Source organism: Pseudomonas sp. PDM31 (genome assembly GCF_019218965.1).
In the GTDB taxonomy this organism is placed as follows: Bacteria; Pseudomonadota; Gammaproteobacteria; order Pseudomonadales; family Pseudomonadaceae; genus Aquipseudomonas.
Map to the genome: position 1 here is coordinate 1 of NZ_JAHUWS010000006.1, position 230,686 is coordinate 230,686.

Annotated in this window: 208 protein-coding genes, 1 tRNA gene and 4 pseudogenes; 97 read left to right on the plus strand and 116 right to left on the minus strand. The window is 59.3% G+C overall.

Annotation, left to right across the window (positions count from 1 at the left end; translation table 11 throughout):
- Window positions 1-167: 167 nt before the first annotated feature.
- Entirely contained in the window at window positions 168-1,868 is a 1,701-nt protein-coding gene (fadD1, locus tag KW839_RS13160; protein WP_218424585.1) for a long-chain-fatty-acid--CoA ligase FadD1, read from the minus strand.
- 382 nt (window positions 1,869-2,250) lie between these two features.
- Window positions 2,251-3,939 (minus strand): long-chain-fatty-acid--CoA ligase FadD2, encoded by a 1,689-nt coding sequence (gene fadD2, locus KW839_RS13165; protein ID WP_218424586.1) that lies wholly within the window; start codon window positions 3,937-3,939, stop codon window positions 2,251-2,253.
- 258 nt (window positions 3,940-4,197) lie between these two features.
- Here fadD2 and KW839_RS13170 point away from each other — a divergent pair, with 258 nt between their 5' ends.
- Window positions 4,198-5,142: an alpha/beta hydrolase gene (locus KW839_RS13170; protein WP_218424587.1), complete on the plus strand. Its 945-nt coding sequence runs from the start codon at window positions 4,198-4,200 to the stop codon at window positions 5,140-5,142.
- A gap of 41 nt (window positions 5,143-5,183) precedes the next feature.
- On the plus strand, window positions 5,184-5,654 hold the full coding sequence (locus tag KW839_RS13175) for a MaoC family dehydratase (RefSeq protein ID WP_060539692.1): 471 nt from the start codon (window positions 5,184-5,186) through the stop codon (window positions 5,652-5,654).
- A 134-nt stretch (window positions 5,655-5,788) separates the two neighbouring features.
- On the opposite strand, the gene KW839_RS13180 is transcribed toward KW839_RS13175, so the two are convergent.
- Window positions 5,789-6,256: a PA2169 family four-helix-bundle protein gene (locus tag KW839_RS13180; protein WP_060539691.1), complete on the minus strand. Its 468-nt coding sequence runs from the start codon at window positions 6,254-6,256 to the stop codon at window positions 5,789-5,791.
- Between the two features lie 203 nt (window positions 6,257-6,459).
- Here KW839_RS13180 and KW839_RS13185 point away from each other — a divergent pair, with 203 nt between their 5' ends.
- Window positions 6,460-6,696 (plus strand): DUF3820 family protein, encoded by a 237-nt coding sequence (locus KW839_RS13185; RefSeq protein ID WP_218424588.1) that lies wholly within the window; start codon window positions 6,460-6,462, stop codon window positions 6,694-6,696.
- A 33-nt stretch (window positions 6,697-6,729) separates the two neighbouring features.
- A complete protein-coding gene (locus tag KW839_RS13190) occupies window positions 6,730-7,911 on the plus strand; it encodes an aminotransferase class V-fold PLP-dependent enzyme (RefSeq protein WP_218424589.1) in 1,182 nt (393 codons plus the stop codon).
- Window positions 7,912-8,200: 289 nt separating this feature from the next.
- Here the strand turns inward: KW839_RS13190 and KW839_RS13195 are convergent, their stop codons facing one another.
- The 3 genes from KW839_RS13195 to zwf are packed head-to-tail and all read right to left on the minus strand — an operon-like array spanning window position 8,201 to window position 11,053.
- A complete protein-coding gene (locus KW839_RS13195) occupies window positions 8,201-8,866 on the minus strand; it encodes a bifunctional 4-hydroxy-2-oxoglutarate aldolase/2-dehydro-3-deoxy-phosphogluconate aldolase (RefSeq protein WP_060539688.1) in 666 nt (221 codons plus the stop codon).
- Between the two features lie 17 nt (window positions 8,867-8,883).
- Entirely contained in the window at window positions 8,884-9,597 is a 714-nt protein-coding gene (pgl, locus tag KW839_RS13200; protein ID WP_060539687.1) for a 6-phosphogluconolactonase, read from the minus strand.
- Window positions 9,584-11,053, minus strand: a complete 1,470-nt coding sequence (zwf, locus tag KW839_RS13205) for a glucose-6-phosphate dehydrogenase (protein WP_060539686.1) — start codon at window positions 11,051-11,053, stop codon at window positions 9,584-9,586. Before zwf ends, pgl begins: the two co-directional genes overlap by 14 nt.
- Before the next feature lie 229 nt (window positions 11,054-11,282).
- Between zwf and KW839_RS13210 the strand changes: the two genes are divergently transcribed.
- A complete protein-coding gene (locus tag KW839_RS13210) occupies window positions 11,283-12,143 on the plus strand; it encodes a MurR/RpiR family transcriptional regulator (protein ID WP_177336938.1) in 861 nt (286 codons plus the stop codon).
- A 254-nt stretch (window positions 12,144-12,397) separates the two neighbouring features.
- Here KW839_RS13210 and KW839_RS13215 read toward each other — a convergent pair whose 3' ends face one another.
- The 11 genes from KW839_RS13215 to edd form a co-directional block, all read right to left on the minus strand.
- The gene (locus KW839_RS13215) at window positions 12,398-13,252 is read right to left on the minus strand and encodes a D-hexose-6-phosphate mutarotase (protein ID WP_218424590.1); all 855 of its coding nucleotides are present in this window, start codon (window positions 13,250-13,252) and stop codon (window positions 12,398-12,400) included.
- Window positions 13,253-13,367: 115 nt separating this feature from the next.
- Complete coding sequence (locus KW839_RS13220) at window positions 13,368-14,714, minus strand: carbohydrate porin (RefSeq protein ID WP_218424591.1); 1,347 nt, start codon at window positions 14,712-14,714, stop codon at window positions 13,368-13,370.
- A 220-nt stretch (window positions 14,715-14,934) separates the two neighbouring features.
- On the minus strand, window positions 14,935-16,095 hold the full coding sequence (locus KW839_RS13225) for an ABC transporter ATP-binding protein (RefSeq protein WP_060539682.1): 1,161 nt from the start codon (window positions 16,093-16,095) through the stop codon (window positions 14,935-14,937).
- Window positions 16,096-16,098: 3 nt separating this feature from the next.
- Window positions 16,099-16,944, minus strand: a complete 846-nt coding sequence (locus KW839_RS13230) for a carbohydrate ABC transporter permease (protein WP_218424592.1) — start codon at window positions 16,942-16,944, stop codon at window positions 16,099-16,101.
- Window positions 16,937-17,845 (minus strand): carbohydrate ABC transporter permease, encoded by a 909-nt coding sequence (locus tag KW839_RS13235; protein ID WP_060539680.1) that lies wholly within the window; start codon window positions 17,843-17,845, stop codon window positions 16,937-16,939. Before KW839_RS13235 ends, KW839_RS13230 begins: the two co-directional genes overlap by 8 nt.
- Before the next feature lie 156 nt (window positions 17,846-18,001).
- Complete coding sequence (locus KW839_RS13240) at window positions 18,002-19,300, minus strand: ABC transporter substrate-binding protein (protein WP_218424593.1); 1,299 nt, start codon at window positions 19,298-19,300, stop codon at window positions 18,002-18,004.
- Between the two features lie 117 nt (window positions 19,301-19,417).
- The gene (locus KW839_RS13245; RefSeq protein ID WP_218424594.1) at window positions 19,418-20,677 is read right to left on the minus strand and encodes an AGE family epimerase/isomerase; all 1,260 of its coding nucleotides are present in this window, start codon (window positions 20,675-20,677) and stop codon (window positions 19,418-19,420) included.
- Window positions 20,678-21,003: 326 nt separating this feature from the next.
- Window positions 21,004-22,473 (minus strand): ATP-binding protein, encoded by a 1,470-nt coding sequence (locus KW839_RS13250; RefSeq protein ID WP_305733664.1) that lies wholly within the window; start codon window positions 22,471-22,473, stop codon window positions 21,004-21,006.
- Complete coding sequence (locus tag KW839_RS13255; RefSeq protein ID WP_060539676.1) at window positions 22,463-23,194, minus strand: response regulator; 732 nt, start codon at window positions 23,192-23,194, stop codon at window positions 22,463-22,465. Before KW839_RS13255 ends, KW839_RS13250 begins: the two co-directional genes overlap by 11 nt.
- Window positions 23,195-23,291: 97 nt before the next feature.
- Window positions 23,292-24,251, minus strand: a complete 960-nt coding sequence (locus KW839_RS13260; RefSeq protein ID WP_060539675.1) for a glucokinase — start codon at window positions 24,249-24,251, stop codon at window positions 23,292-23,294.
- A complete protein-coding gene (gene edd / locus KW839_RS13265; RefSeq protein ID WP_218424595.1) occupies window positions 24,248-26,074 on the minus strand; it encodes a phosphogluconate dehydratase in 1,827 nt (608 codons plus the stop codon). Before edd ends, KW839_RS13260 begins: the two co-directional genes overlap by 4 nt.
- A gap of 220 nt (window positions 26,075-26,294) precedes the next feature.
- Here edd and gap point away from each other — a divergent pair, with 220 nt between their 5' ends.
- The 8 genes and pseudogenes from gap to KW839_RS28135 all read left to right on the plus strand — a co-directional run.
- The gene (gene gap, locus KW839_RS13270; protein WP_218424596.1) at window positions 26,295-27,296 is read left to right on the plus strand and encodes a type I glyceraldehyde-3-phosphate dehydrogenase; all 1,002 of its coding nucleotides are present in this window, start codon (window positions 26,295-26,297) and stop codon (window positions 27,294-27,296) included.
- 228 nt (window positions 27,297-27,524) lie between these two features.
- The gene (locus KW839_RS13275; protein ID WP_060539672.1) at window positions 27,525-28,043 is read left to right on the plus strand and encodes an RNA polymerase sigma factor; all 519 of its coding nucleotides are present in this window, start codon (window positions 27,525-27,527) and stop codon (window positions 28,041-28,043) included.
- A 111-nt stretch (window positions 28,044-28,154) separates the two neighbouring features.
- Complete coding sequence (locus tag KW839_RS13280) at window positions 28,155-29,120, plus strand: FecR domain-containing protein (RefSeq protein WP_060539671.1); 966 nt, start codon at window positions 28,155-28,157, stop codon at window positions 29,118-29,120.
- A gap of 122 nt (window positions 29,121-29,242) precedes the next feature.
- The gene (locus KW839_RS13285) at window positions 29,243-31,807 is read left to right on the plus strand and encodes a TonB-dependent receptor (RefSeq protein WP_218424597.1); all 2,565 of its coding nucleotides are present in this window, start codon (window positions 29,243-29,245) and stop codon (window positions 31,805-31,807) included.
- A gap of 112 nt (window positions 31,808-31,919) precedes the next feature.
- Window positions 31,920-32,522 carry a biliverdin-producing heme oxygenase gene (locus tag KW839_RS13290; protein WP_218424598.1) on the plus strand — a complete coding sequence of 201 codons (603 nt, stop codon included), beginning with the start codon at window positions 31,920-31,922 and terminating at the stop codon, window positions 32,520-32,522.
- A gap of 158 nt (window positions 32,523-32,680) precedes the next feature.
- Entirely contained in the window at window positions 32,681-33,070 is a 390-nt protein-coding gene (locus KW839_RS13295) for a YbaN family protein (protein ID WP_218424599.1), read from the plus strand.
- Between the two features lie 343 nt (window positions 33,071-33,413).
- Window positions 33,414-34,505 (plus strand): annotated as a pseudogene (locus tag KW839_RS28130) (chemotaxis protein); the annotation flags it as partial.
- A gap of 372 nt (window positions 34,506-34,877) precedes the next feature.
- Window positions 34,878-35,411: pseudogene (locus KW839_RS28135) on the plus strand (methyl-accepting chemotaxis protein); the annotation flags it as partial.
- A 317-nt stretch (window positions 35,412-35,728) separates the two neighbouring features.
- Here the strand turns inward: KW839_RS28135 and arcD (KW839_RS13305) are convergent.
- A complete protein-coding gene (arcD, locus tag KW839_RS13305; protein ID WP_060539666.1) occupies window positions 35,729-37,156 on the minus strand; it encodes an arginine-ornithine antiporter in 1,428 nt (475 codons plus the stop codon).
- A 434-nt stretch (window positions 37,157-37,590) separates the two neighbouring features.
- Here arcD (KW839_RS13305) and arcD (KW839_RS13310) point away from each other — a divergent pair, with 434 nt between their 5' ends.
- The 12 genes from arcD (KW839_RS13310) (at window position 37,591) to KW839_RS13365 (ending at window position 52,132) form a co-directional block, all read left to right on the plus strand.
- The gene (gene arcD / locus KW839_RS13310; RefSeq protein WP_060539664.1) at window positions 37,591-39,018 is read left to right on the plus strand and encodes an arginine-ornithine antiporter; all 1,428 of its coding nucleotides are present in this window, start codon (window positions 37,591-37,593) and stop codon (window positions 39,016-39,018) included.
- Between the two features lie 33 nt (window positions 39,019-39,051).
- The gene (gene arcA, locus KW839_RS13315) at window positions 39,052-40,308 is read left to right on the plus strand and encodes an arginine deiminase (protein ID WP_060539663.1); all 1,257 of its coding nucleotides are present in this window, start codon (window positions 39,052-39,054) and stop codon (window positions 40,306-40,308) included.
- Between the two features lie 76 nt (window positions 40,309-40,384).
- Window positions 40,385-41,395, plus strand: coding sequence for an ornithine carbamoyltransferase (locus tag KW839_RS13320; RefSeq protein WP_060539662.1), 1,011 nt, complete (start codon window positions 40,385-40,387; stop codon window positions 41,393-41,395).
- 84 nt (window positions 41,396-41,479) lie between these two features.
- Window positions 41,480-42,409, plus strand: coding sequence for a carbamate kinase (arcC, locus tag KW839_RS13325; RefSeq protein ID WP_060539661.1), 930 nt, complete (start codon window positions 41,480-41,482; stop codon window positions 42,407-42,409).
- Between the two features lie 12 nt (window positions 42,410-42,421).
- Window positions 42,422-42,784, plus strand: coding sequence for a DUF5064 family protein (locus KW839_RS13330; RefSeq protein ID WP_060539660.1), 363 nt, complete (start codon window positions 42,422-42,424; stop codon window positions 42,782-42,784).
- A 200-nt stretch (window positions 42,785-42,984) separates the two neighbouring features.
- The gene (locus KW839_RS13335) at window positions 42,985-44,493 is read left to right on the plus strand and encodes a sigma-54-dependent transcriptional regulator (protein ID WP_218424601.1); all 1,509 of its coding nucleotides are present in this window, start codon (window positions 42,985-42,987) and stop codon (window positions 44,491-44,493) included.
- Window positions 44,494-44,933: 440 nt separating this feature from the next.
- A complete protein-coding gene (gene gcvH, locus KW839_RS13340; RefSeq protein ID WP_060539658.1) occupies window positions 44,934-45,317 on the plus strand; it encodes a glycine cleavage system protein GcvH in 384 nt (127 codons plus the stop codon).
- A gap of 11 nt (window positions 45,318-45,328) precedes the next feature.
- Entirely contained in the window at window positions 45,329-48,181 is a 2,853-nt protein-coding gene (gene gcvP, locus KW839_RS13345; protein WP_218424602.1) for an aminomethyl-transferring glycine dehydrogenase, read from the plus strand.
- 207 nt (window positions 48,182-48,388) lie between these two features.
- The gene (locus KW839_RS13350; RefSeq protein WP_218424603.1) at window positions 48,389-49,765 is read left to right on the plus strand and encodes an L-serine ammonia-lyase; all 1,377 of its coding nucleotides are present in this window, start codon (window positions 48,389-48,391) and stop codon (window positions 49,763-49,765) included.
- A 39-nt stretch (window positions 49,766-49,804) separates the two neighbouring features.
- Window positions 49,805-50,929 (plus strand): glycine cleavage system aminomethyltransferase GcvT, encoded by a 1,125-nt coding sequence (gcvT, locus tag KW839_RS13355; RefSeq protein WP_218424604.1) that lies wholly within the window; start codon window positions 49,805-49,807, stop codon window positions 50,927-50,929.
- Window positions 50,930-51,334: 405 nt separating this feature from the next.
- Window positions 51,335-51,547 carry a cold-shock protein gene (locus KW839_RS13360; RefSeq protein WP_007977299.1) on the plus strand — a complete coding sequence of 71 codons (213 nt, stop codon included), beginning with the start codon at window positions 51,335-51,337 and terminating at the stop codon, window positions 51,545-51,547.
- Window positions 51,548-51,643: 96 nt separating this feature from the next.
- Window positions 51,644-52,132 carry an RDD family protein gene (locus KW839_RS13365; protein ID WP_218424605.1) on the plus strand — a complete coding sequence of 163 codons (489 nt, stop codon included), beginning with the start codon at window positions 51,644-51,646 and terminating at the stop codon, window positions 52,130-52,132.
- A gap of 139 nt (window positions 52,133-52,271) precedes the next feature.
- Here the strand turns inward: KW839_RS13365 and nadA are convergent, their stop codons facing one another.
- The 19 genes and pseudogenes from nadA to KW839_RS13460 form a co-directional block, all read right to left on the minus strand.
- Window positions 52,272-53,330: a quinolinate synthase NadA gene (gene nadA / locus KW839_RS13370; protein ID WP_060539653.1), complete on the minus strand. Its 1,059-nt coding sequence runs from the start codon at window positions 53,328-53,330 to the stop codon at window positions 52,272-52,274.
- A 264-nt stretch (window positions 53,331-53,594) separates the two neighbouring features.
- Window positions 53,595-53,670 (minus strand) — tRNA-Lys (locus KW839_RS13375).
- A gap of 63 nt (window positions 53,671-53,733) precedes the next feature.
- On the minus strand, window positions 53,734-54,426 hold the full coding sequence (queC, locus tag KW839_RS13380; protein WP_218424606.1) for a 7-cyano-7-deazaguanine synthase QueC: 693 nt from the start codon (window positions 54,424-54,426) through the stop codon (window positions 53,734-53,736).
- A gap of 1 nt (window position 54,427) precedes the next feature.
- The gene (gene queE, locus KW839_RS13385; protein WP_020798452.1) at window positions 54,428-55,075 is read right to left on the minus strand and encodes a 7-carboxy-7-deazaguanine synthase QueE; all 648 of its coding nucleotides are present in this window, start codon (window positions 55,073-55,075) and stop codon (window positions 54,428-54,430) included.
- Window positions 55,076-55,242: 167 nt separating this feature from the next.
- Window positions 55,243-56,082: a tol-pal system protein YbgF gene (ybgF, locus tag KW839_RS13390; RefSeq protein WP_218424607.1), complete on the minus strand. Its 840-nt coding sequence runs from the start codon at window positions 56,080-56,082 to the stop codon at window positions 55,243-55,245.
- A gap of 6 nt (window positions 56,083-56,088) precedes the next feature.
- Window positions 56,089-56,586 (minus strand): peptidoglycan-associated lipoprotein Pal, encoded by a 498-nt coding sequence (pal, locus tag KW839_RS13395; RefSeq protein ID WP_003178634.1) that lies wholly within the window; start codon window positions 56,584-56,586, stop codon window positions 56,089-56,091.
- Window positions 56,587-56,638: 52 nt separating this feature from the next.
- On the minus strand, window positions 56,639-57,919 hold the full coding sequence (tolB, locus tag KW839_RS13400) for a Tol-Pal system beta propeller repeat protein TolB (RefSeq protein ID WP_256352653.1): 1,281 nt from the start codon (window positions 57,917-57,919) through the stop codon (window positions 56,639-56,641).
- 17 nt (window positions 57,920-57,936) lie between these two features.
- On the minus strand, window positions 57,937-59,016 hold the full coding sequence (gene tolA / locus KW839_RS13405; protein ID WP_060539649.1) for a cell envelope integrity protein TolA: 1,080 nt from the start codon (window positions 59,014-59,016) through the stop codon (window positions 57,937-57,939).
- Entirely contained in the window at window positions 59,016-59,468 is a 453-nt protein-coding gene (gene tolR, locus KW839_RS13410) for a protein TolR (RefSeq protein WP_162237374.1), read from the minus strand. The genes tolA and tolR overlap by 1 nt, the downstream gene beginning before the upstream one ends.
- A 23-nt stretch (window positions 59,469-59,491) precedes the next feature.
- Complete coding sequence (gene tolQ, locus KW839_RS13415) at window positions 59,492-60,187, minus strand: protein TolQ (protein ID WP_060539647.1); 696 nt, start codon at window positions 60,185-60,187, stop codon at window positions 59,492-59,494.
- Window positions 60,177-60,644 (minus strand): tol-pal system-associated acyl-CoA thioesterase, encoded by a 468-nt coding sequence (ybgC, locus tag KW839_RS13420; RefSeq protein WP_060539646.1) that lies wholly within the window; start codon window positions 60,642-60,644, stop codon window positions 60,177-60,179. Before ybgC ends, tolQ begins: the two co-directional genes overlap by 11 nt.
- Window positions 60,645-60,771: 127 nt before the next feature.
- Window positions 60,772-61,833, minus strand: coding sequence for a Holliday junction branch migration DNA helicase RuvB (ruvB, locus tag KW839_RS13425; RefSeq protein ID WP_060539645.1), 1,062 nt, complete (start codon window positions 61,831-61,833; stop codon window positions 60,772-60,774).
- Entirely contained in the window at window positions 61,834-62,442 is a 609-nt protein-coding gene (ruvA, locus tag KW839_RS13430; protein WP_007995640.1) for a Holliday junction branch migration protein RuvA, read from the minus strand.
- A 114-nt stretch (window positions 62,443-62,556) separates the two neighbouring features.
- Window positions 62,557-63,081, minus strand: coding sequence for a crossover junction endodeoxyribonuclease RuvC (gene ruvC, locus KW839_RS13435; RefSeq protein WP_008015799.1), 525 nt, complete (start codon window positions 63,079-63,081; stop codon window positions 62,557-62,559).
- 353 nt (window positions 63,082-63,434) lie between these two features.
- Window positions 63,435-64,181, minus strand: coding sequence for a YebC/PmpR family DNA-binding transcriptional regulator (locus KW839_RS13440; RefSeq protein ID WP_046042206.1), 747 nt, complete (start codon window positions 64,179-64,181; stop codon window positions 63,435-63,437).
- Between the two features lie 135 nt (window positions 64,182-64,316).
- The gene (gene aspS, locus KW839_RS13445) at window positions 64,317-66,092 is read right to left on the minus strand and encodes an aspartate--tRNA ligase (RefSeq protein WP_060539644.1); all 1,776 of its coding nucleotides are present in this window, start codon (window positions 66,090-66,092) and stop codon (window positions 64,317-64,319) included.
- Between the two features lie 119 nt (window positions 66,093-66,211).
- Entirely contained in the window at window positions 66,212-66,433 is a 222-nt protein-coding gene (locus KW839_RS13450; protein ID WP_060539757.1) for an FmdB family zinc ribbon protein, read from the minus strand.
- A 135-nt stretch (window positions 66,434-66,568) separates the two neighbouring features.
- Window positions 66,569-66,883, minus strand: a complete 315-nt coding sequence (locus KW839_RS13455; protein WP_060539643.1) for a ribbon-helix-helix domain-containing protein — start codon at window positions 66,881-66,883, stop codon at window positions 66,569-66,571.
- 223 nt (window positions 66,884-67,106) lie between these two features.
- A pseudogene (locus KW839_RS13460) lies at window positions 67,107-67,362 on the minus strand (Dps family protein); the annotation flags it as partial.
- Window positions 67,363-67,594: 232 nt separating this feature from the next.
- Between KW839_RS13460 and KW839_RS27910 the strand changes: the two are divergent.
- Window positions 67,595-68,197 carry a cold-shock protein gene (locus tag KW839_RS27910; RefSeq protein WP_060539642.1) on the plus strand — a complete coding sequence of 201 codons (603 nt, stop codon included), beginning with the start codon at window positions 67,595-67,597 and terminating at the stop codon, window positions 68,195-68,197.
- 60 nt (window positions 68,198-68,257) lie between these two features.
- Here KW839_RS27910 and KW839_RS13470 read toward each other — a convergent pair whose 3' ends face one another.
- Both KW839_RS13470 and KW839_RS13475 read right to left on the minus strand, forming a co-directional pair.
- Window positions 68,258-68,464 carry a SlyX family protein gene (locus KW839_RS13470; RefSeq protein ID WP_060539641.1) on the minus strand — a complete coding sequence of 69 codons (207 nt, stop codon included), beginning with the start codon at window positions 68,462-68,464 and terminating at the stop codon, window positions 68,258-68,260.
- 3 nt (window positions 68,465-68,467) lie between these two features.
- Complete coding sequence (locus tag KW839_RS13475) at window positions 68,468-68,893, minus strand: HIT domain-containing protein (RefSeq protein WP_060539640.1); 426 nt, start codon at window positions 68,891-68,893, stop codon at window positions 68,468-68,470.
- An 895-nt stretch (window positions 68,894-69,788) separates the two neighbouring features.
- On the opposite strand from KW839_RS13475, the gene KW839_RS13480 reads away from it, so the two are divergent.
- Window positions 69,789-71,117 (plus strand): OprD family porin, encoded by a 1,329-nt coding sequence (locus KW839_RS13480; RefSeq protein WP_218424608.1) that lies wholly within the window; start codon window positions 69,789-69,791, stop codon window positions 71,115-71,117.
- Window positions 71,118-71,222: 105 nt separating this feature from the next.
- Here KW839_RS13480 and KW839_RS13485 read toward each other — a convergent pair whose 3' ends face one another.
- Window positions 71,223-72,065: a mechanosensitive ion channel family protein gene (locus tag KW839_RS13485; RefSeq protein WP_060539638.1), complete on the minus strand. Its 843-nt coding sequence runs from the start codon at window positions 72,063-72,065 to the stop codon at window positions 71,223-71,225.
- A 150-nt stretch (window positions 72,066-72,215) separates the two neighbouring features.
- A complete protein-coding gene (locus KW839_RS13490) occupies window positions 72,216-72,701 on the minus strand; it encodes a YajQ family cyclic di-GMP-binding protein (RefSeq protein ID WP_218424609.1) in 486 nt (161 codons plus the stop codon).
- Between the two features lie 135 nt (window positions 72,702-72,836).
- Here KW839_RS13490 and KW839_RS13495 point away from each other — a divergent pair, with 135 nt between their 5' ends.
- Genes KW839_RS13495 through KW839_RS13505 form a run of 3 tightly spaced genes read left to right on the plus strand, consistent with a single transcriptional unit; the run spans window position 72,837 to window position 76,423 of the window.
- Window positions 72,837-73,754, plus strand: coding sequence for a putative 2-dehydropantoate 2-reductase (locus KW839_RS13495; protein WP_218424610.1), 918 nt, complete (start codon window positions 72,837-72,839; stop codon window positions 73,752-73,754).
- Window positions 73,755-73,799: 45 nt separating this feature from the next.
- Window positions 73,800-75,839, plus strand: a complete 2,040-nt coding sequence (locus tag KW839_RS13500; protein ID WP_218424611.1) for a PAS domain-containing sensor histidine kinase — start codon at window positions 73,800-73,802, stop codon at window positions 75,837-75,839.
- 2 nt (window positions 75,840-75,841) lie between these two features.
- Complete coding sequence (locus KW839_RS13505; protein ID WP_218424612.1) at window positions 75,842-76,423, plus strand: cob(I)yrinic acid a,c-diamide adenosyltransferase; 582 nt, start codon at window positions 75,842-75,844, stop codon at window positions 76,421-76,423.
- A 127-nt stretch (window positions 76,424-76,550) separates the two neighbouring features.
- Here the strand turns inward: KW839_RS13505 and KW839_RS13510 are convergent, their stop codons facing one another.
- From KW839_RS13510 to secA, 4 genes are all read right to left on the minus strand, one after another.
- Window positions 76,551-77,495: a Nudix family hydrolase gene (locus tag KW839_RS13510; RefSeq protein WP_060539633.1), complete on the minus strand. Its 945-nt coding sequence runs from the start codon at window positions 77,493-77,495 to the stop codon at window positions 76,551-76,553.
- Window positions 77,492-78,124 carry a glutathione S-transferase family protein gene (locus KW839_RS13515; RefSeq protein WP_060539632.1) on the minus strand — a complete coding sequence of 211 codons (633 nt, stop codon included), beginning with the start codon at window positions 78,122-78,124 and terminating at the stop codon, window positions 77,492-77,494. The genes KW839_RS13510 and KW839_RS13515 overlap by 4 nt, the downstream gene beginning before the upstream one ends.
- A 145-nt stretch (window positions 78,125-78,269) precedes the next feature.
- Window positions 78,270-79,487: a bifunctional glutamate N-acetyltransferase/amino-acid acetyltransferase ArgJ gene (argJ, locus tag KW839_RS13520; RefSeq protein ID WP_218424613.1), complete on the minus strand. Its 1,218-nt coding sequence runs from the start codon at window positions 79,485-79,487 to the stop codon at window positions 78,270-78,272.
- Window positions 79,488-79,606: 119 nt separating this feature from the next.
- On the minus strand, window positions 79,607-82,342 hold the full coding sequence (secA, locus tag KW839_RS13525; protein ID WP_060539630.1) for a preprotein translocase subunit SecA: 2,736 nt from the start codon (window positions 82,340-82,342) through the stop codon (window positions 79,607-79,609).
- Between the two features lie 307 nt (window positions 82,343-82,649).
- On the opposite strand from secA, the gene KW839_RS13530 reads away from it, so the two are divergent.
- On the plus strand, window positions 82,650-83,105 hold the full coding sequence (locus KW839_RS13530) for a DUF721 domain-containing protein (RefSeq protein WP_060539629.1): 456 nt from the start codon (window positions 82,650-82,652) through the stop codon (window positions 83,103-83,105).
- A gap of 120 nt (window positions 83,106-83,225) precedes the next feature.
- Here the strand turns inward: KW839_RS13530 and KW839_RS13535 are convergent, their stop codons facing one another.
- Window positions 83,226-84,713: a helicase HerA-like domain-containing protein gene (locus KW839_RS13535; RefSeq protein ID WP_218424614.1), complete on the minus strand. Its 1,488-nt coding sequence runs from the start codon at window positions 84,711-84,713 to the stop codon at window positions 83,226-83,228.
- Between the two features lie 188 nt (window positions 84,714-84,901).
- Between KW839_RS13535 and KW839_RS13540 the strand changes: the two genes are divergently transcribed.
- The 4 genes from KW839_RS13540 to KW839_RS13555 all read left to right on the plus strand — a co-directional run bounded on the left by KW839_RS13540 (window position 84,902) and on the right by KW839_RS13555 (window position 89,898).
- A complete protein-coding gene (locus KW839_RS13540; RefSeq protein WP_218424615.1) occupies window positions 84,902-86,791 on the plus strand; it encodes a methyl-accepting chemotaxis protein in 1,890 nt (629 codons plus the stop codon).
- Between the two features lie 224 nt (window positions 86,792-87,015).
- Window positions 87,016-88,137: a glycosyltransferase family 1 protein gene (locus KW839_RS13545; RefSeq protein WP_218424616.1), complete on the plus strand. Its 1,122-nt coding sequence runs from the start codon at window positions 87,016-87,018 to the stop codon at window positions 88,135-88,137.
- Window positions 88,130-88,906, plus strand: a complete 777-nt coding sequence (locus KW839_RS13550) for a DUF2334 domain-containing protein (protein WP_218424617.1) — start codon at window positions 88,130-88,132, stop codon at window positions 88,904-88,906. Before KW839_RS13545 ends, KW839_RS13550 begins: the two co-directional genes overlap by 8 nt.
- The gene (locus tag KW839_RS13555) at window positions 88,903-89,898 is read left to right on the plus strand and encodes a lysylphosphatidylglycerol synthase transmembrane domain-containing protein (protein ID WP_218424618.1); all 996 of its coding nucleotides are present in this window, start codon (window positions 88,903-88,905) and stop codon (window positions 89,896-89,898) included. Before KW839_RS13550 ends, KW839_RS13555 begins: the two co-directional genes overlap by 4 nt.
- On the opposite strand, the gene KW839_RS13560 is transcribed toward KW839_RS13555, so the two are convergent.
- The gene (locus KW839_RS13560; RefSeq protein WP_177336932.1) at window positions 89,885-90,061 is read right to left on the minus strand and encodes a hypothetical protein; all 177 of its coding nucleotides are present in this window, start codon (window positions 90,059-90,061) and stop codon (window positions 89,885-89,887) included. The two genes, KW839_RS13555 and KW839_RS13560, sit on opposite strands and share 14 nt — an antisense overlap.
- Window positions 90,062-90,147: 86 nt before the next feature.
- A complete protein-coding gene (gene purU / locus KW839_RS13565) occupies window positions 90,148-90,996 on the minus strand; it encodes a formyltetrahydrofolate deformylase (RefSeq protein WP_218424619.1) in 849 nt (282 codons plus the stop codon).
- Between the two features lie 337 nt (window positions 90,997-91,333).
- Between purU and mvaT the strand changes: the two genes are divergently transcribed.
- Entirely contained in the window at window positions 91,334-91,711 is a 378-nt protein-coding gene (mvaT, locus tag KW839_RS13570) for a histone-like nucleoid-structuring protein MvaT (protein ID WP_007933316.1), read from the plus strand.
- Between the two features lie 99 nt (window positions 91,712-91,810).
- On the opposite strand, the gene sbcB is transcribed toward mvaT, so the two are convergent.
- The 3 genes from sbcB to KW839_RS13585 form a co-directional block, all read right to left on the minus strand.
- Window positions 91,811-93,241: an exodeoxyribonuclease I gene (gene sbcB, locus KW839_RS13575; RefSeq protein ID WP_060539623.1), complete on the minus strand. Its 1,431-nt coding sequence runs from the start codon at window positions 93,239-93,241 to the stop codon at window positions 91,811-91,813.
- 209 nt (window positions 93,242-93,450) lie between these two features.
- Window positions 93,451-93,810 (minus strand): PilZ domain-containing protein, encoded by a 360-nt coding sequence (locus KW839_RS13580; RefSeq protein ID WP_060539622.1) that lies wholly within the window; start codon window positions 93,808-93,810, stop codon window positions 93,451-93,453.
- A 230-nt stretch (window positions 93,811-94,040) separates the two neighbouring features.
- A complete protein-coding gene (locus tag KW839_RS13585) occupies window positions 94,041-94,415 on the minus strand; it encodes a tol-pal system YbgF family protein (protein ID WP_060539621.1) in 375 nt (124 codons plus the stop codon).
- A 226-nt stretch (window positions 94,416-94,641) separates the two neighbouring features.
- Between KW839_RS13585 and pyk the strand changes: the two genes are divergently transcribed.
- From pyk to KW839_RS13600, 3 genes are all read left to right on the plus strand, one after another.
- On the plus strand, window positions 94,642-96,093 hold the full coding sequence (pyk, locus tag KW839_RS13590; protein ID WP_060539620.1) for a pyruvate kinase: 1,452 nt from the start codon (window positions 94,642-94,644) through the stop codon (window positions 96,091-96,093).
- A 185-nt stretch (window positions 96,094-96,278) separates the two neighbouring features.
- A complete protein-coding gene (locus KW839_RS13595) occupies window positions 96,279-97,508 on the plus strand; it encodes a hypothetical protein (protein ID WP_218424620.1) in 1,230 nt (409 codons plus the stop codon).
- Between the two features lie 217 nt (window positions 97,509-97,725).
- Window positions 97,726-99,054, plus strand: coding sequence for a hypothetical protein (locus KW839_RS13600; protein ID WP_218424621.1), 1,329 nt, complete (start codon window positions 97,726-97,728; stop codon window positions 99,052-99,054).
- Window positions 99,055-99,321: 267 nt separating this feature from the next.
- Here KW839_RS13600 and KW839_RS13605 read toward each other — a convergent pair whose 3' ends face one another.
- Genes KW839_RS13605 through KW839_RS13615 form a run of 3 tightly spaced genes read right to left on the minus strand, consistent with a single transcriptional unit; the run spans window position 99,322 to window position 102,135 of the window.
- Window positions 99,322-100,071 (minus strand): enoyl-CoA hydratase-related protein, encoded by a 750-nt coding sequence (locus tag KW839_RS13605; RefSeq protein WP_218424622.1) that lies wholly within the window; start codon window positions 100,069-100,071, stop codon window positions 99,322-99,324.
- Window positions 100,072-100,100: 29 nt separating this feature from the next.
- Window positions 100,101-101,036, minus strand: a complete 936-nt coding sequence (locus KW839_RS13610; protein WP_218424623.1) for an iron-sulfur-binding ferredoxin reductase — start codon at window positions 101,034-101,036, stop codon at window positions 100,101-100,103.
- Complete coding sequence (locus KW839_RS13615; RefSeq protein ID WP_218424624.1) at window positions 101,029-102,135, minus strand: diguanylate cyclase; 1,107 nt, start codon at window positions 102,133-102,135, stop codon at window positions 101,029-101,031. Before KW839_RS13615 ends, KW839_RS13610 begins: the two co-directional genes overlap by 8 nt.
- A gap of 376 nt (window positions 102,136-102,511) precedes the next feature.
- On the opposite strand from KW839_RS13615, the gene KW839_RS13620 reads away from it, so the two are divergent.
- The 5 genes from KW839_RS13620 (at window position 102,512) to KW839_RS13640 (ending at window position 109,698) form a co-directional block, all read left to right on the plus strand.
- Window positions 102,512-104,035, plus strand: coding sequence for a fumarate hydratase (locus tag KW839_RS13620; RefSeq protein ID WP_034149075.1), 1,524 nt, complete (start codon window positions 102,512-102,514; stop codon window positions 104,033-104,035).
- 145 nt (window positions 104,036-104,180) lie between these two features.
- The gene (locus KW839_RS13625) at window positions 104,181-105,956 is read left to right on the plus strand and encodes an ATP-binding protein (protein ID WP_060539616.1); all 1,776 of its coding nucleotides are present in this window, start codon (window positions 104,181-104,183) and stop codon (window positions 105,954-105,956) included.
- Window positions 105,941-107,266 (plus strand): sigma-54 dependent transcriptional regulator, encoded by a 1,326-nt coding sequence (locus KW839_RS13630; RefSeq protein ID WP_060539615.1) that lies wholly within the window; start codon window positions 105,941-105,943, stop codon window positions 107,264-107,266. The genes KW839_RS13625 and KW839_RS13630 overlap by 16 nt, the downstream gene beginning before the upstream one ends.
- A 311-nt stretch (window positions 107,267-107,577) precedes the next feature.
- Complete coding sequence (locus KW839_RS13635) at window positions 107,578-108,897, plus strand: MFS transporter (protein WP_060539614.1); 1,320 nt, start codon at window positions 107,578-107,580, stop codon at window positions 108,895-108,897.
- Window positions 108,898-109,074: 177 nt separating this feature from the next.
- The gene (locus tag KW839_RS13640) at window positions 109,075-109,698 is read left to right on the plus strand and encodes a flavin reductase family protein (RefSeq protein ID WP_218424625.1); all 624 of its coding nucleotides are present in this window, start codon (window positions 109,075-109,077) and stop codon (window positions 109,696-109,698) included.
- 3 nt (window positions 109,699-109,701) lie between these two features.
- On the opposite strand, the gene KW839_RS13645 is transcribed toward KW839_RS13640, so the two are convergent.
- Both KW839_RS13645 and KW839_RS13650 read right to left on the minus strand, forming a co-directional pair.
- Window positions 109,702-109,932 carry a hypothetical protein gene (locus tag KW839_RS13645; RefSeq protein ID WP_060539612.1) on the minus strand — a complete coding sequence of 77 codons (231 nt, stop codon included), beginning with the start codon at window positions 109,930-109,932 and terminating at the stop codon, window positions 109,702-109,704.
- A 41-nt stretch (window positions 109,933-109,973) separates the two neighbouring features.
- Entirely contained in the window at window positions 109,974-110,327 is a 354-nt protein-coding gene (locus KW839_RS13650) for an antibiotic biosynthesis monooxygenase family protein (RefSeq protein WP_218424626.1), read from the minus strand.
- 337 nt (window positions 110,328-110,664) lie between these two features.
- Between KW839_RS13650 and KW839_RS13655 the strand changes: the two genes are divergently transcribed.
- Window positions 110,665-111,594: an AraC family transcriptional regulator gene (locus KW839_RS13655; RefSeq protein WP_060539610.1), complete on the plus strand. Its 930-nt coding sequence runs from the start codon at window positions 110,665-110,667 to the stop codon at window positions 111,592-111,594.
- A 465-nt stretch (window positions 111,595-112,059) separates the two neighbouring features.
- On the opposite strand, the gene KW839_RS13660 is transcribed toward KW839_RS13655, so the two are convergent.
- The 6 genes from KW839_RS13660 to KW839_RS13685 all read right to left on the minus strand — a co-directional run bounded on the left by KW839_RS13660 (window position 112,060) and on the right by KW839_RS13685 (window position 119,565).
- Window positions 112,060-113,115, minus strand: a complete 1,056-nt coding sequence (locus KW839_RS13660; RefSeq protein ID WP_218424627.1) for an ABC transporter ATP-binding protein — start codon at window positions 113,113-113,115, stop codon at window positions 112,060-112,062.
- A gap of 18 nt (window positions 113,116-113,133) precedes the next feature.
- Window positions 113,134-113,982: an ABC transporter permease gene (locus KW839_RS13665; RefSeq protein ID WP_060539608.1), complete on the minus strand. Its 849-nt coding sequence runs from the start codon at window positions 113,980-113,982 to the stop codon at window positions 113,134-113,136.
- Window positions 113,979-114,887, minus strand: coding sequence for an ABC transporter permease (locus tag KW839_RS13670; protein ID WP_218424628.1), 909 nt, complete (start codon window positions 114,885-114,887; stop codon window positions 113,979-113,981). Before KW839_RS13670 ends, KW839_RS13665 begins: the two co-directional genes overlap by 4 nt.
- Before the next feature lie 194 nt (window positions 114,888-115,081).
- Window positions 115,082-116,185: an extracellular solute-binding protein gene (locus KW839_RS13675; protein WP_218424629.1), complete on the minus strand. Its 1,104-nt coding sequence runs from the start codon at window positions 116,183-116,185 to the stop codon at window positions 115,082-115,084.
- 297 nt (window positions 116,186-116,482) lie between these two features.
- Window positions 116,483-117,931, minus strand: coding sequence for an aldehyde dehydrogenase family protein (locus KW839_RS13680; protein ID WP_218424630.1), 1,449 nt, complete (start codon window positions 117,929-117,931; stop codon window positions 116,483-116,485).
- On the minus strand, window positions 117,928-119,565 hold the full coding sequence (locus tag KW839_RS13685) for a 5-guanidino-2-oxopentanoate decarboxylase (RefSeq protein WP_218424631.1): 1,638 nt from the start codon (window positions 119,563-119,565) through the stop codon (window positions 117,928-117,930). The genes KW839_RS13680 and KW839_RS13685 overlap by 4 nt, the downstream gene beginning before the upstream one ends.
- 224 nt (window positions 119,566-119,789) lie before the next feature.
- Between KW839_RS13685 and KW839_RS13690 the strand changes: the two genes are divergently transcribed.
- Window positions 119,790-120,671, plus strand: coding sequence for a LysR substrate-binding domain-containing protein (locus tag KW839_RS13690; RefSeq protein ID WP_218424632.1), 882 nt, complete (start codon window positions 119,790-119,792; stop codon window positions 120,669-120,671).
- 51 nt (window positions 120,672-120,722) lie between these two features.
- On the opposite strand, the gene KW839_RS13695 is transcribed toward KW839_RS13690, so the two are convergent.
- Window positions 120,723-121,607: an MBL fold metallo-hydrolase gene (locus tag KW839_RS13695; RefSeq protein ID WP_218424633.1), complete on the minus strand. Its 885-nt coding sequence runs from the start codon at window positions 121,605-121,607 to the stop codon at window positions 120,723-120,725.
- A gap of 105 nt (window positions 121,608-121,712) precedes the next feature.
- On the opposite strand from KW839_RS13695, the gene KW839_RS13700 reads away from it, so the two are divergent.
- Together KW839_RS13700 and KW839_RS13705 are read left to right on the plus strand one after the other, a co-directional pair.
- Window positions 121,713-122,618: a LysR family transcriptional regulator gene (locus tag KW839_RS13700; protein WP_218424634.1), complete on the plus strand. Its 906-nt coding sequence runs from the start codon at window positions 121,713-121,715 to the stop codon at window positions 122,616-122,618.
- Between the two features lie 99 nt (window positions 122,619-122,717).
- Complete coding sequence (locus KW839_RS13705) at window positions 122,718-122,894, plus strand: hypothetical protein (protein WP_177336931.1); 177 nt, start codon at window positions 122,718-122,720, stop codon at window positions 122,892-122,894.
- Between the two features lie 8 nt (window positions 122,895-122,902).
- Here KW839_RS13705 and KW839_RS13710 read toward each other — a convergent pair whose 3' ends face one another.
- Window positions 122,903-123,799 (minus strand): helix-turn-helix domain-containing protein, encoded by an 897-nt coding sequence (locus KW839_RS13710; protein ID WP_060539599.1) that lies wholly within the window; start codon window positions 123,797-123,799, stop codon window positions 122,903-122,905.
- 189 nt (window positions 123,800-123,988) lie between these two features.
- On the opposite strand from KW839_RS13710, the gene pobA reads away from it, so the two are divergent.
- The gene (gene pobA, locus KW839_RS13715; protein WP_218424727.1) at window positions 123,989-125,173 is read left to right on the plus strand and encodes a 4-hydroxybenzoate 3-monooxygenase; all 1,185 of its coding nucleotides are present in this window, start codon (window positions 123,989-123,991) and stop codon (window positions 125,171-125,173) included.
- Window positions 125,174-125,251: 78 nt separating this feature from the next.
- Window positions 125,252-126,769: an MDR family MFS transporter gene (locus KW839_RS13720; RefSeq protein WP_218424635.1), complete on the plus strand. Its 1,518-nt coding sequence runs from the start codon at window positions 125,252-125,254 to the stop codon at window positions 126,767-126,769.
- A gap of 107 nt (window positions 126,770-126,876) precedes the next feature.
- On the opposite strand, the gene KW839_RS13725 is transcribed toward KW839_RS13720, so the two are convergent.
- From KW839_RS13725 to KW839_RS13740, 4 genes are all read right to left on the minus strand, one after another.
- On the minus strand, window positions 126,877-127,725 hold the full coding sequence (locus tag KW839_RS13725; protein WP_060539596.1) for a cache domain-containing protein: 849 nt from the start codon (window positions 127,723-127,725) through the stop codon (window positions 126,877-126,879).
- 114 nt (window positions 127,726-127,839) lie between these two features.
- Complete coding sequence (locus KW839_RS13730; RefSeq protein WP_060539595.1) at window positions 127,840-128,715, minus strand: hypothetical protein; 876 nt, start codon at window positions 128,713-128,715, stop codon at window positions 127,840-127,842.
- Window positions 128,716-128,832: 117 nt separating this feature from the next.
- A complete protein-coding gene (locus KW839_RS13735; RefSeq protein ID WP_218424636.1) occupies window positions 128,833-129,825 on the minus strand; it encodes an NAD(P)-dependent oxidoreductase in 993 nt (330 codons plus the stop codon).
- Window positions 129,826-129,920: 95 nt separating this feature from the next.
- The gene (locus tag KW839_RS13740) at window positions 129,921-130,820 is read right to left on the minus strand and encodes a LysR family transcriptional regulator ArgP (RefSeq protein WP_218424637.1); all 900 of its coding nucleotides are present in this window, start codon (window positions 130,818-130,820) and stop codon (window positions 129,921-129,923) included.
- Between the two features lie 95 nt (window positions 130,821-130,915).
- On the opposite strand from KW839_RS13740, the gene KW839_RS13745 reads away from it, so the two are divergent.
- The 10 genes from KW839_RS13745 to KW839_RS13790 all read left to right on the plus strand — a co-directional run bounded on the left by KW839_RS13745 (window position 130,916) and on the right by KW839_RS13790 (window position 145,320).
- The gene (locus KW839_RS13745) at window positions 130,916-131,317 is read left to right on the plus strand and encodes an ACT domain-containing protein (protein WP_060539592.1); all 402 of its coding nucleotides are present in this window, start codon (window positions 130,916-130,918) and stop codon (window positions 131,315-131,317) included.
- A 5-nt stretch (window positions 131,318-131,322) separates the two neighbouring features.
- Window positions 131,323-131,925, plus strand: a complete 603-nt coding sequence (locus KW839_RS13750) for a LysE/ArgO family amino acid transporter (RefSeq protein ID WP_060539591.1) — start codon at window positions 131,323-131,325, stop codon at window positions 131,923-131,925.
- A gap of 177 nt (window positions 131,926-132,102) precedes the next feature.
- Window positions 132,103-132,699 carry a superoxide dismutase gene (locus KW839_RS13755; protein ID WP_060539590.1) on the plus strand — a complete coding sequence of 199 codons (597 nt, stop codon included), beginning with the start codon at window positions 132,103-132,105 and terminating at the stop codon, window positions 132,697-132,699.
- A 539-nt stretch (window positions 132,700-133,238) separates the two neighbouring features.
- The gene (locus KW839_RS13760; RefSeq protein WP_060539589.1) at window positions 133,239-135,290 is read left to right on the plus strand and encodes a bifunctional diguanylate cyclase/phosphodiesterase; all 2,052 of its coding nucleotides are present in this window, start codon (window positions 133,239-133,241) and stop codon (window positions 135,288-135,290) included.
- A 166-nt stretch (window positions 135,291-135,456) separates the two neighbouring features.
- Window positions 135,457-136,812: an imelysin family protein gene (locus tag KW839_RS13765; protein WP_060539588.1), complete on the plus strand. Its 1,356-nt coding sequence runs from the start codon at window positions 135,457-135,459 to the stop codon at window positions 136,810-136,812.
- 278 nt (window positions 136,813-137,090) lie between these two features.
- Window positions 137,091-138,518 carry a di-heme oxidoredictase family protein gene (locus tag KW839_RS13770; protein WP_218424638.1) on the plus strand — a complete coding sequence of 476 codons (1,428 nt, stop codon included), beginning with the start codon at window positions 137,091-137,093 and terminating at the stop codon, window positions 138,516-138,518.
- Between the two features lie 27 nt (window positions 138,519-138,545).
- Complete coding sequence (locus KW839_RS13775) at window positions 138,546-139,610, plus strand: imelysin family protein (RefSeq protein ID WP_218424639.1); 1,065 nt, start codon at window positions 138,546-138,548, stop codon at window positions 139,608-139,610.
- A 14-nt stretch (window positions 139,611-139,624) separates the two neighbouring features.
- Window positions 139,625-140,722 carry a DUF1513 domain-containing protein gene (locus tag KW839_RS13780; protein ID WP_218424640.1) on the plus strand — a complete coding sequence of 366 codons (1,098 nt, stop codon included), beginning with the start codon at window positions 139,625-139,627 and terminating at the stop codon, window positions 140,720-140,722.
- Between the two features lie 409 nt (window positions 140,723-141,131).
- The gene (locus tag KW839_RS13785) at window positions 141,132-142,280 is read left to right on the plus strand and encodes an efflux RND transporter periplasmic adaptor subunit (protein ID WP_218424641.1); all 1,149 of its coding nucleotides are present in this window, start codon (window positions 141,132-141,134) and stop codon (window positions 142,278-142,280) included.
- 13 nt (window positions 142,281-142,293) lie between these two features.
- Window positions 142,294-145,320: a multidrug efflux RND transporter permease subunit gene (locus KW839_RS13790; protein WP_218424642.1), complete on the plus strand. Its 3,027-nt coding sequence runs from the start codon at window positions 142,294-142,296 to the stop codon at window positions 145,318-145,320.
- A 62-nt stretch (window positions 145,321-145,382) separates the two neighbouring features.
- On the opposite strand, the gene KW839_RS13795 is transcribed toward KW839_RS13790, so the two are convergent.
- From KW839_RS13795 to colR, 5 genes are all read right to left on the minus strand, one after another.
- Window positions 145,383-145,610, minus strand: a complete 228-nt coding sequence (locus tag KW839_RS13795) for a hypothetical protein (RefSeq protein ID WP_060539582.1) — start codon at window positions 145,608-145,610, stop codon at window positions 145,383-145,385.
- 2 nt (window positions 145,611-145,612) lie between these two features.
- On the minus strand, window positions 145,613-146,326 hold the full coding sequence (locus tag KW839_RS13800) for a lipopolysaccharide kinase InaA family protein (RefSeq protein WP_218424643.1): 714 nt from the start codon (window positions 146,324-146,326) through the stop codon (window positions 145,613-145,615).
- Between the two features lie 4 nt (window positions 146,327-146,330).
- The gene (locus tag KW839_RS13805; protein WP_218424644.1) at window positions 146,331-147,002 is read right to left on the minus strand and encodes a class I SAM-dependent methyltransferase; all 672 of its coding nucleotides are present in this window, start codon (window positions 147,000-147,002) and stop codon (window positions 146,331-146,333) included.
- Window positions 147,003-147,143: 141 nt separating this feature from the next.
- Complete coding sequence (locus tag KW839_RS13810) at window positions 147,144-148,421, minus strand: HAMP domain-containing sensor histidine kinase (RefSeq protein ID WP_218424645.1); 1,278 nt, start codon at window positions 148,419-148,421, stop codon at window positions 147,144-147,146.
- The gene (colR, locus tag KW839_RS13815; protein ID WP_060539578.1) at window positions 148,411-149,094 is read right to left on the minus strand and encodes a two-component system response regulator ColR; all 684 of its coding nucleotides are present in this window, start codon (window positions 149,092-149,094) and stop codon (window positions 148,411-148,413) included. The genes KW839_RS13810 and colR overlap by 11 nt, the downstream gene beginning before the upstream one ends.
- 217 nt (window positions 149,095-149,311) lie before the next feature.
- Here colR and KW839_RS13820 point away from each other — a divergent pair, with 217 nt between their 5' ends.
- Complete coding sequence (locus KW839_RS13820) at window positions 149,312-150,055, plus strand: phosphatase PAP2 family protein (protein ID WP_218424646.1); 744 nt, start codon at window positions 149,312-149,314, stop codon at window positions 150,053-150,055.
- A gap of 166 nt (window positions 150,056-150,221) precedes the next feature.
- Here KW839_RS13820 and groL read toward each other — a convergent pair whose 3' ends face one another.
- The 4 genes from groL to KW839_RS13840 all read right to left on the minus strand — a co-directional run bounded on the left by groL (window position 150,222) and on the right by KW839_RS13840 (window position 153,734).
- Window positions 150,222-151,868 (minus strand): chaperonin GroEL, encoded by a 1,647-nt coding sequence (gene groL, locus KW839_RS13825; RefSeq protein WP_060539576.1) that lies wholly within the window; start codon window positions 151,866-151,868, stop codon window positions 150,222-150,224.
- A gap of 49 nt (window positions 151,869-151,917) precedes the next feature.
- The gene (locus tag KW839_RS13830) at window positions 151,918-152,211 is read right to left on the minus strand and encodes a co-chaperone GroES (protein WP_034149036.1); all 294 of its coding nucleotides are present in this window, start codon (window positions 152,209-152,211) and stop codon (window positions 151,918-151,920) included.
- A 248-nt stretch (window positions 152,212-152,459) separates the two neighbouring features.
- Window positions 152,460-152,936, minus strand: a complete 477-nt coding sequence (locus KW839_RS13835; protein WP_218424647.1) for an FxsA family protein — start codon at window positions 152,934-152,936, stop codon at window positions 152,460-152,462.
- A gap of 66 nt (window positions 152,937-153,002) precedes the next feature.
- Window positions 153,003-153,734 (minus strand): HugZ family protein, encoded by a 732-nt coding sequence (locus tag KW839_RS13840; protein ID WP_218424648.1) that lies wholly within the window; start codon window positions 153,732-153,734, stop codon window positions 153,003-153,005.
- Between the two features lie 152 nt (window positions 153,735-153,886).
- On the opposite strand from KW839_RS13840, the gene KW839_RS13845 reads away from it, so the two are divergent.
- Window positions 153,887-154,645, plus strand: coding sequence for an SDR family oxidoreductase (locus KW839_RS13845; protein ID WP_060539573.1), 759 nt, complete (start codon window positions 153,887-153,889; stop codon window positions 154,643-154,645).
- Window positions 154,646-154,779: 134 nt separating this feature from the next.
- Here the strand turns inward: KW839_RS13845 and apbC are convergent, their stop codons facing one another.
- On the minus strand, window positions 154,780-155,874 hold the full coding sequence (gene apbC / locus KW839_RS13850; RefSeq protein WP_060539572.1) for an iron-sulfur cluster carrier protein ApbC: 1,095 nt from the start codon (window positions 155,872-155,874) through the stop codon (window positions 154,780-154,782).
- A gap of 454 nt (window positions 155,875-156,328) precedes the next feature.
- Between apbC and metG the strand changes: the two genes are divergently transcribed.
- The 8 genes and pseudogenes from metG (at window position 156,329) to KW839_RS13890 (ending at window position 163,208) form a co-directional block, all read left to right on the plus strand.
- A complete protein-coding gene (gene metG / locus KW839_RS13855; protein WP_218424649.1) occupies window positions 156,329-158,380 on the plus strand; it encodes a methionine--tRNA ligase in 2,052 nt (683 codons plus the stop codon).
- Between the two features lie 141 nt (window positions 158,381-158,521).
- Window positions 158,522-159,091 (plus strand): electron transport complex protein RnfA, encoded by a 570-nt coding sequence (locus KW839_RS13860; RefSeq protein ID WP_218424650.1) that lies wholly within the window; start codon window positions 158,522-158,524, stop codon window positions 159,089-159,091.
- 17 nt (window positions 159,092-159,108) lie between these two features.
- A pseudogene (gene rsxB, locus KW839_RS28140) lies at window positions 159,109-159,483 on the plus strand (electron transport complex subunit RsxB); the annotation flags it as partial.
- Between the two features lie 607 nt (window positions 159,484-160,090).
- Complete coding sequence (locus KW839_RS13870; RefSeq protein WP_218424651.1) at window positions 160,091-161,077, plus strand: RnfABCDGE type electron transport complex subunit D; 987 nt, start codon at window positions 160,091-160,093, stop codon at window positions 161,075-161,077.
- Window positions 161,074-161,685 carry an RnfABCDGE type electron transport complex subunit G gene (locus tag KW839_RS13875; protein WP_218424652.1) on the plus strand — a complete coding sequence of 204 codons (612 nt, stop codon included), beginning with the start codon at window positions 161,074-161,076 and terminating at the stop codon, window positions 161,683-161,685. Before KW839_RS13870 ends, KW839_RS13875 begins: the two co-directional genes overlap by 4 nt.
- Window positions 161,678-162,259: an Rnf-Nqr domain containing protein gene (locus KW839_RS13880; protein ID WP_218424653.1), complete on the plus strand. Its 582-nt coding sequence runs from the start codon at window positions 161,678-161,680 to the stop codon at window positions 162,257-162,259. The genes KW839_RS13875 and KW839_RS13880 overlap by 8 nt, the downstream gene beginning before the upstream one ends.
- Before the next feature lie 25 nt (window positions 162,260-162,284).
- Window positions 162,285-162,923, plus strand: a complete 639-nt coding sequence (nth, locus tag KW839_RS13885) for an endonuclease III (protein ID WP_060539565.1) — start codon at window positions 162,285-162,287, stop codon at window positions 162,921-162,923.
- A gap of 105 nt (window positions 162,924-163,028) precedes the next feature.
- Window positions 163,029-163,208 (plus strand): PA3496 family putative envelope integrity protein, encoded by a 180-nt coding sequence (locus KW839_RS13890; protein WP_060539564.1) that lies wholly within the window; start codon window positions 163,029-163,031, stop codon window positions 163,206-163,208.
- Window positions 163,209-163,301: 93 nt separating this feature from the next.
- Here the strand turns inward: KW839_RS13890 and KW839_RS13895 are convergent, their stop codons facing one another.
- Window positions 163,302-163,928, minus strand: a complete 627-nt coding sequence (locus tag KW839_RS13895; RefSeq protein ID WP_060539563.1) for a response regulator transcription factor — start codon at window positions 163,926-163,928, stop codon at window positions 163,302-163,304.
- Between the two features lie 582 nt (window positions 163,929-164,510).
- Here KW839_RS13895 and KW839_RS13900 point away from each other — a divergent pair.
- Entirely contained in the window at window positions 164,511-165,158 is a 648-nt protein-coding gene (locus KW839_RS13900; protein WP_218424654.1) for a hypothetical protein, read from the plus strand.
- A 163-nt stretch (window positions 165,159-165,321) separates the two neighbouring features.
- On the opposite strand, the gene KW839_RS13905 is transcribed toward KW839_RS13900, so the two are convergent.
- Together KW839_RS13905 and KW839_RS13910 are read right to left on the minus strand one after the other, a co-directional pair.
- Window positions 165,322-166,539 (minus strand): argininosuccinate synthase, encoded by a 1,218-nt coding sequence (locus tag KW839_RS13905; RefSeq protein ID WP_007938916.1) that lies wholly within the window; start codon window positions 166,537-166,539, stop codon window positions 165,322-165,324.
- Between the two features lie 128 nt (window positions 166,540-166,667).
- Window positions 166,668-167,576: an OmpA family protein gene (locus tag KW839_RS13910; RefSeq protein ID WP_371318072.1), complete on the minus strand. Its 909-nt coding sequence runs from the start codon at window positions 167,574-167,576 to the stop codon at window positions 166,668-166,670.
- A 150-nt stretch (window positions 167,577-167,726) separates the two neighbouring features.
- Here KW839_RS13910 and pyrC point away from each other — a divergent pair, with 150 nt between their 5' ends.
- Together pyrC and rnt are read left to right on the plus strand one after the other, a co-directional pair.
- The gene (pyrC, locus tag KW839_RS13915) at window positions 167,727-168,773 is read left to right on the plus strand and encodes a dihydroorotase (protein ID WP_020799892.1); all 1,047 of its coding nucleotides are present in this window, start codon (window positions 167,727-167,729) and stop codon (window positions 168,771-168,773) included.
- Window positions 168,770-169,447 carry a ribonuclease T gene (rnt, locus tag KW839_RS13920; protein ID WP_053155142.1) on the plus strand — a complete coding sequence of 226 codons (678 nt, stop codon included), beginning with the start codon at window positions 168,770-168,772 and terminating at the stop codon, window positions 169,445-169,447. Before pyrC ends, rnt begins: the two co-directional genes overlap by 4 nt.
- Before the next feature lie 89 nt (window positions 169,448-169,536).
- Here rnt and KW839_RS13925 read toward each other — a convergent pair whose 3' ends face one another.
- Window positions 169,537-170,139 (minus strand): peroxiredoxin, encoded by a 603-nt coding sequence (locus tag KW839_RS13925; protein WP_008057532.1) that lies wholly within the window; start codon window positions 170,137-170,139, stop codon window positions 169,537-169,539.
- 307 nt (window positions 170,140-170,446) lie between these two features.
- Here KW839_RS13925 and KW839_RS13930 point away from each other — a divergent pair, with 307 nt between their 5' ends.
- Window positions 170,447-170,665, plus strand: a complete 219-nt coding sequence (locus KW839_RS13930) for a bacterioferritin-associated ferredoxin (protein ID WP_060539558.1) — start codon at window positions 170,447-170,449, stop codon at window positions 170,663-170,665.
- 198 nt (window positions 170,666-170,863) lie between these two features.
- A complete protein-coding gene (bfr, locus tag KW839_RS13935; protein ID WP_060539557.1) occupies window positions 170,864-171,340 on the plus strand; it encodes a bacterioferritin in 477 nt (158 codons plus the stop codon).
- A 194-nt stretch (window positions 171,341-171,534) separates the two neighbouring features.
- Here bfr and grxD read toward each other — a convergent pair whose 3' ends face one another.
- From grxD to KW839_RS13950, 3 genes are all read right to left on the minus strand, one after another.
- Complete coding sequence (grxD, locus tag KW839_RS13940) at window positions 171,535-171,876, minus strand: Grx4 family monothiol glutaredoxin (RefSeq protein ID WP_034149018.1); 342 nt, start codon at window positions 171,874-171,876, stop codon at window positions 171,535-171,537.
- Between the two features lie 97 nt (window positions 171,877-171,973).
- Window positions 171,974-174,082, minus strand: a complete 2,109-nt coding sequence (locus KW839_RS13945) for a molybdopterin oxidoreductase family protein (protein WP_218424655.1) — start codon at window positions 174,080-174,082, stop codon at window positions 171,974-171,976.
- 134 nt (window positions 174,083-174,216) lie between these two features.
- Window positions 174,217-174,507 (minus strand): hypothetical protein, encoded by a 291-nt coding sequence (locus tag KW839_RS13950; RefSeq protein WP_060539555.1) that lies wholly within the window; start codon window positions 174,505-174,507, stop codon window positions 174,217-174,219.
- A 406-nt stretch (window positions 174,508-174,913) separates the two neighbouring features.
- On the opposite strand from KW839_RS13950, the gene argF reads away from it, so the two are divergent.
- Both argF and KW839_RS13960 read left to right on the plus strand, forming a co-directional pair.
- Window positions 174,914-175,834, plus strand: coding sequence for an ornithine carbamoyltransferase (argF, locus tag KW839_RS13955; RefSeq protein WP_060539554.1), 921 nt, complete (start codon window positions 174,914-174,916; stop codon window positions 175,832-175,834).
- Entirely contained in the window at window positions 175,831-176,940 is a 1,110-nt protein-coding gene (locus KW839_RS13960; protein WP_218424656.1) for an ABC transporter ATP-binding protein, read from the plus strand. Before argF ends, KW839_RS13960 begins: the two co-directional genes overlap by 4 nt.
- A gap of 115 nt (window positions 176,941-177,055) precedes the next feature.
- On the opposite strand, the gene KW839_RS13965 is transcribed toward KW839_RS13960, so the two are convergent.
- Window positions 177,056-177,838 (minus strand): PhzF family phenazine biosynthesis protein, encoded by a 783-nt coding sequence (locus KW839_RS13965; protein ID WP_218424657.1) that lies wholly within the window; start codon window positions 177,836-177,838, stop codon window positions 177,056-177,058.
- 92 nt (window positions 177,839-177,930) lie between these two features.
- Window positions 177,931-178,401: a Cys-tRNA(Pro) deacylase gene (gene ybaK / locus KW839_RS13970; RefSeq protein ID WP_060539551.1), complete on the minus strand. Its 471-nt coding sequence runs from the start codon at window positions 178,399-178,401 to the stop codon at window positions 177,931-177,933.
- Between the two features lie 371 nt (window positions 178,402-178,772).
- Between ybaK and KW839_RS13975 the strand changes: the two genes are divergently transcribed.
- The 4 genes from KW839_RS13975 (at window position 178,773) to glpD (ending at window position 183,919) form a co-directional block, all read left to right on the plus strand.
- A complete protein-coding gene (locus tag KW839_RS13975; protein WP_218424658.1) occupies window positions 178,773-179,624 on the plus strand; it encodes an MIP/aquaporin family protein in 852 nt (283 codons plus the stop codon).
- 74 nt (window positions 179,625-179,698) lie between these two features.
- Entirely contained in the window at window positions 179,699-181,204 is a 1,506-nt protein-coding gene (gene glpK, locus KW839_RS13980; RefSeq protein WP_218424659.1) for a glycerol kinase GlpK, read from the plus strand.
- 95 nt (window positions 181,205-181,299) lie between these two features.
- On the plus strand, window positions 181,300-182,055 hold the full coding sequence (locus KW839_RS13985; protein WP_218424660.1) for a DeoR/GlpR family transcriptional regulator: 756 nt from the start codon (window positions 181,300-181,302) through the stop codon (window positions 182,053-182,055).
- 325 nt (window positions 182,056-182,380) lie between these two features.
- A complete protein-coding gene (gene glpD, locus KW839_RS13990) occupies window positions 182,381-183,919 on the plus strand; it encodes a glycerol-3-phosphate dehydrogenase (protein ID WP_218424661.1) in 1,539 nt (512 codons plus the stop codon).
- Window positions 183,920-183,985: 66 nt separating this feature from the next.
- On the opposite strand, the gene KW839_RS13995 is transcribed toward glpD, so the two are convergent.
- The 3 genes from KW839_RS13995 to KW839_RS14005 form a co-directional block, all read right to left on the minus strand.
- Entirely contained in the window at window positions 183,986-185,092 is a 1,107-nt protein-coding gene (locus KW839_RS13995; RefSeq protein ID WP_060539547.1) for an NADH:flavin oxidoreductase/NADH oxidase, read from the minus strand.
- Between the two features lie 351 nt (window positions 185,093-185,443).
- Window positions 185,444-187,153 carry a single-stranded-DNA-specific exonuclease RecJ gene (gene recJ, locus KW839_RS14000; RefSeq protein ID WP_060539546.1) on the minus strand — a complete coding sequence of 570 codons (1,710 nt, stop codon included), beginning with the start codon at window positions 187,151-187,153 and terminating at the stop codon, window positions 185,444-185,446.
- A gap of 66 nt (window positions 187,154-187,219) precedes the next feature.
- Window positions 187,220-187,762, minus strand: a complete 543-nt coding sequence (locus tag KW839_RS14005; RefSeq protein WP_007971297.1) for a YaeQ family protein — start codon at window positions 187,760-187,762, stop codon at window positions 187,220-187,222.
- Window positions 187,763-187,909: 147 nt separating this feature from the next.
- Between KW839_RS14005 and KW839_RS14010 the strand changes: the two genes are divergently transcribed.
- A complete protein-coding gene (locus tag KW839_RS14010; RefSeq protein ID WP_218424662.1) occupies window positions 187,910-189,109 on the plus strand; it encodes a CaiB/BaiF CoA-transferase family protein in 1,200 nt (399 codons plus the stop codon).
- Window positions 189,110-189,312: 203 nt separating this feature from the next.
- On the opposite strand, the gene KW839_RS14015 is transcribed toward KW839_RS14010, so the two are convergent.
- The 11 genes from KW839_RS14015 to ffh all read right to left on the minus strand — a co-directional run bounded on the left by KW839_RS14015 (window position 189,313) and on the right by ffh (window position 199,933).
- Window positions 189,313-189,600 (minus strand): DUF3509 domain-containing protein, encoded by a 288-nt coding sequence (locus KW839_RS14015; RefSeq protein WP_060539544.1) that lies wholly within the window; start codon window positions 189,598-189,600, stop codon window positions 189,313-189,315.
- Window positions 189,601-189,762: 162 nt separating this feature from the next.
- Window positions 189,763-191,112 carry a transporter substrate-binding domain-containing protein gene (locus KW839_RS14020; RefSeq protein WP_218424663.1) on the minus strand — a complete coding sequence of 450 codons (1,350 nt, stop codon included), beginning with the start codon at window positions 191,110-191,112 and terminating at the stop codon, window positions 189,763-189,765.
- A 118-nt stretch (window positions 191,113-191,230) separates the two neighbouring features.
- On the minus strand, window positions 191,231-192,640 hold the full coding sequence (thrC, locus tag KW839_RS14025) for a threonine synthase (protein ID WP_218424664.1): 1,410 nt from the start codon (window positions 192,638-192,640) through the stop codon (window positions 191,231-191,233).
- A 110-nt stretch (window positions 192,641-192,750) separates the two neighbouring features.
- Window positions 192,751-194,055 carry a homoserine dehydrogenase gene (locus tag KW839_RS14030; protein ID WP_060539754.1) on the minus strand — a complete coding sequence of 435 codons (1,305 nt, stop codon included), beginning with the start codon at window positions 194,053-194,055 and terminating at the stop codon, window positions 192,751-192,753.
- A 133-nt stretch (window positions 194,056-194,188) separates the two neighbouring features.
- Window positions 194,189-194,920 carry a DsbC family protein gene (locus KW839_RS14035; RefSeq protein WP_060539541.1) on the minus strand — a complete coding sequence of 244 codons (732 nt, stop codon included), beginning with the start codon at window positions 194,918-194,920 and terminating at the stop codon, window positions 194,189-194,191.
- 323 nt (window positions 194,921-195,243) lie between these two features.
- The gene (gene xerD, locus KW839_RS14040; RefSeq protein WP_060539540.1) at window positions 195,244-196,140 is read right to left on the minus strand and encodes a site-specific tyrosine recombinase XerD; all 897 of its coding nucleotides are present in this window, start codon (window positions 196,138-196,140) and stop codon (window positions 195,244-195,246) included.
- Window positions 196,141-196,240: 100 nt separating this feature from the next.
- On the minus strand, window positions 196,241-196,591 hold the full coding sequence (rplS, locus tag KW839_RS14045; RefSeq protein ID WP_003175895.1) for a 50S ribosomal protein L19: 351 nt from the start codon (window positions 196,589-196,591) through the stop codon (window positions 196,241-196,243).
- A gap of 45 nt (window positions 196,592-196,636) precedes the next feature.
- On the minus strand, window positions 196,637-197,389 hold the full coding sequence (gene trmD, locus KW839_RS14050; protein ID WP_007941398.1) for a tRNA (guanosine(37)-N1)-methyltransferase TrmD: 753 nt from the start codon (window positions 197,387-197,389) through the stop codon (window positions 196,637-196,639).
- Between the two features lie 2 nt (window positions 197,390-197,391).
- Complete coding sequence (rimM, locus tag KW839_RS14055) at window positions 197,392-197,928, minus strand: ribosome maturation factor RimM (protein ID WP_034149001.1); 537 nt, start codon at window positions 197,926-197,928, stop codon at window positions 197,392-197,394.
- A gap of 5 nt (window positions 197,929-197,933) precedes the next feature.
- Window positions 197,934-198,185: a 30S ribosomal protein S16 gene (gene rpsP, locus KW839_RS14060; RefSeq protein ID WP_003198088.1), complete on the minus strand. Its 252-nt coding sequence runs from the start codon at window positions 198,183-198,185 to the stop codon at window positions 197,934-197,936.
- 371 nt (window positions 198,186-198,556) lie between these two features.
- Window positions 198,557-199,933: a signal recognition particle protein gene (gene ffh / locus KW839_RS14065; protein WP_060539539.1), complete on the minus strand. Its 1,377-nt coding sequence runs from the start codon at window positions 199,931-199,933 to the stop codon at window positions 198,557-198,559.
- Between the two features lie 211 nt (window positions 199,934-200,144).
- Between ffh and KW839_RS14070 the strand changes: the two genes are divergently transcribed.
- The 8 genes from KW839_RS14070 (at window position 200,145) to rlmF (ending at window position 209,862) form a co-directional block, all read left to right on the plus strand.
- Window positions 200,145-200,957 carry an inner membrane protein YpjD gene (locus tag KW839_RS14070; protein WP_060539538.1) on the plus strand — a complete coding sequence of 271 codons (813 nt, stop codon included), beginning with the start codon at window positions 200,145-200,147 and terminating at the stop codon, window positions 200,955-200,957.
- Window positions 200,958-200,971: 14 nt separating this feature from the next.
- Window positions 200,972-202,216 carry a transporter associated domain-containing protein gene (locus KW839_RS14075; protein WP_218424665.1) on the plus strand — a complete coding sequence of 415 codons (1,245 nt, stop codon included), beginning with the start codon at window positions 200,972-200,974 and terminating at the stop codon, window positions 202,214-202,216.
- 306 nt (window positions 202,217-202,522) lie between these two features.
- Window positions 202,523-203,839 (plus strand): MFS transporter, encoded by a 1,317-nt coding sequence (locus KW839_RS14080; protein ID WP_218424666.1) that lies wholly within the window; start codon window positions 202,523-202,525, stop codon window positions 203,837-203,839.
- A 176-nt stretch (window positions 203,840-204,015) separates the two neighbouring features.
- A complete protein-coding gene (locus tag KW839_RS14085) occupies window positions 204,016-206,862 on the plus strand; it encodes a valine--tRNA ligase (RefSeq protein ID WP_218424667.1) in 2,847 nt (948 codons plus the stop codon).
- Window positions 206,863-207,040: 178 nt separating this feature from the next.
- Entirely contained in the window at window positions 207,041-207,493 is a 453-nt protein-coding gene (locus KW839_RS14090) for a hypothetical protein (protein WP_218424668.1), read from the plus strand.
- A 59-nt stretch (window positions 207,494-207,552) separates the two neighbouring features.
- A complete protein-coding gene (locus KW839_RS14095) occupies window positions 207,553-208,047 on the plus strand; it encodes a hypothetical protein (RefSeq protein WP_218424669.1) in 495 nt (164 codons plus the stop codon).
- A gap of 69 nt (window positions 208,048-208,116) precedes the next feature.
- A complete protein-coding gene (locus KW839_RS14100) occupies window positions 208,117-208,644 on the plus strand; it encodes a hypothetical protein (protein WP_218424670.1) in 528 nt (175 codons plus the stop codon).
- 195 nt (window positions 208,645-208,839) lie between these two features.
- Window positions 208,840-209,862, plus strand: a complete 1,023-nt coding sequence (rlmF, locus tag KW839_RS14105) for a 23S rRNA (adenine(1618)-N(6))-methyltransferase RlmF (RefSeq protein ID WP_218424671.1) — start codon at window positions 208,840-208,842, stop codon at window positions 209,860-209,862.
- Between the two features lie 195 nt (window positions 209,863-210,057).
- On the opposite strand, the gene KW839_RS14110 is transcribed toward rlmF, so the two are convergent.
- Entirely contained in the window at window positions 210,058-210,339 is a 282-nt protein-coding gene (locus KW839_RS14110) for an HU family DNA-binding protein (protein WP_007905514.1), read from the minus strand.
- Between the two features lie 395 nt (window positions 210,340-210,734).
- Between KW839_RS14110 and yejK the strand changes: the two genes are divergently transcribed.
- Together yejK and KW839_RS14120 are read left to right on the plus strand one after the other, a co-directional pair.
- On the plus strand, window positions 210,735-211,739 hold the full coding sequence (gene yejK, locus KW839_RS14115) for a nucleoid-associated protein YejK (protein ID WP_060539530.1): 1,005 nt from the start codon (window positions 210,735-210,737) through the stop codon (window positions 211,737-211,739).
- Window positions 211,739-212,089: a glutaredoxin family protein gene (locus tag KW839_RS14120; RefSeq protein ID WP_060539529.1), complete on the plus strand. Its 351-nt coding sequence runs from the start codon at window positions 211,739-211,741 to the stop codon at window positions 212,087-212,089. The genes yejK and KW839_RS14120 overlap by 1 nt, the downstream gene beginning before the upstream one ends.
- Before the next feature lie 108 nt (window positions 212,090-212,197).
- On the opposite strand, the gene KW839_RS14125 is transcribed toward KW839_RS14120, so the two are convergent.
- From KW839_RS14125 to KW839_RS14165, 9 genes are all read right to left on the minus strand, one after another.
- On the minus strand, window positions 212,198-213,133 hold the full coding sequence (locus KW839_RS14125; protein ID WP_060539528.1) for a glutathione S-transferase family protein: 936 nt from the start codon (window positions 213,131-213,133) through the stop codon (window positions 212,198-212,200).
- Window positions 213,134-213,221: 88 nt separating this feature from the next.
- Window positions 213,222-213,539 carry a GIY-YIG nuclease family protein gene (locus tag KW839_RS14130; protein WP_060539527.1) on the minus strand — a complete coding sequence of 106 codons (318 nt, stop codon included), beginning with the start codon at window positions 213,537-213,539 and terminating at the stop codon, window positions 213,222-213,224.
- A 39-nt stretch (window positions 213,540-213,578) separates the two neighbouring features.
- A complete protein-coding gene (locus tag KW839_RS14135) occupies window positions 213,579-214,049 on the minus strand; it encodes a nuclear transport factor 2 family protein (protein WP_218424672.1) in 471 nt (156 codons plus the stop codon).
- Between the two features lie 101 nt (window positions 214,050-214,150).
- Window positions 214,151-215,458, minus strand: a complete 1,308-nt coding sequence (locus tag KW839_RS14140; protein WP_060539525.1) for a CynX/NimT family MFS transporter — start codon at window positions 215,456-215,458, stop codon at window positions 214,151-214,153.
- Complete coding sequence (locus KW839_RS14145; RefSeq protein ID WP_218424673.1) at window positions 215,448-216,107, minus strand: FadR/GntR family transcriptional regulator; 660 nt, start codon at window positions 216,105-216,107, stop codon at window positions 215,448-215,450. Before KW839_RS14145 ends, KW839_RS14140 begins: the two co-directional genes overlap by 11 nt.
- A 282-nt stretch (window positions 216,108-216,389) precedes the next feature.
- Window positions 216,390-217,154, minus strand: a complete 765-nt coding sequence (locus KW839_RS14150) for an amino acid ABC transporter ATP-binding protein (protein WP_003178331.1) — start codon at window positions 217,152-217,154, stop codon at window positions 216,390-216,392.
- A gap of 12 nt (window positions 217,155-217,166) precedes the next feature.
- Complete coding sequence (locus KW839_RS14155) at window positions 217,167-218,264, minus strand: amino acid ABC transporter permease (protein WP_060539523.1); 1,098 nt, start codon at window positions 218,262-218,264, stop codon at window positions 217,167-217,169.
- 10 nt (window positions 218,265-218,274) lie between these two features.
- Window positions 218,275-219,456, minus strand: a complete 1,182-nt coding sequence (locus KW839_RS14160) for an amino acid ABC transporter permease (RefSeq protein ID WP_060539522.1) — start codon at window positions 219,454-219,456, stop codon at window positions 218,275-218,277.
- 65 nt (window positions 219,457-219,521) lie between these two features.
- The gene (locus tag KW839_RS14165; protein ID WP_060539521.1) at window positions 219,522-220,553 is read right to left on the minus strand and encodes an amino acid ABC transporter substrate-binding protein; all 1,032 of its coding nucleotides are present in this window, start codon (window positions 220,551-220,553) and stop codon (window positions 219,522-219,524) included.
- A 468-nt stretch (window positions 220,554-221,021) separates the two neighbouring features.
- On the opposite strand from KW839_RS14165, the gene KW839_RS14170 reads away from it, so the two are divergent.
- The 5 genes from KW839_RS14170 (at window position 221,022) to KW839_RS14190 (ending at window position 226,417) form a co-directional block, all read left to right on the plus strand.
- On the plus strand, window positions 221,022-221,678 hold the full coding sequence (locus KW839_RS14170) for an alpha/beta hydrolase (RefSeq protein ID WP_060539520.1): 657 nt from the start codon (window positions 221,022-221,024) through the stop codon (window positions 221,676-221,678).
- A gap of 97 nt (window positions 221,679-221,775) precedes the next feature.
- The gene (gene rhlB / locus KW839_RS14175) at window positions 221,776-223,263 is read left to right on the plus strand and encodes an ATP-dependent RNA helicase RhlB (RefSeq protein WP_060539519.1); all 1,488 of its coding nucleotides are present in this window, start codon (window positions 221,776-221,778) and stop codon (window positions 223,261-223,263) included.
- A 126-nt stretch (window positions 223,264-223,389) separates the two neighbouring features.
- Window positions 223,390-224,334: an ornithine cyclodeaminase family protein gene (locus KW839_RS14180; RefSeq protein ID WP_218424674.1), complete on the plus strand. Its 945-nt coding sequence runs from the start codon at window positions 223,390-223,392 to the stop codon at window positions 224,332-224,334.
- A 224-nt stretch (window positions 224,335-224,558) separates the two neighbouring features.
- On the plus strand, window positions 224,559-225,686 hold the full coding sequence (locus KW839_RS14185) for an FAD-binding oxidoreductase (RefSeq protein WP_060539517.1): 1,128 nt from the start codon (window positions 224,559-224,561) through the stop codon (window positions 225,684-225,686).
- Between the two features lie 89 nt (window positions 225,687-225,775).
- On the plus strand, window positions 225,776-226,417 hold the full coding sequence (locus tag KW839_RS14190) for a transcriptional regulator (protein WP_218424675.1): 642 nt from the start codon (window positions 225,776-225,778) through the stop codon (window positions 226,415-226,417).
- A gap of 135 nt (window positions 226,418-226,552) precedes the next feature.
- Here KW839_RS14190 and KW839_RS14195 read toward each other — a convergent pair whose 3' ends face one another.
- The 5 genes from KW839_RS14195 to KW839_RS14215 form a co-directional block, all read right to left on the minus strand.
- Complete coding sequence (locus tag KW839_RS14195; RefSeq protein WP_218424676.1) at window positions 226,553-227,329, minus strand: ABC transporter substrate-binding protein; 777 nt, start codon at window positions 227,327-227,329, stop codon at window positions 226,553-226,555.
- Window positions 227,330-227,684: 355 nt separating this feature from the next.
- On the minus strand, window positions 227,685-228,137 hold the full coding sequence (gene moaE / locus KW839_RS14200) for a molybdopterin synthase catalytic subunit MoaE (protein WP_218424677.1): 453 nt from the start codon (window positions 228,135-228,137) through the stop codon (window positions 227,685-227,687).
- 3 nt (window positions 228,138-228,140) lie between these two features.
- The gene (gene moaD, locus KW839_RS14205; RefSeq protein WP_060539514.1) at window positions 228,141-228,383 is read right to left on the minus strand and encodes a molybdopterin converting factor subunit 1; all 243 of its coding nucleotides are present in this window, start codon (window positions 228,381-228,383) and stop codon (window positions 228,141-228,143) included.
- Window positions 228,380-228,853 (minus strand): cyclic pyranopterin monophosphate synthase MoaC, encoded by a 474-nt coding sequence (moaC, locus tag KW839_RS14210; protein ID WP_007972660.1) that lies wholly within the window; start codon window positions 228,851-228,853, stop codon window positions 228,380-228,382. The genes moaD and moaC overlap by 4 nt, the downstream gene beginning before the upstream one ends.
- Before the next feature lie 241 nt (window positions 228,854-229,094).
- Window positions 229,095-230,489 (minus strand): PhoH family protein, encoded by a 1,395-nt coding sequence (locus tag KW839_RS14215; protein WP_060539513.1) that lies wholly within the window; start codon window positions 230,487-230,489, stop codon window positions 229,095-229,097.
- Window positions 230,490-230,686 lie beyond the last annotated feature (197 nt).

Below are 230,686 nucleotides of genomic sequence, written 5' to 3' on the forward strand. Positions count from 1 at the left end.
TCGACCTGATCGACCACCGACAATTTAAAAGCCAGCGTGTAATCGCGCTGACTGCGCCTTTTCCCCGAATCCATTGCTCCCTCCTGAAAATAGGTCAGAAGGTGTAAACCTTATTCAGGACGGGACAGCACCAACAAAAAAGCCCCGCTTCTGCGGGGCTTTTTGTTTTACGCGGTGGCTTTCTTCGCGTTGATCTTCTTCAACTCTTCATCGCGCAACTCACGACGCAGAATCTTGCCAACGTTGGTCGTCGGCAACGCATCGCGGAACTCCACGGCGCGCGGGACCTTGTAGCCGGTGACGTTGGCGCGCATGTGCTCCATCACTTGCTCCTTGGTCAGGGTCACACCCGGTTTGGCGACGATGAAAATCTTGATCGCCTCACCCGACTTCTCATCCGGTATGCCGACGGCCGCGCATTGCAGCACGCCAGGCAGGGTTGCCAGCACGTCTTCCAGCTCGTTCGGGTAAACGTTGAAACCGGAGACCAGGATCATGTCTTTCTTGCGATCGACAATGCGTAAATAACCATCGGCCTGGATCAACGCGATGTCACCGGTCTTCAGCCAGCCTTCGCTGTCGAGCATTTCATCGGTGGCGTCCTGGCGCTGCCAGTAGCCCTTCATCACCTGCGGACCTTTCACGCACAGTTCACCGATTTCACCCATCGGCTGTTCGACGCCGGAATCGTCGATGATTTTGCACAGGGTCGATGGAACCGGGATACCGATGGTGCCGATCTGGATGTTCTGGATTGGATTCACTGTCGCCACCGGGCTGGTTTCGGTCATGCCGTAACCTTCACAGATGGCGCAACCGGTGACCGCTTTCCAGCGCTCGGCCGCCGCCAGTTGCAGGGCCATGCCGCCGGACAGGGTGACTTTCAGTGCCGAGAAATCCAGCTTGCGGAAGCCTTCGTTGTTGCACAGGGCCACGAACAAGGTGTTCAGACCGACAAAGCCGCTGAACTTCCACTTCGACAGTTCCTTGACCATCGCCGGCAGGTCGCGCGGGTTGCTGATCAGGATGTTGTGGTTGCCGATCAGCATCATTGCCATGCAATGAAAGGTGAACGCATAGATGTGATACAGCGGCAGTGGCGTGATCAGGATCTCGCAACCTTCATTGAGGTTGGAGCCCATCAGCGCCTTGCACTGCAACATGTTCGCCACCAGGTTGCGGTGGGTCAGCATCGCGCCCTTGGCAACGCCGGTGGTGCCGCCGGTGTATTGCAGTACCGCGACGTCACCGCTGGCCGGATTGGCTTCAGTCACCGGCTGGCCCATGCCTTTGCTCAGCACGTCGTTGAACTTGACGGCTTTTGGCAAGTGATAGGCCGGCACCATCTTCTTCACGTACTTGATGACGCTATTGATCAGCAGGCGCTTGAGCGGCGGCAACAAGTCGGCCACTTCGGTGACGATCACGTGCTTGACGCCGGTTTTCGGCACTACGGTTTCTGCCAGGTGCGCCATGTTGGCCAGGCAGACCAGGGCTTTGGCACCGGAGTCGTTGAATTGGTGTTCCATTTCCCGCGCGGTGTACAGCGGGTTTGTGTTGACCACGATCAGCCCGGCGCGGATAGCACCGAAGACGGCAACCGGGTACTGCAACACGTTAGGCAGTTGCACGGCGATTCGATCGCCAGGCTGCAAGTCGGTATGCTGTTGCAGGTAAGCGGCAAAGGCACCGGACAATTCGTACAGTTCACCGTAGGTGATTGTCTTGCCCAGGTTGCTGAATGCCGGTTTGTTGGCGAAGCGTTGGCAGGATTGCTTCAACACTGCCTGAATATTCGGATACTCGTCTGGATTGATGTCGGCAGCAATCCCAGCTGGGTACTTATCCTTCCAAAAGTCTTCGTTCATGGAAGCCCACTCCTCAGCAACGCGAATTCAGCACCGCATTTGATGCGATTATTATTGGTGTTTGGTCATTGGTAAATCTGGCTTTTATCCAGGCCGAGAAGTCACAAAGCGCGCCGAGAGTAGCAGCTTTGCCAAGGGTCGACTAGAGCCAAAAGCGGCCTCTACGGTCACATTTGTGACTCAAGAATAACAAACAGTCATTTTAGAGCAAAAATTCTATAAAGCTCTGAAAGCCCAGTAAATAGCGGCTTATCCCGCCTCAAAAGCATCGCGGGCAAGCCACGCTCCCAAAGGTTCTGTGTGCTCACAATGCAGTGAACGACACGAAACCTGTGGGAGCGTGGCTTGCCCGCGATCCGCGCAAAGCGCGGCCATTCACCGATCAGGCGATATCACGCAACTCCCGCCGCAGAATCTTGCCCACCGGCGTCATCGGCAGCGACTCGCGCAATACGATGTGCTTGGGGACTTTATACGCCGTGAAGTTTTCCTGGCAGTAAGCCTTCAGCTCCTCAAGGCTGACCCCGGCCTCACGGGCGACCACGAACAGCTTCACCGCCTCCCCCGAGCGCTCGTCGGGCACGCCGATGACCGCACAGTTGGCGACATTGGGATGCGCCATGACCACATCCTCGATCTCGTTCGGGTACACGTTGAAACCCGAGACGATGATCATGTCCTTCTTGCGATCGACGATGCGCACGAAACCGTCCGGGTCGATCACCGCAATGTCACCGGACTTGAACCAGCCCTCGGCATCCAGCACCTCGGCTGTGGCTTCGGGTTTGTGCCAATAGCCCTTCATGATTTGCGGGCCCTTGATGCACAACTCGCCGCGCTCACCCAAAGCTTGCTCGACGCCCTCATCATTGATGACTTTCAGCGTGGTGCCCGGTACCGGCAGGCCGACCGTGCCGAGCCGCGATTGACCACCGTAGGGGTTGGTGCAGGCCACCGGCGACGTTTCGGTCAGGCCGTAGCCTTCGGTGATGCGGCAACCGGTCAACTGCTCCCAGCGCTCAGCCGTCGCCTTGACCAGCGCAGTGCCACCGGAGTTGGTGAGTTTGAGCGTGGAGAAGTCCAGGGTCTTGAAATCCGGATGCTCCATCAGCGCGACAAACAGCGTGTTGAGCCCCAACAGCGCCGAGAACCGCCAGTTTTTCAGTTCCTTGATGAAGCCACCAATGTCCCGCGGATTGGTGATCAGCACGTTGTGATTGCCCGACACCATCATGCACATGCAATTGGCCGTGAACGCATAGATGTGGTACAGCGGCAGCGGCGCGATCATCACCTCCTGCCCTTCGCGCAACAGCGGCTGGCCGTCAGTGCCGAACTGCTCCAGGCACGCCCGCACCTGCTGCATGTTGGCCACCAGGTTGCCGTGGGTGAGCATCGCACCCTTGGCCAGGCCGGTGGTGCCGCCGGTGTATTGCAGTACGGCGATGTCGTCGAGGCTGACTTTCAGCGGTTTGATGCCCAGGCCCCGGCCCGAGCGCAGCGCGCTTTTGAAGGAAATGGCCTGGGGCAAGGAATACTCCGGGACCATTTTCTTCACTTTGCTGACCAGGGTGTTGACCAGCCAACCCTTGGCAGCGGGCATCAGGTCACCCATTTTCGCTTCGATCAGGTACTGGATATCGGTGTCGGGCAGCACCTCCTGGACTTTCTGCCCGAACATGTTCAGGTACACCAGCGCCCGGGCCCCGGAGTCCTTGAACTGATGACGCATTTCCCGTGGGGTGTACAACGGGTTGGTGTTGACCACGACCAGCCCGGCACGCAAGGCGCCGAACACCGCGATCGGATAATGCAGGACGTTAGGCATCTGTACCGCAATGCGATCGCCCGGCACCAGGTCGGTATGGGCTTGCAGGTAACCGGCGAAGGCGGCGCTGTAGCGTTCCAGTTCGGCGTAAGTCAGGGTGACGCCCATGTTGCTGAACGCAGGGCGGTCAGCAAACTTTTTGCAGGAACGCTCGAACACCTCGATCACCGACTTGTAGGCGCCCAGATCAATGTCCAGGGGCACGCCGGCCGGGCGTTTGTCATTCCAGAAATCAGGTTGCATTGTTCTTGTCCTCTTTACCTGAATCTATCCGGGGCCGCTTTTCTGTCATTTCTCTGTGATCCCTCAAAAAGCAGAAAGCGAAAAGCGGAGCTCCACGGACACTAGCAGTTATGACGATTCAGGCAAATATGCCCACAGTCGTCATTGATCGTGTGAATCTTCCCGCCGTGGGGTAGCCTGATCAGACGCCCCGTGAAGGATGGGCTATATAAAGCAACCAGGCTGTTTCCCAGTCGCAGCCCATGCAAAGGAATCGCGATGATCCACGACACTTTCTGGCTGACCACCAGTGACCACTGCCGTCTGTACGTCAACCAGTGGCTGCCTGAAGGCGGTCTCAAGGCAGTGATTCTGCTGGCCCACGGCATGGCCGAGCACAGTGGTCGCTATAGGCGACTGGCGGAAAAACTCTGCGCACACAGCTATGGCGTATGCGCGCCGGACCTGCGCGGACATGGCAAAACTGCCGAAACGGGAACGCTGGGGCATTTCGCCGACGATGATGGCTGGTGCAAGGTGGTCAGCGACCTGGCGAGCCTCAACCAGCACCTGGGCCAACAACATCGCGGTGTGCCGATCGTGCTGCTGGGACACAGCATGGGCAGCTACATTGCTCAAGCCTACCTGTTGCACCACAGCGCCAGCCTGCATGGGGCGATTCTCAGTGGCTCGAATTTCCAGCCCGTGGCGCTGTATCGCGCAGCGCGGCAAATCGCCCGTTTAGAACGCCTGCGCCAGGGCCCGAAGGGGCGCAGCGCATTGATCGAATGGCTGTCATTCGGCTCGTTCAACAAAAAATTCAAACCTGCTCGCACCGCGTTCGACTGGCTCAGCCGCGATCCGGCAGAAGTCGACCTGTACGCCAACGATCCGCTCTGCGGCTTTCGCTGCACCAATCAGCTGTGGATAGATTTGCTCGGTGGGTTGCAGCAAATCAGCAAAGCGTCCAATCTCGCGCAGATCGATCCGGGGCTGCCGTTGCTGGTGATCGGCGGCGAATGTGATCCGGTGAGCGATGGCAAACGTCTGACTGATCTGGCCAATGCGTTGCGTGCAGCCGGCAGCCAGCACCTGCAGTTGACCATTTACCCTCAGGCACGCCACGAACTGTTCAACGAAACCAACCGCGATGAGGTCGTCGCCGATGTGCTGAACTGGATCGAGCTGGCCTTGAGTACGCCGCGACCACACCGCTGCGAATAGTTTTTTGTGGATTTTTTTGTTCGTCACAGGAATTGAGACAGATGACCCAGGTTACCAACACCCCATACGAAGCCCTCGAAGTGGGCCAGACCGCCAGCTTCAGCAAGACCGTTGAGGAGCGCGACATTCAATTGTTCGCAGCGATGTCCGGCGACCACAACCCGGTACATCTGGATGCCGAGTACGCCGCTGGCACCATGTTCAAGGAGCGCATCGCCCACGGCATGTTCAGCGGTGCGCTGATCAGTGCTGCGGTAGCCTGCGAACTGCCTGGGCCAGGCACCATTTACATCGGCCAGACCATGAGTTTTCAGAAGCCGGTGAAAATTGGCGACACCCTGACCGTACGCCTGGAAATCCTCGAAAAACTGCCGAAGTTTCGCGTACGCATCGCCACTCGCGTGTTCAACCAGCGCGATGAGCTGGTGGTGGACGGCGAGGCGGAAATCCTCGCCCCACGCAAACAGCAGAGCGTGACGCTGACGACGCTGCCGGCAATCAGTATTGGTTGACCAGTGGATGGCTGTTGCCAGAGGGCTCTGTGGATAAGGGGCAAGCCCCCTCGCCACAGTTGCCGTCGCATTGGCTGCCCACCCAATAAAAAACGCCAGGCTAGCTGGCGTTTTTTTTTACAAGCGGTGAACGCTTACGAGCGTGCACGAGCCTGGTTACGCAGGGCTTTCACCTGGTCGTGATTGCGCTGCACGCCGTGATACTGACGTTCAACCAGGTCACGAATACCTACCAGGTTGTGCTTGTTGATTTTTTCCATGGCGTCGCGATATGCCTTCAGCGCGTGGTCTTCGCCGCGTTCGGCTTCGTTCAACACGGCTTCTTCATCCTTGCCGGTAAACATCGCCTTCACGTCGACCCAGCGACGGTGCAAGTCGCCACTGACGCTGGTGGAAGTTTCCGGATCACCGCCCATCGAACGCACGGCCGCTTGCAACTCGCTTGCTGCGGTGGCGCAATCGGCGGAACGTTGAACAAACAGGCTTTTGAGATCAGGCTGCTTGATGTCTTCGGCGCAAGTCTTGAACCCTTCCTGACCGTCCTTGCTGGTTTCAATCAGGTCGTTGAGTACAGAGATGGCTTCTTTATTCATGTCGGTCATTTTTCAATTCCTTGCGGTTGATGAAAGATGCAATGAGTAGTGCACCCTGCATGCCAGCTTGGATTCTTTTATATATTCCTTATTTATCAACAAGTTATGTTTCAATGAAAAATCTGTATCCGTTTTTTTTGCATGAACTGTCAATTGGCCTGCATGCAGAATGCCTGTATTTTCCAGACTGACCGAATCAAGATGACCAAGCGATGAACCCTGAAAGACTCGAACTGCTGATAACCCGGCAAATGCCCTTCGGCAAATACAAGGGTCGAATCATCGCAGACCTGCCTGGCCCCTACCTGAACTGGTTCGCCCGTGAGGGTTTTCCCCATGGAGAATTGGGAGGCCTGCTGGCCTTGATGCAGGAAATAGATCACAACGGCTTGTCGGACTTGCTGGAACCGCTGCGCGCCAAACATGGCAAGCCTGCCCCGCGCCACTGATGCACTGCCCCGCCCCCCTCATCGAGTAGCCCCATGCCTGATAACACCCGCCGTGCCCGTGATGAAGCCTTCTGGCGGACCTTTGCCGACCGCTACGATGTCGAACGCGGCCCGATCAACCTGGAGAACGGTTACTTCGGGCGCATGTCGCGCACGGTGGTCGAGGAATATCTGCACAACATCGAGCTGATCAACCGAGGTAATTCGGTGCATGTTCGTCAGCGATTCGAACAGGGCGATAGTCTGAGAATACAGGCGTTGGTGGCCAACTTGATCGGCATGCCCGGCGAGGCCGTCGCCCTGACCCGCAACGCCTCGGACGGCCTGCAGGCGCTGATCCGCAACTACAATCGACTGCAACCGGGCGACCAGGTGCTGATTTGCGATCTGGAATACGACACGGTCAAGAGCGCCATGCGCTGGCTGGCGAAACATCGCGGTGTCGAGGTGATCGAGATCGAACACCAGCACCCTGCCAGTTTCGACACCCTCCTCACCACTTACCGGGAAACATTCGCCCGTTATCCGCGCCTCAAGTTAATGGCGCTGACCCACGTCACCCACCGCACCGGCCTGGTGATGCCGGTGCAGGCCATTGCCGGCGCCGCGAAAGAACAAGGTATCGATGTGATCCTCGACGGCGCCCATGCGCTGGGCCAGTTCGAATTCGATCTCGAGGAACTGGGCATCGCGTTCGCCGCCTACAACCTGCACAAATGGATCGGCGCGCCGCTGACCCTGGGCTTCCTCTATATCGCTCCCGAGCGCCTGGCGGATATCGACCCGGACATGGGCGAAATGCATTTCCCGGCCACCGACATCCGCGCCCGTACCCCGTACAGCACACCCAACATTCCAGCGTTGCTGACGTTGCCGCTGGTGCTCGAAGAGCATCACGCCATGGGTGGCGCGGCTGCCAAGGGCGCGCGCCTCAAGTACTTGCGCAATCTGTGGGTGCGCGAAGTGCGCGAGCTGCCGGGTATCGAGGTGCTGACGCCGGCTGATCCACGGTTGTATTGCGGCATTACCTCAATGCGTTTTACCGCACAGGCCGATCAACAGGTGATGGTCGAACGGATGCTCAGTGATTACAACCTGTTCACCGTGGTGCGCAGTGGCGCGGCGTGCGGGCCGTGCATCCGCATTACCCCTGGACTGACCACCACTGCCGAGCACATGACGCAGTTGGTCACGGCACTCAAAGAACTACGCTGATCCCCCCACTGCAAGAGCGAGCCGGCTCCGGGTGGCGTTCCGACGATGGTTGTGAACGGTGACGCGTAAACCAGATGCGCAGCAGCGCCCTTGATTTTTTCGCGAGCATGCTCGCTCCTACAATGATCGCGGCTAGCATTACAAACCTGTGGGAGCGGGCTTGCCCGCGATGGCGGCGGGTCAGGCGAAATAAAATTTCCTGCAGGTTATTTACGGGCAAAAAAAACGGTGCGCCGACCAAGCGCACCGTAAAGCCGTAGTACACACAACGAAGTGTCGGGTGAAGCACTCAGTCCAGCAGCGCCAAGGCCTCGGCGGTGCATTCCTGAATGCGGGCCCAGTCGCCGTTCCTGATCCACTCCGGATCAAGCATCCAGCTACCGCCCACGCACATGACGTTTTTCAACGACATGTAGCTCTTGATATTGCCAGGCCCCACACCACCGGTCGGGCAGAATTTCACTTCGCCAAACGGTCCGCCCAGGGCCTTGATGGCCGCCACACCGCCACTGACTTCAGCCGGGAACAGTTTGAAGCGGCGATAACCCAGACCGTAGCCTTCCATGATGCCCGATGCGTTGCTGATGCCAGGCAACAGCGGGATCGGGCTGGCAACGCTGGCTTCCAGCAAATCGCGGGTAATGCCCGGGGTGACGATGAATTGCGAGCCAGCCGCTTCGGCTGCAGCCAGCATCTGGCGATCGAGCACGGTGCCGGCACCGGTCACCAGTTCCGGGCGCTGCTCGCGCAGAATCTGGATGGCCTTGAGGCCGAACTGCGAACGCAGGGTCACTTCCAGGGCGGTCAGGCCGCCGGCCGCCAAGGCATCGGCCAGCGGCAGAACGTCCTGCTCGCGAGCGATGGTAATCACCGGCAGGATCCGCGCCTTGGCGCAGAGGCTGTCGATCAGGGCAACTTTATCCGCCATGGAAACGGTCGGGGATGGAATTGTCATAGCGGCTGTTCCTTGGCTCATGGGCACCAGTAAATCTCTAACGTAGGTTGCAGAAACGCGCGAATCGGCATTGCGGCGACATCGTCACCGGCCAGTGCGGTATTGAGGGTGGACAGTTTGGACTGCCCGCTAATCGACAGAATCTTGTGCCTGGCCGATGTCAGCAGCGCACGGCTCATGGTCAGGCGCTGATGCGGCACGGTCGGCGCCAGCATTGGCCAGCAGCGACGCACGCCGTCTTCTTTCAAAGCCTCAACAAGATTCGGGCTGTCGGGAAACAGCGACGCGGTGTGCCCGTCATCGCCCATGCCCAGCACCAGCACGTCGATAACCGGCAACTCAGAGAGCAAACGGTCGGCCTGCTCGGCCGCCTGTTCAAGGTTGGCGCTGGCGCTGTACAGGCTCAGAAACCGGGCCTTGGCCGCCGGTCCCTGCAGCAGGTAACGCTTGATCAGGCCAGCGTTACTGTCGGCGTGCTCGACCGGTACCCAGCGCTCGTCCGCCAGGCTGATCACCACGTTCGACCAGTCCAGCGCCTGCTTGGCCAGGTGCTGGAAAAACGCCACCGGGCTGCGCCCACCGGACACCACCAGGGTTGCAGTCCCCTTGGCGTCGATCGCCTCGCTCAGTTGTCGAGCCACGTTAAGTGCCAGGCCTTCGGCCAGCAGCTGTGGGCTTTTGTAGCCGTGGGCACTGACACCCTGCGGCAGTTGCAAATCAGATATCGCCATACCACGACCTCCCGTCCCGCGTGATCAGAGCAATGGAGCTCATTGGCCCCCAGGACCCGGCCGCGTACGGCTTGGGCGCATCACCGGATTTTTTCCACCCGGCGATCAACTGGTCGCACCACTTCCACGCGGCTTCGATTTCATCTTTACGGACAAACAGGTTCTGATTGCCACGCATCACTTCCAGCAACAACCGCTCGTAGGCATCGGGAATCCGTGCGCTGCGCCAGGTGTCGGAAAAATTCAGCTGCAACGGACCGCTGCGCAGCTGCATGCCCTTGTCCAGGCCTTGGTCTTTAGTCATCACGCGCAAGGAAATGCCTTCGTCCGGTTGCAGGCGAATGATCAGTTTGTTGCTGATCTGCAGGCGCTGTTCGGGGGCGAAGATGTAGTGCGACGGTTCCTTGAAGTGAATGACGATCTGCGACAGCTTCTGCGGCATGCGCTTGCCGGTACGCAGGTAAAACGGCACGCCGGCCCAACGCCAGTTGCGGATATCGGCCCGCAGGGCGACGAAGGTTTCGGTGTCGCTCTGGGTGTTGGAATTGGGCTCTTCCAGGTAACCCGGCACTGGCTTGCCTTCGCTGTAGCCGGCGATGTACTGGCCACGAACCACTTGTGTGCTCAGGCCTTCCGGGGTGATCGGTGCCAGTGCCTTGAGGACCTTGACCTTCTCGTCGCGGATACTGTCGGCGGACAGGTCCGCCGGCGGGTCCATGGCGATCAGGCAGAGCAGTTGCAGCAGGTGATTCTGGATCATGTCCCGCAGCTGACCGGCCTTGTCGAAGTAACCCCAGCGACCTTCGATGCCGACCTTTTCCGCCACGGTGATTTCCACGTGGGAAATGTAATTCTGGTTCCACTGGGTTTCGAACAGGCTGTTGGCGAAACGCAGGGCGATCAGGTTCTGCACCGTTTCCTTGCCCAGGTAGTGATCGATGCGGTAGGTGCGGTTCTCCGGGAAGAACTGCGCTACGGCGTCGTTGACCTTGCGCGAGGATTCCAGGTCCGAACCGATAGGTTTTTCCAGGACCACCCGGGTGTTTTCCGAAAGGCCAACCTTGGCCAGGTTTTCGCAGATCGCGCCGTACACCGCTGCTGGCGTGGCGAAATAAGCGATGACCCGTTGCGCACTGCCGGCCGCTTCGGCCAGGGCCACGTAGTCCCGGGCCTCGAGAAAATCGACGTGCAGGTAGCTCAGGCGCGCCAGAAAACGCTCGACCACGGCTTCGTCCAGGTCCTTGGCGCCGACGTAGCGACGCAGCTCGCTGGCGATGAACGCCAGGTGCTCCTGCTCGGTGCCTGGCTCACGGGCCAGGGCGATGATTCGCGTGTCCTCGTGCAACAGGCCTGCGCCATCAAGTTGATAGAGGGCCGGAAACAGCTTGCGCAGCGCCAGATCGCCGAGGGCACCGAACAAGGCAAAGGTACACGGTTCAACCGTAATCGAGAGCATGATGTTTGTTCTTTTATCAAGTTAAGCTACAAATACCTTTTTTCAAGGCATCACTCAAGGGAAAATGTAGTAATAACCACAACATTTTCGCAAAATACAGATTCCGAGTGGTGGTCAGTCGGAGCCAACAGTAGGATAGGCCACCGTTACGGGCCTCACCAAAGGCCCTTTTTGCATTAGCCGCGCGCTTTATCCACGCCGGTGAATCAAGGAAACTCATATGGACCGCGTGCGAAATTTACTGGAACAAATCCAGAATCGCCTTGAAGAGCTGAACAAGGCCGAACGCAAAGTCGCCGAGGTGATCCTGCTCAACCCGCAGCAGGCCACCCGGTTCAGTATTGCCGCCCTCGCCCAGGCAGCTTCAGTCAGCGAACCGACGGTCAACCGCTTCTGCCGTTCGTTCGGCGTCAGCGGCTATCCCGAGCTCAAGTTGCAACTGGCCCAGAGCCTGGCCAGCGGCGCGGCGTACGTCAGCCGGGCCGTGGAAGCCGATGACAACCCTGAGGCCTACACCCGGAAAATCTTCGGCAGCGCCATTGCCTCGCTGGACAGCGCCTGCCAGGCGCTGGACCCGAACCTGATCAGCCGCGCCGTCGACCTGCTGATCCAGGCCCGGCAAATCCACTTCTTCGGCCTCGGCGCCTCGGCCCCGGTGGCGCTGGATGCGCAACACAAATTCTTCCGCTTCAACCTCGCCGTCACCGCCCATGCCGATGTGTTGATGCAGCGCATGATTGCCTCGGTGGCGCATACCGGCGAGTTGTTCGTGATCATTTCCTACACCGGGCGCACCCGCGAACTGGTGGAAGTGGCGCGCATCGCCCGGGAAAACGGCGCGTCGGTGCTGGGCCTGACCGCCGAGAATTCACCACTGGCCAAGGCCAGTACCCTGAGCCTGAACATTCCGCTGCCGGAAGACACCGACATCTACATGCCGATGACCTCGCGGATCATTCAGCTGACGGTGCTCGATGTGCTCGCTACTGGTATGACCTTGCGTCGTGGAGTGGATTTCCAGCCGCATCTGCGCAAGATCAAGGAGAGTTTGAATGCCAGCCGGTATCCGGTAGGGGATGAGTTCAACTGAGGTTTCAAAAGCTGCCCTCACCCCAGCCCTCCCGAAACGTCGGACCACCCGGAGGGAGAGGGAGCCGATATCATGCTTTTCAAAACCTGAGTTCGACCGGGCATTCAGGTCAATGTGGAGCGAGCTGGTCAAATGCCTTTCAGAACCTGAGTTAAACTCGAGCTTTCAGGTCGATGTATAACGCAAGACACCTCGGTCAGTCCCCTCTCCCACTGGGAGAGGGCTAGGGTGAGGGCCGCACCTCACTGACACACCTACACCCCCACCCGCGCCTGCAAACTCAAATGCGCCCGTTCTCCCGGCGCCAGGCTCAGGCTGTCAGTGCCACCACTCGCCGCCTCCACGCAAACAAACTCGGATATCTCGTTCCAGCTCACCCCCAGCAACGGCCGCGAGCCGGGATGCCACACCACCGTGTCTGCCGTATCCCCGGTATCAATGCACAACGCCCGGTCCCAGGCATGGTCGTTTAACTGCAATTCACCGTCATGCTGGAACACCCGCTGACAACCCCCATCGACCCGCAACTCGCCTTCCTGCTGACAAACCTGCCGGCTCAACTGGTCATAACCCTGCGCACCTTCGAGCCCAGACAGCGCTACCTCACCGACATCACCAATACGCCAATAGGCGTGCAAAGCCTGGCTCAGCTGGCACGGCATGTCGTCCTGATGCTCAGTGCTCAGGCGCAGATCCATGCGTTCACCCAGATGCGCGTGCAGGTCAACCTGCCAGTCGCATAACTTCAATTGCCAGTGCAGGCGCACGCCATCGTCGTCGCTATTGCTGTCGAGCAACTTCCAGTCGAGCAACCGCGCCCAGCCATGGGACGGCCAGGCGTTTTCGCTCGGATGCCGGCCATACCATGGCCAGCACACCGGCACACCACCACGAATGGCACCGACCTGCGGCCACTTCGCCGCGCACCACAGCCAGGGTTTCTGCCCCTTGGGCTGAAAGTGCAGCAACTGCGCGCCCTGCCGACTGAACACCGCCTGACACAGCGGATGATCGATCACCAGCACGTCGCGCATTTGATAGCGCTCCCACGCAAACACCGGTCGTTCACGCAGGGTTTTGAAGAAGCGTTGTAGCGGATGCTCAAGCATGTGCCACTGTCCTGAAAAACATCGTCACCGGGGTGCGCTCCCCGCAAAAAAAAAACGGACAGCCTGGGCTGCCCGCAAAAATGCGCACATAGAGGGGGAGCTTATCGCAACAGCGTTAGAACACCGACTGAATTTTCAGGCCGGCCACCAGCGCGTCATCAACTTCTTCCACACCGCCTGGATGGGTGATGTATTGCAGGTTAGGACGCACGGTCAGCCAGTTGGTTACATGGAAACCGTAGTTGAGCTCGTAGTTGTACTCGGTGTCACGCAGTGGTGCGAACAGTGGGTTCTCGTAGTCCGTGACACCGTTGCCAGCGTTGACCAGCTCGGAGTTTTTCTTCACGTCTTCGTTAACGTGAATACGCGAGAAACCGATACCCATGTCATCTTTCGGACGGGCGTCGAACGGCCCTTTGTACACAAACATCAGCGACTGGTAGTTGTCGACGAAGTTGGTGTCCTTGTCGTGGAAAGTGGCGTTGGCCGCAATGTTCAGACCGCGAGACTTGTCACCGTTATGGCTGGTGAGTTGCTGTTGGGCAACGAACCAGTAACCGTGCTTGCTGCTGTGGCTGCGATAGGCGTTGCCGCTGGTTGCCGCATCATTGCCGTTGTCGTCTTTAAGGACGTCATCGGCGCTGGCGGTGCTTTTGTAGTAACCGACACGGTATTCGCCCGGCAGGCTGTTCGGGTTCGGCAACCAGACCAGTTCGACCGGCAACACCGTGCCTTCCGTACCGCTGCCGCTGAGCTTGAAGCCGTTACCGTGCTCCAGTTGCGACGGGTTCTGGTTGTACGCGCCGATCTGCGCATACCACTCAGGCGAGAAGTTGTACTTCACCCGGACAGCGGCCTGCATGACCGGCCAGTTGTACCAGATGTTGGTGGCCCAGTTACCCACCTGGGAGCCGCAGAACGCCAGGTTCTGGAACTCGCAAGGGAAGGTGTTGAAGTCTTCGCCTTCGCCGAAGTAACCGGCCTTGACGTCCAGTTTGCCGTCGAGGAACTGGTGCTTGATCCACAACTGGGTCAAACGAACCATATGACCACGGCCGTAGACTTCCTGGGAGGAACTCAAGGTGCCGGCACGCGGGTCGCCGATGCGGTCGTTGGAGATGTTCTCGCCGTTACGGTTGGTGAGCTGGATCTTGGCCTGGGTGTTGTCCCAGCCGAACAGTTTTTCCAGGTCCAGTGCCGCGCCCAGACCGAACTGGTCGGCGTAACGCGCGGTCTTGTCGTCGTTGAAGCCGCCATGGAGGTTGCCGCCGACTTCGCCGACATAGTCCATCTTGATGTCGATACCCTGCTCGATCAGCTTGGTCCGCTCGCCACCCCAATCACCGGTCATCCATTCGGAGTCGGCACTGAACGCATCAGCTGCGTGCACGCTGCCGGCCAGCATCATTGCCGCTACCGCTGACAACTGGCAGATAAGCTGAGCGTTGTTGTTCTTCGTCATCCCTAAATCCTCGTTTTTTTGTTATTAACTTTTCTTTTTCTAACGCGGTTACATCAGTTGCGATGCGCGACAGGCCGCGCACCGCATATCCCCCTGCAGGAACCGGCCTTTGTGGGAGCTGGCCTGCCGGCGATAGCATCAACTCGGTTCGACGTTGAACCGAGTCGTCTGCATCGCTGGCAGGCCAGCTCCCACACAACCGCATTCCCACACTTGTTCTTCAGCGGCCTTTGAATTGCGCTACGTTGGCAGCGTGCGGCTCGGCTTTCGGTACACCGGCCACCCCCAGGCGCTCCCCGGTCTTGGCATCGAACAGCAGCACTTTCGCCGGATCGAATTGCAGGGTCAGGGTCTCGCCAACGGCTGGCGCAACATCCGGTGCCAGGCGGCAGCAGACCTTGGTGTCATTGAGGTTGACGAAGACCAGGGTGTCCGGCCCGGTCGGTTCGGTGACCTGGACTTCGGCGCGAATGGTCGGCAGACCGTTCGCTTCGCCATTGGCCAGCACGATCTGCTCCGGGCGCATGCCGAGGATCACTTCGCGGTCTTCGAGACCGGCGTCCTGCATGCCCAGCGGCAACTCGCAACGGGCCTGGCCGCTGTCGAGCAGCGCCAGCAGACGACCGTCCTTGCGCTGCAAGCGCAGGGGGATGAAGTTCATCGGCGGCGAGCCGATAAAGCTCGCCACGAACAGGTTGGCCGGGTTGTTGTAGATATCCTTCGGCGTGCCGAACTGCTGGATGATCCCGTCCTTCATCACCGCCACTTTGTCGCCCAGGGTCATGGCTTCGATCTGGTCGTGGGTCACGTAGACCGTGGTGGTTTTGAGGCGCTGGTGCATCAGTTTCATTTCGGTGCGCATCTCGACCCGCAGCTTGGCGTCGAGGTTGGACAGCGGTTCGTCGAACAGATAAATCTTCGGCCGCCGCGCCAACGCACGGCCCATCGCCACGCGCTGTTGCTGACCACCGGAGAGCTGGCCAGGCTTGCGGCTGAGCAGGTGTTCGATCTGCAGCAGTTTGGATACCCGAGCGACTTCTTCGTCGATTTCCGCGATCGGCATTTTGCGAATCTTCAGGCCGAAGGCGATGTTGTCGCGCACGCTCATGGTCGGGTACAGCGCGTAGGACTGGAACACCATGGCGATGTCCCGGTCTTTCGGGCTCATGCCGCTGATGTCGGCGTCGTCCACCAGGATCGCGCCGCCGCTGATGGTTTCCAGGCCGGCGATGCAGTTCATCAATGTGGACTTACCGCAACCGGACGGGCCGACCAGAATCAGGAACTCACCGTCATCGATCTTCAGTTCGATGTTCTTCAGGGTGTCCGGCAAACCCGGCCCGTAAGTCTTGTTGACGTTGCGTAATTCGAGAGTTGCCATCTTCTACCCCTTGACCGCGCCGGACGTCAGCCCACGCAGGAAATACTTGCCAGCGAATATGTAGACCAGCAGTGTCGGCAGCCCGGCGATCATCGCGGCGGCCATATCAACGTTGTATTCCTTGGCCCCGGTGCTGGTGTTGACCAGGTTGTTCAGGGCCACGGTAATTGGCTGGGCATCGCCACTGGCGAAGACCACGCCGAACAGGAAGTCATTCCAGATCTGGGTGAACTGCCAGATCAGGCAGACCATCACGATCGGAATCGACATCGGCAGCAGGATCTTCCAGAAGATCGTGAAGAAGCCCGCGCCATCGAGCCTTGCGGCCTTGACCAGCGCATCCGGAATGCTCACGTAGTAGTTGCGGAAGAACAGCGTGGTGAACGCCAGGCCGTAGACCACGTGCACCAGCACAAGGCCCGTGGTGGTGTTGGCCAGGCCGAGCTTGCCGAGGGTGAACGAAGCCGGCAGCAGCACCGTCTGAAACGGCAGGAAGCAACCGAACAGCAACAGGCCGAAGAACAGCTGCGAACCACGGAAGCGCCACATCGACAGCACGTAGCCGTTCATGGCACCGATGAAGGTCGAGATCAAAACTGCCGGCACGGTGATTTTCACCGAGTTCCAGAAGTAGCCGCCGACCACGTCCCAGGCCTTGATCCAGCCGATGCCGTCGATCACGGTCGGCCAGCTCAGCAGGTTGCCGGTGCGGATGTCTTCCGGGGATTTGAAGCTGGTCAGCAGCATAACGATCAGCGGGATCAGGTACACCGCAGCGGCCAGCAACAGGGTTGCGTAGATGGCGATGCGGCTCAGGCTCAGGGCTGGTTTGCCGAGTTGATTAGTCATGGCGTTTGCCTCGCAGCTCGGAGTACAGGTACGGCACGAGGATGGTCAGCACGGCGCCGAGCATCAGCATGGCGCTGGCCGAACCGATGCCCATCTGGCCACGGCTGAAGGTGAAGGAATACATGAACATCGCCGGCAGGTCGGACGAGTAGCCAGGGCCACCGGCGGTCATCGCCGCGACCAGGTCGAAGCTCTTGATCGCGATGTGCGCAAGGATCATGAAGGCACTGAAGAACACCGGGCGCAGGCTCGGCAGCACGATCTTCAGGTAGATGGTCGGCAGGTTCGCGCCGTCGACTTGCGCGGCACGGATGATCGACTGATCGACACCACGCAGGCCGGCGAGGAACATCGCCATGACGAAGCCTGAGGCTTGCCAGACGGCGGCGATCACCAGGCAGTAAACCACGCGATCCTGATCCACCAGCCAGTCGAGACGAAAGCCTTCCCAGCCCCAGTCACGCAGCATCTTGTCCAGGCCCAGGCCCGGGTTGAGCAGCCATTTCCACGCGGTACCGGTGACGATCATCGACAGCGCCATCGGGTACAGGTACACGGTGCGGATGAAGCCTTCCTTGCGAATGCGCTGGTCCAGCAGCACCGCGAGGAACACGCCCAGCACCAGGCTGATACCGATGAACATGCCGCCGAACAGCGCCAGGTTCTTGCTCGCGACCCACCAGCGGTCGTTGTCCATCAGGCGCATGTATTGCTGCAGGCCGACCCACTTGTAGCTCGGCATGAAGCTGGAATTGGTGAAGGACAGAATGAACGTCCAGATGATGTAACCGTAGAAACCAACCAACACGATCAGCATGCTCGGCGCGAGTACCAACTTGGGTAACCAGCGTTGCAGCGCATCGAACGGTGAGGCTTTGCTGAAAACCGCCACAGAGCTCATCGGGATAATCCAGGTGAAGGGAATGAACCGACACAGTGATCCCCTGTGGGAGTGGACTTGCTCGCGAAAGCGGTGTGGCAATCGACATCAATGTTGAATGTCAGTGCGCATTCGCGAGCAAGCCCGCTCCCACATTGGGTCAGGCTGTGTCAGGAATTACTGGGCAGCTTTGACAGCCGAAGCCAGTTGGGCGCTGGCCTTGGCCGGGTCTGCGTCCTTGTCGTTCATGAAGTTGGTGACCACGTCGAAGATCGCGCCTTGCACAGCCAGGGTGGTGGCCATGTTGTGCGCCATGCTCGGTTGCAGGCCGCCGTTTTTGTCGTCCGCCAGGAAGTCCTTGGCAGAGGTTTGCGCGCAGGAGTCGAAACCGAGCTTGTCCATTTCGTTGAGCATGTCGGTGCGAACCGGGATCGAGCCTTTGTTGATGCTGAAGACTTTCTGGAAGTCGGTGCCCAACGCGACCTTGGCCAGGTCCTGCTGAGCGGCGATGTCGCCCTTGCGATCAGCTTTCAACTTGAACACCGCCAGGGAGTCGATGTTATAGGTGAAGGCTTTTTCGGTGCCCGGGAAGGCTACGCACTGATAGTCCTTGCCCGCTACTTTCTTCGCGGCAGTCCACTCGCTCTTCGCCCAGTCGCCCATCATCTGCATGCCGGCCTTGCCGTTGATCACTTCGGCGGCAGCGATGTTCCAGTCACGACCGGCACGGTTCGGGTCCATGTAGGTGGTGATCTTTTTCAGCTCGGTGAAAGCCTTGGTCATCTCGGCGCCCGAGAGGGTTTTCTGATCCAGGTCGACCAGGGCTTTCTTGTAGCCATCGGCACCCATCACCGACAACACAATGTCTTCAAATACGGTGCTGTCCTGCCAAGGCTGACCGCCGTGGGCAAGCGCAATGAAGCCGGCGGCCTTGAGCTTGTCACCGGCGGCATAGAATTCTTCGAGGGTAGTCGGGGCCTTGTCGATCCCGGCTTTCTTGAACACCTCAGGGTTGATCCACAGCCAGTTGACGCGGTGAATGTTCACCGGCACGGCGACGTAATCACCTTCGTACTTCACGGTATCGGAGACTTTCTTCGACAGCAGGCCGTCCCAGTTTTCCGCCTTGGAAACGTCTTTCAGCGCGTCGGTGCTGAGCAGGCCAGTGCTGCCCCACTCCTGGATATCCGGACCCTTGATTTGTGCAACACCCGGCGGATTGCCTGCTACGGCGCGACTCTTGAGTACGGTCATGGCCGTGGAACCGCCACCGCCGGCGACTGCGCCGTCCTTCCAGGCGAACCCGTCTTTTTCGACTTGGGCCTTGAGCACATCGACCGCTGCCTTTTCACCACCCGAGGTCCACCAGTGAACGACTTCCACGGAACCTTTGGATTCGGCGGCAAGCACACTGAGAGGGAGCGCAGACAGGGAGACGAGAGAAATGACAGTAGCAAGGCGAGAAATCGCATTCATCTAGAAGTACCTTTCTTGTTGTTATGCATGCAAGTCTGGTGCTTGCGCTGCATAGGATTTTAAACAGGAGTCATCCCCGCGCAGGTAACGAAGGGACGTGTGAATGTCACAGCATGGTTACATAGAACCGCTCTGGGACAACTGCGCCAAGGCGCTGGCCATGCTTGGCGCGAGAGGCAGACGCGGAATCAGCAGCGCTTGCCAGGCGTGATAAAGGTCGGGTTTGCCGGGCCAGATATCGGCACTGGGACGGTTTTGCGGGTCGAGTTCGTGGTGCCAGCTGCCATCGCAACGGTCGATGAAATGACTGTCACAGAACTCCCAGAACTGTCGATACCACTGCTCGTACTGCTCATCGCCGGTGCGCTTGAGCAGGGCACTGGCGGCAGCGCTGGCTTCGCAATGGGTCCAGTGCAGACGATGGCGGACCACCGCGCGATTGTCCCAGTCGAGGGTGTAGACAATCCCTGGGGCGCCATCGACATTCCAGCCGTGCAGGCAGTTGTTCTCGAAAAGTTTTTGCGCGTCCGTGGCGAGCCAGCCCGGAGTGAGCATGCCGGCGCGTACTCGTGCCGCTTCGAGGTGCAGCAATAGCCGCGCCCACTCGAAGCCGTGACCCGGTGTAGTGCCGTAGGGACGGAAACCGTCGGCAGGGTTGTCGTGGTTGTAGTCGCGCAGTGGCTGCCAGTCGCGATCGAAATGCTCGACCACCAGGTAGTCGTTGGCCGCTGCCTGCTCGTGAATCACCCGCTCGACGATGCGCTGGGCGCGGCACAGCCAGCGGTTGTCGTCGGTGACATCGGCCAGGGCGAGGAAGGCTTCGGTGGCGTGCATGTTGCTGTTGGCGCCTCGGTACGCCTCCTCTTCACTCCAGTCGCGATTGAAAGACTCGCGCATCGCGCCCTCTTCTTCGCTCCAGAAATAAGTGTCGATGATATCGATGGCATCATCGAGCAAGGCTTGCGCACCGGGGCGTTGCGCGACCACCGCGGAACTGGCGGCCAGCGCCACGAAGGCATGCAGGTAGGCGTTCTTGCCGGTGTTGCCGTCGCGGTGCTCGGCAACGGCAAACCAGCCGCCATGCAGCGCGTCGCGTAACGGCCCGCGAAGCGCGTTGATACCGTGATCCACCAGCTCGGCAAACCCTGGCAGGCCCTGGATGTGGGCCATGGCAAAGCTGTGGGTCATGCGCGCGGTGTTCATGGTCTGGGCTTGCGCGTCAGGCGCGAGACGACCCTTCTCGTCGAGGTTGCCGAAGCCTTCAGGGAGCCTTGATGCCTTGGCGAAAGCCAGCAGGCGCAGGCCTTCGGTGGCAAGCCATTGCTGGTGGGCCGGGGCGTTCAGCCACGTGCTGAAAGCGGGTTGGAAGGTGTCCATGGGGTGCCTTTTTTGTTGTTATGACTGGAGGGCAGTCTAAACAACGGGGGGTGGCGGGCTTGTAACGAAGGGGGCATGGATTGTCACCATGCAGTGACAAATCGCTTTTTAAAAGCACCCTCACCCCAACCCTCTCCCGGAGGGAGAGGGAGCCGACCGAGGTGTCTGATGCTCTCCATCGACCTGAAAGATCGAGTCGATTATGGATTCGCTACAAAAATTTCAGGTCGATGGATTTTGGAGCATCCCCCAATCGGTCCCCTCTCCCTCCGGGAGAGGGCTAGGGTGAGGGCAGCGATTTCGGATTAAACACAAACTTCGAAAACTCAATCCACCGATCGAGGCAACTGCAACGTCACCCGCAACCCCCCCTCGCGCAAATTCTGCAAACTCACCTCACCCCCATGGCTATGGGCAATGTTGCGCGCAATGCCCAGCCCCAACCCATACCCCTGCTGTTGCCCGGCCAGGCGGAAGTGCGGTTCGAAGACCTGCTCCAGTCGCTGCTCCGGCACACCCGGACCTTCATCATCGACATGCAGAATGAACGCACTGTCATCGTCATCGATGTGCAGGTGCGCGTTCTGCCCGTACTTCAAGGCGTTGTCGATCAGGTTGCCGATACAGCGCTTGAGCGCCAGGGGTTTGCCTGGATACGCCGCCAGCGCCCGCCCTTGCTGGGTGACGCGGCCATTACCGTTGGGTGCAAGATACGGTTCCACCAGACAATCGAGCACGTGGTTGAGATCCACCGGCTCGATGTTTTCGTGGATATCGGTGTCTTTCACACATTGCAGCGCGCCCTTGACCAACAGTTCCAGCTCATCCAGGTCACGGCCGAACTTGGCTTGCAGTTTTTCATCTTCGAGCAGTTCGACCCGCAGGCGCAGGCGGGTAATCGGTGTGCGCAGGTCGTGGGAAATTGCGCTGAACAACTGGCTGCGCTCGGTCAGATAACGGCTGATCCGCTCGCGCATGGTGTTGAAGGCACGCCCGACCTCGACCACTTCACTGCCGCCGCCCTCGGCCACCGGTTCAACGTCAGCCCCCAGTGACAAATCCCGCGCCGCCCGCGCCAGGCGCTTGAGCGGCCGGCTCTGCCAATGCACCAGCAAGCCAATGAACAACAGCAGAAAGCCGCTGGTGAGGAAGATGAACCATACCTGCTGCGCCGGCAGGCCCTGTTCTTCAAGGCTGGTGTAGGGCTCGGGCATCAGCGAGGCGATGTACAGCCATTCCCCCGGCGCCATCTGGATCTGCGTGACCAGCACTGGCGGGTTCACCGGCTCCAGGGTCAGCGCGTAATGCGCCCAGGAGCGCGGCAGTTCGTCGAGCTTCAGGCCGCCATTGAAAATCCGCAGGTCTTCGGGGCTGACGAAGGCCACCGAAATGTCCGTGTCTTGGCCGAGGGACTGGCGCAATACCTGGTCCACTGCGTTGATCACCGCCTCTTTGCGCGGGGTGATCGGGAGCAATTCCATGCCCAGCGGTTTGTCGTTGAGCGTCACCACGAACCGGGTGCCGCCCATACTGCGCAATTGGTCGAGCACCAAGGGCCGGAACGCCACCGGCAACGAACGGAAGTAACTGACGCTGGCGGTCATCGAATGCGCCAGGCTGCGCGCACTGGTGACCAGGCCTTCAAGCTGCGTGGCGCGCAATTGCGAGACCCAGATCACGCTCGACAACGTCTGGGCAAACAACACCGCCAGCAAGGTCAACAGCAACATGCGCCCGAGCAGCGAACGCGGCATCGGCACCTTGGTCGCGAGCGTGCGCAGAAACTCAGTGGCCATTGCTGGCAACCACATTGGCTGCCAGTTGGTAGCCACTGCCACGCACGGTGCGGATCAGCCGTGGCGGTTTTTCGGTGTCGCGCAGACGCTGGCGCAGGCGACTGACCGCCATGTCGACGATACGGTCCAGGGGCATCAGGTCCCGGCCGCGGGTGGCGTTGCCGATGGTGTCGCGATCGAGGATTTCCTGGGGGTGATCGAGGAATAGTTTCAGCAGGGCAAAATCGGCGCCGGAGAGAATCACTTCTTCGCCGTCGACGTGGAACAGACGATGGCTGACCATGTCCAGGCGCCAGTCATCGAAGGCCAGCACCTCACCGCCGTTACGCTCCTGGCCGAACTGGGCACGGCGCAGCAATGCCTTGATCCTTGCCTGCAGCTCTCTTGGGCTGAACGGTTTGCCGAGGTAGTCGTCGGCGCCCAGTTCAAGGCCGATGACGCGGTCGGCTTCGTCGGAACTGGCGGTGAGCATGATGATCGGTACCTGGGCCTGGCGCGGGTGCTGACGAACCCAGCGACACAGGCTGAAGCCGTCTTCGTCCGGCAGCATCACATCAAGGATCACCAGATCGCTCGGCGCCTCGTTCAGCGCCTGGCGAAAACCGGCGCCATCGGGCGTAGTGCGTACCTGGAACCCGGCGCGAGTCAGGTAGGTGTCCAGCAACTCGCGTATCTCTTGATCGTCATCGACCAACAAAATCGACTTGTTGACTGAGCTCACGGAGGCGTCCTTGTTGTTTGAATTGGGCGGATTATGCCTTAAGCATCGATTTCACAGACACCACAGAAACAACTGTGGGAGCGGGCTTGCTCGTGTTTCAGGCCGGGATTGATTGCTCCAACGCTACCCCTGCGCCCATCAAGCCGGAATACGGTGCTGTCACCAGCCACACCGGAATGCCCTTGAAGTAATCACTCATGCAGCCCTTGTCGGCAAAGCACCGGGCGAAACCGCTTTCGAGGAAGAAATCGGCAAAGCGCGGAATCACTCCGCCAACGATGTACACGCCGCCGCGCGCACCGGTGGTCAGTACGTTGTTGCCGGCCACGCGGCCGAGCCAGCAGCAGAACTGCTCAAGCACTTCCAGGGCAATCGGGTCGCCAGCCAGCCCGGCAGCGGTGATCGCCTCCGGGGTTTCGAGAACGGGTTCATGGCCGTCCACCGCACAGATGGCCCGATACACACGCGGCAAGCCACCACCGCTCAAGGCAGTCTCCGCACTGACATGGCCGATCTCGTTGAAGATGTGCTGCCACAACTGGGTTTCCCGTGGGCTGCTCAAAGGCAGATCGACGTGACCACCCTCCCCCGGCAACGCCGCGAAGCGCCCTTCGCCAAGGTCAAGCAACGTACCCACGCCCAGGCCAGTGCCCGGACCGATCACCACCGCCGGGCGCAATGGCTCCGGCGTACCTTCGCAAACCACGCGAAACTCACCCGGCTGCAAGCGGGTCATGCCCAATGCCATGGCCGAGAAATCGTTGACCAGCAACAGTTGCTCAACCTGCAAGGTTTGGCAAAAACCCTTGCGGCTCAAGCGCCAGTGATTGTTGGTGAACTTGAATTCATCGCCGCTCACCGGGCCTGCCACCGACAGGCACACCGAGCCGATCGACCCCGGCGCCAGGCCCAGCCCGCTCAGGTAGAGGCTGATCGCCTGCTCCGGGCTGGCGAAATCTGCCGTCGCCAACACCTGGACCGATTCCAGTTGCTGATTTTTCCACAACGCAAAACGAGCGTTGGTGCCACCGATGTCACCGACCAAAGCCAGTTTCAATTAAGCGTCTCCAGGGCAGAAGTAAAGGCGCTGGCGCCCTGCTCCGCCGAGCTGAAGGCCATGCGCATAAAACCAAACAGTTCGCGTCCGCTGCCGATGTTGTTGGCCAACAGGCCCTTGGCTGGCGTACGCGCTGCAAATTCTTCGGCGTCTACCTTGAGTTCAAGAGTGCCTTTGACGCCATCGACGCGGATGATATCGCCCTCTTGCACCCGTGCCAAAGCGCCGCCCACATAAGCTTCGGGACTGACATGAATGGCCGCCGGGATTTTCCCCGAAGCGCCGGACATGCGGCCGTCGGTCACCAACGCCACCTTGAAGCCGCGATCCTGCAGCACGCCAAGGAACGGCGTCATCTTGTGCAGCTCCGGCATGCCGTTGGAACGCGGGCCCTGGAAGCGCATCACGGCAACAAAGTCCTTCTCCAGCAAGCCTGCCTTGAAGGCATCGGCCAGGTCCTGTTGATCCTGGAACACCATGGCCGGTGCTTCGACGATCTGGTTTTCCAGGGCAACGGCGGACACCTTCATCACGCCACGACCGAGATTGCCTTCCATCACCCGCAGGCCACCTTCGGGCGAGAACGCGCGAGCGACCGGACGCAGAATGCTTTCGTCGAGGCTTTCGGTCGGGCCTTCGCGCCATACCAGCTCGCCGTTATCGAGGAACGGCTCCTTGGTGTAGCGGCTCAGGCCATGACCCAGCACGGTGTTGACGTTTTCGTGGAGCAACCCGACTTCCAGCAGTTCGCGGATCAGGAACGACATGCCGCCGGCGGCCTGGAAATGGTTGATGTCGGCTTTGCCGTTCGGGTAGACGTGGCTCAGGGTCGGCACCACCTCGGAGAGGTCGGCCATGTCCTGCCAGGTCAACTGGATGCCCGCCGCCATGGCGATCGCCGGCATGTGCAGGGTGTGGTTGGTCGAGCCACCGGTGGCATGCAGGGCGACGATCGAGTTGACCAGCGAGCGCTCGTCGACGATTTCGCCGATGGGCATGAAATCGCCGCTCTGCTTGGTCAGGCGCGTGACCTGATGCGCCGCTTCGCGAGTCAGGGCATCGCGCAATGGCGTGTTCGGGTTGACGAAGGACGCGCCCGGCAAGTGCAGGCCCATGACCTCCATCAGCAACTGGTTGGTGTTGGCAGTGCCGTAGAAGGTACAGGTGCCGGGGCTGTGGTAGGACTTCATTTCCGACTCCAGCAGCTCTTCGCGACTGGCCTTGCCTTCGGCGTAGCGCTGGCGCACATCGGCTTTCTGCTTGTTGGAAATGCCCGAGACCATCGGCCCGCCCGGCACGAAAATCGTCGGCAGATGACCAAAGCGCAAAGCGCCCATCATCAGGCCCGGCACGATTTTGTCGCAGATGCCGAGCATCAGTGCGCCGTCAAACATGTTGTGGGACAAGGCCACGGCAGTAGACAGCGCGATCACTTCGCGGCTCGGCAGGCTCAGCTCCATGCCCGGCTCGCCCTGGGTCACGCCATCGCACATGGCTGGGGTGCCACCGGCGAACTGACCGACCGAGCCGATTTCGCGCAAGGCTTTTTTGATCTGCTCAGGGAACACTTCGTACGGCTGGTGCGCCGAGAGCATGTCGTTATATGACGAAACAATCGCAATGTTCGCGGAGTTCATCATCCGCAGGCTGTTCTTGTCTTCGGTGCCGCAACCGGCCACGCCATGGGCGAAGTTGGCGCATTGCAGCTTGCCGCGCATCGGACCGTCGCTGGCCGCACCGCGAATGAGCGCAAGGTAAGCCTCACGCGTGGCGCGGCTACGGGCGATAAGCCGTTCGGTGACCTCAAGGACGCGGGGATGCATGTGTAGAACTCCAGGCTAACGGATGTGGCGACCTGATTGTCTATGCTGATCAAAGCCGGGTGTCGATGCAATGACAGACGGTTTTCTTGATCGGTCGGACCAGTTTATTCAGGTCACTCGTTGTAGATTGAATAAAATATTGCCATTAAAAACGCTTGTTTTCTATTTTTTTGCGAATAATCTTGTAATTCCAACAACAAAATTACGGCGGCGCTGATCAATGACTCTTCGAATCGCAATCAATGGCTTTGGCCGCATCGGTCGTAACGTCCTGCGAGCACTCTATACCCAAGGCTATCGCCAGGACCTGCAGATCGTCGCCATCAACGACTTGGGCGACAGCGCGATCAACGCGCATCTTCTGAAATACGATACCGTTCACGGCACGTTCGAAGCCGATGTTCAGCACGACCAGGAGAGCCTGACAGTCAACGGCGACCGCATCGCCGTCAGCGCGATTCGCAACCCGGCCGACCTGCCTTGGGCCGCGGAAAAGATTGATGTCGTATTCGAATGCACCGGTCTGTTCACTGACCGGGCCAAAGCCGCCGCGCATATTACGGCCGGCGCGCGCAAAGTGATCATCTCGGCCCCGGCCAAGGGCGCCGACGCCACCGTGGTTTACGGGGTCAACCACGACATTCTGCGCCAGTCGCACCAGATTATTTCCAATGCTTCGTGCACCACCAACTGTCTGGCCCCGGTGGCGCAGGTGCTGCACCGGGAACTGGGCATCGAAAGCGGCTTGATGACCACTATTCACGCCTACACCAACGACCAGAACCTGACCGACGTTTACCACAGCGACCCGTACCGCGCCCGCTCCGCCACCCAGAACATGATCCCGAGCAAGACCGGCGCCGCTGAAGCGGTCGGCCTGGTGCTGCCGGAACTGGCAGGCAAGCTGACCGGCATGGCGGTGCGCGTACCGGTGATCAATGTGTCGCTGGTGGATCTGACCGTACAACTCAAGCGCGACGCAACGGCTGACGAGGTCAATGCGCTGATGAAAGAAGCCAGCCGGCACTCCAAGATCCTGGGTTACAACACCCTGCCGCTGGTCTCCAGCGACTTCAATCACAACCCGCTGTCGTCGATTTTCGACGCCAACCACACCAAGGTCAGCGGCAAGCTGCTCAAGGTACTGGCCTGGTACGACAACGAATGGGGCTTCTCCAACCGCATGCTCGATAACTGCCTGGCGCTGTGTAACGCGCAATGACTTTACCTGTCGCGAGCAGGCTCGCTCCCACAAAAGTCCTGTAGGAGCGAGCAAGCTCGCGATGGTCGCTAACGATTACACGTGCTGCCTGGAGGCACGCGGTGCCTTCGCACTCATCGCGAGCAAGCTCGCTCCTACAGGGGTGCGTAGTCTTTCACAAATCTGTGCTTGACCACCGAAGCGGATGATAAGCATTATCATTCAAATCGAAATGGATCAGGTTCCCCCGTGAGTCAATCGCGCTTCAACCACGTTTTCCTCGCCCAGCGCACGACCCTGCTGCGCACGCTGGAACGGATGGTCAACAATCACAGCACCGCCGAGGACCTGTTGCAGGAAACCTACCTGCGGGTCACCCGGGCGCTCAGCGAACGGGCGATCGATCATCTCGAGCCCTTCGTCTTCCAGACGGCGCGCAACCTGGCGCTGGACCATCTGCGCGCCCGCCGCATCCATTCGCGCACCATGGTCGAAGACGTTCCCCAGGAAGTGATGCACAGCGTCGCCGCCCCTGCCAGCTGCGCCGAAGACGCCGCCCATGCCGAGCAACTGCTGGAGCGCCTGAACCTGAGCCTCAGTGAACTCAGCGTCCGCCAGCAGCAGATATTCATCCTCAGCCGCTTGCACGGGCACAGTTATCAGCAAATCGCCGACGAGTTGAACGTGTCGCTGAGCACCGTGCAAAAAGAGCTGAAACTGATCATGTCGATTTGCATCGGCGTTGCCGAACGTTTGAATGGCGACTGATTCTGTAGGTCTTTTCGCTATCTGCCGGGATCGCCTGCGCTGATAATCGGGCTTTGCTACCCTTACGCCTCACTAAAAACAGCCGTGCACAGACACTGCCGAGGAAACACCGTGACGGACAACCACCGCTCCCCTGCGCCCGCCCAGGCACAGGACGCCGCAACTGCGATGGATCAGGCCTTGGACTGGCTCATCGTGCTCGGCAAACCCGACGAGGAGCAGACCCGCCAGTTCCAGGCATGGCTGGACGCCGATCCGTTGAATGCACAGGCGTTCGCCAAGGCCCAGGCGCTCTGGGATGGCCCGCAAGTAGCGCAGTGCGCGCAAAACCTGGCGGTGCTTCCAGCGAAAGTCACCCTGCTCAGGCGCCTGCATCCGCACTGGAAACCGCTGGCCACTGCCGCCGTGCTGATACTCGGACTGTTCAGTTTCAGCAACCTGCCGGTGCGCCTGCAGGCCGATCACCTGACCGTGGTCGGCGAGCGCCAGCGCCTGCAGCTGGAAGACGGCTCGAAGGTCCTGCTCAATACCAGCACGGCGTTTTCCAGCACCATCAACGATCAACAACGGATTGCCCGCCTGTATCAGGGCGAAGCGTTTTTCGAAGTGCAGGCCAACCGAAGCCAGCCTCTGGAAATCGACGCCGGGCCGGTCAAGGCCAGCGTTCACGACACTGCGTTCGCCGTGCGTTACCTCGACGGCGTGGCGCAGGTCAGGGTGCAACGTGGCGATGTCGACTTGCGTGCCACCCGTGACAATGCGCGGCTGCGCTTGAGCGCCGGAGAAAGTATCCGCATCGGCCCCAACGGCTTTGACCGGCCGACCAAACTCGATGCCGCCACCGAACTGGCCTGGGTCCAGGGTCGACTGGTGTTTGAAAACTGCCCGTTGAACCAGGTGCTGGCCGAACTTGGTCGCTATTACCCCGGCTGGATCATCAACAACAACGAACAGTTGGCCAATGTCGCCGTGACCGGCAACTACCGCCTCGACCAACCGCTGGACGTGGTTCGCTCGCTGGCCCACATCACCTCGGCAAAACTCCAGGAATACCCGGCCCTGGTCATTCTTAACTGAATGAGAATTATTTTTACTCGATAGCCAAACGCCGTTCGTCTCGTTATAGCCAATGCAATTGATTCGCATCTCAGCATGCCAATCAGCACCTATAAAGATTCGTGCGACACGGAGCGCTATCGATGTCCTCTCGCCTTACCCGCCCAGCCTCTTCACCTTCGCGCGTGCTGTCGCTGTTGACCGCGGCCATCCTGATGGCCGGTGCCCCGTCGCTGATGGCCGCCACCACCGCCGAACAGCAGACCCGCAAAATGGGCGACTACGCGTTCGCCATTCCCCAGCAATCACTGGTGTCAGCACTCAATGCATTTACTGCGGTAACAGGCTGGCAGGTCGGATTTTCCGCCGAGCTGGCACAAGGCGTGGCCTCACCGGGTGTGCGCGGCTCCCTGTCACCGGACAAGGCCCTGGAGCGCCTGTTGGTGGGAACCGACCTGAGTTATCGCAAACTGGGCAGTAACAGCATTGTCCTGGAAAAGCGCAGCGGTAGCAGCACGCTCAATCTGCAACAGGTGACCATCAGTGCCACCCGTAATGAGCAAGATGTGAACAGCGTGCCGAGTACGGTCTCCGTCTACACCCGCGAAGATCTCGACCGCAACAACGTCAATACCATCAAGGAACTGGTGCGCTACGAACCTGGTGTGTCGGTGGGCGGCACAGGCCAGCGCGCCGGTATCAGCGGTTACAACATTCGCGGCATCGATGGCGACCGCGTCTTGACCCAAATCGACGGGGTACAAGTACCCGACAGTTTCTTCAACGGCCCCTACGCCCAGACCAACCGCAACTATGTCGACCCGGAAATCGTCAAGCGCGTGGAGATCCTTCGCGGCCCTGCGTCCGTGTTGTATGGCAGCAATGCCATTGGTGGTGCGGTCAGCTACTACACACTGGATCCGGACGACATCATCAAACCTGGCAAGGATGTCGGCGCGCGTTTGAAAACCGGCTATAGCTCGGCCGACGACAGCTGGCTGACCTCCGGCACAGTGGCTGGCCGCACCGGTGAGTTCGATGGCTTGTTACACCTCAGTCAGCGCAACGGCCATGAAACAGAGTCCTATGGCGAAACCGGCGGTACGGGCCTGAACCGCACCGAAGCCAACCCCCAGGACGTACGCACAACCAACGTACTGGCCAAGTTGGGCTGGAATTACGCTGACGACGCTCGGTTTGGCCTGACGTACGAGAAGTACAAGGATGACCGCGATACCAATCAGTTGAGCGCTGTGGGCGGCCCGTTCAACGCCGGACGCGGTTTCGGCTTCTATAAAGCTCGCACCGGCAACGACACCATCACCCGCGAACGCTTTGGCCTGCAGCACAGCTTCGGTCTGGACAGCGCACTGGCCGACAACATCAAGTGGTCGCTGAACTACCAGATCGCCAAGACCGACCAGAGCACCGAAGAAATCTACGCGCCATCTCGAACAGTGCTGCGTAACCGCGATACCAATTACAAGGATCGCCAATGGGTATTCGATGCCCAGGCTGACAAGTCGTTTGCCATCGCCGACACCGACCATCTCGTCACTTACGGCACCACCATCAAGCAGGACAAAGTCACCGGCTTGCGTACCGGTACCGGCACCTGCCTGACCGTAGCGGGAGCCTGCCGACTCATCGGTGCACCCAGCGCTGCCGACACGCTGACACCCGCCAGCGACTTCCCGGATCCGACCATCAACAGCTATAGCCTGTTTGCCCAGGATCAGATCAGTTGGGGCAACTGGACCTTCCTGCCCGGCGCCCGCTACGACTACACCGAACTCAAGCCGCATATTACCGACGAGTTCCTGGCCACCGCCGACCAGAGCCGTAACGGCGAAGTGAGCGACAAAACCAAAACCTGGCATCGACTGTCGCCGAAATTCGGCACCACCTACAGCTTCGACGACCACTACACCTGGTACGGCCAATACGCAGAAGGCTTCCGTACACCAACCGCCAAGGCGTTGTATGGACGGTTCGAAAACCTCGCCGGCGGCTATCAGGTCGCACCGAATCCGGATCTGGAACCGGAAAAGAGCAAGAGTTATGAAACCGGCCTGCGTGGCCAGTTCGAAGCGGGCACCTTCGATGTGGCGGTGTTCTACAACAAATACCGCGACTTCATTGACGAGAACGCCATCACTCCCGGCTACACCGAGATGACTTTCCAGAGCAACAACATCAAACACGCCACCATCAAGGGCGCTGAAATCAAGGGCCGCCTGAACCTCGATGCCTTCGGCGCACCCCAGGGTCTGTATACCCAGGGCTCGGTGGCCTATGCCTACGGTCGCAATGACGACAACGGTGAGCCGCTTAACAGCGTCAACCCACTGACCGGCGTGTTCGGCCTCGGCTACGACCAGGACAATTATGGCGGCCTGCTCAGCTGGACCCTGGTGAAGAAAAAAGATCGCGTCGACAGCAGCAGCTTCAAGACCCCGGACGGCACCAGCACCCAGTTCAAGACTCCGGGCTTCGGCATTGTGGACCTGAGCGCCTTCTACAAGGTGACCGACGAGGTGACCGTCAGCGGCGGCGTCTACAACCTGACCGACAAGAAGTACTGGCTGTGGGATGACGTGCGCGGCTACGACAGTGTCGGCGAAGCCTCGGTGACGCAACCGGCCAACCTGGATCGCTTGACCCAGCCGGGTCGCAACTTCGCGATCAACCTGATCTGGGATATCTGATCCGGTCGCGCCCGGCGGCGGTTGAGGAAACCGCCCGCCGGGGATTTTTTACTGTCAGGCGCCAGCTTATTCGTCTCGTTACCAAGCGCCTCTTCTTTCCCAAGGATTTGCCATGACCACCCAGGACACCGCTCAACGCTCCAACCTGCGTTCGCAACGTTTGAACCAGATCACCCACGAACCGCACAGCAAACTCGACGCCCTGGTCAAAGCCCACTCGCCGTTCGAAACCCAGGCCAACTTCGCCCGCTTCGTGGTGGCGCAGTATCTGTTCCAGTCGGAGCTGGTGTCGCTGTACAACGATGCTGAACTCACCGCGATAGTCCCGGACCTGCCGGCCCGTTGCCGCGCCGATGAGGCCAAGGCTGACCTCGCGGACCTGGAAACCGAAGTGCCGGACCCCGTCGCCGGTGCATTGCACAACCCGAGCAGAGCCCGGGCACTGGGCTGGATCTTTGTATCGGAGGGCTCGAAGCTGGGCGCCGCGTTCCTGATCAAGCGTGCCGTGAGCCTTGGCCTGAGCGACACCTTCGGCGCCCGACACCTCGGCGAACCGGCCGGCGGTCGTGCTGAAGGCTGGAAGCGCTTTATCAAGACCCTTGATGGCCTCCAGTTCAGCGCCGAGGAAGAAGCTGAAGTGGAACAAGGTGCGATCGACGCGTTCAACCGCTTTACCGTGTTGCTCGAGCAGGCGTACACCACCGAAGCCGCCTGACCCGACACCGTCCCCTTGTGGGAGCGGGCTTGCTCGCGAAAGCGGCGTGTCAGCCAGTGAAGATGTTGACTGATACACCGCTTTCGCGAGCAAGCCCGCTCCCACAGGGGCTGGTTCAAGTCTGTAGCATTCCGATCAAGCCCGACTCCTCTGAGCCCATGCCCGCCACCTCAAAACTCACCCGCCTGCTCTTCGGCTTGCTGGCTTACGTCAGCCTCGGCATCGGCTTGATCGCCATCATCATTCCCGGCCTGCCGACCACCGAGTTCATCCTGCTCGCCGCCTGGGCCGCTACCCGAAGTTCGCCGCGCCTGAGCGCCTGGCTGGAAAACCATCGTCTGTTCGGCCCCATCCTCATTAACTGGCGCAACGGCAAGATCATCACGCGCCGGGCAAAGATCAGCGCCACGGTCAGCATGCTGCTGTGCGCCACGGTGATGTTGGTGATGCTCGATCACGGCTGGCCGGTTTACTTGGCCATCGCCGGCATGAGCCTGGGCAATCTGTGGATCTGGTCACGTCCGGAATCGCTGCCGCAACCCTCCTGAACCCCACCGCGATTTTTACTCGTTTTCTATCCTCATTTCGGCACATTTTTCCGCGCAAACGATCAACTGTTACCGTTCATCGGGACGCGACTCATGCAACCTCACTGTCAAGCCGATGAGCATTGAATGGCGCTAAATGGATTTAGCGTGTGGAGCCGCAACGGCTCACGGCCAACCCTTCATTCATTCGCGAGTTCGCCCTATGTTCGACTCACTGTCCATCCGCCTGAAAATCGTCTTGCTGTCCGGTCTGTGCCTGCTGGGTGTAGTCGCATTGATAGTGGGCATGAACATCTACCAGACCGATCAGAACGACAAACTGGTCAATGATTCCAGCAGCACAATGCTCACCGCCAGCGTGCAGGATCTGCTCCAGGCCAAGGCTGCCGGACAAGCGGTGCGGGTGCAGAAAGCCTTTGGTGAAACCCTGACCGTGGTGACCGCACTGGCCGATCAGATCCAGGACCTGCGCGCTCTGGCCGCCAAGCGCGCCCTTGAGCCCGGCGCCCTGCGTGAAGAGTTGAACCAGAGCCTCAAAAGCGCTTTCGAGCGCAACGGCAAAGTGCTGGGGATCTGGCTGGCGTTCGAACCCAATGGCCTGGACGGCAAGGACAGTGAATTCGTCGACGACGCAGCCCGTCAATCCAACGAGGCGGGGCGTTTCGCCACTTACTGGAGCCGTGCCGGGGGGAACGCGCTGAACACAATCATGGTCGAGGAGGACCTGACCAAAACCACCCTGAATCTCAGCGGTACACCGTACAACGTCTGGTACACCTGCCCGCGGGACAGCAAACGAACCTGCCTGCTCGACCCTTATGCCGATACCGTTGGTGACAAGGAAGTGTTGATGACAAGCATTTCCGTGCCGCTGCTGGTGGATGGCAAGGCGATCGGTGTGGTCGGCATCGACATCGCCCTCGATGTCCTGCAAGCAGCTGTCGTCAATTCTCAGCAGGAACTGTTCAACGGCGCCGGGCACATGCTGATCGTCTCCGGCACTGGCGTTTTGGCCGCCTACAGCGTCGACGCCGGGAAAGTAGGCAAGAGCATCGGCGATACCCTCGGTGCTCAAGGGCAGGACATTCTGCAATCACTCGGTCACGGTGCGCCGAAGATTCTGCATCAGGAAGACCTGATCCGCGCGGTATACCCGGTCAGCCCGATTCCTGACGCCAAACCCTGGGCCGTGGTGATCGACCTGCCCAAGCAGATGCTGCTGGCCGACTCGCAGAAGCTGCAAGCGGTGCTCGATGACGCTCAGCAAAGCGGTACGATCAAAGCATTGACGGTGGCGATCGCTGCCGGTCTGGTCGGCCTGCTGCTGATCTGGCTCACCGCGTCCGGCGTCACCCGGCCAATTGATAGCGTGGCGCAAATGCTCAAGGCGATTGCCAGCGGCGACGGCGACCTGACCCAGCGCCTGCACTACAGCAAGAAAGACGAACTGGGCGAACTGGTCAGCTGGTTCAACCGCTTCCTCGACAAGCTGCAACCGACCATCGCGCAGATCAAGCAGAGCATCACCGACGCCCGCGGCACCGCCGACCAATCTTCGGAAATCGCCCGCAAGACCAGCGAAGGCATGCAGGTACAGTTCCGCGAAATCGACCAGGTGGCCACCGCGTCCAACGAAATGAGCGCCACGGCCCATGACGTTGCCAACAGTGCGTCGAACGCCGCCAATGCCGCCAGGGGTGCCGATCAGTCGGCGCGCGACGGCATGTCGATCATCGAGCGCAGCACCCATGACATCAATCAACTGGCCAACGAAGTCAGCAAGGCGGTGACGGAGGTCGAAGCCCTGGCGGTCAACAGCGAACAGATCGGTTCGGTCCTGGAAGTGATTCGCAGCATCGCCGAACAAACCAATCTGCTGGCACTCAACGCGGCGATCGAAGCTGCCCGCGCCGGTGAAAGCGGTCGCGGTTTTGCGGTGGTCGCCGACGAAGTGCGTAACCTCGCCAAGCGTACCCAGGATTCGGTCGAAGAAATTCGCCTGGTGATCGAACGCATCCAGAGCGGCACCCGCGGTGTCGTCGCTACCATGCATTCGAGCCAGAGCCAGGCCCACAGCAATGCCGGACAGATCCAGCAGGCGGTTCAGGCTCTGGGCAAAATCAGTGACGCCGTTACTGTGATCAGCGACATGAACCTGCAGATCGCCAGCGCCGCTGAACAGCAAAGCGCCGTGGCCGAAGAGGTCAACCGCAACGTCTCGGCGATCCGCACCGTCACCGAAACCCTGACCGGCCAGGCCACCGAATCGGCGCAGATCAGCGGCCAGCTAAATGCCCTGACCACCCACCAGATGAAACTGATGGATCAGTTCCGGGTTTAACGGCTGCTTGGCAGGAGCAAGCTTGCTCCGGGGGGGCGCTCCGACGATGAACGCTCGCACCTGAATCCATCGCGAGCGAGCCAGCCCCCACAGCAATTAGCGTCGTTCATCAATCGCATTAACGAGGCACATGTGGGAGCTGGCTTGTGTGGCGAGGGGGCTTGTCGGAACGCCGCATCGCCCCGTTGGGTCGCGAAGCGGCCCCAAAACAGTAATCCGGGACTACTGCGTAGTCCAACGGGGCAATGCGGCGGTCCGACCGTCAACGAAAAAAACCGCCGGCCTATCCCGGGCCGGCTGGTAGGCCAGCCGCAACCTCATAAACTCAACAAGCCGCTATATAAGCCGTAGGCCGCCAGGCCCGCGCCGCTGATCACACAGGTAAATATGCCTTTCTCCACGAGGGTGAACAGGGGCTTGCCCTGCTCGTGTCGAGCCTTGGCAAACAGGATCACCCCGGGGGCATACAGCAACGCCGAGAGCAGCAGATACTTCAATCCGCCGGCATACAGCAACCACACGGCGTAGGCCAGGGCGATGGCGGAAATCACCAGGTCCTTGCTGCGCTCGACCGCAGCCTGTTCGTAGGTTTCACCGCGCCCGCTGAGCAAAAACGCGTAGGCCGCCGACCACAGATAAGGCACCAGAATCATCGAAGATGCCAGGTAGATCAGGCTGGTGTAGGTACCGGCGGAAAACAGCGTAATCAGCAGGAACAGCTGGATCATCCCATTGGTCAGCCACAATGCATTGACCGGTACATGGTTGGCGTTTTCCCGGGTCAGGAACGCCGGCATGGTTTTGTCTTTCGCCGTGGCGAAGAGAATTTCGGCGCACAGCAGCGCCCAGGACAACAGGGCACCCAAAAGTGAAATCGCCAGACCGACACTGATCAGCAGTGCACCCCACGGGCCGACGATATGCTCCAGCACGGCGGCCAGCGACGGGTTTTGCAGCTTCGCCAGCTCCGGCTGGCTCATGATCCCCAGTGACAGCACGTTCACCAGCACCAGCAGCGCCAGCACTCCGATAAATCCGATGACCGTCGCCCGCCCCACGTCCGAACGTTTCTCTGCCCGGGCTGAATAGACGCTGGCGCCTTCGATCCCGATGAATACAAACACGGTGACCAGCATCATGTGGCGCACCTGGTCCATCACGCTGCCAAACTCCGGATTGCTGTGGCCCCAAATGTCCCGGGTAAAGATGTCCGCCTTGAACGCCACGGCGGCAATGACGATGAACATGATCAGCGGCACGATCTTGGCCACCGTGGTCACTTGATTGATGAACGTCGCCTCCTTGATTCCGCGCATCACCACAAAATGCACGGTCCACAGCAACAACGAAGCGCAGGCGATGGCGATTGGTGTGTTGCCTTCGCCAAACACCGGAAAAAAATAACCGAGGGTGCTGAACAGCAGCACGAAGTAGCCCACGTTACCCAGCCAGGCGCTGATCCAGTAGCCCCAGGCCGAGGAAAACCCCAGGTAGTCGCCGAACCCGGCCTTGGCGTAGGCATACACCCCGGAGTCCAGCTCGGGCTTGCGATTGGCCAGGGTCTGGAACACGAAGGCCAGGGTCAGCATGCCAACGGCGGTGATCGCCCAGCCGATCAGGATCGCACCGGCATCGGCGCGGGCCGCCATGTTCTGCGGGAGGGAAAAGATCCCGCCGCCAATCATCGACCCCACTACCAGCGCGATCAATGCGTTCAGGCGAAGTTTTTGCGTCGGTTGCGACATGCGGTCTCCAGATCCCGGGGAGCGGCAAGGCGCCGCAAAATCGTCATATAACGGGCGTTAACTATGTAGGGAAGCGTAATAACCTTTATCGAATAACGCCAACCAAAGCTCCTTATATAAAAACAATCTCAGAAAAAACACTTTTATAATTTTTTCTTCAAACATTTTCTGCAGGCATGCCGAATTTGTACTAGAGATCCGGGAAAATTTGCGGATTAACCAAAAAGAACTAGCTTCATTAATCGCGGTAACTATAAAAAGTTTATCAAACACTACAGAGGCCTCTGGAACAGGCATTTCAGCGAGTCGCTCCAGCGCGTGGCAACGTCTCGGAGTTAAGCAACGGAATGTGAACAAGCACTGATCTGAATCAGTTGTTTGAATGGCTAACAGACCTAGTCTGCTGTCTCTTTTCTCCCGCATGGAGTCATGCAATGTCGGAAGCTCCCGGAAAACTGAAACTCGGCGCGTTGGTGGCGCTGGTCGTTGGTTCGATGATTGGTGGCGGGATCTTTTCTCTGCCACAGAACATGGCCGCCAGTGCTGATGTCGGCGCGATTTTGATTGGCTGGGCGATCACCGCCGTCGGCATGCTGACTCTCGCGTTTGTCTTTCAGACGCTGGCCAACCGCAAGCCTGATCTGGACGGCGGGGTCTACGCCTACGCCAAGGCCGGCTTCGGCGACTACATGGGTTTCTCGTCCGCCTGGGGATACTGGATCAGTGCCTGGCTGGGCAACGTGGGCTACTTCGTGCTGCTGTTCAGCACCCTGGGTTATTTCTTCCCGATTTTCGGCGAAGGCAACACCGTAGCAGCTGTGATTGGTGCGTCGGTGTTGCTCTGGGCCGTGCACTTCCTCGTGCTGCGGGGGATCAAGGAAGCGGCGTTCATCAACCTGGTGACCACCGTCGCCAAGATCGTACCGCTGCTGTTGTTCATGCTGATTGCCCTGTTCGCGTTCAAGCTGGATATCTTCACTGCTGACATCTGGGGCTTGAAAAACCCGGACCTGGGCAGCGTGATGGATCAGGTGCGCAAGATGATGCTGGTCACCGTGTGGGTGTTCATCGGCATTGAAGGCGCAAGCATCTTTTCCGCCCGCGCGGAAAAACGCAGCGACGTGGGTAAAGCCACGGTAATAGGCTTCGTTACCGTGCTGCTGTTTCTGGTGCTGGTGAACGTGCTGTCGCTGGGCATCATGACTCAGCCGGAACTGGCCAAACTGCAGAACCCGTCCATGGCCGCCGTGCTGGAACATATCGTCGGTCCCTGGGGCGCGATACTGATCAGCGTCGGCCTGATCATCTCGCTGCTGGGTGCACTGTTGTCCTGGGTACTGCTGTGCGCGGAGATCATGTTCGCCGCAGCCAAGGACCACACCATGCCGGAGTTCCTGCGCAAGGAAAACGCCAACCACGTACCGGTCAACGCCCTGTGGCTGACCAACGCCATGGTCCAGGTGTTTTTGGTCATCACCCTGTTCTCCGCCAGTACCTACCTGTCGCTGATCTACCTCGCCACCTCGATGATTCTGGTGCCTTACCTGTGGTCTGCGGCCTATGCCCTGCTGCTGGCAGTGCGTGGCGAAACCTATGAAGGTGCCGCGGGCCAGCGGCGCAAGGACCTGATCATTGGCGCCGTAGCCCTGATCTATGCGGTCTGGCTGCTGTATGCCGGCGGTATCAAGTACTTGCTGCTCTCCGCCTTGCTCTATGCCCCCGGCGTGATCCTGTTCGCCAAGGCCAAGCTGGAACTCAACAAACCGGTTTTCACCAACGTCGAGAAGCTTATGTTCGCCGCAGTCGTCGTGGGCGCCTTGGTGGCGGCCTACGGACTCTATGACGGCTTCCTGACCCTGTAATGCAACTGTTTTGTCATCTGGAGGATCACTGAAATGACCACGGAAAAAGTTAAGTACGGCGTCCATTCCGAAGCCGGCAAACTGCGCAAAGTCATGGTTTGCTCCCCAGGACTTGCCCATCAGCGGCTGACCCCGAACAACTGCGACGAACTGCTGTTTGACGATGTGCTGTGGGTGGCACAAGCCAAGCGCGACCACTTTGACTTCGTCACCAAAATGCGTGAACGCAATATCGACGTGCTGGAAATGCACAACCTGCTGACCGATATCGTCGCCATTCCCGAGGCCCTGGACTGGATTCTGCAACGCAAGGTCACCCCGGATTCGGTGGGCCTTGGCCTGATCAATGAAACCAACTCGTGGTTGCGCAGCCTGGAGCCGCGCCATATCGCCGAGTTCCTGATCGGCGGCGTCTCCGGTGACGATCTGCCGGACAGCTTCGGTGGCAAGGCCATCGAGATGTTCCGCAACTTCCTCGGCCACACCAGCTTCATTCTGCCACCGCTGCCCAACACCCAGTTCACCCGCGATACCACCTGCTGGATCTATGGTGGCGTTACCCTCAACCCGATGTATTGGCCGGCACGCCGTCAGGAAACCCTGCTGACCACCGCCATCTACAAATTCCACCCCGAGTTCACCAAAGCCGATTTCGAGATCTGGTACGGCGACCCGGACCAGGATCATGGCAACTCCACCCTGGAGGGTGGCGACGTGATGCCTATCGGCAACGGCGTGGTGTTGATCGGAATGGGCGAACGCTCTTCGCGCCAGGCCATCGCCCAACTGGCGGTGAATCTGTTCCAGAAAAAAGCCGTAGAGAAAGTGATAGTCGCCGGCCTGCCGAAATCCCGCGCGGCGATGCACCTGGACACCGTCTTCAGCTTCTGCGACCGCGACCTGGTAACCGTTTTCCCGGAAGTGGTGAACCAGATCGTCGCCTTCACCCTGCGTCCCGACGAAAGCAAGCCGGGCGGTATCGACATTCGTCGCGAGGAAACCAACTTCCTCGACACCGTGGCCAAGGCACTCAACCTCAAGGAGCTGCGTGTGGTTGAAACCGGCGGTAACAGCTTCGCCGCCGAACGCGAGCAATGGGACGACGGCAACAACGTGGTGGCGGTGGAACCGGGCGTGGTCATCGGCTACGACCGCAACACCTACACCAACACCCTGCTGCGCAAGGCAGGTGTGGAAGTGATCACCATCAGCGCCGGAGAACTCGGCCGCGGCCGTGGCGGCGGTCACTGCATGACCTGCCCGATCATCCGCGACCCGATCGACTACTAACCTGACAACCTTGGCCCGCGCTGCCCCAAAGCAAGCGCGGCCAGGGGGACAACCGATACTTTTTAGGAGAAGCAAAATGGCGTTCAATATTCATAACCGCAATCTGCTGAGCCTGGAACACCACACCCCTCGCGAATTGCGCTACCTGCTCGACCTGTCCCGCGACCTCAAACGCGCCAAGTACACCGGCACCGAGCAGCAACACCTCAAAGGCAACAACATCGCACTGATCTTCGAGAAAACCTCGACCCGCACCCGCTGTGCGTTCGAAGTTGCAGCCTACGACCAGGGCGCCAACGTCACCTACATCGACCCGAACTCCTCGCAGATCGGTCACAAGGAAAGCATGAAGGACACCGCCCGCGTGCTGGGGCGCATGTACGATGCCATCGAGTACCGTGGCTTCAAGCAGGAAATCGTCGAGGAGCTGGCCAAGTTCGCCGGCGTGCCGGTGTTCAACGGCCTGACCGATGAATACCACCCGACCCAGATGATCGCCGACGTGTTGACCATGCGTGAAAACGCCGACAAGCCCATCCATGAGATCAGCTACGTGTACCTGGGCGACGCGCGCAACAACATGGGCAACTCGCTGCTGCTGATCGGCGCCAAGCTCGGCATGGACGTGCGCATCTGCGCGCCGAAAGCCCTGTGGCCGCTGGACGACCTGGTAGCCCGCTGCAAAAAGTACGGTGAAGAAAGCGGCGCCCGCATCACCCTCACCGAAGACCCGAAAGCCGCGGTCAAGGGCGTGGACTTCATTCACACCGACGTCTGGGTATCCATGGGCGAACCGGTCGAAGCCTGGGCCGAGCGCATCCAGCAACTGCTGCCGTATCAGGTCAACGCCGAACTGATGAAGGCCACCGGCAACCCGCGCACCAAGTTCATGCACTGCCTGCCGGCGTTTCACAACAGCGACACCAAGATCGGCAAACAGATTGCCGAGCAGTACCCGAACCTGAAAAACGGCATCGAAGTGACCGATGACGTGTTCGAGTCGCCGGCCTGCATCGCCTTCGAGCAAGCGGAAAACCGCATGCACACCATCAAGGCGATTCTGGTGTCGACCCTGGCTGACCTCTAACGGCTGATTCGGCTCCCACACTGGCCCGATTTCAACCGGGAGACCGCGTTACTTGCAAACTCTTTGCTTAGAAGGACATGCACCATGCGTATCGTCGTTGCTCTGGGCGGTAACGCCCTGCTCCGCCGGGGCGAGCCCATGACCGCTGACAACCAGCGCGCCAACATCCGCATCGCCACCGAGCAGATCGCCAAGATCCATCCCGGCAACCAACTGGTCATTGCCCACGGCAATGGTCCGCAAGTAGGCCTGCTGTCACTGCAAGCGGCGGCCTATACCCCGGTTTCACCCTATCCGCTGGACGTGCTCGGCGCTGAAACCGAAGGCATGATCGGCTACATCATCGAACAGGAACTGGGCAACCTGCTGGACTTCGAGGTGCCCTTCGCGACCCTGCTGACCCAGGTCGAAGTCGATGCCGACGACCCGGCGTTCAAGAATCCCACCAAGCCCATCGGCCCGGTGTATGCCAAGGACGAAGCAGAACAACTGGCCGCCGAAAAAGGTTGGGCCATCGCCCCGGACGGTGATAAATATCGCCGAGTGGTCGCCAGCCCGAAACCGAAACGAATTTTCGAAATCCGCCCGATCAAGTGGCTGCTGGAAAAAGGCAGCATCGTGATCTGCGCCGGCGGTGGCGGCATCCCGACCATGTATACCAGCCCCGGTAAGCTCGAGGGCGTGGAAGCGGTGATCGACAAGGACCTGTGCTCGGCGCTGTTGGCCGAACAGCTTGAAGGTGATTTGCTGGTAATTGCCACCGACGTCAACGCTGCATTTGTCGACTTTGGCAAACCGACGCAGAAATCCATCGTCCAGGCTCACCCGGATGAAATGGAAAAACTCGGCTTCGCCGCCGGCTCCATGGGGCCGAAGGTGCAGGCAGCCTGCGAATTTGCGCGCCATACTGGAAAAGTCGCGGTCATCGGCTCACTCTCGGACATTGAAGCCATCGTCCAGGGCACCGCCGGCACCCGAATCAGCACAGCGACACCTGGCATTACTTACTCATAAGGAGAGACGTCTATGGCACAGTTTGAGCCAGGTCATTTACACATCGAGCGTCACGCACTGACCCCGGATGATGTCAGCTACAACCTGCACATCGACTACGAAGTCAGTAAGGGCCCCAAAGGGGACAAAGGCATCCAGTTCACCATGCATGGCAACATTCAGGGCAAGGACATGAGCGAGCCGTTCTTCCTGCCCAAGGAGGAAGCGTACAACTTCGCCAACAACGTGACAAAAATCGCCGAGAAGTACGGCATTCCCAAGGAGAAGAGCACCATTGCGTCGGTACACAAGCATTACGACATGATGTTTGAAGACATCCGGGAGCAGCTGAACATGAAATCCGGCGACCCGGTAAACCCCGAGCACTTCGAATAACCCCCGACCTTGTGGGAGCGGGCTTGCTCGCGAAGGCGGTGTGCCAGTCGATTCAGATAGTGACTGACACACCGCCTTCGCGAGCAAGCCCGCTCCCACATGGGTCGTATCAACCCCCCCAAGTCCTGCGCTGAATTTCACCTTCCCTGCGCACCAAGGCATAATTGCCACCCTCCGCACCTCAGAACCAAAAACGCCCCATGCGTATCCACGTCAGCTTCATCGACCGCGTCGGTATCACCCAGGAAGTCCTGGCCCTGCTCGGCGGGCGCAATCTCAATCTGGATGCGGTGGAGATGGTTCCGCCCAATGTCTACATCGACGCCCCGACCCTGAGCCCGCAAGTCCTCGAAGAGCTGCGCGATGCCCTGTTCAGCGTGCGCGGCGTACAAGCGGTGACGGTGGTGGATATCCTGCCCGGCCAGCGTCGGCATTTGCAGCTCGATGCCTTGCTGGCGGCCATGACCGACCCGGTGCTGGCGCTGGACAGTGCCGGCAAGGTGTTGCTGGCCAACCCGGCATTGATCGCCCTGTACGGCCGTGAACCGGCCGGGGAAAGCATCGCTGAATTGTTCAACGACCCGGCCTTGCTTGACGCGTTGCTCGAGCAGGGCTTCCGCCTGCCACTGCGGGAAATCACCGTAAACGGCCAGACCTTGCTGCTCGACGCCACGCCAATCACCGATGCCGGTGCCCTGCTGACTCTGTATCAACCGAACCGCATCGGCGAGCGCCTGTCGGCGTTGCACCATGATCATGCCGAAGGGTTTGACGCGCTGCTCGGCGAATCCCCGGTGATCCGCACCCTCAAGGCCCGCGCCCAGCGCGTAGCGGCCCTCGATGCACCGCTGCTGATTCAGGGCGAAACCGGCACCGGCAAGGAGCTGGTGGCTCGCGCATGCCACGCCATCAGCGCACGCCACAGTTCACCATTCCTGGCGTTGAACTGTGCGGCGTTGCCGGAGAACCTCGCCGAGAGCGAGCTGTTTGGTTATGCCCCGGGCGCCTTCACCGGCGCGCAACGGGGAGGCAAGCCGGGGCTGATGGAACTGGCCAACCAAGGCACGGTGTTTCTCGACGAGATCGGCGAGATGTCGCCGTATTTGCAGGCGAAACTGCTGCGTTTTCTCAACGACGGCAGTTTTCGCCGGGTCGGCGGTGATCGCGAGGTCAAGGTCAACGTGCGGATCCTCAGCGCAACCCACCGCGATCTGGAAAAAATGGTCAGCGAAGGCCAGTTCCGCGAAGACCTGTTCTATCGCCTCAATGTGCTCAATGTCGAGGTTCCGCCACTGCGTGAACGCGGCCAGGACATTCTGCTGCTGGCCCGCCATTTCATGCAGCAGGCCTGCGCACAAATCCAGCGCCCGGTCTGCCGCCTGGCACCGGGCACCTATCCGGCGCTGTTGGGTAATCGCTGGCCGGGCAATGTGCGGCAGTTGCAGAACGTGATCTTCCGCGCCGCGGCCATTTGCGAAAGCACGCTGGTGGACATCGGCGACCTCGACATCGCCGGCACCTCGGTGGCCCGCCAGAACGACCAGCAAGTCGACAGCCTGGAACAGGCCATGGAGGAGTTCGAGAAAACCCTGCTGGAAAAACTCTACACCAGCTACCCCTCGACCCGCCAACTGGCCAACCGCCTGCAAACCTCCCACACCGCTATCGCCCATCGGCTGCGCAAGTACGGGATTCCCAACAAGGCCTGAAACCGTTCATCTCTGATTCACGCGAACCCTGTGGGAGCGGGCTTGCTCGCGAAGGCGGTGTATCAGTCGACGAATATGTTGACTGGCACACAGCCTTCGCGAGCAAGCCCGCTCCCACAGGTTCTGTGTCCCGTCGGAAAATCTCTCCAAAAGCGACCTCCACCTGTACTGAAAGCGCTACAGCGGAACGATATCGCTACACCTCTCCCCGATCACGGCTGTGCAAGGCTTTGATCCGCCTCAGCTTTCTTCTCGTGCCCGCGCCGTATCGATATCGCTACAGTGATTGAATTTACTTGCCCGACATATACATACAAGTCATTGATTAATAACGAATTTATAAAGTCTGGCCGCATTCTTGCTATGTACTCCTGCATAACCGGGCACCGCCCCAGCATTCAATAGCATCCACCAGACCAGTCTGGCCCCCAGGAGTTTCCATGAGCGAGTTGCGTTTTACTGAAGATCACGAATGGCTGCGCACCGAAGCTGACGGCAGCGTAACTGTCGGCATCACCGCGTTTGCACAGAACGCCCTGGGCGACGTGGTTTTCGTTCAACTGCCCGAGCTGCAGTCCTACGACAAAGGCGCCGAAGCCGCCACCGTGGAATCGGTCAAAGCAGCCAGTGGCGTATACATGCCCCTGGACGGCGAAGTGCTGGAAGTGAACCCGGCGCTGGACGCCAACCCCGAGCTGGTCAACGAAGATCCGCTGGGCGAAGGCTGGTTCTTCCGCTTCCAGCCAAGCGACGCCTCGGCTGTCGCTCAACTGCTCGATCAGGACGCCTACGACCGCCTGATCAAAGCCCAAGCCGAAGCCTGAGGAGCACTGACATGACTCAAGTCAACCTGACAACCGCCAACGAATTCATCGCCCGTCACATCGGCCCTCGCGCCGGTGACGAACAAGCGATGCTCAACAGCCTCGGCTTCGACTCCCTGGAAGCCCTGAGCGCCAGCGTCATTCCCGACAGCATCAAGGGCACCAGCGTGCTCGGCCTGGAAGACGGCTTGAGCGAAGCCGACGCGCTGGCTTCGATCAAGGCCATCGCCGGCAAGAACCAGCTGTTCAAAACCTACATCGGCCAGGGCTACTACGGTACCCACACGCCTTCGCCGATCCTGCGCAACCTCCTGGAAAACCCGGCCTGGTACACCGCCTACACCCCATACCAGCCAGAAATTTCCCAGGGCCGTCTCGAAGCGCTGCTGAACTTCCAGACCCTGATCAGCGACCTCACCGGCCTGCCGATCGCCAACGCCTCCCTGCTCGACGAAGCCACTGCCGCTGCCGAAGCCATGACCTTCTGCAAACGCCTGAGCAAGAACAAGGGCAGCCACGCCTTCTTCGCTTCCGTGCATTGCCACCCGCAAACCCTCGACGTACTGCGCACCCGCGCCGAGCCGCTGGGCATCGACGTGGTTGTCGGCGACGAGCACGAACTGACTGACGTCAGCGCCTTCTTCGGCGCCCTGTTGCAATACCCGGCCAGCAACGGTGACGTGTTCGACTACCGCGAACTGACCGAGCGCTTCCACGCCGCCAACGCGCTGGTGGCCGTGGCGGCTGACCTGCTGGCCCTGACCCTGCTGACTCCGCCGGGCGAATTCGGCGCCGACGTGTCTATCGGCAGCGCCCAACGTTTCGGCGTGCCGCTGGGCTTCGGTGGCCCGCACGCGGCGTACTTCTCCACCAAAGATGCGTTCAAGCGCGACATGCCGGGCCGTCTGGTCGGTGTTTCCGTGGACCGTTTCGGCAAGCCGGCCCTGCGCCTGGCCATGCAGACCCGCGAACAACACATCCGTCGTGAAAAAGCGACCAGCAACATCTGCACCGCGCAAGTACTGCTGGCCAACATCGCCAGCATGTACGCCGTGTACCACGGCCCGAAAGGCCTGACCCAAATCGCCAATCGCGTGCATCACTTGACCGCGATTCTGGCCAAGGGCTTGAGCGCCTTGGGCCTGAACGTCGAGCAGCAAAGCTTCTTCGACACCCTGACCCTCGCCACCGCTGCCAACACTGCAGCCCTGCACGACCAGGCTCGCGCCCAGCGCATCAACCTGCGTGTGGTCGATGGCGAACGCCTGGGTCTGTCGGTGGACGAAACCACCACCCAGTCCGACATCGAAACCCTGTGGGCAATCTTCGCCGACGGTAAGGCACTGCCGGACTTCGCCGCCCTCGCCGCCTCGGTCGCCAGCACTCTGCCGGCCGCCCTGGTGCGTCAGTCGCCAATCCTCAGCCACCCGGTGTTCAACCGCTATCACTCGGAAACCGAGCTGATGCGCTACCTGCGCAAACTGGCGGACAAGGACCTGGCACTGGATCGCACCATGATCCCGCTGGGTTCGTGCACCATGAAACTCAACGCCGCCAGCGAAATGATCCCGGTGACCTGGGCCGAATTCGGCGCCCTGCACCCGTTCGCCCCAGCCGAGCAAAGTGCTGGCTACCAGCAGTTGACCGATGAACTGGAAGCGATGCTCTGCGCCGCCACCGGTTACGACTCGATCTCCCTGCAACCGAACGCCGGTTCCCAAGGCGAATACGCAGGTCTGCTGGCGATTCGTGCCTATCACCAGAGCCGTGGCGAAGACCGTCGCGACATCTGCCTGATCCCGTCGTCGGCCCACGGCACCAACCCGGCCACCGCACAAATGGCCGGCATGCGCGTTGTCGTGACCGCCTGCGATGCCCGAGGCAACGTCGACATCGAAGACCTGCGCGCCAAGGCTATCGAGCACCGCGAACACCTCGCCGCGCTGATGATCACTTACCCGTCGACCCACGGCGTGTTCGAAGAAGGCATCCGCGAAATCTGCGGCATCATTCATGACAACGGCGGCCAGGTGTACATCGACGGCGCCAACATGAACGCAATGGTCGGCCTCTGTGCACCAGGCAAGTTCGGCGGCGACGTGTCGCACCTGAACCTGCACAAGACGTTCTGCATTCCACACGGTGGTGGCGGCCCGGGCGTCGGCCCGATCGGCGTCAAGTCGCACCTGGCTCCGTTCCTGCCGGGCCACGCCCACATGGCACGCAAGGAAGGCGCTGTGTGCGCGGCACCGTTCGGCAGCGCGAGCATTCTGCCGATCACCTGGATGTACATTCGTATGATGGGTGGCGCCGGCCTCAAGCGCGCTTCGCAGCTGGCGATCCTCAATGCCAACTACATTTCCCGTCGCCTCGAAGAGCATTACCCAGTGCTGTACACCGGCAGCAATGGCCTGGTGGCGCACGAATGCATCCTGGATCTGCGTCCGTTGAAAGACAGTAGCGGCATCAGTGTTGATGACGTCGCCAAGCGCCTGATCGATTTCGGCTTCCACGCCCCGACCATGTCGTTCCCGGTGGCCGGCACACTGATGATCGAGCCGACCGAAAGCGAGTCCAAGGAAGAACTGGATCGTTTCTGCGACGCCATGATCCGCATTCGCGAAGAAATCCGCGCGGTGGAAAACGGCACCCTGGACAAGGACGACAACCCGCTGAAGAACGCCCCGCACACCGCAGCGGAAATCGTTGGCGAGTGGACGCATCCGTACAGCCGCGAGCAAGCGGTTTACCCGGTAGCGTCGTTGATCGAAGGCAAGTACTGGCCGCCGGTCGGTCGCGTCGACAACGTGTTTGGCGATCGCAACCTGGTTTGCGCCTGCCCGTCGATCGAAAGCTACGCTTAAACGAATGAGGGGGTGGGTTTACTCGCCCCCACTGTTCAAGAACACCGCCTTCCCCTTGTGGGAGCGGGCTTGCTCGCGAAGGCGGTGTGTCAGGCGCCAAATGTGCTGCCTGTTACGCCGCCTTCGCGAGCAAGCCCGCTCCCACAGGGTCCAGTCTCATCACAAGATTTGCGTCGATATCCAATAACAAGAAACCGGAGAACAACCATGTCGTTAAGCGTGTTCGACCTGTTCAAGATTGGCATCGGCCCCTCCAGTTCCCACACCGTCGGCCCGATGCGCGCGGCTGTGCGGTTTGCCGAAGGCTTGCGTCGCGAGAACCTGCTGACCTCAACCGCCTGCGTCAAAGTCGAGCTGTACGGCTCGCTCGGCGCCACCGGCAAGGGCCACGGCAGTGACAAGGCCGTGCTGCTGGGCCTGGAAGGCGAACACCCGGATACCGTAGACACGGAAACCGTCGCTGCGCGCCTGCAAGAGATTCGCAGCAACGCACGCTTGAACCTGCTCGGTGAACACAGCATTGCGTTCAACGAGAAAGAACACTTGGCGATGATTCGCAAACCCCTGCCTTATCACCCTAACGGCATGATTTTCCGCGCGTTCGACGCCGCAGGCCTGCAAATCCGCAGCCGCGAGTATTACTCGGTGGGCGGTGGTTTTGTCGTCGATGAAGACGCCGCCGGCGCCGACCGTATCGTCGAAGACGCCACGCCCCTGACCTTCCCGTTCAAGAGCGCCAAGGATCTTCTCGGTCATTGCGTCAAATACGGACTGTCGATCAGCCAGGTGATGCTGACCAACGAAAGCGCCTGGCGCCCGGAAGCGCAAACCCGTGCCGGCCTGCTGAACATCTGGCAAGTCATGCAAGACTGCGTTGCGGCCGGATGCCGTAACGAAGGCATCCTGCCCGGTGGCCTGAAGGTCAAGCGCCGGGCCGCCGCGCTGCACCGACAATTGTGCAAGAACCCGGAATCGTCCTTGCGCGATCCGCTGTCGGTGCTGGACTGGGTCAACCTCTACGCCCTGGCGGTCAACGAAGAAAACGCCAATGGCGGGCGCGTGGTCACGGCACCGACCAACGGCGCGGCCGGGATCATTCCGGCGGTACTGCATTACTACATGCGCTTCATCCCCGGCGCGACTGACGACGGCGTGGTGCGGTTCCTGTTGACCGCTGCGGCCATCGGCATTCTGTACAAGGAAAACGCCTCGATCTCCGGCGCCGAAGTCGGCTGTCAGGGTGAAGTCGGCGTTGCCTGTTCCATGGCCGCCGGTGCCTTGTGCGAGGTGCTCGGTGGCACCGTGCAACAAGTGGAGAACGCCGCGGAAATCGGCATGGAACACAACCTCGGCCTGACTTGCGACCCGATCGGCGGACTGGTGCAGGTGCCCTGCATCGAGCGCAACGCCATGGGTTCGGTCAAGGCCATCAATGCCGTGCGCATGGCCTTGCGCGGCGACGGGCAACACTTCGTCTCCCTCGACAAGGTCATTCGCACCATGCGCCAGACCGGCGCCGACATGAAAAGCAAATACAAGGAAACCGCCCGTGGCGGTTTGGCGGTCAACATTATCGAGTGCTGATGTGCTCACCACGTCTGCACACTTTTTCAGGAGCTGAATATGTCCACCGAACAACTGTTGAAAACCCCGCTGCACGCTCTGCACATCGAACTCGGTGCGCGCATGGTGCCGTTCGCCGGCTATGACATGCCCGTGCAATACCCGTTGGGCGTGATGAAGGAACACCAGCACACCCGTGATCAAGCCGGGCTGTTCGATGTCTCGCACATGGGCCAGATCCGCCTGACCGGTGCCAACGCTGCCAAGGCCCTGGAGACCCTGGTGCCGGTGGACATCATCGACCTGCCGGTGGGCATGCAGCGCTACGCCATGTTCACCAACCAGACCGGTGGCATCCTTGACGACCTGATGGTCGCCAACCTGGGCAACGACGAGCTGTTCCTGGTGGTCAACGCCGCTTGCAAGGATCAGGACCTGGCGCACCTGCGCCAACACATCGGCGACCAGTGCACCATTGAGCCGCTGTTCGAAGAACGTGCGCTGCTCGCCTTGCAAGGTCCGGCGGCGGTCACCGTGCTGGCGCGTCTGGCACCAGAAGCTGCAAAAATGACCTTCATGCAGTTCGCCCGGGTAAAACTGCTGGGCGTGGACTGCTTCGTCAGCCGCTCGGGTTATACCGGTGAAGACGGTTTCGAAATCTCCGTGCCGGCCGCCAATGCTGAAGCGCTGGCTCGCGCGCTGCTGGCTGAACCGGAAGTGGCTGCCATTGGCCTGGGCGCACGCGACTCCCTGCGTCTGGAAGCGGGCCTGTGCCTGTACGGCCACGACATGAACACCGAAACGTCGCCAATCGAAGCCAGCCTGCTGTGGGCGATCTCGAAACCTCGCCGTGCCGATGGTGCGCGGGCCGGTGGCTTCCCTGGCGCCGAAAACGTGTTCGCTCAGCAACAATCAGGTGTCAGCCGCAAGCGTGTCGGCCTGTTACCGCAGGAGCGCACCCCGGTGCGTGAGGGCGCCGAGATCGTCAATGAAGCGGGCGAGATCATCGGCAGCGTCTGCAGCGGTGGTTTCGGACCGACCTTGGGTGCGCCGCTGGCCATGGGTTACGTCGACAGCGCCTACACTGCGCTGGACACTCCCGTGTGGGCGATCGTACGTGGGAAAAAGGTGCCTTTGGTTGTAAGCAAAATGCCATTTGTTCCACAACGCTACTACCGTGGCTGATTAATTGTTCCTATAAGTAACGCGATTGCGTTAACAGCGCACTAATGTGTAACGCAATCGCCATAAAATAGTGCATGGTTTTAGCTCTAAGCTTCGATTATGAACTTTGCTTATAACGATCGAAAACAATTGAACAAGGTTAGTGAATAAGGCTCCACTAGTGAACTGACTAAATGCCATCAACCTGAGCAAATACGGGCCCTCGCGGGGGCTTGTTTTTACTCCCGTAGTTGGCGTAGAGTTTGTTCACTGTGTTTGCATGGGTCGCTTGGAATCGTGACCTGGGCAGTAGCCTACAAGTTAGCTACATCCCGTTCGACGTCTTCTTACTCTCCTGCAACCAGCCCCAGTACTCTTTCATGAGAAAGAGACTGTCATCAATTTTTGCGTCAAAGGAAATAAGAAATGTCCCAACGTCAGAGCGGTACCGTCAAGTGGTTTAACGACGAGAAAGGTTTTGGTTTTATCACTCCTGAAAGCGGTCCGGATCTGTTCGTCCACTTCCGCGCCATCCAGGGCAACGGCTTCAAGAGCCTGAAAGAGGGCCAGAAAGTGACTTTCATCGCTGTGCAGGGCCAGAAAGGCATGCAGGCTGACGAAGTACAAGCAGAAGCCTAATCTTCTGTAACGAAAAAGCCCCTGATGCTGACATCAGGGGCTTTTTTGTGTGCGTAAATCCGTAAAATGGCTTCTTTTTTTCGCCGAGAGCCCGCCATGTCGAAACACCTGCTTACCCCCCAGGGCGAATTTCCCGCCGCTGGCCTGGGTCGTCGTCTGGCTGCGATGTTCTATGACTTCCTGTTGTGCACGGCCCTGTTGATCGTTACCAGCGGCGTTTACAAGATGGTGCAGATGGCGATCATCGGCGAAGAGCGGATGCGCACCCTGACCGAAGCTGGCGCGCTGGACGGTGACCCGCTGCTCTCGACGATCCTGCTGTTCGCGCTGTTCGGTTTCTTCGCCAAGTTCTGGACCTATACCGGCCAGACGCTGGGCATGCAGGTCTGGTGCATCCGCGTACAGAATGCCGATGGCTCATCCATCAGCCTGTGGCAGGCGCTGCTGCGCTTTGTGGTGTCGATCGCGTCGTTGCTGTGCGTGGGCCTGGGATTCTTCTGGCCGCTGTTCGACAAGCAAAAACGCAGCTGGCATGACATGTACTCCAATACCCAGCTGGTGCGCATTCCCAAGAAGACCAAGTAATTTCCAGCAAGCACAAACCAATGTGGGAGCGGACTTGCTCGCGAAGGGGGGGCGTGTCAGACAACATCAAAGTCGACTGATACGCCCCCTTCGCGGGCAAGCCCGCTCCCACAGTTTTATGCGACCTGCCTGATAGATCTCAGGCGTTCCCCGCCAGTTTCATCCGCGCAGCCTGAGTGAAATCAAGCATGCGTTTCAACGGCCGAATCGCCTGCGGAATCAGCGCCGGATCAACAAAGATCTCATTCGCCCCTTCCTTCAAGCTCTTCAGCGTGCGCTCAAGGGTGTTCATCGCCATCCACGGGCAATGCGCGCAACTGCGGCACGCCGCGCCGTTACCCGCCGTTGGAGCTTCGATAAACACCTTGTCCGGGCAAAGCTGCTGCATCTTGTAGAAGATGCCGCGATCAGTGGCGACGATCAGCGTCTTGTTCGGCAGGCTCTGTGCCGCTGCAATCAGCTGACTGGTGGAGCCGACGGCATCCGCCAGCTCGATCACCGAAGTGGGCGACTCCGGGTGCACCAGAATGGCAGCATCGGGGTACAGCGCCTTCATGTCTTCGAGCTGCTTGGATTTGAACTCTTCGTGGACGATGCAGGCACCGTCCCACAGCAGCATGTCGGCACCGGTCTTGCGCTGGATGTAAGTACCCAGGTGCTTGTCCGGGCCCCAGATGATGGTTTCGCCGTTATCCATCAGGCTCTCGACGATCTCCAGCGCACAGCTTGAAGTCACCACCCAGTCCGCCCGCGCCTTGACCGCCGCCGAAGTGTTGGCGTAGACCACCACCGTACGTTCCGGGTGCTGATCGCAGAACGCCGAAAACTCGTCCACAGGGCAGCCCAGGTCCAGCGAGCAGGTCGCCTCCAGGGTCGGCATCAGGATGCGTTTTTCAGGGTTGAGGATCTTGGCCGTCTCGCCCATGAACTTCACACCGGCGACGACCACGGTCTTGGCCGGGTGAGCATTACCGAAGCGAGCCATTTCCAGCGAGTCGGAAACGCAACCACCGGTTTCTTCGGCCAGAGCCTGAATCACCGGATCGCAATAGAAGTGTGCGACCAGCACCGCATCCTGAGCCTTGAGCTCGGCAGCGATGGCAGCGCGGTAGTAAGCCTCTTCGTCAGCGGTCAGCGGCTTGGGCTGCTTGGCGTCGAGGTGGGCTTGAACCAGAAGGCGTTCGGAAATCTGCGTCATGTTCGCAAGACCTGCAGGCGCTTAAGCGCGAAAGTCGAGTATACACCCCGGCTCCAGACCCTTGAGGGTACCGCCGGGAGAGTGAGTAATCATCAGAGCTTTGAAGATGCGCAAGGCTACAGAATAACCGCAGGATGCAAAAGATGATTCTGGCCTGAGCGGCGCAGCGCTGGCCGGGAGCGGCGAAAGCGCAAATCGCAGGCAAAAAAAAACCCGGAAATCCTCACTTTCGTGGGCCTTCCGGATTTTCTAAACCGCCAAATATGGTGGGTCGTGTGGGATTCGAACCTACGACCAATTGGTTAAAAGCCAACTGCTCTACCAACTGAGCTAACGACCCGCTGTGTGGTGGCGCGTATAATACTGATTTTTAAGGACTATTCAACACCTATTTTAAAATAATTCAAAAATAAGGGGTTGGATCGCTGATTCCGGCCGCCACGAAGCCTTCAGCGCGCAGGCGGCAGCTGTCGCATTTGCCGCAAGCGCGGCCATTGTCGTCAGCCTGATAGCAGGAAACGGTGAGGCTGTAATCCACACCCAGCTTCACGCCAGCCTGAACAATTTGCGCCTTGCTGAGGTTTTGCAGCGGCGCCTGAATGCGGAAGCCATTGCCTTCTACACCGGCCTTGGTCGCCAGATTGGCCATTCGCTCGAACGACTCGATGAACTCGGGACGACAGTCCGGGTAACCGGAGTAATCCACCGCATTGACACCAATGAAGATGTCCCGTGCGCCGAGCACTTCAGCCCAGCCCAGGGCCAGGGACAGGAACACCGTGTTACGCGCTGGCACGTAAGTCACCGGAATGCCCTCGCCCAACTCTTCCGGAATGTCGATGCTGCTGTCAGTCAGCGCTGAGCCACCCATGCCGTTCAGGTTGAGACCGATCACCTTGTGCTCGACCACACCGAGATCCCGCGCAACGCGCTCGGCGGCGTACAACTCAGCATGAGAGCGCTGACCGTAGTCAAAGCTCATGGTGTAGCAGCTATAGCCTTCGGCACGCGCCATCGCGACGACCGTTGCCGAGTCCAGGCCACCGGACAGCAAGATGACCGCACGCTTTTCAGTAGTGTTCAGTTGCTCAGTCATATCAGCGCCCCGGCTCGTCATTCCAAAGATATTTATGCAACTGCAATTGCAGACGCACTGGCAGGTTGTCCGCTACCACCCAGTCCGCCAGGTCCCGAGCATTCAGGTCATGATGGCTTGGCGAGAACAGGACTTCGCCGGCACGCTGGTCGAGACCGTACTGGATCAGCTTGGACACCGACCAGTCGTAGTCTTCACGCGAGCAGATGACAAACTTCACCTGATCGTTAGGCGTGAGCAGTTCGATGTTCTCGTAACGGTTGCGGTGTGCTTCCTTCGAACCCGGGGTTTTCAGGTCGACAACGCGACTGACCCGGGAATCTACCGCCGAGATATCGATAGAGCCACTGGTTTCCAGTGACACTTCGTAACCGGCGTCGCACAAACGCTTGAGCAATGGGATGGCATTGGGTTGCGCCAGTGGCTCGCCACCGGTGACGCAGACATAACGCGGGCGGAAACCGGCAACCTGCTCGAGGATATCGTCGAGGGTGCGCAGAGTCCCACCTGTAAAGGCATAGGCGCTGTCGCAGTATTGGCAACGCAATGGGCAACCGGTCAGGCGCACAAAAACCGTGGGCAGGCCGGCAGTCCGCGTTTCACCCTGCAACGAGTAGAAAACTTCGGTGATTCTCAATGTGTCTTGCATAGTCGCCACGGGCGTAACAGCTAAACAGGCTGTCCGCCTCCGTCAGGCACTTCAAGAGACCCCGCCAACGCGCAGGCCGCAAAAAGCGTGTTTCATAAAAAGGGCGTGAATTCTAACGAAAAAACCCGCGACAAGCGCGGGTTTCTTCAAAACGGCTCAAGCAGCCCTTACATTTTCTGCAGATCACGCTGGGCCAACTGAGCAGCCGAAGTGCCCGGATACTGGGACACGACCTGCTGCAGAATGCCTTTGACCTTGTCGGTATGACCCAGGCGGCGCTCTACATCAGCGAGCTTGTACAGCGAATCAGGCACTTTGGCGTGTTTTGGATACAGCTGCGAAACCTTGGCAAACGCCTGACCTGCACCTTGCAGATCGCCTTTGGCCAGGTTCACTTCGCCCAACCAGTACTGGGCATTGCCCGCGTATTGGCTGTTCGGGTATTTGCGCAGGAAAGCGGCAAAAGCCTGGCTGGCCTTGTCGAAATCCTTGGCCTTGATCAGGTCGAAGGCAGCATCGTAATAGAGCTTTTCCTTCGCCGGATCCGCCGGTTCGCCACCCGCGGCAGGTGCTTGAGCGGCAGCTGCGCCTGCCCCTGCACCAGCTGCTGCACCGGGTGCGTTCAAATCGCCACCGGTGGAAGAATTTTCAGGAGTCGCGGCTGGTGCAACGCCGGTTCCTATGCGCCGATCAAGATCCTGATATCGCTCCAGGCTTTCTTGCTTCATGCGCGATACATCATTTTGCAGTTCTTCAATCACACCCTGCTGGCGCGAAATCTGATCCTGCATTTGTTGCAGTTGGTTGAACAGCTGGCCCTGTGCCGAGACAGGGGTCGAAACCCCTCCCCCGGCATAGGCGCCGTTCGTACCGTAACCTGCAGGCGGATAACTGCTCCCGCTATTGTTATAGCCGGAGTTGTCCTCGACTACAGGAACCGCAGCCCACACCGCAAGCGGTGCGAGGCTGAGAGCCAGAACAGTTACAGCACGACGGCACGTTCGCATATCGAATTACTTACGCAGTTCGACGCGACGGTTTTGAGCCCAGGACTGCTCGTCGTTGCCGGTAGCAACTGGACGCTCTTCGCCGTAGGAAACCAGTTCCAGCTGAGCTGGGGAAACGCCTTGCAGTACCAGGTAGCGCTGAACGGCTTTCGCACGACGCTCGCCCAGTGCCATGTTGTACTCACGAGTACCACGTTCGTCGGTGTTGCCTTCCAGAACAACGCGAGCGCCGTTTGCTTTCAGGTCTTTGGCGTGAACGTCCAGAGCGCGCATGGCTTCTGGCTTCAGGTCCGAACTGTCGTATTCGAAGTAGAAAGTGGTGATAGCGCGCAGAGCAGCTTCTTCGCTCAGGGAGCCGTCAACTGCACCAGTGTTTGCGCCGTAACCAGCGTTTGGATCTACTGCGCCTTCACCGGCATTGTCGCCGCCTTTGGACGAGCAACCTACAGCTACAGCCATGGCGAGAGCCAGCGCAGCAAATTTACCAAACTTCAGCATTTCCATCGTGAAACTCCTAATGAACCCCAGTGTGTTAAGTAAAACGTATAGCGCCGCGTCAGTTCAGGTAAGGGGACCAGGACGGTTCTCTGACTTCGCCTTGTGCGGTAGGAAGCGGGAGCCTCACGCGTCCATTTATGGACACGAGCATCAAGACTCCCCGGCCCTGCTGGCGGGTGGCGTAGATTACCATGGTGCCGTTGGGCGCGACAGTAGGCGACTCGTCCAGAGTGCTATCAGTGAGGATTTTTACACTACCGCGCTGCAAATCCTGGGCCGCCACCTTGAAATTGGTAAAACCATCTTGTCGGTGAATCATTACAAGAGTTTTTTCGTCAGCCGAAAGCTTCGGGTTGGCGTTGTAGTTGCCGACGAAAGTCACACGCTCGGCACCGCCACCACCGGCGCTGGTTTTGTAGATCTGTGGCTTGCCGCCACGGTCTGAGGTGAAGTAGATGGTCGAACCATCCTTGCCCCAGAACGGTTCGGTGTTGATGCCCGGGCCGTTGGTGACACGAGTGATCTGGCGCGAACCCAGGTTCATCACGTAGATGTCCGGGTTGCCGTCCTTGGACAGCACGAACGCCAGGCGATTGCCATCCGGCGACCAGGCAGGTGCACCATTGAGGCCTTCGAAGTTGGTGATCTGCTCGCGGCGACCGGTATCGATGTTCTGCATGAAGATACGCGGGCGCTTCTGCTCGAACGAGACATAGGCGATGCGCTTGCCATCGGGAGCGAAACGCGGCGAGAGAATTGGCTCGCGCGATTGCAGCAGGGTCACGGCGCGGGCACCGTCATAGTCCGAGCGCTGCAAGGTGTAGCGAGTGTTTTTCTCGGAAAAACGCTCGGCCGTCACGTACAGCAGGCGAGTCGAGAACGCCCCCTTGATACCGGTGAGCTTTTCGAACGACTGGTCGGAGATGTAGTGCGACATGTCGCGCAGTTGATCGACACCGCCCGAGACGCTACCGGTCAGCACTTGCTGCTCGGTCGCGACGTTGAACAGCGCGTATTGCACCTGCAGGCGACCGCCGGCTGGAACAATGCTGCCGACCATGACGTACTGGGCACCCAGTGCCTTGAAGTCACGGAAGATGATTTCGCTGGCCTGGCTCGGCTGGCTGATCATGTTCTGTTTTGGAATCGGCGAGTAATAACCCGAGTTGCGCAGGTCGTTACCGATGATTTCCGCCATGTCGTCCGGCAGCACGCTGCCGCCCTGGAAACCGAACGGCACGACCGCGATCGGAGTAGCCCGATCACTGCCGCTGGTGACCAGAATGTTTTTCTCATCTGCCATCGCCATCCCTGCCATGCAGCAGATAGCGACTAGCATTCCTCGTAGAAGGTTTCTCACGGAGCTAAATCCTCAGGCGTGAATGTCATCTTGAATGAACGATACTGAGCGAAATCACTCGGCTTCATTCCCTGCATTTCTGTCAAACGTCCAATATTCTTCACCGCTGCTACAGCCGAAGCGTCAAACGGACCGTCGCCACTGGACTTGGCCACGCTGACCGACGTCACCGTACCATCAGGCAACATGCCAATCTGCAATACGACCGTCATGCCTTTGCGGGCCGAAGGTGGACGAGCCCAGCCTTCCGCTGCACGCATACGAATCAGGTCGTCGAAATCACCGGCGACTTCGTCGCCCTGCTCATCAGCCAGGGCCTGCTGACGCTGCGGCGTGTCGGAAAGCAAATCTGCCAGGGCCTGGGCCTTTTTGTCTTCGGCGGATTTACGTGCCGCTTCCTGCGATTTCTTCTTCGCAGCATCGGCAGCAGCTTTCTTCTTCGCGTCTTCGGCGACTTTCTTCTTCGCCTCTTCAGCTTCAGCTTTCTTCTTGGCGTCTTCCGCGGCTTTCTTCTTCGCGTCTTCGACGATCTTTTTCTTCGCTTCTTCAGCGGCCGCTTTCTTGGCCTCTTCTTCCGCAGCCTTCTTGGCTTCTTCTTCCGATTTCTTCTTGGCTATATCAGCCAATTGTTTCTCTTCTGCCTTCTTGGCTTCGGCGGTCTTCTTCGCTTCGTCGGCTTTCTTGGCTTCATCAGCCTTTTTCGCCTCGTCCGCTTTCTTCGACTCGTCGGCCTTCTTGGCTTCCTCGGCCTTTTGAGCCGCCTCTTCTTTCTTTTGTTCCGCAGCCTTCACCGCTTCCTGCTCAACCTTTTTCTGCTCCAGCTGCTCGACTTCGGTCTGGCGCGCGGCGGATTTCTTCGCCTCACCCGCAATCTTCTGATTGGTCTGGGTGGTTGCCTGACTTTTCGATTTCAGCTGGTACAAGGTCGCCTGGACAATCGGTTTGGCCGGCGGCAGCTCAGGGGTAAAGGCAAAACTGACGAACAGCATGCCGAACACCAGCACGTGCAAGCCAATCGCCCAGACACTAGGCCAGAAGTAGCTTTCCGAGGCGGAGGGCTCTCGCTGTTGCTGCATCAGGGCGCCTCGGTAATCAAGCCGACATTACCGACACCGGCTTTCTGCAATCCGCCCATGGCGCCCATGACGGAGCCATAATCGACACTCTTGTCGCCGCGAATGAAGACCTGGGTACGCTTGCCGCCTTCGTTGCCGACGCGAATGATCTTGGTCACGGCGTCAGTCATCTGCGGCAGGGTCATGGCACGATCCTGCTGCTTTTCGGTGTCGACTTCGCTGCCAAGGTTCCAGTAGTAGGTCTTGTCAGACTTGATCGAAATGGTCAGGACCTGGGTGTTGTTGTCCTGCGGCAAGGCTTCGCTGGAAACCTTGGGCAGATCAACTTTCACGCCCTGATTGAGCATCGGCGCGGTCACCATGAAGATGACCAGCAGCACCAGCATCACGTCGATGTAAGGCACCACGTTCATCTCGGCAACCGGCTTGCGCTTGTGTCGAGCTCGAGCGATTAAAGCCATTGGAAATTACCTGCTTATTCTTCGCTGGTGTGCACTTTGCGGTGCAGGATCGCCTGGAATTCATCGGCGAAGGTGTAGTAACGGCTCAGCAGGGTTTCGCTGCGAGCAGAGAAGCGGTTGTAAGCGATAACGGCAGGAATCGCGGCGAACAGACCGATCGCGGTGGCAATCAGGGCTTCGGCGATACCCGGGGCCACAGTGGCCAGGGTCGCTTGCTGGGCGGTCGCCAGACCACGGAAGGAGTTCATGATGCCCCACACGGTACCGAACAGACCGATGTACGGGCTGACGGAACCGACGGTAGCCAGAAATGGCAGGCTCTGCTCGAGCTTTTCTTCTTCGCGGGAAATGGCTACGCGCATGGCACGAGCCACGCCTTCCATGACAGCTTCCGGATCTACGCCTGGCTGCTGACGCAGACGGGAGAACTCCTTGAAGCCGGCGCGGAAGATCTGCTCGACACCCGAATCAGGGTCCGGGTTGCTGCCGGCCTGGCGGTACAGTTTGGACAGGTCGATACCCGACCAGAAACGCTCTTCAAAGCTTTCCAGGGCACGTCGACCGGCGCGTATCAGATTGCTGCGCTGAAAGATCATGATCCATGAGGTCACCGATGCGGCTACCAGGGTCAGCATTACCAGTTGCACCACAATACTGGCATTGCTGACCAGGCTCCACATGGAGGAATGGTCGACGACGTTAGCTTCCACGCTTTATCTCCTGCTTTGAGTGTGTACCCGCGCCGCTCACGTCGGCAAAGGCCGCTCGTAGAGCTTCGGGAATGGCCCGGGGTTTTAAACTTTCAGTGCGCACACAGGCCACCAGAAACTGCCCTTCACAGAGCAGCACATTATCCGTAGCCCGCCTGACCTGCTGCTTGAAGCGCAGGCTGGCACGGTTCAATTCGATTACTTCAGCGCTTACCAGCAGTTCGTCATCCAGTCGCGCCGGCGCGTGGTAGCGCGCTTCGCTGGAGTGCACGACGAACAACAGGTCCTCCCCGGCAAGCTGCGATTGGGCAAAGCCCAGTTCTCGTAGCCGCTCGGTTCGAGCCCGTTCCATAAACTTGAGGTAATTGACGTAATACACGATGCCGCCCGCATCGGTGTCCTCGTAATAAACGCGACAACGATGTGCGAAAAGGTCAAGCCCGTTTTGCGCGCGCATACTCTAGTGCTTACTCCTCAGGTTGCCAATCCGGACAGGCAACTGTTTTTCAATGTTCTGCGGCTTTCTCGCGAAAGTACGGTCCTGGGACCCTACATTGCCCGAAAAAATCAGCGCGCAAAGTTAATTAATCATCCGCGGCATCAAGAAACTCGTCTACCACGGGCATTTCGCCCAATCGTGACGGAATATTTAAGCCGAAATGCAGATAGGCATGCCGCGTCACTACTCGACCCCGAGGCGTGCGCATGATGTAGCCCTGCTGAATCAGGTAAGGCTCCAGCACGTCTTCGATGGTGTGACGCTCTTCACTGATGGCGGCAGCCAGGCTATCGACTCCGACAGGACCACCGTCGAACTTCTCGATCATGGTCAACAACAGACGCCGGTCCTGGTGATCGAAACCACGCTCGTCGACATCCAGCAGGTTCAGCGCCAGATCGGCAATCGGCTTGGTGATGTGGCCCTTGGCACGAACCTCGGCAAAATCACGGACCCGGCGCAACAAACGGTTGGCGATCCGCGGCGTACCACGGGCCCGCCGGGCGATTTCGAAGGCGCCTTCAGGATCCAGCGGCAAACCGAGGATGCTTGCCGAACGGCTGACAATGGTCGACAGATCGGCGTTGCTGTAGAACTCCAGACGCTGAACAATGCCGAATCGGTCCCGCAACGGATTGGTCAGCATGCCCGCACGCGTGGTCGCTCCGACCAGGGTGAATGGCGGCAGATCAAGCTTGATGGACCGCGCCGCCGGGCCTTCACCGATCATGATGTCGAGCTGGAAATCTTCCATGGCCGGGTATAGCACTTCTTCGACAATCGGCGACAGCCGATGGATTTCGTCGATGAACAGCACGTCATGAGGCTCGAGATTGGTCAGCAGCGCCGCCAGATCGCCCGGGCGTTCCAGCACCGGTCCCGAGGTACTCTTGATCGACACGCCCATTTCCTGGGCGATGATGTTGGCCAGGGTGGTCTTGCCCAGACCCGGCGGGCCGAAAATCAGCGTGTGGTCCAGGGACTCGTTACGCCCACGTGCAGCCTGGATGAACAACTCCATCTGCTCGCGAACGGTCGGCTGGCCAATGTATTCGGCCAGGCTGACAGGACGAATCGCCCGGTCCTGGACTTCCTCGCGATCACGCGGGCCCGGTGTGGCGGCGATCAGACGATCTGCTTCAATCACTTAGATCATTCCCTTCAAGGCTCGGCGAATCATGTCTTCACTGCTCAAACCTTTCTCCTTGATTGCAGAAACCGCCTTGCTGGCTTCCTGCGGCTTGTAACCCAAGGAGATCAGCGCGCTGACTGCATCGTTTTCCGCGGTGTTCACCGGGGCAGGACCATCCGGCTGGTTCGGCACCAGGGCGAACATGGCCGGCACGGTTTCCCAGGCCTTGAAGCGATCCTTGAGCTCAACCAGCAGGCGTTCGGCAGTTTTCTTGCCCACACCCGGTACCTTGGTCAGCGCCGAAGTGTCCTGGGACTGCACGCAGCGCACCAGTTCATCGACCTCCAGACTGGACATCAAGGCCAGGGCCAGTTTCGGCCCTACGCCATTGAGGCGGATCAACTCGCGAAAGAAGTCTCGCTCACGCTTGCCGACAAAACCATAGAGTAATTGCGCATCTTCGCGTACGACCAAGTGGGTGTGCAGGGTCAGCGGTTCACCGACCGACGGCAGTCGATAAAGCGTCGTCATGGGTACTTCAAGTTCATAGCCCAGACCGTTCACATCCAGAATCAGATGCGGAGGCTGCTTTTCAGCCAGGGTGCCGCGCAAACGTCCAATCACGTTACAAATCCTTGAGCGTTGGCCAGCTCTGGGCCAGCGACTGAAAGAGCGAGGAAATGACGCCGACAGATCAGGCGCAAATCCCTCGCTCGATAAAAATGATTGCTGATGCTATCAGAGACGCAGGCGCCCGCCACGACTGCGTGCAGCTCCCAGACCATGAGGTAGCAGGCTGGAGCGGGTGTGAGCGTGGCAAATGGCAATGGCCAGGGCGTCGGAAGCATCGATTTGCGGCTTGCTGGTGAGCTTCAGCATGTGCATGACCATCATCTGCACCTGCTCCTTGTTGGCCGCACCAGTACCAACGACCGCCTGTTTGACCTGGGTTGCAGTGTACTCGGCGATCTCCAGGCTTTCCTCCGCACCCGCCACGATGGCCGCGCCACGGGCCTGCCCCAGCTTCAGGGCGGAATCGGCATTGCGCGCCATGAACACCTTTTCGATGCCCATGGTCACGGGGTGGTATGTCTGAATGATCTCGCGCACTCCGCGATAGACAATTTGCAGACGCTCGTGCAGTTCGCCGGCGCCAGTGCGGATGCAGCCCGAAGCCACGTATTCGCAGCCACGGCCGGTGTCACGCACCACACCATACCCGGTGATGCGCGAACCGGGGTCGATACCAAGAATTAAAGTCATAACGCCTGCGGGTTAAGTAAAACCACGATACTTAATACACGAATAATAGATGTGGGAGCGAGCCTGATTAGTGAGGGGCTTTGTGTAGTGAGGGGCTGTAGATAGGGGCTGTAGTGAGGGGCTTGTGTGGCGAGGGGGCTTGCCCCCGTTGGGTCGCGCAGCGGCCCCAGAAACCTGGGCCTGCTACGCAGTCCAACGGGGGCAAGCCCCCTCGCCACAAAAGCCCCCTCACCTCATGAGCTACCTCACCTCATGAGCTACCTAACCTCATGAGTCCCCTCACTTCAAGGGGCCCCTCACCTCATGAGCTACCTCACCACGCAGGTTCGCTTCCTCGCCGGACTTCGTTAGCATTAGCCGAGCTGTGCGGCCACCGATTCCGGGATATCCGCATTGGAGTAGACGTTTTGCACGTCATCCAGATCCTCGAGCATGTCGATCAGCTTGAGGACTTTCTCGGCACCTTCCAGATCCAGTTCGGCACTGGTGGTCGGCAGCATGACGATTTCGGCGTCATCACCTTTGAACCCGGCCGCTTCCAGCGCGTTACGCACGGAATAGAACCCGGCAAACGAGGTGAACACGTCAATCGAGCCGTCTTCGTTGGTGACCACGTCATCGGCATCGGCTTCCATGGCCGCTTCCATCAGCGCATCTTCATCCACGCCGGCGGCGAAGGAAATCTGCCCCTTGCGCTCGAACAGGTAGGCCACCGAGCCATCGGTACCGAGGTTGCCGCCGCATTTGCTGAATGCGTGGCGAACGGCTGCCGCTGTACGGTTGCGGTTGTCGGTCATGCACTCGACCATTACCGCCACGCCGCCCGGGCCGTAACCTTCGTAGGTCAGTTCGACCATATCATCGGTATCGGCTGCGCCGGCACCGCGGGCCACCGCGCGATCGATGATATCGCGACTCATGTTCGCACCCAGGGCCTTGTCCAGGGCCAGGCGCAAACGTGGGTTGGAACCTGGATCACCACCGCCCTGACGGGCAGCGACGGTCAGCTCACGAATCCACTTGGTGAAAATCTTGCCCTTCTTGGCATCCTGACGTTCTTTGCGGTGCTTGATGTTCGCCCACTTGGAATGACCTGCCATAACTCGCTCCGTATTCTCTTTGAAACATTGCCCGCCGCGCCATGACGCGCCAGCCGGCAAACAAAAATCCCGGTCTGTTTTCGACCATTACAGATAGAAAAAAGGCGCATCCGAAGATGCGCCTTCAGGTCAGCCTTACTCAGCCTTAGGCGTTTCGCGCAGACGAATGTGCAGCTCGCGCAGTGCCTTGGCATCCACCACACCCGGTGCTTGCGTCATTACGTCCGCAGCACTCTGGGTTTTCGGGAAGGCGATCACTTCACGGATCGACTGGGCGCCGGTCATCAGCATCACCAGACGGTCCAGACCGAAGGCCAGACCACCGTGTGGCGGCGCGCCGTACTTGAGGGCGTCAAGCAGGAAGCCGAATTTCTCTTCCTGTTCGTCTTCATTGATACCCAGCAGACGGAACACCGACTGTTGCATTTCCTTGCGGTGGATACGGATCGAACCGCCACCCAGCTCGGTGCCGTTCAGAACCATGTCGTAGGCACGGGACAGAGCGCCAGCCGGGTTGGCTTCGAGCTCTTGCGGGGTGCACTTGGGCGCGGTGAACGGGTGGTGCAAGGCGCTGAAGCTGCCGTCGTCGTTTTCTTCGAACATCGGGAAGTCGACGACCCACATTGGCGCCCACTTGCAGGTCAGCAGGTCGAGGTCATGGCCGAGCTTGATGCGCAGCGCGCCCAGGGCTTCGCTGACGATCTTGGCTTTGTCGGCACCGAAGAACACGATGTCGCCATCGACCGCACCGACGCGATCGAGGATCACATTCAGGTTGGCCTCAGGGATGTTCTTCACGATTGGCGATTGCAGGCCTTCAACACCGGCGGCGCGCTCGTTGACCTTGATGTAAGCCAGGCCCTTGGCACCGTAGATGCCGACGAACTTGGTGTAATCGTCGATCTGCTTGCGTGGCATGCTCGCCCCGCCTGGAACGCGCAAGGCGGCGATACGGCATTTAGGGTCGTTGGCCGGGCCGCTGAACACTTTGAAATCAACTTCTTTCAGTTGATCGGCAACGTCCACCAGTTCCAGCGGGTTACGCAGGTCCGGCTTGTCGGAACCATAACGACGCATGGCCTCTTCGAAGGTCATGTGCGGGAATTCGCCGAATTCCAGACCCAGCACTTCCTTGAACAGGTTGCGGATCATTTCTTCGGTCAGGCCCATGATCTCTTTTTCATCGAGGAAGCTGGTCTCGATGTCGATCTGGGTGAATTCCGGCTGGCGGTCGGCACGCAGGTCTTCGTCACGGAAGCACTTGGCGATCTGGTAGTAACGATCGAAGCCGGCGACCATCAGCAGTTGCTTGAACAGCTGCGGCGATTGCGGCAAGGCGAAGAAGCTACCGGCGTGGGTACGGCTCGGTACCAGATAGTCACGCGCACCTTCAGGGGTGGCGCGGGTCAGGATTGGCGTTTCGACGTCCAGGAAGCCGTTCTCGTCAAGGAAACGACGGATGCTGGTGGTCATGCGCGAACGCAGACGCAGCTTCTCGGCCATTTCCGGACGACGCAGGTCGAGGAAGCGATAGCGCAGGCGGGTTTCTTCGCCGACGTCGGAGAACTCGTTCAGCGGGAACGGCGGGGTTTCCGACTCGTTCAACACTTCCAGCTCGTAGCCGAGCACTTCGATCATGCCCGACGCCATGTTGGCGTTGGTGGCACCCGCCGGACGCAGGCGGACCTTGCCGGTGATCTTCACGACGTACTCGCTGCGCACGCGGTCGGCGGCGGCGAAAGTTTCAGCGCGGTCCGGATCGAACACTACCTGCGCCAGACCATCACGATCACGGATATCGAGGAAAATCACCCCACCGTGGTCACGGCGACGGTGGACCCATCCGCAAAGGGTAATTTCCTGGCCGTCCAGGCTTTCGTTCAGTTGGCCGCAATAATGGCTGCGCATCATGGTAGTGGTTTCACTTCTCGTAATTCGAAATTCGGTGGAGATCCTGCAGCAGCCTCGCCTTTGATCAAGACGCCGGGTGATGCAAAAGCTCACGTGTCGTTCAACTCAGGTTCCAGACCTTAGTCAGCTTTATCGCCGCCGGCCAGGTTCTTCTTGGAACCGGTCTTGAAATCGGTTTCGTACCAGCCGCTGCCGCTCAGGCGAAAGCCCGGCATGGACAGCATCTTTTTCAGCTCTGGCGCCTGGCAGGCAGGGCAGTCGACCAGCGGTGCGTCGCTGATCTTTTGAATGGCTTCCAACTGATGACCACAGGAAGCACATTGATAATCGTACATCGGCATGGAGGTTGTCTCGGCGATCAGATTGCTACCGCACACGCAGGGTTTCGCGGCAAAGAGCGGGATTATATCCATTAAATGCTGCCTGTGCAGCCGTAAGACTGCACAGACCGACACTCTGCCGCTTTAACTACGCCGCTAGGCCATTGCCATGCATCGCCCTTCCCTGAGGCTGTGTACAACACAGACAACCCGCACCAGACCGCTGAAGTTCTTCACCCCACCATGACGCAAGTGAACTTCGCGGTCCACGTGGGACAACAGGGTACTGATGGTGCAACGATTGAGCCGGGCCATTTCCGCCAGAATATCCCAGTAAACCTGCTCAAGGCGCAAACAGGTCGCGAAGCCATTCAAACGTACCGATCGGGACAGGGGCCGGACCAGCCCCATATCGAACTCACGGACAAACGGATCAATCCTTATATCCTCGTCCTTTCTGCCATAAACCATATCGCTGACACTCCTTTGCCATCACTGCATCTTTACAAGAGCAACTGTCTGTCGACCTATAAAAACGCAGGGACAAAGGTATATCCAGATGACTTTATGACCCTCCACGTAGGAGAAGCCGACAACAAGAGAGCGATCATGGAGCACGTCCTACTCCCGGACATTTCCCACACAACGCGGCGCTCATTCCTCCAACTAGCAAGGTATTGGCAGGGTAGGAAGGCAGTTCAGCCGTGGGTTCGTCACTGACCTTGTCGAGCAACGGAAAGAGTCCCCGCGCCGTACGAGTTACAGCCTCCTGGCCCTCGACCAGTTGCCGGATCATGTCCTCGGCGGCGGGCACGCCCACTTCTTCCTTTTATAGAGGAGAGCCACGCATAAACAGAGTAGGCACCGGGAGCAGGAAACCCGAGGGCGCGAATGCGCTCGGCAATCGAATCGACCGCCAGGGCCAATTCGTTGTATTGCTCTTCGAACACCTAAGATGACCGGCAAGCTGCGACAAATCGCCCCCCATACACCGCCGGACGCCTTGATTTGAGTAGCTTGCAGCTTTGCTGTTAAATAGGCAGCGTGTCGTCAGTGCCTATTTTTTCGGGCGTGGGCGCATAGGCTGATACCGGGTACGTGTCCAACGCCTCTTATTGTTCTGAAGCGAACCGTGCGCCATCAGCTCTTCCTTGTGAGCTGTCTTAACGTGAGTTAATCAAAATGTTGAAAATCGTCCACCTGCTGATAGGTGCAGCGGCCTTGCTGCTGTCCTTTATCCCGAGCCTGCAATCCGAAGGCTTGCCTTACCTGCAACAACCCGATGCTCTGTACCTGGCCTTTTTTGGCTTGCTCAACCTCACTCTTGCTCCGGTTATCCCTTACTGGAACAAAGGTCCGCGCCATCAACTGCAAAATCTGGTCAGCGCCCTGCTGATTCTCGCCGTGGTCCTGCAAACCCTGACATTGATCGCGCCAATGCCGGAAATCGCCGGTCAACCTGCCGTCCTGTTCAGTCTGGTCGCAGCCCTGATCGCCGTAACCCTGCACCTGGCCATCAGTTTCTACAAATCGTCACCGGCAGCCGCGTCATCCAGCTACGACATGAGCAACCGTGATACCGGCACCGTCAAGTGGTTCAACACCTCCAAAGGCTTCGGCTTTATTTCCCGCGATTCCGGCGACGATATCTTCGTGCACTTCCGGGCCATTCGTGGTGAAGGCCACCGCGTCCTGGTCGAAGGCCAGCGCGTGGAGTTCTCGGTCATGAATCGAGACAAGGGCCTGCAAGCCGAGGACGTGATCGCCGCTCTGCCGCGACGCTGATCCAGGGCTGAAAAAAACCGCGAACAGCCAGGCTGTTCGCGGTTTTTTATTACCCGGGTTTCAGTAATGCGGTGGAGGCGCCTCTTGCTCGAACGAGTCGAACTGCCCGACCATTTCCTCTTGCCGCTTGAGCAGCGCGGCCATCTGCAGTTGCAGGCGCTCGACCACCCGTTGTTGCGCCACCAGTACATCATTCAATGCCTGGATGGTGTCATCCTGAAAAGCCAGGCGGCTTTCCAGATCGGTAACGCGTTCTTCCAGGCTCATGGCTCAAACCTCCAGAAACGTAAAGTCATTGGTCAACACCAGACGCAAACGTTCGCGAATAGCCGCAATTTGCTCGCCAGCGTAGGGCTTGGCCGGGTGTTTGCCCCAAACCGGAGCCGGCCAGGCGGCATCCCCTTGAGTGCGTACGATGACGTGCATGTGTAACTGACTGACCATATTACCCAGGGTCGCAACGTTCATCTTGTCCGCGTCGAACAAGCTTTTGAGTATTTGCGCCAGAGCGCTGGTTTCCTGCCAAAGCAGCTGCTGGTCTGCGACATCCAACTGAAATATTTCGCTGATAGCCTCACGACGAGGCACCAGGATGAACCAGGGATAGTTCGAGTCATTGGACAGCAGCAGCCGGCACAAGGGGAAGTCCCCGATCGGCAATGTGTCTTGTTGAAGTCGTGGATCTAGGGCGAACACTGTGCGCACTCCGGTCGGATCATCATTTTCAGCTTAGCGCCCCTCCCGAAGGATCGCGCACCAAGCGACTGGACGGCAGCATACCTGCGAACGCAGCCGGCTTCACGACGAACCCTGCAAAGGTCTAACCGGAACCCACAACCGCGCCCCGACTTGAAACACTTTTTGCCAGGACGCACCACATCAGAACCATCTTGTGAAAAAAAGCGTGCAAATGACTGAACAATAAGGAAGTGTTCGCTTCACACCCATGGGTATTCTGGGTAAATTCACCACGAGCGTTGAAATTTTTTGCACCAAAATCGCACAGACGGTCTACGCTGGATGCTTCGACATCCGCCGAATACCCACTGGCGGTGTGAACCGGTAACATTTTTGCGTGTCAGGTTTCGACCCGACTGCGCAACATGATGCAAAGTTCGACGTCAAGCCATAACGACGCCCCCTTGATCCCCCCGGTTTCATGAGGTCTTTACGGCATTTGGCGGGGCATCAGAAAAAATTGGCAACAGATTCATGATTTGTGCACGTTTGTTGCATTCACACCCACATCGCCTGCGATGCATCCGCTGGAAGTGGATTCATTGAAGGCAAATAACACAGTGGCAGGGTAGCCCAAGGGAGATTCAGCGTTTCACCAGGGACTCTTTTTGGCACTCAGATTCAGAAAAAAAGTATTGACGTTGTCAACCCGGATGCGTCGGGGTTGTAGATTTGCGACATCTACCAAGCTCTTTGCGACAGGGTCGTAAAGAAGCCGAAAGGATGGATGCGCAAGTATCGCCAACATTGTCGGCGTGATATAAGTTTGCGCCGACACAAAAAGAAAGAGCCGCCCAGATAATAAAACAGGTGGGACGGCAGTACTCTTCTAAAACCAAAGGAGCAAATCACGATGCGCGTGATGAAGTGGAGCATGATCGCACTGGCAGTTGCAGCAGCAGCCAGTACTCAGTTGGCTACGGCCGCACCTTTTGTAAGTGACCAGGCTGAAGCCAAAGGTTTTGTTGAAGACAGCACGCTGAACTTGCTGGTTCGCAACTACTACTTCAACCGTGATAACAAAGATGGCGGCAACGACCAGAAAGACTGGACCCAGGGCATCTGGGGCAACTACAGCTCCGGTTACACCCAGGGCCTGATCGGCGTTGGCGTTGATGCCTACGGTTACCTGGCAATCAAACTGGACGGTGGCGACGGCACCGGTGGCACCGGCAACATGAGCCGTGGCGCTGATGGCGAAGTCAACGACAGCCAGGGCAAAGCCGGCGGCGCTATTAAAGCCCGCATCTCCAAAACCGAGCTGAAATTCGGCGACATGCAGCCAAGCACTTCCCCAGTGTTCGCTGTAGGCGGTTCCCGTATCCTGCCGCAAACTGCCACTGGTATCCAACTGCAGAGCAGCGAGATCAAAGACCTCGACCTCGAAGCCGGTCACTTCTACTCGGGTAGCAGCCAGGACAAAAACGCCCGTGACGGCGACCTGTGGGCAAACTACGCCGGCGTTGCCGCCAACAAGATCGACTACTTCGGTGGCAAGTACGGTTTCACCGACAACCTGACCGCATCGTTGTACGGCGCCAAGCTGGAAGACATCTGGAACCAGTACTACGCCAACCTGAACTACACCATCCCATTCACCGACAGTGAGTCGCTGAACCTGGACGGTAACATCTACAACACCAAAGACACTGGTGATGCCGAAGCCGGCGATATCAGCAACACCACGTTCTCCCTGGCTGCTGCTTTCTCGTTCCTGAAAGCACACACCATTACCCTGGGCTTCCAGAAGGTCAACGGCGACACTCCGTTCGACTACATCGGTGTGGGCAAGAACAACCGCGGTGGCGACTCGATCTTCCTCGCCAACTCCATCCAGTACTCTGACTTCAACGCACCAAACGAGAAGTCTGCCCAGGTTCGTTACGACCTGAAAATGGCTGAGTACGGCGTTCCAGGTCTGAGCTTCATGACCCGTTACGTGAAAGGCTGGGACATCGACGGTACCAACGCTCCGGCCAACAGCGCTTACGCTGGCCTGTACGGTGCAGATGGCAAGCACAACGAAACCAACTTCGAAGCCAAGTACGTTGTACAGACTGGCCCGGCAAAAGACCTGTCCTTCCGTATTCGTCAGGCATGGCACTTCGCTAACGCCGACCAGGGCGAAGGCGACGTGAAAGAGTTCCGTTTCATCGTCGACTACCCGCTGTCGGTTTTGTAATCGCATCCAGTTAGTTTGCGGTAACAAACAAAAAGGCCCATCTTCGGATGGGCCTTTTTTTATTGCTTGCCTGACCACAAAGTCAGGCAGTGACGACTACCCGCATTACTGCACGGCAGATTCCTGAACCACACGAATAACGCGCTGTGGAAATGGAATATCGATGCCGGCATCTCTGAGGCGATCACGGGATTGCTCATTGAACATGAACAACACATCCCAGTAATCGGCAGTTTTAACCCAAACACGCAGCGATACAGTGATCGAGCTGTCACCCAGGGTCGAAATCACCGCCTGAGGTTCCGGATCAGTCAGCACACGTGGATCCTTGGCCAGATCCAGCAACACTTGACGGGCCTTTTGCAGGTCCGCTTCGTAATCGACACCCACATCAAATACGACTTTGCGGGTCGGTTGACGGTTCGTGTTGGTAATGATGCCATTGGACAGATTGCCGTTGGGCACAATGATGGTCTTGTTGTCGCCAGTGCGCAGTACCGTGTGGAAAATCTGGATGCTGTCGACGGTGCCTGCAACACCTTGGGCTTCGATCCAGTCACCGATACGAAACGGACGGAACAACAGAATCAGCACGCCACCGGCGAAGTTCGCCAGGCTGCCCTGCAGCGCCAGACCAATGGCCAGGCCCGCGGCACCGATTGCCGCCACGAACGATGTGGTTTCCACACCGATCATCGACGCCACGCTGACGATCAGCAAAACCTTGAGAATGATGTTGGCCAGGCTGCTGATAAAACCCTGCAACGCCAGATCGGCGTTGCGTAGCGCCAACAGGCCTCCGAGTTTTTGCGTGACCTTGTTGATCAGCCACCAGCCAATGGCCAGGGTGAGCACGGCCAGCAGCACACGACTGCTGTACTCCATGATCATCGGGATCCAGGTCTGGGACACCTTGACCAGATTGTCTACTTCGGCATTTAAGTCCATCTGCTTACTCCTGTTTCCGGCTACTGTTTGCGGCTAACCGGCACGCGAAAAATAAAGCGGCAGAAAGATCGAACCGCTACGGGCTCAATCGTTTCTGCCGTTGCTTGGGCCTCCGACGCCAAAAACGCCGAGAGGTTCCCACCCCGAAGGTCAGTCGCGGAAGTTGTTGAACTGCAGCGGCATCCCGAACTCCTTGGCGCGCAGCGCTGCAATGGCCTCCTGCAGATCGTCACGCTTCTTGCCGGTAATGCGCACTTGCTCACCCTGAATGGCGGCCTGGACCTTGAGCTTGGCGTCTTTGACGTGAGCGACGATTTTCTTCGCCATCTCCTTGTCGATGCCTTCCTTGAGGACGGCTTCCTGCTTCATCAGCTTGCCCGAGGCAAAAGCATCCTTGACCTCAAGGCACTGCACATCGATCTTGCGCTTGACCAGCGCCAGCTTGAGGATCTCAATCATCGCCTCAAGCTGGAAATCCGCTTCAGCGGTGAGGTTGACGGTCAGGTCTTTTTCCTTGAACTCGAAGCTGCCCTTGCCTTTCAGGTCATAACGACGATCGAGTTCCTTGATGGCGTTCTCGACCGCGTTGGTGACTTCGTGTTTGTCCAGTTCGGATACCACGTCGAACGACGGCATGTAATCTCTCCAAATATTAAGGCGCGTCGGTGGAACACGCCTGGCTTGCGGTTAAAATCCGCGCTGATTATAACGGGTCTTTCCCATCATTCACTGCGAGCCTCGGATGCGCGCCTTAAACAGAGCAAAAAGCTGATGTCCACTACCTGGCATGTCCTGGGCGCCGGCAGCCTCGGCACGTTATGGGCGACTCGTCTGGCCCGGGCCGCAGCCCCGGTCCGCCTTATACTGCGCGACGCCGCGCGGTTGCGGGCCTATGAGGCGGCCGGCGGGCTGACGCTGGTAGAAAACGGTGAAGCCCGACGCTACGCCGTGCCCGCCGAGACACCCGACAGCAGCGAACCGATCCACCGCCTGCTGGTGGCCTGTAAGGCCTACGATGCGCAAAGCGCGGTGGCCCGTCTGGCTCCACGCCTGGCACCCGGCGCCGAGTTGATCCTGTTGCAAAACGGTCTTGGCAGTCAGGACGCCGTGGCGGCGCAGGTCCCACAGGCGCGCTGTGTTTACGCGTCGAGTACCGAAGGCGCATTTCGCGACGGCGACTGGCGAGTGGTGTTCGCCGGGCACGGCTTTACCTGGTTGGGGGACGTCAGCCATCCAGTGGCGCCCATCTGGCTGGACGATCTGAACGCCGCCGGCATCCCGCACGAGTGGAGCACAGAAATTCTCACGCGACTGTGGAGAAAGCTCGCCCTCAACTGCGCGATCAATCCACTGACGGTGCTTCACGATTGTCGCAATGGCGGTTTGCAAGATCATCACTGTGAGGTCGCCACCCTCTGCGGCGAACTGACAGAGTTGCTTGAGCGTTGCGGCCAGCCGGCCGCGGCAGAGAATCTGCAACAGGAAGTTGAACGGGTGATACAGGCAACCGCCGCCAATTTCTCATCGATGCACCAGGACGTGGCGAGTCAGCGCCGTACCGAGATCAACTACCTGCTGGGCTACGCCTGCAAAGTTGCAACCCGTCACCAGTTGAACCTGCCCCACCTCAATGGGCTTGAAGCAAGGTTGATCGATCATCTGCACCGCCTTGGATTGCCCAGCGACTGAGCAGCGGCTACGCTGGCCACTTGTTCCTTTGCAGCGATCAACCTGATGCCATTGCGCCAGCGCCTCGAAAACCTGCCTGTCGGTCAGAAACTGCTGGCCGCCCTGCTGGTGCTATTGACCACTGTTCTGCTGGTCGCCAACCTGACGTTTATCAGCGCCGCCTACTACATCTCCCAGGAGAGCATGGCGCCCCAGGCCCTGCAGACCATCGGCCGACTGGTTTCCAACCCGAGCCTGGCATCAGAGGCTGTAGAGTCACCGCAAAGCGCCGAACGCCTGCTCAATGAACTCAATAGCTATTCTCCGCTACGCGCGGCAGCGATATACGACGGCAAAGGTGAACGCCTTGCGCAGCTGCAGCACGGCGACAAACTCGAACTGCCGAAACATTCCCGGCACATCGAAGCCTGGCAGACCACCGAGTTTCGCAGCAATCAAGTCATCACCCTGCCCCGCCCCGGCGCCGCGCCCGGCCACCTGTTGCTGGTGGCCAGCAGTGAGCTGCCGATGGCGTTCTACACCGGAACCCTGACCGCCAGCCTCGGCATCCTGATCTTCAGTGTGCTGTTGTGGCTGGTGATTGCCCGCCAGATCAAGCGTCTGATTACCCGGCCGATCCATCAACTCGAAGAGTTGTCCCGACAGGTGACCCGCGAAGAGAACTACGCCCTGCGCGCGTCCCGTGGCAACCACGACGAAATCGGCAGCCTCGCCGAAGCCTTCAACACCATGCTCTCGCGAATCGAGGCAAGGGAGCAGCAGCTCAAACGGGCCCGGGACGACTCACAGCAAGCCTATGACCAGGCCCAGGGGCTCGCCGAGGAAACCCGCCATACCAACCGCAAGCTGGAACTCGAAGTCCAGGTGCGCAGCAAGATCGAGAAGAAGCTCACCGGTTTCCAGAACTACCTCAATAGCATCATCGACTCCATGCCGTCGGCGCTGATTGCCCTCGACGAGCAGCTCTACGTGACCCAATGGAACCAGGAGGCCAGCGCCCTGTCCGGGACCCGCCTGGATGAAGCCTTGAATCAGCCGGTCTACCTCGCTTTCGAACCGCTCAAGCCGTTTTTACCCCAGCTCAAGCAAACCGTCGAACAACATACAGTGGCGAAAATCGAACGTGTTACCTGGGTCAAGGACGACGAGCCCCGCCACTACGCCCTGACGTTCTACCCGTTGATGGGCGGCGCCGGGCGTGGCGTGGTCATCCGGATCGACGACATTACCCAGCGCCTGTCGCTGGAAGAAATGATGGTGCAGTCGGAAAAAATGCTATCGGTGGGCGGCCTGGCCGCCGGCATGGCCCACGAAATCAACAACCCCTTGGGGGCGATCCTGCACAACGTACAGAACATCCGTCGCCGCCTGTCACCGGAACTGCCGAAGAATCTCGAAATGGCCGAGCAGGCAGGCATCGATCTGGCGACGGTCAACCAGTATCTGCAAGTGCGCGAAGTGCCACAGTTGCTCGACGGCATCCAGCAGGCCGGGGCCCGGGCGGCAAAGATCGTCACCCACATGCTCAGCTTCAGCCGTCGCAGCACCCGGCAAATGGCCCCCTGTGATCTGCCGGCGCTGATCGACCAGGCCGTTGAAATCGCCGGTAACGACTTCGACCTGGCCATCGGTTTTGACTTCAAGGGCCAGGCAATCATTCGTCAGTTCGATCCCGCGCTGGGCCCGGTGCCCGGCACCGCCAACGAACTGGAGCAAGTGCTGCTCAATCTACTGAAAAACGCAGCCCAGGCCATCCACCAGCGTGAAGACGACAGTGAGCCGGGGCGGATCATTCTGCGCACACGGCTCAACCCGCCCTGGGCGGAAATCCAGGTCGAGGACAACGGTATCGGCATGACCGAAAACGTACGTAAACGCACCTTCGAGCCTTTCTTCACCACCAAGGAAATCGGCCAGGGCACTGGCCTTGGCCTGTCGGTGTCATACTTCATCATCACCAACAACCACAAGGGCCAGATGGAAGTGCAATCGTCCGTGGGCCAGGGCACTTGTTTCACCTTGCGCCTGCCCTTGGCGAGCGGCACCCCGCTTGTCTCCCAGGAAATCAAACAGCTTTCGAGGTAACCATGGGCTTTCGCCTGTCGAAGATTTACACCCGCACCGGCGACAAAGGCGAGACCGGCCTGGGCGACGGCCGTCGCGTGCCCAAGGACCACCCTCGGATCGAGGCCATTGGCGAAGTCGATTCGCTGAACAGTCAGGTTGGCGTACTGCTTGCCGGGTTGGCGGCGCAAAGTGCCGAGTATCCAGGCTTGAATGAAGTGATCGAGGTGCTGGCACCGTGTCAGCATCGATTGTTCGATCTCGGTGGTGAACTGGCGATGCCGGTGTATCAGGCGCTCAATGGGCTGGAAATCGAACGGCTGGAAGCGGCGATCGATGTGTGGAACGAAGAGTTGGGGCCGCTGGAAAACTTCATTCTGCCAGGAGGCTCTGCGCTGATTGCCCAGGCCCATGTCTGCCGTAGCCTGGCGCGCAGTGCCGAGCGGCGGTGTCAGCAGTTGAATGCGATCGAGCCGCTGACCGGGGTTGGCTTGGCGTATATCAATCGGTTGTCGGATCTGTTGTTTGTGGTGGCGCGGTTGATTGCCAAGCGTCAGGGGATTGTCGAGATCCTCTGGCAACCGGCGGCGAAGCCTGGGGTTTAGGCGATGCCTGTCAGGCCGTCTTCGCGAGCAAGCCCGCTCCCACAGTGGATCGTATTTCTACTATAAGAACTCGATCTAATGTGGGAGCGGGCTTGCTCGCGAAGAGGCCGGCTGCATGGGCACCGAATCAGCTTTCAGGCCAAAACGCCCGAATCCCCGCCACACCTTGTGCACCTGCTTGCCAAGCCTTCTGTTGCTCCGCCGGGCCAACACCGCCCAACAGAAACACCGGCTTGCTGAAGCCATCGATCAAGCCCGAAGCCCGCTCCCACCCCAACGGCTCAGCCCCCGGATGAGTCAAGGTCGGCTGCACAGGTGACAGCGTCACAAAATCCACCCCCATCTGCTCCGCCAGTGCCAGCTCTTCAGCGTCATGGCATGAAGCCGCCAGCCAGCGCGATGCGGGCAACGGCCGGCCGGCAGCGGCGTACTTGCGCAGCTGAGCAGAAGTAATGTGCCAACCGGCAGCCGGAAAGTCCCCCAGCCATTCGAACGGCCCCTTGATCATCAGCTGCGCCTTGCCGGCACACAGGCCCACGGCATCCACCGCCAGGTCGCGATACTTGGGGTCATAGCCGTTCGGTGCCCGCAGCTGAATCAGCTTGATGCCGCTGGCAATGGCTTTCTGGATACCGCGCAGCAAGGCCGGGGTTTCCAGATCCTCGGGAGTGATCAGGTACTGTGCCGGCAACCGCGCTGCGGCGACAATTGGCTGATTCGCTGCCGGGAACTCATAGCTCGACAGGTCGCGAGGCGCAACCCAGGCCAGTGGCTGCCCTTCGGCGCCGTGGGGTTCGCCAGTGAACGCCGAGACTTCCCAGACATCCAGCAACACCTGCTTGTCCGGGTAATCATGGCGGACCTTGATCAGCGGACGCGCCGCACCGACCACAATTCCCAGTTCTTCATGGAGCTCACGGGCCAGCGCGGTTTCTACCGATTCATCGGCCTCGACCTTGCCGCCCGGAAACTCCCACAGACCACCCTGGTGCTGAGTATCGGCACGGCGGGCAATCAGGATCTGGCCACTGCTGTCACGGATGACGGCGGCGGCGACGTGTACAGGTTTCACTGTTGCATCTCCTCCAGTCCTGCCTTCTGCCAGGCCTTGAAGGCCGGCCATTGGTAGAGGGTTTCGACATAAGCTTCGTCGGCAGCCGGCAGCGATACCTGATAGGTACGCAGGCGCACGGCGATCGGGGCGAAGAACGCATCGGCCAGGCTCACGCGACCAAACAGGTACGGCCCGGCTTCGGTGGCAACGGCACGGCATTCAGCCCATAACGCCAACATACGCTCGATATCGGCGCTCACTTCAGGCGGCACCGGGTTCAGCGGTGCGTCGTGGCTCAGATCGAACGGCATATGGTTGCGCATGGCGAAAAAGCCGCTGTGCATTTGCGCACAGGCGGATCGGGCCTGAGCACGGGCGACGATGTCGGTCGGCCAGAGTTGTTCGCCAGGAAACTGCTCCGCCAGGTATTCGGCAATCGCCAATGAGTCGGCGATGGTGACGCGAGCCGTTTGCAGCAGCGGTACCTTGCCGGTCGGCGAATGCTTGAGCAAGCGCTCACGGGTGTCGGGTTGGTTCAGCTTGATCAGCTCTTCGGTGTAGGGGGCGCCAGTCAGATCCAGGGCCAGGGCGCCGCGCAGGGACCAGGAGGAAAGCAGTTTGTCGCCGATGATCAGGTGCAGGCTCATGTTCGGGACCTTTGAAGGTAGGGACAGCCAGTCTAGTAAATGACTGACAAACCGCCATCGCTAGCAGGCTAGCTCCCACACTGGATCGAGGTGTACACAAATCCAATGTGGGAGCCAGCCTGCTGGCGATGGGGACGACTCGGTCTTAAGTACGGTATTCGGCGTTGATCTTCACGTACTCATGGGACAGGTCGGTGGTCCAGATGGTTTCGCTGCAGTCCCCGCGACCCAGCTCGATGCGGATGGTGATCTCTTGCTGCTGCATCACCGCCGCGCCCTGGGCTTCGGTATAGGTCGCAGCACGCGCGCCACGGCTGGCGATGCACACCTCACCGAGGAACACATCGATCTTGCTCACGTCCAGGTCCGGTACGCCGGCACGGCCGACGGCGGCGAGGATACGGCCCCAGTTCGGGTCGGAGGCGAACAATGCAGTCTTGATCAGCGGCGAGTGGGCCACGGTGTAACCAACGTCCAGGCATTCCTGATGATTGCCGCCGCCGTTGACTTCAACGGTGACAAATTTAGTCGCGCCTTCGCCGTCACGAACGATGGCCTGGGCCACGTCCATGCACACTTCGAACACCGCCTGCTTCAACTTGGCGAACAGCTCACCTTCGGCGCGGGTGATTTCCGGCAGCGCCGCCTGACCGGTGGCGATCAGCATGCAGCAGTCGTTGGTCGAGGTGTCGCCATCGATGGTGATGCGGTTGAACGACTTGTTGGCGCCGTCCAGCATCAGGTTTTGCAGCACATCGCGCGAAACTTTGGCGTCGGTGGCGATGTAGCCGAGCATGGTCGCCATGTTCGGACGAATCATCCCGGCGCCTTTGCTGATGCCGGTGACGGTGATGGTCACGCCGTCATGCTGGAACTGGCGGCTGGCACCCTTGGGCAGGGTATCGGTGGTCATGATGCCGGTGGCGGCAGCTTCCCAGTTATTGATCGACAGGTCGTCGAGGGCGGCCTGCAGCGCGCCTTCGATTTTCTCGACCGGCAGTGGCTCGCCGATCACACCCGTGGAGTACGGCAGCACCAGGCTGGCATCGACACCGGTCAGCTCGGCCAGCTTCGCGCAAGTGCGCTCGGCAGCCGCCAGGCCTGGCTCGCCGGTACCGGCGTTGGCATTGCCGGTGTTGGTCAGCAGATAACGGACAGGGCCTTGCACACGCTGCTTGGCCAGGATCACCGGAGCTGCGCAAAAGGCGTTCAGGGTGAACACGCCGGCAACGGTCGAGCCTTCGGCACAGCGCATGACCACAACATCCTTGCGTCCCGGACGCTTGATGCCGGCCGAGGCAATACCGAGTTCAAAACCGGCAACCGGGTGCAACGTTGGCAAAGGACCAAGACCAACAGCCATGAATGCGCTCCTCAATGAGTAAAGTCAGCACCGCTTCAGGAAAACGGTGATTGAAATGGTAAAACGCCGCGACGGCATAAGCCGGTCGCGGCGCGGGTATTTCAGCGATTGAAACGGGTTTACTGGATCTGCCCGTGGCAATGCTTGTATTTCTTGCCCGAACCGCAGTAGCACAATTCGTTACGGCCCAGCTTCTGCTCGTTGCGTACCGGTGCGGCGGCGAGGGCCACATCGACCTCTTCGCCCAACACTTCCGGCTGCTCCAGGCCTGGAGCTTCTTCATGCAGGAACTGCATGCGTGCCGCCAGTGCTTCGGCCTCCTGACGCAGGCGCGCCTCTTCTTCGACCGGATCTTCGCGACGAACCTGCACGTGCGACAGCACACGAATCGAGTCGCGCTTGATCGAATCCAGCAGCTCGGAGAACAGCGTGAACGACTCGCGCTTGTATTCCTGCTTAGGGTTCTTCTGGGCATAACCACGCAGGTGGATGCCGTGACGCAGGTGGTCCATGGTCGACAGGTGGTCTTTCCACAGGTCGTCCAGTACGCGCAGAACGATTTGCTTCTCGAAGGTGCGCAGCGCCTCGGCGCCCGCCTGGTCTTCTTTCTCGTTGTACGCAGCGATCAGTTCCTGCATCAGCTTCTCGCGCAGGGTTTCTTCGTACAGGTGATCGTCTTCGTCAAGCCACTGCTGGATCGGCAATGCCACGCCGAAATCGCTCTGCAATGCAGCTTCCAGACCGGCCACGTCCCACTGCTCAGGCAGCGATTGCGGCGGAATGTGTGCGCTGACGGTAGCGTTGAGCACGTCTTGACGGAAGTCAGCGATGGTTTCACCGATGTTGTCCGCAGCCAGCAACGTGTTACGCATGTGATAGATCACTTTACGCTGTTCGTTGTTGACGTCGTCGAACTCGAGCAGTTGCTTACGAATGTCGAAGTTGCGGCCTTCAACCTTGCGCTGGGCCTTTTCGATGGCGTTGGTCACCATGCGGTGCTCGATCGCCTCGCCTGGCTGCATGCCCAGGGCCTTCATGAAGTTCTTCACCCGGTCAGAGGCGAAGATGCGCATCAGGCTGTCTTCCAGCGACAGGTAGAAGCGGCTGGAACCGGCGTCGCCCTGACGGCCGGCACGACCACGCAGCTGGTTGTCGATACGACGCGATTCGTGACGTTCGGAGGCGATCACCTGCAAACCACCCGACTCGAGCACTTGCTGGTGACGCTTCTGCCAGTCGGCCTTGATCTGGGCGATCTGCTCAGGGGTCGGGTCTTCGAGGGAGGCAACCTCCACTTCCCAGTTGCCGCCCAACAGGATGTCAGTACCACGACCGGCCATGTTGGTGGCGATGGTCAGTGCACCCGGGCGACCGGCCTGGGCGATGATCTCGGCTTCCTTTTCGTGGAACTTGGCGTTCAGAACCTTGTGTTCGATGCCTTCCTTCACGAGCAGGCTGGACATGTGCTCGGAGGTTTCGATGGTCGCAGTACCCACCAGCACCGGGCGACCGGCCGCCATGCTTTCCTTGATGTCGGCGACGATTGCCGCGTATTTCTCTTCGGCAGTCAGGAACACCAGGTCGTTGTAGTCCTTACGGGCCAACGGCTTGTTCGGCGGAATGACCATGACCTGCAGGCCGTAGATCTGATGGAACTCGAACGCTTCGGTGTCTGCGGTACCGGTCATGCCGGACAGCTTGTTGTACAGACGGAAGTAGTTCTGGAAGGTGGTCGACGCCAGGGTCTGGCTTTCGGCCTGGATGTTCAGGTTTTCCTTGGCTTCGATGGCCTGGTGCAGGCCTTCGGACAAGCGACGGCCCGGCATGGTGCGACCGGTGTGCTCGTCGACCAGAACAACCTGACCATCCTGCACGATGTATTCGACGTTGCGGTGGAACAGTTTGTGCGCGCGCAGACCGGCATACACGTGTGTCAGCAGACTCAGGTTATGCGCCGAGTACAGGCTTTCGCCTTCAGCCAACAGGCCGATGCTGGTCAATGTTTCTTCGACGTACTGGTGACCGGCTTCGTTGAGTTCGACCTGACGGCTCTTCTCGTCGATGGTGTAGTGACCGGCCTGGGTCACTTCGCCTTCCACCTCTTCGACGTGCAGCTTGAGCTGCGGAATAAGCTTGTTGACCTCGATGTACAGCTTGGAACTGTCCTCTGCCTGACCGGAAATGATCAGCGGGGTACGGGCTTCGTCGATGAGGATGGAGTCGACTTCGTCGATCACGGCAAAATTGAGTTCGCGCTGGAATTTTTCTTCCATGCTGAACGCCATGTTGTCGCGCAGGTAATCGAAACCGAATTCGTTGTTGGTGCCGTAGGTGATGTCGGCAGCGTAGGCAGCACGCTTCTCTTCCGGCGGCTGGAACGGCGTGACCACGCCGACCGTCAGGCCGAGGAATTCGTAGAGCGGGCGCATCCAGTTGGCGTCACGACGGGCCAGGTAGTCGTTCACCGTCACAACGTGCACGCCCTTGCCGGACAGCGCGTTGAGGTAAACGCCCAGTGTTGCCACCAGGGTCTTGCCTTCACCGGTACGCATTTCCGCGATCATGCCTTCATGCAAGGTCATGCCGCCGATCAGCTGGACGTCAAAGTGACGCATGCCCATGACGCGCTTGCCGGCTTCGCGGGCGACCGCAAAGGCTTCTGGCAGCAGCTTGTCGAGGGTTTCCCCTTTGGCGAAGCGGGCCTTGAACTCATCTGTCTTGGCACGCAATTGATCGTCCGAAAGGGCCACCATTTGCTCTTCGAAGGCATTGACGAATTGCACCGTCTTGAGCATGCGTTTGACTTCACGCTCGTTCTTGCTTCCAAAAAGTTTCTTTAACAAAGGCGCAAACATATCGGCAGGATCTTCCACACTAAAGGGATGGAGGGCGGCCCCGTGAGTCGCCCGTGCAGCCCTCATGGCCGCATGCGAACGAGCATTCTACCCGGAAACGGTGGTGAGGAAAGTGGCGTTATTCCACGATGCTGGCACAGCGCTGTGACGGGGCTCACTTAAAATAGGGGCGTTTTGCTGAACTTCAACCCACTCATGGCAGAAGTTACTTGTTGATTTAATGGGTAAAGCGCGCGCAAAGCAATGGGGCAGGTGCATTCCCTGCTTTCTGCTACCATGGCGCCTCTGTTACTTCAGGTGTCTGATCATGGCATTTCGCCCTCTTACGGCCAGAGCACCCGCCGTTCTGCTTCGCGAAGCCAAGCCGCTCAAAGCCATTCTCGGTCACGCACAACGCCTGGGGCATTTACAACGCCTGCTGGAAAGCCAGTTGCAGCCTGCTGCCCGTGAGCATTGTCATGTCGCGTCCTGGCGCGAAGGCAGTTTGTTGCTGATTGTCACCGACGGTCATTGGGCCACCCGCCTGCGTTACCAGCAAAAACGCCTGCAACGGCAACTGCAGATGTTCGACGAGTTCGCCAATCTGACGCGCATCCTGTTCAAGGTGCAGCCGCCTACCGTTCAGCGAGGCGCGACCGGGCATACGATGGATTTGTCCGTTGATGCGGCCGCGACCATTCAGGCCACGGCCGATGGCATCAGCGACCCCAATCTGCGGGCGGCGCTGGAGCGCTTGGCGGCGCATGCCAGACCCAGGACCTGATACAAATCCAATATGGGAGCGGGCTTGCTCGCGAAGGCAGTGGGTCAGCCGACATCAATGTTGAATGACACACCGCCTTCGCGAGCAAGCCCGCTCCCACAGTTAGATTGTTTCCACTCGCTACCTGCGTTTTTTGCTGCCTAGCAACGACCCCATCAAGCCTCGCACCAGCTGTCGGCCAAGCGAATTGGCCGCCTGTTGCATCGCCGATTTCAGCGCCTTCCCTGCCGCCGTACCGAGAAACTCCCCGGCCTGTTCGGTGAAGCTCGGCTCTGCAGCCGCCGGTTTTTCGGGCGAGGCTTGGGCCTCAGGCGCCAGCCCCTTGCGCCCGATCAGCACTTCATAGGCTGACTCGCGATCGATCGGCTTGTCATAACGCCCCTGCAATGGCGAACCGGCGATCAGCGCGGTGCGTTCTGCGGCGCTCAGCGGCCCGATGCGCGATTGCGGCGGTGCCACCAGCACCTGCTGGACCATTGCCGGTGTGCCTTTTTCCTGCAGAGTGCCGACCAGGGCTTCACCAATCCCCAGCTCGGTGAGGACCGACAGGCTGTCGAACGCCGGGTTCGGCCGGAAACCTTCAGCCACCGCGCGCAGGGATTTCTGTTCCTTGGCGGTGAACGCGCGCAACCCGTGCTGGATACGCAGGCCCAACTGCGCCAGCACATCATCCGGCAAGTCACCCGGGGACTGGGTCACGAAATACACGCCCACACCTTTGGAACGAATCAAGCGCACGACCTGTTCCAGGCGATCACGCAACGCCTGGGGCGTGCCGTTGAACAGCAGGTGCGCTTCGTCGAAAAACAGCGCCAGCAACGGTTTGTCGGCATCACCGCGCTCCGGCAGTTGCTCGAACAGTTCGGCCAGCAGCCACAACAGAAAGGTCGCGTAGACCTTTGGCGCCTCGTGCACCAGGCGGCTGGCATCCAACAGGTGAATTCGCCCGCGACCGTCGGCGGTTGGCTGCAGAATGTCTTCGAGCTGCAACGCCGGTTCGCCAAACAAGGCTTCGGCGCCCTGTTGCTCCAGGGTCGCCAGGCGCCGCAGCAGCGCCTGGCTGGAGCCTGTTGTCATCAGCGCGGCGTCGTCACCCAGCAACAGCGGGTTGTCGCGCAGGTGATTGAGCAACGCCTTCAGATCCTTGAGATCCAGCAGCAACAAGCCTTCGCGGTCGGCGACTTTGAATGCGGCATACAACGCCGACTGCTGGCTGTCCGTCAGCTCCAGCAGACTTCCCAGCAGTAGCGGCCCCATTTCACTCAGGGTGGTGCGCAATGGATGACCTGACTGACCGTGAACATCCCATAAGGTCACCGGGTATGCCTGAGGCTTGTGGTTCAGCCATGGCATCCCGGCGATGCGCTCGGCAATTTTGCCCTGGGGGGTGCCGGCAGCGCCCAGACCGCAAAGGTCACCCTTGATGTCGGCGGCGAACACCGCCACTCCGGCATCGCTGAAGGCTTCGGCCAAGCGTTGCAACGTGACGGTTTTGCCGGTGCCGGTGGCACCCGCAATCAAACCGTGGCGGTTCGCCAGGCGCATTGCCTGGGCAATCGGCTGACAGGCGAGGTCGGCACCGATAACGAGTTGCAATGAATCAGGCATTTGGTCACCCATGGTTAATCTTTAATCCTGCACGGCCGATAGAGGTAACGACAGACCAGTCTGAAAATCGAGTAGGACATTTCCCCTAAGGAAAGACGGAAATATCAGCTTGTTTCAACACTGCCCAATCCGCGCGCTTTTATAAAAAGCACGCACTGGACATTAAGACCTTAGCGGAACCTCAAGCCATGAACAAAAATCTGCGCTTCAGCCATAAGATCCTGCTAGCTGCGGCTCTTATCGTGATTGCCGCCTTCGCCTCATTTACGCTGTACAACGACTATTTGCAGCGCAATGCCATTCGCCAGGACCTGGATAATTATCTCAACGAGATGGGCGATGTGACCGCCAACAATATCCAGACCTGGTTGACCGGCCGCATTCTGCTGATCGACAACCTCTCGCAAAATATTGCGATCAATCCAGAGCAGGCCAACGTATCGGCGCTGCTGGAACAGAAAGCCCTGACGTCGACGTTCATGGCGACCTATCTGGGTGACGCCACCGGGCACTTCACCATTCGTCCGGATGCGAAGATGCCTGATGGCTTCGATCCGCGGGTTCGCCCCTGGTACAAAGGTGCAGAAAGCAGCAGCACGCCTACCCTGACCGAACCCTACATCGACGCGGCGACCGGGCAGCTGATCATTTCCATGGCCACGGCCTCGAGGAAAGCCGGACAAAGTGTCGGAGTGGTGGGCGGTGACCTGAGCTTGCAAACCTTGATCGACACCCTCAGCGCCCGTGACTTCGACGGCATGGGTTATGCGTTTCTGGTCAGTGCCGACGGCAAGATCCTGGTTCACCCGGACAAAGCGCTGGTCATGAAAACCCTGAGCGAGGCCTATCCGAAAGATACCCCGCGCATCGGCAGCGGCTTTGCCGAGGTAGAGGTCGACGGCAAGACACGCATTGTCTCCTTCACCCCGATCAAAGGTCTGCCTTCGGTCAACTGGTACATCGGTCTGTCGGTCGACAAGGAAAAAGCCTTCTCGATGCTCAGCGAATTCCGTACTTCGGCGGTCGTTGCCACCGTTATCGCAGTGGCCATCATCATTGCCCTGCTGGGCATGTTGATCCGCATCCTGATCCAGCCGCTGCACGTGATGACCCGCGCCATGGCCGACATTGCCGACGGCGAAGGCGACCTGACCAAACGCCTGACCATCGAGAACAACGATGAATTCGGCAGCCTCGCTACCGCATTCAACCGTTTCGTGGAGCGTATCCACACCTCGATCCGCGAAGTGTCCTCGGCGACCGGGCAAGTGAACGAAGTGGCGTTGCGCGTAGTGGCCGCTTCCAACTCGTCGATGTTCAACTCCGACCAGCAAGCCTCGCGCACCAGCAGCGTGGCGGCAGCGATCAACCAGCTCGGCGCCGCCACCCAGGAAATCGCGCGCAACGCCGCGCAGGCATCGACACAGGCCAGCGACGCCCGCAGCCTGGCTGAAGACGGCCAGCAAGTCGTGGACCGCAGCATTGTCGCGATGAATCAGCTGTCGAGCATGCTCAGTGCCTCAAGTACCAACATCGAGTCGCTGAACAACAAAACCGTGAACATCGGGCAAATCCTCGAAGTCATCACCAGCATTTCCCAGCAAACCAACCTGCTGGCACTCAACGCCGCGATCGAAGCTGCCCGTGCCGGTGAGGCGGGTCGTGGTTTCGCCGTGGTGGCGGACGAAGTTCGCAACCTCGCGCACCGTACCCAGGAATCGGCGCAACAGGTGCAGACCATGATCGAGGAGCTGCAAGTCGGCGCCCGGGAATCGGTCAGCACCATGAGCGACAGCCAGCGCCACAGTCAGGACAGCGTGGAAATCGCCAACCTGGCGGGCGAGCGCCTCAACAGCGTGACACTGCGCATCGGTGAAATCGACGGCATGAACCAATCGGTGGCCACTGCGACCGAGGAGCAGACGGCGGTGGTCGAGTCGATCAACGTCGATATCACCGAGATCAATACGCTGAACCAGGAAGGTGTGGAAAACCTGCAGTCGACGTTGCGGGCGTGCTCGGATCTGGAGCAGCAGGCGGCGCGGTTGAAGCAACTGGTAGGTAGTTTCCGGATTTAAGGCGCTCTTGCGGGCCTCTTCGCGGGCAAGCCCGCTCCCACAGGGATCCTCATCGGGCACAGGTTTTGTGTACGACGCAGATAATCTGTGGGAGCGGGCTTGCTCGCGAAGAGGCCATCAAGAACTCTATATACAGCCCGGCTGCCCCCCACCCGCAAAACCCCAACCGAACATCTATTCTTCATAAAGGTCAACCAAGGGAGTACCAGGACCGGACCGGAGGGATGTTCACCGTGCATATCGCTGACATAACCATGTTCTACGCCCCTGCCAGTGGGGGCGTGCGAACTTATCTGGATGCCAAGCACCGTCGCCTGGGCATCAGGCCAGGCATTCGCCACAGCTTGCTGATTCCCGGATCATCCTTGAGTGAACAGGATGGCATCTACAAGGTTCCGGCCCCCGCCCTGCCCTTCGGCAAAGGCTATCGCTTCCCTCTTCGCCTCGCGCCCTGGCGCAATGTCTTGCACGATTTGCAACCTGACCTGATCGAAGTCGGCGACCCCTACCTCACCGCCTGGGCGGCGCTTGATGCGCGTCGGCAACTTGATGTCCCGGTCATCGGTTTTTATCACTCAGACTTGCCGCTACTGGTGAGCAATCGCATGGGCAACTGGGTGACGACCAACGTCGAAGCCTATGTCAGCAAGCTCTATGGCAACTTTGACCGGGTATTGGCGCCAAGCCGGATCATGGCCGACAAGCTGGTCGGGCTGGGAGTGAAGAACGTTTTCGTGCAACCGCTGGGGGTCGACCTGCAAACCTTCCATCCCGGTGCCAGGGACCCGGAACTGCGGGCCGAACTGGGCATTGATGAAAATACTCATTTGCTGATCTTCGCGGGGCGTGGCTCGAAGGAAAAAAACCTGCCCGTGCTGCTGGACTGCATGAAACGCCTGGGCCGGCGCTATCACCTGCTGCTGGTCGGTTCGTCGATGCCCGCCGCGGTGCCGGGTAATGTCACGGTAATCGATGGGTTTCGTCCAGCCGCCCAGGTCGCGCGGCTGATGGCCAGTGCCGATGCGCTGTTGCATGCCGGAGATCAGGAAACCTTTGGCTTGGTGATCCTCGAAGCCATGGCCAGCGGCATTCCGGTGGTAGCGGTGGCGGCCGGTGCCTTTCAGGAGATTGTCACCGAAGAATGCGGCCTGCTCTGCGCGCCCAACGATCCCGCAGCAATGGCCAATGCAGTGCGTGAATTATTCAATGGCGCCAGCGCGATACTGGGTCGACAGGCTCGCAGCCATGTCGAACGGCATTACGCCTGGGACGCGGTGGTCGATAGTCTGTTGGGGCACTACCACGCCGTACTGGGCAGTCACTGGCCGCTGACGGCTAATGGTTGAGCCCATGAACAATCGCGGCCTGTTACTTGTGCTGCATGACGTCGCGCCGCCGACCTGGAGTGATTACCAGCCGTTCGTCGAAGCCGTCGATGCCTTGGGCGACATACCGATGACCTGGCTGGTGGTACCGGACTTCCACCGTCACAGCAATCTGGACACCCATCCGCAAATGCGCCGCCTGCTCGGCACACGGATCGCGCGGGGCGACGAGTTGGCCCTGCATGGCTATTTCCATTGTGATGACGGTCCAAGGGCAAGCAATCCCCGCGACTGGTTCATGCGCCGGATCTACACCCACGAAGGCGAGTTTTACAGCTTGTCCCGGGAAGCAGCCCTCAGCCGACTCCACGCCGGTGTCGAACTGTTCCAACGCTACGACTGGCCGCTACAGGGTTTCGTCGCGCCTGCCTGGCTGATGAGCGAAGGCACCCGGGACGCGCTGCGCCAGCTCCCGTTGAGTTACACCAGCGATGCGCAGCATTTATATCGCCTGCCAGAATTCACGGTGATTGATGCCCCGGGGCTGGTGTGGAGTGCCCGCAGTGCCTGGCGGCGGGGAATATCGAAGATTGTCAGCGATCGCCGTGAGCAGCGCTGGCAGGATGCCCCCGTAATTCGCCTTGGTCTGCACCCGGTGGACATGCGACATGAGTTCTCCCGCACTTACTGGCTGCAAACTCTCCAGCGCCTGCTCGAGGACGGACGTGTGCCATTGACCAAGGCGCAGTGGTTGGCGCAGCACAGCCACTGTTTTGGCCGCGCCGCATGAGTCGGGTGATTGTGCTGGTTGTCGGCCTGCTCGCTGCGGTGCTGATTCCGTTGTTGCTGGGCGGTAACGAGACGTGGTCGAGACTGCAGGGCTTCCCGCTGAACTGGCTGCTGATCATGTTCGCCATGATCCTGCTGTGCTGGATTATCAATACCCTGCGTTTGCGCCTGTTGCTCGCCGACCAGCGCGACAAGCTGGGTCCATTGAAAAGCCTTGGCGTGGTGATGGCTGCCGAATTCGCCTACTGCGCCACTCCTGGCGGCAGCGGCGGACCGCTGACCATCATGGGCTTGCTCGCCCGTCACGGCGTGCGCCCGGCCAGGAGCAGCGCGGTGTTTGCCATGGACCAGCTCAGTGACCTGTTGTTTTTCCTCTGCGCACTGAGCGGCATCCTGATTTACGCACTGTTCCAGCACCTCAGCGAACGCATGGAGTGGCTGCTGATGGTGAGCGCCATATCGATGTTCGGCGGGTTGTTCAGTTGCGTGATGCTGGCCCGCTATCATCGGCTGCTGATTCGTCATAGCGGTCGTTTGCTGGCGCGCCTGAAGGTTAAAAGCAGCACCCGAATGCGCTGGGCACGAAAGCTCCTGCATTTTCTGGCGGCTTTTACCGACACCCTCAGGTTACCTTTTCAGACGTTGATCATGGTGTTCGCCCTGACCTGCCTGCACTGGGGGTTGCGCTACAGCGTGCTGTACCTAGCGCTACGGGGCCTGGGAGCGGATTTGCAGTGGGCCTGGAGTTTTCTGATCCAGATGCTTTCGCTGAGCGCGGGGCAATTCAGCCTGTTGCCCGGTGGTGCCGGGGCGGCGGAATTGACCTCGGCGGCGTTGCTGGCGCCCATGGTGGGGAAATCGACAGCGGCTGCGGCGATTCTGATTTGGCGCGCGGTGACGTATTACTTTTACTTGCTGGTGGGTGGCCCGGTATTTTTGCTGATGGTCGGGCGGCCATTGCTGAAGAAGTTGATGAGGTTCAAGGAGGCGTAAGTTTGTCCTCAGACTCTTGTTGCAGTTGCTCCCACAACTGGGCAGCCCCAGGAAAATCGGTTCCGTCTTCAGCACTCAGATCATCAGGGTCGTAGCGACTCAAACAGCCTTCGCCCAATGTGGCTGGTGCTTTGGAAGTGGCTTTGTCGAGCGGATCAGCCATGTTCATGTCCTCAGTGCAGAAACGGCGAAGGGCCTGAAGCGATTGAACGCCCAGGCCCTTCGAATTTCAACCCTGTCGTTGGGCTGTCAGAACACCACGGTCTTGTTGCCGTGCACCAGCACCCGGTCTTCCAGGTGATAACGCAGGCCCCGGGCCAGAACCATCTTCTCGACGTCACGACCGAAACGCACCATGTCTTCGATGCTGTCGCCGTGATTGACGCGTACCACGTCCTGCTCGATGATCGGACCGGCGTCCAGCTCTTCGGTCACATAGTGGCAGGTAGCACCGATCAGTTTCACACCACGCATGGAAGCCTGATGGTAAGGCTTGGCGCCAACGAATGATGGCAGGAAGCTGTGGTGGATGTTGATGACCTTGTGCGCATACTCGCTGCACAAGTCCGGCGGCAGGATCTGCATGTAGCGGGCCAGCACCACCACTTCGGCATCGTGCTGCTTGACCAGGCGCGATACTTCAGCGAACGCCGGTTGCTTGTCCTGTGGATTGACCGGAACGTGGTAATACGGAATACCGTGCCACTCCACCATGCTGCGCAGGTCATCATGGTTGGAAATCACGCAGGAAATTTCGCAGTCCAGTTCATCGCTATGCCAGCGGTGCAGCAAATCGGCCAGGCAGTGCGACTCGCGACTGGCCATCAGTACGACACGTTTCTTTTGTTCGGTATCGGTGATGCGCCAGTCCATCGAAAATTCTTCGGCGATCGGGGCAAAAGCTTCGCGCAACGCTTCAATACCGAATGGCAGAGAGTCGGCACGAATTTCGTGACGCATAAAGAACCAGCCACTGAGATTGTCCGAGTGATGGCTCGCTTCGGTGATCCAGCCATTATGTGACGCCAGAAAGTTACTGACTTTGGCAACGATGCCGACGCGGTCCGGGCAAGAAATCACCAGGCGAAAAGTGCGCATGAGGGGGAAACTCCAGAACTTCGCAAAGGCCGCCATTCTAGCGATTACGCAGCAAAACTGCAGTATTGATGATGCCCAGGCTGCGAAGAACGCACGCAAGCTCGGGTGATCGGCTTCGCGCCTGCCCGCGCGGATGCTCTTGATTGTCCATTGCGGTTGTTGTTTGTAAACATTCGTAAAGGATCGGGTCACACTTTTAAAATGCTCAGGCAATGCGCTCGCTTGCAGTGCAACTAAAATAAATAAAACCGGGGTTAATTGTTTACTTGATGAAACACCCTGACTATTATTGCCGCACTGTCACCTGCCATCCAGCGTCCTACATAAGGTAGTCACCATGTCCTTGATCAACGAATATCGCGCCACCGAAGAAGCTATCAAAGAGCTGCAAGCCCGTTTGAAGAACCTGTCCCAAGACGACAAACTGCAAACCGAGCTGGAATTCGAAGGCAAACTGCGCACCCTGATGGGTGAATACTCCAAGTCCCTGCGCGACATCATCGCGCTGCTGGATCCAGAGTCCAAAACCAAAGCACCACGCGGCGGCGCAGTAAAAACTACTGGCACCAAGCGTGCTCGCAAAGTTAAACAATACAAAAACCCGCACAATGGCGAAGTCATCGAGACCAAAGGTGGCAACCACAAAACTCTGAAAGAGTGGAAAGCCAAGTGGGGCGGTGATGTGGTTGAAGGCTGGGCTACCCTGCTGGGCTAAGCCGCAAAGCTTGTCGCAGACGGATCCGTGACGATAAAAGAACGCCAGCAAATGCTGGCGTTTTTTTATGCGCGAAATCCAACCTGCGGCTGTTCGATCTCAAAGATTCAAACGTTGGCGCAATTGCTGGACATACCCCTGCCACTCGCTCAGTACCTCTCGCTGAGGCGCAGTAGCAGTAAGGTTCAACTGGCTTTGGGCCGCGAGAAAACTTTCCAGGGTATTTGGCGCTCCCCATTCAGGATCCGACAGACGCTTCTGACAGAATATTCTCCAGCGCTCCAGTTCTTCGCTACTCAACAAGTCTGGAAAGTTACGTGCGCGATATCGAAACAATAATTCAGGCAAACGTTCATCATCGAACGGCCACTGATCCTGACCTAATTGTGCCGGGTCCACGGTTCTGACTTGTTCACATAAACGCCGATCCCGATCGCCAATAAAACCGTCATATAACTGTTGCTCGGGGTCCTGGTTTTGAGAAAAATCCTCCCGCGCATAAATCGCCGAAACTTTATCCTGCCAAACTTTCTGCGCGTCGTTTAGCCGCAGCACACGCTGTTGATACAAAGCCATATCCAGCCCGAGACGATGCTGATCCTCAGGGCGAAGCACCGCCAATGGCGCCACCACCGGGCATTTGTTGATGTGGATAAGTTTCAGCGGTACCGGCAATTCGTCTTCCGCCAGATCTTCACGGCGGGTGTAAAGGCGCTGGCGCAAGGTTTCGGCATCAAGATCGAACAGGCCCTGGGGGTCCAGGTGCAAGTCACAGACTATCAAGGCATTCTTGTTGCGCGGGTGCCAAGCCAGCGGCAGCACCACGCCGACGTAATGACGTGCCGCAGAGAAGCGCCCGGAAATATGCACCAACGGCTGCAGCAGGCGAATCTGCTCCATCACCTTGTGCTTACTGCGCAGCTGGAACAACCAGTCGTATAGTTTTGGCTGTTTTTCCCGGATCAGCCGAGCCAGGGCGATTGTGGCGCGAACGTCAGACAGCGCTTCGTGGGCATTGCCATGGTCAATACCGTTGGCAGCAGTCAAACGTTCGAGCTTGAGCGTTACCCGCCCTTCTTCATCCGTCGGCCAATGGATGCCATCAGGGCGCAAGCCATAGGCTGCGCGCACTACATCGATCAGGTCCCAGCGGCTATTGCCGCCCTGCCATTCGCGCGCATAGGGATCAAAAAAGTTTCGGTACAAGCTATAGCGAGTCATCTCGTCGTCGAAACGCAAGGTGTTGTACCCTGCGCCACAGGTGCCCGGTGCAGCCAGCTGGGCATGTACCCGGGTCATGAAATCCGCTTCGCTCAAACCGTGTTCGGCCAGTATTGCCGGGGTAATCCCGGTAATCGCGCAGGCCGCTGGATGCGGCAGGATGTCGTCACTGGGTCGACAGTAAAGATTGACCGGTTCGTCTACCTCATTTAAATCAAAATCCGTGCGCAACCCGGCCATTTGCAAAGGTCGGTCGCAACGGGGATTGATACCAGTGGTTTCGTAGTCGTACCAGAAGATGGAGGTCACGGGCGCTTCCTGAACTGAAGATCGGCAAAGTCTAGGCGTTCACATCCCGCCCCGGCCAGCAATCTTGTCATTGGAGCACCTTGTACGCACTCTCATGCAATACATAGTTATGTCGTGTTCCCCGGCGAGGCTGCCAGCATCGAACAGGGATATCCCGACCAGGTCCTGTCATGGCGTGCCAATACGCAGGCGCTGCGCTCACAGTGCCTTCAGACAGACGCCGGTAACGGTTGAAAGCTGAAGTATTGCCTCAGCGCCTCGACCAGTTGCCCATACTCCGGCGGCGCCTGTTGAACGCTGAATCCGGCGTCGTAGTGCTGAGGGGTTGCGTCTTCATGACACCACAGGCAGCGCGCCCGCAGATCGATGACTGGCGTGCAGTCCTTGCTGGCAGGAAGCTTGAGGCGCAAATCGAAATCGGCGCCGATCATCATCGGCAATTGGCTGATCAGCATCAGCCCGTCTTTGGAAACGTTGCCCAGGAAACCTATGGGTTTGCCAGTGACGCTGTTGAACACTTTGAGATAATACGGCAGCTGATGCCGCTCAATCCGGCGATGGGTGAACATGTGAGATTCGCCATGCAAGGCTCTTAAGCAGAGCCGCACTACTGCTTCGGAACGGGTCTGGATTTATCGATGCCCGCTCTCCCCGTTCCCGGTGCATCAGTCATTACGATGCTGTGGATTACTTGTGCCGGTCACAGGTGATGCCCGGTCTGGAGCCTGGGCTCTCAAACCGGTTTCTTCGACTATAGCTCACCAGCGCCGGGGAGCCAGCCATTGGCTGCTCACCACCATCAGAACTGCGTCGGACGTACCGCGGCGGCACTGCGCAGCGGGTAGTGGCCCAGGCTCTGCAAGGTTTCCAGGCGGGCACGGGCGCGGTAGGCGTATTCGCTTTGTGGATAAGTAGCGATGATGAATTGATAGGTCTGTGCCGCATCGATGAACATCATCGTTCGCTCCAGGCACAGGCCGCGCAACATCGATACCTCCGGCCACACATAAGGCCGCGCCCGGCTGGCCCGCTCGACCTTGGACAGCTCCCGCGTCACCTGCTCGCAATTGCCCCGGTCATAGGCGCTGTAGGCATTATTGAGATGATGGTTCATCGACCAACGGGTGCAGCCCGTCACACTGAGGGCAAGGGCAGCAATGAGCATGAATCGCATGGGGGGATCTCCTGTCTTGAACGCTGTATCGACCTGCGCACGGAAATCTTCAGGCTGAGGCGAGCAAAGTTGCCGGGGTCAATAAAGAAGGCAATCAGCAGGTCCTACTCAAAAACCAGGTGCTTCCAAAAAACCAGGTGCCTCAAAAAAAGTAGTGCAAACGAACAATGACTACACCTCGAGAGCATAGTAGCCTCACTCAGCGCTTGAACTCAGGAGTCTTTGCATGTCCGTCCGTCGTACCAAAATCGTCGCCACCCTTGGCCCGGCCAGTAACTCGCCGGAAGTTCTCGAACAGCTGATTCTGGCTGGCCTGGACGTCGCCCGCCTGAACTTCTCCCACGGCACCCCCGACGAGCATAAGGCTCGCGCGAAGCTGGTCCGTGACCTCGCCGCCAAGCACGGTCGTTTCGTCGCCCTGCTAGGTGACCTGCAAGGCCCGAAAATCCGTATCGCCAAATTCGCCAACAAGAAGATCGAGCTGAAGATCGGTGATCAATTCACCTTCTCCACCAGCCATCCGCTGACCGAAGGCAACCAGCAAGTGGTCGGCATCGACTACCCGGATCTGGTCAAGGACTGCGGCGTGGGCGACGAACTGCTGCTCGACGACGGTCGCGTGGTGATGCGCGTCGATACCGCTACCGCCACCGAACTGCACTGCACCGTGACCATCGGCGGCCCGCTGTCGGACCACAAAGGCATCAACCGTCGCGGTGGCGGCCTGACCGCACCGGCCCTGACCGAGAAAGACAAGGCCGACATCAAGCTCGCTGCGCAAATGGAAGTCGACTACCTCGCGGTGTCCTTCCCACGTGACGCCGCCGACATGGAATACGCCCGTCAACTGCGCGACGAAGCTGGCGGTACTGCCTGGCTGGTGGCGAAGATCGAACGCGCTGAAGCCGTGGCCGACGACGAAACCCTCGACGGCCTGATCAAAGCCTCCGACGCGGTGATGGTTGCCCGTGGCGACCTGGGTGTGGAAATCGGCGACGCCGAGCTGGTGGGCATCCAGAAGAAAATCATTCTGCACGCACGCCGCCACAACAAGGCAGTGATCGTCGCGACCCAGATGATGGAGTCGATGATCCAGAACCCGATGCCGACCCGCGCCGAAGTCTCCGACGTGGCCAACGCCGTGCTCGACTACACCGACGCCGTGATGCTGTCGGCCGAAAGTGCTGCCGGTCTGTATCCCCTGGAAGCCGTCCAGGCCATGGCGCGGATCTGCGTAGGCGCTGAAAAGCACCCGACCAGCAAGACCTCCAGCCACCGCATCGGCAAGGTCTTCGAAAGCTGCGACCAGAGCATCGCCCTGGCGGCCATGTACACCGCCAACCACTTCCCGGGCGTGAAGGCGATCATTGCCTTGACCGAAAGTGGCTACACGCCGTTGATCATGTCGCGCATCCGCTCTTCGGTGCCAATCTACGCCTTCACCCCACACCGCGAAGCCCAGGCTCGCGCGGCGATGTTCCGTGGCGTGTACACCATTCCGTTCGATCCGGCTTCGCTGGCGCCTAATGAAGTCAGCCAGAAGGCGATCGACGAGCTGGTCAAGCGCGGCGTCGTGGAAAAAGGCGACTGGGTCATCCTGACCAAGGGCGACAGCTACCACACCACCGGCGGCACCAACGGGATGAAAATCCTGCACGTTGGCGATCCTCAGGTCTGAGTCATCAGCTGAAAAACAAAAGCCCTGCCATGTGAATGGTGGGGCTTTTTGCGTTACAGATGCACCTGAATCCAGCGATAGCCATGCGCCACCCGTCAACTTTGACAGTACACGGTTAAGCGATTTGCAGGCTGAATGAGCGTTCCCGTGTGACCGCATGGGAACTCATTCGACGGAGCGAATCCATGACGACTCAAAATGCCACTCAGACACTTCGACAGCCCAGCATGCTGGACCCGGGCTTTGGCGACAAACAAAACGGCACGGTCTTGCTGCAAGGATCAAGGGTAGAAGCCCTGACTGTTTTGAAAGGTGACGGCGCCCATCAAGGAAAAATCATCGGTGTCATCCGCAATGGCTCTACATTCCGGCTGTTTCGACTCGACAGGTCAGGACGGCCGGACAGTTCCTTCGGGTCAGACGGAACGGGTTATACACTGGGGAGCTTTGGCGCAGATACAACCACGTCGTTACCCAGTGCGCTAACCGTCACCGACGATGGCAGTATTCTAGTGACAGGGCATGTGCGCCAATCCAGTTTGGATCCCAGCTACCCTGCTGCCGTTCTGTTCCATAGCAATGGAACGCCGAACCTGGTTTTTGGCACTTTCAAGTTTGAAGAAGCGCCACCTGCACTCCACCTGGAATCGAGTGTTCTGGATGACTTGAGTCCCATTCAAGATAAGGCCGGGAAAATCCGGTTTACCGTCAACAACGACCTCCCCAGCCCTTACCGTCATTGGGGGTTACTGATTCAATTGACAGCCAATGGTGAGTTGGACAAGGACCTCGACGGGCGGGGGTACATCTACTGTCGGCACAACAACGAAAATACCGCAACGGTTGGCGTAGTGACACAGGCTGACGGCGGAATAGTTTTGGCGGGATACACGCCGAGCCAAAGCTTTTTGGCTGGATTCACTTCCAGTGGCGAGATCGATCCGACGTTTGGAAGCGGGGGTAGCAAAACATTGGTATCCACCCAGGGTACGATCAGGCTCAGCAAGGTTCTTGTGCAACCCGATAACCGACTGGTTGCTGTCGGCACATTGACAACAGCTCCTCAGCGCGGATGGGCAACACGAACACTCAGCAAAGGAGCTACGGACGACACTTTCAATGATGGCAACGAATTCATCATTCAATTCCCTCTTAGAAACCTGCGGTTGAACTCGGCAGACCTGGATTTGAAAGGGTCGATCGTGGTGGCGGGTGAAATAGACCAGCGATTCTGCGTAGTCGGTCGTATTACCGAAGATGGGCGCGCTGACACTACGTTCTCCCCCACGGGGTTGAGTGATCCATTTGCTGCGGACACACCCAATGTAACAACCAGTGTCTGCGTGCAGAGTGAGACTCGAATCATTGTCGCCGGGCACAAAACGGAAGCTTCAGTCAGTGGTTACCATGCCTAGAACAACTGCGAACATCCTGATAGGGAGCGGTTGCTGAAAAACCAAAGCCCTGCCATGTGAATGGCGGGCTTTTTGCGTTTACCCGGGCGTCTGAACACGGTACCCCCCCATGCATTAACTGTCATTTTTGACAGTATCTATTTTCCCTCCACAGTTTTATTAATGGGCATCTGCGGATCTCTACAAATGTTTTTCGCGCACACTAAGGAGAGTAAAAATGCCCATTTCAGACCCAACCCGGTCAGCAAACATGGCCGGTAAAATCGATTTGACCTTCGGGGTAAACGGCGTCGCGTCTATCGACGTACCTGGAGCAACGGGATCAAACGTCTATGGAGTTATCAACGGCCCTGACGGCACCCTGTACGTGTGTGGGGATGCACGAATCCAAGGTTCTTCAAAGTTTTTCATCACTGCCCTGAATTCAACAGGCACAGTCATCAGCGGCTTTGGCGACAACGGTTACGTCATCGACGTGTTTGAGGAAAATGAATTCTCACATGCGGGTCAACTTGCCCTGACAGATAAAAAGTTGTTGCTGCTTGGATCTTCCTATATCGGTCGCGACCTGTTCCCCGCCTTGGCCCAACTGGATCTACAAGGCAACTTTGACCCAACGTTCGGAGAAAACCAAAGCGGCAAAATTGTTATCCATCTTCCCAGTCCACCAGGCACATCCTCTGACCAGGATCGTCCAGACCCCTTTACACTCGAGGCAACGAACAGCGGTGACACAGGCAAAGGCTCAGCGAACATTCTTGCTGACGGGAAGGTCCTCCTTTCTCACTATTTTTTCAGGCCTGGCCTGCCAAACCATGGTCTGATCATTCGCACCCACGCCAATGGTTCACTAGACACTGAATTCGCCGGGCGCGGCTATCTCACCGTCGTCGCTCCCGGCTTTGAGAACGGCCAGACACAGGTCGAAAGTGTCTCAATCGATACAGAAGGTCGATACCTAGTGTGTGGCGGGCTCTACGACTTGGGCTCATCGCCCCTGAGTACCTTCTTTGCTCGTTATAGCCCTGAAGGCCAACCCGATACATCGTTCGGACCGAAAGGATTCAAGATTATCCAGAGCCCGGAGGATCTCCTTGGCGGAGCACGGGCCACGGCGCTTATTCCATTACAGGGGGGGAGAGTTTTAAGCCTCGGCAGTTCCGTTCATGATCCCTACGTTGGCCAAATGTTGATGCTGAAAAACGACGGCGAACTGGATCCCGGCTTCAACTTGGGTAAACCGGTCTACACACAGTTGGCTGAAAGCAGCACGATCTGGAGAGCGTTCACCTGTCAAACCAACGAAAAAATTGTCGTCGCCGGGGCGATAGACAAACGAAAAGACTCCTTCAATTTCGACATCGTCATCGCCCGTTTTAATAATACGGGACACCTGGACACGGAGTTCAATGATGGACTCGGCTGGGCACGAACACGTTTGAGCGCCCTCTCCCATGGAGCTAATGCCGTCGTTGTACAAAACGACAAAATTGCCATTGGCGGTGTTTCCAACAAAAAGGGTATTGTTGTGCGTTACTACAGTTGACGCACTCGCTTTCCATTCCCGTGCTCCCGCACGGGAATCTCAACGCCTGTTGAAAAACCCGACAACGCCCGGCTCGCGCGGCGCTGCTCCGTGGCGTCTACACCATCCCGTTCGCTTTTTACTTTTTGATCCGATAGTTGTGTCGTACCGGCCAACCTCATCGTGAGCAGGCTCGCTCCTACAGTTGTTCGTACATCGTCTAACCAACCCAATTCCCTGTGGGAGCGAGCTTGCTCGCTTTGAGGCCCGCCCGATCGGCAAAAAAATTCAATGCCGCTTGATAAACCCAGACAACGCCGCCAGTGCTTCAGGCGAGCGCAGCCGCTGGGTGAACAACGCGCCCTCTTCCTCTATCACCTTGCGCAACAATTCCTGGTCCGGGGCTTTCATCAGTTGCTTGCTGATGCGCACCGCCTCGGGTGGCAGCGCCTCGAAGCGCAATGCCATCTCCCGCGCCTTGGCCAGCGCCTCCTCGCCACTGCCCAACGCTTCTGACGCAATGCCCCACGCGGCCGCCTGCTCACCATTAAAACCCTCACCCAGCAGCAACAACTGCGCCGCCTTGGCCTGGCCGAGCAGGCGAGGGAGAATCAGGCTGGAGCCGAATTCCGGGCAGAGGCCCAGATTCACGAATGGCATGCGCAACCGTGCATCACGGCTGACGTAGACCAGATCGCAATGCAGCAACATCGTCGTGCCAATGCCCACCGCCGCGCCGGCCACGGCAGCGACCACCGGCTTGCGGCATTCAAGCAGGTTGAGCATGAAATGAAACACGGGGCTGTCGAGATTGCCCGGTGGTTGCTGGATGAAGTCGGCGATGTCGTTGCCGGCGGTAAAACACTCGGTGGAACCGGTGATCAGTACGGCCCTGATGTCAGGGTCGTTATCGGCCTGATTGAGGGCCTCGGCCAGGTGGCTGTACATGGCGCGGGTCAGGGCGTTTTTCTTGTCGGGGCGATTCAGGCGCAGGGTCAGCAGGCCGCGTTCGCGTTCAATCTGGATGGCATCGGTCATGGAAGGTCTCGCGTCTGAAAATTCAGCGTTCAACCGCGAGGCAGGAATACGTCGGCCAGCAGTTGATTGCGCGGCAGTCCCGCCAGATACAAGCGCCGGGCAAACGCGTCGACACTGTCGGGGGACCCGCAGAGTAAGGCTTGGGTTTGTCGGGAAACAAGGCGCAGTTGCGCCAAAGCCGCGGGCAACCCGGCCGGGGTCCATAGTTCGATGTTGAGGTTCGGCCGACTGGCGGCCATGGCTTGCAGGGGTTTGGCCAGATAATGCTCGTTGGCATCATGGGCCAGATGAATGACACGGATAGCGCCCTGGTGCTCCTGTCGCAGGGCCTCACGCAGGACGCCGAACAACGGCCCCAGGCCTGTCCCGGATGCCAGTAACCACAACGGCCGCAAGTGCCAGTCGGGATCGTAATGCAATGCCCCGCCGCGCAACTCGCCAAGTCGCAGTGGGTCGCCGATTTTCAACTGACGCGCAGCGTCACTGAATTCCCCGGGTTGGCGGCAGTCGAGGTGGAACTCCAGGAAACGGTCCTCTTCCGGCAGGCTAGCCAGGGAATACGGCCGCGCAACGTGACCGGCCCACAACACCAGATGCTGGCCGGCGCTATAGCGCAACGGGCGTTGAGGCGACAGGCGCAGGCGCAATACGCTGGAGCTCAACCAATCGACCGCAGCGACCTCGGCCGGGCGGCCATCCTGTTGCGGGTCAAAAGTGTGTACTTGCAGGTCTTCGATCACCTGGCACTGGCAGGCCAGGCGCCAGCCCTGCTGACGCTGCTCGGTGCTCAAGGCATCGGGGCGATTATCGCCTGGCAAACCCTGCACGCATTGCACCAGACACGCATGGCAGCTACCGGCGCGACAGCTGTATGGCACCGTCACGCCGTTACAATTCAGCGCGTCGAGCAAATTGCTGCCCTCCTCCACCGACCATTGCCGCTCACCGACCCGCAGCTCAGGCATCGGCGTTCTCCCACGCCGCCGCGCAGCGGTTACGACCGTCACGCTTGGCGCGATAGAGCGCCTGATCGGCGCGCTGCAAGGCCTCGTCCAGGTCATCGCCGAGTTCCAGCAAAGTCATGCCCGCGCTAAGACTGAGGCTTTGTACATTCAACCCCACCATCTCGACATCGGTGAAGGCGATACGCAGCCGCTCGCAACAAGCGGTCAGGCGATCAGTATCACAATCGGGCAGCAACACCACGAACTCTTCGCCACCGTAACGGGCCAGCACATCGCCCTCACGCAGGCAGGCGGAAGCCACTCCAGCGAAGGCTTGCAGTACCTGATCACCCGCGGCGTGACCATGCACATCGTTGATACGCTTGAAATGGTCGAGGTCGATCAGCGCCAGGCCATGGGCGACACCGGCGTCCATTGCGTTCAGCTCGCGGGAAGCCAGACGCAGGAAGTGCCGGCGATTGAATAACCCGGTCAGTTCATCGGTGGCCACCAGATCTTCGAGCTGACGCATCATGCCGCGCAATGTGTCCTGATGCGCCTGCAGGGCAAAACGCCGCTGACGCATACGTTGCCGCGAAGCCTGGACATGACTGGCATAGAGCACCAGCCACACCAGCACAATGAACAGCACACACACCTGCAATACGGCCAGCGCCGGGTCGGCCAGTTCAAAGTGGTAGCCCTCCCACAGCGTGATCGCACTGAAGCTTGAAAACACCAGCAATGCACAGCGAATGAAGGCCTGGCGGGAGAGGTGGAACAGGCCGAACATCAGAATCAGCAGGTAAAACACCAGGAAGGCGCCGCGCGCCTCATCCAGATGGGCAATCAACCAGGTTTGCCAGCCCAGGCCCAGCAATACTTGCAGTTCGGTCAGGCTAGGGTCGGAAAGCTGCAGATTACGCCCACTATAAAACACCGCGAACAGTACAAGCTGGCTGAAGACTACCAATGCGCTGCCGATGGCGACGCTGGCCAATGGCGCATCGTAGTGGCCGGTGAAAAATGCCAGCCACAGCAATAGTAAAGCCAGGGCATAGGTACCGGCGGCGAGGGCAAAGCGTTTGAGTAAAACTCGTTGAATGGCGTTATGGGTCAATCGTTGACTCACCGTGCGAAGGAATGCTGTTTTGAGTGTCCTACTCTACAGGCCGGGTATTACTTTAGTGGCGCTCCGGATAAATGACCATTCATTTAAGGGCCGATAATCTGACGTCAAAACCATGACCCAGAAAACAGCACACATTCACGGCTCCTTTGCTGCCGCTTGTTACCTGCCAACATCTTGCGCCCTTATGCGACCAACGATTGACTGGTGGCGCGTGTGCAGGCCTGCGAGGCGCGCTATACTGCCGCGCCTTTTTAGCGTCGCGCCAGCAGCCCCGGCGTGCCTTGAAAGGTGCTTGCAACCGACCGATACACCCAAGCTGCAAGCACCTTATTGAATGTTCCCGTCTTTTAGAGGAGCGCGACTCATGACCGTGATCAAGCAAGACGACCTGATTCAGAGCGTTGCCGACGCCCTGCAGTTCATTTCCTATTACCACCCCGTTGATTTCATCCAGGCGATGCACGAGGCCTACCTGCGCGAAGAATCGCCGGCAGCCCGCGACTCGATCGCGCAGATCCTGATCAACTCGCGCATGTGTGCCACCGGCCACCGCCCGATCTGCCAGGACACCGGCATCGTGACCGTGTTTGTCCGCGTGGGCATGGACGTGCGCTGGGATGGCGCCACCATGGGCCTGGACGACATGATCAACGAAGGCGTGCGTCGCGCCTACAACCTGCCGGAAAACGTCCTGCGTGCTTCGATCCTCGCCGACCCGGCGGGCGCTCGTAAAAACACCAAGGACAACACCCCTGCCGTTATCCACTACTCCATCGTTCCGGGTAACACCGTGGAAGTGGACGTGGCGGCCAAGGGCGGCGGTTCCGAGAACAAGTCGAAAATGGCCATGCTCAACCCGTCCGACTCGATCGTCGACTGGGTGCTCAAGACCGTTCCGACCATGGGCGCCGGCTGGTGCCCACCGGGCATGCTCGGCATCGGCATCGGCGGCACCGCCGAGAAAGCCGCCGTCATGGCCAAGGAAGTTTTGATGGAATCCATCGACATTCACGAGTTGAAGGCTCGCGGCCCACAGAACCGCCTCGAAGAGATGCGTCTGGAGCTGTTCGAGAAGGTCAACCAGCTGGGCATCGGCGCCCAGGGCCTCGGTGGCCTGACCACCGTGCTCGACGTGAAGATCATGGATTACCCGACCCACGCCGCTTCGTTGCCGGTGTGCATGATCCCGAACTGCGCCGCTACCCGTCACGCGCACTTCGTGCTCGACGGTTCCGGCCCGGCCTCGCTGGAAGCGCCACCGCTGGACGCCTACCCGGAAATCGTCTGGGAAGCAGGCCCGTCGGCCCGTCGCGTCAACCTCGACACCCTGACGCCAGAAGAAGTACAGAGCTGGAAGCCGGGCGAAACCGTCCTGCTCAACGGCAAGATGCTCACCGGTCGCGACGCTGCGCACAAGCGCATGGTCGAGATGCTGAACAAGGGCGAAACCCTGCCGGTGGACCTGAAAGGTCGCTTCATCTACTACGTCGGCCCGGTTGATCCGGTGCGCGAAGAAGTGGTTGGCCCGGCTGGCCCGACTACTGCCACGCGGATGGACAAGTTCACCCGTCAGATCCTCGAGCAGACTGGTTTGCTGGGCATGATCGGCAAATCCGAGCGCGGCCCGACCGCAATCGAAGCGATCAAGGACCACAAAGCCGTTTACCTGATGGCAGTCGGCGGTGCGGCTTACCTGGTGGCGCAAGCCATCAAGAAATCCCGCGTTGTAGCTTTCGCCGAACTGGGCATGGAAGCGATCTACGAGTTCGACGTCAAGGACATGCCGGTCACTGTTGCTGTCGACAGCAATGGCGAGTCGGTACACATCACCGGTCCTGCCATCTGGCAGAAAAAGATCAGTGAAAGCCTGGCGGTAGAAGTGCAGTAAGCGCTTCCAGCGACCCGAAAAGGCGACAGGGGGATTCCCCTGTCGCCTTTTTTATTGCCTCATTTTGCATGAGCCGCTTTTGTGGGATGACGGCGCGGGCCCATGGTATGGTGCGCCCCCTCCGTACACATATTTGATGCCCAACATGTTTGAGTCATCTCGCCCTTTGCGCATGGCGCTCTATACCGTGTTGATTATCGCGGGCGCTGCCCTCGCAGCCACCCTGGCCGTTCGTCAAACCGTGCGCCAGTCACTGGTCGATGACGCAGCCCGGGCCAATCAGCAACTGGGGCTGTACGCAACGTCCCTGCATACCCTGATCGAACGCTACCGCGCCCTGCCAGCGGTGCTGGCACTCGACCCGCAATTGCGCCAGGCGCTCAAAGGCCCGGTAAGTGCCGAACAACAGGACCTGCTCAATCGCAAACTGGAAAGCATCAACGGTGCGGCCGAATCGTCCACGCTGGAACTGCTCGACCGCACAGGCCTGGCCGTGGCAGCCAGCAACTGGCGCCTGCCCAGCAGTTACGTCGGTCACAATTACGGATTTCGCCCCTACTTCAACCAGACCCGCACCCAGGGCACAGGACGCTTTTACGCCGTGGGCGTTACCAGCGGCATACCGGGCTACTTCCTGTCCAGCGCCGTCAGCAACGACGACGGCCAGTTCCTCGGGGCGATGGTGGTGAAACTGGAATTTCCCGAGCTCGAAAGGGAATGGCGCCAGGGCAGCGACACGCTATTGGTCAGCGACGCCCGCGGCATCGTTTTTATCGCTAATCAGCCGGGCTGGCGCTACCGCCTGTTGAAACCACTGAGCGACAGCGATCACGCTGAACTCAAGGCTACCCGCCAATACGACAAACAACCGCTGTCGCCGCTGGATTATGAATCGCTGCGACGCTTCGACGACAACAGTGAGCTGGTGCGGGTCGATGGGCCGGACGGCAAGGCGGACTATCTGTGGGAATCCCTGCCGCTGAGCGCCGAAGGCTGGACGCTGCACCTGCTGCGTCGCCCGCAGATAGCCTTCGAAGACAGTCGCAACGCCGCGCTCGCAGCGGCAGGTCTGTGGCTGACTTTGGTGTTTCTGTTGCTGTTTCTCAATCAGCGCTGGCGTCTGGCCAAACTGCGCCAGCGCAGTCGCGAAGAACTCGAACGACTGGTGCAGGAGCGCACTCGCGACCTGCGCACGGCTCAGGAAGGTCTGGTGCAATCAGCCAAACTTGCCGCACTTGGCCAGATGTCCGCCGCCCTGGCCCACGAGATCAACCAGCCCCTGACTACTCAGCGTATGCAACTGGCGACCTTGCGCCTGCTGCTCGACCATGGCCGGGTCGACGAAGCGTACAAGGCACTCAAGCCACTGGACGAGATGCTGACACGCATGGCCGCCCTCACCGGCCACTTGAAAACCTTTGCCCGCAAAAGCCCCAGTGGCTTGCGCGAGCGCCTGGACCTGGCCTCGGTCGTGGACCAATCGTTGCAACTGCTCGACACCCGGCTACGCGACGAACAGGTCAGCACCGTTCTGCACCTGACGCGTCCGGCCTGGGTGCGTGGCGATGCGATTCGCCTCGAACAGGTACTGATCAACCTGCTGCGCAACGCGCTGGATGCGATGCAGGATAAACCCTGCAAGCGTCTGGAAATCCGTCTCGAAGCCGAGGAAAAATTGTGGCGCCTGAGCGTCATCGACAATGGCGATGGCATTGCGCAGGAAAACCTGTCCAAGGTATTCGACCCGTTCTTCACCACGAAACCGGTGGGTGATGGCCTGGGCATCGGGCTGGCCGTTTCCTTCGCTATCGTTCACGAATCAGGTGGCCGCCTCAGCGCAGAAAATCACACCAACGGCGCCGTGTTTTCGCTGACCTTGCCCATCGACCTGGAGGCCCATGGCTCATGCTCAACTCAGTAATGGTGGTCGACGACGAAAGCAGCATCCGCAGCGCCGTCGAACAATGGCTGAGCCTGTCGGGTTTCGAAGTGCAGCTGTTCAGCCGCGCTGATGAATGTCTGGCGCAACTGCCCAGGCATTACGCCGGGGTAATTCTCAGCGATGTGCGCATGCCCGGCATGACCGGCCTGGAACTGCTGGCCGAGGTGCAGCGCCGCGATGCCGACTTGCCGGTGATCCTGCTCACGGGCCATGGCGATGTGCCAATGGCCGTCGATGCGATGCGCGATGGCGCCTACGATTTTCTTGAAAAACCTTTCAGCCCCGAGACCCTGCTCGGCAGCCTGCGCCGTGCTCTGGACAAGCGCCGGCTGGTACTGGAAAACCGAGCCTTGCATGAACAGGCAGACAACCGCGCCAAACTCGACGCCACGTTACTTGGGGTGTCCCGCAGCTTGCAGACCTTGCGCCGGCAAGTGCTGGACCTGGCGGCGCTGCCGGTCAACGTGCTGATCCGAGGCGAAACCGGCAGCGGCAAGGAACTGGTCGCCCGTTGCCTGCACGACTTCGGCCCGCGGGCGGGCAAACCCTTTGTTGCATTGAATTGCGCGGCCATCCCCGAGCAACTGTTTGAAGCCGAGTTGTTCGGCCACGAAAGTGGCGCGTTCACCGGCGCCCAAGGCAAACGCATCGGCAAGCTCGAATACGCGGACGGCGGCACGCTGTTTCTCGATGAAATCGAAAGCATGCCCCTGGCGCAGCAGGTGAAACTGCTGCGTGTGCTTCAGGAGCAAAAGCTTGAGCGACTGGGTTCGAACCAGAGTATCCGCGTGGATTTGCGCATTATCGCCGCGACCAAACCAGATCTGCTCGACGAAGCACGTGCCGGGCGTTTTCGCGAAGACCTGGCCTATCGGTTGAATGTTGCCGAGTTGCGCTTGCCGCCGTTACGCGACCGTCGCGAAGACATTCCGTTGTTGTACGAATCCTTCGCCCGCAGCGCCGCCGAGCGCCTGGGGCGCACATTCGTGCCACTGGGCGGCCCGCAGCTGAGCCATTTACTGAGCCACGACTGGCCGGGCAATGTGCGCGAACTGGCGAACGCCGCCGAGCGACAGGTATTGGGGCTGGGTGAACCGGAGCCGCTCGGTATCGACCCCGGTCAGTCACTGGCAGCGCAGCAGGAAGCGTTTGAAGCGCAATGCCTGCGCGCGGCGTTGACCCGGCACAAGGGTGACGTCAAGGCGGTACTGGAAGAGTTGCAACTGCCTCGCCGTACTTTCAATGAAAAGATGCAGCGGCATGGACTCACTAGAGAGATGTTCTTGTAGCGTCAGGACCGACCTCTTCGCGGGCAAGCCCGCTCCCACAGGTTTTGCGGGCGATCACATCATTTGTGGAGACACGGGACACTGTGGGAGCGGGCTTGCCCGCGATGAAGCCGGTACAAACAATAACGATCCGGAAGTCGTATGAGCAATATTCCGCTCGCACTCAACTACCAATAAGCGGATTTCCGCTCACCTACACGACAACCCCCCTGTAAACCGGCCTTCTCTCTGTTGGCACAGCTCCTGCTATAGCCCCTGCAGGCTGCGTTTACGCGCGCTCCACAAAAAATAATTAAACGAAGGATCCTTCAATGGATAACTCCAATACCCTGCCCCGTGGGTCGGCTGCCGCGCCGACAAAAGAACGAACCACCTCCAGCCGCATCAAATCGATTTTCAGCGGTTCCGTCGGCAACATGGTCGAGTGGTATGACTGGTACGTCTACGCCGCTTTCTCCCTCTACTTCGCCAAGACCTTCTTCCCCAAAGGCGATACCACCGCACAACTGCTGAACACCGCCGCGATCTTCGCGGTTGGCTTCCTGATGCGCCCGATCGGGGGCTGGCTGATGGGCCTGTACGCCGACAAAGTCGGGCGTAAAAAGGCCCTGATGGCCTCGGTGTACCTGATGTGCTTCGGCTCGCTGCTGATCGCCCTGAGCCCAGGCTACGAAGTCATCGGCATCGGCGCACCGATCCTGCTGGTGTTCGCCCGCTTGCTGCAAGGCCTGTCGGTCGGTGGCGAGTACGGCACCTCCGCCACTTACCTCAGCGAGATGGCGACCAAGGAACGCCGTGGCTTCTTCTCCAGCTTCCAGTACGTGACCCTGATTTCCGGCCAGCTCATAGCACTGGGCGTACTGATCGTCCTGCAGAACCTGCTGACCACCGAGGAGCTGTACGCCTGGGGTTGGCGCATTCCGTTCGCCATCGGTGCACTTTGTGCCGTGGTAGCGTTGTACCTGCGTCGCGGCATGGAAGAAACCGAGTCGTTCACCAAGAAGGAAAAGGCCAAGGAAAGCGCGATGCGCACCTTGATGCGCCATCCCAAAGAACTGATGACCGTGGTCGGCCTGACCATGGGTGGTACCCTGGCGTTCTACACCTACACCACCTACATGCAGAAATACCTGGTGAACACCGTCGGCATGAGCATTTCCGACTCCACCACCATTTCCGCCGCCACGCTGTTCCTGTTCATGTGCCTGCAACCGGTCATTGGCGGGCTGTCGGATAAAATCGGTCGCCGGCCGATCCTGATTGCCTTCGGTGTTCTGGGGACGCTGTTCACCGTGCCGATCCTCACCACCCTGCACACCATCACGACCTGGTGGGGTGCGTTCTTCCTGATCATGGCAGCGCTGATCATCGTCAGTGGCTACACCTCGATCAACGCGGTGGTCAAGGCCGAACTGTTCCCCACCGAAATCCGCGCCCTGGGCGTCGGCCTGCCGTATGCATTGACCGTATCGATCTTCGGCGGCACCGCTGAATACATCGCGCTGTGGTTCAAGAGCATCGGCATGGAAACCGGTTACTACTGGTATGTCACCGCATGTATTGCCGTGTCGTTGCTGGTGTACATCACCATGAAAGACACCCGCAAGCATTCGCGGATTACCACTGACTGAGTGCGCTGACGGCCAAACAAAGGGGGCAGACCTTGGCGGGTCTGCCCCCTTTTGCATTGTGTCGACACAAGTCCGCTCCACTGGATCTAGTCAGCTCAAGTACTCAATCCCGCTGGAAATCTGCGGCGCGTACTTGCACCATGCACGTCTTCCCGATAGCTATGGAAATCCCACCCTATGTCCGACGATATTCACTTTTACGAACCTGCCAACGGCCACGGTCTGCCCCACGACCCGTTCAACGCCATCGTCGGCCCTCGCCCCATCGGCTGGATTTCCTCCCAGGACGCCAATGGTCGCTTGAATCTGGCACCCTACAGTTTCTTCAACGCTTTTAACTACATCCCGCCAATCATTGGTTTTTCCAGCGTCGGGCGCAAAGACAGCCTGAACAACATCGAGCAGACCGGAGAGTTCGCCTGGAATCTGGCAACCCGGCCACTGGCCGGGCAGATGAACCAGAGCTGTGCTCCGGTCGGACCTGAGGTCAATGAGTTCGAGCTGGCCGGCCTGACCACCGTCGCCTCGAAAGTCATTTCGGTGCCACGGATCGCCGAAAGCCCGGTGTCGTTCGAGTGCAAGGTCACGCAGATCATTCAGTTGCAGCGCGCGGACGGGAACGTAGTGCCGAGCTGGCTGATTCTTGGCGAAGTGGTCGCCGTGCATATCGCCAAGTGGCTGCTCAAGGATGGGGTGTACGACACCGCCGCGGCAGAGCCGATTCTGCGCGGCGGTGGGCCGGCCGACTACTTCCAGCTGGGGCCTGAGGCGTTGTTCAAGATGCATCGCCCGACGCGGTAAGAACTACCAGAGCAGGTCGGTGTTTTCCTTGACGTCCTTGAGGCGGGTCAGCTCTTTGGCGGCCGCTTCGTCGGCCTCATGGGCGGTCCTGAAGGTCTGGCTTTGCAGAACCTTGTGAAAACGCGGGGCGCCGGAACCACCCAGCGCTTTGACGGCGATAGCGGCGTGGTAACCACCCTCGCCCGGTACTACAGCGGAAACGGCTTCGAAGTGTTCAAAGGCTTTGCGTGCCATATCGCGGATCCTGCCTGGTTGAGAATGCTGCCATTAAACCTTCAACCGGCCAGTTTGTGTACCGACCCCGTGCACTGATGCAGGGCTTGCGCCGCAGACACATCCTTGAAGGTATGAAAATCCAGGCTGTTGACCACCAAGTCCTGCACCAATTCGGTAAAAACTTCCATCGCCGGCGTACTGAAATAGGCGGTCATGGCGTGCTGATTGCTCCAGAAGCCGGACACCAGCCACAGGTCCGCATCGCACTGCGAGTGCTGCAAGGCAAAGCCAAGGCATCCCGGGGCTGCCCGGGAGGGTTCGATCAGGGCGCTGAGGCGAACGCCGAGTTCCGCCGAACGCCCGGCGCGCGCCCGAACGAAGGCCATATGACTGACGGGGATCTGCTTTGACATGTTCAACCCTCCCGGGGAGTCGCGTGGCAGCCAGGGGACGAGCTGCGACAGGATCAAAGGTTAAGGGCCGCGGCACAGGTGCCGTTAGTCGATTCCTGCCGGCGCGTTGCACAATCCTGCGAAACTGCTTCGGCCACCTGCGCAACGGGAAGCACCCGGTCACGATTCTGTCATACGAGTTTCAAGCAAGTTTCCCTGTGGGCATGCGCTCATGTCCGGGGCAAAAAACACCCCCATGCAGAATCAGGCAAGCATTTGGCAGGATGTGTCTACCGCTGCCGCTTGCACAAACTTATGCTCTTGTCCCAACACCTGTGCCTTGCCGAGGATGCCGCGCATGTCGTCACTCGAACACCTTAACCCCCCGCTGGACGCCGACAGGGAAAAGCAGCGTGCGGAACTGGCGGCAATCATCCGTCGCAACACCGCCGAAGATGGCAGCTACGCCACCGCTGTCGACTCGCTGTTCATGTCCCGCCACAGCCAATCCCATGAGTTCGCCCCGGTGCTCGCGCAACCGGCGCTGTGCATCATGGCCCAAGGGCGCAAGGAAGTTCAGCTGGCCAACGAATACTTCAATTACGACCCGCTGAATTACCTGGTGGTCTCGGTTTCCATGCCGCTGAGCGGGCGAGTGGTGGACGTCTCGACCGAGGAGCCGATCCTGGCGCTGCGCCTGGACATTGACCCGGCGCAGATCAGCGCGCTGATCGCCGATGCCGGCCCCATCGGCGTTCCCACCCGGCCCACCGGCCGCGGGCTGTATGTCGAACCGCTCGACGCCGCCATGCTCGATGCGGTGCTGCGCCTGGCGCGGTTGCTGGACACACCGAAAGACATCGCCATGCTCTCGCCGTTGATCCGTCGGGAAATTCTCTATCGGCTGTTGCGCAGCCAACAGGGACATCGGCTGTACGAAATCGCCATCGCCAACAGTCAGAGCCACCGCATCAGCCAGGCGATCAAATGGCTCAACGGCAACTACGAACAGCCATTGCGCATCGATGATCTGGCGAAAGAAGTGAACCTGAGCGTGTCGACCCTGCATCACCGCTTCAAGGCGATGACGGCGATGAGCCCGCTGCAGTATCAGAAGCAACTGCGCTTGCAGGAAGCGCGGCGCTTGATGCTGGCGGAGGGGTTGGAGGCTTCGGCTGCGGGGTATCGGGTCGGGTATGAAAGCCCGTCGCAATTCAGCCGGGAGTACAGCCGATTGTTCGGGGCACCGCCTTTGCGGGATCTGGCGCGGTTGCGGTTGAGTGTCTAACGGCTACCCTCACCCCAGCCCTCTCCCAAGGGGAGAGGGGGCCGACCGAGGTGTCTGGCGCTATACGTCGACCTGAAGGATCGAGTCGATTATGGATTCGGCATGACACGGTTGGATCGCATCATTTCCCCACCCTCTCCCCAGCCCTCCCGAAACGTCGGACCGCCGGAGGGAGAGGGAGCCGACCGAGGGGTCTGGCGTTATCCATCGACCTGAAAGATCGAGTCGATTATGGATTCGGCATGACACGGTTGGATCGCATCATTTCCACACCCTCACCCCAGCCCTCCCGAAACCTCGGACCGCCCGAGCTGTCTGACGCTATCCATCGACCTTAAAGATCGAGTCGATTTGGGATTCGGCACAACAGGTTCAGGTCGCCGTATTTCTGGAGAAACCCACGGTCAGTCCCCTCTCCCCCGGGAGAGGGTTAGGGTGAGGGGTAGATCTGACTGCCAACTCAATTCAGGAGCCTAGCACCCGACAAGCCTCCACCGGCAAAGTCACCGACACCGGATGCCCAATGCTCAAACCAATCCCCTGACACGGCGTGCTCAACGCCGTAAACGACACCCCGGAACATTCCACCGTGGTCTCGATGGTTGCGCCGATATCTCGCACGAACGTCACCTTGCCCAACAAGCGGTTGCCGGCTGTTGCCTGAGGCGCCGACAGTTGCAAGTCTTCGGGGCGGATCAGCATCTTCACTTTTTCGCCCACCAGGATGCTGCTGCAGATCGGCACTTGCAACGCATCGCCGCCCGGCAGGCTGACCTTGCCATTGCCCAGCGCCGTGGCCGGGAAGATGTTGCCCGAGCCAATGAAGTCGGCGACGAACTCGTTGGCCGGGTGGCGGTAGATTTCTATCGGAGTACCCACCTGCTGAACCCGGTGCTCACCCAGTACGACGACGATATCGGCCATGGTCATGGCCTCGCGCTGGTCGTGGGTGACCATGATGGTGGTGATGTTCAGGCGCTGTTGCAGCTGGCGGATTTCCACCTGCATCGACTCGCGCAGCTTGGCGTCCAGCGCCGACAGCGGTTCGTCGAGCAGGAGGATTTTCGGGTGGTTGGCGATCGCCCGGGCAATTGCCACACGCTGGCGTTGACCGCCGGACAGCTTGGCCACCGGGCGATCAATCATCTGTTGCAACTGGATCAACTCCAGCAACTCCACCACCCGCGCCTGTTGCTCAGCCTTGCTGACGCCACGCAGTTTCAGCGGATAGGCAATGTTCTCCCCCACGGTCATGTGCGGGAACAGTGCCAGGGATTGAAACACCATGCCGAAATTACGCAGGTGCGCCGGCGTGTTGCCGATGTCCTCGCCGTCCAGGCGAATCTCACCACCAGTCAGGGTTTCAAGCCCGGCGATCATGCGCAGCAAGGTAGTCTTGCCGCAGCCCGAAGGGCCGAGGAAACACACCAGCTTGCCCTCGGGCAAATGCAGGTTCACATCGGTTACCGCGCAGGCCGAGCCGTAATGTTTCTCGACGTTTTCCAGAATCAGACCAGACATAAGAATCACCTCAAGAAATCAGAACGAAACGCCACCTTCACCAACCAGCTTCTCGAGTGCCCAAATCAGGACAAAGTCGATCAACACGATCAGCACGGCAAACGAAAAAACGGTTGGGTCGAGCGAAGACACGGTGCGGCTGTACATCCAGATCGGCACGGTCATCACGTCGATGGTGTAGAGGAAATAGGTCACGGTGAATTCATTGAACGAGACGATGAACGCCAGCAGCATGCCCGCCAGAATCCCCGACTTCATCAATGGCACCACCACGTCGACAATTGCCCGCAGCGGTGAAGCACCGAGCATTTGCGCGGCCTCTTCGACTTCGCTGCCGATCGAGAGCATGGCCGCCGTGCAGTTTTTCACCACGAACGGCAACGCCAGGATCACGTGGGCAATCACCAGGCGCGACGTCGTCATCTGGAACGGCAGGCTGTCGAACACCAGCAGCAATGCCAGGCCCAGCACTACCATGGGGAACACCAGCGGCAACGACATCAGCTGCAGGGCCACGGCCTTGCCGCGGAACTCGCAACGGGTCAGCGCGTAAGCCGCCGGCACCGCGATGATCGTCGCGAAGATCATGGTCAGGCACGCCACCATCAAGCTGGTGGTCATGGCTTTGCCCAGGCTCAGCACGTCGCTGGCATCCGGCGAGACGAAGGTGTGCCAGGCCGCCTTGTACCATTGCAGGCTGTAGCTGCTCGGTGGGAAATCGAGGTTCGACGCGCCGCTGAACGACATGACGATCATGGTCAGGATCGGCAGCACCGCAAGCAGCAGGATGAAGCCCGAGAGAATGCCGGCGAACTTGCCGGTATCCCCTGGCAACAGCGACTGGCGTTTCTTGATCAGCGTACTCATTGCGAAGCCTCCAGCATGCGACGGCGACGGCCGGTGATGAACTCGGACAAGGTCATGATCGCAAGCGTCGTGACGATCAACACCACACCGGCGGCGGATGCGGCTGGCCAGTTCATCAGCGGGGCGATCTGGTCATGCACCATCACCGCCAGCATCGGCACTCGCCGGCCACCGAGCAGCAGAGGCACCACGAAGCTGCTGGCGTTGTAGGCGAACACCAGGGTCGCGCCGGTGATGATCCCCGGCAGACTCATCGGCAACACCACCTGGCGGAACACTTGGAGGCGACTTGCACCCAAGGTAGCAGCGGCTTCTTCGTAGCTGCGGGCGACGCCGCGCATGGCGCTGGCAATCGGCAGCACGGCCAGCGGGAAAGCGGTTTGCACCAGGCCCATCAGCACGCCGTTCTGATTGTAGAGCAGCATGATCGGGCGCTTGATCAGGCCCAGCCCCATCAGAGCCTGATTGAGCATCCCGCCGGGGCCGAGAATCACCAGCCAGCCGTAGCTTTGCAGCAGCAGGTTGACCAGCAATGGCAATAGCACCGCTGCCAGGAAAATCCTACGTACGAAAGGCGACGTCAGGCGCGACATGGTGTAGGCCACCGGGATCGCCAGCACCACCGCGATCACTGCGCTGATCAGCGCCAGGCGCAGAGTCAGCATCAGGGATTTGAGGTAGTAGGGTTCGAGCAACTGGGCGTAACTGGCCAGGCTGAACCCGGACCATTCCGCGCCCTTGGTGCCCACGCTCATGCGCAGCACCAAGAGGCTGGCGGCAATCAGCACTCCCAGAAACAGCATCGACGGCGAGAGAAAAAACCAGGCGCGCGCCGTCGGCGAAACACCCCGATTCGGGCGCGACTCAGCGGCGCTGACCGAATGGGTCAAAGGTTGGTGTTCCATAGCAAAGGTCTCGTCAATGGAAAGCAGCTGAAGAACACATCCTTCAAAACCACCGTGAACCCTGTGGGAGCGGGCTTGCTCGCGAAAGCGGTGTGTCAGTCACATGGATGTTTGAATGTGCTGACGCATTCGCGAGCAAGCCCGCTTCCACATTGGATTTGTGGTGTTCCAAAGAGCCGGTGTTCGTCACGCGATCAGGAAGAAAAGATTTCCGTGTAACGACGAATCCATTGGTCATGCACACTGGCCAGGAAGGCGTTGTCGTGCATGATCGCCTTCTCGGCAATCTGCTCCGGCGTGAGGATGTACGGGCTCTTGCGCGCTTCGGCGGAGATGATCGCCTTGGCGTTGACCGGACCGTTGTAGATGTCTTTAGCCATCTTGCCCTGTACCAGCGGATCCAGGGAGTGGTTGATGAAGGCATAGGCCATGTCGGTGTCGCCCGGACGATTCTTCGGCATCACCGACAGCATCAGGTCGGTATAGAAACCTTCCTTCATGCCGAACGTGGCACCCAGGCCGTAATTCGGGTCGCGGATCTGTTTCGGGAAGAACGCTGGGGCGTACAGACCGCCCATGTCCAGCGAGCCGGTGCGGAACAGCTCGGCGATCTGGTTCGGGTTCTCGCCCAGGGTTACCACGCGGTCCTTGAGCTCGGCGAGTTTCTTGAAGCCTGGCTCGATGTTGTGCTCGTCACCACCGGCCAGTTTGGCGGCGATGATGATCAGGTCCATGGCCTCGGTCCAGTTCGGCGGCGGCAGGAAAATGTTTGGCGCCGCGTCAGCGTCCCACAGCGAGGCGTAACTGGTCGGGGCTTCTTTCTGGGTGCGGGTGCTGTAGACCAGGCTGTTGCACCACAGCAGGTAACCGATGCCGTGGCCGTTGGCGCCGGTACGGTATTTCTCCGGTACGTCGACCAGGTTGGGAATGCGATTGAGGTCAGGTTTTTCCAGCAGATCGGCGGCGGCCAGACCTTCGGCGCCAACGCCCGCCAGGGTGATGATGTCGTACTGCGCACGGTCACCCGCGGCCTTGAGCTTGGCGACCATTTCCGAGGTACTGCCGGTGCGGTCAGCGATAACCTTGCAACCGTATTTGTCTTCGAAGGTCGCGGCGATGTTGCGCAGCGCAGCCAGGCCGGTGTCATCGGACCAGGTCAGCAGGCGCAAGGTCTTGCCTTGAAAGCGGGTGTCGCTGGCGTTGGCCTTGACGAACGGCAGGCTCATGGCGGCCGCGGCAACCGAGGCTACGCCCACGGTCTTGATGAATTGACGTCTGTTCAGATCGTGCTCGCCCATTACGGACTCCCTTTGTTTTTGTAGGTATGAGGTTGGTCGCAATCATTGCGTCTGTGCCGCCATATCAGCTTCCAACCCCCGAATCCACGGGGTTTGAGCTGACTCGACCGGCTTCATCCTGAGGTCGTGCAAAACACCTGACTATCGATAAAAACTCATTGAAGCCATGACGCCGGTGCATGGCTTCCTGTAGGAGCGAGCAGGCTCGCGATGGGCGCAAGGGCACCGCGTTCATTCAAGGACCCCACGTTATCGTTGACGTCCATCGCGAGCATGCTCGCTCCTACAAAGGGGGTGTCAAACAGCGCGGATAACGTGTTTGATTTCCTGGAAAGCCTGCAAGCCCCATGGCCCCAATTCGCGGCCGATGCTGCTCTGCTTGTAGCCGCCCCAGGCGGTCTGCGGGAAGATCACTTGCGGTGCGTTGATCCATACCAGCCCTGCCTGCAAAGCGTTGGCGACGCGATCCGCCGCTTCGGCATTGCGTGTGACCACGCTGGCGACCAGACCGAACTGGCTGTCGTTGGCCAGGGCAATCGCCTCGGCCTCGCTGGCAAAACTGCGCACGCAAATCACCGGGCCGAAAATCTCTTCACACCACAGCGCACTGTCCAGAGGCACGTCGGTGAATACCGTCGGCTGCAAAAAATATCCGCGCGGCAGATCGGCCGGACGATTACCGCCGCAAACCAGTTTGGCGCCAGCACTCAGGCCACGATCGATGTGACCGAGCACACGCTGGTATTGCGCCTGATTGACCAGCGCCCCCATTTCCACATCCGGATCGAACGGGGCCGCCACGCGAATCGCTTCGGCGCGAGTCTTCAAGCGAGCGATGAAATCATCGAACAACTCATCGGCAACCAGCACGCGACTGGTGGCCGAACACATCTGCCCGGCGTTGAAGAAACCACCCCCGCACGCTGTCTCCACCGCCAAATCAATATCGGCATCGGCCAGCACCAGCAGCGAAGACTTGCCGCCCAGCTCCAGGCTCACACCCTTGACGGTTTCCGCCGCCCGCTGCATGACCTGCACGCCGACTGCGTTACTGCCGGTGAACGACACCTTGACGATGCGCGGGTCCGCCGACAGCGGTGCACCGACCGCCAGGCCAGTGCCGCAGACCAGGTTGAACACGCCTTTGGGCAACCCGGCCTCGGCGATGATCGCCGCCAGCTCCAACTCCGGCAGCGGCGTCACTTCCGAAGGTTTGAGCACCACGCAACAGCCGGCGGCCAGGGCCGGGGCGAGTTTCCACGCGGTGGTGACCATCGGGAAGTTCCACGGCACGATCAGGCCGACCACACCGCACGGCTCGCGGCGCAGGCGCGCGCTGAAATCGTCGCTCGGCAGTTCTACGGCACTGTCCTGTTGTGCATCCAGCCCTTCGACGAGAGTGGCGTAGTACTCGAACGTGGCGATCACATCGTCGACATCGATCGCCGCCTCGAACAGCGGTTTGCCGTTGTTGCTCGACTGCAAATGCATCAGTTGTTCACGACCGGCCTGCACGCCCGCAGCGACTTTGCGCAGGATCGCGCCACGCTCGGCCCCGCTGGTTTTCGACCAGTCGGCGAAAGCGTTGCTCGCCGCGCTCACGGCCTGATCGACGGCGCGCTCATCGCCGCCGTTGACGGTGGTCAACAGGGCTTCGGTCGCCGGGTTGATCACGCGCAGGTGTTCGTTGCCGGCCGACCATTGGCCGTCGATATACAGACCGTCCAGAGTGGTTGGAAAACTCATTTCGATACCGCCTGCATCCACTGGGCCTGATCGATTTCAATCAGGGTCGGACCCTGGCGATCGGCGGCCACACGCAAGGCAGCGCGCAGTTGCTCGACACCGTCGACGGCCTCGGCAGCGCAGCCCAGGCCCTTGGCCACCGCGATGAAGTCCGGGGTATAGATGTCGACACCCACAGGTTCAATGGCACGGTTGACCATGTACTTCTTGATCTCTTCGTAGCCCTGGTTATTCCACAGCAGCACGATCACCGGGGTGCGCGCTTCAACGGCACTGGCCAGTTCCGGCAGGGTGAATTGCAGGCCGCCGTCGCCGATCAGGCATACCACCGGCGGGCGGGCGCCGTTGTGGGCACTGCCGCCGAGCCAGGCGCCGATGGCCGCCGGCAAGGCATACCCGAGGGTGCCGTAGCCGGTGGAGGAGTTGAACCAGCGGCGCGGGCGCTCCGGGTTGAAGGTCAGGTTGCCGGTGTACACAGGTTGCGTCGAATCGCCGACGAATACTGCATCCGGCAGTTCATGCAAGACGGTTTCGAGGAAACGAGTCTGGGCCAGGGTCGCTGCATCCCATGTGCCCGCCAGCTCCTCTCGCAATCGCGCGGCACGCACCTGCCCCCAATCGTTGCGGCGCTCGGCCAGGGATTTGTGCGACAAGGCGCTGAGCAATGCGCGGGCGGCGTTGCGTGAGTCGGACACCAGCGCCACGTGCGGCGGATAGTTGCGCACGGTCTGGTCCGGGTCGATATCTACCCTTAGCAGTTGGCCAGGAATCTCGAAACCCCCGGCGAAGGTCACGTCGTAGTCGGTCTCGGCCAGTTCGGTGCCGATGGCCAAAACAACATCGGCCTCGGCGACCAGCGCGCGGGTAGCGACCAGGCTCTGGGTCGAACCGATCAGCAACGGGTGAGCGGATTCGAGCATGCCTTTGGCATTGATGGTCAGCGCCACCGGTGCGTCCAGCAGTTCGGCCAATTCGGTCAGTTCGGCGGCCGCATTGATCGCACCGCCACCGGCGAGAATCAGCGGACGCTTGGCACCAGCCAGCAATTGAGTCATGCGCGAAACAGCGCTCGGCGAAGCACCGGCACTGTCGATGTTGACGGGGATACTGGTGAGCAGGTCGTCGGCCTCTTCGACCAGCACGTCCAATGGAATTTCGATGTGCACCGGGCGCGGACGACCGGCCTGGAACAGCGCAAAGGCTCGGGCCAGCACACCCGGCAACTCCGAGGCCGACATCAGGGTATGGGAAAATGCGGCGACACCGGCGACCAGTGCGCCCTGGTTCGGCAGCTCATGCAGCTTGCCGCGACCACCGCCCAGCTGGCTGCGCGATTGCACACTGGAGATCACCAGCATCGGAATCGAATCGGCGTAAGCCTGCCCCATCGCCGTGGTGATGTTGGTCATGCCTGGGCCGGTGATGATGAAGCAGACACCCGGTTTGCCGCTGGTGCGAGCATAGCCATCGGCCATGAAACCGGCACCCTGCTCATGGCGCGGAGTCACGTGGTTGATACTCGAACGAGCCAGCCCGCGATACAGCTCCACGGTGTGAACCCCGGGAATGCCGAACACCTGCTCGACCCCGTAGTTTTCGAGTAACTTGACCAATACTTCGCCGCACGTCGCCATGTGAATTGCCCTTCTTGTTCGTTTGAGACGCCGGGCTGTGGGAGCGGGCTTGCTCGCGAAAGCGTTGTGTCATACAACATTGATGTCGATTGACACTCCCTCTTCGCGAGCAAGCCCGCTCCCACATGACCCGGGGATGGCCTCATTGGAACGGGCGACACGTAGGCGCAACAATGGATAAAAAGTCATACTAGCCATGTCCTCACGTCATACCTTGGATACCCATGAAACGACTGCCTCCCCTGCCGGCGCTGCACACTTTTCTGATTACAGCGCAGTGCTGCAACTTCACCCGGGCCGCTGAACAACTGCACATCACCCAAGGTGCGGTGAGCCGACAGATCGCCGGGCTGGAAGATCATCTGGGCTATGAGCTGTTCATCCGCCAGGCCAGGGGCCTTGAACTGACGACCGAGGGACGGGAATGGCTGCCACGGGTGCAGCAGATTTTCGGTTTGATCGACGAGGCCGTGGAGCAGATCGGCGAGACTCGCGAAACCCTGCAACTCAAGGCGCCGACCTGTGTCATGCGCTGGTTGCTGCCTCGCTTGCTGCAATGGCAGAAAGAGCGCCCGGATGTGCCGGTGGAACTGACCACCACGGTCAAGCACGGGGTGGATTTTCATCGCGAGCAGTTTGATGCGGCGGTGATGTACGGCGCACCGCCAGACGATGCACTGGCGTCTTGTCACCTGTTCGACGAACAACTGACGCCGGTCTGTTCCCGCCCCATGCTCGAAGGTCCCTTGGCGTTGCAGGCACCGACCGATTTGCAACAGCACCTGTTGTTGCACCCGACCCGCGACGAACGGGACTGGAAGGCCTGGTTGAAGGCAGCAGATGTGCATTTGACCAATGTCAGCAAGGGCCAGCATTTCGAAACACTGGACCTGGCGATGTCGATGGCGTCCCAGGGGACGGGTGTGGCGATTGGCGACTGGTCGTTGATCGGCGATGACCTGAATGCCGGGCGGCTGGTCATGCCCTTTGAGCTGAAGGTGAAAACCGGTTTGGCGTACTACATCGTGTTCCCCGACAAACCCGCACCTTCGCCGAAATTGCGTGAACTGATGGGGTGGCTGGTGGAGCAGGCGCAGGCGCGTTGAAGCAGCCCTGATCGTTCTCACGGGCGTGGGAACGATCATCTCAAGCCTCGGTCATTCGCCCCACTTCATCTCACCTTTGGCGACTTTGGCGCTCAGCTCCAGAGAACTTTCTTCAGCGAGGCTCGGGTAGCGTTTTTTCATGGCGCCGATCAGCGCGGCAGAGTCTTTCGCCTTGGCAGTTTCCTCGTCGAACGCCTTGATGTAGTCGGCGGTGAACTGCACTGCCGCCAGTGAGCGCGCGCTCTCACCCAGGTAATGACCCGGCACCACGGTTTTCGGTTTCAGGGTTTCGATCGAATGCAGCGTAGTCAGCCAATCGGCATGGGACTGCGCAGTTTGGGTGTCGGCCATCCAGACGTGGATGTTTTGCGCCACCACGACACCACCCACCACGGCCTTGATCGACGGAATCCACACGAAGCTGCGATCCGGCTGCGGGCCGTCAAGACCGACTACCTGCAGCTTCTGCCCTTCGAGAATCAGGCTGTCGCCCTCGAGCACATCCGGCACGATGGTTTTGGCCGGTACGTCCGCGCCCATCTTCGGGCCCCAGAACGCCAGTTTGCCCTCGACTGAGTGCCTGATGTGCTCGACGGTCGGTTGCGAGGCCAGCACCCTGGCCTTGGGGAATGCGGCGGTCAGGGTATCGAGGCCAAAGTAGTAGTCTGGATCGCCGTGGCTGATGTAGATAGTGGTCAGTAGCTTGCCGCTGGCGCGGATTTTTTCCACCACTTTTTCAGCTTGGGATTTGCCGAATTGCGCATCAATCAGAATCGCCTCTTTGTCGCCGCTGACCAGTACAGAGGTCACCGGGAAAATCGCTTGTTCGCCGGGATTGTAGACGTCCAGGGTCAATGTCGACGCTGCGGCATGGGCACCGAAGCCAAGTGCGGCGCTGGCCAGTAAAACGCGTTTGAGAGTGGTGAAACCGATCATCTGTTGCTCCGTTGTCCGAATGGCGATGCAACAGAGCTTAATTGCGTACTTCAGTACAAAAAATGCGATCCTTTGACATAGTTTGTTTCTAAAATCGGGCAAATCATGGATCGTCTACAAGCAATGCGGGTGTTCGTCACTGTGGTCGATCTTGGTAGCCAGTCCGCTGCCGCCGATCATCTGGAGCTGTCACGGCCGGTGGTGTCGCGGTACCTGGCCGAACTGGAAGACTGGATCGGCGCGCGTCTGATGCATCGCACCACGCGCAAATTAAGCCTGACCGCTGCCGGCAGCGAAATACTGCCGCGCTGTCGGCAGATGCTCGATTTATCCAGCGACATGCAAGCCGCCGTCAGCGAACCGGATGACGCTCCGCGCGGCCTGCTGCGAATCAGCGTCAGCACGTCGTTCGGCCAGGCGCAACTGGCCGATGCCATGGCGGCGTACGTCAAGCGTTACCCCGGCGTCAGCATCGACATGCAGATGCTCGACCGCACGGTGAACCTGGTGGATGAACGTATCGACCTGGCAATTCGCACCAGCAACGACCTGGACCCAAACCTGATCGCTCGCCGGCTGACGGTCTGTCGCTCGGTGGTCTGTGCCACTCCCGCCTACCTGCGCGAACATCCGGCGCCACAACGGGTCGAGGACCTGAGCCTGCATAACTGCCTGACCCATTCCTACTTCGGCAAAAACCTCTGGCATTTCGAGCAGGACGGCGAGCAGGTATCTGTGCCGGTGCAAGGCAACATCAGCGCCAACGAAGCCAGTACCCTGTTACGCGCCACCCTGGCCGGGGCCGGGGTGGCAATGCTGCCCACGTATCAGGCCGGGGTGCATATCCACAGCGGCGAGCTGATTCGCTTGCTGCCTGCCGTCGAGCCCCGGCAGTTGAACGTGTACGCGGTGTACGCCTCACGCAAGCACATGCCTGCGGCGCTGCGCAGCTTGCTGGATTTTCTGGTGGTGAGATTTGCGCAAGAACCGGAGTGGGATGCCGGGTTTTAAAATCAAAAGATCGCAGCCTGCGGCAACTCCTACACAACTCACCGACCCTGACCTATGCTCAAAGTAATACCCGAGGGTATTCGTTCAGAGGTCAACGCCATGAACATCAAAACAAGAAGATACCTTGCGATTCTCATCACCTGCGCGTTCACGCTCGGGTTGTATGGCGCTGCGGCCTGGCGCGTGGAACAACTGCGCGACCTGCCCCGTGAATACTCGAGCTGTTACTTCGAGCGCTGCGTTCCCCACAACGCGACGCTCAACGCCCTGCGGTAGGACGGGAGTCAGCTGTCCTTGTCCTGTTCGGCCTTCAAGCGGTCGCGGAACGCCTTGGGCGAAATGCCCACTCGACGGCGGAACAGCCGCGTGAAATTGGTCGGATCCGAAAATCCCAACACGTCGGACATTTCATAAATGGTCATGCTGGTATAGGTCAGCAAGCGCTTGGCCTCCAGCAGTTGACGCTCGTGCATGATCTGCAATGCCGGTTGCCCCGCCAGCTCGCGGCAGGTGCCATTGAGATGCGACACCGAAATCCCCAGGCGGTGGGCCAGGTCTTCGACCTTGACGTGTTGGCGATAAGTCTCTTCCACCAGTTGAATAAACCCGTTTAGGTATTCCCGCGCACGCTGTGGTCGCGCAAGTGCGGTACGTCGCTGGATCACCTGACGACTGACCCACACCATGATCACGCTGACCAGCGAATGCATGAGCATTTCCCGCGCCGGCTCATGGCTGGTGTATTCAGTGTGCAATGCGCTGAACAGGCTGTTGAGGTATTCGCCATTCTCGCCCGCCGGGTAGCTTTCGGCCTGGGCCAGGGCATTCACCGATTGCCCTAGCTGCCCTTGCAAATGGGTGATCAGTGGCGTCGCCAGGGTTACCACGAACCCTTCCACGTCCTCGGAAAAACGAAAGCCATGCACCGAAAGCGGTGGCAGGATCTGGATGGCCGGTTCTGTCAGTTGCGATCGTTTGCCTTCGATTTCAAGTTCTGCCTGACCTTTGAATACGAAGAGCAACTGGCATAAATCGGCATGGCGATGGGGTTTGATTTGCCAATGATGTTCGCGGCTGCGTTTGGAAATGGTTTCGCAGTGCAGCAAGTCCGGGGTTGGCCAATCCAGGCTTTCACCGTAGAGCTTGAACACGGGAATCGAAGGCAGGTCAGGCTTGTTCATGACGTCAATCCAGGCCTCGAGTAAATGGCGGGCGATAATCGCACTGATTGGCAGAATGTACAGGTATCCGCTCAGTTTTCACCTTCAATTGACAGACCCGCAAGGGAAAAATGCAAGCGTTCGATCCATAAAAATCATTCACCGGCCCTGGTCGCGTGAAGCTTGCGAGTCATAAAAACAATGAAAACGCTGAAAACCCAGGTTGCCATCATTGGTGCCGGCCCATCAGGCTTGCTGCTCGGCCAGTTGCTGCACAACGCGGGTATCGACAACGTCATTATCGAACGCCAGAGCCCCGACTATGTGCTCGGGCGAATCCGCGCCGGAGTCCTCGAACAGGGCATGGTAGAGCTGTTGCGCCAGGCCGGCGTGGGCCAGCGAATGGACCGCGAAGGGTTGGTCCACGGCGGCTTTGAACTGGCCCTCGACGGCCGTCAGGTACACATCGATCTGCACACCCTGACCGGTGGAAAAACGGTGATGGTCTATGGCCAGACCGAAGTCACCCGCGACCTGATGGCCGCTCGTCGGGAGGCTGGCGCGCAGACAATTTACCAGGCCGGCGATGTCGTTCCCCATGGCATGAAAAGCGCAGAAACCTTTGTCACGTTTGAGAAGGACGGCCAGGCCTGGCGCCTCGACTGCGACTACATCGCCGGTTGCGACGGTTTTCACGGCGTGGCGCGCCAGTCCATACCCGCCGACTGCCTGAAAGTGTTCGAGCGGGTCTATCCGTTCGGCTGGCTGGGAATCCTCGCCGATACCCCGCCGGTCCACGAAGAACTGGTCTACGCCCGCCATGAGCGCGGTTTTGCCCTGTGCAGCATGCGTTCGGCGACGCGCACCCGGTACTACCTGCAAGTGCCGACCAGCGATCACGTCGATAACTGGTCCGACCAACGCTTCTGGGACGAACTCAAGTTACGCCTGCCCCAAGACCTGGCAAACAAGCTGATCACCGGGCCGTCCATCGAAAAAAGCATCGCGCCGTTGCGCAGCTTCGTGGTCGAACCGATGCAGTACGGGCGGCTGTTCCTGGTCGGTGATGCGGCGCACATCGTCCCGCCCACCGGCGCCAAGGGCTTGAACCTGGCGGCCAGCGATGTCAGTACGCTGTTTAATATTCTGCTCAAGGTTTATCGCGAAGACCGCCTCGATTTGTTGGAGAAGTACTCCGAAATCTGCCTGCGCAGGGTATGGAAAGCCGAGCGGTTTTCCTGGTGGATGACTTCGATGCTGCATCGTTTCGATGATCAGGACGCCTTTGACCAGCGCATCGTCGAGTCAGAGCTTGAGTACTTCATCGGCTCCGAGGCCGGCCGAAAAACCATTGCAGAAAATTACGTCGGCCTTCCGTACGAGACTATCGAATAGCTTGCTATCGACTTACACTGGCGAGCATTCCCTGCTCGCCTGGCGGCTTGCAGGTCAATTACTGCCGCAGGTTTTCCCGTGACCAATCTCCACCAGCCTGAAACGCCAAAACCGGCGATCCGCAGCATTCTGGTCGCTTTGATGCTGGCGATCTTTCTCGGGGCACTGGACCAGACCATCGTTGCCGTGTCGATGCCGGCCATTTCCGCGCAGTTCAAGGACGTCAACCTGCTCGCCTGGGTCATCTCCGGTTATATGGTGGCAATGACCGTGGCGGTGCCGATCTACGGAAAACTGGGCGACCTGTACGGCCGGCGCAAACTGATGTTGTTCGGCATGGCTCTGTTCACCCTGGCTTCGGTGTTCTGCGGCATGGCCCAGAGCATGGAACAACTGGTGCTGGCGCGTATTTTCCAGGGCATCGGTGCTGGCGGGATGATTTCGGTGAGCCAGGCGATCATCGGCGACATCGTGCCGCCCCGGGAACGCGGTCGTTACCAGGGCTATTTCAGCAGCATGTACGCGGTGGCCAGCGTGGCGGGGCCGGTGCTCGGCGGCTATATGACCGAATACCTGTCCTGGCGCTGGGTGTTCCTGATCAACCTGCCGCTGGGCCTGGGTGCGTGGCTGGTAGCCAACCGAACACTGGTGGGGCTGCCCATTCCCCAGCGCAAACCGATCATCGATTATCTCGGCACCCTGCTGATGGTCATAGGCCTGACGGCGTTGCTGCTCGGGATCACCCAGGTTGGCCAGGGTCATTCATGGCGCAGCAGCCAAGTACTCTCGCTGCTCGCCTGTGCGCTGCTGGTGCTGGCGCTGTTCGTCGCCCATGAACGGCGGGCGCGGGAACCGTTGTTGCCCATGCATCTGTTTGCCAATCGCAATGCGATCCTGTGCTGGTGCACGATTTTTTTCACCAGCTTCCAGACCATTTCCCTGATCGTGCTGATGCCGTTGCGCTTCCAGAGCGTGACCGGCGCCGGGGCCGACAGCGCCGCCCTGCACCTTCTGCCATTGGCCATCGGATTGCCGATAGGCGCTTATTTCGCCGGCCGCCGCACCTCGGTGACCGGTCGTTACAAACCCATGATACTCACCGGTGCAGTGCTGATGCCGATTTCGATCCTGGGCATGGCGTTCACCCCGCCACAGGCGTTGGTATTGAGCAGCCTGTTCATGTTGCTCAGCGGGATCGCCGGCGGCATGCAGTTCCCGACTTCTCTGGTGGGCACGCAGAACTCTGTGGAGCAACGGGATATCGGCGTCGCCACCAGCACCACCAATCTGTTCCGCTCGCTGGGCGGCGCGGTGGGTGTGGCGCTGATGTCGGCACTGCTGCTGGCGTTGCTGCAGGACTCGAGCTTCGCCCACCTGGCTGGCTCCGCGCTGATCGCCGAAGGGCATTCGGGGAACGTCTTGCTGGACGGTTTGAACGCCGCACCGGGGGATGCCCAGGACGCCTTGCGTGCCGAGTTGTTGCTGACATTCCGGCATTTGCTGACGGTCAGTGCAGCGGTGTCGTTGCTGGGGCTGGCGGCGGCGATTGCCATGCCGAACATGTTATTGCGCGGGCGTGAGGACAAGGCTCGATAGGCAAAGCGAGTCGCCTTTATTCGCGGGCAAGCCCGCTCCCACAGGATTTTCGCAGTCCTTGTGGGAGCGGGCTTGCTCGCGAATGCGTCATGACAAACAGCAAATTATCAAGGGCTGTAATACCCGACTGCGACCAGAAAATGCCCGACCTTCTTCAGGTATGCATGCTTGTTCTCGACCTTGGTGGTCACCGGGTTTTTCCAGCGGTACTCGTATTCGCCATAGTCCTGTTTGGCCATCAGCGCCAGGATCGGCTCGCCCACCGGATTGCCTTCTGGATCCTTGATGCTGCTGAAGTCGGTATTGATCAGCCGCAGGTTAGTGCCATGGGCGACGTAACGCCGGGTATTGAGGTCGACGACAAACACGTACAAATCATCCTGCAGGTAACCGCCCTTGAGTGAGTTGATCGCCGTCAGGGTGCCCTTCTCGTCCTTGGTCAGATCGATCGCCGCTTTGTTGAGCAGCGCCATGGCTTGCTCCGCGGACGCCCGTGGCAGGTAATAACCGACGGCCAGGATGCGCTGGCCAATGCGCTGGTAGTAGACGCGCTTGCGTTCGACCTTGCCGTCCGACCAGTTCTGCCAGCGATATTCCCCCTGCTGGATACCATTGCCCTCCGGCACTTTCAGGGCGTCCTTGAAGGTTTTCTGCAAGTCCGGGGGCAGGGTTTCCGACACGTCCCGGCCTATCAGTGCTGCAGAAGGTCCGCCGCTGGCGAGCATCACGCCCTTGGTGTCAACCACGAAGACATAACGATCCTTGTCGACAAACTCGCCCTGGCGGCTGAATGCCGCGAAGGCCTTGTCGCCATTCTGGTGATAGTAGGCCAGGGCTTTTTCCAGCAAGGCGATGGCCGCCTGACTGTCTTCCTTCTCTGTCGCGGCGGCCTGCGCCTGGCCCAGCCCCATTAAAAGCATGCCGCACAGCAAGACGAATTTATGCACAAACCCCATTGCCCATCCCTCGTTCTCATTGGTGTTACAAGAGCGTAGACGGCAATGGGGCATGTATGGGTATTGAGTGTTGTCAGCCAATCATTCCCGGCGCATCCGGAAAGACCTGACTACTTACTGCCGGGCGCGCAGTTGCTGCTGAAGATTCTGAATCTGCGCCTGAAGGGTGTTGATGTTGCGGGTTACCTGGCCGCGGAAGGCATCGAATTCGGCGGTATTGGTCGCGCCCTGAGCCGGGGCTGGACGATTGTCCTGTACGCTTTTGAGTACAATGATTTCTTGTTCGAGACGCTCGATGGCAGCGCTCGGATTGCCCTGTTTCTTCAGTGCGACGATATCGGCCCCCAGGCTTTTCATCTGCGCGTCGAGCTTCTCGCTGTCGGCAGAGGCGCTTTTGAGTGCCGCCAGGTCGCCACTCAATGCTTTGACTTGCGCCTGCAACTGACCGTTGGCACTCTGCTGCTCGGTGTTCTGGGCGCTGATCTGTGCCAGGCGCTTATCGAGATCGGTGGTTTGCGCGCTCATCTGTGCCAGACGCTTGTCCAGCTCCGACGCCTGGCCGGCAACGCCCAGTTGCTGCGCATTCTGATCCTGGAGTTTGCTTTCCAGCTGTCTGATTTGCAGCTTCAGGGCTTCGCTGTCGCTGCTGACACTGGTCTGGCTGGCGACCACCTTGCCGGAAATATCCTGCAAGCGCCCTGCCGCTTCCTCACTGATTCGCGCGAAGCTTTCCTGGGTCGCCACCAGTTGCTGCTCCATCAGTGAGATCTGCTGAAAGCTCCACCAGGCAAGAACGGCAAAAGCAATGAACAAGGCGCCAACCAGCGCCCAGAGCGGGCCGGTGCTCGCCGCCTTGACCTTGACCACCGGGGCCGTGCGCGCATGCACGACCTTGCGCACAGTGGGCACAAACTCATCGTCGTCGAGAACGTCTGCACGCAAGCTCGGTACATCGTCAAAGTCGTCGTGGGCATCGTTACGCATGGACATTCAATCAACCTTTGTGAAACACGTGATGGCTTGATGCGCCGCAGTATAAACCCCACAGCCGCACAGGTTGACCCTGAACGCCCGCCATCGGTTCAGAAAGCGACCGTGACTTGAGTATCAGCGAATGTCCTGAGCCTTCCACCAGCCACAGAATTCATCGAGCGCCGTCCACAGACTGACCTTGGGATCGTAATCCAGATAATGCCGGGCGCGACTGATGTCCAGGGTGAAGTTTTTGTTCATGACCTGCATGCCCAGGCGCGACAAGGTCGGCTCGGGACGCCCCGGCCATAGCTTGCAGACGCCTTCGTTAAGCGCCGCAACGGAGTAGGCCAAGCCATAGGAACGGTAGCGGGTAACCTGTGGGACTTCCATTGCGCGCATGACGTAATTGACCACGTCCCACAGGGGAACCGGCGTGCCGTTACTGATATTGTAAGCCTTGCCCAAGGCAGAGCCGCTGGCCAGCAAGCTACTGAGCAGGGCTTCGTTGAGGTTTTGCACGCTGGTGAAATCAACCTTGTTCAGGCCATTGCCGATGATCGCAAGGCGCCCTTTGCGCTGCATCTTCAGCAAACGCGGGAAGATACTCATATCGCCAGCACCGGTAACGAAACGCGGGCGCAGGGCCAGGGTTTCGAGACCGAACTCCTGGGCACCGAAGACCTTTTGCTCGGCCAGGTACTTGGTAGCGGCGTAATGATGCTTGAAACGCTTGGGTACCTGTTCTTCAGTCAGGCCCAGATGATCGCGGCCATCGAAATAGATCGACGGCGATGACAGGTGCACCAACCGTCGAACCCGTTGTTTCAGGCAGGCCTCGACAACGTTCTCGGTGACCTGGACGTTGCCTTGATGGAAGTCCTGATACCGTCCCCACAACCCCACCGCTCCGGCGCAATGCACCACGGACTCGACGTCCGAGCACAGCTCGCGTGCCAGTTCCGGGTCGCTCAGGTCGCCCTGGATGAACTCGGCACCACGACGTACCAGATGCTCCACACTCTCGGCCCGGCGACCGTTGACCCGTACGTCCAGGCCCTGCTCCAGGGCGAAACGCGCAAAGCGTCCGCCAATGAAGCCGCTTGCGCCGGTAACCAGAATCTTCATTTATTGCTCCTAGAAATGCAGTTGCAAGCGTCAAGCTGCAAGCCGCAAGTTAAAACAGTGCACACGCGCTTTACTTGCCGCTCGCAGCTTGACGCTCAAGGCTGCACCCAGGGCACCAGCCATTGCTTCGACGCGAGCACCAATTGATCGGTCAGCAAACCCAGTAACTCACCGCCATTGCGCCAATGATGCCAGTACAAAGGCACATCGATCGGTTTATCTGGCAACAGTTCGCGCAATACCCCGCGCTCCAGTTGCTCGCGCACCTGAAGCTCCGGGACTAGCCCCCAGCCGAGTCCCGCTTCGGTGAGGCGGATAAAGCCTTCAGACGATGGGCAGAGATGGTGTTCGAATCCACCGTTGACCCCCAGGGATGCGAGATAGCGATGCTGCAGGAAATCGTCCGGGCCAAATACCAGCGCCGGGGTTCGAGCCAGCTGATCAGCGCGAACGCCCTCGGGAAAGTGCCGGGCAATGAAGGCCGGGCTGGCCAGCGCACGATAACGCATGGCCCCCAGCAATACACTGCGCGCCCCGGCCACCGGGCGCTCGCTGGCACAGAGGCAAGCCGCCACTTCTCCGGCACGCATACGTTTGAGGCCGACGGTCTGGTCTTCAACCACCAGATCCATCAACAAGTGTTGTTGCGCGCAGAACTCCCCCACCGCCTGCGCCCACCAGGTGGCCAGGCTGTCGGCATTCAAGGCAATCCGCAGGCGCTCCGGCAAGCCTTCTTCATCCAGTGCCGGTACCAGGCTTTGCAGATCGCGTTCAAGCAAGCGCACCTGTTGCACATGGTTGAGCAGGCGCCGGCCGATTTCCGTCGGCGTGGGCGGAGTAGCCCGCACCAGCACAGGTTGCCCGACCCGGGCTTCGAGCAACTTGATGCGCTGGGAAATCGCCGATTGCGACAGACCCAGCACCTGCGCGGCCCGTTCAAAACCGGCCTGCTCGACCACTGCGGCCAGGGCGGAAAGCAATTTGTAGTCGAACATCAGTTTTCCTAATGAGCGATCAGCATGATTTGTTTTTCTTATACAGGCTTCCAACGGAGAATGACCAGCATGAACTTCTGAACAAGGATTACCCCATGGCTGGCGAAACTTCACTGGCAACGCTGCTGCGCAGCATGAGCCCGCAACTCAACGCTGGCGAATATGTGTTCTGCACCCTGCGCGACGGCCATTTGCCGGCAGGTCTGGAGATTGTCGGCAGCTTTCGCGAGCAGGAAGGTCTGACCGTGATTCTCGAACGTTCCCGCGCCGAACAAGCCGGATTCAGCTTCGACTACGTGGCTGCGTGGATCACCCTGAACGTGCACTCGGCCCTGGAAGCCGTCGGCCTGACTGCCGCGTTTGCCAGCGCACTGGGCAACGCCGGCATCAGCTGCAACGTGATCGCCGGCTATTACCACGACCATTTGTTCGTCGGCCAGGCCGACGCCGACCGTGCCCTTCAGGTGTTGCGGAACCTGGCGGCCAACGCGGAGTAAACGATATGTGGCAAAGCTACGTGAACGGCCTGTTGGTGGCCTTCGGACTGATCATGGCAATCGGTACCCAGAATGCGTTTGTTCTGGCGCAAAGCCTGCGGCGTGAACATCACCTGCCGGTGGCCGCGCTTTGCGTGGCCTGCGATGCATTGCTGGTGGCCGCCGGGGTATTCGGCCTGGCGACGGTGCTGGCACAAAATCCGACGCTGTTGGCCATAGCTCGCTGGGGCGGCGCGGCGTTTCTATTGTGGTACGGCAGCCAGGCGCTGCGCCGGGCTTTTTCCAGCCAGAGCCTGCAACAAGGAGAAAACCAGACCGTGCGTTCGCTGCGGGCGGTGATGCTCAGCGCCCTGGCGGTAACGCTGCTCAACCCGCATGTCTACCTGGACACCGTTTTACTGATCGGCTCACTCGGCGCCCAACAAACCGAACCCGGCGCCTATGTGGTGGGCGCGGCCAGTGCCTCGCTGCTGTGGTTTTTCACCCTGGCGCTGGGCGCGGCGTGGCTGGCTCCGTGGCTGGCTCGACCGAGTACCTGGCGAATTCTCGACCTGCTGGTGGCGGTGATGATGTTTGCCGTAGCCGTCCAGTTAATTACCGCCGGGTAAATTGTTCCGCACAGCCCTGGAACCTCTATTCCACACAGTTGTTGCGTGGTTATGCCGCCACCCCGGTGCTATGATCCGAATCCCTGCGCCGCAAAGAGTACAAACTCCCCGGCGCTAGTCTGGCCGCCCGTGATCGGCCTTGCGCTCACCGCAACTGACCTGATTAGGAGAATCATCATGGCTTTCGAATTGCCGCCGCTGCCTTACGCACACGACGCCCTGCAGCCGCACATTTCCAAGGAAACCCTGGAATACCACCACGACAAGCACCACAACACCTATGTCGTGAACCTGAACAACCTGGTGCCAGGCACCGAGTTCGAAGGCAAGACCCTGGAAGAAATCGTCAAGACTTCCTCGGGCGGTATCTTCAACAACGCCGCTCAGGTCTGGAACCACACTTTCTACTGGAACTGCCTGGCACCAAATGCTGGCGGCCAACCAACCGGCGCACTGGCTGACGCGATCAACGCTGCTTTCGGTTCGTTCGACAAGTTCAAGGAAGAGTTCAGCAAGACTTCCATCGGCACCTTCGGTTCCGGCTGGGGCTGGCTGGTGAAAAAGGCTGACGGTTCCCTGGCCCTGGCCAGCACCATCGGCGCCGGCAACCCGCTGACCAACGGCGACACTCCGCTGCTGACCTGCGACGTCTGGGAACACGCTTACTACATCGACTACCGCAACGTTCGTCCGAAGTACGTCGAAGCGTTCTGGAACCTGGTCAACTGGAAATTCGTGGCTGAGCAGTTCGAAGGCAAGACCTTCACCGCTTAAGTCCGACGCCAGTCAAAAAACCCGGCTTTTCAGCCGGGTTTTTTATTGCCCGGGATTTTTCGGTTTGATGGGGCCTCTTCGCGAGCAAGCCTCACATTTGTCCGGGTACATCCGGGAGGGATTGGTCGGCTCACAGGCCACCATCGCCGGCAGGCCAGCTCCCACAAGAATTGGGGATCGCCGCAAGAGATAGGTCGGTTACAAGGCCGCCATGCAAGGTAAATCATGCTCCACATCGCGACCGTCATGCCGCTATCGAACCCAAGCCAATTTCCCACAATGAAACAAGCCGCGCGCCTCTTGCCGCACAGCCACAGACGTCTAACATCAACCAAATGGAAATTTTCTCCACCCAGCCCCTCAAGTTGAAGGACTCGACAACCGACACAGTACTAATAGGCAAATGGCTCAGGGCAACGAAAAATCGGCCAGGCTGCAGGCAAACCCGCCTGTGGCCGATTGTCCCTTTGACTGCCCCTACGGGATTGCCAATACTCAATGCAACTTGATGCTGCCCGCACGGAACAAGGAATAGCCCTTTGAAGCTGGAACTCAAGAACAGCTTGTCGGTGAAGTTGCTCCGGGTTGTGCTCCTGTCGGCATTGATCGTCGGCGTAGTCTTGAGCTGCGCGCAGATTGTTTTCGATGCCTATAAAACACGCCAGGCCGTCGCCGGTGATGCCGAGCGCATCCTCGATATGTTTCGCGACCCCTCGACCCAGGCTGTCTATAGCCTGGACCGGGAAATGGGCATGCAGGTCATCGAGGGCTTGTTTCAGGATGACGCCGTACGCCAGGCGTCCATCGGCCACCCCAACGAGCCCATGCTCGCGCAAAAAACCCGCGAGTTGCAGCAATCGAGCAGTCGCTGGCTGACCGACCTGATTCTTGGCAAGGAACGCACTTTCACCACCCAACTGGTGGGTCGCGGGCCGTACAGTGAGTATTACGGCGACCTGAGCATTACCCTCGATACCGCCACCTACGGGCAAGGTTTTATCGTCAGCTCGGTGATCATCTTCATTTCCGGCGTGTTGCGCGCCCTGGCGATGGGGCTTGTGCTGTACCTGGTTTATCACTGGCTGCTGACCAAGCCGTTGTCGCGGATCATCAAGCACCTCACGGAAATCAACCCGGATCGCCCCAGCGAGCACAAAATCCCATTGCTCAAGGGGCACGAGAAAAACGAGCTGGGCATCTGGATCAACACGGCAAATCAGCTGCTTGAATCCATCGAGCGCAATACTCACCTGCGTCATGAAGCGGAAAACAGCCTGCTGCGCATGGCCCAATACGACTTTCTCACCGGTTTACCGAACCGGCAGCAATTGCAGTATCAGCTGGACAAGATCCTGATCGACGCCGGCAAGCTGCAACGCCGGGTCGCTGTGCTGTGTGTAGGCCTCGACGACTTCAAGGGCATCAACGAACAGTTCAGCTATCAGACCGGCGACCAATTACTGCTGGCCTTGGCCGACCGCCTGCGCGGCCATAGTGGTCGCCTCGGTGCCCTTGCCCGCCTGGGTGGCGACCAGTTCGCCCTGGTGCAGGCCGATCTGGAACAACCCTACGAAGCCGCCGAACTGGCGCAAAGCATTCTTGATGATCTGGAAGCGGCGTTCGCCCTCGATCATCAGGAAATCCGCCTGCGTGCCACCATCGGCATCACTCTGTTTCCCGAGGACGGCGACAGCACCGAGAAGTTGTTGCAGAAGGCCGAGCAGACCATGACCCTGGCCAAGACCCGCTCGCGCAACCGCTATCAGTTCTATATTGCCAGTGTCGATACCGAAATGCGCCGCCGGCGCGAACTGGAAAAAGACCTGCGCGATGCCCTGACCCGCAACCAGTTCTACCTCCTCTACCAGCCGCAGATCAGCTACCGCGATCATCGGGTAGTCGGTGTCGAAGCGTTGATTCGCTGGCAGCACCCCGAGCACGGGCTGGTACCGCCAGACCTGTTCATCCCGCTGGCTGAGCAGAACGGCACCATCATTGCCATTGGCGAATGGGTACTGGACCAGGCCTGCAAGCAGCTGCGCGACTGGCATGACCAGGGCTTCAACGATTTGCGCATGGCGGTGAATCTGTCGACGGTGCAACTGCACCACGCCGAGTTGCCAAGGGTGGTCAACAACCTGTTGCAGATGTACCGCCTGCCTCCACGCAGCCTGGAACTGGAAGTTACCGAGACCGGCCTGATGGAAGACATCAGCACTGCCGCCCAGCACTTGCTCAGCCTGCGCCGCTCCGGGGCACTGATTGCCATCGACGACTTCGGGACCGGCTATTCGTCCCTGAGCTACCTGAAAAGCCTGCCCCTGGACAAGATCAAGATCGACAAGAGCTTCGTTCAGGACCTGCTCGATGACGACGACGATGCGACCATCGTCCGGGCCATCATCCAGTTGGGTAAAAGCCTTGGCATGCAGGTGATTGCCGAAGGTGTGGAAACCGCCGAGCAGGAGGCCTACATCATCTCCGAAGGTTGCCACGAAGGTCAGGGCTATTACTACAGCAAGCCGCTGTCGGCACGGGAATTGAGTGCTTACCTGAAACAGGCGCAGCGTAGCAACGCGGTAATTCTGTAACCCCTGTAGGAGCGAGCATGCTCCTGCAGGGTGAAGCACGCCCCTGTGTGAATAAGAAATATTTACAGGTACAACCCTTTACACATAATGCGAAAGATTTGCATTATGTCGCAGTTTTGCGCGCCCAAGGCGCCATTCAACCCCCTATCGAAGCAGGATGTTCGCCATGATTCGTATGCCTCTGGCTACCGCCAGTCTGTTGGCCATCGCTATTTCCCTCGCCGGCTGCGGTGAAGGTAAAGACAAAGAAACTGCTGCCGCGCCTGCGCCGGCTGCCAGCGCCGCTGCTGCACCGGCTGCTCCAGCCGTCGCACCTGCCGCTGCCAGCAAGGTCGACGAAGCCGCCGCCAAAGCCGTTGTCGCCCATTACGCCGACATCGTTTTTGCCGTTTACAGCGATGCCGAATCCACTGCCAAGACCCTGCAAACCGCCGTTGATGCCTTCCTCGCCAAGCCGAACGCCGACACTTTGAAGGCCGCCAAGGCCGCCTGGGTGGCCGCTCGTGTTCCTTACCTGCAGAGCGAAGTGTTCCGCTTCGGCAACACCATCATCGACGACTGGGAAGGTCAGGTTAACGCCTGGCCACTGGACGAAGGCCTGATCGACTACGTCGACAAATCCTACGAACACGCCCTGGGCAACCCGGGTGCCAGCGCCAACATCATCGCCAACACTGAAATCCAGGTCGGCGAAGACAAGGTTGACGTCAAAGACATCACCCCGGAAAAGCTCGCCAGCCTGAACGAGCTGGGCGGCTCCGAAGCCAACGTCGCCACCGGCTACCACGCCATCGAATTCCTGCTCTGGGGCCAGGATCTGAATGGCACCGGCCCTGGCGCCGGCAACCGTCCAGCCTCCGACTACCTGGAAGGCAAAGGCGCAACCGGCGGTCACAATGATCGTCGCCGTGCTTACCTGAAGTCCGTGACCCAGTTGCTGGTTAGCGACCTGGAAGAAATGGTTGGTAACTGGAAGCCCAACGTGGCCGACAACTACCGTGCCACCCTGGAAGCCGAACCGGTTGAATCCGGTCTGCGCAAAATGCTGTTCGGCATGGGCAGCCTGTCCCTGGGCGAACTGGCGGGCGAGCGCATGAAGGTTTCCCTGGAAGCCAACTCCCCTGAAGACGAACACGACTGCTTCAGCGATAACACCCACAACTCGCAGTTCTACGATGCCAAAGGCATTCGTAACGTCTACCTGGGTGAATACACCCGCGTCGACGGCAGCAAAATGACCGGCGCCAGCCTGTCGTCCCTGGTGGCCAAAGCCGACCCGGCTGCCGACACCGCGCTCAAAGCCGACCTGGCAGCCACCGAAGCGAAGATGCAGGTGATCGTCGACCACGCCAACAAGGGTGAGCACTACGACCAGTTGATCGCCGCCGGCAACACCGCTGGCAACCAGATCGTTCGCGACGCTATCGCCGCCCTGGTCAAGCAGACCGGTTCGATCGAAGCCGCCGCTGGCAAGCTGGGCATCAGCGACCTGAACCCGGACAACGCTGATCACGAGTTCTGATCAACGCTGGCTGAGTGAAAAAAGGCGACCTGCGGGTCGCCTTTTTTATTCTGGCGCAACACCATCAATGTGGGAGCGGGCTTGCTCGCGAAAGCGGTGTGTCAGTCAGCACTATTGTTGAATGTGACACCGCTTTCGCGAGCAAGCCCGCTCCCACAAGGGATCACTGTTGCGCAAATCCCCTGCCCCACATCAACCAAACGATAATTCCTCTTATTCAATCTCCCCTGCCCTGTTAGACTTTGCGCCCTTGTTTTGCTCGTCTTGCAGGATGTCTGATGCCCTCGCTGCCTCTTCGCTTGTCCGCACTGTTTCTGGCCCTGGGCCTGAGTGCCTGCGATGACGCCCCGCGTTTCACCGAAGCCGAACCCGGCGAAGCCCGCTCCGGTGGCAGCGCGACCGTGCGCAAGAGCGATCAGAATGCCTTTTCCCTGCCCTCGGCCAACCTGCCGCCGTCCCGGCGCGTGGACTTTAGCGTCGGCAACAGCTTTTTCCGCAATCCCTGGGTGATCGCTCCGGCGACAACCACCGCGCGTGATGGTCTGGGCCCACTGTTCAATACCAATGCCTGCCAGGGTTGCCACATCAAGGACGGCCGCGGTCACCCGCCGGAGCCCGGGGCGCAGAACGCCGTGTCGATGCTGGTGCGCCTGTCGATTCCCAATGACCCAGCCTACGCCAAGGTAATCGAACAGATCGGCGTGCTGCCTGAACCGGTCTACGGTGGCCAATTCCAGGACATGGCCGTCCCCGGCGTGGCACCGGAAGGCAAAGTGCGGGTTGATTACACACCCGTGCCGATTCACTTCAAGGACGGCACCGAAGTGATATTGCGCAAGCCAAGCCTGAACATCAGCCAACTGGGCTACGGCCCGATGCATCCCGACACGCGTTTTTCTGCACGGGTGGCGCCGCCGATGATCGGCCTGGGCCTGCTCGAAGCGATCCCCGACGAGGCGATCCTGGCCAACGCCGAGGCGCAGGCAAAGGAGAAAAACGGTATCGCCGGACGCCCGAACCGGGTCTGGGATGATGTCCAACAGAAAACCGTACTCGGGCGGTTTGGCTGGAAAGCCGGCCAACCGAACCTCAACCAACAGAATGTCCACGCGTTTTCCGGTGATATGGGCCTCACGACCAGCCTGAGACCCTTTGATGACTGCACCGACGCGCAAACCGCCTGCAAACAGGCGCCGAGTGGTAACGGCCCGAATGGCGAGCCGGAAGTCAGCGATAACATCCTGCGCCTGGTGCTGTTCTACAGCCGCAATCTCGCCGTACCGGCCCGCCGCGACGTCAGCGCGCCTGAAGTGCTGGCCGGCAAAAATCTGTTCTATCAGGCTGGCTGCCAGTCATGTCACACACCGAAATACACTACTGCCGCCAACGCCGCCGAACCTGAACTGGCCAATCAAGTGATTCGCCCGTACAGCGACCTGCTACTGCATGACATGGGCGAAGGCCTGGCCGACAACCGCAGCGAATTCCAGGCCAGTGGCCGCGACTGGCGCACCCCGCCGTTGTGGGGCATCGGCCTGACACAGGCGGTCAGTGGCCACACTCAGTTCCTGCATGACGGCCGTGCCCGCAACTTGCTCGAAGCGGTGCTCTGGCATGGCGGCGAAGCGACAGCGGCGCAGCAACAGGTTTTGTCTTTCAATGCCGGGCAGCGTGCTGCGCTGCTGGCGTTTTTGAATTCCCTTTAATACGCATTCCTTCAGCGGGAGCCCGACATGTTCCGTCCCAAGTTGTTGTTCACCAGCCTCGCCGCCCTCGCCCTGGGCGCCTGCTCGCCCCAGGACCCGCAAGCGGTCACTTCGGCGGCGATCGCCAAATCGGTGATCCTGCCGACCTACACCCGCTGGGTTGAGGCCGACCGTCAGCTGGCCGTCAGCGCTCTCGCGTACTGTGAGGGCAAGCAAACCCTGGAAACGGCCCGCGCCGACTTCCTTCACGCACAAAAAGCCTGGGCCGAACTGCAACCTTTGCTGATCGGGCCGTTGGCCGAAGGCAACCGTGCCTGGCAAGTACAGTTCTGGCCGGACAAGAAAAACCTGGTGGGCCGTCAGGTCGAGCAACTGGTCACCGCGCAACCGCAGATCGATGCTGCCACCCTGGCCAAGTCCAGCGTTGTGGTGCAAGGCCTGTCGGCCTATGAGTACGTCCTGTTCGACAGCAAGCCCGATGTTGCCAAGGCTGAACAGAAAGCCAGGTTCTGCCCCCTGCTGGTCGCGATCGGCGAGCGTCAGAAGCAATTGGCCGAAGAGATCCTGCAAAGCTGGAACAACACCGACGGCATGCTCGCGCAAATGAGCAAATTCCCGAATCAGCGCTACGCCGATTCCCACGAAGCCATTGCTGACCTGCTGCGCGTGCAAGTGACCGCCCTGGACACCTTGAAGAAGAAGCTCGGCACGCCGATGGGCCGCCAGAGCAAGGGCGTGCCGCAGCCGTTCCAGGCCGATGCCTGGCGTAGCCAATCATCCCTGGCCAGTCTCGAAGCCAGCCTCGCCGCCGCCAAAACGGTATGGGAAGGTGTCGACAACAAAGGCCTGCGCGGTCTGTTGCCGAGCGAGCAGAAACCCTTGGCCGACAAGATCGACGCCGCTTATGCCGCTTCGCTGAAACTGTTCGCCGGCAACCAGCGCTCGCTGACCGATATGCTCGGTGACGATGCCGGTCGCCAGCAGCTCAACGAGCTCTACGACAGCCTCAACGTCGTCCACCGCCTGCACGAAGGCGAGCTGGCCAAGGCGCTGGGCATCCAACTGGGCTTCAACGCCAACGATGGTGACTGATGAGGACGAGTGCCATGCTGCGACGTCAGGCTCTGACTTTAGGTAGCTTGCTGCTGGGAGCAGTGACACTGGGCGGCTGGACGCTGTTCAAGCAAAAGGATAAAAGCCCGCTGCTGCTATCGGCGCGGGACGATACCGACGGCAAGCACTACGCCGTCGGCTATCGACTGGATGGCACCCGGGTGTTTGCCACCCAGGTCGGCCAGCGTTGCCACGACATCATCAACCACCCGACTCAGCCGATTGCGCTGTTTGTCGCCCGCCGCCCGGGCACCGAGAGCTACCTGATCGATCTGCGCGACGGTTCGCTGCTGCAAACCGTGACGTCAAAGCCGAACCGGCACTTCTACGGGCACGCGGTAGTTCACCAGAGCGGCGACTGGCTGTATGCCACCGAAAACGACACCACCGAGCCGGGTCGCGGCTTGCTTGGTGTGTACAAGTTCGAAGGCGCACGGCTGGTGCACAGCGGTGAGATTTCCACCCACGGTATCGGCCCGCACCAGGTGTCCTGGATGCCCGACGGCGAAACCCTGGTAGTGGCCAACGGCGGAATCCGCACCGAGGCCGAAAGCCGGGTCGAGATGAACCTCGATGCCATGGAGCCGAGCCTGGTGCTGATGCAGCGTGACGGCACACTGTTGAGCAACGAAACCCTCGCCCAGCAGATGAACAGCGTGCGTCACCTGGGGATTGCCAGCGACGGCACCATCGTCGCCGGTCAGCAATTCATGGGGGCGGCCCATGAGTCGTCGGAGCTGCTGGCGATCAAGCGCCCCGGCCGGCCTTTTGTCGCGTTCCCGGTGCCGGAACACCAATTGCAGGCCATGGGGCACTACACCGCCAGTGTCGCGGTGCACAGCGACTTGCGACTGGTGGCGTTGACTGCACCACGGGGTAACCGCTTTTTCATCTGGGACCTGGACAGCGGCGAAGTACGCCTGGACGCACCCTTGCCCGATTGCGCCGGAGTCGGTGCGGTGGCCGATGGCTTCGTCGTGACCTCGGGCCAGGGACGTTGCCGCTACTACGATTGTCGCCAGTCCGAGCTGCTGGCAAAACCCCTGGAGCTTCCGGCAGGGCTCTGGGACAACCATCTTCATCTAGTCTGAGCTTCTGTGGGAGGGCTTGCCTTGTGTGAGAGGGCTTGCCTTCTGTGAGAGGGCTTGCCTTCTGTGAGAGGGCTTGCCTTCTGTGGGGGGGCTTGCCTGTGGCGAGGGGGCTTGCCCCCGATGGGTGGCGAAGCCACCCCCATAACCACCACCGCGGGTTTTTTAGATAAACCACTACATCGTGCTCTCCGTTTTTAGGGCTGCTGCGCAGCCCAACGGGGGCAAGCCCCCTCGCCACAGGCAAGCCCCCTCACCACAGCAAGCCTCCCGGTTTTTGTGTTCAGCCGCTCTATTCCCTGGCTAGCAGTCATCGGCGGGGCCACTCGTAAAAAGTGCCAGTTGGATTCCCCCACCGACTCGCGGTAATGTGCCCTACTGTCTCACCTGATTTCTCCAAGGAACTGGAAATATGCTGCGTCGCCGCATGCTGATCATGTTGGGTGTTGTCTTGCTGATCGTGGTGATCCTGGGCGCTTACAAGGCCTTCTCCGTCTACACGATGATTCAAGGCTTCTCGGCGCCTAAACCGCCGATCAGCGTCGCCGTGGCTACCGCCACCGAGCGGCCGTGGCAAGTTCGCCTGCCCACCGTCGGCACGCTGAAGGCGCTGCAAGGAGTAGACCTGAGCCTGGAGACTGACGGCACCGTCACCGATGTGCAGTTCCAGTCCGGGCAGACGGTCAAGGCCGGCCAGCCGATCGTCAAGCTCGACAGCGCCGTGGAGAGCGCCCTGCTGGAAACCGCCCTGGCCGATCTCGGACTTGCCCAACTCGATTACACCCGCGGCAGTCAACTGGTCGGCAGCCAGGCCATTTCCAAAGGCGAGTTCGACCGTCTCTCGGCGGTACTGAAAAAGAGCAAGGCCACCGTCAATCAACTCAAGGCGGCGCTCGGCAAGAAAAGCATCCTGGCACCGTTCAGCGGGACCATCGGCATTCGCCAGGTGGATGTCGGCGACTACGTGGCCAGCGGCACCATGATCGCAACCCTGCAAGACCTCAGCAGCCTCTACGCCGACTTCTTCGTGCCCGAGCAGGCGGTACCGAAGATCGCTATCGGCCAGAAGATAGAAGTCATTGTCGCAGCCTACCCGCAGCAGACTTTCCCCGGCACCATCAGTGCAATCAACCCGAAGCTGGAGAACAGCACCCGCAACGTGCAGGTCCGTGCAACCCTGGCCAATCCCGAGGGCAAGCTGCTGCCAGGGATGTTCGCCAGCCTGCAGGTGCTGTTGCCCAATCCCCTGCCGCGCATCGTTGTGCCGGAAAGCGCGATCACCTACACGCTCTACGGTAACTCGGTATATGTCGCCGTGCAGAAGAAGGCCGAAGACGGCAGCCTGGAAAAAGACGACAAAGACCAGCCGATCCTCATCGCCGAACGGCGTTACGTCGAAACCGGCGAACGTCGTGATGGGCAGGTGATGATCACCAAGGGCGTGCAGAAGGGCGAAGCAGTGGTCACCGCCGGCCAGATCAAACTGGACAACGGCGCACACATTGCCATCAGCGACGACAAGACCCTAGCCAAGAAGAACGGCCCGCCAGGCGCGGACTGATCAAGGAACCGCCATGGCTTTTACCGACCCGTTCATCCGTCGCCCGGTGCTCGCAACCGTGGTCAGCCTGCTGATTGTATTACTGGGTTTCCAGGCCTGGAGCAAACTGCCACTGCGTCAGTACCCGCAAATGGAAAACGCCCTGATCACGGTAACCACCGCTTACCCCGGGGCCAACGCCGAGACCATCCAGGGCTACATCACCCAGCCGATGCAACAGAGCCTGGCCAGCGCCGAGGGCATCGACTACATGACCTCGGTGAGTCGCCAGAATTTTTCGGTGATCTCCATCTACGCCCGCATCGGCGCCAACAGCGACCGTCTGTTCACCGAACTGCTGGCCAAGGCCAACGAGGTCAAGAACCAGCTGCCCCAGGACGCCGAAGACCCGGTGTTGAGCAAGGAGTCGGCTGACGCCTCGGCACTCATGTACATCAGTTTCTTCAGCAAGGAACTGAATAATCCACAAATTACCGACTACCTGTCCCGGGTGATCCAGCCGAAGCTGGCGACCCTGCCGGGCATGGCCGAAGCCGAGATTCTCGGCAACCAGGTGTTTGCCATGCGCCTGTGGCTGGACCCGGTCAAGCTGGCCGGGTTCGGCCTGAGCGCCAGCGACGTGACCGATGCAGTGCGCCGCTACAACTTCCTCTCTGCCGCCGGTGAAGTGAAAGGCGAGTACGTGGTCACCAGCATCAACGCCAATACCGAGCTCAAATCTGCCGAAGCCTTCGGGGCAATCCCCCTCAAGGTCGATGGCGACAGCCGCGTGCTGCTCAGCGATGTCGCCAGGGTCGAGATGGGCGCGGAAAACTACGACACCATCAGTTCCTTCGGCGGCACGCCTTCGGTTTACATCGGCATCAAGGCGACCCCGGCCGCCAACCCGCTGGATGTGATCCGCGAAGTGCGCAAGATCATGCCGGAGCTGGAAGCCCAGTTGCCGCCCAACCTCAAGGCTGAAATTGCCTACGACGCCACGCTGTTCATCCAGGCCTCGATCGACGAAGTGGTCAAGACGTTGTTCGAAGCGGTGCTGATCGTGATAGTCGTCGTCTTCCTGTTCCTCGGGGCACTGCGCTCGGTGGTGATCCCGGTGGTCACCATCCCGCTGTCGATGATCGGGGTGATGTTCTTCATGCAGATGATGGGTTACTCCTTGAACCTGCTGACCTTGTTGGCGATGGTGCTGGCCATCGGCCTGGTGGTGGACGACGCCATTGTGGTGGTGGAAAACATCCACCGGCACATCGAAGAAGGCAAGACGCCCCTGGACGCTGCTATCGAAGGCGCCCGGGAGATCGCCATGCCGGTGGTGTCGATGACTATCACCCTGGCGGCCGTGTATGCGCCAATCGGCTTCCTGACCGGGCTCACCGGGGCGCTGTTCAAGGAGTTTGCCCTGACCCTGGCCGGGGCCGTGGTGATTTCCGGCATCATCGCCCTGACCCTGTCGCCGATGATGTGCGCCTTCCTGCTGCGCCACGATGAAAACCCTAGCGGCCTGGCCCACCGCCTGGACGTGATTTTTGAAAGCCTCAAGCGCCGCTACCAGAGCATGCTGCACGGCACGCTCAATACGCGACCTGTCGTACTGGTGTTCGCCGTGATCGTGTTGTGCCTGATTCCGGTGTTTCTCAAGTTCACCAAGACGGAGCTGGCGCCGGACGAGGACCAGGGCATCATCTTCATGCTGGCCAACGCCCCGCAACCGACCAACCTGGACTATCTGAACACCTACACCGACGAGTTCATCGAGATCTTCAAGGCGTTCCCCGAGTATTACTCATCGTTCCAGATCAACGGTTTCAACGGTGTGCAATCGGGTGTCGGAGGCTTCCTGCTCAAGCCGTGGAACGACCGTAGCCGGACCCAGATGGAGATCCTGCCCGAGGTCCAGGGCAAACTTGCGAGCATTTCCGGGCTGCAGGTTTTCGGTTTCAACCTGCCCTCCCTGCCGGGCACCGGCGAGGGGTTGCCGTTCCAGTTCGTCATCAACTCCGCCAGCGATTATGACCTGCTGCTGCAAGTGATCGAGCGGGTGAAAAAACGCGTGATGGATTCCGGCAAATTCGCCTTTGCCGATGTCGACCTGGCCTTCGACAAACCCGAAGTGGTGGTGGATATCGACCGCGCCAAGGCGGCGCAGATGGGGGTTTCCATGCAGGATCTGGGGGGCACCCTGGCAACCTTGCTGGGCGAAGCGGAGATCAACCGGTTCACCATTGAGGGGCGCAGTTACAAAGTCATCGCCCAGGTCGAACGGCCCTTCCGCGACAACCCGGACTGGCTTAACAACTATTACGTCAAGAACAACAAGGGTGAACTGCTGGCCCTGTCGACCCTGATTACCGTCTCTGATCGCGCGCGCCCTCGGCAGTTGAATCAGTTCCAGCAACTCAACTCGGCCATCCTTTCCGGCGTGCCGCTGGTCAGCATGGGTGAAGCCATCGAGTTGGTGCGCCAGATCGCCCAAGAAGAAGCCCCGATCGGTTTTACCTTCGATTATGCAGGCGCATCGAGACAATACGTGCAGGAAGGCAGCGCGCTGTGGGTCACCTTTGCCCTGGCACTGGCGATCATTTTCCTGGTGCTGGCCGCGCAGTTTGAAAGCTTCCGCGACCCGCTGGTCATCCTGGTGACCGTGCCGCTGTCCATCTGTGGTGCGTTGATTCCGCTGTTCCTGGGCTGGTCGAGCATGAACATCTATACCCAGGTTGGCCTGGTGACGTTGATCGGCTTGATCAGTAAACACGGGATCCTGATCGTCGAATTCGCCAACCAGCTGCGTAAGGACAAGGGCCTGACCGCGCGGGAAGCCGTGGAGGAAGCCGCTGCCATTCGCCTGCGGCCGGTCTTGATGACCACTGCGGCGATGGTATTTGGCATGGTTCCGTTGATCATTGCCACGGGGGCGGGTGCCGTCAGCCGCTTCGACATCGGCATGGTGATCGCCACGGGCATGTCCATCGGGACCTTGTTCACGCTGTTCGTGTTGCCGTGTGTGTATACGCTGCTGGCAAAACCCGATAAACCTTGATTCAGACGAGTAAAAAAAAGGCCTCGCAGCAGTGCGAGGCCTTTATTTTGGCTTCAATCGGATCAACTTTGCGGCCTCAATCCTTGAGCAAGCCCGAACATGAAGAGCAATAAATCATGATCGGGTTGAGTGGCCACGGATGCCTTCGCAACCCGTGGTACCGGACAATGCTCTTCTGCGCTCATCGAGCTGAGGACCTGGGTGCGGGGTTGCTCCCAGGCCGCCATCGCGAGAGACGCAACTGCCAAGGCTCCAACTAAAAACAAACCTCGTGCAATTTCGAGTTTCATTGTTATAAACCCTTGATAGCGCTGCCAAACGCCGCCTGATAAAAGTAGACGAGCTTCTTCCAGTCTGCAGCGTTGAACGACGAATGGCGACGCAACTGCTTCATGTCATGTGCAGCGGCGCGCCGTGCAGTCAGACGCAGCCGGCACTTCTCCAGATCGATCAGGGCAACCTCGACGTTGGCCGAGTCACCTTCACCGGTGACGCGAACAAACACGTGCTTGATGTAAAGGCAACTGTGTTGCCAGCGGGCCTTGTGCATACGCGTCAGGTTTTCGGCCAAATCCTTCAACACCCGATCATGCACGACCTCACCATGACGCTCGCGGCCTCCCCCAGCGTACCAGTGTTCAATTTCCTCAAAGCCGTCAAGGGACTTGGTCACCAGCAAGGCGCGCCATTTGTGCACTGGATCGCGCTGTGCGCCGCTGAACACGATTTGCGGAACGCGAACACCCAGCGCGGTCATGACAGTCAGTGCATCACGCTCGCGCAACACAGTGGGCCGACCGAACGGGTGCAGCAAGCTGCGATAGATATGCCCGGTCTGACGCTTCACATAAAGCAGTTGACCGTCGCTGCCCAAGACACGCTGAACGCCACTTTCACCACCGCGGCGAACGTTGGGTTCTTCTACCCACTCACCGCGCTGGTTCCAAAAATAATCGAAGCGTTCCTGGGGAGCGACTTCCTTTTCTGCTGCACACTGCACTGCCATCCCGTTACCTCTTGCGTAATACGTAAACTCGCCACATGGCATAGAGCGGTAAAAAGTCCAGTCGTTCCTGAATACGGAAACCCGCCTGCCGAAATTCTTTCTCTACGGTAGAAACCGGGAGCACGAATCGGTTCTGATAACCCTCCTGTCCACGGGTTTTCTCCGCGCGTTTGCGCTTCCAGGCTTTGAAATTGCCATTTACCCACAACGAAAGAATCACGCTGTCGCGGCTGACACGTTCGAACTCGCGCAATATCTTCATTCGATGCCCCGCTTCACCGATGTGGTGGAGCAAACGCATGCAAAAAATGCTGTCGACGGCGTTATCAGGCAAGGCAATGTCAAATGCGCAAGTGTGCAAGGGTTGCACCCGCTTCACCACTTCCGGCGGCTGGGCCTGAGTTGCAGTCTTCACCATTGATTCGGAATTGTCCGCACCGATGATTGCACGGTTGGCTTTTTCTGCCAGCAATGGCCAGAAACGCCCTGCACCGCAAGGCAAATCCAGGACCAGACCCGGTTCGCCTGCCAGTGACAGGGCCTTGCGCGCCAACTGCTCATCACGCCAGTGGGACAATCGACGCCCAAACCCATCCTGATGTTTGCGCAGGTAACGTTGCGCATGTTGATCGTCGTACTTTTCGGAAAATTCTAATTTAATCGGGCCGTCCGTCATCACAGTCTCCTGCCATCTGATCACGCCACCGTAAGTAGCCACGCGTCAGTTTCAGGTCATGCCCTTGTGAAAAAAGTGTTGATGGAGACCCTGAATCATTACGGAGTTTTACATAGCAAACTCAATTACTCACAGAAAAGTTTAGGTGGATTGAGTCAGGTCAACCTGGAACCGACAGCCGTTGGGCTCCATATTGGCCAGGCTGACATTCCAGCCCTGGTTTTCACAGATCCGCTGCACCAATGACAAGCCCAGCCCCAGGCCCTCCCCGCGTTTTTCATTGCCCCGCACGAAAGGTTCGAACATTGCCTCACGTTTTTCCTCGGGAATGCCCACTCCACTGTCTTCGACCACAAAGCCCGTGTCCGTCAGGGCCAGGCGAATGAACCCGCTTTCGGTGTAGTGCAGCGCGTTGCGCAGCAAATTACCCATTACCGCATGCAGCAGCGTTGCGTTGTAACGGATACTCTGCGGTGCCCCTGGCTCAAAGATCATTTTCAACCCTTTGGTTTCGATCGGCTGGCGCCAAAGGCTGACCAGACCATCGGCCACCTCGCTCAAGGTCTGTTGCGGCGACATACTGGCATCTTCATGTTGAGCTCGAGCCAGCATCAGGAAGGTCTGCACCAATTCACGCATCTCTGCACAGGCCCGGGCAATACGCTCGACCTGAGCGCGGCCACGCTGGTCAAGGCCAGGATTTTCCAGCAGCAGTTCGCAGGAACTGGCCAATATCATCAAGGGTGTGCGCAATTCGTGACTGACGTCACTGGTGAACAATCGCTCGCGGTTCAATGCCTGGCGCAAGCGCCCGAGGGTGGCGTCGAAGGCAACGGCCAGTTCGCCCACTTCATCGGCGGCGTAATCGGGTGCCAACGGCGGTGCCAGCCCCAGCAATTGATCGCGATGGCGTACCTGACGAGCCAGACGCACTACCGGCGCCATGACTTTACGCGCCAGAACCCAGCCAAGAAATACCGCCAGCACCAGGCTCAGCACGAAACCCACCAGAACCACGGCGAACAGAATCCGCTCACGCTCTTCGAAATCGCTCTGATCCTGCAACAGCACGTAATGCCGGCCGTCGACGATTTCGACCATGGCGTGATAGGACAGATGCTCTCGAAACACTTCGTGAAAACCGGGATTCAGGTGGCGCAGATCCCTGGGCAGCTCAAAGTCACCCGGCCCGCCACTGAAATAAAATATTTGGTCCGGCTCCGGGCGATGGCTCCAGTCCGACACATTGTCCATCAGCAACAGACGCCGCAGATCGCCGCCCAGTCCAGCCGAAATCAGTTTTTCTTCCACCAGGTGCACGGTGAAGACAATCCCCACGGCGAAAGCACCCGCTACCAGTGCGCTCATCAGCGCAAAGGCGATGATGATCCGTTGAGCAAGGCTCTGCTTAAACTCCATCACGGCCCTCGGCCAGGCGATAACCCACGCCATGCACGGTTTGCAGCAACGGTTTGGTGAACGGCTTGTCGATCACCTGGCGCAATTGGTGGACGTGACTGCGCAAACTGTCGCTGTCCGGACAATCATCGCCCCACAGTGCTTCTTCGAGAATTTCGCGGCGCAGCACATGGGGGCTTTTTTGCATGAGTACGGCCAGCAACTTGAGGCCGACCGGGTTGAGTTTCAGCAAGCGACCTTCGCGGGTGACTTCCAGGGTATCGAGGTCATAGCTCAGGTCGGCGACCTGCAAGGTGCGGCGGCCGCCACCCTGGGTCCGGCGCATGACCGCCTCGATACGCGCCGCCAGTTCAGACAGGGCGAACGGTTTGATCAGGTAATCGTCGGCTCCGGATTTGAAGCCTTGCAGGCGGTCGTCCAGCTGATCGCGAGCCGTGAGCATGATCACTGGCGTGTCGCTGCGGGCGTCTTCGCGCAGGCGCTTGCACAAGGTGTAGCCGTCGATACCGGGCAGCATGATGTCGAGCACGATCAAGTCGTAATGCTCGGTGGCCGCCAGGTGCAGGCCCGACAAACCGTCCTGCGCGCAATCTACGGTATAGCCTTTGAGCCCCAGATAATCGGCCAGATTGGCCAGGATATCGCGGTTGTCTTCAACCAATAGAATTCGCATCGGCATCTCTCCGTACACAGTAACAGCCTTCATGGCTCGCGCAGCTTAAGGCCAAGTGTGGCTCACGGCTAGGACTGCGTCGGGCTATTAATCCCACCAATGAGCCAGTGCCGGCCTTGACGACTTTTTCACTATCGATTCACAGGTTGCCGACAGGGCCGGGGTGACACTCCGTGCGGCTGCGCATTCTCCGAACACTTCGCCTCAAGGAACTGCCATGGTTTCGATCCTTACCCGCCCTGCCTCTCGCCCGCTCAATGTATGGGTGTGCCTGGGGATTCCCGCCATTACCGCGATCATTCTGGTCTTGCTCGAACTGACTTCGCTGGACATGGACCTGGCCAGGCTGTTCTACGATCCGGTCGCGGGTGAGTTCATCGGTCGGCACAGTTACTTTCTGGAAGATATCCTGCATGACCGGGCCAAGCAGGTGGTCATCGCGTTCTCGGTGTTTGCCATTATCGGTTTCATCGGCTCGTTGTTCCTGATCAGGCTCAAGCCCTTCAAACGGGAACTGGGTTGCCTGGTGCTGTCGCTGGGCCTGGCGACCGCCTTTGTCACGCCCATGAAAGCGGTGACGGCAGTGCAATGCCCGTGGAGTCTCGAGCAGTTCGGTGGTCACGAAACCTACAGCGAGTTGTTGAGCCCGCGGCCGCAAACGGACAAGCCGGGCCGCTGCTGGCCTGGCGGGCATGCGGCAACCGGTTTCACGCTGTTTGCCTTGTTCTTTGTGCTGCGTGATCGCCGTCCGCGCATGGCCCGCGCGGCGTTTGTCTTCGCCTTCACTCTGGGTTCGATATTCTCCATCGGCCGGATGATGCAGGGGGCGCACTTCTTTTCGCACAACATTTGGACGGCGGTGTTTTGCTGGCTGATTTGTCTGGGCTCGTATTACTGGATTCTGTATCGCCCGGCGGTGAACGTTGAACTTGCAGGCAACACCGAGCCGGTCGGTGCCTGACCTGACGCATTCGCGGGCAAGCCCGCTCCCACGGGGTTAGCGCTGACCCTTGTGGGAGCGGGCTTGCCCGCAATGGACGTAACACGATCTGCAGCCGAACCAACACCCAATAAAAAACCCCGCCTGCTTTCGCAGGCGGGGTTTTTAGTACAGGGGTAAGGCTGGCTTACATCATGCCGCCCATGCCGCCCATACCGCCCATGTCTGGCATACCGCCGCCAGCACCGCTGTCTTTCTTCGGTGCGTCAGCAATTGCAGCTTCGGTAGTCAGGATCAGGCTACCGATCGAGGCTGCAGCTTGCAGGGCCGAACGGGTTACCTTGGTTGGGTCCAGGATGCCCATTTCGATCATGTCGCCGTATTCGCCAGTAGCAGCGTTGTAGCCGAAGCTGCCAGCGCCGTTCTTGACCTTGTCGACAACCACGCTTGGCTCGTCACCGGAGTTGGCAACGATCTGGCGCAGCGGCGCTTCAATAGCGCGACGCAGAACAGCGATACCCACGTCCTGATCGGCGTTGTCGCCTTTCAGGTCGGACAGTGCTTGCAGAGCACGGATCAGGGCAACGCCACCGCCAGGTACCACGCCTTCTTCAACGGCTGCACGGGTAGCGTGCAGGGCGTCTTCAACGCGGGCTTTCTTTTCTTTCATTTCTACTTCGGAACCAGCGCCAACCTTGATCACTGCAACGCCGCCGGACAGCTTTGCCAGACGCTCTTGCAGTTTTTCACGGTCGTAGTCCGAGGAAGTTTCGGCAACCTGAGCACGGATCTGAGCGATACGCGCCTGGATGTCGCCTTCAACGCCAGCACCGTCAACGATGATGGTGTTTTCCTTGGACAGGGTAACGCGCTTGGCGTTGCCCAGGTGTTCCAGGGTGGTGCTTTCCAGGCTCAGGCCGATCTCTTCGGAGATTACGGTACCGCCGGTCAGAACAGCGATGTCCTGCAGCATGGCCTTGCGACGGTCGCCGAAGCCTGGAGCCTTGACGGCTGCGACTTTAACGATGCCACGCATGTTGTTCACAACCAGAGTCGCCAGGGCTTCGCCTTCAACGTCTTCGGCCACGATCAGCAGTGGACGGCCGGCTTTGGCAACGGCTTCCAGCACTGGCAGCATTTCGCGGATGTTCGAGATCTTCTTGTCGACCAGCAGGATCAGCGGGCCGTCCAGCTCAGCGACCATGGTCTCTGGCTTGTTGACGAAGTACGGGGACAGGTAGCCACGGTCGAACTGCATGCCTTCAACAACCGACAGTTCGTTTTCCAGGCCCGAGCCTTCTTCAACGGTGATCACGCCTTCTTTACCGACTTTTTCCATGGCTTCGGCAATGATGTCGCCGATGGAGTTGTCGGAGTTGGCGGAGATGGTGCCTACCTGAGCGATGGCCTTGGTGTCAGCACATGGCTTGGACAGGGCTTTCAGCTCTTTGACGATAGCGATGGTCGCTTTGTCGATACCGCGCTTCAGGTCCATCGGGTTCATGCCGGCAGCGACGGCTTTGAGGCCTTCGTTGACGATCGATTGAGCCAGAACGGTAGCGGTGGTGGTGCCGTCGCCTGCGTCATCGTTGGCACGGGAGGCAACGTCTTTGACCAGCTGCGCGCCCATGTTTTCGAAACGGTCTTCCAGTTCGATTTCTTTGGCTACGGAAACGCCGTCTTTGGTGATGGTCGGAGCGCCGAAGCTCTTCTCGATGATCACGTTACGGCCTTTCGGGCCCAGGGTCGCTTTTACTGCGTCAGCCAGGACGTTGACACCGGTGAGCATTTTCTTGCGGGCGGAATCGCCGAATTTAACTTCTTTAGCAGCCATGATCGATATTCCTTAAATACTTTGTAGTAACGGGAAAATGAGCGGGGAATCAGCCTTCGACAACGGCGAGAATTTCGTTCTCGCTCATTACCAGCAGGTCTTCGCCGTCGACTTTCACAGTGTTGCTGCCGGAGTAAGGACCGAACACAACCTTGTCGCCCACTTTCACGGACAGTGCACGCACTTCACCGTTATCCAGTACGCGGCCGGTGCCTACAGCGAGGATTTCGCCGCTGTTGGCTTTTTCAGCAGCCGAACCTGGCAGGACGATACCGCCAGCGGTTTTCTTTTCTTCTTCGCTGCGACGGATGACGACGCGGTCATGCAGAGGACGAAGCTTCATTGTCGATCTCTCCTAATTGTGGTTTTCATCGGCCGGTGTATTCCCGGCGGGTTTAACAAAGTCCGGCGTTGCCGGGTGCGGTTCGTCAAGCGAACCGCGGAAGTCTGTCTGGCGTGATCACCAGAAACCTTGCGGTGACCGTTACATAAGGGCGCATAAGCTTATTACAAGGGCGTGGATCGAAAATTTTTCATGTCGATGCCGCGCAAATGAACACGGCACCCGAAGGTGCCGTGTGCCGTGATGTCTTACTTGGGGTCGCGGTGTTCGAACTCGCCTTCGATCACGTCCGGTTCACGTCCCAGCGGCTCACGGGGCGCGGGACCACCGCGTGGTTGCAGGTCGTCGGCGAAAGCGCGCTGACGCATGGCCTGATCCTCGGCGCGCTGGCGCATTTTATTGGCCAGCAGACGGCGACTGAACGGCAGCAGCATGATCAGGCCGATCACATCGCTGATGAAACCCGGCAGGATCAACAGGCCACCGGCCAACGCCAGCATCAGGCCTTCGAGCATGGTCTGGGCGGGCAGCTCGCCACGGTTCAGGCTTTCCCGAGCGCGCAGCGCCGTGGCCAGCCCGGCGATACGCAGCACGAACACACCAAACATCGAGCCGAGAATGACCAACAGCAAGGCCGGGAAAAACCCGATAGCCCCTGCCACCTTGACGAATACGAACAGCTCCAACACCGGGAACAGCAGAAAGAGCAACAAAAAAGGGCGCATCAAATGGTTCCTCAACGCAAGAATGCCTTGCCAGTTCAACGTAGATGACGTCGCCATTGCGTGAAATCAAGCGTCAGCCGCTTCATTTTTTGGCCAATGTTGAGCGTGAGCCAGAGAAACCAAGGCTTCCCGGACTTGTGTCGGCGTGTTGCAAGGGGCCTGGAACGGCAACCAGTGTACGCCCTGACCGATGCGCAGGTGCATGCCTTCGGCATCGATACCGACCATCTGCGCCGGGGAGGTTTTCGGCAGCCCTGCCAGATCGACGTAATGGGCGATTGCCTTGGCGTGGTCGGCGTTCATGTGTTCGACCATGCTCACCTCGGCCTTGCCGGCAAACGGATTGGCCAGCGTCAGGTCGTTGACCCAGTGAATCGCCCCGAACCCGCCGATATAACGATGGCGCACCGGCTCGAGCACCCAGAAATCGAAATCATGGGCCTGATGATAGTTCTGTGAATCAGGGAAGTAGCGGTAATAGCGCTCTGCGGCGGCTTCGATCGCAGCTTCGTCCTCGATTTGTTTCGCCTCGGCCAGATAGGTCAGGCGGCCGACAGCCTGTGCGTCTTCGGCGCCACGTTCACCGACAAACAGCGAGCATTTCGGATCTTTTTGCAGATTATGCGTGTGCTGAGCGATACGGCTGATCAGAATCAACGGCCGGCCCTGCGGGTCCAGGCAGTATGGAACGACCGAGCCAAATGGAAATCCGGGCATCGACTTGGAATGCGTGGAGAGCACCCCGCGGTATTCCTTGAGAAGCAACTCTCGTGCATGCTTAGCCGTTTCGACGCTCAATTTATGACTCCTTAACAAGAATCCGTCAGAAAAACGGATCAGCAGCTGGTCAACGTACCAGCACACCATTGGGGGCAGGTTCTCATGTGCCAAGGTAGGCGTGATGGAGAAGATGCCTATTAAAAACACCCAGACCTACCGGGGCATTGCGAATGCAACTCACTGACAAAGTAATCATTATCACTGGCGGTTGCCAGGGTTTAGGCCGCTCCATGGCCGAGTATTTCGCGGGTAAAGGGGCGAAACTCGCGCTGGTCGACCTGAACCAGGAAAAACTCGACGACGCTGTGGCAGCCTGCAAGGCCAAGGGTGTCGAAGCGCGCGCCTACCTGTGCAACGTCGCCAACGAAGAGCAAGTGACCCACATGGTCGCTCAGGTCGCTGAAGATTTCGGTGCGATCCATGGCTTGATCAACAACGCCGGGATCTTGCGCGACGGCCTGCTGCTCAAGGTCAAGGATGGCGAAATGACCAAGATGAGCCTGGCCCAGTGGCAAGCGGTCATCGACGTCAACCTGACCGGCGTGTTCCTGTGCACCCGTGAAGTGGCGGCAAAAATGATCGAGCTGGAAAACCGCGGCGCAATCATCAATATCTCGTCGATTTCCCGCGCGGGCAACGTCGGTCAGACCAACTACTCCGCCGCCAAGGCGGGTGTGGCTGCCGCGACCGTGACCTGGGCCAAGGAGCTGGCGCGCTACGGCATTCGCGTGGCCGGCATTGCACCGGGCTTCATCGAAACCGAAATGACCTTGGGCATGAAGCCCGACGCACTGGAAAAGATGACCGCCGGGATTCCGCTCAAGCGCATGGGCAAACCTGAAGAGATCGCCCATTCGGCGGCGTATATTTTCGAGAACGACTACTACACCGGTCGGATCCTGGAAATGGATGGCGGGTTGCGTATCTAACGCCCGACACGAAGCAACTGTGGGAGCGGGCTTGCTCGCGAAAGCGGTAGATCAGTCAACTTATCTGTTGAATGACACACTGCTTTCGCGAGCAAGCCCGCTCCCACATTAAGACAGCGTCTATCTGCCAGGTATCAATCGTCGCTGATGCTGATGTTCGGCATCGCCGGCGTCGCAGCTTCCTGCAGCACGATCCGCGCACCGACGTGGCGGGCCAGTTCCTGGTAGACCAGCGCAATCGGGCTGTCCGGCTCGGCGATCACCGTCGGCTTGCCGCCATCGGCCTGCTCGCGGATAGCCATCGCCAGCGGCAACGAGGCCAGCAGCTCGACGCCATATTGATTGGCCAGTTTCACCCCGCCGCCCTCACCGAACAGATGCTCGGCATGTCCACAGTTCGAGCAGATGTGCACGGCCATGTTTTCCACCACGCCCAACACCGGGATGTTGACCTTGCGGAACATCTCCACGCCCTTGCGCGCGTCCAGCAGAGCCAGATCCTGTGGTGTGGTCACGATGACTGCGCCGGCCACCGGGACTTTTTGCGCCAGGGTCAGCTGAATGTCGCCGGTGCCTGGTGGCATGTCGATCACCAGGTAATCCAGGTCACCCCATGCGGTTTGCGTCACCAGTTGCAACAAGGCGCCCGAGACCATCGGTCCGCGCCAGACCATCGGCGTATTGTCGTCGGTCAGGAAGGCCATGGACATGACTTCCACACCATGGGACTGGATCGGAACGAACCATTTCTGGTCCTTGATCTGCGGCCGGGTGCCTTCGGCGATGCCAAACATGATGCCCTGGCTCGGACCGTAGATGTCCGCGTCAAGAATCCCGACCTTGGCGCCTTCCCGGGCCAGGGCCAGGGCCAGGTTGGCGGCGGTGGTGGATTTGCCCACACCACCCTTGCCGGACGCCACGGCCACGACGTTCTTGACGTTGGCCAGGCCCGGGATCTGGGCCTGGGCCTTGTGCGCGGCGATCACACTGGTGATGTCGACGCGGGCAGCGCTGACACCATCCAGACCTTCAATGGCCATTTGCAACATCTGCGCCCAGCCGCTCTTGAACAGACCGGCGGCGTAACCCAGTTCCAGCTGCACGCTGACGCGCTCGCCCTGGATCTCGATATTGCGCACGCAACCGGCGCTGACCGGATCCTGGTTCAGATAGGGGTCGGTGTATTGGCGAAGGACGGCTTCCACCGCTGCGCGATTGACGGCGCTCATGGGCAACTCCGATAACAAGACTGGAAAATCAGACGGGTATCCTAACCGTTCTGCCCTCCTGTCGGCATGTCCGAAGATCAATTGTCGCGAACGCATTCCTGTGGCGGGGGGGGTTCCCTGTGGGGAGGGGGCTTGCCTGTGGGGAGCGGGTTTGCCTGTGGGGAGCGGGTTTGCCTGTGGCGAGGGGGCTTGCCCCCGATGGGTGGCGAAGCCGCCCCGGCTTTTCTTGACAGAAACTCTTTGCTTGCGGAAATGCGACTGCTGCGCAGTCGAGCGGGGGCAAGCCCCCTCGCCACAGGCAAACCCGCTCCCCACAGGCAAGCCCCCTCGCCACAGGTAAACCACTCGCCACTCAAAGCCTGTTTGCAACACAACTCCCTGGGCCGCAGGGGTGAAAAATATGCGCCGGCGCTTTATAGTGGCCGACCTCCGTTTCATCAAGTAGCCGAGCCCCATGTCCGAGCCACGCAAGATCCTCGTCACCAGCGCCCTGCCCTATGCCAATGGTTCGATCCATCTTGGCCACATGCTGGAATACATCCAGACCGATATGTGGGTGCGCTACCAGAAGCACCGCGGCAATCAATGCATTTATGTCTGCGCCGACGACGCCCACGGTTCGGCGATCATGCTGCGCGCGGAAAAGGAAGGCATCACCCCGGAACAACTGATCGCCAACGTCCAGGCTGAACACAGCGCCGATTTTGCCGAGTTCCTGGTGGATTTCGACAACTTCCACTCCACTCACGCCGAAGAAAACCGTGAGCTGTCGAGCCAGATCTACCTGAAGCTGCGCGACGCCGGGCACATTGCCCAGCGCTCGATCACGCAGTACTTCGACCCGGAAAAGAAAATGTTCCTGGCCGACCGCTTCATCAAGGGCACCTGCCCGAAATGCGGCACCGAAGACCAGTACGGCGACAACTGCGAAAAATGCGGCGCGACCTACGCACCCACCGACCTGAAGGATCCGAAGTCGGCGATCTCCGGCGCCACCCCGGTGCTCAAGGATTCCCAGCACTTCTTCTTCAAGCTGCCGGACTTCCAGGCAATGCTGCAAACCTGGACCCGCAGCGGCACCCTGCAGGACGCCGTGGCGAACAAGATCGCCGAATGGCTGGATGCCGGCCTGCAACAGTGGGACATCTCCCGCGATGCGCCGTATTTCGGTTTTGAAATTCCCGACGAACCGGGCAAGTACTTCTACGTGTGGCTGGACGCGCCGATCGGCTACATGGCCAGCTTCAAGAACCTCTGCGACCGTACGCCGGAGCTGGACTTCGATGCGTTCTGGGGCAAGGATTCCACCGCCGAGCTGTATCATTTCATCGGCAAGGACATCGTCAACTTCCACGCCCTGTTCTGGCCAGCCATGCTTGAAGGCGCCGGCTACCGCAAGCCGACCGGCATCAACGTGCACGGCTACCTGACCGTCAACGGTCAGAAAATGTCCAAGTCCCGCGGTACTTTCATCAAGGCCCGGACCTACCTGGATCATCTGTCGCCGGAATACCTGCGCTACTACTACGCGGCGAAGCTGAGCCGTGGCGTCGATGACCTGGACCTGAACCTCGAAGACTTCGTGCAGAAGGTCAACTCCGACCTGGTCGGCAAAGTCGTCAACATCGCCAGCCGTTGTGCCGGTTTCATCCACAAGGGCAATGCCGGCCTGATGGTCGACACCAACGCCGCGCCGGAACTGACCGAAGCCTTCCTGGCCGCTGCGCCAGGCATCGCCGACGCCTATGAAGCCCGCGACTTCGCCCGCGCCATGCGCGAAATCATGGGCCTGGCCGACCGTGCCAACGCCTGGATCGCCGACAAGGCACCCTGGTCGCTGAATAAACAGGAAGGCAAGCAGGATGAAGTCCAGGCCATCTGCGCCACGGGCGTCAACCTCTTCCGCCAGTTGGTGATTTTCCTCAAGCCGGTCCTGCCGTTGCTGGCTGCCGACGCCGAAGCGTTCCTGAATGTCGCGCCGCTGACCTGGAACGACCACGCGATCTGGCTCGCCAACCATCAATTGAACGAGTTCAAGCCGCTGATGACCCGAATCGATCCGGTCAAGGTACAAGCCATGAGCGACGCTTCGAAGGAAGACCTGACCGCCAGCCAGACCGACACCGGCGGCGCCGCACCTGCCGGCAATGGCGAACTGGCCAAGGACCCGCTGTCGCCGGAAATCGAGTTCGACGCCTTCGCCGCAGTCGACCTGCGTGTCGCCCTGATCGTCAAGGCTGAGCACGTGGAAGGTGCCGACAAGCTGCTGCGCCTGACCCTGGACATCGGTGACGAGCAACGCAACGTGTTCTCCGGCATCAAGAGCGCCTACCCGGACCCGTCCAAACTCGATGGTCGCCTGACCATGATGATTGCCAACCTCAAGCCGCGCAAAATGAAGTTCGGCATTTCCGAAGGCATGGTGATGGCGGCGGGCCCCGGCGGCGAAGAAATCTACCTGCTCAGCCCTGACAGCGGTGCCAAGCCAGGTCAGCGGATCAAGTAAAACCCGTGGTAAATCGATCCCACAGTCGCGCCTGGCGCGACTGTGGGATTTTCATGTCTGGCCCACCCTTCGCCCATGCCGGATAATGCCTAAGCTTTTTAGATCACTGCGTTGAAAAGCCCCGTTCTTGCCGGCACGACCATGACCGAAATCCTGCTTACGCTTATCAGCACCGCCCTGATCAACAACTTCGTGTTGCACTGGCCGCTGGGCGTAGATCCGCTGCTGGGCAGCGAACGCCGCCAGGTCCATGCGCTGGGCATCTCGACAGCGTGCCTGATGCTGGTCGTGGGCGTACTTGGCTATGCGCTGCACCACTGGTTACTGGTGCCACTGGAATTAACCTCCCTGCGTCTGTTCGTGTTCCTGCCGCTGAGCGTGCTGCTGATCGCTCCGTTGTTGAAGCTGCTGGCACGGGTATTTTCGACGCTGTCGTTCGAGGACCTCTGGCCATTGCTGCTGGGCAATGCAGGCGTGCTGGGCCTCACATTACTCAACGCCGGGGAAGATAAAGGTCTTTTTCACGCAGCAGCCTTGAGTCTCGGGGCTGGACTGGGTTTCTGGCTGGTGCTGGTACTATTCAACGATTTGCGTCAACGCACACTCGACAACGATGTTCCCCTGCCCTTTCGTGGCCTGCCGATCGAACTGATCAGCGCCGGTCTGATCGCGGTAGCCTTTCTCGGATTCAGCGGACTGATCAAAACATGAGTCTGATTCAACGCATCGATGCGCTCTTGCCGCAAACCCAATGCGGCAAATGCGGGCATCCCGGATGCAAACCCTACGCCGAAGGAATCGCCAGCGGCGAGCCGATCAACAAGTGCCCGCCCGGCGGCAGTGAAACCATCGCGGCCCTGGCCGAGTTGCTCAAAGTACCCGTACTGGAACTGGATCACAGCCGCGGGTCGGCGCCTGCACAGGTCGCTTACATCCGCGAAGCCGAATGCATCGGTTGCACCAAATGCATCCAGGCCTGCCCCGTCGACGCCATCGTCGGCGCAGCCAAGTTGATGCACACCGTGATCATCGATGAATGCACCGGCTGCGACCTGTGCGTGGCGCCATGCCCAGTGGATTGCATCGAGATGCGTCCATTGCCACAGACCACGCTGCCGGTAGTCGGCGGCCTGGCCTTTACCCTTGCCGAGCAGCAGGCACGCGCCAGCAAACGAAATCATGCCCGGCGCCGCTTCGAGCAGCGCAACGCCCGGCTGTTGCGCGAAGAGCAACACAAGCTCGCTGAGCGCCAAGCCCGTATGCAACGCGCCGCACAACCCAACGTGGAGACGCTTGACCCGGTGCAGGCCGCCCTCGAACGTGTTCGTGCGCAAAAAGCCGCCAACGCAGACGCGGCGCTAAAAAAAGCCAGGATCGACCTGGCGATGAGCCGGGCGCAACTGCATAAATCCCTGAAGGCTTTCGGCCATCCGCCAACCTTCGAGCAGCAGTCTCAACTGGTCGTCCTGCAACAGCAGTTCGAAGCCGCCGAGCAGACGTTGGCGCAGCTGGAAAGCACGCTGCCGCGAGTACCGGCGCCTACCCCCGCTGCACCTGCGGCGTCGAAGGATGCAGAACTGAAACGGGCCAAAATCCAGTTGGCCATGCGCCGCGCCGAACTCAAGAAAGCTCAAGGCAGTGAGACGCCGGCACACCAGATCGCGGCCCTGGAGCACGCGATCAGCGAGGCCGAGCGCCAGGTGGATGCCTATGCCAGCCCTTGAAGCGGTTGACGATCGCCTGCAGCAGGCCATGAAGCTGGTACTGCTGGCCACCCTGCCGGGAGTGCTCGCGGCGTTCTGGATGTATGGCTGGGGCGTGTTGATTAACCTGACTCTGGCAGGCGTTGCCGCACTGTCGGTCGAAGCGGCCGTGCTGCAACTGCGCAAGCGCCCGCTCAAACCAACCTTGAGTGACGGCAGCGCGCTGGTCAGCGCAACCTTGTTGGCCCTGGCCTTGCCACCGTACTGCCCGTGGTGGCTGACGATCAGTGCTGGCGTGGTCGCCATGCTCTTTGGCAAGCATCTGTACGGTGGTGTTGGTTCAAATCCGTTCAACCCCGCGATGCTCGGCTTTGCATTGGTCATGCTCGCGTTCCCCCAATCAATAACACATTGGCCGTCATCCCATGGCATGGACTTGCTGGGTGGTATGCAGCAGGTGTTCGGCTACGGCCTGGCGCCGGATGCGTGGGTCCAGGCCACGGCGCTGGACAGCCTGCGGATCAATAAAAGCCTGACTATGGACGAACTGTTCGCCGGCAACCCCGCATTCGGCCACTTTGGTGGCCGTGGTGTCGAATGGGTGAACCTGGCCTTTCTGGCAGGCGGCCTGTTTCTGCTGCAACGCCGGGTGTTCAGCTGGCATGCGCCAGTGGGCATGCTCGCCAGCCTGTTCATCATCAGCCTTGTGTGCTGGAACGGCTCGGGCTCCGACTCCCATGGCTCTCCCCTGTTTCACTTGCTCACCGGTGCGACCATGCTGGGGGCGTTCTTTATCATCACCGAACCGGTTTCCGGTGCCAGAAGCCCCGCTGCACGACTAATGTTCGGCGCAGGGGTGGGCCTGCTGACCTATCTGATTCGCACCTGGGGCGGGTATCCAGACGGCATCGCCTTTGCGGTGCTGTTGATGAACCTGTGTGTACCGGCGCTGGAGCGCCTGGTACTGTCCAGACAGCAATCGGTTGCACCATGAGCCGCGCATCGAGTGTTGCGATTGTGCTGCTACTGGCTGGCGCAGGCCTTGGCGCGACCTGGTTTGTGCAATTCAGCAGCGCGCCGCGGATCGCGGCCGGGCAACGCCTGATAGACAGCCGCAACCTGCTGGACCTGCTGGCGCCAGACAGCTATGACAATCAGCCGCTGGAACACCCGCTCAAGCTCGATGACCCGGCATTGGGCAATAGCAGGTTGCTGGGAGGTTATCTGGCGAGCAAGGCCGAGCAACCCCATGCAGTGTTGCTGCGCAGCCAGACTCCGGGCTATGAAAATACCATCGAACTGCTGATCGCCATCGATAGCAACGGCAGGTTGCTTGGGGTCAAAACCCTCAAACAGGCGGAAACGCCCGGGCTCGGGGCAAAGATTGCGGATTGGCCAAATGACTGGCTCAAGGTTTTTTCCGGCAAGTCCCGAACTGAGCCCGGCGACAGTGGCTGGGCGTTGAAAAAGGATCAGGGCCAATTTGATCAGATCGCCGGGGCGACCATCACCTCAAGAGCGGTGATAAATGCCATTCACGACGCCTTGCGCTACTTCGATGAACACCGGCAACAACTGCTCGGGGATTCTTCCCATGAATAGACCAGAGACCCTGCTGAACACCTTGATGCTGGTGCCGCTGATCGGCGCCACCGATTCGTTGGTAGCCGCGTTTGGGCTGTGGCTAATGTTCATCGTTGTGGTCAATCTCTTTGGGCTGGGATTCGGCGTTTTACGGCCCCGGCTGGTCTCGACCGCGCATCTGCCGGCCAGCATCCTGTTGGCGGCCACGCTCTGCAGCTGCGTAGAGATCGCAGCGCAGGCCTGGGCACTGCAATGGCAACAGCACCTGGGGTTCTATGGTGCATTGATCGCCTTGCAGTGCGTCGTGCTGCAAGACACCGGGCACTTTCAAACCGCCTGGCCCGAGCGTCTGCGCCTGTACATTCTGTTTGGCACGTTGATGATCGGCCTTGGCCTGCTGCGCGAACTCATCGGCAACGCAACACTCGGTAACCATCTGTCATGGCTGCCAGGCGCACAGCCGGGTTGGCAGGCCTGGATGCTATCAGCCGACGGCGGCCTGCGCCTGGCCACGCTGGCACCCGGCGGATTCATTCTGCTGGGTCTGCTGATCGCCGGTTGGCAAGCCTTGCGCCCCGCCCCTTCACACTGACCGTTTTCGAGGAAACCCTCTGCAAATGAATGCCGCAAAACGTCTGGAAATTTTCCGCAGGCTGCATGAAGACAACCCGGAACCGAAGACCGAACTGGCCTATTCCTCGCCCTTCGAATTGCTGATTGCCGTGATCCTGTCCGCTCAGTCGACTGATGTCGGCGTCAACAAGGCCACCGCAAAACTGTTCCCGGTCGCCAATACCCCGGCAGCCATTTACGCCCTGGGGGTAGAGGGCCTGTCGGAGTACATCAAGACTATCGGCCTGTACAACAGCAAAGCGAAAAACGTGATCGAGACCTGCCGTTTGCTGGTGGAGCGCCATGCCGGTGAAGTACCGCAAACCCGCGAAGAGCTCGAAGCACTACCCGGGGTCGGGCGTAAAACCGCCAACGTGGTGCTCAATACTGCTTTCCGTCAACTGACCATGGCTGTGGACACCCATATCTTTCGTGTCAGCAACCGCACTGGCATCGCCCCCGGAAAAAATGTGGTCGAGGTCGAGAAAAAACTGATGAAATTCGTACCCAGAGATTACCTGCTCGATTCCCATCACTGGCTGATCCTTCATGGGCGCTACGTGTGTCTGGCGCGCAAGCCCCGCTGCGGCAGTTGTCGGATCGAAGACCTGTGCGAATACAAGCACAAAACCTCCGACGATTGAGGCTCTATTGCGATTGGTGATTGCCGATTGAAAAAAACTTTTTTACCCGCCGGGAGATTGTCGATATAAGGAGCGCCAAAGGCCTTCTTAGCCTGGAGTAACTAAATGAGTACTGGCAAAGAGCATCTGGACGTAGAGGACGACTTCGCCGCCACTGAAAGCGATGACACCGACCCGGTGGTTGAAGTAGCGAAAACGAACCTGGACAAACGCCGCACCATCGACAATCTGCTGGAGGAGCGCCGACTGCAAAAGCAATTGGCCGATTACGATTTTGATTTATGACACTTGAAAGCCTCCCCGCAACGGAGGCTTTTTACTTAATGCCCACCCCATAAAATCGACCGCAGCCCCCTTCCCGACCTTACCACGACGTCGTCACACCAGGCCGTTGCGCTGTGCCAGTTCAATCAGATCGACCAGGGAACGCGCGTTCAGCTTCAACAACAGGCGCGTTTTGTAGGTACTGACGGTCTTATTGCTGAGGAACATCCCATCGGCAATTTCTTTATTGGTCTTGCCTCTGGCCAATTGCTGCAAGACCATCATTTCTCGCCCCGACAAACGATCCACCATATCCGCTTCGCTGGCGTTTCCCAGACTGCAGCGCACGGTATGCAAGGCTTGATTCGGAAAGTAACTGTAGCCTGACAGGACTGCTTTTATGGCGCTGAGCAACTCGGTCAGATCCTGTTGTTTGCAAACATAGCCGGCAGCCCCCGACTGCATGCAGCGCATGGAAAAATGCCCCGGTGCCTGGGAAGTCAATATCAACACTTTTATCGGCATTGCGGTAGATGATAGTCGCGCGATGACTTCCAGACCATCGAGTTTGGGAATGCCGATATCTAATATCACAATATCCGGCAAAAGTTCGCGAGCCAGTTGTAAAGCATCCACTCCATTATCCGTTTCTCCAATGACTTCGTAGCCATGACGTTCCATCAGCATACGCACCGCAAGACGAATGACGGGGTGATCATCCACGATCAGCACTTTATTCATGGGCAAGTCCAATTTCGCTGTTCGAATTTTGAGAGCCAGCACAATAGCCTAGTCGTTTCACCCATGGCATGCCGCACCTCCCGGCCAGTCGCAGCGAGAGACGTTCCCTACAAACATTACGGATTTATCTTACAAAAAACCGTCAAGCGACCCCTGCTGAGAACTGGATTTCCTTGAACATCGACCGTTTCATGAAAATTTTTTGTATCTATTTACACCCAAAATTCTCGATAGCCAGACTCATAAACCTTGTATGGATATTAGCTTCCTCCAAAATACTGAAAACCAATGAACACTACCACAATCAATACTCACATCAGAGTAAACACTCTCACTTGCGCGATCACGCTTAAAAGCAAGTAACTTATCAATACTCACGACAATGGCACATCCGACAGAAAAGACAGACAACAAAAGCACTGCATACGCAATACCGGCACCCACTGGCAAATCACATAATTACTAACGCAATTACTTTCGCAAACGCCCCTCCACACCGAGCCTTATTATAAACTCAAGGTGACCCAAACTTCAGAGAGCAAACAAACATGAAAAAATTTCAAAAAAAAAATCACTAACCCAATGACCCTTATTGCGATGTTTGCGACACTTTCCGAAACTTCAGCAGCCGTTACCCTGCCTTTTCTCGACGACGACGAAAGAGATCTGTATGTCTGGTTCCTGATCAGTTTTCCGTTTTACCTGCTCTTGCTTTTCTTTGCCACACTAAACTTTAACTACCGCTCACTGTATGCCCCCTCGGACTTTGACGATGAAAAACACTTCGTCAAGGCAACGGACCACGCCGAGGACTCGGAGAACAACGTCGCCAAGCGACAGTTTGGAGAATCGCTCTCGAGCACCTCGATGAATGGAGCGACTTCGGTCACATCGCCCTGCAATGCCCAAGGCCCGCCTGTGGAGATCACCCTGGAGGCAACCCATTGCGCCCCGAACCACATCCAGTTGCCGGAAGAAGCGAAAGAGCTGCACATAGTTGACGTTCGCGGAACCAGCAAAAAAGCCGAGGTCAGCGAATTACTGGAGAGCATCCGGGTGCCACAGGATAAAGCGGCGCAGGTGATCATGTTTATCACATGTACCGAATCGGAGAATTTACTGAAGGCGAGTGTTCTTAAACACCTGAAACAGAAAACCAGAGGCAACACCACCTACCCCGTCGTGTACAACTTGTACTCACAACGACTGGCGGTTATCGACCCAGGCTGAAGGATAGGCACACGACAACCATGGCGGTTGAAGACCAATAAAAGTGCGAAAGCCTGAAAGGGCGAGCAGGCAGGAACAGGATCGCAATGGCAGACACAGAGCCCCCATTTCGGATGTGTGGCCTCGCAACGAGGCCACACACTCCATCACGACTTCAAAGGTCTCAGAACAGCTTGCGGCCTTTGTTTGCAGCAATGCGCATGCGCAGGGCGTTGAGCTTGATGAAGCCCGCAGCGTCCGCCTGGTTGTAGGCACCGCCGTCTTCCTCGAAGGTCGCGATGTTGGCGTCGAACAACGACTCATCAGATTTGCGACCTGTAACGATCACATTGCCCTTGTATAGCTTCAGGCGCACAACGCCGTTCACGTGGGCCTGGGAGGCATCGATCATCTGTTGCAACATCAGACGCTCAGGGCTCCACCAGTAACCGGTGTAGATCAGGCTGGCGTACTTTGGCATCAGCTCATCTTTGAGGTGAGCCACTTCACGGTCCAGGGTAATGGACTCGATCGCACGGTGGGCACGCAGCATGATAGTGCCGCCTGGAGTTTCGTAGCAGCCCCGGGACTTCATGCCAACGTAACGGTTCTCGACGATGTCGAGGCGGCCGATACCATGTTCGCCACCGATACGGTTCAGCGTTGCCAGCACGGTAGCCGGAGTCATCTCGACGCCGTCCAGCGCAACGATGTCGCCGTTACGGTAGGTCAGTTCCAGGTACTGCGGCTTGTCTGGTGCGTTTTCCGGGGAAACGGTCCAGCGCCACATGTCTTCTTCGTGCTCGGTCCAGGTGTCTTCCAGCACGCCGCCTTCATAGGAGATGTGCAGCAGGTTGGCATCCATCGAGTACGGGGATTTTTTCTTGCCGTGACGCTCGATCGGGATCGCGTGCTTCTCGGCATAGTCCATCAGCTTCTCGCGGGACAGCAGGTCCCACTCACGCCAAGGGGCGATCACCTTTACACCAGGCTTGAGGGCATAGGCGCCAAGTTCGAAGCGAACCTGATCGTTACCTTTGCCCGTGGCGCCATGGGAAATGGCGTCAGCACCGGTTTCGTTGGCGATTTCGATCAGGCGCTTGGCGATCAACGGACGAGCGATGGAAGTACCCAGCAGGTACTCGCCTTCGTAAACGGTGTTGGCGCGGAACATCGGGAAAACGAAATCGCGCACGAACTCTTCGCGCAAGTCGTCGATGTAGATCTCTTTGACGCCCATGGCCTGAGCCTTGGCGCGTGCAGGTTCGACCTCTTCGCCCTGACCCAGGTCAGCGGTGAAAGTCACCACTTCACAGTTATAAGTATCCTGCAGCCACTTGAGGATCACCGAAGTGTCCAGGCCGCCGGAATACGCCAGAACGACCTTGTTTACGTCCGCCATGCCATCACTCCACGGGGTTCTACGGAAAGCCGGGCAGTCTACCGCTCATGCAGAATAATTTACAGTGGCGCGACAGCTTATGACGACGAAGCGACAGATTATGTCGAGCTGGCGACGAAAAAACAGCATCAAGACGCTGAAGCGGTGGTCGCCGAGGCGGTGATTTCCGGGGCCGGTTTTTCAATCGGGGCTACCCGCGCAAGGTGCACATTGACCCGGCGATTCTGGGCCCGGTGGGCATTGCTGTTGTTCGGAGCCAATGGATAGCGCTCGCCATGAAAACGCAAGGTAATCTGCGACTCCTGGATGCCGTTGGCCTTGAAGAAGTCCATGACCGCCAGGGCCCGACGCCGTGACAGGTCACGATTGGTCAGGCGGTTGCCGCCGTTATCGGAATGGCCGTCGAGCTCGATGTGATTAACCGTCGGATCGGCCTTCATGTACTCCACCATCACCTGCAGTCTGCCTTTCGCTGCGGCATCCAGTTCAATCCCGCCACCGGGAAAGCCCACAGCGGATCGCTTCACCTGTTCGAAATTCTGAGGCAACAGCTTGGCCACACAGCCTTGGTAATCAGCAAAGGCCTTGGTGAACCTGACCGGCAACAAGCGGACTTCCGACACCCGGCCATCACCCGAAGTGTGCCGGACCACCGGACTGCGGCCGTCGATCAGGCCGCTGATCAGACGCCCGGCCTGAGCCTGCGAGCTGTTGAACAGCACATCGCCGCTGCCAACTCTCACCGTACCCAGATTGATATCGCCACGCCCCGGCTGCCATGGCGCAGCTGCTGCCAGCAAAGTCGCTGAACCGCCGCCGATCATCGGGTTGTAGGCTTTCAGACGAAATGTCGCCTGCTCGCCGGCGCGACGCACGAACTCGCCCGCCCCGAAATCGGCGACCGGCTGAGCCAGGCGGCATTCGAACTTGTCCCCTTCGACCCGCCACTCAATGCTTTCCAGAGGTGTCTGGAAAGTCAGCGCCATCGCGGGAAGGCTGGCAAACACACTGAGCAAGGCAAAATAACGCTGGCGCACGGCAGGCTCCACTGGCTTCTACTACTGAAAGACCGACATTACGGCATACCTGTTGGATATCGGACGCTTGCCACAAAACTTGATAGCGAGTGCCTGCAAGAGTCTTTTCCGGTAGCATTCCCCTGAGTTTGACCCGCCTGGAATCCCCTCATGTCCGACCGCCTGACCCTGCTGCGTCCCGACGACTGGCATATTCATCTTCGCGATGGTGCCGTGTTGACCAATACCGTCGCGGATGTCGCGCGCACCTTTGGTCGCGCCATCATCATGCCCAACCTGGTACCACCGGTACGCAACGCGGCTGAAGCCGACGGCTATCGCCAGCGGATTCTCGCTGCCCGCCCGGCCGGCAGCCCGTTCGAACCCTTGATGGTCCTTTATCTGACCGATCGCACCCAGCCAGAAGAAATTCGCGAGGCCAAGGCCAGCGGATTCGTGCATGCCGCCAAACTGTACCCGGCCGGCGCGACCACCAACTCGGACTCTGGCGTTACCAGCATCGACAAGATATTCCCTGCGCTGGAAGCCATGGCCGAAGTTGGAATGCCGCTGTTGATCCACGGTGAAGTCACCCGTGGCGATGTCGACGTGTTCGACCGCGAAAAAATCTTCATTGATGAGCACATGCGCCGTGTGGTCGAGCGTTTCCCGACGCTCAAAGTGGTGTTCGAACACATCACCACCGCTGACGCCGTGCAGTTCGTCAATTCGGCTTCGGCCAACGTCGGCGCGACCATCACCGCTCATCACCTGCTGTACAACCGCAACCACATGCTGGTGGGCGGGATTCGGCCGCACTTCTATTGCTTGCCGATCCTCAAGCGCAATACCCACCAGGAAGCCCTGCTCGACGCCGCCACCAGCGGCAGCGAGAAGTTCTTCCTCGGCACCGACTCGGCGCCCCACGCCCAGCATGCCAAGGAAGCCGCTTGCGGATGTGCCGGCTGCTACACCGCCTATGCGGCGATCGAGATGTATGCCGAAGCCTTTGAACAGCGCAATGCACTGGACAAGCTCGAAGCCTTCGCCAGCCTCAACGGCCCGCGCTTCTATGGCCTGCCGGCCAACACCGATCGCATCACCCTGGTCCGTGAAGAATGGACCGCCCCTACCAGCCTGCCGTTTGGCGAGCTGACCGTTATCCCGCTGCGCGCCGGTGAAAAACTGCGCTGGCGCCTGCTGGAGGAACACGCGTGAGTGAAGATCATTTCGACGACGAACAGGAAGGTCAAGGCGGTGGAGGTGGCTCGCGCCATCCAATGGCTGCCAGGTTCCGTGGCTACCTGCCGGTTGTCGTCGACGTAGAAACCGGTGGTTTCAACTCCGCCACCGACGCCCTGCTGGAAATCGCCGCGACCACCATCGCCATGGACGAAAAGGGCTTTGTCTACCCTGATCACACCTACTTCTTCCGGGTCGAGCCGTTCGAAGGCGCGAATATTGAAGCGGCAGCCCTGGAGTTCACCGGGATCAAGCTCGATCACCCACTGCGCATGGCGGTGAGTGAAGAATCGGCCCTGAACGATATCTTCCGCGGCGTGCGCAAGGCCCTCAAGGCCAATGGCTGCAAACGGGCGATTCTGGTCGGGCACAACAGCAGCTTCGACCTGGGCTTCCTCAATGCCGCCGTCGCGCGTCTGGACATGAAGCGCAATCCGTTCCATCCGTTCTCCAGTTTCGATACTGCAACCCTCGCCGGCCTGGCGTACGGCCAAACCGTGCTGGCCAAGGCTTGCCAGGCAGCGGATATCGACTTCGACGGTCGGGAGGCGCACTCGGCGCGCTACGACACCGAGAAGACGGCCGAGCTGTTCTGCGGCATCGTCAATCGCTGGAAACAAATGGGCGGCTGGGAAGACTTCGACGATTGAGGGTTTTCTCTGTAGGAGCGAGCAGGGCCTGAAACCCGCCCATAAAAAAACCGGCCACGAAGGCCGGTTTTTTTTACCCGCAACGCGCCTTACAGTGCGGCAGCGTGCTCGGTCAGGTAAGCAGCAACGCCTTCTGGCGAAGCGTTCATGCCCTTGTCGCCTTTTTTCCAGTTGGCAGGGCAGACTTCGCCGTGCTCTTCGTGGAATTGCAGAGCGTCGACCAGACGCAGCAGCTCTTCCATGTTACGGCCCAGTGGCAGGTCGTTGATGATCTGCGAGCGGACAACGCCTTTATCGTCGATCAGGAATGCGCCACGGAACGCTACGCCGTCAGCGGACTGAACGTCGTAAGCCTTCATGATTTCCTGCTTGATGTCGGCAGCCATGGTGTAACGAACCGCGCCGATACCACCATCGTTTACCGGGGTGTTGCGCCAGGCGTTGTGGGTGAAGTGCGAGTCGATCGACACAGCGACCACTTCAACGTTGCGCGCCTTGAATTCAGACATGCGGTTGTCCAGAGCGATCAGCTCGGACGGGCAAACGAAGGTGAAGTCCAGCGGGTAGAAGAACACCAGGCCGTATTTGCCTTTGATAGCCGAGGACAGGGTGAAGCTGTCAACGATTTCGCCATTGCCGAGTACGGCCGGTACGGTGAAGTCAGGGGCTTGTTTGCCTACGAGTACGCTCATTGGATATCTCCTGGTGAAAAAGCGTTGAAGAAAAAGGTTCATATCAGCCTGCCACCCTCAGGCGACAGCCCTGTGACACGAACCCATTTCGAAAAGACCGGTCATCATACACTGCGTTTTTGGCCTGTCCGTAACGGTTTCTCCCGTAGGTGTAAAAAAGGACGAAGGGTATTTCGGTTGACGGCGCGTCACTGGCCAACCGTTCGTCAGGCCTGTCAAAAACCCTTCTCAAAGCACTTTGACAATCATTCTCGTTAACATTAAGATCCATCGCAATCGAGACATAAACCAGCGACGGTCTTCCCTTATGTATGTTTGCCTCTGCACTGGCGTTACCGACGGACAAATCCGCGATGCGATCTATGAAGGATGCTGCAGCTACAAGGAAGTCCGGGCTGCCACCGGCGTCGCCAGTCAATGCGGCAAATGTGCCTGCCTGGCCAAGGAAGTGGTTCGCGAGACCCTGACCAAACTGCAAACGGCCCAGGCTGCGATTCCTTTTCCTGTAGAATTTACCGCTGCATAAATAACCTCTTTCAAAGAACCGGACTTATGTCCGGTTTTTTTATGCCTGAAAATCAATTACTTATGCTTTAGACGCGGAACAAAAACATTCTTATTCCGATTAATTTTCACTTAAGTTTCAATAAGTTACGTTTGACACTAAGAACTACCGGGCTCAAACTCTACTTTATAGTCAGCTAATAAAGGACAGGACCCCACCATGAAAGGCGACGTTACAGTCATCCAGCATCTCAACAAGATCCTTGCCAATGAGCTGGTCGCGATCAATCAGTACTTCCTGCATGCGCGCATGTATGAAGACTGGGGCCTGAACAAGCTCGGCAAGCACGAATACCACGAATCCATCGACGAGATGAAGCACGCGGACAAGCTGATCAAGCGCATTCTGTTCCTTGAAGGCCTGCCGAATGTCCAGGACCTGGGCAAGCTGCACATCGGCGAACACACCAAGGAAATGCTTGAGTGCGACCTGCGTATCGAACGCACCGGTCACGCTGATCTCAAAGTGGCCATCGCCCATTGCGAAACCGTCGGCGACTTCGGTAGCCGCGAACTGCTCGAGGACATCCTTGAGTCCGAAGAAGAACATATCGACTGGCTGGAAACCCAATTGGGCCTGATCGATAAAATCGGTCTTGAGAACTACCTGCAATCGCAGATGGGTGACGACGAGTAAATTCTCTCGATGCAATAAATCTCGATGCAATAAAAAAACCCCGCCCTCTTTCGAGTGGCGGGGTTTTTTATGCCTTGCTGCCTTCTGTAGGAGCTAGCCAGCTCGCGATGGGCGTAAACGATAACGCGGGGAGTCTGGTTCCCCGCGGCGCTCTTTATTCCATCGCGAGCCTGCTCGCTCCTACAAAAAGCGAATCAGGCTTCGGACTTGTTGGCAGCAGCAGCTTCAACAGCAGCCTTGATGGTGGTCTGCAACGAACCGTCTGCAGCCATCTCGGTCATGATGTCGCTACCACCAACCAGCTCGCCACCGACCCACAGTTGTGGAAAGGTTGGCCAGTTGGCGTATTTTGGCAGGTTGGCGCGGATTTCCGGGTTCTGCAGGATGTCCACGTACGCAAACTTTTCGCCACATGCCATCACGGCCTGCGCGGCTTTCGCGGAAAAGCCACACTGCGGGGCATTCGGCGAGCCTTTCATGTAAAGCAGAATGGTGTTGTTGGCAATCTGCTCTTTAATCGTTTCGATGATATCCATGGAGCACCTCGGCTGAACTTTCCGACTCACGGGTCGGCACGGTGGCGCATTGTAACGGAAAGCCGAGCACCCTGCTCGGTCTCTCCGTCAGACTGATTCAGGCCGCCGCCACGGTCACCGGCACGCCATTGAGCGCCGCATTTCCCGACAACTCATCGAGTTGACACTCGTCGGTCAAGTCATTGGCGCTGGAGCCTGGCTGTCCGCTGGCGATGCTCATTTGCACACCCGGACGCGCATGGCCCCAGCCGTGCGGCAGGCTGACCACTCCCTTCATCATATCCGGGCTGCCCAGCACTTCAACTTCAATCACGCCGACCCGCGAGCTGACCCGCACCCGCTGCCCGTCGCTGAGCCCGCGACTGGCCAGATCATCCGGATGCATCAGCAACTGATGGCGCGGCTTGCCCTTCACCAGGCGGTGATAGTTGTGCATCCACGAGTTGTTACTGCGTACATGGCGACGGCCGATCATCAGCAACTCATCGGCAGCCGGCGCCTGCAAGGTCGCAAAGCGAGCCAGGTCGGCGAGAATCTCGGCGGGGGCAGCCTGGACGCGCTGGTTGGCGGTTTTCAAGCGTGGAGCGAGGTTAGGCTTGAGCGCTCCAAGATCTACGCCATGAGGGTGATCGAACAAGGTTGCCAATGAAAGCCGGTGCTGCGAAGCATCGCCATAAAGCCCCATGCGCAAACCGCGATCGATCATCTGCGCCGGCGCCATGGTCGGTTTCAGCTCCTTGCCGGTTCGTGCGGCGAACGCCTTGGCCAGGCCGACGAAAATCTCCCAGTCGTGCAACGCGCCCACTGGCTTGGGAAGAATCGCGCGGTTGAAGCGGCTGACGTTACGCACCGCAAACATATTGAACGTGGTGTCGTAATGATCGTTCTCCAGAGCGGAGGTGGACGGCAGGATCAGGTCCGCGTAACGCGTGGTTTCGTTAATGTACAGATCGATGCTGAGCATGAACTCCAGACCATCGAGCGCTTGCTCCAACTGTCGACCATTGGGTGTAGACAGCACCGGATTGCCCGCCACGGTAATCAGCGCCCTGACCTGCCCTTCCCCCTCTGTAAGCATCTCTTCGGCCAGTGCCGACACCGGTAACTCGCCCGCATATTCCGGACGCCCGGACACCCGGCTCTGCCACAGATTGAAATGCCCCCCCGAAGTCGATGCCACCAGATCCACTGCCGGCTCGGTGCACAACGCACCACCCACTCGATCGAGATTGCCGGTGACCAGATTGATCAACTGCACCACCCAGTGGCACAACGTACCAAATGCCTGGGTCGAGACGCCCATGCGGCCGTAGCACACGGCCGTCGGTGCCGCGGCGAAATCCCGCGCCAACTGCCGAATCTGTTCGGCCGGTACTGCGCACAGCGGGCTCATGGCTTCGGCGGTGAACGTCGCGACAGCCTCGTGCACTGCATCCAGGCCGTCCACCGGAAGATGACTTTCGCGGGTCAGGCCCTCGGCGAACAAGGTATTGAGCAGCCCGAACAACAACGCCGCATCGCCGCCGGGGCGCACGAACAGATGCTGATCGGCGATCGCTGCCGTTTCACTGCGGCGTGGATCGACCACCACCACTTTACCGCCACGGGCCTGAATCGCCTTCAGGCGTTTTTCCACATCCGGCACGGTCATGATGCTGCCATTGGAGGCCAGCGGATTGCCGCCGAGGATTAACATGAAGTCGGTGTGATCAATGTCCGGGATCGGCAGCAGCAAGCCATGGCCGTACATCAAATGGCTGGTCAAGTGATGCGGCAACTGGTCGACCGAGGTGGCGGAAAAGCGGTTGCGCGTTTTCAACAGACCGAGAAAGTAATTGCTGTGGGTCATCAGCCCATAGTTGTGCACGCTCGGGTTGCCCTGATAGACCGCCACGGCGTTTTGCCCGTGACGCTCCTGAATTTGCGCGAGGCGTTCGGCGACGAGCTTGAAGGCATCCTCCCACTCGATCGGTTGCCATTCATTCCCCACTCGCTGCATCGGCTGATGCAAGCGATCCGGATCATTCTGTATGTCTTGCAGGGCAACAGCCTTGGGACAGATGTGCCCACGGCTGAACGTATCCAGGGGATCGCCCTTGATCGAGGTGATCTGCCGGTTGCCGTCTTCAGCCTCGGCGGTCTCGATGGTCAGGCCGCAAATGGCTTCACACAAATGGCATGCACGGTGATGGAGAGTCTTGGTCATGGCCAGTCTCTGTCTTGTCTTGGGCGGGCAATGGCGGCCGCGGAAACAAAACTATGGCGCCAGACCCGCCCCCACGCCAGCGACGTTTGTCTTGTGAATCGGCGGTTATCAGGCCAGCCGATGGCTACCCGGGATCAGTTCGAAGGCAACCTGGGCGGCATGTGCAACGGGATTGCCTTGAGGGGTTCGATCGGCTCGTGAGGACCATGTACCCCGGTCAATTCGCCAATCAGTCGCCAGTGCTCGTCGAGCCCGGCGCTGATGGTCGCCATGCGGTCCACCATATGGCGACCGGCAGCCCGGGTTACTTCGTCTTCACTGCGCAGCAATTCGAACGACATCGTCGTCACCGATGCAGTGAGGTGGGTCAACGAGCGTGCGGTGAGGCCCAGTAGTTCCATCAACAGCTGTTCTTTGGATTCCATCAGGGAGGCTTCCTGCGTCGCTCGATGTTTATTTATAACCCAGCACTTTGCATTAGCAAATATTTCAGGGCGGCGACAGACGGTCGAGCCTGCCGAACCCCGGGGTCAAATAACCACCGCAACCGGCTCTTCCCCGCGCCGCTTGATTGCCAAGCCCCGCGAAGCCAGTGTACAAATGCTTGGTTGCTATCAGGAAACAGGCTTCAAAGCGCTACCGCGGTGATCCCGTAGCCCCTCTGAAATTCCCTAAAAACTGTAGCCCTATTGGTAAGACGCGACATTTAATTATAAGATCGCGCCTTCCTCTATTTCGTCGCCCCGTGCGGCTTACGCCGCAGGTCTCGCCCGTTGTTCCGTTAAACAAGGCTTTGAGCATCTGCGGTTTGTAGCAAAAAGGTAGTCAATGATGAGCGCAAGGCACTTTCTCTCCCTGATGGATTGCACGCCCGAAGAGCTGGTCAGCGTGATCCGCCGAGGCGTTGAGCTCAAGGACCTGCGCAACCGCGGCGTGCTGTTCGAGCCCCTGAAGAACCGTGTACTGGGGATGATTTTCGAGAAGGCTTCGACCCGCACCCGCATTTCGTTCGAAGCCGGCATGATCCAGCTTGGCGGCCAGGCAATCTTCCTGTCGCCCCGTGATACCCAGCTGGGCCGTGGCGAGCCGATCGGCGACTGCGCGATTGTCATGTCGAGCATGCTCGATGCGGTGATGATCCGGACCTTTGCCCACAGCAACCTGACCGAGTTCGCCGCCAATTCCCGCGTACCTGTGATCAACGGTCTGTCCGATGACCTGCACCCGTGCCAGTTGCTGGCAGACATGCAGACGTTCCTCGAACACCGCGGTTCGATCCAGGGCAAGACCGTGGCCTGGATCGGCGACGGCAACAACATGTGCAACAGCTATATAGAAGCGGCGATCCAGTTCGACTTCCAGTTGCGCGTGGCCTGCCCGGAAGGCTACGAACCCAATCCGCTGTTCCTGGCCAAGGCTGGCGACCGTGTCACTGTCGTGCGCGATCCAAAGGATGCCGTACGTGGCGCCCATCTGGTGAGCACCGACGTCTGGACCTCCATGGGCCAGGAAGAGGAAACCGCCAAGCGTCTCAAGTTGTTCGCACCGTACCAGGTCAACCGTGCCCTGCTCGATCTGGCCGCAGAAGATGTCCTGTTCATGCATTGCCTGCCTGCGCACCGTGGCGAAGAGATCAGCGTCGACCTGCTCGACGACAAGCGCTCGGTGGCCTGGGATCAAGCCGAAAACCGCCTGCATGCACAAAAGGCCCTGCTCGAATTTCTCGTCGAGCCTGCGTATCACCACGCATGAGCCAGACTTTACTGCTCAACCTGCGCAACCTCGCGTGCGGCTACCAGGACCAGCGCGTCGTACAGAACCTCAATCTGCATTTGAACGCAGGCGACATCGGTTGCCTGCTGGGGTCCTCGGGATGTGGCAAGACCACCACCCTGCGGGCGATTGCCGGTTTCGAGCCCGTGCACGAAGGTGAAATCCAGCTGGCGGGCGAGACCATCTCCCGCGCCGGCTTCACCCTGGCCCCGGAAAAACGTCGCATCGGCATGGTGTTTCAGGACTACGCTCTGTTTCCGCACTTGAGCGTGGCCGAGAACATCGCCTTCGGTATTCGCAAGCACCCGCAAAAAGAGCGCATCACCGAAGAGTTACTGGAACTGGTCAACCTGAAAGGCTTGGGCAAACGCTTTGCCCATGAGCTTTCGGGCGGCCAGCAGCAACGTGTTGCACTGGCTCGGGCGCTGGCACCGGAGCCGCAATTGCTGCTGCTTGATGAGCCCTTCTCCAACCTCGACGGCGAACTGCGACGCAAGCTCAGCCATGAGGTACGCGACATTCTCAAGGCCCGTGGCACCAGCGCCATTCTGGTAACCCACGACCAGGAAGAAGCCTTCGCTGTCAGCGATCACGTTGGCGTGTTCAAGGAAGGCCGCCTGGAGCAGTGGGATACGCCCTACAACCTCTATCACGAACCGCTGACGCCGTACGTGGCCAGTTTCATTGGCCAGGGCTACTTCATTCGCGGCCAGTTGAGCAGCCCGGAGTCGGTGCAGACTGAACTGGGTGAGTTGCGCGGCAATCGTGCCTATACCTGGCCGGTGGGCGGTGCCGTGGACGTGTTGCTGCGCCCGGACGACATCGTCTATGCGCCGGACAGCGGCCTGAAGGCGCGAATTGCCGGCAAGACATTCCTGGGGGCATCGACCCTGTATCGATTGCAACTGCCTACCGGCGCGCAACTGGAGTCGATTTTCCCCAGCCATGTCGATCATCAGGTCGGGGTGGATGTCGGCATTCGTGTTGCAGCCGAACATCTGGTGCTGTTCCAGGCGTCCGGCAGTACCGCTGCGCAGATTCCCGCGGTTGAATCAGGTGTACGCCGTTACAGCGCAGCCAACTGAAACAATGCCAATCCCTGCAGGAGCACGCCTGTTCGCGATAGCGTAGATCAGCCAACATCTCAGTTGCATCTGATACCGTCATCGCGAGCAGGCTCGCTCCTACAGTCGTTTTGCGTCAGCCCAACATCAGCGTTCCACGCGCCACCAACGTCGCGTTCCCGCCAATCTTCACCCGTTCCCCTTCCAGCCTGCAGAACAACTCGCCACCGCGCGCAGAACGCTGATAAGCCGTCAGCTGCGACTTGCCCAGCCGGTTCGCCCAGTACGGAATCAGCAGGCAATGGGTCGACCCCGTCACGGGGTCTTCATTGATACCAATCGCCGGAGCGAAGTAGCGAGAAACGAAATCGTGCTGCTTGCCCCGGGCTGTGACAATCGCGCCCAGCCACGGCAGTTTCGCCAGGGCAGCCATGTCTGGCTGGCAATCGAGCACGGCCTGCTCGGACTCCAGCACTACAAACAACTCATTCGAATTGAGCACTTCAACGGCTTTCACCCCGAGCGCACGCTCGACGTCCAGGGTCTCGGCTAATTCCGTCTGCAAGATGGCCGGGAAGTCCAACCATAACCACCCGCCCTCGCGGGTCACGCTCAGGGGGCCGGACTTGCTGGTGAAGTCCAGGCGCTCGACCGGCTCTCTATAGACTTCAAACAGCACATACGCGCTCGCCAGCGTCGCATGCCCGCACAACGGCACTTCAGTCGTCGGGGTAAACCAGCGGATGTGCCAGCCCTGCCCTTCGCGTACCACGAAGGCGGTTTCAGCGAGATTGTGTTCACCGGCAATTTTCTGCATCAGTTCATCGGCGAGCCAGGTATCGAGCCGATACACCATGGCCGGGTTGCCACTGAACGGCCGATCACTGAATGCATCGACCTGATGAAATTCAAGCTGCATAACCTTCTCCCCTTGTCTGATCACCCAGCATGCTATGCCCGGCAAACCGGCACCAGTGACAGAGCAGCCTGATTTTCACCCTACAGCACGCCTCAAGCGCGGCCGATGTCGGCAAATTTCGCCTGGGTATGTTCGGCCAGCACGGCCGGTGCCAACTCAACTTCCAGCCCGCGCCGACCTGCACTGACAAAAATGCTGGCAAAAGGCTGAGCCGAATTGTCGATGAAGGTGCGCAGGCGTTTCTTCTGGCCCAACGGACTGATCCCTCCCAACAGATAACCCGTGGACCGCTGGGCAGCGGCCGGGTCGGCCATTTCGGCTTTTTTTACCCCGGCTGCATGGGCCAGCCCTTTCAAATCCAGGGTTCCAGCCACCGGCACGACCGCCACCAACAGTTCGCCTTTCTCGCTGGCCGCCAGTAGCGTCTTGAACACCTGCGCCGGGGCGAGGCCGAGTTTTTCCGCGGCCTCCAGCCCATAGGAGGCGGCCTTGGGGTCATGTTCGTAACTGTGCACGCGGTGTTCGGCCCGAACCTTTTTCAACAAATCCAATGCGGGGGTCATGACAGCTCCAGACTGGGCGGCAGAAGAAAAATCCTGCGCCGGATTCTAGGACATTGATCAGTAAAAGGCTCTATAGCGCCCCTGAATCCGCAGCCTGCCAAGGCTTCAATCCTCAACATTCGAGAAAAACGTGGACCCCGGAGATTCGTTCATCCATGCGACGAATAGTTTCTTTGTGCCCAATAGTTCACTTTCGACCTTTGACAGCAGTGTTTCTTGTCTATATTTTTTCGTTTCTGAAAACCATACAAATTACGCACTGCAGCACCCAGCATCAAACCGGGACCAGAATGGGGATCCTGCCCCGGTAAAAAACGCGCTTTGACCATGATGGAAAGCAGCGCCAGACAACAAAAAGAATTGAGGTTTCAATGACAACGGCTTTACAACAACCATCACTCTCGAGCCAATGCATGGCCGAGTTCCTGGGTACTGCGCTGCTGATATTTTTTGGTACAGGCTGCGTTGCCGCGCTCAAGGTCGCGGGTGCCAGTTTCGGCTTGTGGGAAATCAGTATTATCTGGGGCATCGGTGTGAGCATGGCGATCTACTTGACCGCCGGAGTTTCCGGGGCTCATCTGAACCCTGCCGTGAGTATTGCCCTGAGCATTTTCGCTGACTTCGAAAAGCGCAAACTGCCTTTCTACATCATTGCCCAAGTGGCCGGTGCCTTCTGCGGCGCAATGTTGGTTTACACGCTCTACAGCAATCTATTCTTCGATTTCGAACAAACCCACCATATGGTTCGTGGCACGCAGGCCAGCCTCGAATTGGCCTCGGTGTTCTCCACTTTTCCCAACCCTGCACTGTCCACCGCCCAGGCTTTCCTGGTCGAGCTGATCATTACCGCCATCCTGATGGGCGTGATCATGTCCCTGACCGACGATAACAACGGCTTGCCCAAAGGCCCATTGGCCCCCCTGTTGATCGGCCTGCTGATTGCGGTGATCGGCAGTTCGATGGGGCCACTGACCGGTTTCGCGATGAACCCCGCGCGCGACTTCGGCCCCAAGCTGATGACTTTCCTTGCCGGTTGGGGTGAAATTTCCTTCACTGGCGGACGCGACATTCCGTATTTCCTGATTCCGGTTTTTGCACCGATTGTCGGTGCCTGCCTCGGCGCTGCCGCTTATCGCGGGCTGATTGCCCGTCATCTGCCCAGCGCCATACCTGCTACAAAGGATGCATCTACGGCCATTGACGGCAAACCACGAACTTCTTGATACCGTTGGCGCATGATCCTGCCCATTCGAGCACGCGCCAGACTTCACTCCCTTATTCGTCCAAGGCAATCGACATGACCGACACCCAGAATAAGAACTACATCATTGCCCTCGATCAGGGTACGACCAGCTCCCGCGCGATCATTTTCGACCGCGATGCAAACGTGGTCAGCACCGCCCAACGGGAATTCGCACAGCATTACCCGCAAGCCGGCTGGGTCGAACACGACCCGATGGAAATCTTCGCCACCCAGAGTGCCGTCATGGTCGAAGCCCTGGCACAAGCCGGCCTGCATCATGACCAGGTGGCCGCCATCGGCATCACCAACCAGCGCGAAACCACCGTGGTCTGGGACAAGAACACCGGTCGCCCGATCTACAATGCGATCGTCTGGCAATGCCGGCGCAGCACGGAAATCTGCCAACAGCTCAAGCGCGACGGCCACGAGCAGTACATCAGCGATACCACGGGCCTTGTCACCGACCCGTACTTCTCCGGCACCAAGCTCAAGTGGATCCTCGACAATGTCGAAGGCAGCCGCGAACGCGCGCGCAACGGTGAACTGCTGTTCGGCACCGTCGACAGCTGGTTGATCTGGAAATTCAGCGGCGGCAAGGTGCATGTCACCGATTACACCAACGCCTCGCGCACCATGCTCTTCAACATCCACACCCTGGAGTGGGACGCGAAGATGCTGGAGCTACTGGATATACCGCGGGAGATGCTGCCGCAGGTGAAGCCCTCGTCGCAAATCTATGGCCACACCAAAAGCGGCATCGCCATCGGCGGTATCGCCGGTGACCAGCAAGCCGCCCTGTTCGGCCAGATGTGCGTTGAGCCTGGCCAGGCGAAAAACACCTACGGCACCGGCTGCTTCCTGCTGATGAATACCGGCGACAAAGCCGTGAAGTCCAGTCACGGCATGCTCACCACCATCGCTTGCGGCCCGCGTAGCGAGGTGGCTTATGCCCTGGAAGGCGCCGTATTCAATGGCGGCTCCACGGTGCAGTGGCTGCGCGATGAACTGAAGATCATCAACGACGCCCACGACACCGAATACTTTGCCAACAAGGTCAAGGACAGCAACGGCGTGTACCTGGTGCCGGCGTTTACCGGGCTTGGCGCGCCGTATTGGGATCCGTATGCCCGTGGCGCATTGTTCGGCCTGACCCGTGGCGTACGCGTGGACCACATCATTCGTGCCGCGCTGGAGTCGATTGCCTACCAGACCCGCGACGTGCTCGACGCCATGCAGCAAGACTCCGGCGAACGCCTCAAGGCCCTGCGCGTGGACGGCGGCGCGGTAGCGAACAATTTCCTCATGCAGTTCCAGGCCGACATTCTCGGCACCCAGGTCGAGCGTCCGCAAATGCGTGAAACCACAGCACTCGGCGCCGCCTACCTGGCAGGCTTGGCCTGTGGCTTCTGGGGCAGCCTGGAAGAACTGCGTGGCAAGGCAGTCATCGAGCGCAAGTTCGAGCCGACCCTTGAGGAGGCCGCGAAGGAAAAACTCTACGCAGGCTGGAAAAAAGCGGTCAGCCGGACCCGCGACTGGGAGCCCCACGAAAGTGCTGAATAAGTCCGTCTGAGAACTTGTAAAGGCTTGTAACTGGTAGGGAGCGGATTCCTGCGGCATCATGGGCAAATTTTGCCCGGCAGCCCAAAGGAAGCCCCATGAATCTGCCTCCCCGTCAGCAGCAAATCCTCGAACTGGTCCGCGAGCGCGGCTATGTCAGCATCGAGGAAATGGCCACGCTGTTCGTTGTTACACCGCAAACCATCCGCCGCGATATCAATCAGCTCGCGGAAGCCAATTTGTTGCGTCGCTACCACGGTGGCGCCGCCTACGACTCCAGTGTCGAGAACACCGCATACGCCATGCGCGCCGATCAGATGCGCGATGAAAAGCAGCGTATTGGCGAAGCCATTGCCTCGCAGATTCCCGACCATGCCTCGCTGTTCATCAACATCGGCACCACGACCGAGTCGATTGCCCGGGCCCTGCTCAACCACAGCCACCTGAAGATCATCACCAACAACCTGCACGTGGCCTCGATGCTCAGCGCCAAGGACGACTTCGATGTGCTGCTGACCGGGGGCAACGTGCGCCGCGATGGTGGCGTGGTCGGCCAGGCCAGTGTCGATTTCATCAACCAGTTCAAGGTCGACTTCGCCCTGGTCGGCATCAGCGGCATCGACGAAGACGGCAGCCTGCTGGACTTCGACTATCAGGAAGTGCGGGTGTCCCAGGCGATCATTGCCAACGCCCGACAGGTGATCCTGGCGGCGGACTCCAGCAAGTTCGGGCGCAACGCCATGATTCGCCTGGGCCCGATCAGCCTGGTTGATTGCCTGGTCACCGATCAGCAGCCTTCGCCGGCATTGGCGCAGTTGTTGACGCAACACAAGATTCGCCTGGAAGTCGTTTAAGCCCCCCCAGATCTTCGGCGCCTGTTGCGCCGCCATCGCGGGCAAGCCCGCTCCCACCTTAGGTGTTGTGTCGATCACAAAACCTGTGAACACAATTGAACACTGTGGGAGCGGGCTTGCTCGCGCAGTCGATCGTGCATACAAAATCACTCTTGCACCTTAACGCGCATCAAAATGTTCGTAAATTTTCCTTTAACCCTCCTTCGATGAGTATTCTCAATCGAAACGGACTGGTTGCGCGCGTCTTTATCGGCTAATATTTTCGAATATGAACATCCATGTTCGAATTCAAATACAGAAAATCAAAAAGCCCGAGGCCTTGCCGATGCCCACTTCTACCCTGCCTACGCCCCCACTCGCCGAGGTCTACGATATTGCCGTCATCGGTGGCGGGATCAATGGCGTGGGCATCGCAGCGGATGCCGCGGGCCGCGGGCTTTCGGTGTTCCTTTGCGAAAAGGATGATCTGGCCAGTCACACTTCGTCGGCCAGCAGCAAACTGATCCACGGCGGCCTGCGCTACCTGGAACATTACGAATTCCGCCTGGTACGCGAAGCCCTGGCCGAACGTGAAGTGCTGCTGACCAAGGCGCCGCACATCGTCAAGCAGATGCGCTTCGTGCTGCCCCACCGGCCACACCTGCGTCCGGCCTGGATGATCCGCGCCGGCCTGTTCCTCTACGATAACCTGGGCAAACGGGAACAACTGGAAGGCTCGAAAAGCCTGAAGTTCGGCCCGGACAGCGCGTTGAAAAGCGAAATCACCAAAGGTTTCGAATACTCCGATTGCTGGGTGGACGACGCGCGCCTGGTGGTCCTGAACGCCATGGCGGCCCGGGAAAAAGGCGCCCACGTTCACACCCAGACCCGCTGCGTCAGCGCTCGGCGCGCCAAGGGCCTGTGGCACCTGCACCTGGAGCGCGCCGACGGCAGCCTGTTTTCCATCCGCGCCAAGGCGCTGGTCAACGCCGCCGGCCCCTGGGTCGCAAAATTCATCCGCGACGACCTGAAAATGGAGTCGCCATACGGCATCCGCCTGATCCAGGGCAGCCACCTGATCGTGTCGAAACTCTATGAAGGCGAACACGCGCACATCCTGCAAAACGAAGATCAGCGCATTGTGTTCACCATTCCGTACCTGAATCATTTCACCCTGATCGGTACCACCGACCGCGAGTACACCGGCGATCCGGCGAAGGTGGCCATCACTGACAGCGAAACCGAATACCTGTTGAACGTGGTCAATGCCCACTTCAAAAAACAGATCGGTCGCGAAGACATCCTGCACAGCTATTCCGGCGTGCGGCCGCTGTGCAATGACGAGTCCGACAACCCGTCAGCGGTCACCCGCGATTACACCCTGGCGCTGTCGGGTTCTGACGAAGAAGCGCCGTTGCTGTCGGTATTCGGTGGCAAGCTGACCACCTACCGCAAACTGGCCGAGTCGGCGCTGGCGCAACTGGCTCCGTACTTCAAGCACATTCAGCCGAGCTGGACCGCCACTGCCACACTGCCGGGCGGTGAAGACATGACCACCCCGCAGGCCTTGAGCTCGGGCATCCGTGACCGGTTCGACTGGGTCCCGACGGAAATCGCCCGCCGCTGGGCCACCACCTACGGCAGCCGCACCTGGCGCATGCTCGAAGGCGTACAAGACCTCGGCGACCTGGGCGAGCACATCGGCGGCGGTCTCTACACCCGCGAAATCGATTACCTGTGCAGTGAAGAGTGGGCAAGCAGCGCCCACGACATCCTGTGGCGCCGTAGCAAGCTCGGGTTATTCACCACGGCAGCGGAGCAGGACAAGCTCAAGGACTACCTGAACAAGGTCGAACAGAACCGCAGCAAGATCGAAGCGGCCTGATTGATCATTGGAATAAACGAAAGCCCCTGAACCTCACGATTCAGGGGCTTTGTCGATTTACCAACTTCAGTCGCGCAGGTCTGACTCGTGAATAGGCTGCTCACGATGGGTCGCCCGCTGATATTGCGCCGGCCAGACGGCCTTGCGCCCACCCAGATCATCGTCCGCGTGCAATGCCCAATATGGATCGCGTAACAACTCTCGAGCCAGGAAGATGATATCCGCCTGGCAGGTGCGCAAAATATGCTCGGCCTGGGCCGGCTCGGTGATCATGCCGACCGTGCCGGTGGCGATGCCTGACTCCTTGCGCACACGCTCGGCGAAGCGGGTCTGGTAACCGGGCCCTATGGGGATTTCGGCATTTGCCGCCGTCCCGCCCGACGAGACGTCGATCAGGTCCACGCCGAGATCTTTCAGACGACGGGCCAGTTCCACGGTTTCATCCGGGTTCCAGCCATCCTCTACCCAGTCGGTGGCCGAGACACGAACGAACACCGGCAACTCCTCAGGCCACACCGCACGCACCGCTGCGGTCACCTCCAGCACCAACCGAATGCGATTTTCGAACGAGCCACCGTATTGGTCACGCCGCTGATTACTCAACGGTGAAAGAAACTGATGCAGCAGGTACCCATGGGCAGCGTGGACTTCGACCACTTTGAAACCTGCTGTAAGGGCGCGCTTGGCGGAATCGACAAAGGCTTGAACCACCTCAGCGATCTCGCCTTCATCCAGTTTGCGCGGCTGGGTGTGCTGCGGGTCGAACGCTATCGGGGAAGGTCCGACTGGAGTCCAGCCGCCCTCATCCGGCTTCACGCTGCCATGCTTGCCCAGCCACGGCCGATAGGTGCTGGCCTTGCGCCCGGCATGCGCCAGTTGAATGCCGGCTACAGCGCCCTGAGCGGCGATGAAGCGGGTGATGCGTTGCAAGGGTTCGATCTGTTCGTCATTCCACAGGCCGAGGTCCTGGGCGGTAATGCGCCCGTCGGCGGTGACCGCCGTGGCTTCGGTAAATACCAGCCCGGCCCCGCCGACCGCACGGCTGCCGAGATGGACCAGGTGCCAGTCATTGGCCAGGCCGTCGACACTGGAATACTGGCACATCGGTGATACCGCGATGCGGTTAAGCAGGGTCAATTGGCGAAGGGTATAGGGTTCAAGCAGCAGACTCATGGGGCACCTCTCGTATCAGTGGGCAGGCTCCAGGTTCTGTTTGAATAGTCGACGAGTGACAGGAAAGAGGTACAACACCCGCCCCCGCGGGCAAAAAATTCGACAAGACGTCACAAGGCCAATCAAGCAGTGATTAGAGCCTAGTCGACAACCGGGGTTGTGGGAGGGTTCAAGAATTGAAACAACTCTTCAAGCTCAGATCTTGTGGCGAGGGGGCTTGCCCCCGCTGGGCTGCGAAGCGGCCCCAAACCTGCTGTCGATTTACGCAAGGTCGACCGTGTCGAATCACTTTGCGGCTGCTGCGCAGCCGAGCGGGGGCAAGCCCCCTCGCCACAAAAGGTGTGCAGCGGCCTATCGAGGTTCGATGTGGGCAATCATCAACTGCACCGTCTCATTGCCACGAAACTCATTCAGGTCGAGCTTGTAGGCCAGTTCCACCCACTTGATCGTCGGATTCGGCCATATATCGCGGTCGATACCGAAAGCGATGCCATCGAGCTTCACCGAACCGCATTCGCTGCGCAGCACGACTTTGAGATGGCGCTCGCCGACGACACGCTGCTCGACCAACTGAAACACCCCGTGAAACAGCGGCTCGGGGAAGTGCTGCCCCCACGGGCCGGCGTGGCGCAGGGCGCGGGCCAGTTCCAGGTGAAACTCCTCCACCGCCAGGGTGCCGTCAGACAGCAGGCGCCCGGTCAGGTCTTCTTCGCGCAGTTGCCGGCGCACCTCGGCGTCAAAGGCCTCGGCGAACAACGGAAAATTCTCTTGCGCCAGCGTCAGCCCGGCGGCCATCGCATGGCCACCGTACTTGGTGATCAGATCTGGATGTTGTGCCGCAACCACGCTCAGGGCGTCGCGAATATGAAACCCCTGGACCGAGCGCCCCGACCCCTTGAGCAGGCCATCACCAGCATCGGCAAAGGCGATGGTCGGACGGAAATACCGTTCTTTCATACGCGAGGCGAGGATGCCGATGACACCCTGGTGCCACTCGGGATCGAACAGGCACAAACCGAACGGCATCGATTCCACCGGCAAATCCTTGAGCTGCGCCAGCGCTTCACGCTGCATGCCCTGCTCGATGGATTTGCGGTCCTGGTTCATGCCGTCCAGCTGTGCCGCCATTTCACCGGCGGTCGCCGCATCGTCGGTCAGCAGACACTCGATGCCCAGGCTCATGTCATCCAGACGCCCCGCCGCGTTCAGGCGCGGGCCGACAATGAAACCCAGGTCGGTGGAGGTGATTCGCGTGTGATCACGCTTGGCCACTTCAAGAATCGCCTTGATACCCGGCCGGGCGCGCCCTGCGCGAATCCGCTCCAGGCCCTGATGCACCAGGATCCGGTTGTTGGCATCCAGCGGCACCACGTCGGCGACGCTGCCCAACGCCACCAGATCCAGCAGTTCACCGATATTCGGCTGTGGTTTGCTCACGTACCAACCCAACTCGCGCAACCGCGCACGCAGGGCCATCAGTACATAGAAAATCACCCCGACGCCGGCCAGAGCCTTGCTCGGGAAAGCGCAACCGGGCTGGTTCGGGTTGACGATGGCATCGGCCAGCGGCAGTTCATCACCGGGCAAGTGGTGATCGGTGACGAGCACCTTGAGCCCGGCTTTTTTCGCCGCCGCCACGCCTTCGACGCTGGAGATGCCGTTGTCCACGGTGATCAGCAATTGCGGATCGCGGGTCAGCGCAACCTCGACGATTTCCGGGGTCAGGCCATAGCCGTAATCGAAGCGATTGGGCACCAGGTAATCGACATGCGCCGCACCCAGCAGACGCAGGCCCAACGTACCCACGGTACTGGCCGTTGCGCCATCGGCGTCAAAGTCGCCGACAATCAGAATCCGTTGGCGCTGCTCGAGTGCCGTCACCAACAAGTCCACGGCGGCATCGATGCCCTTGAGCTGCTGGAACGGAATCAGCCGCGCCAGGCTCTTGTCCAGCTCAGCCTCCGATTGCACGCCCCGCGCTGCGTACAGGCGGGTCAACAACGGCGGAATATCACCGAGAAATGGCAGGGTGTCGGGCAGCTGGCGAGGTTCAATGCGCATGGGGTGACAGGTGCTTCTCTTCAATACGTAGGATAAAACCGGATGACGCTGTGCAACGGCGAAAAATCAGCCGCGCTCACCGGCCAGCCACTGCAACTGGACTTCGTGCTGACCACGGTCGTCGGTGACGAAAATCGTCCCCTCGCTGATCATCACGTCCCACTTGATCACGCGCGGCATGTCTTTGGCCAGGGTCTCCAGGACCTCCTGAGGCACAGCGGCAATGTTGACGTTTTTCAGATTCTTTACTGCCGGAACCACTTTGCCTTCCCAGACGCGCAGGCTGCCATAGGCCAGCAGGCTGGTGCGTTCAGTGCGACGCGAACACCAGGTCAGGCGCTCGGCGTCAGGCTGGCCGACTTCGATCCAGTGCAGCACGCGGTCATCCAGGCTTTTTTCCCACAGGGCCGGCTCGTCCACTTCTGACAGACCGCGGCCGAACGACAACTGCTCGTTGTACCAGAGGGCGTAGGCCAGCAGGCGCACGGTCATGCGCTCTTCGGTTTCCGAAGGGTGGCGGGCGATGGTCTGTTTGACGCTCTCATAGACGCTGCGGTCAAGGTCGGTGAGGTTCAGTTCAAACTTGTAGGTCGTGGACGGCTGGGCCATGAACGGGCTTCTTGATACGAGGAAAGGCGGCAAGTCTAACCGATGCGACGGGCATTCCACGAATCGAAGGCGATCAAGCGGGAGAGTCTGACAGTCGGCTATGTTAAAACGCAGTATTCGCTAAGCCTTTGTCCTACAGGATTTCGTATGCCGCTCACCTCCAAACCGCTTTGCGGTCTGAAAGTCATCGAATTGGGCACCTTGATTGCCGGCCCCTTTGCCTCACGAATCTGCGCCGAGTTCGGTGCCGAAGTGATCAAGATCGAGTCCCCGGACGGCGGCGACCCGCTGCGTAAATGGCGCAAACTCTATGAAGGCACCTCTTTGTGGTGGTTCGTTCAGGCACGCAACAAGAAGTCCCTGACGCTCAACCTCAAGCATCCTGACGGCCTGGCCATTCTGAAAAAACTGCTTGGCGAAGCGGACATCCTGATCGAGAACTTTCGCCCTGGCGTCCTGGAAAAACTTGGCCTGGGCTGGGACGTGCTGCATGCACTCAATCCGAAGCTGGTGATGGTGCGACTATCGGGCTTCGGCCAGACTGGCCCGATGAAAGATCAGCCCGGTTTCGGTGCGGTGGGTGAATCCATGGGTGGCCTGCGCTACATCACCGGGTTCGAAGACCGGCCGCCGGTGCGCACCGGAATTTCCATCGGCGATTCGATTGCCGCGCTCTGGGGCGTGATTGGTGCCTTGATGGCCCTGCGTCATCGCGAGGTCAACGGTGGACAGGGGCAAGTGGTGGACGTGGCGCTGTACGAAGCGATTTTCGCCATGATGGAAAGCATGGTCCCGGAGTTCGATGTGTTCGGTTTCATCCGCGAACGCACCGGTAACATCATGCCGGGCATCACCCCCTCTTCTATCCACACCAGCGCAGATGGCAAGCACGTGCAGATCGGCGCCAATGGCGATGCGATCTTCAAACGCTTCATGCTGATCATCGGTCGGGAGGACCTGGCTGACGATCCTCAACTTGCCAGCAACGATGGCCGCGACAGCCGTCGCGACGAGATCTATGGGGTCATCGATCGCTGGGTCAATTCATTGCCGCTGGACCAGGTGCTGGCGCTGCTCAACCAGGCTGACGTGCCCGCCAGCCGGATATTCAGCGCCGAAGACATGTTCTGTGATCCGCAGTACCTGGCGCGGGAGATGTTCCTGCAGGCCAAGCTGCCGGATGGCAAAGACTTCAAGATGCCGGGAATCGTACCGAAACTCTCAGAGACTCCCGGTGAATGCGAATGGGTCGGGCCACAACTGGGTGAGCACAATGCACTGGTGCTTCAGGAACTTGGCTATGACGCGTCGCAGATCGCCCAGTTGCGCAAAGACGGCGCCATCTGATCTGGCGGAGTTTTTCGACAACAAGCTCCAGCCATGACAAATCGCAGGCAAAAGAAACCCCGAGAAGTGGGGAGACGACCCGGGGTCAAACTTGGCCTTAAAGACCAGTAGCAGCAGGCGCCAAGCATCGGAGCACAATGCTTGATCCTGCTGTTACAAGGTCTGACTGACCTGCGCGCAGGAAGGTTCCCGCAAGCATCGATTCAGTTGCGGCTGGCCAGCAGCTTGTCTTGGGCTGCATTACGCAACGCCGCGATAACACAGGGCTCCAGGCGTCCTTCAGCGATCAGCACGTCGCGGTGCAATCCATCGACCACATCGGTCAAAAGACGCTTGTCACTCAACTGCGCCTGATTGAATTCCCGCTCCACCACGATGGCGCCGAGTGGATTCTTCAGGCTGACCCTGCATTCGCCATGGATACCTGACGGGGTCAATATGACTTGATAAGGGCTCAGCGCCTCGCCGAGCAACAGGCTGATACTTTCCATCCCGATCACCACTCAATAGTTCGAAAACAACATGCCTGGGGTGTGTCTAAAGTAAATGACCACCGGCGCGAGAAGAAAGTTCTGGATACTGGGCGCAGGCGAACCTGTACGTCACATCCACAGAGCATGCACGGCAAACATGACAGAGAAAAAACGCCGGCATCAGCTCTGTCGGCTCCTTTGACCAATGTCGGCCCAGCCTCCCAACAATCCCCGCAACTGCCCGTCCGCGCTGTAAAACGGCACCGACCATTGATAGATGTTCCTCATGCCATCCTTGAACATCAATTGACGCTCGCAGAAGCGCGCCCTGCGTGCAGCCAACTGAGCCATGAGTTCGCTATGCAGCAGTTCAGCGGTGTGCCTGGGCATGACGTCGACTTCGGTCAACTGACGCCCCTGAATCAGATCGAAGCGGGTCGATAAAACATCCTCATAACTTTTGTTGCACATGACCAGGCGCCCCTGCAGATCCCGGACGAACATCGGGTCGGGCATGGCATCTATCAATGCATTCTGAAAGGCGAGTTTATCGCGCAGTTTTTTCTCGGCGCTCGGACGCTGGCGCGCCAGTACCGCACGCCTCCGACTCCACAGCAGCAACAGCACAGCGAGCACACTGACCAGCAACAGCCCCCAACCACTTTCCCGGTTCAGCCGCTGCCAGGTCGAGGGTCGTGGCGCAGGAGCCAGGGTCTCGAACCATTTATGCCGTATCGCGCGTAACTCGGCGGGCGGGAACGCTTCCAGCGCCTTGTTGAGAATGCTCAACAACTGCGGCTGCCCCTTGCGTACCGCCAGATAATCACCGGCCCAGGTGCCTTCCACTGCATGGCCGACCTGGAGCTGGCCCGGCGGGTAGAGCCGGGCGGTGATTTCGTTTTCGATAGTGGCGTAGGCCTCGCCGCTTTCGACCCATGCCCTCGCCTCGGCGTAGGTTTTCACCGTACGCACCTCGATGGACGGAAAGTCACGGCGAATGATGGGCTCCAGGGCATGTTGGCTGGGTAGCACCAGCACCCTTTTTTTCAGTTGTTCCAGCGACTCCACCACAGGCGCCTGCGCACGGCCGACGAATACCCAGGCTGCGCCGCCAAAGGCGTGACTGAAGTCCAGGAGTGCCTTACGCTCATCATTCATTGACAGGATCGTGCTCATGTCAGCCGCACCGTTTTCCAGCCTGGCCAGCAACTGGCCGGTGGAAAACGACTCGTCATAGACAAATTGCAGACCCGTCATGGCGCTGATGCGCTGAAGAACATCGTAGTTGAAGCCACTCCACCGACCCTCCGCGTCCCTGAACAGGTAACGTGGATACTGCTTAGACGCGACAACCACTCGTGGATGCTCGGCAAGCCATTGCCGCTCCCGTGCATCCAGTTTGATCAAGGTACCGGTATCTGACGCACGGGGCTTGCCCGACTGTGCCGCCACCGCCCATTGCCCTGCCCCGAGAACAGCCATTAACAACAGCCAGCGCGCGGCAGATTTGAACCCTTTTGAAACCAGCATTACCCCGTCCTTCGTGATTCACTCGCCTCTCCTTCATGGGCGAAACATGACAAGTATGCATGCTGGAACAAAAAAGCCCGTCAGTAGACGGGCTTCAAAATGTGACAGTATCAGCCTGTTACAAAGGCTTGCCGCGGTTGCCATGCTGACTGACAAAGGCCTGCACGGCCTTCAGGTCGTTTGGCAACACGGTGCAACGCTCATCACGCTCAAACAAATCAGAAAGATGTGCAGGCAGTTGTAGCGCTTTTCCTACACCGGCTTTTTCCACCGCGTCGGGGAACTTGACCGGATGCGCCGTGCCCAGGACCACCATAGGAATATCCAGGCTACGACGGCATTCCCGTGCCGCCCTGACGCCGATGGCCGTGTGCGGATCCAGCACCTCGCCGGTTTGCTCGTAGACCTCGGCGATGGTTTCGCAGGTCTGCGCATCATCCACGGCCAGAGAGTCAAACAGCTTGCGGGCTTCGGTCCAGCGTTCCTGTTCGACGCTGAAGCCGCCACCCTGCCTGAACGAATCCATCAGGCCGGCAATGGCCGCACCATTGCGACCGTGCAGGTCGAACAGCAGGCGTTCGAAGTTTGACGACACCATGATGTCCATGGATGGCGACAGCGTCGCGTGCAGGGTTTCCTTGACGTACTGGTTGCCGCTCATGAAGCGGTGCAGGATGTCGTTGCGGTTGGTGGCGACGATCAACTGGTTGATCGGCAGGCCCATGTTGCGTGCCAGGTAACCGGCGAAGATGTCGCCGAAGTTGCCGGTCGGTACCGAGAACGACACCGAACGCGCCGGGCCTCCCAACTGCAGGGCGGCGTGGAAGTAGTAAACGATCTGGGCCATGATCCGCGCCCAGTTGATCGAGTTCACCGCCACCAGGCGAGTACCCTTGAGGAAGCCCTGGTCGGCGAAGCTCGCCTTGACCATTTCCTGGCAGTCATCGAAGTTACCTTCGATGGCGATGTTGTGGATGTTCTCACCGAAGAGGGTGGTCATCTGCCGACGCTGCACTTCGGACACACGGTTGTGCGGATGCAGGATGAAGATGTCGACGTTTTCGCAGTGCTTGCAACCTTCGATGGCAGCCGAGCCGGTATCACCGGAAGTGGCACCGACAATCACCACGCGCTCGCCGCGCTTTTCCAGCACGTAATCGAGCAGGCGACCCAGCAGTTGCAGGGCGAAGTCCTTGAACGCCAGGGTCGGGCCGTGGAACAGCTCCAGTACCCATTCGTTGCCGTTCAACTGACGCAGTGGGGCCACGGAGCTGTGGGCGAACACGCCGTATGTTTCTTCGAGAATCTTCTTGAAATCGGCATCGGGAATGCTGCCGGTAACAAACGGGCGCATCACTCGGAAGGCCAGCTCGTGATAAGGCAGGCCGGCCCAGGAAGCGATTTCTTCCTGGGTGAAACGTGGCAGGTTTTCCGGGACGTACAGACCGCCGTCGGTGGCAAGACCTGCCAGCAGGACGTCTTCGAAATTCAGGGCCGGTGCCTGGCCGCGGGTACTGATGTAGCGCATAGGGGCAAACCTTCGGTTTTAGCTTTGAGCTTCAAGCTATTGGCGACAAGTTAAAGCTGAACTGCCTTCAACTTGCCGCTTGGGGGCTTACAGCTCGCCGCTGTTATTATTTAGTTCAAATGCTCGACGCGGATACGCACGACCGGACCGACTACCCCCGCCAGGGCTTCCAGGGCGGCGATCGCATCGTTGATGCGCTGCTCCACCACACGGTGGGTCAGCAGGATCATCGGCACCAGGCCGTCGTGTTCCTCGGCTTCTTTCTGCATGATCGATTCGATGTTGATACCGCGCTCCGACAGGATGCTCGCGACCTGGGCCAGCACGCCAGGATGGTCCTTGGCCTGGATGCGCAAGTAGTAAGCACTTTCGCAGGCTTCGATCGGCAGGATCGGGTGAGCCGACAGCGAATCCGGCTGGAAAGCCAGGTGCGGTACACGGTTTTCCGGATCGGAAGTCATGGCGCGAACCACGTCCACCAGATCGGCGATGACCGACGAAGCGGTCGGTTCCATGCCGGCGCCAGCGCCGTAGAACAGGGTCGAGCCGGCAGCGTCACCGTTGACCATTACCGCGTTCATCACGCCGTTGACGTTGGCGATCAGGCGATCGGCCGGGATCAGCGTCGGGTGCACGCGCAGCTCGATACCGGCTGCAGTGCTGCGGGCCACGCCGAGGTGCTTGATGCGATAGCCCAGGGCTTCGGCGTAGTTCACGTCAGCCGTGGTCAGCTTGGTGATGCCTTCGGTGTAGGCCTTGTCGAACTGCAGCGGAATGCCGAAAGCGATGGACGCGAGGATCGTCAGCTTGTGGGCTGCGTCGATGCCTTCGACGTCGAAAGTCGGATCGGCTTCGGCGTAACCCAAAGCCTGGGCTTCGCCCAGCACGTCTTCAAAGGTACGGCCCTTCTCACGCATTTCTGTGAGAATGAAGTTGCCGGTGCCGTTGATGATGCCCGCTACCCAGTTGATACGGTTAGCCGAGAGGCCTTCGCGAATCGCCTTGATCACCGGGATGCCACCGGCCACTGCCGCTTCGAACGCGACAATCACGCCTTTCTCGCGGGCCTTGGCGAAAATTTCATTACCGTGAACGGCAATCAATGCCTTGTTCGCGGTGACCACATGCTTGCCATTCTCGATGGCCTTGAGTACCAGCTCGCGGGCAACGGTGTAGCCGCCCATCAGCTCTATAACGATGTCGATCTCAGGGTTCGTGGCCACTTCGAAGACATCGGTGGTAATCGCAATACCGGTCGTTTGGAACTGAGGCTTTGGCGTGCGAATGGCAATTTGCGCCACTTCGATCCCACGCCCGGCACGACGAGCAATTTCCTCGGCGTTGCGCTGAAGTACGTTGAAGGTACCGCCACCGACGGTCCCTAACCCACAGATGCCTACTTTGACCGGTTTCACTGTGAACTCCCCATAAAACGGCCGACTCGAGGCCGGCCGTGAAAACAGCCGCATGTTCGCGGCTCTCTATTGATGGCCCGGCAAAACTGACACCGGACCATGATCGCCAACGGTTACCCGTGACGATGCGAAATTATTTCGCGCCCAGCGCCAGTTTGGCGACTTGTGGCGCCGGCTGGTAGCCCGGAATGACCTGACCGTCGGCCAAAACGATGGCCGGTGTGCCGTTCACGCCGATCGACTGACCAATGGCGAACTGCTTGGAAACCGGGTTATCGCACTTGGCGGCCTTGATTTCCTTGCCATCGACCATTTTGTCCATGGCGGCTTTCTTGTCTTTCGAGCACCAGACCGCTTGCAACTGTTCGTCACCCGGCGAGCCCAGGCCCTGGCGCGGGAACGCCACATAGCGCACTTCGATGCCGCGCTTGTTCAGCTCGGGCACTTCGGCGTGCAGCTTGTGGCAGTACGGGCAAGTGGTGTCGGTAAATACGGTGATGTGCGATTTGGTTTCGCCAATCGCCGGGTACACCACGGTTTCAGCAACCGGGATGTCGTTGATCAGCTTGGAGATGCCCAGGCGCTCGGTCTTCTCGGTCAGGTTGACCGGCTTGCCGTCCTTGAGCTGGAACATGTAGCCCTGAACCACGTATTGGCCATCGGCGCTGGCGTAAAGCACGCGGCTGCCCTTGAGCTTGACTTCGTACAGACCCGGCAGCGGGCTGGCGGTAATGGTTTCGACCGGCACTTCGAGCTGGAGGTTTTCCAGGCTTTTACGGATGGCTTTGTCGGCCGCGTCGTCGGCGACGGCAAAGGTGCTGACCAACGCAATGGCTGCGGCGGCGAAAATCTGGGTCAGACGCATGAGAACTCCTGAAGGCGAACATATGGGACGACCAGAACGCCCGTGCCGAAACACCGGGTCATAACCGCCCATCGTGCAAACCGCTCAAGCCTACCACATAAGGCCGGTGTGGCCGAATGCGGGTAACAAAGACACCACTTTGCTAACTGACACCCATTATTGTGGCGAGGGGGTTTACCCCCGTTGGGTTGCGAAGCAACCCCAAAAATCTACCACCGGATTAAATGAGTTGCTCCGTGAGTACCGGTTTACGAGTGCTGCGCAGCCGAACGGGGGGGTAAACCCCCTAGCCACAGGTCAGCATTTCAATTTCGGTAACCGTGCTAGCCGCGCGGGTGGTGTTTGGCATGCAGGTCCTGCAATCGTGCCCGGGCCACATGGGTATAGATCTGGGTGGTCGACAAATCGCTGTGGCCGAGCAGCATCTGCACCACCCGCAGGTCCGCCCCGTGATTGAGCAGGTGCGTGGCGAAGGCATGGCGCAAGGTATGCGGCGACAGCGACTTGCCAATCCCGGCGACTTTGGCCTGATGCTTGATTCGGTGCCAGAAAGTCTGGCGGGTCATCTGCTCGCCGCGCTGGCTGGGGAACAACACATCGCTGGGGCGTCCACCGAGCAATTCAACGCGGGCATCGCGCAGGTAGCGCTCGACCCAAACGATCGCTTCCTCGCCCATCGGCACCAGTCGCTCCTTGCTGCCCTTGCCCATCACGCGCAGCACACCCTGGCGCAGGTTGACCTGCTCCAGCGTCAGGCTGATCAACTCCGTCACCCGCAGGCCGCAGGCGTAAAGGACTTCCAGCATGGCGCGATCGCGCTGGCCTATGGCTTCGCTCAGGTCCGGCGCCTTCAACAACGCCTCCACATCGGCTTCTGACAGGGATTTGGGCAGCGGCCTGCCCAGCTGCGGCATGTCGATGCGAAGGGTAGGATCGACGGCGATGAGTTTTTCCCGCAGCAGATAGCGATAGAACCCACGCACACCGGAAAGAAATCGTGCGGTCGAGCGAGGCTTGTAGTTTTGCTCCAGGCGCCAGGCGAGGTGATCAAGGATCAATTCGCGCCCGGCGTTGATCAACTCCAGCCCTTTTTCCTGCAACCAGCCATTGAACAAGGCCAGATCGCTGCGGTAGGCGTCGCGGGTGTTGTCGGACAGACCCTTTTCCAGCCACAGGGCGTCGAGGAACTGGTCTATCAATGGATGTTCGATGGCTGGCATAAAGGCTCAGGAGGGACCGCTAATACGGCCAACGAAGATAAATTGCGGGCAACAAAAAAGCAGCCCGCAGGCTGCTTTTTTTCTGCATCGGAAGCTGGACTTAAGCCAGTTTTTCCTTGATGCGAGCTGCTTTACCGGACAGGTCACGCAGGTAGTACAGCTTGGCTTTACGTACGTCACCGCGACGTTTAACGGCCATGCTGTCGATTTGCGGGCTGTAGGTCTGGAAAGTACGCTCTACGCCAACACCGTTGGAGATTTTACGAACGGTGAATGCACTGTTTACGCCGCGGTTACGCTTGGCGATAACTACGCCTTCGAACGCTTGCAGACGCGAACGGTCGCCTTCCTTCACTTTCACCTGAACGACAATGGTGTCGCCCGGGGCAAAGGTAGGGATCTCTTTGGTCATCTGCTCTGCTTCGAGTGCAAGGATGATTTTGTTAGTCATGCTGTGCTCCTAAGGTAAATCGTCGGATCTACCATCGATACGTTGTTAACTATCGTCCCGCTCGCGGATGTATTCCTCGAGCAGCTTCTTCTCTTCTCCAGAAAGCGAGCGGCTTTCCAGAAGATCGGCGCGTCGTTCATAGGTCCGACCAAGGGACTGCTGTAAACGCCAACGCCGGATGTGCGCGTGATTGCCACTTAGCAATACGTCGGGAACACGCTGATCCGCATACACCTCCGGTCGGGTGTAATGCGGGCAATCCAGCAAACCATCCGTAAAGGAATCTTCCTCGGCGGAGTCCGCATGCCCTAAAGCTCCAGGCAGCAGTCGTGTAACCGCATCGATCAGGACCATCGCCGGCAGCTCGCCGCCAGACAGTACATAGTCGCCAATCGACCACTCTTCATCGACATGAGCATCAATAAAACGCTCGTCAATGCCTTCATAGCGGCCGGCAATCAGGATCAATGCATCCAGATTCGCCAACTCGCGTACCGCCGACTGAGTCAGTTGACGGCCTTGGGGGGACAGGTAAATTACCTTCGCCGCCTCCCCGGCTGCTGCCTTGGCCTGAACCAGAGCATCTTCCAGGGGCTTGATCTTCATCACCATGCCCGGACCACCGCCAAACGGGCGATCGTCCACAGTGTGATGTCGATCCGTCGTGTAGTCTCGCGGATTCCAACAGGTCAGCTGCAAGAGCCCCTGTTTCACCGCACGACTGGTGATGCCGTACTCGCTGATGGCGGAGAACATCTCGGGAAACAAACTGATCACTTCTACGCGCAAGTTAGCCACGCTTAGAAGTCCGCGTCCCAATCCACCTTCATCTCGCCTGCGGCCAGGTCGATGGCCAACACGCATTGCTCCGTATAGGGCAACAGGCGTTCGCGATCATCCAGGCTGCCAGCGCAAGGCTTGACCACCATTACATCATTCGAGCCGGTCTCCAGCAGGTGATCGATCTTCCCGAACAGTTGCCCGAGGGTGTCGATGACCTTGAGACCTTCCAGCTGGTACCAGTAGTACTCGCCGTCGGTCAGTTCAGGGAACAGGTTGCGCGGCACGCAGATCTCATAACCGGCCAGAAGACGAGCTTCTTCACGATCATCGAGACCCTTGAGCTTTGCGACCAGGAACTTGTCATTCCCGCGTCCGCTGACCAGCTCTACCTGCTTTACATTGCCGTCACGCTTGAGCGTCCAGGTTTTGTAGTCCAGCAGGTTCTTGATCGGATCAGTAAAGGAATACACCTTCACTTCGCCGCGAACGCCGTGTACCGAGTAAATTTTGCCGATAACGATCAAATCATCAGCAACAGCTGGCGTCGCGTTCATATTGCTCAGGCCGCAGCCTTAGCAGATTCCTTCAACAACTGAGCAACGCGCTCAGAAGGTTGTGCACCAACGCTCAGCCAGTAGGCTACGCGCTCTTGGTTCACGGACAGACGAACTTCCTGACCACGAGCAACAGGGTTGAAGAAACCAACCTGTTCTTTGTGGGAACCGTCACGCGGGTTGCGGGAGTCGGTTACGGTCAGGTGGTAAAACGGGCGCTTTTTGGAGCCGCCAAGGGCAAGACGGATTGTTAGCATGTGAACATCGTTCCTGTAGTCGGTGCTGCAAATCTAAATGCACAGCGGGCATGGGTGCCCGAAAGGCCGCATATTCTAAGGAATATCCGGACTTTTGCAAATGACTTTTTCCGGCGCCTATGGCATGCCGTGCAGATTTGCATATAGAGCCGTCAATGAAAACGGCCGGTCAGCTCCCGCCAAGTGCGGGTTTGCTGTTGATCCCGCGTCCTTGCGGGGTCTGCGCCGGTGCGACGACCGGCGCGGATTCTGGTGCTCTGTTAGGCCAGTACGCTCAATTTTGGCGAGTGGCTGGTGCCCTCAAGGAGCGGCAACGCCGCATGAGGACGCCAGACACCGCCCAAATTGAGCAGTACTGGCTTAACAGAGCACTATATCTTTGGCATGCCGCCGCCGGGCAACATACCGCCCATGCCGCGCATCATCTTGGCCATTCCGCCTTTCGCGGAGAATTTCTTCATCATCTTCTGCATCTGCTTGTGCTGCTTGATCAAGCGACCGATGTCCTGCACCTGGGTGCCGGAGCCCATGGCGATCCGGCGCTTGCGCGAACCGCTGATCATCTCAGGGTCGCGGCGCTCGGCCGGGGTCATGGAATTGATGATGGCTTCCATCTGTTTGAACTGCTTCTCTGCCGCACCCTGGGCATTGCCCATTTGCGCCAGGTTCACGCCACCGATGTTCGGCAGCTTGTCCATGAGCCCGCCGAGGCCGCCCATGTTCTTCATTTGCTGCAGCTGATCACGGAAGTCTTCGAGGTCGAAGCCCTTGCCCTTTTTCAGCTTCTTGGCCAGCTTGTCGGCCTTGTCCTTGTCGAGCGTCGCTTCCGCCTGCTCGATCAGGCTGAGCACGTCGCCCATGCCGAGGATGCGCGAAGCGATACGCTCAGGGTGGAACGGATCGAGCGCTTCGCTCTTCTCGCCCATACCGATGAACTTGATAGGCTTGCCGGTAATGGCACGCACCGACAGGGCAGCACCGCCGCGGGCATCGCCGTCGACCTTGGTCAGGATCACGCCGGTCAGCGGCAGCGCATCACCGAAGGCCTTGGCCGTGTTGGCGGCGTCCTGGCCAGTCATGGCATCAACCACGAACAGGGTTTCGACCGGGTTGATCGCGGCGTGCAGCGCCTTGATCTCGCCCATCATCTCTTCATCGATGTGCAGGCGACCGGCGGTATCGACGATGACTACATCGATGAATTTGAGTTTTGCTTCTTTAATAGCCGCGTTGGCGATGTCGACCGGCTTCTGGCTCAGATCCGACGGGAAGAAGGTCACGCCGATGTCGTTGGCCAGGGTTTCCAGCTGCTTGATCGCCGCCGGACGGTAAACGTCCGCGGACACGACCATGACCGACTTCTTCTTGCGTTCTTTAAGGAAGCGCGCGAGCTTGCCGGCGGTGGTGGTTTTACCCGCGCCCTGCAAACCGGCCATCAGAATGACCGCTGGCGGAACGGCGCTCAGGTTGAGGTCTTCGTTGGCCGCGCCCATCAGGCTTTCCAGCTCGGCCTGAACGATCTTCACAAAGGCCTGACCCGGCGTCAGGCTGCGCGACACCTCGGTGCCGACTGCGCGCTCCTTGACCGAATTGACGAAGTCCTTGACCACCGGCAGGGCGACGTCGGCTTCGAGCAACGCCATGCGCACTTCGCGCAGGGTGTCTTTGATGTTGTCTTCGGTCAGCTTGGCCTTGCCGGTGACATGGCGCAGCGTCTGCGAGAGACGGTCGGTTAAGTTTTCAAACATTGCGCGATCCTTTCAGGCCCTGTGTAGACCGGGATAATGGCGGCCCGCACCGGACTAAAACTGTGCTCGGCGAGCCTGCGGCGTGGGCAGGTCGCGGATTATAGCGAAGACTGCGCCCGGCGGACACCTCGCCGTCAGGCTTGTGCGGTCTTTCGTGCCATGTGGGTTCTATGCCAAACTCAGTGCCTTTCGGGCTTGCCTAACAGGATTTATGCTCCCCTTGTCACCCAGTTTGCTTACGACACTCGCCGCCGCCTGCTTGTATGCCGCTGCGACTCTCTATCAAGGCACTCGCCTGGCCACCAGGGCCAAGGCCGACAAGCGCCTGCTGGTTCTGCTCGGCGTGCTTGCCGTGCTGGCCCATGGCGCCAGCCTGGTCACCCACCTTATAACCCCGATGGGGCTGGGCCTGGATTTCTTCAGCGCCGCCAGCCTGATTGCGGCGGCGGTCATTGCCCTGACCCTGCTGGCTTGCTCGCGGATCCCGGTGGAAAACCTGCTGGTGCTGCTATTCCCGCTCGGGGCCCTGACCGCGCTGCTGGCGCAGTTCACCCCGGCCGGCACCGTACAGGTCATCGACGAAGAACCGGGTATCCTCGCCCACATCCTGCTGTCGATCCTCGCCTACGGCATGTTCACCATCGCGGTATTCCAGGCCTTGCTACTGCTGCTTCAAGACCACCAGCTCAAGCACAAGCACCCGTCCGGCCTGATCAAGAACTTCCCGCCGCTGCAAACCATGGAAAGCCTGCTGTTCGGTTTCCTTTGGGCCGGCTGGACGCTGCTGTCGCTGTCGCTGATCTCCGGCTGGCTGTTTGTCGAGAACCTGTTCGCCCAGCATCTGGTGCACAAAACCTTGCTGGCCTGCGTGGCCTGGATTGTCTTCAGCGTGCTGCTCTGGGGCCGTAACCGCCTCGGCTGGCGCGGGCACAAGGCGATCCGCTGGACCTTGGCCGGCTTTTGCCTGTTGATGCTGGCGTACTTCGGCAGCAAGCTGGTTCGCGAATACATCCTGCATATCTGACGGGCGGCGCATAAATGGACGACTTGCCCATAGGGCCGATGCTTGCAGTAATTGCCCTGCTGATCTTATGGTCGGGGCTTTTCACTGCCATCGAAGCGGCGCACCAGCATTTGCTGGCCCAGCGCATCGCCACACGCTCCAGCGACAAACCACCGGCGAAACTGAGTTTCCCCCTGGTCAGCCTGATCTTCTGCAACACCCTATGCCGTGCGCTGGTGGTGATCATCAGCACCTTGCTGGCATTGTTCACCTGGGCCGAAAATGGTCCATGGATTGCTTGCCTGGGTGCTGGCGCCATGGTGCTGGTGTTCGCCGATTACCTGCCGCGTGCCCTCGCCGCCCGCTACCCCGAGACCATCCTGGCCCAGGGTAACAATCTGCTGCGCGTGCCGCTGAGAATCATCTACCCGGCCGCCTGGCTGCTGCACGGTATCAGCCAGTTGCTGATGCGACCGTTCGCCCGCAAAGCCAAAGTCGTGCAACAGAGTGAGGACGAGGTTGCGACCGAGCGCAACGACGTCCCGGAAAACCCGGTAAACCGCCCTCATGCACTCTCGGGCATCCATGCGCTGGACAACATCACGGTCAATGACATCCTGGTGCCGCGCAGCGATGTGGACGGGATCAACCTCGACGACTCCATCGAAGAGATCATCGAGCAACTGCGCAACAACAGACGCACGCGCCTGCCGGTATTCCACAGCGATATCAATCAGGTCGAAGCCGTGCTCAACACCCGGCACATCCTGCATCTGCTGCCCGACGCCAGCCTGACCAAAGAAGCGCTGCTGGCCGCCAGCCACGAACCCTACTTCGTACCGGAAAGCACGCCGCTGCAACTGCAACTGCTCAATTTCCATAAACAGCAGCGGCGCTTGGGCATGGTGGTCGACGAGTACGGTGAAGTGCTGGGCATCGTGACCCTGGAAGACATCCTCGAAGAAATCGTCGGCGAATTCGAAAGCCAGCACAGCCTGGACAATCCGCACATCCACCCGCAAACCGATGGACGCCTGCTTATCGATGGCGCCGCGTCAATCCGCGAGCTGAACAAGAGCCTCGGCTGGCACCTGCCCAGCGACGGCCCGAAAACCCTGAACGGCCTGGTGACCGAGGCGCTGGAGAGCATTCCCGACAGCGCCGTTTGCCTGAGGATCGGCCGCTATCGGCTGGAGATCCTGGAGACCGAGGACAATCGCGTTACCCAGGTGCTGATCTGGCAGACCAGTTCCGCCCCTGCTATCGCCACCGTTCGATAGATAAAGATCAAAAGATTGCAGCCTGCATTGCGCTCCCCTGCAGGAGCTTTCGAGCGAAGCGAGGCTGCGATCTTTTTGCTCTTGTTGATTCGTTAGCCACCTTCCTATAATCAAACCGCTTACCCAAGCCCCGCCGGCCCCGTGCTTACCCCGCACCTCGCAATTTCCGGCCTGACACCTGCAAGATCCGCAAGCAACCGCCGACTGTTCCTACCTGGAACAGCGACCGCGCCCTCACCCACATCCCTGGGTACTCGACCATAATAATTCGCTCCATCGGGGCACATGACAGTCAGGGATAACCGCATGACGACCAGCACGACTTACAGCGATTCCGTACCCGCTCAACCGACAAACTCCGCCACCCGCGTGGCCACTGCGAGCTTTATCGGCACGGCCATCGAGTTTTACGACTTCTACGTTTATGCCACCGCCGCCGCGCTGGTCATTGGCCCGGTGTTTTTTCCGCAGACGTCGGGCACCGCCCAGATGCTCTCGGCGTTTCTCACATTCGGCATCGCTTTCCTGGCTCGCCCCTTGGGCTCGGCGCTGTTCGGTCACTTCGGTGACCGTATCGGGCGCAAATCTACCCTGGTCGCCTCCCTGCTGCTGATGGGCGTGTGTACCACGCTGATCGGCGTATTGCCGGGCTACGACAGCATCGGAGCATGGGCGCCGATCCTGCTCTGCGTGCTGCGCTTCGGCCAGGGCCTGGGACTGGGTGGCGAATGGGGTGGCGCGGCATTGCTTGCGACGGAAAACGCGCCAAAGGGCAAACGCGCGTGGTTCGGCATGTTTCCGCAGCTCGGCCCGTCCATCGGCTTTCTGGCGGCGAACGGTCTGTTCCTGACCCTGGCCATGACGCTGGACGACGAGCAGTTCCGCTCGTGGGGCTGGCGCATTCCGTTCCTGCTCAGCGCCGCGCTGGTGATGGTCGGCTTGTACGTGCGCCTCAAGCTGCATGAGACGCCAGTGTTCGCCAACGCCATGGCGCGCCAGGAACGGGTGAAACTCCCCCTGGTCGAGTTGTTCAGCCAGTACTGGGGGCCCGTATTGCTGGGTGCCGGTGCAATGGTGGTGTGCTATGCGCTGTTCTACATTTCCACCGTATTCTCACTGAGCTACGGCGTATCGACCCTCGGCTACAGCCGCGAAACCTTCCTCGGCCTGCTGTGCTTCGCCGTCCTGTTCATGGCTGCCGCCACGCCGCTGTCGGCCTGGGCCAGCGACCGCTACGGGCGCAAACCGGTGTTGATGATCGGTGGGGTACTGGCGGTACTGTCCGGTTTCCTCATGGAACCACTGCTGACCCAGGGCTCGACCTGGGGCGTGGCGTTGTTCCTGTGCATCGAACTGTTCCTGATGGGTGTGACATTTGCACCCATGGGCGCGCTGTTGCCGGAGCTGTTTCCCACCCATGTGCGCTACACCGGCGCTTCGGCGGCTTATAACCTGGGGGGTATTGTCGGGGCTTCGGCGGCGCCGTTCTTTGCGCAGAAACTGGTGGCAATGGGCGGTTTGAGTTACGTCGGCGGGTATGTGTCCGGGGCGGCGGTACTGAGCCTGATTGCGGTGCTGTGCCTGAAGGAGACGCGGCATAATGATCTGAATCGGGTTGCCTGATAGTTCGCCATCGTCGGAACTCGGCGTTCCGACGATGGCGTCCGCAAGGGCAAAACATCCCCCCAAATCATCACAATTATTCACCCCCCACCGTCACCTCGCTCTACGCGCATGCGCTCATCCCCGCTATACTTGCCGGCTTTTCCTGAATAAATGCCAATAGGGTCCCGCCGCGCATGGATAAGACCTACCAGCCGCACGCCATTGAAACTTCCTGGTACAACACCTGGGAGTCAGAGAATTACTTCGCCCCGCAAGGCGCGGGCGAGTCCTACACCATCATGATTCCGCCGCCGAACGTCACCGGCAGCCTGCACATGGGTCACGGCTTCAACAACGCGATCATGGACGCCCTGATCCGTTTCCGCCGCATGCAGGGTCGCAACACCCTGTGGCAGCCGGGCACCGACCACGCCGGTATCGCTACGCAGATGCTGGTAGAGCGTCAGCTCGAAGCCAAAGGCCAGAGCCGCCATGACCTGGGCCGCGAGAAATTCCTCGAGAAAGTCTGGGAATGGAAGGATGAGTCCGGCGGCAACATCAGCCGTCAGATCCGTCGTCTCGGCTCCTCCGTGGACTGGAGCCGCGAGCGCTTCACCATGGACGACGGCCTCTCGGAAGCGGTTAAAGAAGCTTTCGTGCGCCTGCATGAAGACGGCCTGATCTACCGCGGCAAGCGCCTGGTCAACTGGGACACCAAGTTGCACACGGCGATTTCCGACCTCGAAGTGGAAAACCACGACGAGAAAGGTTTCCTGTGGAACCTGAAGTATCCGCTGGCTGACGGCGCGAAAACCGCTGAAGGCAACGACTTCCTGATCGTCGCGACCACTCGCCCGGAAACCATGCTCGGCGACTCCGCCGTCGCGGTGAACCCGAACGACGAACGCTACAAAGCCCTGATCGGCAAATTTGTCGAGCTGCCACTGGTTGGCCGCCGCATCCCGATCATCGCCGACGATTACTGCGACCCTGAATTCGGCACCGGCTGCGTGAAAATCACCCCGGCTCACGATTTCAACGACTACGAAGTCGGCAAGCGCCACAACCTGCCGCTGCTGAACATCTTCGACAAGAACGCTGCAGTCCTGCCGGCTTGCCAAGTGTTCAACCTCGACGGCACGCTGAACGAAACCATCGACGGCAAGATCCCGGCCGAATACGCCGGTCTCGACCGTTTCGAAGCGCGCAAGCAGATCGTGGCCGCGTTCGACGCCACCGGCCTGCTGGTCAGCGTCGACGATCACGCCCTGAAAGTGCCGAAAGGTGACCGCTCCGGCACCATCATCGAACCATGGCTGACCGACCAGTGGTACGTGTCGACCAAGCCATTGGCCGAGCCTGCGATTGCCGCCGTTGAAGACGGCCGTATCCAGTTCGTGCCCAAGCAATACGAAAACATGTACTTCTCGTGGATGCGCGACATCCAGGACTGGTGCATCAGCCGTCAGCTGTGGTGGGGTCACCGGATTCCGGCCTGGTACGACGAGTCTGGCAAGGTCTATGTAGGCCGCGACGAAGCCGAAGTGCGCGCCAAGCACAACCTCGGCCCGGACGTTGCCCTGCAACAGGACAATGACGTTCTCGACACCTGGTTCAGCTCGGGCCTGTGGACCTTCTCCACCCTCGGCTGGCCGGAGAAGACCGAATTCCTGAAGAAATTCCACTCCACCGACGTGCTGGTCACCGGCTTCGACATCATTTTCTTCTGGGTTGCCCGGATGATCATGCTCACCATGCATTTGGTGAAGAACGAAGACGGCACGCCGCAGGTACCGTTCAAGACTGTGTACGTTCACGGCCTGGTACGCGATGGCCAGGGCCAGAAGATGTCCAAGTCCAAGGGCAACGTCCTGGACCCGCTGGACATCATCGACGGTATCGAGCTCGAAGCCCTGGTGCAGAAGCGCACCTCCGGCATGATGCAGCCGAAGCTGGCGAAGAAGATCGAGAAACAGACCCGCGACGAATTCGCCGACGGCATCGCCAGCTACGGTACCGACGCCCTGCGCTTCACCTTCTGCTCGCTGGCGTCCACCGGTCGCGACATCAAGTTCGACATGGGCCGCGTCGAAGGCTATCGCAACTTCTGCAACAAGATCTGGAACGCTGCGCGCTACGTGCTGGACAAGGGCGAAGACTGCGGCCAGAACGGCGAAGCCTACGAGCTGTCCCTGGCGGACCGCTGGATCATTTCGCAGCTGCAACGCACCGAAGCCGAAGTGACCCGTCAACTCGACCAGTTCCGTTTCGACCTGGCCGCACAAGCGCTGTACGAGTTCATCTGGAACCAGTACTGCGACTGGTACCTGGAACTGTCCAAGCCGGTGCTGTGGGACGAAAACGCACCGGTCGAACGTCAGCGCGGTACTCGCCGTACCCTGGTTCGCGTACTGGAAGTCGCCCTGCGTCTGGCGCACCCGTTCATGCCGTTCATCACCGAAGAAATCTGGCAGCGCATCGCGCCGCTGGCCGGTATCGAAGGCAAGACGATCATGCTGCAACCTTGGCCGGTGGCCAATGAAACACGCATTGATCAGGCGGCCGAAGACGACATCGAATGGCTCAAGGGCCTGATGCTCGGCACGCGTAACATCCGTGGCGAAATGAACATCGGCCCGGGCAAACCGCTGCCGCTGTTCCTGAAAAACGTCAGCGCCGAGGATCAGCGTCGCCTGACCGAGAACGAAGCGTTGCTGAAAAAGCTGGCGCGCCTCGAGTCGATCACCGTACTCGCTGCTGACGAAGAAGCACCACTGTCCGCTACCGCACTGGTCGGCGAGCTGGAAGTGCTGGTGCCGATGGCCGGCCTGATCGACAAAGGAGCCGAGCTTGCGCGTCTGGACAAGGAAATCCAGCGCCTGCAAGGCGAAGTGCAGCGCGTGGGTGGCAAGTTGTCCAACGCCGGTTTCGTTGACAAGGCGCCAGCCGAAGTCATCGAGAAAGAACGCGCCAAATTGGCCGAAGCCGAACAGGCTCTGGGCAAATTGGCAGAACAGCATGCAAGGATCGCAAGTTTGTAAATTGCTGTTGAATGCCTGGCTATAAAGTACAAAAAACGCCCCGATAATCGGGGCGTTTTTTATGGATGATTACTTAATATTTAATCAGGCCACTTATTCATAAAAAATGGATAAGCTGTGATTCGCAGTGACTTTGAACTATCTGCAAATTCTAAAACACTGAAAAAGGAATCTCAGTATGAGTACCCAACAACACAAATCGTTTCTCGCAACATTGAATACGGGTAATAATGCCTTGGCGATGGTTTCCCATAATGGCAATACACCGGTGTGGACGCTCGTCGAGAACGGGGTCGCCGACGTCGTGTATTTCCGTTATGAAGAAGGTCATTACACCCTGCACGCCTGGTCGAAAGATGACCATTTAGGGCCAACCATCAATTTGGCCGGTGTGGTGTTTACAGTCGCTACCACGAACAACCCAACCACGTTCAATCTTATGAATGCTGACGGGAAAGTCGTGACACTCGATAACCTGACAAACGACAAAGAAGTGATACGTCTGCAAACCCGGGATGGCAAGGAGTTAAAAACCGAAATTGTCTGGGGAGACGCTCCACAAAGGGTGTCAACGGTTGGCCAATACAAGCTGAACCTCGAGTTGAATATTTTAGAGCGCAACGCACCTTAGTTTATCTTTCAACACAGTTAAATCTTTACATAACTTTATAGCTGAAAAGGATTTCCACTATGAGCACACTCAGACAAAAGTCATTTCTTGCGACATTGGCATTGAAAGGCAAACCACTGATCATTCACCGCTCGTACAACAACGACACATTAAGTGTGAGCGAACACAACGACACCGCCCTTATCTTTTACTTTCGCTGCGAAGGTGATTTCTACAACATTTATGTCCGTAACGAAGGCAACCATTTCGGAAAGACTCTAGACATAAACGACCAGTATGTTATAGCGAACAGTGCAAAAGCTACGGGTTTCACAATCCTGAACACTGATGGAAAAACCCTCACACTCGACAGTCTTTCAAGCAACAATGAAAATATATACCTGCAAACTCGAAATGGAAAACGACTGTTTCTTGAAGTTGATTGGAGCGGCGAAGGATACTTCCCCCTACGAATATCGCACCCTTTAAATCCGACCATAGATCATAAAATGATTTTGAGTTTGAATATCCTGGAACGCAACACGCCGTACCTGGGCTTTCCGGATGAAATCTAATAACCTATAAATGCACTGGCAACACCATTAAAACCTTATATAACTTTATAGCTGAAAAGGAATTTCACTATGAGCACACTTCGACAAAAATCTTTTCTTGCAACACTGGCATTATGGGATAAACCGCTAATTATTGGACGACCATATGGCCTACCGGTGTTAATGCTGGGTGATGACAATGACGCTGCCTTTATATTTTATTTCCGCTGTGAAGGCGACTACTACAACATCTATGTCCGAACTAAAGGTGAACACTTCGGAAGAACCCTCGACGAGATCGCCAGACTCGACCAGAAAAAACACGATTACCTATTCACAATCCATGGAAACCCCTGTTATATAACAACCAGCACAGCAGACGTCCCTACCAGCTTCAACATCCTGAATGGCAATGGAAAAATTTTGACGCTCGACAATCTAGCCAGCAACAAAGAAGAGATAATCCTGCAGACTCGAAGCGGGAACAAGTTAGCGATAGAATTTAGCTGGGATAACGAACCACCTCATATAATACTCACCTCAAGTGCTGGTGTTACACTGACTTTGAATATACTGGAGCGTAACGCGCCATACCTGGGCTTTCCGGGTGAAGTCTAATCGACTGTCCATGCTTTGAATGTCACTCGTGCGCACCACCTTTGTTATACCTGGAAAATCTACGACGTTGCGCAATCAGCAACAGTCAACGCAGGTCAGCGATTTTGGTGCGGACGATTCCGGACAGCCGCGCGTGTATCTGATTATGTGGGACAATGCTCGCCACTTTCAGCCATACCCGAATCGACCACACCCATGACCGCCCCACGTCCCCCCAAGCCTGCGCGCAAAAAGCCCGAACCGAAGACCCCGGCCACAGCCGTTGCACCGAAGGAAAAGGCCAGCCTGCACCCGCGCAATCGCCACCAGGGTCGTTACGACTTTCCGGCGCTGATCAAAAGCACCCCGGAACTGAAGAAGTTCGTGATCATCAATCCATACGGCAAGGAAAGCATCGACTTCGCCAGCCCGGACGCGGTGCGGGTGTTCAACCGGGCGTTGCTCAAGTCATTCTATGGCATTGCCCACTGGGACATTCCTGCCGATTACCTGTGCCCGCCGGTACCTGGGCGCGCCGATTACGTGCACTTCCTCGCCGACCTGCTGGCCAGTCGCAATGACGGTGAGATTCCTCGGGGCGCCGCCGTCAAGGTGCTGGACGTCGGCATGGGTGCCAACTGTGTCTACCCGTTGATCGGTTACAGCGATTACCGCTGGCAGTTCCTCGGCTCGGACATTGACTCGACTGCCATCGCCGCAGCCAAGGCCATCATTCAATCCAACGGTTTGAACAAGGCCATCCAGGTGCGCCAGCAGGGCAATCCCAAACAGATCCTCAGCGGCCTGTTGGAGAGCGCCGAGCGGTTTGACCTGACCATGTGCAACCCGCCGTTCCACGCGTCACTGGAGGAAGCCACCCGCGGCAGTACGCGTAAATGGCGCGCACTGGGCAAAGCCGACCCGAAACGCAAACTGCCGGTGCTGAATTTCGGCGGTCAGGCGGCGGAGTTGTGGTGCGAAGGTGGCGAGGCGCGGTTCGTCTCACAATTGATCAGCGAGAGCGTGCAAGTGGGGCAACAGGTGTTGTGGTTCAGCACCCTGGTGTCGAAGGCATCGAATCTGCCGGCGATCCAGACTGCCCTGAAAAAGGCTGGGGCGCTGGAAAGCCAGGTGGTGGAAATGTCCCAGGGGCAAAAACAGAGTCGCTTTGTCGCCTGGACGTTCCAGACCAAAGCACAGCAACAGACCTGGCGCGGGCGCTGGGCAAGCAAAAACTGAGTCACCGCCCCACGTCGTCCAACTGTGGGAGCGGGCTTGCTCGCGAAAGCGGTACATCAGTCACCATTGAAGTTGACTGATGTACCGCTTTCGCGAGCAAGCCCGCTCCCACATGGTTTAGAGGTACTTGAGGCAAATCGCAGACACAAAAAAACCGTGCCCGGATCGCTCCGGCGCACGGTTTTTTAACAAGTCTTACTTGTTGACAGCGTCGGTCAGGCCTTTGGCCACAACCAGCTTGATCACTTTCTTGGCAGCGATTTCGATGGCAGCGCCAGTCGAAGGGTTACGGCCGGTACGGGCAGGGCGCTCAGTCACTTTCAGCTTGCCGATACCTGGCAGAGTGATTTCGCCGCCGTTTTCCAGCTGATCAGCAACGATTTGGCCCAGTTGGTCCAGAGCGTTACGCGCGGTGGTTTTCGGCGCGTCGATAGCTTCAGCGATGTCGGCGATCAGTTGGTCTTTAGTAAGAGCCATGTAGTGTTCCTTCCCTATCAAATTCATATGGATTGCAGAGTGCAGTGTCAGCCATCGAGCCCGATCTTTTGGATCCGGCACCCTCGGGTAAATAACCTCGGGATCCGGGTTATAGATTCCGAAATCAGGGTTTGGTTCGACCTGACAATTGCTGACTGCACGCTTAACGCAGTGACTTCGCGCAAGACCGGGCAAAGCTAGCACAGAGAGGTGGAAATATCCGCCTCTAGCGAACCATTTGGTCAGCTTTCTTGTGCTAAAACAGGAAAAAACAGCATAAGGACCACCGGTCGCCCCGGATTTGCCCTTCATCCCGCGCCAAAACCAATGGTTGCGGTACACTGAGCGCTTTTTCGGGGAGCATGCCCTCCTCTCTTCATTCAGCCGAGAAGCCCATGCCGATCCGCCATTGCATCGTCCACCTGATCGACAAAAAACCCGACGGCACACCAGCAGTTCTACACGCTCGCGACTCTGAACTCGCCGAGTCGAGCGCCATCGAGAATATGCTTGCCGACCTCAACGAGAGCTACAACGCCAAACAAGGCAAGGCCTGGGGATTGTTCCATGCCGAGTCCGGGGCGCACCCGTTCAGCGGCTGGCTGAAGGAGTACCTGGAGGGCGGCAAGGATTTCACCGCATTCAGCCGGGTGGCGGTGGAACACCTGCAGAAACTGATGGAAGAGTCCAACCTCTCGGTGGGCGGTCACGTGCTGTTCGCTCACTATCAACAAGGCATGACCGATTACCTGGCCATCGCCCTGCTGCATCACAGCGAAGGCGTGGCCGTGACCGACCAACTGGACGTGACCCCGTCCCGGCACCTGGACCTGGGTCAGTTGCACCTGGCGGCGCGGATCAACATCTCCGAGTGGCAGAACAACAAACAGTCGAAGCAGTACATCTCCTTCATCAAAGGCAAGAACGGCAAAAAGGTATCGGAGTATTTCCGCGACTTCATCGGCTGCCAGGAAGGCGTCGACGGCCCGGGCGAAACCCGCACCTTGCTCAAAGCCTTCAGCGACTTCGTTGAAAGCGAAGACCTGCCTGAAGACGATGCCCGTGAAAAAACCAAGACCCTGGTGGACTACGCCAGCAGCCAGGCCAAGCTCGGCGAGCCCATGGGCCTGGAGGAGCTGTCGGAGCTGATCGACGAAGAGCGCCCGAAAGCTTTCTACGATCACATCCGCAACAAAGACTACGGCCTGTCGCCGGAGATCCCGGCCGACAAACGCACCCTGAACCAGTTCCGCCGCTTCACCGGGCGCGCCGAAGGCCTGTCGATCAGCTTCGAAGCGCACCTGCTGGGCTCGAAGATCGAGTACGACGAAGAGGCCGGCACCCTGGTCATCAAGGGCCTGCCGACTTCGCTCACCGACCAGCTCAAGCGACGCAACTGATGCTCGGCGGTGTACTGAAGAAAGTCCTGCTGATCCTGCTGGTGGTCGTGGTTTATCAGAACTGGGGCAAGATCGAGCGGGTGTTCAATCCGGCGCAGGTGGTGTCGGAGCAGACCCAGGCCAGGGCCAACGTGGTGCTCTACGCCACTGAGTGGTGTGGTTACTGCAAATTGACCAGGCGCTTTCTCGATCAGAAAGGCATTCCCTACAAGGAAGTCGATATCGAGAAGGATGCCGTGGCTCGCAAGAACTACGAGGCCTTGGGCGGCGGCGGGATTCCGATCATCGACGTGAACGGGACCTTGATTCGCGGCTACGACCCGGATGCGATCCTCGCCGCTTTGAAATGATCCTGTAGGAGCGAGCACTCTCGCGAAAAACCGGAGAACCCCGTTGGGTATCTGGATTCACGCGTTATCGTTCACGACCATCGCGAGCATGCTCGCTCCTACAGTTGATCAGCAAGCCTCGATACGGAAACCGAACCGCGGGAAGTGCACATGCACGACGCCGCCACGTTCGTCTTCCCGACGCAGGATCAATTCCTCGCTGCCAGCAAACAACAACTCACCGGCCACCGGATCGACACCATAATCGATCGCGGCAATCACCACCTGCTGGCCTGCGGTGAAACCATTCGGATCTTCGAACGACTCGTCCGGCAAAGCTGCCGGCGTAGCGTTGCGGGCAACGTCCAGGGCTTCTTTCGAGGTCATCTCGCTCGACGCCCCATGACCAAAGCCCAGCACACGCACCAACCAGGCCGCAACCGCCGGATAGTTATCCACAAGCGGCGAGGTCACAGGCGTCGCCTTGAGGAACCACAACGAGTGAGCCAGGGCGAAGTCGGCAATCGACGGCTCACCGAACAGATAATCACCCTCTTCGCGCTGCAGCTGCTGCTCAAGGCGCGTCATGATCGTCGGCCACTGATGCCTGGCCTGCTCGGCGGACAATCGGGTCGCGCTGCCGCCACTGAACAAACCGGCACGGTCAGCGATGAATCCCTTGATCGCTTCCGGCGGCAAACTGGCGAAGCGCACCGCGATCGATTCCGGCTGGAACACCAGGCTGACCGCATGCTGGAACACCACCGAATCGGCCCAGGTGGCGAAACTGGCGGCGATCATTTCCTGACCTTCGGGGAAGAATGCCGGCAGGGCTTTTTCCTGCTCCAGGCGACGGGCGATCAACGCGGTGTCGCAATAAATATCCGCGCCGATCTGCAGCACCGGGGTTTTACGATAGCCGCCGGTGAGAGCCGTGAGATCGGGCTTGGGCATTACCGGCGAGATCTTCACCGAGCGCCAGGACAAGCCTTTGAAGCCCAGCAGCAGGCGGGCCTTTTCGGCGAAGGGGGACGTCGGGTAATGATGAAGAATCAACTCGGACATGCTCGGCTCCGCCGCACTGATAAGGAAGCAGCAGCTTAGCGCGCAATCGGATAGCAGCCTACAGATCTGCCTGATGGCAACTGATCAATCAGATTGATAAGGCGCTGGCAGCGCTGGCCACCAGGCACTCCTTGGCGCTTTTCCTGAGTTTCTTGATCAAGCGTTCCTGACGCAGGGCTTCGCTTTTATCGCGACAGGCTTCGGTGTAGACCAGCGCCATGGCCGGGCTGGAAAGAAAGAACCGCGCGCCCTTGCCACTTTGATGCTTGGCGAAGCGGCGCACGGGATCATCGCTGATCCCGCAGTAGAGCGAGCCATTGGCGGCGCGCACAAGATAGACAAACCAGGGTTTGCTGACCGGTGTCGGTTCGGCGGCAATGACAGGGGATTGGCTCGGGCTGCTCACGTGACGATCAAGGCTTGAAAAGGACAAGCCGCGATCTTATCAGCGACTGGCCTGGAATGCCTTCAGCCCCTTCAATGCCTGGGCACGAACAGCGTTTCTCACCAGGGGCGTCCAGCCCAGCAAAAGACCTTTGAAACCCAGTGCCTGACGCGACCAGGCCCACAGGTCAAAGCTGTCGTGATGCTCGCAGATCTTGCCGTCGCGGAAAACGAAACGCGCCTGGATATCGTTGACCACGGTATTGCCAGTCTGGCTGAACAGATAGGTCGCCACCCAATGGGCGCTACCCGCGCGTTCGTCGGCGCGGACGTTATCGAAGGTGAGGGAGAAATCCCTGGCGCGCGTGGTGAGCATGCGCCACATGTCACCGGCATCCCGCCCGCGCAGTTCGCCGAACGCCGGATCACTGAACACCACGTCATCGGTATAGCAGGCACTCATGGCCTCGGCGTCCAGGCGCTGGAAGGCCTCGTAGAACCGGGTGATCAGTGCGTTATGGGCGTCAGTCATGGGCAGGGTCCAAGCGTTAATAAGGATTGCCTGCACCATAGTCAACAAATGCACTGTGCACTATCGGCATTCGTGAACCGAATACCGACAGTGTGCGGGAATCAGATCTTTTCGCTTTCCACCTGAACGTACAACGATCGCCCCGCACCGAGACCGGCGAGGATCGCGCCGAGGCCGATCACGCCGAAGATCCAGCCCACGGCCGTCCAGCCACCGGTCCAGTCATGCACGATACCGACCGCGAACGGCCCCATGGACGCCAGGGTATAGCCGAAGCCCTGGGCCATGCTCGACAGGTTTGCCGCCACGTGGGAATCGCGCGAGCGCAGCACGATCAGGGTCAACGCCAGGCTGAACGTGGCGCCCTGCCCCAGCCCGAGCACAATGGCCCAGCCCCACAATCCTTCGATCGGTGCATACAGGCAACCGAACAGGCCGCCGAGGGTCAACGCCATGACGATCACAATGGCCAGGCGCTGGTCCTTGCCGCGCGTGGCCAGCCACGGTGCGGCCAGTGAGCTGACCAGTTGCACGATCACCGAGCCCGACAACACCAGCCCGGCCTGGGTCGGCGTCAGGCCGCGCCCGATCAGGATCGAAGGCAACCAGCCAAATACGATGTAGGCCAGGGACGATTGCAGGCCCATGTAAAACGTCACCTGCCAGGCCAGCGGGTCACGCAACAGACCACGCACCCGGTAGGCGACGTGATGCGCGCCGTGCTTCTGGCCAACTTGCGGCAGCCAGAAAATCGCCGCCGCCAACGCCGGAATCACCCAGAAGCCCAGGCCCATGGCCCAGCTCTTGTCGAAATGCTCGCTCAGCGGCACCGTTGCGCCGGCAGCCATCGCGGCGCCCAGGCACAGGGCCATGGTGTAGACGCCGGTCATGGTCCCGGCCTGCTTGGGGAAGTCACGCTTGACGATGCCTGGCAGCAGCACGCCGATCACACCAATGCTCGCCCCCGCCAACACGCTGCCGGCAAACAGGCCGATTTCACCGAACGAACTGCGCAGGATGATTCCACCGGCCAACGTCAGGAGAATCCCCAACACCACCCGCTCGGCACCAAAACGCCTTGCCAGCACCGGTGCCAATGGCGCGAACAGACCCAGGCAGAGTACCGGCAAGGTCGTCAGCAAACCGGCCTGGGATGCCGACAGGCCGAGGGACCTGGAAACTTCGCTGAGCATCGGCGCCATGCTCGACAGCGCCGGGCGCAGGTTCAGCGCCACCAGAATCAGCCCGAGCAGCAACAGCCACGGCCGGCGCAGCAGCGGCTGAGCCGGCTGGACCTGTTCGTCATCGACCTCGGCGTCGATCAGCAGCTCTTCGAGCTCTGCGGTGCGCTTGGGTTGAGCGGTGTTGCCTGAATTGCTCGGCATGGTGTTCTCGTTTTCAAGGTTCATTGATCAACCGCCTCGACAGGGCTTTGGCCCGCTCCGGATCGCGTTGTTCGACGGCGTCGAGCAACTCGATATGCAGGTCGAACACTTCCTGGCGTCGGGGCGTGACGTTCAAGGTCTGGCGCAACTGCGCGCCGACGACACTGGAAAAGTAGCGATACAACTCGCTGAGGGTCGGATTGTGCGCGGCGTCCACCAGACGGCGGTGGAACACCAGATCGCAAGCGATGTAGGTGTCGAGGTCGCCGTGATAGTGACTGCCACTGACACCCAGTGCCTCGCGCAAGGCCAGCAGATCTTCATCGGTGCGTCGCAACGCCGCCAGGCCAATGGCTTCGACCTCAAGAATGTGCCGGGTTTCCCGAGCCTGCTCGTGGGAACAGCGGGACAAGGCTTTCAGCGTATCCAGCGGATCAACCACCGCTCGCAGGTAACTGCCGTCGCCCTGACGTATCTCGATCAACCCGGAAAACGCCAACACCCGCATGGCTTCACGCACGGTGTTGCGGCTGATGCCCAGTTCTGCGGACAACTCGGGTTCGGTGGGTAAGCGCTGCCCCACCACCCACACGCCTTGGTTGATGCGTTGACGCAACTGATCCAGCGCTTGATCAACCAAGGATCGTTTAACTAATGGAGAAATGACTGACATTGGATTCACCCTTTCATCCAATCATAGGATGAATTTCCTGACATGTTAGTCAACATTGCATTGGAGGGCAACCGCACACGTTTCGTGTCGACAGTGAGCCTGTCGACCACAAATCCTGTGGGAGCGGGCTTGCTCGCGAAAGCAGTTTGACATCCAACGATGATTTCGACTGATCCGGCGCTTTCGCGAGCAAGCCCGCTCCCACAGTTGATTTTCAGTGTTTTTTGGCACAAAAAAATAAACCCGGAACAAGTCCGGGTTCATTTCCACGCTTGAATCAGATCAATGCAGGATCTGGCTCAGGAACAGCTTGGTGCGGTCGTTCTGCGGGTTGTCGAAGAAGTCGTTCGGTGCGGCCTGTTCGACGATTTCGCCCTTGTCCATGAAGATCACGCGGTTGGCCACGGTGCGGGCGAAGCCCATTTCGTGGGTTACACAGAGCATGGTCATACCGTCTTCGGCCAGGCCGATCATGGTGTCCAGTACCTCTTTCACCATCTCCGGGTCGAGTGCCGAAGTCGGTTCGTCGAACAGCATGATTTTCGGCTTCATGCACAGCGCACGGGCAATCGCCACACGCTGTTGCTGACCACCGGACAGTTGCCCCGGGTACTTGTGCGCCTGCTCCGGAATGCGTACGCGTTCCAGGTAGTGCATGGCGATTTCCTCGGCCTTGCGCTTGGGCATCTTGCGTACCCACATCGGCGCCAGGGTGCAGTTCTGCAAGATGGTCAGGTGCGGGAACAGGTTGAAGTGCTGGAACACCATGCCGACTTCACGGCGGATCGCTTCGATCTGCTTGAGGTCGTTGGTCAGCTCCACGCCATCGACCACGATGCGGCCCTGCTGATGCTCTTCCAGACGGTTGAGGCAGCGGATGGTGGTGGATTTGCCGGAGCCCGACGGACCGCACAGGACGATACGCTCACCCTGCTTGACGTTGAGGTTGATGTCTTTCAACACATGGAACTGGCCGTACCACTTGTTCACGCCCTGCATCTGAATAATGCCTTCAGGGCTCACAGGCTGTTTGATTGCTTCGCTCATTACAGAGAACTCCTAACGCTTGTGGCCAGTGTCGAGCTTGCGTTCCAGATGCATGGAATAGCGCGACATACCAAAACAGAAAATCCAGAACACCAGGGCCGCGAACACATAGCCTTCGGTGGCCATACCCAGCCATTTCGGATCGGCGGCGGCTTGCTTGACGCTGTTGAGCAGGTCGAACAGGCCGATGATGATCACAAGGCTCGTGTCCTTGAACAGCGCAATGAAGGTGTTGACGATGCCAGGAATTACCAGCTTCAGGGCTTGCGGCAGAATCACCAGGCCCATGCTGCGCCAGTAACCCAGCCCCATCGCCGCAGCCGCTTCGTACTGACCTTTAGGGATCGCTTGCAGACCGCCGCGCACCACTTCGGCCACATAGGCCGACTGGAACAGGATCACACCGATCAGCGCTCGCAGCAGCTTGTCGAAGTTCATGCCTTCGGGCAGGAACAACGGCAGCATTACCGAAGACATGAACAGCACCGTGATCAATGGCACGCCGCGCCAGAATTCGATGAAGGTCACGCAGACCACACGAATCGCCGGCATGTTCGAACGACGGCCCAGTGCCAGGACAATCCCCAGCGGCAACGCACCGGCAATGCCGACGGTGGCAATCACCAAGGTCAGCATCAGGCCGCCCCATTGGCTGGTCGCCACCTGGGTCATGCCGAACACGCCGCCGTGCAGCAGGCACCAGGCAATGATCGGGTACAGCACCAGGAAGCTCAGGCCATACACGGCCTTATGGCGAAAGCGCGAGATGAACAGCGGTGCCACGCCGATGACCGCCAGCCACACGGTCAGGTCCACACGCCAGCGCAGTTCCGGCGGGTAGTAGCCGTACATGAACTGGCCGAAGCGCTGCTGGATGAACACCCAGCAGGCGCCATCCTTGGTGCAGTCGGCCTGGCTGGTGCCAACCCAGTTGGCGTCGAGGATCGCCCATTGCAGGATCGGCGGTACAACCAGGTAGATCAGGTAGAACGCAAACAGGGTCAACAGGGTGTTGAGCCAGCTGGAGAACATGTTCGCGCGCATCCACGCCACGACACCGATGCTGCGGTTCGGTGGCGGCATGTCAGGTTTGAAAGTATGAGTCGTCATGCGCTTTTCCTTACCGCTCGATCAGCGCAATGCGCTTGTTGTACCAGTTCATCAGCAGGGAAATGCTGATACTGATCGCCAGGTACACGCTCATGGTGATCGCAATCACCTCGATCGCCTGCCCGGTCTGGTTCAGCACCGTACCGGCAAACAACGAGACCATTTCCGGATAACCGATACCGGCCGCCAGCGAGGAGTTCTTCGCCAGGTTCAGGTACTGGCTGGTCAGCGGTGGAATGATCACGCGCAGGGCTTGCGGGATGATCACCTTGCGCAGGGTCGGACCGTTGCGCAGGCCGAGCGAGTGGGCCGCTTCGGTCTGGCCATGGCTGACCGACTTGATGCCCGAACGCACGATCTCGGCGATGAACGCTGCGGTGTACACCGTCAGGGCCAGGGTCAAGGCCAGCAGTTCCGGGATCAGTACCCAGCCACCCACGAAGTTGAAGCCCTTGAGCTCCGGCATTTCCCAGTGCACTGGAGCGCCGAAAATCAACGCACACAGCGCCGGGATCACCAGGAACAGGGCCAGGCCGACCCAGAACTTGTGGAACGGCACGCCCGTCGCTTCAAAGCGTTTGTTCGCCCAGCGGCTCATAAGCACGATGGCGACGATGGCCACGACAACGCTGACCACGAACGGCCAGAAACCATCCGCCGCCAACGCTGCAGGCATGTTCAGGCCGCGGCTGCTGACAAAGAAGGTATCGCCGAAATTGTGGCTGTTGCGCGGCCCCGGCATGGTCAGGAACACTGCGAAGTACCAGAACAGGATCTGCAGCAGTGGCGGAATGTTACGGAAAACCTCCACGTACACGGTCGCCAGTTTGGCGATGATCCAGTTCTTCGACAGGCGTGCCACACCGACGATGAAACCGAGGATGGTTGCCAGGATCACGCCGATGAAGGTCACCAGCAGGGTGTTGAGCAGGCCGATGACAAACACCCGGGCATAGCTGTCCGCTTCGGTGTAGTCGATCAGGTGCTGGGCGATGCCGAAACCGGCACTGCGCTCAAGAAAGTCGAAACCGGAAGTAATGCCCCGGTGCTGAAGGTTGGTTTGCGTGTTATCGAACAGAAACCAGCCTAATGAGACCACCGCCACAATGGTGATGATCTGAAATACCCACGCACGCACTCGTGGATCGCTGAGGCTGAGCCTCTGCTTTGGTGCGCCGATTGAATTTTGCATGAAGTGCCCCGCAAATAATGGAACAGAACATCACCCGGTGGTTGGCCCACCGGGTGATAGAACCATCAGCGCACTGGTGGTGCGTATTGAATGCCGCCAGCGTTCCACAAGGCGTTCAGCCCGCGGTCGATTTCCAGAGGGGTGCTCTTGCCGAGGTTCTTCTCGAACACTTCGCCATAGTTGCCGACTTGCTTGACGATCTGCACGACCCAGTCTTTTTTCACTTTCAGGTCTTTGCCGTACTCACCGTCGGTACCCAGCAGACGGGCAACGTCAGGGTTCTTGGTGCCTTTGGCTTCAGCTTCGACGTTCTTCGAAGTGATGCCGGCTTCTTCAGCGTTGAGCATGGCGTAGCCAGTCCAGCGCACGATGGCCAGCCACTCGTCGTCGCCATTACGCACGACCGGGCCCAGAGGCTCCTTGGAAATGGTTTCCGGCAGAACCACGTAGTCCTTCGGCGCAGCCAGCTTGCTGCGCTGGGCGAACAGTTGGGACTTGTCGGAGGTCAGCACGTCGCAACGACCGGATTCCAGCGACTTGGCGCTTTCGTCGGAGGTGTCGAAGGTGATCGGGGTGTATTTCAGACCGTTACCGCGGAAGTAGTCGGACACGTTCAGTTCGGTGGTGGTACCGGCCTGGATGCAGATGGTCGCGCCATCCAGTTCCTTGGCACTCTTCACGCCCAGTTTGTTGTTAACCAGGAAGCCGATGCCGTCGTAGTAAGTAATGAAGCCAGGAAACTTCAGGCCCATGCCCGCGTCACGGGAACTGGTCATGGTGGTGTTGCGCGAGAGGATGTCGATTTCGCCAGATTGCAGCGCGGTGAAGCGCTCCTTGGCGTTCAACTGACTGAATTTGACCTTGGTCGCGTCACCGAAAACGGCAGCCGCTACAGCACGGCAGTAGTCAGCATCGATACCAACGATCTTGCCGGTAGCATCCGGAACCGAAAAGCCTGGCAGACCATCACTGACGCCACACTGTACGAAACCTTTTTTCTGCACTGCATCCAGGGTTGCGCCCGCCTGAGCGAACCCGCTGACACCGAGTACTGCAGCAGCAGTCACGATAGCCAGGGTGGATTTCAACATCTTCATTCAAACCTCCAGTTTTGCTCTTGTTGTGTCGGAGCGTGAGTCCAGTCGCACCCTTTTGAGGCGTAGTTGACCCGGGGTTGGCTTGTTTTGGGGTCAACCGACGTAAGACGCCAGCTATGAGTCTAGTAGGAGAAAATCCACATCATGGAGTACTCACTTCTCACCAATCGGCCGAACGGGCTGTAGCCCTTTCACGTTCGCGAAGCCCGTATCGGCCTTTGGCGAACATCCATCACCGGATTCTTAGCTATCCCGCGGCCAGCAGTAGACTGATAGTGTTACCGCCGGGCTCGAGATGGGTTGCACCGCTTCCCTATAGCAAAGCCCGTACCACACCGCTTTCCGAAGCCAATCAAGGACAGGTCAATAGCAAAACTTGTACCCTTGCGACATCTTCTTAACGGATCAACCAGACGCGCACTCAGACCACGCACTGAATGAGAGCGAACGCACTAAATTGGAGCAGACATGACCGAGCCCCTGATTCTTCAACCCGTCAAGCCGGCAGACGCCTGCGTAATCTGGCTGCACGGCCTGGGCGCCGATCGCTATGACTTCCTTCCCGTGGCTGAAGCCCTGCAGGAAACCTTGCTGACAACCCGCTTTGTCCTGCCGCAGGCGCCGCACCGCCCCGTCACCATCAACGGCGGCTACGAAATGCCAAGCTGGTACGACATATTGGCCATGAGCCCCGCGCGCGCGATTGACCGCGAGCAACTGGAAGCGTCCTCGAACCGGGTCATCGAGTTGATCGAAGAGCAGAAAACCAGCGGAATAGACGCTTCGCGCATCTTCCTCGCCGGTTTTTCACAAGGTGGCGCCGTAGTGTTCCACACCGCGTTTATGAAATGGCAGGGACCACTGGGTGGCGTACTTGCCCTCTCTACTTATGCACCGACCTTCAGTGACGAACTTGAATTGTCGGCCAGCCAGCAGCGCATTCCTGCGCTTGTTTTGCATGGCCAATACGACGACGTGGTACAGAATTCGATGGGCCGCAGTGCCTACGAGCATCTCAAGCAACGTGGTGTCACCGTGACATGGCAGGAATACCCAATGGGGCACGAAGTGTTACCCGAGGAAATCCGCGACATAGGCACCTGGCTTGCCGAGCGCCTGCGCTGAACATTCATGTTTAAAAACGCCCTTTGATCATCCCACTACGCCGCGCCCGATTCTTGCATTACACTGGCCGGCGTACATTCCTTAATCAATTGATGAGATGACCGTGCTCAAAGCACTCAAGAAAATGTTCGGTAAAAGCGAGACTGAGCAACTCGCGCCAGTCCCCAGCGCTCCGTCTCACACCCCCAGCCACCGTACCGACGGTCATCAGTCTGGTCGGTCCGCCCCTGTAGCGGCACCGAAACACGAGCCGACGACCGCGCCGGCCGCACAGCCTGCCGTGCCAGCCGCGGCCGAGCAGCCGCGCAGCGAAGCGCCGAAACCGGCCAAACCGCGCCGCGAACCGAAGCCAAAGGCCCCGGTCATTCCCTGGAAACTCGAAGACTTCGTCGTCGAACCCCAGGAAGGCAAAACCCGCTTCCACGATTTCAAACTCGCCCCTGAACTGATGCACGCCATCCAGGACCTGGGCTTCCCGTATTGCACGCCGATCCAGGCGCAGGTGCTGGGCTTCACCCTCGCCGGCAAAGACGCCATCGGCCGCGCCCAGACCGGCACCGGTAAAACCGCGGCGTTCCTGATATCGATCATCACCCAGCTGTTGCAGACCCCGCCGCCCAAAGAGCGCTACATGGGCGAGCCTCGGGCATTGATCATCGCCCCGACCCGCGAGCTGGTGGTGCAAATCGCCAAAGACGCCGCCGACCTGACCAAGTACACCGGCCTCAACGTCATGACTTTTGTTGGCGGCATGGACTTCGACAAGCAACTCAAACACCTCGAAGCCCGCCACTGCGACATCCTCGTCGCCACGCCGGGCCGTCTGCTCGACTTCAACCAGCGCGGCGACGTGCACCTGGACATGGTCGAAGTGATGGTGCTGGACGAAGCCGACCGCATGCTCGACATGGGCTTCATCCCGCAGGTACGCCAGATCATTCGCCAGACCCCGCCGAAGAACGAGCGCCAGACGCTGCTGTTCTCCGCGACCTTCACCGACGACGTGATGAACCTGGCCAAGCAGTGGACCACTGATCCTTCCATCGTCGAAATCGAAGTCACCAACGTGGCCAACGAGAACGTCGAGCAGCATATTTATGCAGTGGCCGGGGCCGACAAATACAAACTGCTCTACAACCTGGTCAACGACAACGGTTGGGAGCGGGTGATGGTGTTCGCCAACCGCAAGGATGAAGTGCGACGCATCGAAGAGCGCCTGGTGCGTGACGGCGTCAATGCCGCGCAGCTGTCCGGCGACGTGCCGCAACACAAGCGCATCAAGACCCTGGAAGGTTTCCGCGAGGGCAAGATCCGCGTGTTGGTCGCCACCGATGTGGCCGGTCGCGGCATTCACATCGACGGCATCAGCCATGTGATCAACTTCACCCTGCCGGAAGTCCCGGACGACTACGTGCATCGTATCGGCCGTACTGGTCGTGCCGGTGCCGATGGTGTGTCCATCAGCTTTGCCGGTGAAGACGACTCCTACCAGCTACCGTCCATCGAAGAGAAGTTGGGGCGCAAGATCAGCTGTGAAACACCACCGACGCATCTACTGCGGCCGGTTGAGCGCAAGCGCCCGTAACGGCCGACTTGCAGAAAAAGGCGCAGCCGGAAACGGACTGCGCTTTTTTTTCGTCCGGATATTGTGCGCCATATCTAAAAGTCCATAATAGACAAATTAGTTTACACCCCACTTCCGGAGCCGCCCATGTCCAGCACGCCCCATGTGATCACCCAGCTTCAGGCCCGCGAACTGTTGGCGCAGGTCGATGTACCGCAGATTCTGCGCAAGCTGTTCCGCGAGCTGGCGGCCGGGCAAGCGGTGCAGCCGGCGCAGCAACTGGTGGAGTTTCCACAGGGTGCCGGGGACTTCATCAACTACCTGGGCGTCTTGGCCGAGGATGGCGTGTACGGGATCAAGACTTCGCCGTACATCGTGGGCGAACAAGGACCACTGGTGACGGCGTGGACCCTGTTGATGTCGATGCAGACCGGCCAGCCGCTGCTGCTGTGTGACGCCGGTGAACTGACCACTGCACGTACCGCTGCGACCACTGCGGTGGCGGTCGATGCCCTGGCGCCACTTAACGCCAGGCGCCTGGCGATCATCGGCAGCGGCAAAGTGGCTCAGGCGCATCTGCACTATGTAAAGAACCTGCGCGACTGGCACAGCATCAGCCTGTACTCGCCGAGCCTGAACGAAGCCCCTGAGACGGTGAGTCTGCTCAAATCTATCGAGCCACGCCTGACCATCACGCAAAGTCGTGAGGCCGCCATCACAGACGCGGATGTGGTCATGCTCTGCACCTCGTCCGCCGGCCCGGTGATCGATCCGTCTACCCTGAGCAAACCGGCGCTGATCACTTCTATCAGCACCAACGCCCCGCGCGCCCATGAAGTTCCGCCGCAGAGCCTCAACGACATGCAGGTGTTCTGTGACTACCGCGTGACCACACCGGGCTCGGCGGGTGAAATGCTGATTGCCGGCGAGCAACATGGCTGGGACAAGGGCACGATCGTTGGCGACCTGCCCGACCTGCTGAGTGCAACAGTGCAGCGTCCCGACTACAACCGCCACGTGTTCTTCCGCTCCATCGGCCTGGGCCTGGAAGACATTGCACTGGCCAATGCGCTTTACCAATTGATGCACTGAAAAACCTCGCTCCCGTGAAGCGGGCTTTTTGTGGCGAGGGGCTTGCCCCCGTTGGGCGGTGAAGCCGCCCCACAACCAGTTGCTGCTGTTATTCAGAAAGACCGCATGCAGTGGGATTCGCGGCTGCTGCGCAGCCGAACGGGGGCAAGCCCCCTCGCCACAAAATCGTCCCCCACCAAGGAAAGCACTACTAATTCGGCATTTGCGTTCTACAGGAGACGTTCATGAGCCAGGCAGATTTCATCATCATCGGCGGCGGGATTGCCGGCGCTTCCACCGGTTTCTGGCTGTCGCAGCACGGGCGCGTGGTCGTGCTCGAACGCGAATCCCATCCGGCCTACCATTCCACCGGACGCTCGGCTGCGTTGTACACCGCAGCCTATGGCACCCCTCAGGTTCGTGCATTGACCCAGGCCAGCCGGGACTTTTTCGATAATCCGCCGAACGGTTTCTGCGAACATCCGCTGCTGACCCCGCGCGGTGAAATGACCGTGGACTTCACCGGTGACCCGGCCGAACTGAACAATCAGTACCTGAGCGCGAAAGCCACGGTTCCGCAGATGCAATTGCTCAGCGCCGACGAAGCCTGCACGCGCCTGCCGATCCTGCGCCGAGAGAAAGTCCACGGCGCCATCTACGACCCGACCGCCAGCGACATCGACACCGACGCCCTGCACCAGGGTTACCTGCGCGGTATTCGCCGCAACCAGGGCGAAGTGCATACCGACAGTGAAGTCGTCAGCCTGAGCCGCGACGACCAAGGTACATGGCACGTCCAGACCGGCAACCAGACCTTCAGCGCGCCAATCATCATCAACGCCGCCGGTGCCTGGGCCGACAAGATCGCTGAACTGGCAGGCGCCCAACCCCTGGGCCTGCAACCCAAGCGCCGCGCCGCGTTCATCTTCGCCGGCCCCGAAGGCCTGGACATTCACCACTGGCCGATGCTGGTCAGCCTCGACGAATCCTTCTACATGAAGCCCGACGCCGGGATGTTCCTCGGCTCGCCGGCCAACGCCGACCCGGTGGAACCTCACGACGTGCAGCCCGAAGAGCTGGACATCGCCATGGGCATCTACCAGATCGAAGAAGCCACGACCCTGACCATCCGCCGCCCGACCCGCACTTGGGCTGGCCTGCGCAGCTTCGTCAGTGACGGCGACTTGTTGTGCGGTTTCGATCTGAAGGTACCGGGGCTGTTCTGGGTCGCGGCACAGGGTGGTTATGGCATCCAGACCTCGCCGGCCATGGGCCAGGCCAGCGCGGCATTGGTCCGTGGCGAAGCGCTGCCCGAACCGCTCAGCCGTTTCGGCCTGAACGCCGAGATGCTCTCCCCCGCTCGCCTGGGCTGACCTTGCGCCCCGGATGACGTGTCGACCTGATTACGGCACACTTTCAGCGCCCCTTTCACGGGGCGTTGATGCTGCCTGGAGTTCCACTGATGAACGCCCCTGAAAAAGACTCGATCCTGAACCACAGTGCCATGGACAACTTCCGGGCGATCGCCGACGCCATCGCCACGCTGTTCTTTCCCCATGCCGAAGTGGTATTGCACGACCTGCGCACGCAAAAGGTCGACTACATCGCCAATAACCTGTCGAAACGGGAAATCGGTGATGACTCGGCGCTGGAAGACATGCTCAGCGACGATGTCAGCGAACGTAACATCGGGCCGTACGAGAAGCTCAACTGGGATGGTCAGAAAATTCGCAGCCTCAGTACTGTGCTGCGTGACGGCGCGGGGCATCCGCTGGCCGTGCTGTGCATCAACCTGAACATCTCACTGTTCGAGAATGCCAAAGCCGCGCTGGATCTGTTCCTGTCACCGACCAAGCTGATTCCGCAACCGGACTCACTGTTTCGCGACGACTGGCAGGAGCGGATCAACACCTTCCTTCATGCGTGGCTGCGCGAACGCCAGTTGAGCCTGAACCTGCTGACCCGCGACCACAAACGCGAACTGGTGCTGGCGTTGCATGCCGAAGGCGCGTTCAAGGGTAAAAGTTCGTCGAACTATGTGGCCAATGTGCTGAACATGGGGCGGGCGACGGTGTACAAGCATTTGAAGGAATTGAAGGGCTAGAGCCCCGGGATTTGTATTGTTTTATCTGGCCTCTTCGCGAGCAAGCCCGCTCCCACACTGGTTCTGCGTCGAACACAAAGTCTGTGCCTGGTAGAGATCCATTGTGGGAGCGGGCTTGCTCGCGAAAGCGAACTGTCAGTCGCCGTAGATATCCGACTTGAAGTATTTGTCCGAAATCTTCTGGTACTCGCCACTGGCGCGAATGCCATCAATAGCTGTATTCAGTTCGCTGACCAGCTCGGTATTACCCTTGCGCACCGCAATGCCCGCCCCCTCACCCACATACTTCGGATCCTTCAGCTCCGGCCCGACAAAGGCATAGCCCTTGCCGCGCGGCATCGACAGGAAGTCATTGAGCGGAATGGTGTCGGCAAAAATCGCGTCGAGGCGGCCGGCGGCCAGGTCCATGTAGATTTCTTCGTTGTTGCTGTAGCGCTTGACGTTGATGCCTTTGGGCTCGAACACCTCGGTGGCGTAACGGTCGGTCGTGGTGGCGCGCTGCACGCCGACAGTCTTGCCCTTGAGGCTGGCGTACTGGTCATCCACCACCGCGCCGTCCTTCATCACCAGGCGCGACGAGGTGAAGTAGTACTTGTGGCTGAAGTCCACCGACTTCTTGCGGTCTTCGTTGATGGTCATGGACGACAGCGCCATGTCGATTTTCTTCACTTTCAGGGAAGGAATCAGACCGTCGAACTCACCTTCGACCCACACACATTTGGCCTTCATCTGCGCGCACAGGGCGTTGCCGATGTCATAGTCGAAACCGACGATTTCGCCTTTGTCGGTTTTCGAGGCGAACGGCGGATACGCCGCTTCGATACCGATGCGCAAGGTCTTCTCGGCGGCGAACACAGAGCTGCACGCCAACAGGCTCAGAGCCAGACCGGTGATGAGGGGGAACTTCTTCATGTTCGTTTTCTCGCGATTGTTGTTGGTTTGGCAAGACAGAAGAAAGAGATGAAACGGGAGGAAGCCTTTTTTGTACTTAGAATTCCATACTGGACTTTTATGTATAAATCGTCAATCGGGCAAATGCAGCCCGCGCCGGCCAATGGTCGGGGGGTGAATCAAGAGGTTCTTGGGTGAGGCGGATGGCCTCTTCGCGGGCAAGCCCGCTCCCACAGGGATTTATGGCGTTGCCGGGATTTGTGCCAGTCTATGTTGCCCCCCACAGATATCGGGGCGGTCACAAAATGTCCGCACGACACAACACCTGTGGGAGCGCGGCTTGCCCGCGATAGCGTCCTCGAGATCACCGCTGGAGTTACTGCTTCCAGCGATCCGCCGCCGCATGATCACTGTCACGCCCCTCGACCCAACGCGGCCCGTCACTGGTGTTTTCTTTCTTCCAGAACGGCGCACGGGTTTTCAGGTAGTCCATGACAAAGGCACAGGCGTCGAATGCTGCCTGGCGGTGGGCGCTGGCAACGCCCACAAAGACGATCGGCTCGCCCGGTTCCAGGGCACCAATACGATGCAGCACTTCAAGCCTGAGCAACGGCCAGCGCTGCTGCGCCTCGGTGGCGATCTTGCCGAGGGCTTTTTCGGTCATGCCCGGGTAATGCTCGAGGAACATCCCGGCCACATCGAGCCCGTCATTGAAGTCGCGCACATAGCCGACAAAACTCACCACTGCACCCACACCCACGTTGGCGTCGTGCATGGCGTTGACTTCAGCACCCGGGTCGAACGCTGTCGATTGCACGCGGATCGCCATGCCTCAGCCCCCGGTCACGGTCGGAAAAAACGCCACTTCATCACCATCGCTCACCGGTTCATCGAGCTGGCACAGGTCCTCGTTGCGCGCGCACATCAGGTTCTGTTCGCTCAACACATCAGCGCCTTCACGCTGAGCCAGCAAGGCACGCACATCTTCGACCGTAGTGAAATGGCCTTCGACCTTTACCGAGTCGACGCCCAGCGCTTCACGATAACGGGCAAAAAACTTCACAGTCAGATTCATGGCTGCTCCGCCTGGAAATGCCCGCTCTTGCCGCCGACCTTCTCCAGCAGACGCACGCTTTCGATGGTCATGCCACGGTCTACGGCCTTACACATGTCGTAGATCGTCAGCGCTGCGACGCTTGCAGCGGTCAGAGCCTCCATCTCGACGCCGGTCTGCCCGGACAACTTGCAGCGCGCGACGATGCGCACGCTGTCGTCACCTTCGGCACTGAGCTCGACTTTCACACCCGTCAGCATCAACGGATGGCACAGCGGAATCAGATCACTGGTTTTCTTCGCTGCCTGAATCCCGGCAATGCGCGCCACGGCAAACACATCACCCTTGGGGTGGCCGCCGCTGACGATCATCTGCAGGGTTTCGGGGAGCATGCGCACCAGCGCCTGAGCGGTCGCTTCGCGGAACGTCACGGCTTTTTCGGTGACGTCGACCATGTTGGCGCGACCTTGGGAATCGAGATGAGTCAGCACGGGGTTACTCCTGATCAGGAGTATCGATTGTAAACCCGCGGGTCAATTTTCCGCACCTTAGATTGCATGAACACCACAGAACCAATGTGGGAGCGGGCTTGCTCGCGAAGGCGGAGTGTCATTCAACACTTATAGTGACTGATACACCGCTTTCGCGAGCAAGCCCGCTCCCACATTTGATTTGGGTTGGGCATGAAAAACCGGGCGGCTTTTGAAGGCCGCCCGGTTTTGTGTGAAGCAATTACAAATGCGTTTCGGCGTATTCGGCCAGGATCGAGCGTGGCACCCCTTGCAGGGTGATGTGCACCCCGTTCGGGAAGTCCTTGAAGCGTTCTGTGAGGTAGGTCAGCCCGGAGCTGGTCGCAGACAGGTATGGGGTGTCGATCTGTGCAAGGTTGCCCAGGCACACCACTTTGGAACCGGCGCCGGCACGGGTGATGATGGTTTTCATCTGGTGCGGGGTGAGGTTCTGGCATTCGTCGATCAGGATCAGGCTCTGCTGGAAGCTGCGGCCCCGGATGTAGTTGAGGGATTTGAACTGCAACGGCACTTTGCTGAGGATATAGTCGACGCTGCCATGGGTGCTTTCGTCATCCATGTGCAAGGCTTCGAGGTTGTCGGTGATGGCGCCCAGCCATGGCTCCATTTTTTCCGCTTCGGTGCCGGGCAGGAAGCCGATTTCCTGGTCCAGGCCCTGCACACTGCGGGTGGCGATGATGCGCCGGTAGCGCTTGCTGACCATGGTCTGCTCGATAGCGGCGGCCAGGGCCAGGATGGTTTTACCCGAGCCGGCGGCACCGGACAGGTTGACCAGATGGATGTCGGGGTCGAGCAAGGCGTACAGCGCCAGACTCTGGTAGATGTCACGCGGTTTCAGGCCCCAGGCTTCCTGGTGCAACAGGGGCTCCTGATGCAGGTCGAGAATCAGTAATTTGTCTTCTGCGATTTCCTTGATCCAGCCGACAAAACCCTGTTCGTCGATGATGAACTCGTTGATGTGCACTGCCGGCAGGTTGTCGATCAATTGTACCTGGTGCCAGGTGCGGCCATGATCCTGGCGGGTTTCGACCTTGCTCACGCGGTCCCAGAAAGAGCCGGTCATGTTGTGGTAGCCGTTGGGCAACAGCGACACGTCGTCGACCAGTTGGTCGGTGCTGTAGTCCTCAGCCTCAATCCCGCAGGCCCGGGCCTTGAGACGCATGTTGATGTCTTTGGTGACCAGCACCACCGGTTTCTTCGGATCGCGCGCGTGCAGGTCGATCAACTGGTTGATGATTTTGTTGTCGTTCAGGTGCTCGGGCAGAATCAGGTTCGGCTCGGCATGCTTGCTCATCAGAATTGACAGCAAACCCTTCGGCCCGCTCTTGCCGCGCTGGATCGGCACGCCCTGCTCGACGTCCTCGGGTGAGGCATCGCCCAGGGTCTTGTCGATCAATCGGATGGCCTGGCGGCATTCGGCGGCAACGCTGTGGTGCCCGCTCTTGAGCTTGTCCAGCTCTTCAAGCACTGTCATCGGGATGGCGACGTGGTGTTCTTCGAAGTTGAGCAGCGCGTTTGGATCGTGGATCAATACGTTGGTATCGAGCACATAAAGGATTGGCTGGTTGGAAGAAGAGCTACGTCCGTGATCATCCATACTCGGTCACCTTTGTGGGAGCCATTCGACGCAATACCCTGACGGTGCTGCGCCTCGAAGTGACTGCCGAATACACCTGCGGGGACTCAAGTGTTCTGCGTACAAGCGGGGTCTTGGAAGACGCCACCTGTGTTGCAGGTTTCGGCGGTCTGCCTTCGTAATACTCCAAAACCCATGACAGAAAAAAGTACTTTGAC

Excerpts from the sequence above, each read along its gene's own strand:
- fadD1 (WP_218424585.1), bottom strand. The coding sequence starts at position 1,868 with ATGAACGAAGACTTTTGGAAGGATAAGTACCCAGCTGGGATTGCTGCC.
- fadD2 (WP_218424586.1), bottom strand. The coding sequence starts at position 3,939 with ATGCAACCTGATTTCTGGAATGACAAACGCCCGGCCGGCGTGCCCCTG.
- KW839_RS13170 (WP_218424587.1), top strand. The coding sequence starts at position 4,198 with ATGATCCACGACACTTTCTGGCTGACCACCAGTGACCACTGCCGTCTG.
- KW839_RS13175 (WP_060539692.1), top strand. The coding sequence starts at position 5,184 with ATGACCCAGGTTACCAACACCCCATACGAAGCCCTCGAAGTGGGCCAG.
- KW839_RS13180 (WP_060539691.1), bottom strand. The coding sequence starts at position 6,256 with ATGACCGACATGAATAAAGAAGCCATCTCTGTACTCAACGACCTGATT.
- KW839_RS13185 (WP_218424588.1), top strand. The coding sequence starts at position 6,460 with ATGAACCCTGAAAGACTCGAACTGCTGATAACCCGGCAAATGCCCTTC.
- KW839_RS13190 (WP_218424589.1), top strand. The coding sequence starts at position 6,730 with ATGCCTGATAACACCCGCCGTGCCCGTGATGAAGCCTTCTGGCGGACC.
- KW839_RS13195 (WP_060539688.1), bottom strand. The coding sequence starts at position 8,866 with ATGACAATTCCATCCCCGACCGTTTCCATGGCGGATAAAGTTGCCCTG.
- pgl (WP_060539687.1), bottom strand. The coding sequence starts at position 9,597 with ATGGCGATATCTGATTTGCAACTGCCGCAGGGTGTCAGTGCCCACGGC.
- zwf (WP_060539686.1), bottom strand. The coding sequence starts at position 11,053 with ATGCTCTCGATTACGGTTGAACCGTGTACCTTTGCCTTGTTCGGTGCC.
- KW839_RS13215 (WP_218424590.1), bottom strand. The coding sequence starts at position 13,252 with ATGCTTGAGCATCCGCTACAACGCTTCTTCAAAACCCTGCGTGAACGA.
- KW839_RS13220 (WP_218424591.1), bottom strand. The coding sequence starts at position 14,714 with ATGACGAAGAACAACAACGCTCAGCTTATCTGCCAGTTGTCAGCGGTA.
- KW839_RS13225 (WP_060539682.1), bottom strand. The coding sequence starts at position 16,095 with ATGGCAACTCTCGAATTACGCAACGTCAACAAGACTTACGGGCCGGGT.
- KW839_RS13230 (WP_218424592.1), bottom strand. The coding sequence starts at position 16,944 with ATGACTAATCAACTCGGCAAACCAGCCCTGAGCCTGAGCCGCATCGCC.
- KW839_RS13235 (WP_060539680.1), bottom strand. The coding sequence starts at position 17,845 with ATGAGCTCTGTGGCGGTTTTCAGCAAAGCCTCACCGTTCGATGCGCTG.
- KW839_RS13240 (WP_218424593.1), bottom strand. The coding sequence starts at position 19,300 with ATGAATGCGATTTCTCGCCTTGCTACTGTCATTTCTCTCGTCTCCCTG.
- KW839_RS13245 (WP_218424594.1), bottom strand. The coding sequence starts at position 20,677 with ATGGACACCTTCCAACCCGCTTTCAGCACGTGGCTGAACGCCCCGGCC.
- KW839_RS13250 (WP_305733664.1), bottom strand. The coding sequence starts at position 22,473 with ATGGCCACTGAGTTTCTGCGCACGCTCGCGACCAAGGTGCCGATGCCG.
- edd (WP_218424595.1), bottom strand. The coding sequence starts at position 26,074 with ATGCATCCCCGCGTCCTTGAGGTCACCGAACGGCTTATCGCCCGTAGC.
- gap (WP_218424596.1), top strand. The coding sequence starts at position 26,295 with ATGACTCTTCGAATCGCAATCAATGGCTTTGGCCGCATCGGTCGTAAC.
- KW839_RS13285 (WP_218424597.1), top strand. The coding sequence starts at position 29,243 with ATGTCCTCTCGCCTTACCCGCCCAGCCTCTTCACCTTCGCGCGTGCTG.
- KW839_RS13290 (WP_218424598.1), top strand. The coding sequence starts at position 31,920 with ATGACCACCCAGGACACCGCTCAACGCTCCAACCTGCGTTCGCAACGT.
- KW839_RS13295 (WP_218424599.1), top strand. The coding sequence starts at position 32,681 with ATGCCCGCCACCTCAAAACTCACCCGCCTGCTCTTCGGCTTGCTGGCT.
- arcD (WP_060539666.1), bottom strand. The coding sequence starts at position 37,156 with ATGTCGCAACCGACGCAAAAACTTCGCCTGAACGCATTGATCGCGCTG.
- arcD (WP_060539664.1), top strand. The coding sequence starts at position 37,591 with ATGTCGGAAGCTCCCGGAAAACTGAAACTCGGCGCGTTGGTGGCGCTG.
- arcA (WP_060539663.1), top strand. The coding sequence starts at position 39,052 with ATGACCACGGAAAAAGTTAAGTACGGCGTCCATTCCGAAGCCGGCAAA.
- KW839_RS13320 (WP_060539662.1), top strand. The coding sequence starts at position 40,385 with ATGGCGTTCAATATTCATAACCGCAATCTGCTGAGCCTGGAACACCAC.
- arcC (WP_060539661.1), top strand. The coding sequence starts at position 41,480 with ATGCGTATCGTCGTTGCTCTGGGCGGTAACGCCCTGCTCCGCCGGGGC.
- KW839_RS13330 (WP_060539660.1), top strand. The coding sequence starts at position 42,422 with ATGGCACAGTTTGAGCCAGGTCATTTACACATCGAGCGTCACGCACTG.
- KW839_RS13335 (WP_218424601.1), top strand. The coding sequence starts at position 42,985 with ATGCGTATCCACGTCAGCTTCATCGACCGCGTCGGTATCACCCAGGAA.
- gcvH (WP_060539658.1), top strand. The coding sequence starts at position 44,934 with ATGAGCGAGTTGCGTTTTACTGAAGATCACGAATGGCTGCGCACCGAA.
- gcvP (WP_218424602.1), top strand. The coding sequence starts at position 45,329 with ATGACTCAAGTCAACCTGACAACCGCCAACGAATTCATCGCCCGTCAC.
- KW839_RS13350 (WP_218424603.1), top strand. The coding sequence starts at position 48,389 with ATGTCGTTAAGCGTGTTCGACCTGTTCAAGATTGGCATCGGCCCCTCC.
- gcvT (WP_218424604.1), top strand. The coding sequence starts at position 49,805 with ATGTCCACCGAACAACTGTTGAAAACCCCGCTGCACGCTCTGCACATC.
- KW839_RS13360 (WP_007977299.1), top strand. The coding sequence starts at position 51,335 with ATGTCCCAACGTCAGAGCGGTACCGTCAAGTGGTTTAACGACGAGAAA.
- KW839_RS13365 (WP_218424605.1), top strand. The coding sequence starts at position 51,644 with ATGTCGAAACACCTGCTTACCCCCCAGGGCGAATTTCCCGCCGCTGGC.
- nadA (WP_060539653.1), bottom strand. The coding sequence starts at position 53,330 with ATGACGCAGATTTCCGAACGCCTTCTGGTTCAAGCCCACCTCGACGCC.
- queC (WP_218424606.1), bottom strand. The coding sequence starts at position 54,426 with ATGACTGAGCAACTGAACACTACTGAAAAGCGTGCGGTCATCTTGCTG.
- queE (WP_020798452.1), bottom strand. The coding sequence starts at position 55,075 with ATGCAAGACACATTGAGAATCACCGAAGTTTTCTACTCGTTGCAGGGT.
- ybgF (WP_218424607.1), bottom strand. The coding sequence starts at position 56,082 with ATGCGAACGTGCCGTCGTGCTGTAACTGTTCTGGCTCTCAGCCTCGCA.
- pal (WP_003178634.1), bottom strand. The coding sequence starts at position 56,586 with ATGGAAATGCTGAAGTTTGGTAAATTTGCTGCGCTGGCTCTCGCCATG.
- tolB (WP_256352653.1), bottom strand. The coding sequence starts at position 57,919 with ATGCTAGTCGCTATCTGCTGCATGGCAGGGATGGCGATGGCAGATGAG.
- tolA (WP_060539649.1), bottom strand. The coding sequence starts at position 59,016 with ATGCAGCAACAGCGAGAGCCCTCCGCCTCGGAAAGCTACTTCTGGCCT.
- ybgC (WP_060539646.1), bottom strand. The coding sequence starts at position 60,644 with ATGCGCGCGCAAAACGGGCTTGACCTTTTCGCACATCGTTGTCGCGTT.
- ruvC (WP_008015799.1), bottom strand. The coding sequence starts at position 63,081 with ATGACTTTAATTCTTGGTATCGACCCCGGTTCGCGCATCACCGGGTAT.
- KW839_RS13440 (WP_046042206.1), bottom strand. The coding sequence starts at position 64,181 with ATGGCAGGTCATTCCAAGTGGGCGAACATCAAGCACCGCAAAGAACGT.
- aspS (WP_060539644.1), bottom strand. The coding sequence starts at position 66,092 with ATGATGCGCAGCCATTATTGCGGCCAACTGAACGAAAGCCTGGACGGC.
- KW839_RS13450 (WP_060539757.1), bottom strand. The coding sequence starts at position 66,433 with ATGCCGATGTACGATTATCAATGTGCTTCCTGTGGTCATCAGTTGGAA.
- KW839_RS13455 (WP_060539643.1), bottom strand. The coding sequence starts at position 66,883 with ATGGTTTATGGCAGAAAGGACGAGGATATAAGGATTGATCCGTTTGTC.
- KW839_RS27910 (WP_060539642.1), top strand. The coding sequence starts at position 67,595 with ATGTTGAAAATCGTCCACCTGCTGATAGGTGCAGCGGCCTTGCTGCTG.
- KW839_RS13470 (WP_060539641.1), bottom strand. The coding sequence starts at position 68,464 with ATGAGCCTGGAAGAACGCGTTACCGATCTGGAAAGCCGCCTGGCTTTT.
- KW839_RS13480 (WP_218424608.1), top strand. The coding sequence starts at position 69,789 with ATGCGCGTGATGAAGTGGAGCATGATCGCACTGGCAGTTGCAGCAGCA.
- KW839_RS13485 (WP_060539638.1), bottom strand. The coding sequence starts at position 72,065 with ATGGACTTAAATGCCGAAGTAGACAATCTGGTCAAGGTGTCCCAGACC.
- KW839_RS13490 (WP_218424609.1), bottom strand. The coding sequence starts at position 72,701 with ATGCCGTCGTTCGACGTGGTATCCGAACTGGACAAACACGAAGTCACC.
- KW839_RS13495 (WP_218424610.1), top strand. The coding sequence starts at position 72,837 with ATGTCCACTACCTGGCATGTCCTGGGCGCCGGCAGCCTCGGCACGTTA.
- KW839_RS13500 (WP_218424611.1), top strand. The coding sequence starts at position 73,800 with ATGCCATTGCGCCAGCGCCTCGAAAACCTGCCTGTCGGTCAGAAACTG.
- KW839_RS13505 (WP_218424612.1), top strand. The coding sequence starts at position 75,842 with ATGGGCTTTCGCCTGTCGAAGATTTACACCCGCACCGGCGACAAAGGC.
- KW839_RS13515 (WP_060539632.1), bottom strand. The coding sequence starts at position 78,124 with ATGAGCCTGCACCTGATCATCGGCGACAAACTGCTTTCCTCCTGGTCC.
- argJ (WP_218424613.1), bottom strand. The coding sequence starts at position 79,487 with ATGGCTGTTGGTCTTGGTCCTTTGCCAACGTTGCACCCGGTTGCCGGT.
- secA (WP_060539630.1), bottom strand. The coding sequence starts at position 82,342 with ATGTTTGCGCCTTTGTTAAAGAAACTTTTTGGAAGCAAGAACGAGCGT.
- KW839_RS13530 (WP_060539629.1), top strand. The coding sequence starts at position 82,650 with ATGGCATTTCGCCCTCTTACGGCCAGAGCACCCGCCGTTCTGCTTCGC.
- KW839_RS13535 (WP_218424614.1), bottom strand. The coding sequence starts at position 84,713 with ATGCCTGATTCATTGCAACTCGTTATCGGTGCCGACCTCGCCTGTCAG.
- KW839_RS13540 (WP_218424615.1), top strand. The coding sequence starts at position 84,902 with ATGAACAAAAATCTGCGCTTCAGCCATAAGATCCTGCTAGCTGCGGCT.
- KW839_RS13545 (WP_218424616.1), top strand. The coding sequence starts at position 87,016 with ATGTTCACCGTGCATATCGCTGACATAACCATGTTCTACGCCCCTGCC.
- KW839_RS13550 (WP_218424617.1), top strand. The coding sequence starts at position 88,130 with ATGGTTGAGCCCATGAACAATCGCGGCCTGTTACTTGTGCTGCATGAC.
- KW839_RS13555 (WP_218424618.1), top strand. The coding sequence starts at position 88,903 with ATGAGTCGGGTGATTGTGCTGGTTGTCGGCCTGCTCGCTGCGGTGCTG.
- KW839_RS13560 (WP_177336932.1), bottom strand. The coding sequence starts at position 90,061 with ATGGCTGATCCGCTCGACAAAGCCACTTCCAAAGCACCAGCCACATTG.
- purU (WP_218424619.1), bottom strand. The coding sequence starts at position 90,996 with ATGCGCACTTTTCGCCTGGTGATTTCTTGCCCGGACCGCGTCGGCATC.
- mvaT (WP_007933316.1), top strand. The coding sequence starts at position 91,334 with ATGTCCTTGATCAACGAATATCGCGCCACCGAAGAAGCTATCAAAGAG.
- KW839_RS13580 (WP_060539622.1), bottom strand. The coding sequence starts at position 93,810 with ATGTTCACCCATCGCCGGATTGAGCGGCATCAGCTGCCGTATTATCTC.
- KW839_RS13585 (WP_060539621.1), bottom strand. The coding sequence starts at position 94,415 with ATGCGATTCATGCTCATTGCTGCCCTTGCCCTCAGTGTGACGGGCTGC.
- pyk (WP_060539620.1), top strand. The coding sequence starts at position 94,642 with ATGTCCGTCCGTCGTACCAAAATCGTCGCCACCCTTGGCCCGGCCAGT.
- KW839_RS13595 (WP_218424620.1), top strand. The coding sequence starts at position 96,279 with ATGACGACTCAAAATGCCACTCAGACACTTCGACAGCCCAGCATGCTG.
- KW839_RS13600 (WP_218424621.1), top strand. The coding sequence starts at position 97,726 with ATGCCCATTTCAGACCCAACCCGGTCAGCAAACATGGCCGGTAAAATC.
- KW839_RS13605 (WP_218424622.1), bottom strand. The coding sequence starts at position 100,071 with ATGACCGATGCCATCCAGATTGAACGCGAACGCGGCCTGCTGACCCTG.
- KW839_RS13610 (WP_218424623.1), bottom strand. The coding sequence starts at position 101,036 with ATGCCTGAGCTGCGGGTCGGTGAGCGGCAATGGTCGGTGGAGGAGGGC.
- KW839_RS13620 (WP_034149075.1), top strand. The coding sequence starts at position 102,512 with ATGACCGTGATCAAGCAAGACGACCTGATTCAGAGCGTTGCCGACGCC.
- KW839_RS13625 (WP_060539616.1), top strand. The coding sequence starts at position 104,181 with ATGTTTGAGTCATCTCGCCCTTTGCGCATGGCGCTCTATACCGTGTTG.
- KW839_RS13630 (WP_060539615.1), top strand. The coding sequence starts at position 105,941 with ATGCTCAACTCAGTAATGGTGGTCGACGACGAAAGCAGCATCCGCAGC.
- KW839_RS13635 (WP_060539614.1), top strand. The coding sequence starts at position 107,578 with ATGGATAACTCCAATACCCTGCCCCGTGGGTCGGCTGCCGCGCCGACA.
- KW839_RS13640 (WP_218424625.1), top strand. The coding sequence starts at position 109,075 with ATGTCCGACGATATTCACTTTTACGAACCTGCCAACGGCCACGGTCTG.
- KW839_RS13645 (WP_060539612.1), bottom strand. The coding sequence starts at position 109,932 with ATGGCACGCAAAGCCTTTGAACACTTCGAAGCCGTTTCCGCTGTAGTA.
- KW839_RS13650 (WP_218424626.1), bottom strand. The coding sequence starts at position 110,327 with ATGTCAAAGCAGATCCCCGTCAGTCATATGGCCTTCGTTCGGGCGCGC.
- KW839_RS13655 (WP_060539610.1), top strand. The coding sequence starts at position 110,665 with ATGTCGTCACTCGAACACCTTAACCCCCCGCTGGACGCCGACAGGGAA.
- KW839_RS13660 (WP_218424627.1), bottom strand. The coding sequence starts at position 113,115 with ATGTCTGGTCTGATTCTGGAAAACGTCGAGAAACATTACGGCTCGGCC.
- KW839_RS13665 (WP_060539608.1), bottom strand. The coding sequence starts at position 113,982 with ATGAGTACGCTGATCAAGAAACGCCAGTCGCTGTTGCCAGGGGATACC.
- KW839_RS13670 (WP_218424628.1), bottom strand. The coding sequence starts at position 114,887 with ATGGAACACCAACCTTTGACCCATTCGGTCAGCGCCGCTGAGTCGCGC.
- KW839_RS13675 (WP_218424629.1), bottom strand. The coding sequence starts at position 116,185 with ATGGGCGAGCACGATCTGAACAGACGTCAATTCATCAAGACCGTGGGC.
- KW839_RS13680 (WP_218424630.1), bottom strand. The coding sequence starts at position 117,931 with ATGAGTTTTCCAACCACTCTGGACGGTCTGTATATCGACGGCCAATGG.
- KW839_RS13685 (WP_218424631.1), bottom strand. The coding sequence starts at position 119,565 with ATGGCGACGTGCGGCGAAGTATTGGTCAAGTTACTCGAAAACTACGGG.
- KW839_RS13690 (WP_218424632.1), top strand. The coding sequence starts at position 119,790 with ATGAAACGACTGCCTCCCCTGCCGGCGCTGCACACTTTTCTGATTACA.
- KW839_RS13695 (WP_218424633.1), bottom strand. The coding sequence starts at position 121,607 with ATGATCGGTTTCACCACTCTCAAACGCGTTTTACTGGCCAGCGCCGCA.
- KW839_RS13700 (WP_218424634.1), top strand. The coding sequence starts at position 121,713 with ATGGATCGTCTACAAGCAATGCGGGTGTTCGTCACTGTGGTCGATCTT.
- KW839_RS13705 (WP_177336931.1), top strand. The coding sequence starts at position 122,718 with ATGAACATCAAAACAAGAAGATACCTTGCGATTCTCATCACCTGCGCG.
- KW839_RS13710 (WP_060539599.1), bottom strand. The coding sequence starts at position 123,799 with ATGAACAAGCCTGACCTGCCTTCGATTCCCGTGTTCAAGCTCTACGGT.
- KW839_RS13725 (WP_060539596.1), bottom strand. The coding sequence starts at position 127,725 with ATGGGGTTTGTGCATAAATTCGTCTTGCTGTGCGGCATGCTTTTAATG.
- KW839_RS13730 (WP_060539595.1), bottom strand. The coding sequence starts at position 128,715 with ATGTCCATGCGTAACGATGCCCACGACGACTTTGACGATGTACCGAGC.
- KW839_RS13735 (WP_218424636.1), bottom strand. The coding sequence starts at position 129,825 with ATGAAGATTCTGGTTACCGGCGCAAGCGGCTTCATTGGCGGACGCTTT.
- KW839_RS13740 (WP_218424637.1), bottom strand. The coding sequence starts at position 130,820 with ATGTTCGACTACAAATTGCTTTCCGCCCTGGCCGCAGTGGTCGAGCAG.
- KW839_RS13745 (WP_060539592.1), top strand. The coding sequence starts at position 130,916 with ATGGCTGGCGAAACTTCACTGGCAACGCTGCTGCGCAGCATGAGCCCG.
- KW839_RS13750 (WP_060539591.1), top strand. The coding sequence starts at position 131,323 with ATGTGGCAAAGCTACGTGAACGGCCTGTTGGTGGCCTTCGGACTGATC.
- KW839_RS13755 (WP_060539590.1), top strand. The coding sequence starts at position 132,103 with ATGGCTTTCGAATTGCCGCCGCTGCCTTACGCACACGACGCCCTGCAG.
- KW839_RS13765 (WP_060539588.1), top strand. The coding sequence starts at position 135,457 with ATGATTCGTATGCCTCTGGCTACCGCCAGTCTGTTGGCCATCGCTATT.
- KW839_RS13770 (WP_218424638.1), top strand. The coding sequence starts at position 137,091 with ATGCCCTCGCTGCCTCTTCGCTTGTCCGCACTGTTTCTGGCCCTGGGC.
- KW839_RS13775 (WP_218424639.1), top strand. The coding sequence starts at position 138,546 with ATGTTCCGTCCCAAGTTGTTGTTCACCAGCCTCGCCGCCCTCGCCCTG.
- KW839_RS13780 (WP_218424640.1), top strand. The coding sequence starts at position 139,625 with ATGCTGCGACGTCAGGCTCTGACTTTAGGTAGCTTGCTGCTGGGAGCA.
- KW839_RS13785 (WP_218424641.1), top strand. The coding sequence starts at position 141,132 with ATGCTGCGTCGCCGCATGCTGATCATGTTGGGTGTTGTCTTGCTGATC.
- KW839_RS13790 (WP_218424642.1), top strand. The coding sequence starts at position 142,294 with ATGGCTTTTACCGACCCGTTCATCCGTCGCCCGGTGCTCGCAACCGTG.
- KW839_RS13795 (WP_060539582.1), bottom strand. The coding sequence starts at position 145,610 with ATGAAACTCGAAATTGCACGAGGTTTGTTTTTAGTTGGAGCCTTGGCA.
- KW839_RS13800 (WP_218424643.1), bottom strand. The coding sequence starts at position 146,326 with ATGGCAGTGCAGTGTGCAGCAGAAAAGGAAGTCGCTCCCCAGGAACGC.
- KW839_RS13805 (WP_218424644.1), bottom strand. The coding sequence starts at position 147,002 with ATGACGGACGGCCCGATTAAATTAGAATTTTCCGAAAAGTACGACGAT.
- KW839_RS13810 (WP_218424645.1), bottom strand. The coding sequence starts at position 148,421 with ATGGAGTTTAAGCAGAGCCTTGCTCAACGGATCATCATCGCCTTTGCG.
- colR (WP_060539578.1), bottom strand. The coding sequence starts at position 149,094 with ATGCGAATTCTATTGGTTGAAGACAACCGCGATATCCTGGCCAATCTG.
- KW839_RS13820 (WP_218424646.1), top strand. The coding sequence starts at position 149,312 with ATGGTTTCGATCCTTACCCGCCCTGCCTCTCGCCCGCTCAATGTATGG.
- groL (WP_060539576.1), bottom strand. The coding sequence starts at position 151,868 with ATGGCTGCTAAAGAAGTTAAATTCGGCGATTCCGCCCGCAAGAAAATG.
- KW839_RS13830 (WP_034149036.1), bottom strand. The coding sequence starts at position 152,211 with ATGAAGCTTCGTCCTCTGCATGACCGCGTCGTCATCCGTCGCAGCGAA.
- KW839_RS13835 (WP_218424647.1), bottom strand. The coding sequence starts at position 152,936 with ATGCGCCCTTTTTTGTTGCTCTTTCTGCTGTTCCCGGTGTTGGAGCTG.
- KW839_RS13845 (WP_060539573.1), top strand. The coding sequence starts at position 153,887 with ATGCAACTCACTGACAAAGTAATCATTATCACTGGCGGTTGCCAGGGT.
- apbC (WP_060539572.1), bottom strand. The coding sequence starts at position 155,874 with ATGAGCGCCGTCAATCGCGCAGCGGTGGAAGCCGTCCTTCGCCAATAC.
- metG (WP_218424649.1), top strand. The coding sequence starts at position 156,329 with ATGTCCGAGCCACGCAAGATCCTCGTCACCAGCGCCCTGCCCTATGCC.
- KW839_RS13860 (WP_218424650.1), top strand. The coding sequence starts at position 158,522 with ATGACCGAAATCCTGCTTACGCTTATCAGCACCGCCCTGATCAACAAC.
- KW839_RS13870 (WP_218424651.1), top strand. The coding sequence starts at position 160,091 with ATGCCAGCCCTTGAAGCGGTTGACGATCGCCTGCAGCAGGCCATGAAG.
- KW839_RS13875 (WP_218424652.1), top strand. The coding sequence starts at position 161,074 with ATGAGCCGCGCATCGAGTGTTGCGATTGTGCTGCTACTGGCTGGCGCA.
- KW839_RS13880 (WP_218424653.1), top strand. The coding sequence starts at position 161,678 with ATGAATAGACCAGAGACCCTGCTGAACACCTTGATGCTGGTGCCGCTG.
- nth (WP_060539565.1), top strand. The coding sequence starts at position 162,285 with ATGAATGCCGCAAAACGTCTGGAAATTTTCCGCAGGCTGCATGAAGAC.
- KW839_RS13890 (WP_060539564.1), top strand. The coding sequence starts at position 163,029 with ATGAGTACTGGCAAAGAGCATCTGGACGTAGAGGACGACTTCGCCGCC.
- KW839_RS13895 (WP_060539563.1), bottom strand. The coding sequence starts at position 163,928 with ATGAATAAAGTGCTGATCGTGGATGATCACCCCGTCATTCGTCTTGCG.
- KW839_RS13900 (WP_218424654.1), top strand. The coding sequence starts at position 164,511 with ATGACCCTTATTGCGATGTTTGCGACACTTTCCGAAACTTCAGCAGCC.
- KW839_RS13905 (WP_007938916.1), bottom strand. The coding sequence starts at position 166,539 with ATGGCGGACGTAAACAAGGTCGTTCTGGCGTATTCCGGCGGCCTGGAC.
- pyrC (WP_020799892.1), top strand. The coding sequence starts at position 167,727 with ATGTCCGACCGCCTGACCCTGCTGCGTCCCGACGACTGGCATATTCAT.
- KW839_RS13925 (WP_008057532.1), bottom strand. The coding sequence starts at position 170,139 with ATGAGCGTACTCGTAGGCAAACAAGCCCCTGACTTCACCGTACCGGCC.
- KW839_RS13930 (WP_060539558.1), top strand. The coding sequence starts at position 170,447 with ATGTATGTTTGCCTCTGCACTGGCGTTACCGACGGACAAATCCGCGAT.
- bfr (WP_060539557.1), top strand. The coding sequence starts at position 170,864 with ATGAAAGGCGACGTTACAGTCATCCAGCATCTCAACAAGATCCTTGCC.
- grxD (WP_034149018.1), bottom strand. The coding sequence starts at position 171,876 with ATGGATATCATCGAAACGATTAAAGAGCAGATTGCCAACAACACCATT.
- KW839_RS13945 (WP_218424655.1), bottom strand. The coding sequence starts at position 174,082 with ATGACCAAGACTCTCCATCACCGTGCATGCCATTTGTGTGAAGCCATT.
- KW839_RS13950 (WP_060539555.1), bottom strand. The coding sequence starts at position 174,507 with ATGGAATCCAAAGAACAGCTGTTGATGGAACTACTGGGCCTCACCGCA.
- argF (WP_060539554.1), top strand. The coding sequence starts at position 174,914 with ATGAGCGCAAGGCACTTTCTCTCCCTGATGGATTGCACGCCCGAAGAG.
- KW839_RS13960 (WP_218424656.1), top strand. The coding sequence starts at position 175,831 with ATGAGCCAGACTTTACTGCTCAACCTGCGCAACCTCGCGTGCGGCTAC.
- KW839_RS13965 (WP_218424657.1), bottom strand. The coding sequence starts at position 177,838 with ATGCAGCTTGAATTTCATCAGGTCGATGCATTCAGTGATCGGCCGTTC.
- ybaK (WP_060539551.1), bottom strand. The coding sequence starts at position 178,401 with ATGACCCCCGCATTGGATTTGTTGAAAAAGGTTCGGGCCGAACACCGC.
- KW839_RS13975 (WP_218424658.1), top strand. The coding sequence starts at position 178,773 with ATGACAACGGCTTTACAACAACCATCACTCTCGAGCCAATGCATGGCC.
- glpK (WP_218424659.1), top strand. The coding sequence starts at position 179,699 with ATGACCGACACCCAGAATAAGAACTACATCATTGCCCTCGATCAGGGT.
- KW839_RS13985 (WP_218424660.1), top strand. The coding sequence starts at position 181,300 with ATGAATCTGCCTCCCCGTCAGCAGCAAATCCTCGAACTGGTCCGCGAG.
- glpD (WP_218424661.1), top strand. The coding sequence starts at position 182,381 with ATGCCCACTTCTACCCTGCCTACGCCCCCACTCGCCGAGGTCTACGAT.
- KW839_RS13995 (WP_060539547.1), bottom strand. The coding sequence starts at position 185,092 with ATGAGTCTGCTGCTTGAACCCTATACCCTTCGCCAATTGACCCTGCTT.
- recJ (WP_060539546.1), bottom strand. The coding sequence starts at position 187,153 with ATGCGCATTGAACCTCGCCAGCTGCCCGACACCCTGCCATTTCTCGGT.
- KW839_RS14005 (WP_007971297.1), bottom strand. The coding sequence starts at position 187,762 with ATGGCCCAGCCGTCCACGACCTACAAGTTTGAACTGAACCTCACCGAC.
- KW839_RS14010 (WP_218424662.1), top strand. The coding sequence starts at position 187,910 with ATGCCGCTCACCTCCAAACCGCTTTGCGGTCTGAAAGTCATCGAATTG.
- KW839_RS14015 (WP_060539544.1), bottom strand. The coding sequence starts at position 189,600 with ATGGAAAGTATCAGCCTGTTGCTCGGCGAGGCGCTGAGCCCTTATCAA.
- KW839_RS14020 (WP_218424663.1), bottom strand. The coding sequence starts at position 191,112 with ATGCTGGTTTCAAAAGGGTTCAAATCTGCCGCGCGCTGGCTGTTGTTA.
- thrC (WP_218424664.1), bottom strand. The coding sequence starts at position 192,640 with ATGCGCTACATCAGTACCCGCGGCCAGGCACCGGCCCTGAATTTCGAA.
- KW839_RS14035 (WP_060539541.1), bottom strand. The coding sequence starts at position 194,920 with ATGCGTCTGACCCAGATTTTCGCCGCCGCAGCCATTGCGTTGGTCAGC.
- xerD (WP_060539540.1), bottom strand. The coding sequence starts at position 196,140 with ATGCCAGCCATCGAACATCCATTGATAGACCAGTTCCTCGACGCCCTG.
- rplS (WP_003175895.1), bottom strand. The coding sequence starts at position 196,591 with ATGACTAACAAAATCATCCTTGCACTCGAAGCAGAGCAGATGACCAAA.
- rimM (WP_034149001.1), bottom strand. The coding sequence starts at position 197,928 with ATGAACGCGACGCCAGCTGTTGCTGATGATTTGATCGTTATCGGCAAA.
- rpsP (WP_003198088.1), bottom strand. The coding sequence starts at position 198,185 with ATGCTAACAATCCGTCTTGCCCTTGGCGGCTCCAAAAAGCGCCCGTTT.
- ffh (WP_060539539.1), bottom strand. The coding sequence starts at position 199,933 with ATGTTTGAAAACTTAACCGACCGTCTCTCGCAGACGCTGCGCCATGTC.
- KW839_RS14070 (WP_060539538.1), top strand. The coding sequence starts at position 200,145 with ATGCTCCCCTTGTCACCCAGTTTGCTTACGACACTCGCCGCCGCCTGC.
- KW839_RS14075 (WP_218424665.1), top strand. The coding sequence starts at position 200,972 with ATGGACGACTTGCCCATAGGGCCGATGCTTGCAGTAATTGCCCTGCTG.
- KW839_RS14080 (WP_218424666.1), top strand. The coding sequence starts at position 202,523 with ATGACGACCAGCACGACTTACAGCGATTCCGTACCCGCTCAACCGACA.
- KW839_RS14085 (WP_218424667.1), top strand. The coding sequence starts at position 204,016 with ATGGATAAGACCTACCAGCCGCACGCCATTGAAACTTCCTGGTACAAC.
- KW839_RS14090 (WP_218424668.1), top strand. The coding sequence starts at position 207,041 with ATGAGTACCCAACAACACAAATCGTTTCTCGCAACATTGAATACGGGT.
- KW839_RS14095 (WP_218424669.1), top strand. The coding sequence starts at position 207,553 with ATGAGCACACTCAGACAAAAGTCATTTCTTGCGACATTGGCATTGAAA.
- KW839_RS14100 (WP_218424670.1), top strand. The coding sequence starts at position 208,117 with ATGAGCACACTTCGACAAAAATCTTTTCTTGCAACACTGGCATTATGG.
- rlmF (WP_218424671.1), top strand. The coding sequence starts at position 208,840 with ATGACCGCCCCACGTCCCCCCAAGCCTGCGCGCAAAAAGCCCGAACCG.
- KW839_RS14110 (WP_007905514.1), bottom strand. The coding sequence starts at position 210,339 with ATGGCTCTTACTAAAGACCAACTGATCGCCGACATCGCTGAAGCTATC.
- yejK (WP_060539530.1), top strand. The coding sequence starts at position 210,735 with ATGCCGATCCGCCATTGCATCGTCCACCTGATCGACAAAAAACCCGAC.
- KW839_RS14120 (WP_060539529.1), top strand. The coding sequence starts at position 211,739 with ATGCTCGGCGGTGTACTGAAGAAAGTCCTGCTGATCCTGCTGGTGGTC.
- KW839_RS14125 (WP_060539528.1), bottom strand. The coding sequence starts at position 213,133 with ATGTCCGAGTTGATTCTTCATCATTACCCGACGTCCCCCTTCGCCGAA.
- KW839_RS14135 (WP_218424672.1), bottom strand. The coding sequence starts at position 214,049 with ATGACTGACGCCCATAACGCACTGATCACCCGGTTCTACGAGGCCTTC.
- KW839_RS14140 (WP_060539525.1), bottom strand. The coding sequence starts at position 215,458 with ATGAACCTTGAAAACGAGAACACCATGCCGAGCAATTCAGGCAACACC.
- KW839_RS14145 (WP_218424673.1), bottom strand. The coding sequence starts at position 216,107 with ATGTCAGTCATTTCTCCATTAGTTAAACGATCCTTGGTTGATCAAGCG.
- KW839_RS14150 (WP_003178331.1), bottom strand. The coding sequence starts at position 217,154 with ATGAGCGAAGCAATCAAACAGCCTGTGAGCCCTGAAGGCATTATTCAG.
- KW839_RS14155 (WP_060539523.1), bottom strand. The coding sequence starts at position 218,264 with ATGACGACTCATACTTTCAAACCTGACATGCCGCCACCGAACCGCAGC.
- KW839_RS14160 (WP_060539522.1), bottom strand. The coding sequence starts at position 219,456 with ATGCAAAATTCAATCGGCGCACCAAAGCAGAGGCTCAGCCTCAGCGAT.
- KW839_RS14165 (WP_060539521.1), bottom strand. The coding sequence starts at position 220,553 with ATGAAGATGTTGAAATCCACCCTGGCTATCGTGACTGCTGCTGCAGTA.
- KW839_RS14170 (WP_060539520.1), top strand. The coding sequence starts at position 221,022 with ATGACCGAGCCCCTGATTCTTCAACCCGTCAAGCCGGCAGACGCCTGC.
- rhlB (WP_060539519.1), top strand. The coding sequence starts at position 221,776 with ATGACCGTGCTCAAAGCACTCAAGAAAATGTTCGGTAAAAGCGAGACT.
- KW839_RS14180 (WP_218424674.1), top strand. The coding sequence starts at position 223,390 with ATGTCCAGCACGCCCCATGTGATCACCCAGCTTCAGGCCCGCGAACTG.
- KW839_RS14185 (WP_060539517.1), top strand. The coding sequence starts at position 224,559 with ATGAGCCAGGCAGATTTCATCATCATCGGCGGCGGGATTGCCGGCGCT.
- KW839_RS14190 (WP_218424675.1), top strand. The coding sequence starts at position 225,776 with ATGAACGCCCCTGAAAAAGACTCGATCCTGAACCACAGTGCCATGGAC.
- KW839_RS14195 (WP_218424676.1), bottom strand. The coding sequence starts at position 227,329 with ATGAAGAAGTTCCCCCTCATCACCGGTCTGGCTCTGAGCCTGTTGGCG.
- moaE (WP_218424677.1), bottom strand. The coding sequence starts at position 228,137 with ATGGCGATCCGCGTGCAATCGACAGCGTTCGACCCGGGTGCTGAAGTC.
- moaD (WP_060539514.1), bottom strand. The coding sequence starts at position 228,383 with ATGAATCTGACTGTGAAGTTTTTTGCCCGTTATCGTGAAGCGCTGGGC.
- KW839_RS14215 (WP_060539513.1), bottom strand. The coding sequence starts at position 230,489 with ATGGATGATCACGGACGTAGCTCTTCTTCCAACCAGCCAATCCTTTAT.